Raw genomic sequence first — 230,686 nt, forward strand, 5'->3', positions numbered from 1 at the left:
GAAATACAGGTTCTCAATATCGGGAATGAGCAGCCCGAGGGTGAATGACTTCCTGTAAATTAGCCCCCGTGCAAATGCATTAGGCTGATACTTGAGCGCTTCTATCGCTTCAATGACCCGGCTTCGCTTGCTCTCCACTACCGTATCCGGCGCATTCATTACACGGGACACGGTGCTGATGGATACTCCGGCCATCTTGGCGACATCTCTGATTGTTGGCTTCATCATCTGACTTCCTTCTTATTCTTTTAACCCGAAACGTATGCCCTCCTTATCAGGATTGGCCTGGCCGCTTAAGTTAGAAAAGCTTTTCAAAGCGATTATAGCAAGGCTTCCTAAAATTGGCAAGCAAATTGTTATGCGCTTACATCTTGTACTTTTCTTCTCTCATAGTCCCCTCATAATCCCCGCTCCGCCATGCCGCTTACTTAAAGTGTGTAAATTATATTATTTCATGTTATAATTGGCGGGTATATTGATTCATGGCTGCAAATAAGGCTACTGATGCTGTAGGCATCTACTATAGGAGGGATTCATGTGAAGCAATTGCACGACATACCATTCTCCGTACTGGATTTAGCCCCTATCCGGGAGGGCGGAACGGCGGCGGATTCTTTTCATAACACCCTTGATTTGGCCCGTCATGCTGAGAAATGGGGGTATAACCGTTACTGGCTGGCAGAGCATCATAATATGACCGGCATTGCCAGCTCCGCTACCTCCGTTGTTATCGGACATGTGGCGGCCGGAACTAATACCATCCGCGTAGGTTCAGGAGGCATCATGCTCTCCAACCATGCACCACTGGTGATTGCCGAGCAATTCGGCACACTGGAGTCCCTGTATCCGGGACGGATTGATCTGGGTCTGGGCAGAGCCCCCGGCTCCGACCAGGCAGCCGCCAGAGCACTGCGCCGCAGCCTCGGCAGCGATGGCAGTGAATTCCCTGAGCAGCTAAGTGAGCTGCGGGCTTATTTCGACCCCGAAGGATCAGGCTCCCGGCCAGCCGGTGTCCGCGCCGTGCCCGGTGAAGGACTGAACATCCCGATCTGGCTGCTGGGCTCCAGCGGCTTCAGCGCCCAGCTTGCGGGCCAGCTGGGTCTGCCTTTTTCTTTTGCCAGCCACTTTGCACCGGATTATCTGCTGCCGGCCCTGCATCTGTACCGCACCAGCTTCAAGCCTTCAGCTGTACTCGACAAGCCTTATGTTATGGTGGGCTTGGGAATTACGGCTGCGGATACGGTAGAGGAAGCGCGCAGACTTGCCACTTCCCAGCAGCAGCAATTCCTTAACATTATCCGTGGCCGCACCGGCAAGCTCCAGCCGCCTGTAGACAGTCTGGACGGAATCTGGACCTCCCAGGAGAAGGCGCTGCTTATGAGCAAACAGCAATACTCCATTGCGGGCGACCAGGCCCTGATTAAGGAACGACTGCTGCAGATTCAGGAAGAGACGGATGCGGATGAGTGGATTATCGCCTCACAGATCTATGACCACTCTGCACGCTTGCACTCATATGAGCTTGTGGCCGACTTGTTGAAGAAGTAATAAGGCTGTAGTAACTCATCCGAGTTTAAAGTGTGGATAAGCTTGTAAAACTCAGGGGTTCGTGTAATGAAACCCTATCATCCCAAAAAATCTAACGGACCGAAGAGACCCTATTCCCACGAGAATGCCACCTTTTGCAGCGTAACGGACTCAGGCGACCTTATCGTCTTTCTGCGAGACATTTGGAGCTGAATTGCAGGGGATAAGGTCCTCGCAGTCCGTTAATCGCCCAAGTGACGACTTTCTCCCCGGATAAGAGCACCTCAGTCCGTTACGCTAAGCCAAACGCCCCTAAAGAACAACCCCCGCTTGGAAAAGATGTAATTGATGGGGAATTGCTTCTGCTCCACTATTTTAAATCTGATGGGGTAGTGAACTCATTCGATTTTAAAGTGTGAGAATTACTTCAACTAATGGCTTGCTGAGTTTCATTCTGATGGCCTACTAATCTGATTACTGGCCAGTCTTTATATTTAGCCCATTTAACTACCTGTGGAGTACTCCATTGGGGTAGCTAAGTGGGCTATTTTAGTATGCAGCAAAAAACAAAAGTGTTCGGTGCGGAAATTACTGAGCCGAACCCTCCCAGCCTTAATCGTTCTTTATAAAATACAAAAATAATTAATATACGTAGAAATAACGAGTTAAATGCAGTAAACGTTAAATAATCGTCGTTAATTTATAGTAAACAGCCGAATTTATTTACTTACAGGATCTTTTCCTGTTTTTCTTTATGCCCATTTAAGATTATACTGTAATCAGTATTCGTTATAACGAACAATAATGCATTCTTACCATTCAGGCTCGTTCACGCCCGTTCAGGTCCACTCAGACCCGTTCAAGTTCGTTCTAACTTTATACTATCGCCATGATATTTAGTAGTTCTTCAAGAAACCACTTTATTCGACAAACTATGATTTAGAAGCGCGAACCGGGGCGGATTGTGGCTGGTGGCTGCCGGAGGTCCGCACAGGAAGGGGCGGGGAGAGTGAAGAAGAGACATACATCCATAATCGGCGCGTATATTTTGGCCGTTCTGGCAGGTGTGATCTGGCATGCCGGAGGGGTCAGCGCTGAGGATACGATCAAGCTCACCGTCAACTCGCATACGACCAGTACGGCAACCATGAACAACATGCAGCCGGGAGATACAATGGCTTCGGATTATAAGATAATCAATGACGGAAATGCCCCGTTCGATTATGCAGTTGCCTTCCAGTTCCGCTCCGGGGACGCAGATCTGTACAATATCCTGCAAATGACTCTGCAAAAAGAGGGAGTAATCCTCTATTCAGGGGTAATGAGCGAGGCCCCGGGTGTGGTGACCATCGGCTCGCTTGCCGGAGGGGAAGCGGAAGCTATCGAAATGAAGGTGTTGTTCCCGCCGGAGGCAGGCAACGAGTTCCAGGAGAAGACGGTGAGCGTCGCCTTTGAATTCACAGCTACAGCGGATCCTGCGCCTACAACCGTGCCAACCTCCTCACCGCAACCGACGGCTGAGCCAGCGGCTTCAGCTACACCTTTACCCGGGTCAACACCGGACACCACGGTCAGTCCCGGCAGTACGCCAGCAGCAACAAGTGCCCCTACGGATTCAACAGCAGGCACAGTCTCTCCTAGCGTTACACCATCGCCATCACCAGCAGCGACAGCAACACCGTCTGCGGGTGGAGTAACTGTAAGTGAAGAGCCTGTTCCGCTAGGCGGAGGGGAAGAGGATGGCGGCAACCGCCCGTCCGCAACCCCGGATTCCGGAGCCGCTGCACTTGGCAGCACACCTGCCCCTTCACCAGGGAAAGAGGTCAACCTCACAGACGACACGCTTCCGCTGGGAGGGCCGGAGGAAGACGGCAGACTGCCGGACACAGCCAGCCCTTGGTACAATCTGATTGCGGCCAGCCTGGTTGTCGCCATGATCAGTGTGCTTGTGCTCCGCAGGCTGGGCCAGAAGAAGTAACTTTATGTAGATGTAAGGAGGAGAGAGAGCATGAAGATGCGCAGCGGATTCACTTTAGCCGTCAAGCTGATCTTCCTGCTCTCCTTGTGCGTTATGGTGTATTCCGCCTTCCAGATCCTCAAAGCGCCCGCCGAAGCCCGCGAAGCCCTGAGAATCTGGGACAAAAAGAGGGAGGAAGCCCAGCTTCCCGTAACTTCCGAAGAAGAAATGCCGCTTCCTGAAGGTATGGTTAGCAGCGCAGAATCACCAAAAGGCGACAAACCTGCTTATATAGCGGGCGAAGTAATTGGAGAGATCTATTTCCCTAAGCTGGATAAGCGGGTTGCGATTCTGGAGGGAACCGGCCGGGCGGAGCTGAAGCGGGGCGCCGGACATGATGAAGCAAGCGCCGCCCCCGGTGCCTCCGGGAACAGCGTGCTGGCCGGACACCGTGACACCGTCTTCCGCAGCCTCGGCGAGCTGGAGACTGGAGACACGCTTGAGCTTGCTACAGCGGATGGAACTTTTACCTATGAAGTAACCGGCAGCCGGATTGTTGACAGAAATACACGGGGAGCAATTAAGCCCAGCAGAGCTCCCATACTCACCTTGATTACCTGTTACCCGTTCTCTTATGTAGGCTCAGCGCCTGACCGCTACCTGCTTTCGGCCAAGCTTGTCTCCAGCCAGTCTCCAGTGCAGCAGCCATAACCTGCGTTCCCGCTCCTTCCCTCTCTTCCGCTTTCCCGCTGCCTTCCTCACTCCAACTTGCCCCTCGCCTCCCGCCAGCCTCCATCCCCCTTCACTCCACACCATCCGCCTAAAGTATGAGACCCGGGCCGTATCGTGATAATATAGACATACGAAGCTGAAGAGGAGATGACCTGCATTGAAGGAAGAGTTAATTAGACGTTTTGTATCGTATGCTGAAATGGATACCCAATCCAGCGAGGACAGCGAGACCTGCCCGTCCACTCCAGGCCAAATGGTACTGGCGCATAAGCTGGCAGAGGAGCTGCAGGAGCTGGGACTGACGGAGATTACGGTGGACGAGCATGCATATGTCATGGCCTCGCTGCCCGCTAACACAGATAAAGAGGTTCCGGTGATCGGCTTCCTGGCCCATCTGGATACCGCCACGGATTTTACCGGTACGAATGTGAAGCCGCAGATTGTAGAGAATTATGACGGGCAGGATCTGGTGCTGAATCAAGCCCAGAATATTATCCTGTCCACGAAGAGCTTCCCGGAGCTGAGCGGCTACAAGGGGCATACGCTGATTACAACCGACGGCACCACCCTGCTGGGGGCGGACAACAAGGCGGGCATCGCTGAGATCATGACGGCTATGGCCCATCTGCTGGCGCATCCGGAGATTAAGCATGGCAAAATCCGGGTCGCTTTTACCCCCGATGAAGAAATCGGACGCGGCCCGCATAAGTTCGACGTTGCCGCCTTCGGCGCTTCCTATGCCTACACCGTGGACGGAGGCCCGCTCGGGGAGCTGGAATATGAGAGCTTTAATGCCGCCGCGGCCAAAATCAGCTTCCACGGAGTCAACGTCCATCCCGGTACAGCCAAGGGCAAGATGATCCATTCGTCCAAAATCGCCATGGCTTTCCATCTCCGTCTGCCCGCCGGTGAAGCTCCTGAATTCACAGACGGCTACGAGGGATTCTACCACCTGATCTCCATGCAAGGCAGTGCCGAGCACAGCAAGCTTCATTACATCATCCGTGACTTTGACCGCGACAGCTTCGAGAACCGCAAATCGAATATCGCTGCAATTGTGGAGGAATTCAAATCTACATACGGGGCGGACAACATCGTGCTGGAGATGAATGACCAATACTATAATATGCGCGAGAAAATCGAGCCCGTCCGGCATATCGTCGATATCGCCCGGGAAGCGATGGAGGGCCTCGGCATCACGCCGGTTATCCGTCCAATCCGCGGAGGGACTGACGGTTCACAGCTCTCTTATATGGGGCTGCCTACACCGAATATTTTCACCGGAGGCGAGAATTTCCACGGCAAATTTGAGTACGCCTCTGTAGACGTCATGCTGCAGGCTGTACAGGTGATCGTTGAGATTGCCCGGCTGGCGGAGCAGAAAGCGTAAGCAAGGTTATAGGATGCAGCACAAAAATCCCCGGTCAAGCGTACTCCGCTCAATCGGGGATTTTCGTGCTGCGCGGGGCTTCGTCCCCGCTTTCCTTGCTGTCCTGTCCGTCCTCAGCCAGGGCTCCATCATCACCTCTTGCGAGTACCTCCCGGTATCCCTCACCCCAATGCTTGATGCTGAGAATCGCGGTCTCCAGTCCCTGCGCCCATTCGGTCAAGGAGTACTCTACCTTCTGCGGCACCTGAGGGTACACCTTCCGGTGGACCAGACCGTCACGCTCCAGATCCCGCAGCTGCATCACCAGCATCCGCTGTGTAATGCCGGGGCATAGTCTGCGCAGCTCGTTGAACCGCTTCGGCCCGCTGATCAGATGATAGAGCAGAACACCCTTCCACTTCCCGCCAATAACTTCAAGGGTCCGCTGCATTGAGCTGTTCTCCGCCCCGTAATCCACGCCCTCTGCCTCATCGGAGCCTCCGTCTCTTCCTTGTACGTTCATCTCTGCCGCACCCCATTTCCGGTCGTCCCTGATTTAGTACAATTGTATCATAGATGCTGATACGGCAAAAACCCCGTGCCGCCCTGGAACAACAGGCGTACGGGGTTCTTAACATGCTATGGTCACAGACCGTTACCCGTCTGTTTATTTCTTCACCGGCAGCCAGCCCGGCGTATGGATCAGCGCTCTCCAGAGCGGGTCCGGAATCACAAGCTCTGCTTGGGCATTCGGATCAAGCTCAGTCTTAATCTCATCGGCCCGGCCCCCGGCCAGCTTCTGCACCCAGTCCGGTTCAATCAGCAGCGGACGGCCCAGGGCCACCAGGCTGATGCCGCTGTCCAGACTCTTCAGGGCGTCGGCGGCAGAGTAGAGCGAGCCTACGCCAATTACCGGAGCCTTGCCCCCTGCACGTTCCACAATCTGTTCGATCCGCGGACGGCTGTCTTCTGTCCCCCGGCGCGGCAGCGACCACAGCTCCATGAGGGACGCATGCAGGTAATCCAGCCCCTCCGCTGTCAGCGCATCGATTAGGGCAAACGTGTCAGCCATCGTAATCCCCGGTGTCTCCGGCTCTTCAGGCGAGAAGCGGTAGCCTACAAGGAATGCACCCTGTGCATGCTGCTTCACCGCAGCCTTGACACTGCGCAGAACGGCCAGCGGGAAGGTGAGCCGCTTCTGCAGATCTCCGCCCCAGCGGTCTTCGCGTCTGTTGGAGTGCGGCGAGAAGAATTGCTGCAGCAGATACCCGTTCGCACCGTGAATCTCAACGCCATCGAAGCCGGCCTCAATCGCCCGGCGTGTCGCTTCTCCGAAATCGGCGATAATACCGGTAATCTCTTCGTCTGTCAGCGGGCGCGGAACTGTACCCTGTCCGCCGCCCGGCAGCTCAGCCGGCACATCGCTTGCACTGACAGGCTGCCCGTCAACCAGCTGCTCCGGCGGGCATTGGCGTCCGCCGTGGAAGATCTGGAGCACAGCCTTCGCTCCTTCGCCCTTGATGGCCTCCGCCAGCTCACGCAGGCTCGGAATCAGGCCGTCATGGTCAGCTCCGAATTCGCCAGGGAAGCCCTTCCCGCCGCGCGACACATAGACACAGGCAGTAATGACCATCCCCGCTCCGCCAGAACGGCGGATATAATAGTCCAGCTCCGGCCGGGAGACGGTTCCATCCTCATTCGAGGAGAAGTTAGTCATCGGCGCCATGACCACACGGTTCTTCAGTTCAATCCCGCTCTTGAATTTGAACGTCTCCAGCAGCGGGCTATATTCTGTCTTTAGCATAACTACCATTCCCTCCAATAAATCAAATATACACATACAATAGTGTACAACTTAATTTTACACAATACAAATGGTAAATCTGCATTTACAGAACCTATCTATCAGAGGGAGTTCCATCTTTCCAGATTACCTTCTCCCCGTAATTCTTGCCCCAGTCATACATCATACGCAGCACCGGCATCAGCGTGTGTCCATACTCTGTCAGGGAGTATTCGACGCGCGGAGGAACCTCCGCATATACCTGTCTGAATACCAGCTGATCTTCCTCCAGCTCACGGAGCTGGTTGGTCAGCATTTTCTGGGTAATATGGGGAATCAGCTTCTTCAATTCACTGAAGCGTTTGGTCCCTTCCAGACCCAGGTGCCACAGTATAATCAGCTTCCACTTGCCGCCGATCACAGCGAGTGTGAGCTCCTTCTCGCAGTTGATCTCCTTCAGGTTGATGCGGTCTTTAATTTCAGTCGCCAATATTCAGCCCCCTTCCGGCTATAAACATATTACAAATCCATCAGCCACTCCGCATAGGCAACAAAGGATGCCCTCCCGTCAAGGAAAGCATCCGTGTGATAGCTTTATTGTACTCCAAGCTCTATTCTATTCCAAATCGTATACTATTCCAAATTGGCATGCTTGCCGAACATCCGGCCGGAGGTCTGCCCCGTCTGCTCCATGATCCGCAGAATGACTGCATCATAGAATACAAGCAGCGTCTGTTCAAACAAGGAGGCCATCGGCTGCAGCGTCGTATAGCTGCCGTCCGGCCGTTCCTTGGGAGCGCCGGGCAGCTTGACTGTATGATCTGCGAGACGTCCGAGCGCCGAGTCCGGCTGAATGGTTACGAGGACTACAGCTGCTCCGATTGCCTTGGCTTTCTCAGCCATGGAGACCAGTCCCTTCGTCCCGCCTGAGCCGGAACCCAGTACAAGCACATCGCCGGGGCTGATGCCCGGCGTTACCGTCTCTCCGACCACATAAGCTGTCCGCCCGGCCTGCATCAGCCGCATGGCGAAGGCCCGGCCCATCAGGCCGGAACGCCCGGCACCGGCCACGAAGATCTGACCTGCGCGCAGCAGCAGCTCCGTCAGCACCTCGCCCTCTCCGGCATCCAGCCCGGAGACGGTGCCTTCCAGCTCCTTCACAATTTCATGTGCGTAATACTGCGTGTCCATGGCTGCTTAAGCCTGGCTTACAAGGCGCTTCATTTCCGCCGCAGTTGCTTTCATATCAGCTTCGCCGGTAATGCCGCCGCCCACGATTACCAGATCGGGCTGCGCAGCAATCACTTCAGGCAGCGTACTCAGCTTGATGCCGCCGGCAATTGCCGTTTTGGCCCGGGTCACCACGCTCTTAATATCTCTCAGATCCGCGAAGGAATTCTTACCTTCAGCCTGATGGTCATAGCCGGAATGCACGCAGACATAATCCACACCCAGCGCATCCACTTCAGCGGCTCTGGCCTTGAGATCCTTCACGTTAATCAGATCGACCAGGATTTCAGCTCCCGTCTTCTTCGCTTCCTCCACCGCGCCGCGGATCGTTGAATCATCGGATACACCCAGCACAGTCACGATACCCGCGCCCGCTTCCACTGCCTTCATTACCTCGTATCCGCCGGCATCCATAATTTTGAGATCGGCCAGCACCGTAAGCGCCGGGAAAGCTTCCTTGATGGCTTTTACCGCATGCAGCCCCTCATTGATAACGACAGGTGTTCCAATTTCAACGATATCTATAGATTCGGCAACCTCTGCAACTACCGCCTTGGCTCCAGCAATATCCACCAGATCGAGTGCTAACTGTAATTTCATATGTGTAAGTTCTCCTTATCCGTAATGTATTTTTGGAAGTGCTGTTTCTCAGTTTAGGGATATACTGCCGATAAGGGAAGTAGGCACTTTTTTGTGAGGTAGTCACCTGGAGGATACTATTGGGCGAAGCCGGAGGATTTTATGGCAACATGCCCGAAAATCCTACTGCATTTTCACAACAGTTGTGCTACCATACATTTGATTCGAAGATTCACAGCCGCAAGGAATCCTAATAAGAAGGTGTATGATGGAAACAAGCAAGCCCAAGACATTCAACCTAATGAAGCTGACCTGGCCGATCTTCCTGGAGCTGTTCCTGTTCATGCTTATGGGCAGTATGGATACCTTCATGATCAGCTCTGTGTCTGATGATGCGGTCTCCGGTGTCGGAGCGGCCAATCAGATTATTGCCATAGCTATTCTGGCGCTTAGTGTCATCGGGAACGGCGCGGCGATCGTCGTGTCGCAATACCTCGGCTCCAAGCAGCCCAAGGAAGCCGCCAGAGTGATCGGTAACGCAGTTACCCTGAATCTTGCGGTAGGGATCGTACTTAGTACAGTGATGCTGCTATTCGGAGGTCATCTGCTGCAAGCACTGAACGTGAAGGGCGACATTCTCGCCTACGCCCGTTCGTATATCAACATTGTCGGAGGCGCGATCTTCCTGCAGGCCCTTATCAACGCGCTGGCTGCAACTATCCGCACCCACGGCTTCACCAAGCAGACGATGGCGGTATCGCTGCTTATGAACGTCATCCATGTTGGCGGTAACTATCTGCTGATCTTCGGTCATTTCGGACTGCCTGCGCTCGGTGTAGAGGGGGCTGCCGTATCAACCGTAATCAGCCGCTCCATCGCTCTCCTGATCTTCTTCCTGCTGCTTTACCGGATTATGGAGGTACGTGTGAAATGCAGCTATTACGTTCACCTCTCCAAGAAATATGTGCTGCAGATTCTCAAAATCGGTATTCCATCCGCCTTCGAATCCGTAATGTACCAGTGCTGCCAGCTCGTCTTCACCCTATACATCACCTATTTGGGGGCCGAGGCCATGGCTACCCGCCAGTATGCGGTCAATATCTCGAACTACATCTTCCTGTTCAGCGTAGCGGTGGCCATGGGGACCTCAATTATTGTGGGCCATCTTGTAGGTGCAAAACGGACGCAGGAGGCTTACTCACGGGTGTTCACCAGTGTGAAGTGGGCACTTCTGGTCACAGTCATCATGGACCTGATCGTCATTCTGTTCCGCAAGCCGCTGCTGGGACTGTTCACGGATAATGAGCTGATTATCACCATGGGCGCCCAGGTTATCCTGCTCAGCTTCTTCCTGGAGACCGGGCGGACCTGCAATCTGGTCATTATCAACTCGCTGCGCGCGTCGGGCGATGCCAAGTTCCCGGTCTACATGGGCATGATTTCTATGGTGTGCATGAGTCTGCCGCTGGGCTACTTCCTGGTATTCACGCTTGATCTGGGTCTGGCCGGGGTATGGCTGGCCACAGCGTTCGACGAATGGGTACGGGCCGTCATTATGTACTTCCGCTGGAAAAGCAGAGCCTGGGAGAAGCATGGCCTGATCCAGCATGAACCGCCGGAAGCCGCTCCGGCAGCCCCGGCGCACTAATTCTGCGGCAGCGCCTCACACAAGCGGAAACGGCCTTGCCGTCCTTCAATAGGACGGCATTCGTTTCAGCGAGAAATAGAAGGATAAATAAGGGATGCTAATCAGCCACCGGAAATACGGCTGATTAGCATCCCTTTGTCGTAAGCTCGTCCCATACTCAGTTCCCTTTGGCTACTGCAATTTTATGTCTGGCTGCGAACTGCTTCGGCGTGACCGCTTTGCCGAACAGCGCCTGGATCATATCCAGATGGACCTGGGCAGCATTCGGCTTCATCTGCACATCCGCGAACAAGGTAATACTGCTGGCATTGTTCAGTTCATTCAACAGATCCACGTATAGCTGCGGCAGCTTCTCATTCGTGGTATCGACCTTAGTCGCCGGAATCACTCCCGCACTCGTCACTGAAGCCTCGCCCCATTTGAAGACGAAGTATTCGACAAAAGCCTTAGCCTCCTCCTTCACCCTGGACGATTCCGCTACGAACAGTCCGACACCCGGACCGCCTACCCAGTCGCCCGAACTCCCCTTCCCGCCTTCCACCGTAGGGAATTTGAAAAAGCCGACCTTATCCTTGAAGGCCTGCGGAGTCTCCGGGTTGGTCGTGAAGTTGGGCAGCTCCCAGGTACCGGTCAGGTACATGGCCGCCTTTTCTTCCATAAATTCCGATTTGCCCTCATCATATGACAAGCCGTTGAAGCCGTTGTTGAAGGCGTTCATATCGACAAGGTTCTGTACTTCAGCCGCAGCCTGCACCAGTCCGGGATCATCGAAATAACCCGTCCCCTTCGTCGCCCGCTTCAGCGTCTCACTTCCGGCCAAGCGGTCCGCCAGATACATATACCACAGCGAGCCTGTCCACCGGTCCTTATTACCCAGCGCCACCGGAGGCACACCATGACCGGAGAGCACTCTCACAACTGCCTTGAACTCCTCATACGTTGAAGGCACCTGAAGATTATATTGGGCGAAGATTTCTTTATTATAAAAGATCGGTGAGATGTTCATCTCCAGAGGGAGCGCATAGGTCTTGTTATCAACAGCATAAGACTCTGTAGTGCTCTTCACGAATTTATCCTTAAGCTGCCCGCCGTTCAGGATGTCATCCAGCGGAGCGAATAATCCGCCTTTTACATAAGGCTCCATGAAGCCTGCCGCCCAGGTTATGCCCACATCGGGAAGGTCATTGGAGGCGGAGAGCACCTTGAGCTTGCTTTTATACTGCTCATTCTCCAGCACATCCTGCCTGATGAGGATACCCGGATGCTCCTTCTCGTATTGTGCGATAATCTGGCTGACCAGCTTATACTGCTGCGCAGAGAGTCCGGCGGGCCAGATGTGCATCATATGAATGGTTATTTTGGGGGAAGAGGCGCCGTTAGCTGCCAGCGTACTATTATTGTCTCCCGCAGAGCCGCAACCCGTCAGAACAAGCACCCAGATACAGGCCAGGAGCAGCCCCTTGGTCATGTGATTCCTTCGCATTGCATTGCCTCCCCATCTTACATTGCAAAAGGCCGAACTCACCCATGTAATCGCTATCATTAAAATTCTAGCATCGTACCCTGAGGCAGATAAGGGCACACTTATTGGCTAAAATACCACATTTATTGGATCTCCTGAGCTCCGCCCTTCATCTGCTGACGGTAACGGCTAGGGCTTATGGCCTCCAAGGACTTGAATACCTTAATGAAATATTTATCCGTCCGGTACCCTACACGCTCTCCGATCTCCCCGACGGGCAGTGCGGTCTGGAGTAGTAACTCCTTCGCCCGCTGAATCCGCAAACGGGACAGATATTCAGTGAAGGACACCCCGGCCTGCTCCTTGAACAGCACGCTGAAATAGCTGGCATTCAGGTGAATCAGCCCCGCTACCTCAGCCATCGTCAGCTGTTCGTGCAGATGCTGCTCCACATAGGCAATTGCCTCCTTAACCGGCTGCCCCATCCCAGCCTGCTCCGGGTCAATCTCCAGCAGCTTGTGATCCACCAGCTTCTCCAGCTTCACATGGCGCTGCTGCTCCTCCTCCCGCTTCAGCGCATCCTCAACCACTGTCAGCAGCTCTGACTTGTCCAGCGGCTTCAGCAGATAATTGACCGCCCCCAGCCGCATTGCCTGCTGCACATAATCGAACTCGGCATAGCCGGAGATGACAATGATCACCGGCTTCCGGGGAGATTCCTGCAGCGAATGGATCAGATCCAGCCCGCTCACCTCCGGCATGCGCACATCTGTAATCAGCAGGTGGACCCGCTCCTGCCGCAGCCGCTCGCGCGCTTCCACCCCATTATCGCAGGTCTCCACGGTATACCGGCCTGCCGCCCATAATTCCAGCGTCTGCTTAATCCCCTGACGCGTTCTTGGTTCATCATCTACGATTAGAATCGTCTTATTGCCCAGACTCATAGGTATCTCCTCCATTGCTTGGAATCTCAAACCTTATTACGGTCCCCTCAGACCGCCGGCTCTCCACGATCAGGCCTTCCGTCTGCATGTCCGCTTCCGCGTAGTACAGCTTCAGCCGCCGCTGCACATTCACCAGCCCCACTCCGCTGCCCTTGGCAGAGACCGGAGGCCCGCCATCCAGCGCATCGCGCAGCGCCAGCAGCGTAGCCTCATCCATACCCGGCCCGTTGTCAGACACTTCAACGGAGGTCCACCCCTTGCGGGAGGAGGGGCTGATTATGACTTCAATCACGCCCTTGCCGACGCGGCTCTCCACTCCATGGAGAATCGCGTTCTCAACAATCGGTTGAATCAGCAGCTTGGGCACCGGCACAGCAGCCTCATGCGGATCAAGCCTGATATCCCAGGACAGGCGCTCTCCCATCCGCATCTCCATAATCCGCAAATACCGCCTGATCTGTTCCACCTCATCGCTCAGCGTTACCCATTCATCCTTGTTATGAGGGCTGCCCATAATGTAGCGGAACAGCCTGGACATCATGACCACTAATCCGGCCAGCTCCTCCTCCCCCTTCTCCTCCAGGGACCAGTTGAAGGCCTCCAGCGTATTGAACAGGAAATGGGGATTAATCTGCGCCTGCAAGGCTTTGAGCTCAGTCCGGCTCTGCAGGACCTCCTTCTCATAGACCACCCTGATCAAATCATTAATATTAGCCACCATACCGTTATAGGTATTATTCAGCTCCCGCAGCTCCATGGTAGATACCTTCTGCGAATTGGGGGTCAGCACCCCCATGCGGGATTTGCGCATTGCCCGGATCAGGTGAATGATCGGACGGGTAATCATTGTCGACAGCAGGAAGGATATAATCAGGAACAGCAGGGTTCCGATTCCGCCTGACACCAGCAGCACCGTCCGCAGCACAGACAGCCCCTTGGTCACATAGCTGACAGGCGTCAGTACCAGCAGCGTCCAGGAGGTCTTGTCCGAGCGCAGCTTGACCTGCACATACTCCTTGCCCCGGAAACTGACCGTCTGATCCACGCTCTCCAGCAGCGGCAGCAAATCCTCCTGCGGTGTTCCGCTGCTCCCGAGGAGCTGTCCCTCATCATTCACGAGCAGCACTGACTCCCCGCTGTCGCTGCCGGAGAACGGATCGTCGAGCTGAAAGTAGCTGCGCTGGATGCGGGCCATCAGGTAGCCTCCCCGCGAGAACCAGCGGTCCATCAGGCTGACCTGGCGGATCGCCAGCAGGCTCTGGTCATCATGCGGATCAACGCCGATCCAGACCAGCCGCCCCTTTTGCGCATTAGCCTCACTGATATGCTGCTCGTTAATTCTGCTCTCCAGGCTGCCTTCCTTAATCGGGAACAGCAGCCTGTAATCAGCGGTATATAGCTCCAGCGAGCCCACGCTCGGCATGTACGCCTGATAGCTGGAGACAATCTGCAGCAGCGACTGGCGCTGATTGAAGGACACCTCATTGCCGTCCAGCTCCTCCAGCAGCAGCTGCTGAACGGTAGGATGATTGGCCACCTGCTCCATCAGACCGTCAATCTGACCGGTCAGCGCGTCCAGCCTTCCGTTAGCCTGAACCGCCGTCTGCTGGATATGCCGCTCGGCATTATTTTTGAGCAGAATAGAGACACGGTCATACACAAATATCCCGGATACCAGAATAATAATGAGCATCACCAGCAAAAAACCGATGAATATCTGATTGCGCAGTGTATTGAGCTCTCTGAACCTCTGAAGCATCAGAATTCCCTCTTTCGTTGGCAGCGTTTCCAACTCTATTCTCCAAACCCCGGGAGTTTTGTCAAGATAAATCAATGCCCGCAGGCGACATACGGCGTTAACCATGAGTAGCACAGCTACCCTTTCTTCAATTGTGTTCGGTTTTTCGCATACATTCAGCCTTTGACCGGTATACCAACAACAAATAACCCTCAGTACAGTTCTCCCGCTTCAAGGAGCTGCCCTAAGGGCTTACACACAAGACTACTTAGATGAACATCAGCGGAGTAATCCATTCGAAATGCAGGGCTGCCCACAGCAGAGCCAGCAATACCGCGCCGATGCAGTAACTCATGACTTTGCGGCGGGTCGGCTCCAGATAAATATCAAACGGAATCAAGATCAGAATCATACCAATCGCAATGATGTTAAGCAGAGGCTTATGATAGAAAATCCCCACTGCATTCAGGGCCACCGCAAGGAGCGTCAGAAGCAAAAAATATTTTCTCATAGCTCCATCATCCCTGTATTTTCCATCATTGTCAAACAAAAAAAATAGCCCATTACGGGCAAGGAACAGACAGCCAGGTAAGGGCTATCCTCTTATTCAGTATGCAACCTAGCGGATAGTCACACTCTTCTTGATAGCCTTCGCATCCAAATTCTTATTAACGAGCGTAGGCAGCATCTTCATGCTCCGGGTCATAGGCGAATTGCATTGCCAGCAGGTCGGCACATGTTGGAAGGCAAAGTTGTCGCGTATCCATCCGGTGCATTCTTCCTTGGTGCAGGACCAGATGGCCGTCTCTTCCTGTGGAAGATCTACTACCGCTTTTTTACGAAAATACATAAGTCCCCCTCCTAATAGCTTGGTTAGTGTCCTACGGACTGTCATGGCAGAACGGAAGCTACTCCTCTACTACCTGGTCACAAATACCTGGTCATAAAAAAAACTACCCTCAACTGATGTTAAGGGCAGCTTATTTGTGATATTACAGTTTTACAACGTTTTCAGCCTGTGGTCCACGAGCGCCTTGAGTTACGTTGAACTCAACGCGTTGGCCTTCGTCCAAAGACTTGAAGCCTTCGCCAGTGATTGCGGAGAAGTGTACGAATACGTCGCTTCCGCCTTCAACCTCGATAAAACCGAAACCTTTGTCTGCGTTGAACCATTTTACTGTACCTGTTTGCATGATATTACCTCCAAAGTTTATTTAACACATGTCCTTTTATTCCTACGTATTGTACGAACAAATAAAAATTCACACATTGGAAAAGGATTCATACACAAATGATAACCTTTTACAATATGTGAATTAAGGGTTAAATTTATGATTAACTTCATTGTAGCACACTAATTTCCCAAATGCAAAGCATTATTGCCAAATATCCAAAATAAATTTTAAATTTTAGAGAAGCCTTGCCGGGCGCACGGGTTCTTGGCATCAGCCATGCGCCTCCGGCTACAGGATTCAGTCGATATATCCGGCCAGTCCCTTGTCCATCAGGTAATCCATTTCCGCATCCAGAATGGTCTCCACCGTTAGCTCGTCCAGCTTCACATCGCGCTGGGCAGTCACATAGTCGACCAGATCATCATTATCGATATCAATTTCGCCTTTGGCGTTGGCCTTAGCCTTATTGATGAACGTCTGCTCATGCTTCAGCACCAGCCGGATGACGGCCGGGTCCACCTTCGTTTGTGCAGATAATACCTCCACCAGTTCCTGCTCGTTCACTTCATTACTCATCTTCGTTCGTCAGCTCCTTGGGTTCTATGAACCCTGATTGTACCACAAGTCCCCTTCGGGCACGCAGCCTCATCTCCACCAGGGAACACCCGGATATCCGGCAGCCCCTGCGGTTACAGTCTCCCCGATTCTCGGCGTGGCCAGCCGTACCCCTCTCAGTGCCGCAGCAGCCGAGATCCGTTCTGCCGGATCGGTCCAGTCATGCATCGACAGGGTGAATGCACCCCAATGGATGGGGATCAGCAGACCTCCCTGCACATCGATGTGCGCCTCGACCGTCTGCTCCGGCAGCATATGGATATCCGCCCAGCGCGGATCGTATTGGCCGCATTCCATCAGCGTGAGATCGAAGGGGCCATGGGTGCGCCCGATCTCGGCAAAATGCGGACCATACCCGCTGTCTCCGCTGAAGAAGACCTTGGTCTTCTCTCCTTGAATAATCCAGGAACACCATAGTGTGGTGTTGCGGTCCAGCAGACTCCGCCCCGAGAAATGCCGCGCCGGAGCGCAGGTGAAGGTGATCCCTTCATAGGTAAGCGTATCGCCCCAGTCCTGCTCGCGGATCTTCTCTGCGGCCACCCCCCAGCGGCGCAGATGGGCGCCAACGCCCAGCGGTACAATGAACAGGCCTACCTTATCCTTCAGCTGGCGGATGGTTCCATAATCCAGATGATCATAATGATCATGGGAGAGCAGAACCACATCCAGCTGCGGCAGAAGAGCCGCCGCCAGCGGAAGCTGCTTGCTGTAGCGGCGGCCGCCGATGAACGGAAACGGTGATGGTGCATGGCCCAGCATAGGGTCAAGGAACAGGGTCAGGCTATCCATCTCCAGCAGCACCGCTGAATGCCCGAACCAGGTAACCCGGGTGTCGCGGCCCTGCCCAATAGAGGACGGCAACAGCGGCTGCGGCTGAAGAGGCCCAGCGGGTCTGGAGTTAGGGTTGCCCTTAATGAAGTCCCTCAGAATGGAGAATCCGCTGCCTCCGGCCTTCTCGCCGCTCAGGTCTGCAGTCTGCGGATAAGCAAATTCACCCTTGCTGTATTGGGCGGAACGGAGGTTACGGGCCTTCTCCTGCGTCCCGGCCCTCCGCCCGAACGCCGGATAGACGGTCATGATAAGATACGCAGCGGCAACAACAGCAAGCAGAATGGAGCCAATAATAATCAGGGTCATGCGGTAATCCTTCTTTCTGCGGGTTCGTGCCAAATCTCCTATTTCGCCTGTCCCAGCTTGCGGGCAACGATGAGAATAAGCAGCAGCGAGACTGCAATAATAATGGCATTGAAGCCCCAGCGGCCCTGAAGCCACCAGCTTGTGCCGGGCGGATCTGCTGCTCTTACCGGTACCGGGGTCTCTGCACCCAGCGCGGCCTGCACAAGCTTCTCTCCGCTGATCCGGTCTTTGAAATTAATAATATCATACTGCGGAGCAGTTGCCAGCATGTTGCCATAGAGCAGGGAATACGGCGTCTTCTCCCCGCCCGCGAATACAAGCCGGTCTACCAGATATTCGATCTTAAGATCCGTGATGGAGATGGGGGCATCGTCCAGATTGTAGATGACCACGCGCAGGGAATCAGAAGAGGCCGGAACCACCGGCTGAATCTCCGTCCGGGAGATCCGGGTATCCTTGAAGTCCAGCCGGTACAGCTCTCCGCTTCCGGTGACCGGTATCTTAATCCCGGCACTGTCATACAGCTCATAGCGCCGCAGGAAATTCCCGGTGCTGCCGAGCATCACCTTCCCAATCTTCAGCCGGTCCGTGTTGCTTATCATGATCTCGGTACGGTTCTCCACCTGCTTAATCTCTGTCTGCGGCGTCTTCTGCCGCATGAATGCAGCCGTACTCCACTCCCGGCTGCTGTCTACCAGGGTCAATCCGGGGAACTCCAGCCCTTCCGGGTTGTTCTTCACTACAAGCCGGTAATAGCCGAACTTGTAGCTGCGCTCCAGCGTAATGCTGTCCGCACTTAACCCGCTTGTGGCATACAGATCCCCTGTGCCGAGCTGCTCCCAGGCCTGCCCGTCATAGCCTCCCCATACCTCCACATGCTTCAGGAAGGATTCTGCGGGCAACTCGAACACCAGGCGGTTCCCCTGAATATCGACATCCTCGGCAAGCGGCTTAATCTGATAATCCAGCAGGGTATCCGTTCCTTTCACTGCCTTGTGAATCAATTCTGAGGCATAGACCGCGCTATGCTCCTCCACCGTCTCCGCTCCGCTCTCCATATAATAGGGAACCGGAGCGCCGGTGCTGTCCTGTATACGCAGATCACGCAAGTCCTCTGCCGCCGAACGGTACACCGCTTCATCAAGATACAATTCATAGTACGGAGCCGCCTCCGGCACGGAGATTTCGCGAGAGAACTTCCATTGCCCGCCGTCCGTCTTCTCCGCTCCGCCGGATGCCGCTGCCGCACTGTGCGCCGGGAAGGTGCCGGAACCCAGCACGAGTCCGCCCAATACAGCGAGCAGCACAGCCGCCCTAGCTCTCCGGCCTGTCTTGCTCAGCAAGCGCATAAGCTTCCTCCATTCTGACTGTTATCCGCTGATAGAGGTAGGATATCCCCAGCAGGCAGAGTCCGAAGCTGAAATAAGCGATGATCTTGCTGCCGGTATTCAGCAGAGTCAAGTCATAGAGCAACAGCTTGCCGGTTGCCAGCAGGGACAGCGCCAGTCCGAAGCGGCGGATATACAGATATCTTTTCCAGAAGCCGTACATAATGAACAGCACGGCCAGCAGCAGATAGAGCAGACTGAAGGCCAGCCCGCCGTCACGTACCTGCATCTGCACTCCCAGGAACGCCGTAACCATCACCAGCAGATAGATACCCATAGCTACCGGATACAGCTCTATATTCTTATAATCGCGCAGCAGCGTTGTCCGCAGCAGCCTTGCACTGCTGAACCATACGAACACATTGAACAGAATAAGCAGACCCAGCGCCGCTACATCGGCAGCAGTGCTGCCGGACCACCCTTCCGGAAGACTGGGCAGACCCAGCGTAATGCCGATACAGACCGCATAGGCAATCCCGTGCAGCACCAGAACCATGATGCCGACCACCTTGTCATACAGAACGTTCACCTTCGGCAGCGCATAAGCCAGTCCAGAGGTAAGCAGACCTGCCAGCAGCAGCTTGTAAAAGGCATTGTGCGCCATATCCTCCGGCACCATCCAGTCGTACAGGCGTAACGCTTCATACACCACATACCCGTAGAAATTGACGATAGCCGCATATTTGAACCAGACGGTAGCCTGCACCTCCGCAGGCGTACTGCGAAGCAGCGTCTCCTGATTCGAATAACGGATGGCATATAATAAGGCTACAATCACCATTCCCGCCGTAATGAATGTATACTTCAGATCGAAATAGGAGTTCGTGTAGTAGATGACCGCATTATAATCCGAGAGCTGCAGCAGAACGTCGAATCCGAAGAAGGTCAGCAGACAGAGGGAAAGGATGCCCCAGCCTGCGCGTTCTACCATTTTGAAGCGGTACAGATGTCCGTAGACCGTGAGCGCCACACCTTCCACCAGCCAGCCGATCGACCACCACGCCGCTCCCAGCTGGAACGGAATCATCAGGATGGCGAAGGTCAGTGAGGTAACATAGAAGAGCAGACGGCTCTCGCGTTCCTGCGGCATCTGCTTCTCCAGCAGCACGCCAAGCCCCAGATACATGAGGCAGAAGGCCAGCGCCAGCGCGCCTTTGAATTCATCCAGCCCGGCATTCAGGAACAGAAGATACAGCGTTATGCAGCTAACGAGCGTGTTACAGCCCAGCAGGCCGAAGTCCAGCCAGTTAAGCTTCGTCTTGAACCTGAACGGATACCACAGTGTAATCCCCAGATACATGGCGAAGGTCAACACAACGCAGAGGATGCCCACAGTGTAGCTGTCTGCCAGATAAATCAGCACCAGGATAGACGGTGCATTGAACAGGAAGCTGATGTAATTGACGACCACCCAGCGCTTGCGCAGAGAGATCAGCAGAATCAGCAGGTTCAGCACGAACAGATAACCCATCGCCGCATACACTGCGCTGCCCTCCAGCCCGAAGGCTCCCATATAAGAGAAGAGCGGCAGATAGCCCCCCACAAGCCCCATGGAACAGATCGTCCGTGACTCATAGCGCAGCGACAGCAGCACAGCGGACAGCGTGACCAGCACCGACAGGCCGATCCCGGCCCATAACCCGATAATCTCCAGCAGAAAATAACTGTAAAATATCGAGCCGTACAGCACCGATATCCCGCCGCCAATCAGCCCCAGAGCGAAGGCTCCCCGCCCCTTGCGGAACAGCCACTCCCCGCCCGCCAGCAGGACTGCGCCCAGCAGGAAGAAGGCGCTGCCCTTCATATAATCATTGAACCAGGTGGAGTAGGTGTATCTGAACCCGGCGCCCACTGCCAGGATCAGCAGCAGAATCCCCAGGCGGTTGATCCAGTTCAGGCCGATCTTCATTTCGATCCGGTTCTGCTTGCGGCGGCGCAGCAGGGTCTCCTCGTCAACCCCTTCAGCAGCCAAATCATCCAGTCCGCTGTCCATTGTCCCCCTGAGCGAACGCTCTGCTTCCTGCTGCCATTGTCTGCGCAGCAGAATACTCTCATTCAGCTTCGCCTGCACCTCATCCAATATATAAGTGATCTGGGTCTTCTCCTGGCCCAGCTCGCGGGCCCCGATATTGTACATCTCCTCTATACGCCGCTTGGCGTCCTGCTCGAAGGATGTCAGCCGGTCAAGATACGCATGATCCCGTGAGGCAAAATAAGTCTGCAGCTTCTGCCGCGATACCCGGAGAATACCCAGCTTCTCATCCAGAATCTGCTCCGCCAGCGCAGTCCGCAGCTCCGAGTTGTCGCGCTCAAGCCCCGCAGCCTGAGCCTTCAGCTCCGCCAGGCTCTGCCTGTTCGCCCCATTTTCCCGTCTTAATACTTCGTTCTCGCGGACAAGATCACTGCTCTCATATTCTTCAATTAAAGACTGGTATTCCTTCAAAAGCCCGTCCTGCTGCTGCTGCACAGCCCTCATCCGATCTCTGAAATCCTCCATAGCTTCCCCCCAGTATCTGCTAATCGGCAAATTGTTAATCTATTGATATTACTATATTTCTAATTACCACCACAGACCTTACAGAAATCACACCGCTTAGTTAAGATCCTGTCACATTTTTGTCTTGGCAGACGTTATAGGTTTATTATTGTTGTATATTCGGGAGATGGGGAGAATCGGACATTGAAGCTAAACCTGCACAAACCGCAAACACGTTATATCCTCATCCTGCTGCTGCTGGTGGTGGTCTTCCTGCCTGTGCCTTTTAGACATAAAGCCCTGACCAAGCTTAGCATTACCGGCCTTGACGGAGTCGAATTCAAGACAGATGCCTATGCACTGACCGCAGACCATAAGCTGATGATGGATAAAGACCTCGCTGAACGGATTCTTAATGCGCGTATCGGCTGGGAGAAGGAGGCTCCGCTTCCCAAGGGTGTGTACTACAAGGATCATGTGGCGGTACTCATGTATCACCATCTGGCGGAAACGCCGTTAACGCTCTATCCAGGCGTATTACCCGCCGCACAGTTTGATGAGCAGATGCAGCTCCTGAAGCAGGAGGGCTTCCAGGTCATTACGATGAAGCAGTACCGGGAATTCATGCTGGACCGCGCGCCGGTTCCCGATAATGCGGTTCTATTGACCTTCGATGACGGCTATGAGAGCTTTTATAAGCTGGCGTTCCCCATTCTGCAAAAGTACGGCTACACCGCAGTGAACTTTGTCATTGTCTCCGATGTCGATCACCCCGGTAAGCACCAGGTGCCCAAGCTGACCTGGGAGCAGATGCGGGAGATGAAGCGCGCTGGAATGGACTTTTATAATCATACGTATAACTTGCATTATTATGCAGTTGTTGATGCAGAGGGCGGCACCCGCCCGGCGGCGAGCTCCTTGCTGTACATTCATGACGAGAACCGGAATGAGCTGAATGAAGAATACTACAGAAGAGTAACCGGGGACCTGGCTCATGCTGAGCGCAGGCTGAAAGAAGAATTGGGCAATACGGATTCGGCTATCGCTTTCCCTTACGGCTCCTATAACGAAAAGCTGCTGGAAATCTGCGATTCCCTCGGCATCCATCTGAAATTCAATATCGGGCTGGGCCTCGGCTCCAGAACCACGCTGAACGCTCCACGAATCAACGAAGGGAACCGGACACTCACCCCAGAGCTGTCCATCCAGCAGCTGAAGCAATTCGAGCCGCCGATGATTCTGACCGTGAACGGGAGGAAGGTTCTCCTTACCGGAACTCCGCCGGTGCTGCGGCACGGGAAAGTTATGATCCCGCTGGATGCGCTATGCTCCGAGCTGGGCGTAGCGATTCATTACGACCGCAGCAGCGCGGTCCTGAAGCTGACGCCTACCCCTTAGCCGCCTGACGTACCATAGGCTCGCGGCCTAAGGTTACCCGGTTCTTCCCCATGGCCTTGGACAGGTAGAGCGCCTCGTCCGCCTCGCGGTACAGATCCTCGAAGGTCACATCTGTGCGATCCGTAAAAGCAATGCCGATGCTCACCGTGAGCTGGATGTGATGCCCTCCATCCAGCTCAACGATGTGCTCGCCCATTGCGGTGCGGAAGCTCTCCGCCTCCAGCAAGGCCGCAGCTTCGCTGCCGGCGAAGAAACAGACGGCGAACTCTTCGCCGCCTACGCGCCCGGCAATCCCTTTGTTATGGTATACCTGCATAATCTTGCCCGACAAATCCACCAGCGCCTGGTCACCGGCCATATGCCCATATGTATCATTGATTAATTTGAAATCATCGATGTCGAACAGCAGCAAGGCCATTCCTGCACCGATCTCCGCGGAATAATTCTGCACCAGCCTCATGAAGTGCCTGCGGTTGTACAGCCCGGTGAGATCATCTACCGTGGCCTGATGCAGCAGCTCCCGCTCATACCTCTTCTTCTCACTAAGATCACTGAATACCAGCAGCATCCCCGCCCCCTTCGCCCGGGCCTGTTCTGTGGCGATGAGCGCAAGCCCATAGCAGGAGCCGTTCCGGCCGGGAGGCTCAATCTCGAACTGGCCTTCCCGCCGCTCCGCGTAACAGGCCGAGAGCTGCCCGTGCTGCCTTAGCAGCGGCTGAATGCTTGTGCCCATCCAGCTCTCCGGCTTCTCCTCCAGCAGCTCGGAGAGCATGGCGTCCGCCGCCTCATTCACATCCATGATGTAATCGTAGCGGTCCGTCAGGACGATGCCGTCCTTCATATTCTCGAAGATTTTATTCTTAGCCAGCGGATATAAGGACAATCTGGGATCGCGGAACAAGGTGAGGTAAGCGGCCACGATGGGCGGCAGGTAGGTGAAGGCTGTGAAGCCTGTAATCGTAATCTGCAGCAGCGGCAGCAGGAACACCGACAGGACCGGCACCAGCAGACTGAATAACAGCAGCGCATTATGGCGGAAATAATATTTGGTTCCGTTCAGGAGAGAGATCGCCAGCAGATACACTGCATACAGTGCGAATAACTGATCATATGCGATGAAGATCATGCTTAACACCGTGGGCTTCAGGGCGATTCCGGTGACACCCGCCACCGTAGCCAGTCCGACCCCGCTGCGCATCAGATGATGGTAGGAGTCAGTGAAGATCAGCAGTACATCAACCGCCACCGGGATACAAAAGTAAATAAGCCTCTTGGACAAACCCTCAGAGGAACGGGATACATACTCTTTAATCACCGCATAGGTGAAGATCGCACTCAAAAAAAGCGGGCCCTGCTGCACATTCTTCCACCATAGCTTCGCTTCGAAGGAACCGGATAGAATCTCTCCGGCCGTAGCTGCGAAGATCATGCTGACCAGCAGCATCAATATCCATAAATAGCATCTTCCTGGTGTATGGCGGTGCTTGTAAGAACCGATGCCCATGTAGAGACTTAGAACGCTGCCCATTACCAAGTAAAACGGATAACCCTGCATCCACGGCATGTCATATTTCTCCTATTTTTGAGATTGCTTTGCCTTATTATATCCTACTCTTTCGCACAAATGAATCATTCTGACAAAAGTAAGCAAAACAAAGAGGATACTCCTTCACCATCTGCATGGATGCGGGAATATCCTCTATAGGAATACCATTATTTCTTCTGAGCGAGACGTTGTTTGAACTTGTCAACGCGGCCGCCAGTTTCAGTATCTCTTTGTTTACCTGTGTAGAACGGGTGGGATGCAGAGCTGGAGTCTACACGGATCACCGGGTAAGAGTTGCCGTCTTCCCATTCCATAGTTTCACCGGATGATTTGGTGGATGAGCTAAGGAATTTGTAGCCTACGCTAGCATCGAAGAAAATAACCTGGTTGAACTTAGGGTGTATGCCTTGTTTCATTGTAGTAACCTCCTTTCCGTACTAATACAACTAATGAAGAAGTATTAAAGCCATCTCTTGGTCTATTTAAAAAATCCGGTTAGACAAAGGGAGATGCGTAAATCTTCCGATTTTTACACGCCATACTATCATACGTGAAATGAGCCGCTGAGTCAAGAGCCTGTCCTAGAGCGATTTCACCATTCCGCCGTCGATCAGCAGGGACTGTCCGGTAATATACGTATTGGCAAAAGAACCGAGGAATACTGCCGCCTTGCCGAACTCCTCCGGCGTGCCGGTTCTTCCCAGCGGAATCGCCTTCAGCGCTTCCTCCTGAATCTGTGCAAGCGGGATGCCCTGCGCGTCCGCCCGCTTGCCGTCAAGCTGGAGGATCCGGTCTGTGCCGATCCGTCCGGGGGCCAGGCTGTTGATCAGGATGCCCTCCGGGGCAAGCTCTGTAGCCAGGCTCTTGTTCAGCGCGCTCACGCCTGCGCGGAACACATTCGAGAGAATCAGCCCCGCGATGGGCTGCTTGATCGAGACCGAGCTGATGCTGACGATCCGCCCTCCCCCTGCGCTGCGCATATACGGCAGCGCCTCGCGGATCAGGCGGACCGCGCTCATCAGCGTAAGCTCGAAGCCGCCGCTCCAGTCAGCGTCGGCCATATCCCCGAAGCTGCCGCCCGGAGGCCCGCCGGCGTTCGTGACCAGCACCTCCAGGCCGCCGCCGAATTCGGCGGCTATCCGCACCGCCCGGGCAATCTCCTCCGGGCGGGTCACATCCAGCTCGGCTACGGCGATCCTCTGCCCCGTAGCCTCACGGATCACCTGCCGCGCCTTCTCCAGCTGCGGCAGGCTCCGGCTCGCAATCGTCACCCGCGCCCCTTCACGGGCATACTCCAGGGCGGTCGCCAGACCCAGCCCCTTGCTTGCCGCCGCAACGAACACCGATTTCCCCTCAAGACCCAAATCCATCGTCCAGTCCTCCTGTCAGATTGGTTGCAGGATTTCCTGCTCCCACTCATTATACATCGTATTCCAGTTCCTTTTTGGCCTGGACAATGAAATCGAGCGGATTCTCGATGGTGTCCGCCGCATATTCCACTGCACCGATCTTCAGCCCCAGGGTAACCTTGTACTTGCCGGAGAACTCCGAGTCATTTAATTCCTGCAACCGCTGTTTAATCCGCTCAATGACAATCTTGGCCCCTTCCCGGTCCGTGAAGAGCAAGAGGCCCCAGGTTGCATCCTCCTTGTCCAGCAGATACAGCGCGTCATTGGTACGGATGCTCGACTGGCTGAGCTGGGAGACATCGTAGATCGCCTCAGACAGCTGCTCCTCCGGGATCAGGCGGCGGATCTCATTCCAGTACTTCACCTTCACCACAAGCAGCGTCAGCGGGATTTTATAACGGACTGAGATTCCAGTGAACAGGCTGGCATCCTTCTGAAAAGAAATGCTGTTGCGCAGATCCGTATTCTCGTCCACCGCAGCCAGATTATTCGTGCGCTTCAGCAGCCGTTCATTCTCCGCCTGCAGCTCGCGGGTGCTTGAGGTGAAGACCCACAGCACCACCGTAAGCAACGGAGTCATAATCAGCCAGAAATACGTCTCTACACCGATCGATGCGCCTTGGGAGACCGTCTGATAGACCACGAAGAAGCCGTAGCCGAAGACAAACGCCAGATTCAGCGTCAGGCCCGCCGTGACCGTGGTGAAATACGTGACCAGCGCCAGGATGAACGATACATTTAGAATAATAATGTTCTGAACGTAGTTATCCGGTGAGCCCGCAATATATACGATGCAGGCGAAGATCAGGACCAGAAAGGCCAGGAAGCCTAAGTCCGAGGTTAGACTGCTGCGGTTACGTCTCACGCTTGATCACCACGTTTCTTCTTATGTTTGCGCAGCATCAGAATCAGCGCCACGACCACCAGCGTCACGATCATCACCGCTGCGGTCACGAAGCCCAGCACATCACTGCGCTCCATCACCCGCGAGACCAGAGAGTCCGGCGCAGCGCCGGAGACTGTCTTGAAGCGGTAGGCATTTACCGTGCCGTCCTTATCCGCTACAACGCCGTCACCGTACACCCTCCACCTGTCCTTCTCGCTCCCGATCAGCTTGGAGACTACGAAGTAGCTCTCGGAGCTGACCGCAGTCACCGCAAGCAGGCCCCGTCCGCTCTCGTAAGGGGATTCCAGGAGCTGGAGCGTGCCGATGGCGGCTCCGTACTGCTCATCCAGGGCCATTTTCTCATTGGAGAGGAAGGCCAGACCGTCTTTGTTATACTTGAAGAAGAGCTTGCCGTTGTTGTCACGGATTACCTTATTATTCTTATAGCTCCCGATCGCAATAATATTGTTGTCCTTCAGGTTATCCGCTGCGGCATTATCGCTGTAAAAGTGGACATCACCGGTATTTCCTCCGGCAAACTGCCCGAGCATATTGAAGACATTCCCGAGGCTCCGGTAGGTGTAATCATCCTTCTCCTTCGGCAGCACCACCGCCACACGGTTGAAGATGCCGTCCCGCAGGAACGGATAAGGGTAATTGCTCAGCAAAAGGTCAGTGCGGTCCTTCGTGTTCAGGCGCATCAGTGATTCCTTGCTGATATAGGCCCAAGGCATCTCCTCTTTATTCGGTGTACAGAGCATGCTCGCAAGCTCCAGATCGAAGGCCACCGTCACAGTGAAATTGCCGGAGATATTCAGGCTCTGGGGCACACTCAGATTCAGCACATCGCCGTTCGCCAGCTCCTTCGTCAGCTTCTTGCTGCCGATGGGCGTATTATTGATGCTCACCGTCACCAGGGAACGGTTGAAGTCCAGATTCGCCGCATACCGGAAATCCAGGCTGATTCTGCCGTCATCCGCAATGGAGCGGTTGGACGGCAGAGAGACGAAATACGTCTGCTCCTGATGATTCGGCCCGGTGAGCTTGTCCCCCGTCTCCGTGAACGTAATGTTCGAGCTGATGGCCGGCGCAGGGTTGACTACATCGGTAGCATTAGTAACAACCTTCAGATCCTTGCGGAGCTGGCTCATCAGCTCCCGGCTTGCCATCAGCCGTCCGGCCTTGATCAGCAGGCTCTCGTCCTTGGAGGTCACGACCAGCGTAGGCAGGGAATCCTTATTGACCAGCTGAATGACCGCATGGGTGCCGAGATCGTCCGCCGTACTTACCAGCTTCTTCACTCGTTCAGGCAGATGATCATACGTAGCTACCAGCACTACTGCACTCTTGTCCTTGACGGTATCCTCGCGGTAAGGCAGCAGCGGAATGGTTCTGTCGTTCAATGTGTTGCCTTTAGCGAATCCCGAGAGGGCGTAGGCAGCGCTCTCCAGCTCTGCCCCGCTGGCGTTCTGCGGCACGGCGAGCAGGCTTTGCTCATTTTTTACCGTATCCATTCCTGAGAATCTGGCACTGAAATCCTGAATGCCTCCAGTAATGGGCTTCGGCGTATAATTCACAGCAATGTTCGAGGTGTTGAACAGATGCAGCCAGCTGTCCTGCATATCATCGATATTACACAGCTCATAGCCGCCCGTCGTGGTTCTTAAGCTCCCCTGTATCCGCAGCGTATTGCTGCCCTTCGTCAGGAACCCTTTGGGCGCTTCCACGCTAAGGCTCTGCTGCCCGTTATTGTCCAGGGACGGCCGGAAGGAATAGAACGGAATACCGTTCAGCGACAGTGTTACGCTCGACAGCTTATCCTCACTGATCTGTGAGGTCTGGAATTGCAGATTGATCGTCACCTTATCTACATTCCAGTAATCCATCACTGTGAAGAACTGCTGCTGGGAGCTTGAGCCCCTCAGCGAGACATCGCTGGTGAACAGCGTCTCATACGTTGCTCCGGCTTCACCGGGAAGCACCGCCGCCTGCGCCGCAGGGATTTGAACCAGGAAGAGGGAGAGGCAGAGCAGCACTGTTAGGATCTGTTTTTTCATCATGTTCCGTATCTCCTGTATATCTTATTTCTGGACCTCCGGCGCACTAGTAACGCTCGGTTTTGTACCACTTGGCTTCCCGTTTGAAAATAACGTCTTTGAAATAGTTGTACAGCCCGTAAGCGGCCACTACCATCCAGAGCTGGCAATACGAGACGTACATCAGCAGAATGATCCACAGGTTCGACAGGCTCATCTCGCCCTTCTCTGTGGTCAGGGTAACGAAGATCCCCACCACGAAGAGCACAATGGCGAGCAGCCACAGGAAGCTGCTGAGTCCGGCGATGGTCGTATGTACATACCCCATGGCATGCAGCACAAGCAGAATATCCGAGGTGACCAGCGAGATCAGCAGCAGGAAGTAGATGGAGACATAATACAGAATATCGAAGCGGATCTTCGCCGCCTTCCGGTCGATGAGGAGCGGAAGGTTCTTCACAATGACATAGATGTTACCCTTCGCCCAGCGTGTCCGCTGCTTGAACCATACCTTCACCGTCTGCGGCTCCTGCTCCCAGGTGACCGACTTCGGCTGGAATTTGATCCGGTAGCCCATCATATAGATGCGGAAGCTGATTTCCGTATCCTCGGCAATCGCCTTCACATCCCAGCCGCCGATGCTCTCGACAATGCTCCGGCGCATAATGAAGTTCGTTCCCGGAATCGTGCAGAGCTTGAACAGCTTCCAGCGCCCCGCCTGCGCCATCCACTGGAAGGACAGCGTCTCGATATTAATGAACCGGGTCAGCAGGCTGGCATCCCGGTTGCGGGTTCTGAACTTGCCGATGACCGCCCCCAGGGAGGCATCATTCATAATCTCTGCCACCAGATATTTCAGCGCCGTGCGCTCCGGCGTATTGTCGGCATCATAGATCGCAATCAGCTCCCCGCTGCTGCGGGTGAAGCCGATGTTCAGCGCATTGGATTTCCCTTTGCCGCCTGTGACGGCGTCCGTATTGATAATGATCAGCTTGCGCTGCGGATTCCGCTCCTGGATAGCAGCCAGCAGCTCGGCGCTGTTGTCTGACGAATTATCGTTGATGACGATAATCTCATAGCGGTCATGCGGGTAATCCAGTGCCAGCAGGGATTCCACGGTTTTACTGATGACAACCCCCTCATTGTGAGCAGGAACCATAATCGTCACCATGGGATGCTCCCCGGTAATCTCCGGCACCGGTTCGTTTTCCGTTTGAATGTAGTACAGATAGCCCGCTATAATCAGCATTACATTCACCAGCAGCAGGGACCAGATACAGATGACCGCGATCACCATCAATACGTCTGAGATCGTCATAGTATTCTCCTAAACTCGCTATATTTTTCCGGGATTACTTGTTCAAATATTTCCTGCGGTACAGCCTGTAGCCGATAGTGAGCAGCCCGCCGAACAAGAGCAGTGCAGCCAGGATCACGATGATGAAGAATTGATTCTGCACGCTGAACAGCCGGTTGAAGCTCGTCGCCTGCTTCTCCTTGTACTGGAAATCAACGGCGACCTTCTGCGGGGTATAATCGACATCCAGTATGTTGCCATCCATACGGATCACCCCGTCAGCAGACTCAAGGGTGTGCTTATCGGTGCGGACCGTATGGACCTCCTGCTTATAGTCTGCGAAGGTATACCATTCCGCATTCATATTCTGCAGAAGTTCCTCCAGTCCGCGCTCATCCTCCGGCAGATCCAGCGTTACCGCCGTATTCAGCGGAAGCTCCGGCATCGCCTTGCCTGTTCTGCCAATCCCCTGCAGCAGCTCCGGAGGCAGACTGTACAGAGAGGAAGAGAAGGCCACTGAAGTGTCAGTCTGTTCCATATAGTGAGTCTCTCCATCCGGGAAAAGCACCGCCGAATTGAAGAACCCCATGCCTGCGGCAGAATACTCCTTGTCATACGTCCAGTAGCTCTCGGCAGCAACGCCGAGCGGTGCCACGCCCCCCTCTGCCAGCACATTAATGAACTGATTCATCTTCCCGCGCAGCGACCGGTCATTCGAATTGATCGGCGGTCTGACCGCAGGGGCATTGACAATGATGCTGCCGTTGCGGGACTGGACGGCTCTGAGCGCCTCCAGATACCGCTTCATGGCGGGGAAATCGGTATTTGCGAATACCGGACGGACACTCGCGATGAAGGGAATACCGCTTGTATAGAGGCGTTCAGCCAGTTGCTCCAGCAGATTCAGATCCGAGAAGGGATAGATCTCCTTGATGACCAGATACATTTGCGGCTGCGCGGTATAGTGCAGCCAATCCTTCAGCACATAGGCCGCTGCTATGGCTGTGAAATCGCCCTGCTTCAGATAAGGCAGGTAGGCGGAGCGGCCGCTGCTTACCGCAAACGGCACTTGTGCCCCCCCGTCTGATGAGGACCACGTTCCATAAGAACGCCCTGCGGCCGAAGCGGTTATATAGGGCATCCCTTCGGCCTCCAGCGGAATGCCGGTGAAGCCGCCGATGGAGAGGCTTGCGCCCGCTCTATGCCATACCCCGGTCTTCAGCCGCAGCGTCTGCTGCATCCGGGAAGGCGGTCTATATCCAACATGCAGCATAGCCCCCTTATACCCGGCTGCCTCCTGAAGGTAGGCTTGATTCGTAACCTCAAGCTCATCATTGTTAATTACAGTGATCACGCCGGAATAGCCCTTCATGCCGCCAGGCGCATAAGAGGAAATAGGCTTCAGCGTGACCTGTGCGCTGTAAGCGGCAAGCAGCCGCTGCAGCTCGGCCACATTCCCCTCCTGGCCTGTATTCTTCGCCAGGCTGTCGAACAGCAGCAGAATCCGCTGCGCCGGAGCCGGAGAAGCGGCAGCGGATGCCGGCCCGGCAGAGGGCAGCAGCTCAGCCGTCAATACAAGGAACAGCAGAATGACGATCCCTCTGCGTCTCACATGCCCACCCCTTTATTCAGTGCCGGATATTCCTTGAGCGGCCGTGCAGACGGTGCAGACGGCACCGATCGGCGTGAAGAGATTCCACGGCCGATTACGCTGGCAGCCGTCTGGAAGATAATCAGATCGAAGGCTAGAGTGAACAGGAATTCATGCTTGGCAATATCCGCGTCACCCGCACCGATAATGGAGACTACAATACCTGACAGTCCGACCAGCATCGTAGCCAGAATCACCAGCAGACGCTGCATGCCCCGGAAATCCCGGGTGCGGACAGACCGGGCGAACGATGGCATATAGACCCCTATTGTTACGGCCATCCAGAGAAGAATGAAGGCGAAGGGACGGGGGGCCAGCTTCTCCTTAAGCGTGCTGTACAAGCTGAAGAAATGGCTCTGCGCCCGGAACTCCTTACCTGCGGACTGTTCATAGTTCCCCATAGCCGCCGGCTTAATTTTATAAGCACTCTCAGCAGCCGTGTCCAGAATCGAGCCCAGCTCATTCGGGTGCGAAGCATAATAGGTCAGAATGGAGACAAAGCCGTAACGGCTGTAGAAATTTTTATCCAGCAGCTCGGATTTCACATCCACCGTCCCGTATTGGTCATAGTACGTATTCTCTTTGAGAATCGCGTACTGTTCATTGATCCCGAAGGAATCAAGGGCGATCTCCGGATTCTTGGATTCCATCAGCACCCCGCGCGTCATCGCATGGTACTGGTTAATATTCACGAACTCTTTGGAGATATTAAGATACGTCGCAATTCCGGCGAACATCATCAGACCGGCCGACAGCAGTGTAACCCAGCGGAACAGCTTGTCCCGGCGGATCAGCACCAGCGGAATCGAGAGCAGGGAAATCACCATCCCCACCGGAGCATTCTGCTGCTTGGAGGTAGTCAGGATCAGGGTGCTGATCAACAGGATCGCCAGCATGGCATAATCGTTATATCTCTTCCGGTACAGCAACAGCCAGGAGGCGAACACCAGAATCATGGTCACCATCACCAGGCTCTCGCCGAAGAAGGAGCTGAAATAGTTGGTATAGCCTGTATCCCCGAAAATGAACACCGCAAGCGCCGCGACTGCCATACCCCGCTTAGGTGACATTTTCACCGTGATCGCTTCAACCAGCAAGTAGACTGCGGCAACATACAGCACGGTGTAGATTGCAGCCTGGAAGCGGATATCGAAGACCTCGCGGCTGAAAAACAGCTTGTTGACGAAGATTGCCAGCTTGATGAACAGGGACTGGGAGGAGACCACCATCGTGCTGTTCTCGTTGAAATATTGAAAGATTCCGAACTGCTTCACGAAATAGCCGAAGTACTGGCTGTCATAGTCCGGAGCGTTGAAATACAGGCCGTTGCTATATATAATCCGGTAAAAGTCTCCGTTATCCGCCATGCCGATATAAGGGGAGGTAAACAGCGAAATAGCCGTCACCAGCAGCACGCAGAACGCGGCGGCAAATGCCGGAGTAATCCGAAAGCCAGCTAACGTGATACCGGGCCGGGTCGATGTAAGCTCTAGGTTGTCTATCATTCCGATTCCCCTTTTGGTTATATTATGGAGCCTTATAGGAGTAAGCCAGCAGTGCCATCAGGTTATCAAAAGAATATGCCTGCCCGGAGGCAGGATCACCAAAGCCGCCGTATAGCGGACTTGAAGGATCTGTCACTCTGAATTCATTCATCCGTTCTATACTGGACCGATAGAGCTCACCATCCTCCAGCACGGCTCCAATCATGGCTGTGAGTGCATAGACCGCTGTTGAACGGATATCATTAGCCGGCTTGCCCTCACGTGTATATTGTCCGAATAAGGTTCCCGCTGCGACCTGAGCTTTGATGAAGCTGATGCTTGCCGGCTTTTGGCGGCCGGTCTCTGCCAGATGAAGAATAGTCAGCAGAGATTCTACCGAGTTGATGCCTTCGGAGCTGTACTGTCCACTCTGGTAATCGAAGCGGGTCTCATAGAATGGAAAAGAATCGGACAAATATCCCTCCTCCAAAATACCGCTCATATTCTTCAACAAATTCTTTTGTAATTCGCTAGATATCGACAATTTCTGCAATACACTCAGATCAATATAACACAAAGTTACGAATCCGTTGACCACTTTCAAATAATTGTCATAGATGTCATAAATGTAACCTTTTTTAGCATTGTTTTTATAGAACCGTTCTCCATATTTATCGGCTTCTCTGGTATATTCCGGCTGGTTAAATGCCTGCCCCGCCTCATATAAAGCTCCGATCATGCGCAGGTCATCCACCGCTGCATTCACGGGATAACGCTTCTGCTGCTTGGGACTGTAGCGGTAGCTGAAACCGCCCTCCATATCGAAGGTTCTGCGGGCCGTCTCCCACTGCCGGTCAAACAGCTCCTGATTGCGGGTCCGGACTGCCGTCTCCATCAGGAGAGAAGCGGACTCGCTCAGAATCTCATGGCCGGTAGCTACCTCTGCCGCTTCAGAGGTCTCCTTCAGATTCGTATATACCCCGTCGGGGCCTGTAAGCTGCGTATTTATGAAATGGAATAATTCCTGCTGTTCCCGTGTAGGCTCAAGCTGAGGCGCTTCATCCGGCCGGGTAGTCCCTGCGGGAGAGACCGCCGGAGTATAGACGGGAGAAGATGGCGCCGGGCCGGCCTGATTGCCGCCGCAGGAGGTTAGCAGGAGCAGCGACATCCCCAGAACAGCAGCCTTCTTATATCTGCTTTCCAATCGATCACATCCTTAAATGACAACTACCAATTGATCCATACTAATATAACGGTAATTATTGTCACATTATTTACTGTTTCTTCGAACATTATGTGTCAGCATCACATATTTCTCCTTTTTCTCCAAAAAAAAGAGCCACTCCTAGTCTTAACGACCGGAACAGCTCTTATGAATGCTTAGGTATTATCTCTAGCTCTCTTTAATTCTCCGGTACGTGGCCTCATCGGCGACGATGTAGAGTCTGGCATCTGCCGGAATCGGCTGGTCCAGCTTACGGTTAATGCCCAGATCACCGCGGTCGGACAGCAGGGTCGCCCCCTCGCGCAGCAGGTCCTGAAAGGCCTCACCATAGGTTGTCCAGCCGCGGCGGCGGGGAATTTCATAGATATCATCCCCGTGCTCACGGCTGAGAAGCTGGGTGATCACCTCAGAATTGCCCTCCTGCAGGGCAGAGCGGACGGCCAGTCTGGAGATCGCATCATGGGAGAGCACGAACTCGTTCACCTGCACATGCTTGAAGTTCTGAATGTTCTTTTCCTGCATAATCTCTACGGTTGTATGTACCTGCGGGGCAATCCGCTCAATGCTGGAAGCAATCAGCAGCGACTTGCCGTCGCTCAAGGAAGCTTCGTCGATACGGGTGTCGCTGAACACAATCGCTGCTCTGGCGCTCCCGATATTTGCCTTCAGCAGAATGTCATCGCTTGCAGCATCGCCGCTGATGAAGTGGACCTGCTCCATGGCTTCCAGCGGATGCCGTCCGTTCTCATCGATAATGACCACTTTGCATTCCCTGTCGTAACACAGAATCTCATCTACTGCCGCCTGTGTCTTGCGGTTCCAGTTAATCAGCACCACATGATGTTGTCCGTGAAAGGTCAACGTTCCGGCTCCTCTCCTGCGCTGCATCTCGCCCATGGCATCGATAATCTTGCCGATCACCAGACTGAGCAGACCAATGCCAAAGATATATAAGAAAATCGTAAATACTTTGCCGGTAACGGTAGCGGCGAAGTAATCGCCATACCCTACAGTAGCCATGGTGGTCATCACCCAATAAAAGGCGTTGAACCAGCTATGAAACGTGTCCGGCTCCAGCAGGAAGGCGATGGTTGCACTTAGAAGAATGAAGGCCAGAATAATAAAAGCAATGGACTTCTTCTTCAGATGAAGCAGCTTGCCGGATAATTGGATTAGAAAATGCAACGCTCATCCCTGCCTCCCGGTTGAATTGAGCCGGCGGGCAGCAGCCTGCGTCTAGTCCCTTGCGGGGCACAACTGCCGGCCGCCTGCCAAAACTAAATAATCAGACTGCTGACTGCGAAGGCCGTCCCGATGAACACCATGCAGAGCATGACGCCGACCGCCACATTCCCCTTCTCCAGCTGCTCTGAAATCCGGAAGCCGGGTGTGAACAGCTCGAAGATCCAGTAAGAAGCGATCAGGCAGACATAGCCCACCGCGAACCAGAGCATCATGAACCAGATGGAGGTATTGGTATAAGCCGCTACTCCAAGAATGACCGCCGTCGCCAGGAACTTGCCGCCGAACGCCAGCGCTACCGCCACATTCCCCTTCTTCAGCTCCTCCATATCCTTGAAGGGAGTCATGAGCGCGAAGATCACCATACCCAGCACTTGAAGCAGAACAATGGTCAGAATACTGACCACCAGATTAATTACGATCGTCATTTAGCCCACCCCCGAAATTTCGCATAGGCCGAATCATAGTCGGCGAAATCATGTACTTCCTCCAGCACCACAGAAGCTGTCTTCTGCTTCTCCAGCGCGGCATAGCGCTTGTCGTCAATCGGCTGCTTGATCCGGTTGCCGGAAGGCAGCTCCAGCACTGCGAAATTTCTGGTCTTGCTCTGGTATTCCGTCTTGTACACGCCAACCAGGTCCACATCCGTTGTGATAGATACCTTGAGATTAGCCAGATCCTCCGTGGCCGCCTTCTGGTCGGCGTAGGATTTAAGCGTCGTCCAGGCGGACAGCTTGATCTCATTCTTCTGGTCAGCATCCGTCACCAGCTCGGCGTCCATGAACTGAAGCGTCCAGACGGTGTCGCCTGTAGCATAATTCCCGTCGTTGGGAAGCAGCTCATTATCCGGCAATATCGTCATATCGCTGCCGACCAGATCGCCAACCTTGCCTTCCACCACCCGGTAATCCCACGGTACACGTGATACGTTATCCGTTGTGTCCGTACCCGTATGAAATACACTGTCGCTATTCGCCGAACATGCACTCAGCACCATAACCGCCAGCAGCAGCAATGCAGTCAGCAGGGCGCTCCGGGATCTGCGCCCGGCAGCATACCCCTCTCTATCCTTGAACATCTTCAAGCCCCCTCACTCCTAGCGCGATAAAATGACTGGCATTGCCTGTAATCGGCCCGCCGGCCCGGCCAAGCAGCCCGCAGGGCGTTCCGTTAATGACGAACATGCCGGTCAGCAGGTGCAGCTCACCCTCCGCCGTCATGATCCGGGCCATTTCGGCCCTTTTCTGATAGACCACGGGGAATAGCTGGCTGCTGTCGTAGCCCTCCTCGTCCTCGATCTCAAGCACGCCGCTGTCATCAAAGATCCGTACAGATCCGCCTTCGCGGCCGAATACCGATTTGGATACAAAGCTCTCTGAGAAGACTGCCTTATTGTAAGTTGGCAGGATGTACCGGGAGATGGCCTCGCGTTCCGGCTCCGTGAACAGCAGGCCAAGCTCATACATTCCCCAGACAGCAGCCATCAGCCCCTTGGACTGGAGGATGATGCTATGCGGTCCGTTGAACAGCTGGAGCTTCCCGCTCTCAATGGCATAGGCCAGAGCCTCGCCGCCTTCATCTACGGCCATCCACTCCTTCGGATACAGCGCGAACATCCGCTCTATGATCCGGTTCTCCCCGTCCTTGACCACGCCCTCATCAATCCACAGATCCAGACAATCCACACAACGGACATCCAGCCCGCTATGCGCAGCGAGCGCCTCAATCGTTCCGCTGTCTTCCTCGTGGCTGCCATAATCCACACAGGCTACCGTGTCGGGCCGTTCTACACTCCAGGCTGCGGCAAGCTGCTGCTTCATGGCCGCATTCGCGCTTCCGACGCCTGCTTCCGCGCAGATCCACGGCGTAGCAATGGAGGCTTCCACATAACCGGTCGGAGTATCCGCATTCAGCTCCAGCAGCTTAATCGTACCATCCCCGGCCACAGCAAAATCGAACCGGGCATACCGGCTGATTAGTCCCGGCTCCGGCAATGGACAGTCATCCAGCATCTGCCACAGCACCGGAGGAATCCCCAGGAGGTCGTACAGGTCATGTCTCAGATGGACATAACGCACGGCCTTATCCAGAATCGCCCATAGCGCTGCGGCGGCTTCCTTCAATTCCTGGTAGGTCTCACTGCGCATCACAGCCACAGCGTCCAGCCAGTATTCCTCATCCTCCAAGTCGGCCCAGGTGAAGCCCAGCTCATGCAGCCGCTCTACCCGGGGAGCACGTTCCAGACCGGACTGGTCTATATATTCGAATGCCTGCTCCGCCTGGATCATCCGCCGAACCCGCTCTTGCCGGAGCGCACCGAGCTTTTGCCGGAGCTTTTACTGGAGCCGGATTTGGATTTGCTCGAACCCAATCCGCTGGAGGTGCCGCCGATACCGCCCGATTTGGAAGAGGTATTCCTTCTGGTAATGGAACCGGTGGATGAAGTTGAGGTCTTCGGCTTCACCACCGAGCCGGCCACCGGCTTGTTCTGGAATCTTCCGCTATTATAGGAGGGCGGTTTATAGGTATTGCGTGTACCTCCATAATAAGTAGGCCGGTCATTGTACCAGCCTCTGGATGAATAGAACGATCCGCTATTGAAGAGCATGTGGTACAGAAGCACATCATCCCAGCCGAACCCCGAGTTGTAGCCGCCGTAGTTGTTGATTACCGTCGTACCGCCGGAGGTTACTGCCCCCTGCCCTTCCTGAACCTTCTCTTCCTGGTCTTCCGGGTATGGAATATTCCAGTCTACATTCTTATCGAAATATTGCTTAACCTCCTCGGTAGACCAGGAGACCAGCTTAGGCTCCTCGCCGCCGTTGCCGCTTGCGCCTGCGCCGCCGGGAATGAATAATGCGTTCGCCAGCAGCGCAATCCCGAGGGAGGTGGATAATACGCGGACGGGTTTGCCGTCCGGCGTGAACAGCCTGCTGATTGCGGGCTCTTTAGCACTTTCGTCTTTTTCCAACTTGGGACCTCCTTTCCTGGTATTCATTCTTAACCTTCCGTACGCATGGGAACCAGCAGAAGCTCCAGCTTCCCTTCATCCACATTCAGCCTTCCCTCAACCGCCTCGAACTCGCGGCCGCCAACGACAATATAATTGACATGTTCAAGCGCCGTGACCATATTCATGCTCCAGACACGCTCTTCAATCATTTGCAGGTCGCCTTCAGGCAGCTTCTCGAACAGGATGACCTTCAACCCGTTATCCATTCCCACTCCATCTCCTCTTGAATATTCGTATGCTTCTGATACGCTGTCATGACGCTTTCGTTTCAACTCCCGCAGCCTTGAATATGTATACCACAGCATATAAATAATAATGACAACAAGCAGTTTTGCAGTGGCCGGCTACGGGCTTACAATACCTTCTGGACCCAACTGTCCATAACCTGGTCGGGGCGGATACCCAGCTCATTCTCCAAGAGCTCCTTGTACTTATCGTAGTGTGTCCTGAACCCGATGAAATCCCCCAGGTCGGCGTAACTTCGCAGAATCAGCCTGCAGAGCTGGTCGGAATAAGGATCTGCTGCCTGCAGATCCAGCAGCCGCTCCAGCGCCAGCCGGGGACGGCCGGAGGACAGCTCATATTCGGCGGAATGCAGCGCCATGCGGATATACCGGACCTGCAGCTCCTTGCGCCGGATTTCTGCCCAGTCGTAATGATGCTCCTGCAGATAGTCTCCACGGTACAGCTTCAATATTTTTTCCCGGCGCAGCCATTCCTCCTCTGACTCCACTGGCGTACCGGCGTAGCCCAGCTCGAACTCCTCCACATCCAGCAGAACCTGCTCCTTGGTCAGCCTGTACCGCTCCTGCGAGAATTCGACGAGCACCTCCATATCCCAGGCCTTCAGCAGCTTGCGGATATGGTATACCGTGGTATGCAGGTTCGTGACGGCCTTCTCGGGCTTGAAATCGGGCCAGACGAGGTCCACAATGGTGTCCTTGAGTATCCACTGGCCGCGGTTATGCAGCAGCAGGGCGAAGACCTCCTGCGCCTTGCTTGTTCTCCACTGCATTTTGCGCCCCGGCTCCGTGCTGTCTGTGAATTCAAGGCGGTGGAAGCAGAGGATGGACAGCTCCTTAACGGGCGCCGCTGACGCCTGGGCAGGCAGCATCTTCAGTTCAGCGCTCTCCTTGCCGACCTCCAGACGCTCAAGGGTTTTGCTTAACCGCTGGGAGGTCACCGGCTTCAGTAAATAATCCGCAGCATTGAGCTCAAAGGCTTCGATGGCATACTCACTGTACGCGGTGATATAGACAATCCGGATACTCCGGTCCATCCCGGCAATGTATTCACCGGCTTCCAGTCCGTTCATCTCCGGCATCCCGATATCCAGGAATACAATATCCGCCTTCTCCCGTTCCAGATGCGCAAGCCCCAGGCGTGCCGAGGTGAATTTCCCGGTAATCGTAAGACGCCCATCCTTCTGGAGCATCCGCTCCAGATGCTGCAGCGCTGGTTTCTCATCATCAATCAATATGGCCTTCATCGTCCGGACTCACCTCCTCTTCGTCGTTCTCAGCTGCCTTTAGGTGGGGATGGTATATGATATAGCAGTTCCCCTTCCCGGTGCACTGTCGATATTCAGGCCTGCTCCGTACATCTTCAGCAGACGGTTCTGAATATTGCGCAGTCCGATGCCCCCCTCTGTCCGCTCTTCCGAGAGGATCTCTGCAATCTTCTCCGGGGTCATGCCTACACCGTCATCCGTGACTGCTACCTTGAGCCTGCCCGGCAGCAGCTCAACGGTCAGCCTTACGGTCCCTCCGCTCTCCTTCTGCATCAGGCCATGATTCACAGCATTCTCCACAATCGGCTGAATGCTCAGCGGCGGAACCATCGCCATTACATCCTCCGGTACATCGAACTCGATATTCAGCCGTTCATCGAACCGTGCCTGCTCCAGCGCCAGATATGATTTGACCAGTCCCAGCTCCTTCTCCATAGAAACCGTCTGTCCCCGGTTCTGGAAGTCGAAGCTGCTCCGCAGATATTGGCTGAGGTCCAGCAGCAGCTCTGTGGCCTTATCCGGGTCCTCCGGACAGACCGAGATAATCGCGTTCAGCGCATTATATAAGAAATGCGGTTTGATCTGCGCCTGCAGGAAAGCAATCTCTGACTGGACGGATACACGGATCGACTTGCGCATATCCAGCAGGGTCTGCATCCGCGCCTTGAATTCGCGCACCTCCACCGGCTTGCTCAGATAATCATTCGCTCCAGCCTCGAAGGCTGCAAGAATGTCATCAGGCCGGCTGCTCGCCATGAGCACCAGAATCGGCAGCTCAGACAAGGTGAACCGTTCACGGATGGCCTTACAGAGCAGAAGCCCGGGCATCTCCGGCATGACCCAGTCGGCAATTACCAGATCAAGCTCAGGATGCTGCTGAATGATCTGAATCGCTTCAGCCCCGCTGCTGGCGGTAATCACTGAATGGTTCTCCAGCTGTAGTACACCAACCAGCACGCGAAGATTAACAGGATCATTATCCACTACAAGGATGGAGCAACAGTCCTCAGACGGCGGCGGCACAGGCTCTTCCCCGGGAAACGTGTACGAAGGCGCTGTCTCCCAGCCCTGAAGCTCCCCGAATTCCTCCTCCAGCAGCGCATTGCTTCGCTGCAATACCGGCTGGGTGAAGCTGAAGACCGAGCCGTGCCCCAGCTCGGAACGCACCGTAATCTCCCCGCCTGTCAGCTCTACCAGTCTCTGGGTAATACTGAGGCCAAGCCCGTTCTCCCGGTAGACCTTACTCGCGGCAGGACCGCTTGGATCATTTGCATCGAAGATCGTACGCAGACGCTCAGGCGGGATGCCCTGACCGGTATCCGTTATGATAATAGCAACATACTCTTCTTTAACCTCAGCAGACAGCGTTATCACGCCTCTGGGCGTATAATTCACTGCATTTGCCAATAAATTATGCAGGATCTGGGCAAGCCGCTGCTCATCCGTCTCCAGCAGCGGAAGCTGCCCGGGCAGATTCAGCCGGAATTCCAGCTGGCTGTTGCCATACACTTGACGGGTGACAGCCATAATGGAGGAAGCTGCCATGCGGAGATCGACGGCCTGCCGGCGGAGGAAGAGCGCGCCGTGATTCAGCTTCGCGAAGTCCGACATATCATGGATCAAGGCTGTAAGCCGCTTGCCGGTGGAGACAATCGTGAGCAGCTGATCCTGCTGGGCAGTGCTGATGGAGCCGGCCGTACCCTGCGCCACCACCTTGGCCATGTTGACAATCCCCTGCAGCGGTCTCCGCAGCTCCTGCGAGGTGTCAGAGATGAAATCATCCTTCAATCCGTCAAGCGACAAAAGGCGGCGTGAGAGCTGTTCCACCTCTTGGAAGGAGGCTGCGTATTGCCGGGTCATCAGAATTGCCTGTACAAATCCGAACAGGAGAATCTCGTAGGAGATGATGAAATAGCTGAAGCCCAGGCCCATGAAGCTGACCAGATAATAGATAATAACCACGCTCAGGCTCTCGATACTGACCATCATCAGGAACATATTCTTCGGATTTCTCCGGGTGCCCTGGACCATGGAGTAGAGCACGAAGCCCAGGCTTACCGAGCCCCAGGTCAGCAGCAGCACCTCCAGATAGCTGAACAGATAGGCCGGGACGAAGGCAGCAATCAGCAGCAGGAATGCCGTAACCAGCCTGGAGGCCTTAATTACCCCGATAGACATCGGGTAATTCACTGAATTGGCGACATAGTGAAGCAGATAATAATACACCAGTGTAGAGGACGCGAGCTGCAGCTTGAGTATAATCTCGTAAGGGAAGCCGGGCAGCGCCGTCAGGATGAGCTTTTCGCCATGCGTGAAAATGTAGACAAAGGCCGCTATGCAGAACAATCCCAGGTATAATGTGACCCCCCGGCTCTCCCTTACCTTGGAGAACATCAGCAGAAAGAGGGATAGCACGAAGAATCCTATTAGCGCAGCCCCGTCTACAAACAGGGAGAATTCCCTATGCTTCATAATAGCGGACTGATTACCGATCACTATCGGCTGAACGATCCCGCCTGAGGAGTAGCTATAGTTAGCCACCTGCACAATAATCTCCAGGGTATCCCCGGTTACAGAGGCGAATCCCATAAAAGGCATGTTATTCTGTCTGCCCTCAGAGACTGAGGCTGCCGGAGTCCCGCTGCTCCCAATCTCCTGCCCGTTCAGATAGACTTTGCTTGCACTGCGGATGTTGCTGGTGCGCAGGCCGTAGACCATGGGTTCCCCTGGGGTAATCTTCGCCTGAAGGCGGTAGGTAGCATAGCCTTTGGCTCTGCGCTCGCCCTGTTCAGCGATATCATCGTTCCACTTCCCCGGAACCTGAATCATCGTAGAGGCGGCGGGAACCTCCTTACCTGCGTTTACCGGATGGAAATCCTCAGGCGAGAGCAGCACATCGCGGTACAGCTCCCACTCTCCATCCAGCTTCATAATTCCGTCGTGGCGGGAGTCCCAAGAGCGAAGGTCAATCACTCCCTGCACGGCCTGCGGCCTGTCTCCCTTGATCTGATGTGTCTGGAGGACCGAGAGCAGCGGAACGATCAGCACCAGCACCAGACTGCCGAGAATACTCAGCCAATACTTTCTCATACCCTCTGCCAGTCCCTTCTAGTTGTCATTGTATAAATTATACAACAGGCTCCGTTCATCTGAAGCAAAAAAAAAGCCGAGTTCCATTTATTTCGGAATCGGCTGTTCATCTGATTAGAGTTACGTGTATGGAATATTTTACTTCGTTTCCGGAGCGGCGGCTGCAGGAACCGCACTCTCCTGGGTCTTCGACAAGAAGATATTGAGAATGATCGCTGTCAGCGATCCGGATACGATTCCGTTCTGCAATAACATTCTGGCGAATTCGGGAAGCTGGTCGAACATGGACGGAAGCACCGCAGAGCCGAGGCCCACCGCGATGCTGCAGGCGGCGATCAGCAGATTGCCGTCCTTGCGCAGATCCACATCGGACAGAATCGACATGCCGGAAGCAGCAACCGAGCCGAACATAACGATCATCGCCCCGCCCAGCACTGCATTCGGCACAACTGTAGTCAATGCCGCCAGCTTCGGCAGCAGCCCAAGTACGACCATAATTCCGCCTGCCGCAAAAATAACATTCCGCGTCTTCACCCGCGTCAGCGACAGCAAGCCGACATTCTGGGAGAATGCGGTGTACGGGAAGGCGTTGAACAGGCCGCCCAGCATGATGGCCAGTCCCTCAGAACGCAGGCCGTTCACGATCTGCTTCTGCTCCACCTGCTGGTCCGTCGCCTTACCAACGGCAAAGTAGACCCCTGTCGATTCGACCATAGACACGATATTCACGATAATCATTGTGAAGATTGCGGTGATGCTAAACTGCGGCCAGCCGAAGTAGAACGGCTGTGCGACGCTAACCCACGAAGCTGTGGTCACGGTAGAGAAATGCACGATGCCCATGGCATAGCCGATTACAGTACCCACTACAAGTCCTACCAGTACGGATACGGAGCGAAGGAACCCTGTAGTCAGCCGGTTCACGGCCAGAATAACGAGCAGAGTAATCAGAGCCAGCAGCAGATTGCGGGGCTGCCCGAAGTCGGCGCTTCCCTGTCCGCCGGCCACATTATTCATTGCGACGGGAATCAGCGACAGTCCGATGATTGTGACTACCGAGCCGGTGACCACGGTCGGGAAGAACTTCAGCAGCTTCCCGTACACCGGGGCTGCCAGCACCACGAACAACCCGGAGATAATGATTGCACCATAAGCGGTCGCCAGATTGGAGCCTGAAGCGATAGCGATAATCGGGCTAACGGCCGTGAAGGTACAGCCGAGAACCACCGGCAGCCCGCTTCCGAAATATTTGCTGCCCATAATCTGCAGCAGAGTTGCCAGTCCGCAGGTGAACAGATCCGCTGCAATCAGATACGCCATCTGCGTACCGTTCAAATTGAGCGCTCCCCCGACAACCAGCGGTACTATGACCGCTCCGGCGTACATCGCCAGCACATGCTGAAGCCCTAAGGCGAATATCTTCTGTTTGCTTAACATCCTGCACGCTCCTTGATTAATCCTTCATTATCTATGAAATGAATCTCACCCGGCGACATGGAAGCAATCCGCGCCAGGGAATACACCGGAACTCCGCGCTGCTCCAGCAGACCGCGTCCCTCCTGGAAGCTCTTCTCGATGACACAACCGACCCCGGCCAGCTGCGCCCCGGACTCTGCTACGATATCGCATAACCCTACAAGTGCCGCACCGGTAGCGAGGAAATCATCGACAATCAATACGGTATCGTCCGGCCCGAGATATTTCTGCGAAATGCTGATCTGGTAGTCCTCCTGACGGGTGAAGGAGTGAACCGGTGCCGAATATACCGCTTCGGACAAGGTGACTGCCTTCTTCTTCTTGGCATAGATGAACGGCACGCCCAGCGCAATGCCCGCCGCCATGGCGAACTGGATGCCGCTGGCTTCCACAGTCAGCACCTTGGTGATCTGCCGGTCCCCGAAGACCGCTGCAAATTCCTTCCCGATCGCAAGCGCAAGCGCCGTGTCTACCTGGTGGTTCAGAAATGAGTCTACTTTCAGTACAGTCTCCGATAGAATTAAGCCTTCTTGTCTAATACGTTCTTCCAATACTTTCATTACGGCGGATCTTCCTCCTTAGAAATAAAAAAGGACAGATTCCCTGAGTGCTTCTCTCAAGTGAATCTGTCCTTCTGGGTTTTTGTCCCTTGGTGGTGTAACACATATACGTGTCCGCATCGCTTGGACCAGCCTCCCCGTGCCGCAGCACAAGAAACGGAACCCTAGATGCGCTATTTCACTCATAGTCGGATAATTACAGTGGCTATCCGGTAGAAACTTATGGGCCATATTCCCAAGATTATATGAGTTATATGAATCTGTTATATGAAATCTATTCATGAAGCATGTCTGTTATCTTACACGCTCTCCCCGCTGCTTACAAGCAAAATTTTAAGTAAATTGCGGTGATTTCAAAGTTTTCATGAAACCCCAGGCAAAAGTGGGGCTGCCTCCGGAAAGCCTTGTAAATTTTAGGTTTCCGGTGTTTTCTTCATGTCTTCTATATCACTGAAGCTCCATAAAAGCTATAATTATATAGCTTAACATTCTAACTGAACAAAGGCGGCGAACAATGAGAATAAAACAACAGGTTTGGTTAGCAACTTCAGCTACTATACTGCTGCTAGGCAGTATGATTACTATATCAATCCTCTTTATGGAGGGTGGCTCGCGCCTGATTGCAGCAGGGTTAGGTTCAGGCGGCATTCTGGTCAGTATCGGACTTCTTTACAGTATCGGACGGAATGTAGACCGCGGCCTGAAGCGCATTATGGAGATCTCGCAGGATATTGCCGCAGACCGTCTTAACCCTGCGGCGGCGGCTACTGTGCGGACGGATGAATTCGGGCAGCTGGCGGCTTCCTTTTTCGGGCTGGCGTCTGACCTTCATCACAGAACTGCCGAAGAGCGCGAGCTGCGGCTTAGAGCCGAGGAACAAGCCTGGATTAATACGCAGGTGTCAGAGATGGCGCTGCTGCTTCAGGGCTCTGTCCAGCTGAAAACTGCCTCACGTGTGTTCATCGGCAGGCTGGCTACCGCTGTCGGCGGAAGCTACGGGGCTATCTATCTGAAGCAGGGGGGGCAGGTGAACTTCGCAGCCGGCTATGCCTTCGATGATACCGCCGGGCAGCATGAGTCCATACCGCTGGGCAGCGGCCTGGTCGGGCAATGCGCACTGGATGAGCAGATGATCGTTCTGGAGGATCTCCCGGAGAATTATATCAAGGTCCGCTCCGGCCTGGGAGAAGCTGCGCCTTCCTCGCTGGTTATCGTTCCTATTAAGCATGAACAGGAAGTTGTAGCTGTCATGGAGCTGGCTGCCTTAAGCCCGTTCAGCCCCAAGGAGATGCAGCTGATTGAACGAACCGGGCAGAACATGGGCGTGCTGATAAATACGCTGGCGGATGTCGCCAGAATTGAAGAACTGCTGAATGAGACACAGCTGCAGAAGGATGAACTGGAAGCTCAGACCGAGGAACTGCTGGCCCAGACGCAGGAGCTTGAGGCCCAGACCGAAGAACTGGCGGCTCAGACCGAGGAGCTCCGTATGCAGACCGAGCAATTACATGACCAGAAGACAGAGCTGGAAGTGCAGGCCGAGAGCCTGCTGACCTCTAATGAGCAGCTCCAGACGCAAATGAAGCTCACTGAGGCCCAAAAAGACGAGATTGAAGCCCAGACCGAGGAACTGCGGCAGCAGACAGAGGAGCTGCACGCCTCCAATTTGGAATTACAGAATCAAATGGAGATTTCCCGCCGGCAAACCATGGAGATCAAGGCCCAAGCCGATGAGATCTCTGCAGCGAACCGCGATATGCAGAAGCAGCTGCAAATCACGGAGCTGCAAAAGTCCGAGATTGCAGATCAGGCCGAGGAGCTGCAGGCCCAGACGAGTGAATTACTGGAGCAGAAGGAGCAGCTCCAGGCCCAGACCGAAGAGCTTCAGTCTCAGACGGAGGAGCTTCTGGCCCAGACTGATACCTTGCAGACTCAGGCCGATGAACTGCTGATTCAGAAGGAGGAGCTGGCTGCCTCCCATGATCAGCTGCTGCTTCAAGTCGAGCTTACCGAGAAGCAGAAGGAGGAGATCCAGGCTCAGGCTCAGGAGATCTTCATGGCCGCACAATACAAATCGGAATTCCTGGCCAATGTCTCCCACGAGCTGCGCACGCCGCTGAACAGCCTGCTGATCCTCTCGCAGATTCTGGCTGAGAACAAGGACGGCAATCTGGAAGCGAAGCAGCTGGAATACGTCCACACGATCTTCTCGGCAGGCAAGGATCTCCTCCAGCTGATCGATGAGATTCTTGATCTGGCGAAGCTGGAGGTCGGCAAAATGACCCCTGTCATCGAGCCGGTCTCCCCGCAGGATCTCAGCAAACATGTCCACCGCCATTTCGAGCAGCAGGCCAAGAAGAAGAACCTGCGGTTCGATGTCCATTCCGACAACCGGCTGCCTGATTATCTGATGACTGACGGTCACAGATTGCAGCAGGTCTTAAATAATCTGTTATCCAACGCTATCAAATTCACACCTGAGCAAGGCTCTATCTCCCTGTCGATCCGCACCAGCGGCGAAGAGGTCGTCTTCGCCGTCAGCGACACCGGTATCGGCATCGCCGCCTCTAAGCTGGAGAGCATCTTCGAGGCCTTCCAGCAGGCGGACGGCACCACCAGCCGCAAATACGGCGGCACTGGCCTTGGCCTCACGATCTGCCGGGAGCTGGCTACACTCCTAGGCGGAAGAATTGAGGTGGATTCCGTGGAGGGCAAGGGCAGCACCTTCTCGCTGATCATTCCCGCTGTGGAACCGGGAGAGGACGCCCAGACCCTTGCTGCCGCAGCCTATTCAGCAGCAGCCTCTCCGGAGATTCCGGCTTCCGAGCCTATCCGCCGCGAGAATCCGGCCTTCCGCGAGTCCTTCGTGCCCGACATTTCCATCTCCAATCCGAAGCTGCTGCAATATGCGGAGATGGATGATGACCGGAGCAATCTGCTAAGCGGGGATATTACCCTGCTGATCATTGAAGAGGACGCCGAATTCGCCGCCCGGCTGCTGGAGCTGGCGCGCAGCCGGGGCTTCAAGGCCATCGTCGCCTTCCAGGGTGATCAGGGACTTGCCCTGGCCCATGCCTACAAGCCTGATGCGATCCTGCTGGATCTGCATCTTCCCGTTCTGGACGGCTGGTCCATTATCAGCCGCCTGAAGAGCCGGCCGGAGCTGCGGCATATCCCTGTGCATGTCATCTCAACAGCTGAAGAGAACCAGCAGAGCCTGTCGATGGGCGCTTTGTCCTTCTGGAAGAAGCCGAATGATTATGCGGAGCTGGAGGCAGCCTTCCTCCAGATTGAGACTTATATCCGCCGTCCGGTGAAGAGCCTGCTGATTGTCGAAGACAATCAGATTCTGCGTAACAGCCTTGTCGAATTCATCGCCCATCCCGATGTGAATATTATTGCCGTCGGCACCGGAAGAGAAGCAATGGAACATCTGGCGAGCCACCATTTTGACTGTATGGTACTGGACCTGGGCCTCTCGGATATTTCCGGCTTCGACCTGCTGGAGCAGGTTAAGACCAACCGCAAGCTGCAGACCCTGCCGGTGATCATCTATACAGGCAAGGATCTCAGCAAGACAGATGAGCAGCGCCTTAAGCACTACGCCGAGAGTATTGTAATCAAGAACGTGCGTTCAATGGAACGTCTCTATGACGATACAGCCCTGTACCTCCACCGCAAGCATGCAGACCTGCCTCTGGATAAGCAGCGTTTAATTGAGAACCTGCATAATCCGGAATCCGCTTTTGCCGGAAAAAGCATTTTGCTTGTGGATGATGATATGCGTAATATTTTTGCGTTATCCAGTGTGCTGGAAGGTTATAATATGGAGATCAGCTTTGCCCAGAATGGCAGAGAAGCCCTGGAGCATCTGGAGACCCACCCGGGCATTGAACTGGTCTTCATGGATATCATGATGCCGGAGATGGACGGCTACGAGACGATGGAGCATATCCGGCGTAACCCGGGCTATGATCAGATTGTCATTATCGCGCTGACCGCCCGCGCCCTGGAGGAAGACCGGGTCAAATGTCTCGAAGCTGGGGCGAGCGATTATATATCCAAACCAATTAATACCACACAGCTGGTGAGAGTGCTCAAATCATGGTTGATTCAATAGGAGGCAGCATGGAGTATCCGATTAATATTTTGGTTGTAGATGACCGGGCAGACGAGTTCCTGTCCGTTCAGGCTTTGCTGGCGGAGTCGCCCTACCGGCTGGTTCATGCCCTCACCGGCATGGATGCTCTGAAATGCCTGCTGGAGCAGGAATTCGCCCTGATCATTATGGATGTGCTCATGCCCGGCATGAACGGGTTTGAAACGGCGAAGCGGATTAAGATGCGTCAGAAATCACGGGATATCCCTATTATTTTCTTAACCTCGCTGACCTCCGAACTGGAGAATTATATGATGGCCTACTCGGCCGGCGCGATTGACTATCTGACCAAGCCGTTCCATCCGACCGTGTTAAAAAGCAAGATTGACGGCTTCGTCCGTCTCTACCAGACCCGCAAGGAGCTGCAGCTCAAAACGCAGGAGCTGGAGACCGCCAACAGCATCCTGACCGAGCTGAAGGAGACCGCCGAGGTAGCCTTGCGGATTAAGAGCGGCTTCCTCGCCATGATGAGCCACGAGATCCGCACCCCGCTGAACGGGATTATTGCCATGTCGGATGTGCTTCGTTCCTCCGAGCTGTCCGCTGACGACCAGGAGATGGCCGAGATCATTCATACCAGCGGTCACGCGCTTGTCTCTGTCATTACACACATCCTGGACTTCACCAAGATCGAATCCGGTAAAATGGAGCTGGATTACGAGCTCTTCAATCTCCACTCCTGCCTCAAGGAGACCGTTGATCTGTTCCGGGCGCTGGCCAGGGAACGCAGCCTGACCCTGGAGACCTCCATTGATCCTGACATTCCTGCCCTGCTCATCGGTGACCCCAACCGTCTGCGGCAGGTACTGAATAACCTGATCGGCAATGCCATCAAGTTCACGCATTCCGGCGGCGTCAAGGTGGATGTCCGCCTCCGGCAGGTCATAGACAAGCTGCTGGAGCTGGAGTTCATTATCGAAGATACCGGCATTGGCATTCCGGCGGACAAGATGAAATATCTGTTCCAGCCGTTCACCCAGATCGGTGCCACCATCAACCGCAAGTTCGGCGGCACCGGACTCGGCCTGTCCATCTGCAAAATGCTGGTCGACCTCATGGGCGGCAGGATCTATGCTAAGCCTGATGTAGTGGGCGGAGCTACCTTCATCTTCACCATCCAGGTCGCTGAAGGCCAGCCGGACTAAATCCAACTCCACGGAAGACACAAGAAGCTCCCCTTCAGATGATGAAGAGGGAGCTTCTTTGTTATGAATAAGGTTTATTGTAGAATGGAATGAACAAGCCGCGGAAGGGGATGAGCTCTATAGATGGGAACCTCCAGATTCCCTTTGTTCCAGCGGAACTTCGTTCTGCAAGCGAGAAGTAAAACTCATCATTGGGAAGGCGCTGGCCCCCTTTCGATAAAGACATTTCGGAATGGCCGTGCCTATTACAAAACAAAGCTCGGGCATTATGCTGTGGAGGAAGAGGGCTATCTCCTTTTAAATGAGGGGGAGCCGTACGGAATAGACATTGAGTCAGACACAGAGGTCGACTCTTTTTGTGTATTTTTCAAGGCAGGTTATGCTGAAGAATTTCTTAAAGCTATTCATGTCGGAGCAGAGAAGTCTTTGGACGATCCATTCTCAGAATCTAAGCACCCGCTGCAATTTTATACAAAGTCATACCGTCATAGTCACTTGATCACTCCACTTATCGAGAACTTCAAGAATTCCTTGCCTGTACTCGGCAGCGAGAATCTCTGGATCGATGAACAGTATCACAATCTAATCCAAGCACTGCTTAACGTCCATCAGAAGATGGCTCAAGAAATTAATACCGTCCCCGGCACGCGCCCGGCCACCAGGGAGGAGCTGTTCCGGCGGTTAACCGTAGCATACGAGTACTTGCATGCGTATTACAACCAAAACGTGTCTCTTGAAGAAGTCTCCAAAGTCGCATGTCTCTCTAAAAACCATCTGATCCGCAACTTCCGTCACCTTTTCAAAAGAACACCACACCAGTTCATCCTCGAAAAAAGGATATTTGAAGCACAGCGTCTCCTTTCTCAAACGGAAAACAGTGTAACCGAGATTAGCCTAAGCATTGGCTTCGACAATGTCTCTTCCTTCAATAAAGTGTTTAAACAAAGAACGGGATTATCGCCCCAGATGTTTAGAAAAAAGTGATTTTGGAAAAGTAATGCTTCATCGGCACATGTTACATTTACAGCGTGGAACATACAACCTACACAAGGGAGCGATATTTATATGAATTCAGAATTTCAAATTAAAGGCATCGGGCAAATATCTATCCGGGTACATGACATGGAAGCTGCCACTCGTTTCTATCAAGATACTCTAGGACTCAACCTGTTATTTCAGATCCCAAACATGACTTTCCTGGAGTGTAACGGAATTCAGCTGGTCTTGAGCATTGCTGAAGACGCGCGGTTCGATCATCCCAGCTCGGTGTTCTATTTCCAGGTTGACAATATTCACGCATCGTACGAAACGTTGGCCAGGCGGAATGTACATTTCCTGGACAAGCCGCATAAAGTAGCTGAGATGGGTCAAACCGCAACCTGGATGACGTTCTTTCAAGACCCTGATCAAAATGTACATGCACTGATGAGTGAAGTGCCTGTGTCTTAATAATTACTTCTGAGGGCTGACGCGGCACACCCCATCCCATTGTGGTCGGTTTTCCGATTACATTTGGCTGATGCGGCGCACCCAGTCCCATTATGATCGGTTTTCCGATTACATTTGGCTGATGCGGCACACCCAGTCCCATTATGATCGGTTTTCCGATTACATTTGGCTGATGCGGCGCACCCAGTCCAATTATGATCGGTTTTCCGATTACATTTGGTCCGCGTACCCCGTGCCAGCAAATTGTATGCTGTTTTTCGCATACAATCGGCCCGTGGGCCTATCCCCCCACCGCCGCAATCAGCACGGGCAGGACAAGGAAGGAGGCCAGTGTCGTCCAGACGATACAGCGCGAGACCAGCGCAGGCGAGCTGCCGAAGCGTTCGGCCAGGACGACGGAATTGACTGCCACCGGCATGGAAGCCAGAATCAGCAGCACCGAGAAAAGGGGGCCTGTGATGTTCAGGGCGAGCAGCACCAGCGCGGCCAGTAGCGGAGCCAGCACCAGCCGGACGGTCAGCCCTGTCCAGAAGGCCAGCTGCACATTACGCTCCGTATGCGCTGCGCGGACCTTCACCATCTGCGCACCGAGGATCGCGAGCACTACCGGCGAATACGCTCCGGCGGCCATGGATACGCCCGAGGCCAGCTCATGCGGCATATGCAGACCCAGCGCCCGCAGCAGCAGCGCCAGAATGGCGGCGTAGATGGCCGGCAGCGAGAAGACTGACTTCAACGCGCTGCGTACAGAGAACTGTGAACGGGCGGCAAAATACACGCCGATCGTATTCACGATCACCATCTGGGCGATGACGTAGACCGATGCCTTGTCCAGGCCCAGCTGGCCGAAGGCCAGCAGCACCAGCGGCAGGCCGTAATTGACGCTGTTCGTGAAGGTGGAAATGAGCGTAAGGCCGGCGGCTTCCGGCGGAGCCAGCTTCAGTATTTTGCCGATCAGCGTTGCCACACCCCATAAGAGGAACAGGTTCAGCAGCGAGAATGAGAGTGTCTTATAGACATCATCGAAGGAGATATCTGCCGTAGCCAGCGTGTCGAGAATAATAGCCGGACTGAGAAAATACAGGTACAGCGTCAGCAGAGGCCTCGTATCGAGCTGTTTATACCGTCCAAGCAGCGCTCCGGCGGCCACCGGAATGGACAGCGGTACGATGACCTCAACAAGTGTCGTGAGTACAGTCTGAATCACAAGCCAGGACTCCTCTATGTAGTAGTTATTTCTACTATAACCCTCCTTAGCAGGGAGCGTCTAAGACAAGGAAGCAATATCCTTGATAGCAATTGCCTATGGCAGCCCGCTGCATACATTCCCAACCAAACAACCGCGCAGCAGCACGGCTTCGCGGTTTTTTGGTGCATGAAATAAATAATTCGGGTGATTGCCGGACTGGGAGTCTCTTATATTGCCAAAAAGACACCTATCCTGCTATTGCGGACTGAGGGGCCGTTATTGGGTCTGGACGAGCCGAAAACAAGAGCAAATAAGTTAGTTAAGAGCACCTCAGTCCTCCGAGCGTGCAGAATAGCCCAAACGTCTGAAATAACGGCCTCCCAGTCCGCATGGATTGCGGTAGCATGGATGATATATGGCTGCGATAGGCAAAACTACTGAATTCTACGTACGTACCCAAGACTATACAAAATAACCCCACAAAGCCATCCATGCCGCTGACGCGGCACCACAGAAAATGGAAATGGTTACACGCTTATCTTCATCTACAAGTGGAAACGGCTTTGCCGTCCTTTTAAAGGACGGGACCGTTTCAGGGAGAAATAGAAGGATAAGTTATCGTGTGCAACATATAATTTCTTATATTTTTAAAAAAATCCCGCACCCTTAAATTAAGGTCACGGGATTCCGGTTAGTTCTTCGATTTACAGCATTTTGATCTCAAGCAGCTCGTATTTGATGATCCCCATCGGGGCGTTGACGCTGATGATATCGCCTACCTTTTTGCCGATCAGCTCTTTGCCGAGCGGGCTCTCGTAGGAGATCTTGTTGTCCAGCACATCGGCTTCCGCCGGTCCAACCACTCTATATTCGATCTTCTCCGAGTACTCTACATCGTTAAGGATAACGATGCAGCCTACGCTGACTGTACTCAGATCCATATTACTGGCATCCACGATCTGGGCCTTGATCAGCATTTTCTCCAGAATCATAATGCGGGTCTCCATGAAGGATTGATCCTCCTTGGCGGAGTGGTATTCGCTGTTCTCCTTCAGATCGCCGTAGCTGATCGCCAGCTTAAGCCGGGCTGCAAGCTCCTTGCGTCCTGCTCCCTTGAGTTCCCTCAGTTCTTCCTCCAGCTTAGCCAAGCCTTCTTTAGTCAAAAACACTTCGTCATTATTAGACATGTATACAACTCCTATTATTTGCTCGCTTTATAGTATTCTAACTCATAATCGCCCAACATGCGAAGAGAAAGCGCTATAACGCATGATAAAGGAGTATTTACGGCAGAGTCACAGCTTCAAGTCTCCACCTGTGGAGCAGGGGCAGCTGCGGGCTTGCCGCTACTGCCTCGCAGGAGGAAGGTCAGCGGAATAGCCAGCAGTCCCACTGCCGTAGCGATCAGGAAAATATCCTGTACGCCCATCGTCATCCCCTGCGCCTTCAGCAGAGAACCCGCTGCCCGGGCCGTCCCGTCCGCCAGCTCCTGCTGATGGGCCAGCGATCTGGAAGCGAGCAGCGAGCTGAATACGGCAATGGACAAGGCACCTGTAGCCTGGCGGACCCAGTTGGTTACAGAGGAGGCATGGCCTGTTATGGCTCTTGGCACCGCCGACATGCCGGCATTGGTCACCGGCATGAAGGCCAGTGCAATGCCGACATTGCGCACCGCCATAAGCACCGCTACACGGGTATGGGTCACGGCCAGCGTGATGTGGGCAAGCTCCCAGGTCGAGGCGCTTAGCAGCAGAATGCCGCCCAGGATCAGCCAGAACGGGCCGATCCGGGAGTACAGCTTGCCGACCACGGGGGACAGTACAGCCATCACGATCGAGCCCGGCAGCAGCACCAGCGCGGTCTTCAGCGGGGTGGACTGCTGGATATCCTGCAGGAAGACTGGGATTAGGAAGGTCCCCGAGTATAACGCAACGGTGATAATACAGTTGATGATCAAGCTGTAGGTGAACCGGCTCTGCCGGAAGACCTGCAGGTTCAGCAGCGGCTCCTGGAGCGAAAGCTCCCTGCGGATGAAATACGTTAAGGCCGCCGCCCCGACCAGCAGCAGGGTAAGGGTATTCCATGACGTCCAGCCCCAGGCGCCCCCTTTGTTGAAGGCCAGAATAATGAACGCGCTGCTCAGAATGACTGTGACGAAGCCCGGCAGATCAAAGCTTCTGCTCCCGGTGTTCTGCCGCTGGAACGGCAGGCACTTCAGAGCTACGGCAATGGCAATCAGGCCAATCGGCAGATTAATCACGAACAGCGATTTCCAGCCGAAGTATCCGGTCAGCCAGCCGCCGAGTGTCGGGCCGAAGGCAGGCGCCAGCATCGAGGACAGGCTCCAGAGGCTCATGGCGAAGGCCTGCTTTTCTTTGTCGATAAACTGATAAATCATCGTCATGGTGGTGGGGATAATCAGGCCGCCGAATATTCCCTGGATAATGCGGAAGGTAATCAGTGAGTGAATATTCCAAGCCACCGTACATAGTGCCGAGAACAAGGTGAAGCCCGACAGGGCGAATACGTACAGAACCTTATAGCTCCATTTATCCCCGAAATAACCCACCACAGGCGCAATGACGCCGGTAGCCAGCAGATAGCCGGTAATCATCCACTGTACGGTGCTGATCCCGGCGTGAAAGTCCTTCAAGAAGACCGGGAACGCTACGTTAATGGTGGTTGTACTGAGAATAGCCATGAAATTTCCGAAAAAAATGGCCAGAATAATCAGCCAGAATGATGAATGTTTTGCCGCCGGACTGCTCAAGGGCGCTCTCTCCTCTATTTTGCGGTTCACCTTAATATAGGTGTATGATACAATAAATTTAATATATGTGTATTATACAACTATATGTTTGAAAGTCAATGTGACTTATTTCATGCTTCTTTCATAATGAGGCGAGAATATCAGGCGGCCTTAGCATAAGGCCGGTATTATCAATTATACTAGGGAGACATATGACAAAGTAACCGGTAAAGGACGGAATCTAACTATGGCTGACGAACAGAAGGACAAGCACCTCGAAGCTCTGAACCAGGAGCTGATTACGCTGATCCGCCACGGCTCGCTGGATAAGAAGCATGGCGGTCTGGACCGCTCCTCGTATACCCTGCTCCAGCATTTGTCGACGCACGACAAGGTAGGCGTTAAGGCGCTTGCCGAACAATTCGGCCTTGACACCTCTACCATCAGCAGGCAGACAAGCGTCCTGGAGGCGAAGAACTATGTGGAGCGGGTGCCTGATCCGCAGGACGGGCGCTCCAGCTATTTTCAGCTAACTGCGCTTGGTGCACAGACCTTCGCCGAGGCCCGGGACATCCGGCTTGCGCGCTACGGGGAGATCTTCGAGGACTGGTCCCCGGAGGACTGCGGACTCTTCAGCGGACTGCTCGCCCGGCTCAACCGCACCCTGCAGCAAAAATAGCACGAAGAGGATTGACGGATACTGGCGAAGCTGGTAGATTGAATTAATCATACAAAATAACTCGGAATTATATTTTAGTCAAAGGGGCCGGTCTGCATGAACTTTATTTTCTTTTCCCCGCATTTCCCCAAGAACAGCGCTGAATTCTGTACGCATCTGCGGGAGCAGGGGGCCACGGTGCTCGGGATTGGCGATGCAGCCTATAACCAGCTGGAGGACAAGCTGAAATCGGCACTGACCGAATATTATAAGGTAAGCAATCTGGAGAGCTATGAGGAGATTCTGCGGGCTGTCGGCTATTTCACCCATAAATACGGCAAGATTGACCGCTTCGAGTCGCTGAACGAATACTGGCTGGAGCAGGATGCTGCCATCCGTACGGACTTTAACATCTACGGCACCAAGTCGGATTTCGTCCATAATCTGAAGCAGAAGTCCAAGATGAAGGAATTTTTCCGCAAAAGCGGGGTAAGCACCGTCCAGTTCTCCACCGGCACAACGCGTGAGAGCGTCGAGAGCTTCATCCAGAGCGCCGGCTTCCCGCTGGTGGTGAAGCCCGATCTTGGCTCCGGGGCCAGTAATACGTATAAGATCAATAACGAAGAGGAGCTACAGCACTTTTTTGACACGAAGCCGGAGAATGTTGCCTTCATTATTGAGGAATTCATAGACGGGGTTATTCTCACCTATGACGGCCTGGTGGACAGGGACGGGAATGTGCGCTTCGCGGTCAGCCACCTGTTCGAGAACAGTGTGATGGATGTCGTCAACACGGACAATCACCTCTACTACTTCTGTCTGCGGGAGATCAGCCCGGAGGTGGAGGAGGCGGGGCGGAGCATTTTGCAGGCTTTTGACATCCGGGAACGGTTCTTCCATATCGAGCTGTTCAAATCGCACAAGGATGGCCGGATCATTGCCCTGGAAGTGAATATGCGTCCGCCTGGCGCCTGGATGACTGATGCCATTAACTTCGCCTATGATGTCAATGTGTATAAGGAATGGGCCAGCATGGTTGTGCACAATGAGGTTGGCGGACCATACGAAGGTAAATATTATACCGGCTATGCCAGCCGCAAGAATCATAAGCATTACGCTCACAGCCATGAGGACATCTACCGGGCATTCGGCGGGAAGATTGTCAATTATGACGAGATTGAAGAAGTCTTCAGCAGAGCAATGGGCAACCGCGCTTATCAGTTCCGTTCCCCCGAGCTATCGGAGGTCAGAGACATTAGAGGCTATATTCAACAAGAAGAGGGATAGGATGTGTTAACGGATGAGGATAAGCTACCATAAGGAGTACAGCCACAACCTGGGCAGAGACATGGAGTATAAAATATACGGCCACGCCGGCAAACCGATGCTCGTCTTCCCCACCTCACTTGGACGCTTTTATCAATATGAGGATTCGGGCATGATCGATACGCTCTCGTCCTTCATTGAAGCGGGCAAGCTGCAGATCTGGGCCTGTGACAGTCTGGATGAGGAGACCTTCTTCTCCACCCACTGGAACAATGAGGACCGGATACACCGTCATGAGCAGTATGACAAATATATTGCGCATGAGCTGATTCCCGGCATCCTCCATGAGAGCAAACAGAATAACGGCGGGACCAACCAGCGCATTCTGATCTCCGGCTGTTCGATGGGGGCTTATTACAGCGCCAGCTTCTTTTTCCGTTATCCGCACTATTTCGATACCTTAATCGCCCTGAGCGGCGTTTACTCCACCTACTACTTCTTCGGCGACTATATGAGCGGGAACGTCTATCTTAATTCACCGCTGCATTATCTGCCGGGGCTGACGGATGAACATTATCTGAACCAGTACCGCAGCAGCACTATTATCGCCTGTGTCGGTCAAGGGGCGTATGAGGACGAGATGCTTCATGAGACCCGGCTGCTTCAGGAGGTGCTGGCGCAGAAGGGTATTCCGGCCCGGATCGACTACTGGGGCCATGATGTCAGCCATGACTGGCCGTGGTGGAACAAGCAGATTCATTATTATGTGGAAGGCTGCTTGGGCTAGTGAGGCCGGGAATTGAATTCATTTGAATACAATGATCCTATCGGATGGATGGGATTACCTGCGCTGCGCAATGTATGCTGTTTTTCACATACATTCGGCAGCGCGAGGGCTCCCGGGGCGATTGTAATCGGAAAACCGATTACATTTGGCAGCGCGAGGGCTTCCGGGCTGATTGTAATCGGAAAACCGATTACATTCGGCAGCGCGAGGACTTCCGGAGCGATTGTAATCGGAAAACCGATTACATTCGGCAGCGCGAGGGCTTCCGGGGCGATTGTAATCGGAAAACCGATTACATTTGGCAGCGCGAGGGCTCCCGGGCTGATTGTAATCGGAAAACCGATTACATTCGAGCCATATACCTACATCCGAGTACAATGTATGCTGTTTTTCACATACATTCGGGGCAGATGCCGCTGTACCAGCCAATAGTACTCGTTTTTCAGCATACCAAGTTCACTCTTGCTCCTCGCGGCTAACCTTAGCCACATTCAGCAACTAAGTACTCTGCGAATCAAGCATCAAAAAAGGAACTGCTGAAATGAGCAGTTCCTTTTTCTTTGTCGGCTGCCGCCTCTTACTATGCAGGTACATGCTCCGAACAGAACTGAAGCAGCGCCGCTTCCTCATCTTCTTCCATATCGAAATCGAGCAGCTGGCCTGAGGAGGTCTCCAGCAGATCGTAGCTGACCATGCTTGTCTGCTCTTCTTCCACTTTGACAATCACGCGGGCGGACACGCCGTTCTCCACGTACAGCTCATCATCCTCCGGCACATCAATGTTCACGACGAACTCATATCGCTTGCCGCTTAGGATATTAAATGGATCTCTTACGTTCTCCACGGTGTAGCTTGTAAATGTCAACAAGTTGCATTCCTCATTTCTCAATTCACTGCCAGATTATTGTAACACAGTATCTGCGGCTTTGCCTTTGGTCTTCTTGATCTGCTTGCTGCGCAGCTGTCCGCAGGCCGCATCAATATCAACGCCCTGCTCCAGACGGGTGCTGACGCTGACGCCCTGCTTCTTCAGCGTATCGAAGAAGGCACGCACCGACTCCCGGCTGCTCCGCTGATACTGGCTATGCTCATCCACGGGATTATACGGAATCAGGTTGACGTTCGCCAGCTGGCGGCGGTCCCCGATTAACTCAGCCAGCTCCAGCGCATGCTCCTCGCGGTCATTGATATCCTTCAGCAGGATATACTCCAGCGTGATTCTCCGGTTCGTCTTCTCCAGATAGTAATCAATCGCCGGCATTAACTTCTCTATAGGAATGGCCCGGTTAATCTTCATAATCTGTGTCCGCAGCTCATTATTCGGGGCATGCAGCGAGATCGCCAGATTAACCTGCATATTGGCGTCGGCGAATTCTCTGATTTTATCCGCCAGGCCGCTAGTGGATACAGTGATTCCTTTGCCGGCAATCGCCAGACCCTTATGATCCTTGATGGTAATCAGGAAGTTCAGCAGATGCCGGAAGTTATCGAACGGCTCGCCGATCCCCATAACCACGACATGGGTGACCTTCTGGCCGTGGCCTGCCTGATCCAGATAATGCTGAACCTTCATAATCTGCTCCACAATCTCGCCGCTGGTCAGATCCCGGCTCTTCGCCAGCAGTCCGCTCGCACAGAAGCTGCATCCGATATTACAGCCGACCTGAGTAGTGACACATACGGACAAGCCGTATTTCTGCCGCATCAGCACGGTCTCAATCAGGTTGCCGTCATGGAGGCGGAAGAGGAACTTCACTGTACCGTCGGCTGATTCCTGCTTCACATGCTCTTCCATCGTCTGGAACACATAATGCTCTTCCAGCAGCGCTGTGCATTCCTGATTCATTCCGTCCATCTCGGCGAAGCTGGTAATCCGCTTGCGGTACAGCCATTCCCAGACCGCAGTGGCCCGGGATTTCTTGTGCCCATGCTCCAGCAGCCATGCCGTTAATTGCTCCAAAGTCAATCCATAAATGGATTCTTTATTCATTTCATATCCTCTTTTCAAAACATTAAAGTTCAACCTATCTATTTTACCTTGACAGGGACATTAGCAGCAACAATACCTTATTGTCTCAAATTTCGTTAGTTAAAACAAGAGGAAACGCTGCGGAATCGGGGTCTTGGAGCAGGGAAAATAAAAAGCGCAGTCCGCAGGGACCACGCCTTTTCCGTCAAACCTTATTTATACAGAACCTTCTCGACATTGTATTTCGCGCGAAGCTTGTTCACAATGTAGGTCTCATAGATCTCTCTGTCCACCGGATCTTCGACGAGGCAGACTTCAATGCGGGTAACCTCATCGCGGTGGGGCTTCATCACAGATACATTGTCCTCGAAATGCTTCTTGATCCGAGGTCTCAGCTTGCGGGCCTTGCCCACAAATAACAGCTCGTCCTGATCATTGTAGAACATGAAGATGCCGCCGGCTTCACGGGTAATCAGGTGGAAATCGGTAAATCCGTAAATATGGCTCAGCTCAGGGTTCGCTTGCTTGTAAATAATAACTTCCGGTGACGGAATGGTAATGCTGATCATTAAGCTTCACTTCCTCATTGGATATAGAAATAAATAGTATCACAGAATGGGTAACGTGACTATTTGTATCTTGTGCAAATTGCCCGCTGGCCCATAAATTACTTACGCTTCGGCTTCAATTCCGGCATACCCAGCGTAAGAGCCATATTGCACAGCATCGAGTTAGCCAGGAAGGTGCTGACCTTCACCTCAGGATGCGCAAACCCGGCTGCGGTAAACTTACTCTCCATCAGACCGGTTACCTCCTGCATTCCAGCTTGCATGGCCTGCCGGATCGCTTCATCCCGGATGCCGCTTGCCTGCACCTGCAGAATCAGCTCGTTCGGATAAGTCTCCATCAGCTGCTCATATAACTGGATGGCTTCGGCTAGCATTTGTTTTTTGGGGGCGCGAAATCCGGCAAAAGTACGGAGAATCCGTTCAAACGCACGCTCTAGTGCAGCTAAGAACAGCTCCTCCTTATTCTTGAACAGCTTGAAGATATACGGCTGAGAGATTCCCACCTTCTCCGCCACCTGCGCGGTTGTTGCCCGGTAATAGCCATACTCGGCAAAAACAATCACCGCCGCCTCCAAGATCTGCTCCCGGCGATTCACAGTAAGGGTCTCATCTCCCTGTAAACGGATCTTAGCGGATTGCTTATTCATATAGGCTTCCCCCTTATGCCGAAGCATCCGCTCCCGCAACGATTGGTAATTGATCAATCACTCTTCATGGACTGATGGAAAGGGCATCCTTTCGCTTCCTCAATCTCACGCTGTCCAGAGTCGGCCTGTTGCTTCTTCCGGTAGACGAAGCGCGGGCTTAGCTGCAAATCACGCAGCTTATTATCATTCCAGATCGGCGTGGAGGACGGCGACATCGGCGGAATCAGCCAGCCCCACTTGCCTGACACTTCCCGTCCCTGCTGCTGCTCCTGCTCCTGGAAGCGGACGAACTGGTCTGCGGCGGTATGGTGGTCCACAATACTGACCCCCGCCTGCTTGAAGGAATGGAGGACGGCGCGATTCAGTTCCAGCAGTGCCCGGTCCTTCCATAGCGAGGTATTCGTGGAGCGGTCCAAGCCCAGCAGATCTGCCACCGCAGGCAGGCGGTTGTAGCGGTCCGTATCGCCGAAATTCCGCGAGCCGATCTCCGTCTCCATGTACCAGCCGTTAAATGGCGCTGCCGGGTAACGGATGCCGCCAATCTCCAGGCACATGTCCGAGACAATCGGAACGGAGTACCAGCGCAGGCCCAGCTCCGTGAATTGAGGGATCTCCGGGTGGCTGAGCGGCACCTCCTGTACAAGTCCTGCCGGGATAGGGAAGCAGCGGGGTTCCTCCCCGCCGATGCTGATCACGAGCGGCAGAATATCGAAATCCCCGCCCGTGCCCTGCCAGCCCAGCTTAAGGCAAACGGCAGTGAATTCATCGGAAGCCGGATCACCGGCACGCGGATGCTCCCCGTTATCGGGATAACCGGCATAACGGATGAGCTGATGATTCCAGATCCGGATGGCACGGCCTTGCTCCTCTTCACTGCGGAAGACGGTAATGACCGGCCGTATCCGGCCGCCGTTATTCGCATGCTTCATATGATGCAGCAGCGCCTCCGCCACCTCTTCTACAGTCTCTGCTCTGCGGGCGTCAATCACATCTAAGGAATGCCAGAACAGTCTTCCGATGCAGCGGCTGTTATGGCGCCAGGCCATCCTTGCCCCGTGCGCCAGCTCTTCTCCTGTATGCCTGTATGTACCTGTGCGCTGCACCTCTTCCCGTATGTCCGCCAGACGCAGGTCCCGTTCACCCTCTGTTAACCCCAGTTCCAGATAGCAGGCCGTGATGAAGGATTCCGCCTGCCCGATCAACTCCTGAGTGTTATGCTGTGAAACTGTGTGTTTCATCTTCTCTCTCCTATCCATGCGTGCCCTGCTGCAGTACCCTCAGCGTATCATCTCTGCTCCAGCTCTGCCAGTCTGGAGATAATCCGTCTTTTGCGGTAGAGCATCCGCGCTGCCTCCGTCACCTCTTCCAGCGTCTTCCGGTTAAGGTAAGCGCCGAAGAACATGCCTGCGACCGGAACGGTCTGAAGCAGCTTTTTCCAGCCCCAATTGTCACGGTATACGGTCACTACCTCCTTCCAGCCCTGAATCCTGGAGACGGTCTCCTTGGTTGCGGCCAGAATATTGCCGTCTCCGCCCGCCTGCAGATTCAGTTCCTTCAGCAGCGTGCGCTTCCCCACTACATCGGAGGAGGCGAACTGCATCACCTTAACGGTGAAGATCCGCTCCGTCTTATCGGTCGGATCATAGCCATAACAGAGGCCAATCTCCTGAATCGCCTTCAAAGAGAGGCCCAGCACAGCCGGAATATCGGCAGCCAGTGTGAAAATCCCGCCGAAGCCTGTAGTCGCCCCCTGGGCCGTAGCCGTATTCCGGCTTCGCCCCGCGATCTTCATTGCCACTTCATCCATCACAGCCAGAGGAAACGGCCCATCTTCCGGAGCTCCCGCCGCCCGGCTTGTCTCTTCCATCAGCTTGCCCACCTTGCGCCCGGCCACCAGATAGTTGCCGCCGTTCTGGATGTAGCCGCCCAGTTCATCGAGCAGCCGGCCTACCTTATCGTGGATAACCTTTGGCGTAATTGCATCAAGCAGCTTGAACGGCAGCCGGGTAATCCGGTCCCAGATCATCAGCCTATTCTGCTCTTTCTCCCACTTGGTAATCTCCTTAAGCGCGGCATACAGCATCTCCGGTGTCTCCGGAGGACTCCATGAACCGGTGTTGTCTGCTTCTGGCATAGTATGTACCTCCCCTGAATGGTCTTGTCATTACCTTATAACCTATTTCATAACAAATGATTGCAGAGGCCTCCCATTCGCTCCTTGGGTACCATCAACAGCAAACAGGCACCCCGGATCAACTCCGGGAATGCCTGTTCACCTTAGCCCGCTTCAGGCTTTAATCTTGGAATTCGCCTGCCTGCTCATCCAGCGAAGACAATCTGCGCTTCTCTTCCTCCAGTCTCTCTTGGACCAGCTCGACCCCTTGTCTGCCGACTGAACCTTCCGGGGCATGGCGCACAGCTTCTTCAGCGTGCTCCAGACTGCTCTCTGCCTGATCTATTATCTGCCCGGTCGGATGACTCGAAGCCTGGGTTACAGCGTTGTGCAGCTTCGTCACCGCATCGTGCGCCTGATCCACCGTACTGTTGGTGCGCAGACTGGATTCGTAATGCTTCATAAAATCCTTCCCCCTCCATCTCGGTTTCTGTTCCTCTCTAGGATGGATTGGAGAGCGCAATCTTATGCGGCGATCCCGGCTCAGAATCGCCTACACCAGGAACATGGCGACAATCGTCATGGCCGTCAGACCCAGCAGGACCGGCTTCAGATTGCGCCGGGCCAGCTCGAACGGGCTGACGCCGCAGATCGCAGCGGCGGGAATAAGCGCCCACGGGATCAGGGTGCCGCCGCCGACCCAGATGGCGGCCACCTGCCCCAGGGCGGTCAGGGTCGCCGCGCCGGAATGGATCGCGGCGGCGAACAGCCCGGCAATCGAGCCGGCCAGCGAGATGCCGGAGAACCCGGAGCCGTCGAGGCCGGTGATCGCGCCGATCACCGTCAGCGTTACGGCGCCTACCGCCCCGTTCAGCGGCACGTGATTGGCCAGGGCCACGCCCAGGTCGTTCACGATGCCGTGCGAGCCGTCCGGCAGCACCTTGCCGTACAGCTCGGTGAAGGCGGCGTCGCCCAGATAGAAGAAGGCGGCAATCGGGATAACCGGCCCGAAGACCTTGAAGCCGAAGGTGAAGCCTTCTATGAGATAGGCGGTGATCTTCTCCAGTCCCTGCCCCTGGCCGCGATGGGCCAGCAGGGTAACGGCAATCAGGATCAGCACGGCGGTCCCCCCAACCAGCGCGGTAGCATCGCCGCCTTGCAGGTGAAGCACGAACATGCCGATCACATCCAGCAGGAACAGCAGCGGAATAGCGATAGCCAGACCTTTGCGCAGACGGTCACTCATGAAGACAGGCTGGTCAGCCTCCGTCCCCGCATCAGCGAGCGGCTCTGCTGTTCCCGGGGAAGCGACCAGACCGTCTCTCCAGGTGCCGTTCTCCTGGTCCCGCTTCATCATCCAGAATGCGCTCACCGTCGTGACAATCCCCATCACAGCAACCAGGGGGATACTGGCTTGCATCACGCTGGATACTGGAAGACCGGCGGCATCCGCCGTAAGCTTCGGAGCGCCTTGAATAATATAGTCGCCGGAGAGGGCGATCCCGTGCCCGAACAGGTTCATGGCTACCGCTGCGCCCAGCGCAGGCAAGCCGACCCGGACCGCCACCGGCAGCAGAACCGCCCCTACCAGCGCTACCGCAGGGGAAGGCCAAAAGAAGAACGAGGTTACCATCATAATCAGTCCGATTCCCCAATAGGCCATCGCCGGTGTGCGCAGGAACCGGGTGAGCGGCGATACCATCGTCTCATTAATGCCTGTTATAATCAGAATCCGGCTCATCGCCACGATAATGGAGATAATCATGATGGTGCCGAGCAGCTCCTTAGTCGCATAGACAAAAGAGTTAAAGATCCCCGACACCGACCCGCTAAGCGTCGCCGTTGCCAGCAGCCCGAGCGCCAGAATCCCGGTCACACAGATCATGGTTGTATCACGCCGTTTGATCAGAAGCGCCAGAATGAACACAATAAACACCAGATACACCCAGTGAATCGCAGTAAGCTGGATACCCATTAGCCATACGCCCCCTTTCTACTTACAAATAGCAAGCAGGTGCTATATGCTATGCAGGAGGATAGGCTATTGTTCGCCTCAGGGACGGCAGGATCGAACAAAAAGACCCCCGCCTCCACATCACATGGATTCAGGGATCTTATTTGCGATTACACTCTGTTACCGGTGCCTGCCTGCTCTCCTGGCCCGGAGGAACGCGAGCTGCTTCAGCCTGTCCTGATCGTATAAGCTGCCCGCGATTTCCGGTTGCCCGGGTTGTAGATGGGTAATCTCCTGCACTGCTGCCGGTCTTGCGGCGGCAGGAAGAAGCGTGGAGGTGCCGTCCCTGTAAACGATCAGGCTATGGCCGGGCGAGGGGTGCGGCTCGCGCACATACTCGTCAAGGTAGCCATATACCTTACGCTGCATCACAGGATCTTTGCTCATCTGCTGCAGAATATTCGGAGCGATTACAAGCTCTCGCTGATCCCTCCGGTCTCCTGCATCAGTCTTCTTCCCCTTGCTGCCGTCTTTGGCTACCGCCATAATGCGGACGGACAGACCGTACCTTGCCTTGATTCTGCGTGCCTGATCTTCAATTGCCGCTCCCACAGCCGCCATCATCTCCGGGAAGCTGAGCTGCGAGGACCCGGCGGAAGTGTGCTCCGCCTGTTGCGGTGAGCGGGTCAGCGAAGCGGCGTTGATTCGTGATATGGGAATATACATCGAACGTTCCTCTTCTCGCGCGTAAAGTTCAGGACAACTCTTTATCGGCAAAAAGAGGAATATTACTTATAACGCGCTATTCCTTAGCCAATGCGCCCGCAGCCGCATCCTCGCCGCCGAGCCGCCCGGAGGTGAAGGAGTAACCCAGTCCAACGCCGTTGCCTACATAGGTATCGTTGAATAGCACCCCTTCAGACTCTACGCCCACGGCATACAGTCCTTTGACCGGCACACGCTTATCATTCAGCACCTGGAACTTGGTATTGACCAGCAGACCGCCCACCGAACAGAGGTTGTTGATCTCGGCAATAACGGCGTAATACGGTCCGCTGCTGCCCATAGGAACCAGATATTCCTTCGCCTTGCCGAACTCCGTATCAGTGCCTGTCTTCGCTGCTTCCTCATAGAGCTTGAAATCAGCGGCAAACACCGCAGGGTCCATCCCTGCATTCTTCGCCAGCTCCTCCAGCGTATTGCCCTTGAAGCCGTCGCCGTTCGCTACCATGGATTCGAAGACTTTATCGGCATCCTTCCATGGCTGGTCCAGCGTGAACTTGTCTTTATAGGAGGCATAGAATTCAGGCGGCATACCCGGCAGCTTAGGCGCCTGAAGCCCCTTCATCCCCTTGGTCTTAAGCGCATCCAGCTGCACCTGTGAGACAATAACCAGATGATACGCTCCGTTAAAAGCACTGGTATTCGCTGCCGCTACCGCTGTAAGCGTCGCGGCCTCATCTCTGAATCTCGCGCCCGAAGGGCCGACATTCATCAGGGTTGGCAGGTAAGACAGCATCATTGGATAGCTGGCTTCAAACGGCTCATACTCCGTCTTCAGCTTATCTGTAGCTCTGGCCAGCGTCTGGTGCAGCATCTGCCCGCCGAAGTTGTCAGGCACCTTCGCGCCGATCTCCCAGGACATCTTCAGCCCTTCGCCGATGTTCTGCCCAAGCCCGCCGTTCACGCCTTCGAAGCCAAAAGCTTCCTTAACCATCTCTTTATTCCCGGCATAACCGCCGGTAGCCATTACCACGCTCGCTCCTGATATCTCCAGAGTAGTTCCGTCAGACTTCTTGGCCACGACTCCGGTAACCTCTCCATTAGCGCCCGTCATCAGCTTCTGTGCAGTGGCCTCCGTGATCACCTGTCCGCCGCCCTTCTCTACGGATGCTGCAAGCATCTTGCGCAGCAGCTCCTGGCGGGTCTCATAAGGAGGCAGCATATGGAGCTGTTCCCCGGCGAAGTTCAGGAAGGTAGTGGTGTAGCCCTTGCCGGTCAGCCAGTCATAGGTCTCGCCCGACTTCGTGACGTACTGGCGGATCGCCGCCGCATCCACACGCCAGTGGTTATTCACGATCCAGTCAGCAATCTCCTTCTCAACTTCCACTTTCAGCCCGCTGCTTAGCGCGGCAGAGGAGTTGTAAAATTTACCCGCCCAGGACAGGTTGCTCGCGCCGCCGATCGTCGCTGTTTTCTCGATCAGGATGACCTTCGCGCCCTTATCCGCTGCTGATACCGCTGCCGATACACCCGAAGCACCTGCTCCCACAACGACAACATCCGCCGACAGCTGCTCGGTCTTGCCTTCTCCCGATTTCACTACAGCCTTCGTTTTAAAAGCCTCCACATTGCCGCCCGCCTGCTTAAGCGCTTCCTCCACAGCGGTCAGAATCGCCTTGCTGGACTCCGACGCCCCGCTGACGGCATCAATATTCAGGGTCTGGCCGGATAGAATCTCCTCCTTGACCTTGTTGATCGCCTCTACCCCGATGCCGGCGGTTTCGTTCTGGCTGACCACATTGATTCCGGTAATGACCGAATGATCATCAAGAGTCACCTCAACCTGAATCTTGCCGTCTTTGCCTTCAGCCTCTGTTTTATAGGTTCCCGCTTTGAAGCCTGCCGGTACAGCACTTGTATCCGCTGGCTGCGACGCCTGCGGCGAGGCAGACGGCTGCTCTGAAGCTGCCGGTGCAGCGGCATTGTTACCGCTGCAGCCGCTAAGGAGCGACAGGACCAATACCAGACATACGGCGAATAAGAACATTTGCTTTGTTGCTTGCTTACGCATCAATTTCTCCCCCTGTGTGGTTAATGCAGCCCTGTTTCTCTCTCTAATAGAACTGCTGACTACCGCACACAGTGTAAACCTTGGTACAGTACCAAGGTCAATGAACAATATGTGAAATTTTTCTCAAAGTAGAGCGGATGCTACTCCGCTTCTACCGGAATATTAATCTCCAGATACGTTTTGCTGCCGTTACGCGTGCGCTCGGTGAACAGAATTTTACCGCTGATATCTCCGCAAATCTTATAATTCCTTGACTGCACATACTCCAGCATGAACCCGAAAGCCCCCCGCTCCAGGTAATCCTCGTGGCCGCTGACAATGACAGCAGAGATGCAGACCGCCGGCTCCAGAACCTCTACACCATCATTCAAGCAAACCCCGAGCTTCACCTGATCCTCCGCAAGCAGACCAAGTCCCCAGCTATACTGCAGATCCCCTAATCCGCAGACGCATTCGCCTGCCTTATTCTCTACCCGGAAGGAATAGAAGGTGAACGGCAGCAGCTCCATCCACGCCTGGACCGTGTCTTTGAGCTCCTCCTTGTGCAGCAAATGATTCTTGTTCGTCTGCTGAATCCGGTACATGCCCGGCACCTGCTTCATCTTGCACGTATACAGGGATGCGCTGACCTGCGCCAGCTCCGCCTGAATCTCCTGAATCTTGCCGAGCAGCAACGTGCTGCGCCGGATCTCCTCCTCCAGCTGCATACCCGCAGCGGCAATCGATTCCATCACTTGCTCACACGGCGCTTCCTTAATCAGCCCGGCCACATCCTGAAGCGGAATTTGCATGCTCCGGTACCATCTGCTCGTCAATAAATTCCGTGCATCGAGATCGTTGAAATACCTGTAGTTATTATGATGATCCTTCATCGGCCGGACAATATCATGTTTCTCATATAAGCGCAGTGTATCTGCCGTCACTCCAAGAATGGATGCAAATTCACCGATCGAATACTTCATCAGCAGCCCCCCAGCTTACTTGATCGCATACGTTCATGCCTGTCGTTCATGTCGTTAATGATAGAGGGTTTGGCCGGGAGACATTGTGGGTTATGTCACACGCTTCTGCCGGAGGACCGGGAAGAGCTTTTCCTGTCGCAGGTGGCGGCGGCATGGTCTATACTTGAAAGATACGGAAGAAACTGATGAACGGAGGCGGCTGCCATGCCCGCACAGCTAACAGACAAGGTCGCCGGCCTGCCCTTGACGCCTGGCGTATATCTGATGAAGGACGGCCTGGGTCATGTGATTTATGTCGGCAAGGCGAAGCAGCTGAGGAAGCGGGTCCAGTCTTATTTTTATAATAATAAGGGGCATTCGCCTAAGGTGAAGCAGCTGGTTAAGCATATCCGCGATCTGGACTACCGGCTGACCGATACAGAGCTGGAGGCCTTCATGCTGGAATGCCAGCTGATCAAAGAGATCAAGCCGATGTATAACCGCAAAATGAAGAATCCGCTCGCCTACAGCTATATTTCCATCGTGGACAAGGCGCCTTACCGGCAGATTGAGATAGGCTACGAGCCAAGTACAGAGGCGGGCAGCCTTGTATATGGCCCCTATACCAGCCGGAGTACGGTGGAGAGAGCGGTGCTGGGCATCAAGGAATCACAGCGCATTCTGTGCAGCAGTCCCCATGCCCGCAGCTCCCGCTGCCTGAACCATTCGCTGGGCTTATGTATCGGCATGTGCGGTGGCGGGGAGGCAGCTGTGGCGCAGTATGAAGCCGTCATAGACGAGATGATCTGCTTGCTGGAAGGCAAGGACAGCGGAATTGTAACCGGACTGGAAGCCCGGATGGAGGACGCTGCGCTGCGGTTCGACTTCGAGACCGCAGCCAAATTCCGCGATTATCTGGGAGCCGTCCACTCGCTGCTGCAGAAGGAGCAGGTGATTGAATTCACCGGAGCGAACAAGAATATTATCGTGCTGGAGCCGGTGGACGAACAGTCCCATAAGCTGATCCTGATTAAGGGCAGCGTGATTCTCTACCGCACCCTGCTGGCAAGAGACGCGCTGAACGAAGGGCAGCTTACCGGGATGATCGCGGCATCCGCCCGGGAGGTCTTCCGCAGCAGCAGCCAGACCGCCGCTACGGAAGAGATGAGCCGCCACAAGATCGACGAGGCCCAGATCATCTACAGCTACCTGAAGAGCAGCTCCAGCCATTATCTGCTCGTCCCGCCGGAGTGGCTGGAGGATGAGGGTCTGACGGGGTTAGAGGAAGGGATAGCGGAATTGGTTCAGTCCTCTGTCTTGGATATGTAGCAATTGATTCTTCTTCACCCTCAATACACCGCCTGCGGTGCAAACTGCCCAGTGCCTTTTAACGTATAGTCGTAAAATTCAAGAATCAGCCTATTCATCGTCTCAATACAGTAATACTTATCGATATCCGCCCGTCCGTGTTGAAGCACATTGGCAAGTATCGGGGAGAACAGCGGCAGGTCGGTCAGGCTTAAGTGCTTGGCCCCCTCAAAATGAACGGTATACGCGTCCTTGAAGTTCGGATTGGCGTTGTTATTCGCTGCGTAAGCCGAGTTCTTCCCGAGCTGTCTCCACACATCGTCCGTATATAGGTTCAGCAGCGGTACGCGGTAGGGCTCATTAGTGGCAGCCAGATCATTGATCTTCCGGTCATAAACCAGCTCGGTGAAGAACGGGGCATCCAGATTCACAACAGCATCCACATCGCTGCGCTCCCGGCCAAGCGCGACGCTTGCCGCACCACCCATAGAGTGGCCGATTACGCCAATGTGCTCCGTATCTATCCGTTGGTACACGGGGTCTCCGCTACTGGCGGCTTTCTCCAGAATATTATCAATCACCAGATTCATATCCGCGGTCCGCAGCTTCATCCATTTACGCGTAAGTCCGTACAACTCTTCTACGGTGTACACTCCATCTTTGTTAGAATCGCTAACCTCCCGCATATACGCTGCATTAACCGTAGTGACTTTCCCGTCCACACCCTGTGTATAAAAAGAATGGTATGGATGATCGATGGATACCACAACATAGCCGTGACTGGCCAGCTCCGTGAAGGTTGAAGCGTTGCTCTCTCTAACCCCGAAGGCTCCATGAGAAAAGACGATCAGCGGATACTTGCCCTCCGTATGGCGCGGATACCAGAATTCCACATTCACCCGCCGGTGCTCCCCCGTATCTGTAAACTCCTCTACTCGGATAGGGTCTGTATAGGTGTATACAGCCGTACTGACTTCATACTCCCCGGTCACTTCAGGTGCACGGTACTGCGGGAACAGAATAGGCGGGATAAGTGCGATTAGCAGCGCCACAGCGGTTAGCAGCCTTTTCCACACCCGGGTTGAACGCCTGAACGGTCTCACGTCTGTCTTCTTGCGGATCAGATCCACCGAGCCTTTCAGCGCAAAAACAAACAGTAATACCGCCAGTAATACCCAACTGAAGCTCCAATCGATAACGGGGGACCATGTCAGAATAACGAAAACGATAAACAGGGTAATTCTAATCCAGCTTATGAGCTTAATGCGGCTGTGCATAGGGATTCTCCTTTTCGCGTCAGATGATGATCTCATCATAAAAAACTGCGAAAAGGGTGTATACCCATTTACGGTAAGCTGTAGCTACAGGGCAATAAGATGCAAAAATTCTTCATGAAACGGGGGTTAACTCCAGGATTACTCGCGGACTTCCTGCTTCACCGCCTTCAGCCGCTCATTAATCTGCTCCGCTTCCTTCTTATCCTTCTCATAGGACAGCAGACGGACAATGGCATAGACTACAGCGATTTGCAGGGCAAACAGAAGTGCAGCGGATACACTGGCCACAGCTCCGATCAGGCTGGCAAGGGTGATCAACAGAAGCTCCAGCAGGAGAAAATGAATAACAATTCTAACACGCATCGCCCGCTCGCTCACCTCTTCAGGAGCGTACAACATCAAGCCTGTCAATGCTCCAAGCAGGGAGAAGCCCATAATCGTATAGATGGATATCAGGTCAAAGGCGAGTTCCGGGATAAAAATCTGCCGCAGCACCGTAATGATAATGATGATGGATGCGAAGATAACCAGAAAATCGCGGATGATGTCTTTGGCAACCTCAGAACGCTTCATGCTGTGACCCCTCCTTTATAATCCAAGTCTTTGTTTGAGTACGGGTACATACTGTCTTGAAATGACTACACGTTCCCCATTATCAAGCAGTGCCGTGAACCTGCCGCTGAGGGACGGACGCACGCTCTCGATCTTGGCGATATTCAGAATCGTTGATTTGGAGGCGCGAAAACAGTTCTTGTCCCGGCACAGCTCCTCCAGCTCATACAGCTTTTGCTTCACTTCATACACCTGGTTCTCGCTGTAGACGAATACTTTACCGTCCACGGCTTCGAAATAATAGACATCACTGAGCTTAATGCGGCTGACCCTCTCTTCCTGGACTCCCAGTAGGACAAGGGTCTCTGCCTTAAGCTTATGTACTATCTGACTGATCTCTTCAGTTGCTTCATAGCATCTGATGATGATTTCCTCTTGCTGCTCCCTGCTAATATGCTCAATAGAAATTCGGATAGGATCACCTGCGATAATTCAGATTTGAAGGTCTGTTGCCTAATTAATGTACATGATACGGGAACCGCTCCCATACGACAAATATAACTACTACAGGTACGCCAAAAGGCTGGTGCTGTTCATGTGTGGAACCTTCCTTATCTGATAGGTTGTCAATGTAAAATATGGATTCCGCGCGCAACAAAAACCCGCAAACGGCACCTGTTACAGTGAGCCGCTTGCGGGTTTGATCTACTTTTGGCCTCGGTTTAATCCTGGCCTAATATAGAGGGTTAACTTCTGCACCTTAATTACATACTCTTAGTCAAAGTAATAGACTGATCTGCATTGCCCCATTGTACGTTCCAGCCCAGCAATTCGGTGATGAAACGAAGAGGAACTACGGTTCTGTTGTCGTCGTTCACGAAGACTTTGGCGCCGACGGATTTTCTCATGCCGTTGACTTCCATGAAGTCCTTATTCATCCAGAATACAAGGGTGTCGTTGCCTGCCATAATAGTAACCTGCTGCGCTTGCTTATCCCATTTGACCTCTGCCCCGATGCCTTCACTCAGGTAGCGAAGCGGGATGTAGGTCATTCCGCTCCAGATGAACGGCTTGGTATCCATTTGAGTTACTTGTCCGTTAATGTTCAGGACGCCGCTGCCCACCTTCATCCAGACTTTCACCATGGAAGCAGGATCTGCCGGTGTTGCAGGTGCGGGTGCTGCTGCATCCTGGAACTTGTCGTTGAACTGCGTAACAATCGCATTGCCCAGCGCTTGGCCTACACCGAACATCGTCTTGTAGCCCTCGCGGTTCGTCTTATAAGAAGCGTCATAGCTGCCCGCTGCATATTGCGTAAGCACCTGCTGCACCTGGTTCTCGTGAGTGGTCAGTGCAGATTGCCCCGCTGACTTCGGCAGATTGCCTGCTGTAGCCGAATCAAGGAAGGCTGCGAATTCAGTGGTGAAGCCGGCGATACGCGCTTCCACTGCCGCTTTTGCCGCTGCATCATTGTTCTTCACTGCTGATACGAAATCAGCCTGGGCATTCACATGATTCGTGACCCAGATCTTCTCGAAGGCCGCCGCCCCGTCCGCACCATAGATGGAAGCAATGGCTGCCTTGAAGTCTGCCGTATTCATGGCTTCGGCTGCAATCAGCGCATTGGAAGCCGCTCTTCCGTCATATTGCTCCTGCATTTGCAGGACGGACAAGGCGAAGTGTTCACCCGCTAACTGGTTGAGTGCGGATCTCAGATCAGCAGCCTTGGTATCTGCCTTGGTATTCTCGAATTTAGCAGGCATTTGCGTAGTAATCGCACTGGACAGGGCCTTGCTGATGCCGAACATCTCTGCGTACCCCTTACGGTAGGCTTCATAAGCGCCCTTGTAATCGCCGGCTGCATAATCCTCGAACACTTCCTGGACATGGTTCTCATGACTGCGGATAACCTGCTTCGCGGCAGCTGCCGGAAGCTTGCCCTCTGTTGCCGTGCCGAGGAAATTCCCGAACTCGTCTACAAAGCCGCTAACTTTATCTTCTGCTGCTTTGACGGCCACCGTGTCCTTGTTCTTCGTCGCCTTCACCAGATCGTCGGTGTACTTGTTATGTGCACGGAAAATCCGTTCAAATTCTGCCGCTCCTGCATCGCCGTACAGTGAAGCAATGGCGGGCTGCATATCGAGCGCGTTCTGATCAAGCGCCTGGTAGGCCGCTGCCGCGTCCTTGGTGCCGTCATAAGCCGTCGTCATTGCAGTTACGGCAAGGGTGAAATGCTCGGAGAGCAGATAATCCAGGCCTGCTCTCAGCTCGGCAGCCGGTGTATTCACCGAAGCCTTCATCATCGCGGCTGCCGGGGCTGCCTCCGCACCTGCCAGCGCAGGGATCATCAGGGTCAAGCTTAACATCGGAACGACTAATTTCTTCATCTTCATCTCACTTCACTCCTTAGATTGGTGTAATATGTGTTGTTCACGTTGCCTGTTTGCCTATACATATACTGAAACGCAGCGAATTCAGGTTTGGATCACAATCCCGGCTAAAAAAATAAACACCACCCTCAACAGCCGAGAAATCAGAATTCCTATACACAAAAAAGCCGCCCGCCGGTATCAAATACCGGAACAGGCAGCCTCTTGTAATAATATAACCTGCTTGCAGATTGAGTTACGCCAGCAACGCGCGTACACCTTCACTCAGCGGGGTAAGCGGACGGTTCAGCAGCTTCGCAAGGTCGCCGCTCTCGATATTCAGCGCACCATCACGGATGGCTGCCTGAATGGCAACCACGATCGGCAGCGCCGCTTCCGGCACACCGGCTTCGCCCATTACCTTCGCATAGGTGGCATCATCCACCTGTTGCACGGCAACCTCCTGGCCCAGAACCTCGCCGACCACCGCTGCCAGCTCTGCCTGGGTAAGCGGAGTGCCGGACAATTCGTAGATGACGCTCTCACGGCTCTCTCCAGCCAGAACAGCCGCTGCCGCTTCAGCATAATCGCCGCGTGTAGCCCAGCCTACCTTGCCGTCTTCGGCTGAGGTCAGCCAAGGAGCGCCGGCCTTCACGGCCTGAATGGAGCCGGCTTCGTTCTCCAGGTACCAGTTGTTGCGCAGGAAGGCATACGGAATACCGGATTCACGGATGAACTCTTCTGTGGCACGGTGTACCGGAGCCAGGAACAGGGAGCTGTTATCAGCATCGCCTACACTGGTGTAGACGATGAAGCCTACACCTGCACGGACAGCGGCATCTACAGCTGCCTTATGCTGGCGGATACGGGTGTCATTGTCGCCGTCAGCCGAGACGATCAGCAGGCGGTCCACTCCGGCAAAAGCGGTATCCAGTGTCTCCGGCTGATCAAAATCGCCATGGCGGACATCGACGCCGCGTGCCTTCAATGCTTCTGCCTTCTCCGGGTTTCTGACACTGGCTACAATATTCTCAGCGGGTACGGTCTTCAACAGAGTCTCTGCTACGATGGAACCAAACTGGCCAGTTGCTCCTGTTAATGCGATCTTCATTCTTCATTCCTCCATTTGGGTTGTTGTATTTCAATCCCGGCTATCAAAGCTCACGTTGACAGCGGTAATTACTAATCATGTAACCATTGTAGTTACAAGTTGGCCGAATGTCAAACCAAATGTTTCGTCCTCAGCCCACTGTCTTGAAATAGCGGTAGATCTGCTCCAGCTTCTTGCTATGCTTCCCCTTCTTGCTCTCCATGTTACCGAATTCGAAGAACTTCACCTTACGGATGCCCACGTAGTTGAACAGGGCTTTGCGCATCAGTATCTTATGCGAGTTCCCCAGCCACAGCAGCGGGTAGTGGGTCGGCCCCTTCATGCTGGAAATGCAGATTACGCTCTTCCCCTTGAGCAGCCCCTCAGGCAAAAGTCCGCCCTTATCCCGGTAGGCGAAGCCCGATGCAAACATCCGGTCGATGTAGCCCATCAGCATCGCTGGCGGGCGTCCCCACCAGATCGGATAGACCAGCACGATCTGATCGGCCCATAGCAGCTGCTCCCTGTACTCTGCAAGCTCCGGTTCCCGGTACATATCCCGTCTGCGCCGATTTTCATTGAACACCAGGACCGGATCGAATCCGGCCGCATACAGATCAAGCACCTTCACTTCCGTAATTTTGGCATTCTCCTTGCTGCCGCGCAGTACTTCCTCCAGGAAGGCGTAGCTCAGGCTCTTATGGTTCGGATGGGTGTAGATCACAAGTGTATTCATCAGTGGTATTCCCCTTTAGTTGTCATTTGATAACCAAAACATAGCACAGCCGTAAATTACTTGTCAAATGATAATTGTTTTTTGATAATTATTCTGGTATCGTGACCTCTGAGGTGATCTTATGGACAACAACCATCTATTTCAGAAATTTATAGCCTTCACTGCCGCCGTCCATCAAATAACGAACGATATTTCCAAAGATGTGAACTCAGACGGCTTAACGCCGCTGCAATATAAGATTGTCGAATACATCGCCGTCAGCCAGCCTGTTACGCTCAGCGAGATCAGCGACTGCATGAACATGTCGATGCCCAATACCAGCAGGGAGCTGAAGAAGCTTAGCGAAAAAGGGCTATGTACCCGCATCACCGACCCCGCTGACCGCCGCAGACAGGGAATTACGCTCTCCGCTGCAGGCGAGGCGTTGATGAATGAGGCCTTCGGACAGATCGCTGTCCGGTTCGAGCAGCGTATTGCGGCTCTGAGCGCTGAGGAACGCAAAGAGACCGAGCGGGCGCTCGATCTCTTGCAACAGAAGGTATTTTATTTGAACTGAGGATAAGGGCTGCCCTGCATTCTATGAGCGGTTATTTCACAGCAACGCCCTTCGCTGCAATCTCCGCAGGCGCAGGAGCCTCCTTGCGCTTGAGGAACAAGGACAGGATCAGCGCAGCCACCGCGGCGCCTGTGGTGACCATAGAAGCCACATTCATTCCGTGAATTAAGCTATGGACATCGCCTGTCTGCTTCAGGCCGCCGCCGCTGTAGGTCATAATAGTGACAAGCAGGGCGGTTCCAATGGAACCGGCGACGGTACGCAGTGTGGTATTCACCGGGATACCATGGCGGATCAAGTCAGGCGGCAGTGAATTCATTCCGCTGGTGATGACGGGCAGCAGGGTCAGGCTGACGCCAGCCATCCGCAGAGAGTAGCCGACCATCAGGAACATATAGGACGTGTGCTCCGTCAGATTGGAGAACAACAGTGCAGAGATGACCGTCAGGCTGATTCCGGTGATGACCATCGTTCTGGCACCTATTTTATCGAATATTCTTCCCGCTATCGGGGACATGATACAGATCAGAATCGCACCCGGCAGCAGCATCAGACCCGACTTCAGCGCAGTATAGCCAAGCATGGTCTGCATATACAGCGGCAGCAGGAGCTGCGCGCTCAGCATGATAATCATCAGGATCATACTGATTACTGTAGCCATCGTAAAGGCAGAACTGGTGAACACCCGCAGCTCCAGCAGAGGATTCTCCATCTTCAGTTGCCGCCACACGAACAGGCAGAGTGCGATGAACCCGACCGCGAGGGAAATTAGCACCTCGGTGCTTCCCCATCCTTGACTGCCGGAGACACTGAATCCGTACAGCACACCGCCGAAGCCGAGCGAGGATAACGTCATGGAGAGCGCGTCGGCCTTACTTTTTACCTGTGGCGTCACGTTCTTCACCAGAAACACGCCCAGGAGCGTAAGCAGCAGCGAGCAAGGAGCCAGAATATAGAACAACAAGCGCCAGGAATGATCCTCCACGAGCCAGCCGTTCAGCACAGGTCCGATCGCCGGAGCGAAGTTAATCGCCAGCCCGATCAGCCCCATCGTGAACCCGCGCTTGGCTACCGGGATGAGAATGAACGTCAGGGTCTGGACCAGGGGAAGCATAATGCCCACTCCGACCGCCTGCACAATTCTTCCGGTGAGCAGCAGGCCGAAGCTCGGGGAAACCGCACACAGAAGCGTCCCCGCAGTCAGCATGCCCATCGCAAAGACGAATACCTGCTTCGTCGTGAAGCGCTGAATAAGATAAGCTGTAATCGGAACAACAATACCCGTCACCAGTGCAAAAGCGGTCGTTAACCACTGCACGGTACTCGCAGACAACCGGAACTCACCCATAATGTTAGGCAGTGCCGTATTCAGCGAGGATTGATTCAACAGCCCCGCCATTGTCCCGATAATTAGAATAGCCATGATTAGATTGGTTCCCTTTGGTGCCTTCTCCATCTCTGATTCTCCTTTATCTGTTCATTTAAAACTAACTAGTTGTTTATAATTACTGAAAAGAAAAAGCCGCCCCTTACAGTAAAGACGGCTCCATGACGCCATGGATAATAAATTGTACGATCTGACTGGTGGCCTGCTCTCTATTCTGCGGGGAATCCAGATTGCCGAACACGTGCTCGAACCTTGAAGACGACTGCAGTGTCATAGCAATCATGTTCATGGCCAGCATCGGAAAGAGTGCGGGGTCCAGATCCCGGCGGAGGATTCCGTTCCTCTGGGCGGCCAATGCAACCTTATACATCTGAGGATCATCGTCAAGACGGTAGCTGATCTGATTCAAGGTCTTCCAGCCTTCCGCAGCCTCCCAGAACAGGATTCTCAGGTAAGTCCGGTGCTCCAGCAGGAAGGAGACCGTCTGACGGGTCCAGTAATCCACGAAATTTTTGAATGCGGACGGGTCCTTGAGTTGCTGCTCATCCTTCAGCAATTCGCTGATGAACGAGCCGGTGATCTGTTCACTAACCTGGTCCGCCCGCTTGACCACTTCCGTGTACAACCCTAATTTGTCGCCATAATATTGGTAGATCAGGCTTTTGTTATACCCGGAAGCCTTCGCAATGGCATCAATCCGTGCCGCTGAGAAGCCGGACTCGGCAAAGATCTCCTCGGCTGCATCCAGGATAACGCCCCGGGTCCGGGCGGCATCGTAGATTTTGGCGCTGCGTTTGTTCCCAGTTGTGGTTATGGTTGTTACCCCCTATTCCTATTTATAACTAACTGGTTAGATTGTAATCTGCATCCTAGCGGATGTCAAGCGCGGTTCTTACAGCCTTGTCTGCGAAACGTTGCCAACAATTGGCACAAAACCAATTCACACCAATCGCGTCTAACTGGAGAGAGTTAAATCTATCCATAAGGTGATGAATCCATGACAACCAGAACAACTATACTGCTGTCTCTGCTAGGACTGGCCCTGACCGCTACGGCGGGCGGTAATGCCCATGCAGATGCAGCACCCTCACCCCAGCCCATCTCCATTTACCTGGACGGGCAGCAGCTTCAGCCGGAGACCCGGCCGCTGAACATCAGCGGGACTGTACTGGTTCCCATGCGGGGGCTGTTCGAGGCCCAGGGGGCTGAGCTCTCCTGGAACAACGCAAGCAAGACCGTAACTGCCGTCAAAGGCGGCACTGCACTTACCTATACCTTAGGCTCGTCCACTGCTCTGCTGAACGGGAAGACCACCCAGCTGGCGGTACCGGGACAACTATCGCAAGGCTACAGTATGATTCCCCTGCGCTTCGTCAGTGAAGCCCTGGGCAGCGAGGTGAGCTGGGAGCCGGCTTCGGGCTCTGTCCTTATCTCCTCGGCGTCCGCCTATGAGACCTCGGTCACCTGGGGGGTCAACCTGCGCAGCACCCCGGATGCCGGGAGCAGCGCCACCAGTCTGGGCCTGCTGCCCGCCGGAAGCAAGGTCCATGTCATCCGTGAGGTTAATGCCCTCTGGCTGGAGGTTCGGACCACAGATCATATGAGAGGATATGTATCTTCCAAGCCGAAATTCACGGATTACAGAAGCCCTTCCCTGCTGCAGAAGCAAGGGGAAGCCCTGATTGCTTCAGGTAAGAAATACCTGAATACCCCTTATGAATTCGGCGCTTCTCCGAACCAGACGAATACGTTCGACTGTTCTTCTTTTGTGAAGCGTGTATTCGGGGATACGCTTGGGATTGAGCTTCCCCGCGTCTCTTACGATCAGGCAGATGAAGGCCGGAAGGTTGGCCTGGACGAGCTGCGCACCGGAGATCTGCTCTTCTTCACCGCCAGGGGTCTCGACATCGGACATGTAGCCATCTACGCCGGAAATAACCGGATACTGCATACCTACTCCAAGGAGCAGGGTGTACATATGGAGGATTTCAGCAGCAAGTGGAAGCAGCGGTTTGTTACCGCGCGGCGGATTCTATAGCGGGGAGAGAAAGCGGGAATTCAGCGGTCCCCTGTAACAGTTGGATTTTCTACACTTGCTGCCTAAGCAAATGTCGCATTCAGGAGTAACAGTTGGAAAAAAGGCACTTAATCTGACAAGTGCCTTATTTCCATCTCTTCCGCATCAGCTTCATGCTAGGCCTTGCGCACAAACTCCGATTTCAGCTTCATTGCGCCGAACCCGTCGATTTTACAATCGATATCATGGTCGCCGTCCACCAGACGGATATTCTTCACCTTCGTGCCTATCTTCAGAACGGACGAGCTGCCTTTGACCTTGAGATCTTTAATCACCGTTACGGTGTCTCCGTCAGCCAGGACATTGCCGTTAGCATCCTTCACTACCTTCTCATCCTCGCCGCTTGCGCCCGCTGCATCCAGAGACCACTCATGGGCACACTCCGGGCAGACCAGCAGCGCTCCATCCTCATAGGTATACACAGAGCCACACTGCGGGCAATTCGGTAATTCATTCATTGATTAATAATCTCCATTTCTGCTTAATGCATGTTGTATTGGGTAAGTCTGCTTTATTTTAGCATATTCCTGCGCATGGTAGTTGAATAGTTCATATAATTATATTAATATCTAATTAGATATATAATTAATTTTAAGCGGGTGATGATATGATTTGGTTAGAACCAGTACTGGACCCGTTAGCGCCGGAGAGTCTGGATATTCAGGCCTCCATCCTGAACTCTCAGCCTGAATTCAACCAGATGGTCCTGCATAAGGCGTTTCTGGAGCCCCTGGAGCTGGAGGAGGAGAACCGCAACAACCTCACTATGGGGGAGAAAATGCTATACATCAGAAGCCATGACCGGATTGCCGGTCTGATCACCTACCTGCCTGACTATAGCGCGGATCATTATCCGTGGATCGGCCTGCTGGTGATTCACCGGCAATACAGCCGGCAGGGGATCGGAAAAACCGCCGTACATGAGCTGGAGCGAATGTTCAGGAATCATAGCCTCAGCGCCGTCAGACTAGCCGTTCAGCTGGAGAACAAGGCCGGGGAGGCCTTCTGGACCCGAAACGGGTTCGCCCCGGTCAGAAGAGCGACCGATAACCACAATAACGAAGTGGATGTTTACGAGAAGCAGTTTAGATGAATGGCCGGTGTGGTAAGAATTAGGATGTAGATTATTCCATTTCAATGGATATGCGGGAGGGGTATGAGCGTGAATGAGGGCAAGAATGAAGCTGAACTGGACGGACAACTGCCGGCAGGGGAGCAAGCTGCGGCTGAAGGGCTGGCCGCCGAGGCGGTAGACGCGATCGAGAACCTGTCCGGTGTCCATCCCGGATACCGCCGTGCCCATGCGGCGGGAGTCTGCTGCCGCGGCTTCTTCCGGCCTAGCGGACTGGGAAAGGAATTCACGGAGGCGGAACACCTGCAGGAGCAGCAGGTGAACGCCATTATCCGCTTCTCGGGGAGCTCGACCGATCCGGCACTGGCGGATCTGCTCTCTCCTGCCAAGGGAATGGCTGTCCAATTCATCCTGCCGGATGGCGAGGTTACAAATCTGGTTGGAGTGAGCGTCCCTGTCTTTTTTGCCCGGACTCCTGAGTCCTTCATCGACATTGTACATATGGCCCACCGGCTGCGGACCGGGACACTCGGACCGATTGAGCTGATGAAGGAGATTGTCAGCCACTTCAGCGAGAGCAAGGAGGCCCTGCTCGCAGTGCGGCGGCTGATGCCGCCTGCCAGCTATGCCGAATGTCATTACTACTGCATACATGCTTATGTGCTGGTCAATGCCGAAGGCAGGCAACAGCCTGTCCGGTTCGAGTGGGTTCCCGAGAAGGGCGTGCGCACACTGACGCTGGAAGAGGCTGCGCAGCAGCCGGACCGCTATCTGGAGGAGGAGCTGGAGCTGCGCCTGAAGGATGAACCGGCCATTTTCCAGCTTGTCGCCGTTCTGGGCGAGGAAGGCGATGCTACGGACGATCCCACGCGCGCCTGGCCCGAAGAGCGCCGCAGAATCGATCTCGGCCGGCTGCATATTTCCGAGATCTACCCCGATCCGAAGTATCTGCTCATGGACCCTACGATCCTTACAACCGGCATGCTTCTCTCGGATGACCCGATTCTGAGGTTCCGCAGCGCGGCCTACGCCGAATCTTATGGACGGCGGATCGAAGGAAGATAGCCGCTGCCTGCTGCGGCAGATATATCGCTCAGCGCCAAAGGGACACTGCGCCCTTTGGCGCTTTTGATTCAAACGCTATACTTAGTTGGTTAATGGATATTAATCCGGTTACAACAGAGAGGAGTGCAGTATGCAGCAGGCCATGGTCATCATGAACCCGTCGTCGGGCAAGGCAGAGGCGCGGGATTGTATCCAAGCAGCGGAAGAGGTGCTGCAAGGTGCAGGATATCAGGTTACCGTCCAGGAGACCACAGGGGAAGGAGACGCAACCGCCTTCTGCGTTCAGGCCTGCGCCGAGTGTTATGATCTGGTGGTTGCCATTGGAGGAGACGGCACACTCCACGAGACGATGAACGGCCTCACAGATCAGCAGCACCGCCCCACACTTGGCATTGTGCCGATGGGCACCGTCAATGATTTCGCCCGCGCGCTACAGATTCCGCTTGTTCCTGAAGAGGCAATCCAGAGCCTGGCTTCGCCACGGACCCGAAGAGTCGATATGGGCCGGCTGAATGACCGGCTGTTCGTCAATGTGGTGGCCGCAGGCTCTCTGGCAGGCTCCCTCTCCTCGGTTAGCTCCGAAGACAAGAGCCGGCTCGGGTTCCTTGCTTATCTAAAGGAGGGCATTAAGGAGTTGGCCAGCAATACTGCACATACCCTGACGATTACTCACGACGGGGAGATCTGGGAAGGCTCCTCCCCGCTGTTCATTGCTGCGCTGACGAATTCCGTCGGCGGCTTCGAGAAGCTTGCCCCCGCTGCCGCTGTAGATGACGGCCTGCTCCATTGCTTCATCGTCAAAGACCTGCACTTGCTGAATTCCGTTACGGTCAGCATCTCCCTGCTGCTAGGCAATCTGCGGAATCATAAGGATGTCATCTACTTTACAGCCAAGGAGGTCTCCGTCCGCTCCACCGAGCCGGTACAGACGAATGTGGACGGCGAGCAGGGTCCGCCGCTGCCGATCCGCTTAAGCACCATTCCGCGCCATATTCAGGTCGTGGTGCCGGAGGACTGATCAGCCCGGACAACTCAGGCGTTCCAAGCTACAAAGTACAAGCACCAGCAAAAGCATCTACCTTAGCGGATTCCATGCAGCTCTGCGAAGTCCTCATCCAGTGTCCATTCAAGACGTCTGACCCATTCACGCTGCACCTCCTTGGGCGCTATCTGCAGGCGGTGCAGGATATTCCATACCCTGTACAGACTCGCCGCCTTCATCTGGTGCGCAGTGAAGGATAACGGGTTAACAGACAGATAGCCCTGCATGAAGGCCGTGTTGAGCAGTACGGATTGTACGGGATAATGGTGCTTCGTGAACCAGCAGACCCAGGCTACATCATTCAGCGGGCTGCCCCATTCCGCCCATTCCCAGTCCAGCACATGCAGCAGATCATCGGCTTCACAGAGCAGATTATGTACTCCGTAATCGCCATGGGTCAGGACCCAAGGAAGCTCTCCGGCCTCCGCAGCAGACAGAAGGTGAAGCGACTGCCTGCCGAGAGCGGCGGGGACGAATTCCAGCTTCTGAATCACCTCACTCAGTGCTGACCTGTTGCTGATCCGGATCTGTGTCTCTTGCGGCTGATAAGATCGGGAATGAATCTGGGCAGCCAGCAGCTGCCCCATTCTGCTGTAGATCCGCTCGGCTCTTGACCAGTCCCTGGCATCCAGAACGGATTGGGCGTTCCCGCCCTGCATGCAGTCCATAATGATGATGCGCATTCCGTCCATCTCTGCCACCTCATGCACCACCGGGGTATCACAGCTTCCCTGTACCAGCCGCATGACCTCAACCTCATTGAGCGTATCTTCATTGGACATATTTGTTATTTTGGCTACAAGCGGCGGCTCCGCCCCCGCCATCAGATAGGTGAGATTCGTATATCCCCCTGTCAGCCGTTCCAGCCGGCAGGCATACCTTGCTTCCAGACCTCTGATGATGTTCTCAATCATGATATGATTCCCTCTCTTTTTCCTTCTGTAAGCCTTTATCCCAAGAATATCACATGCTCCAGTTAATTACAGGTTAAGGTATTCTGCACAGCAAAAAGACCGGCACGGGAAGTCTCAGCCAGTCTGTCTGTCCGGGTTATACCGCTCACCGGGCCGCTATGCCCCTGAAGGCAGCTCCTATTGCCGGGCCTGCGCGTACAGCTTATGCAGCAATACGATCTGGCCGATATGATAGGCATTATGCGTCGCCGCATTGCTGATCAGCTCCCACCATGCCGCCGGCTCCGGGAACCCGTTCACCTGGTTTTCCAGCCCTTCCTCGGACAACAGGTCCTGCCAGGCCAGCATTGTGTCCACCAGTCTGCCGCGAAGCTCACCGAAGGAAGTATCCGCAGGAAGCACGAAGCTCAGACGATTATCGCCCACCGGAGGCACGGCATCCATATGCCCCTCCCGGTACCGGGTCTGCCAGGCTTCATTCCAGTACAGCAGATGAGCGGTAAGCTCGGCAATGCTGTACAGCCCTTGGCCGGGTTTCCAGAAGGCTTCCTCCTCTGTAACTTCCTCTGTTGCCTGCATATACGGCAGATGCCAGCTGGGGTCATTGGCGCCAGCCAGCAACTGATTGGCCAGCACATCCTTAGCATGAACCATTTGCTTCACGCTCCTTTTTCCCTGAAAATATCACACTCCGGGCGGAATAAGCCAAGTAAACTTCTTGTATAAATAAAGTCACCCTGCAGGTGACGGATAATGGCGCTTTCTCTCACCAGCCGCTTGTAAGGAGCAGAATTGTTGCACTTTTTGCAGGATTCCTCTATAACTATTTCCTAAAAAAAAAAGTCCCCTCCCCTACCGGGAACGAGGACTTCTCTACTGGCTGGAGGGCTTGTATTCGCTCAGCTTGCCGTAATAGACCAGATGCAGCCGGTCGCTCTGCCGGAAATCATCCGGGGTGACAAGCGCTGGCAGCTTGTTCCATAGCTTAATGCCCGAGCGCTCCAGAATCTCGGCAACGAACTGCGAACAGAAATACGAGTTACTGAACTCCACCGGCTCCTTGAGTGCAATACCGATGACGCCGAGGATATTGTAGAGATACTTCTGGCGGCTGCGGATGAAGACCTGGAGCACCCGCTTCATTTTCTCAACCTCACGGTCCGTAACCTGAAGCTCGTAGATGACGCAAGTCGTCTCTGGATATTTACTGTAGGTACCTGTGCGGATATCCTCCTTCACGAACCCGCCGTTCAGCGGATTGGCCGGATGCTTCCTTCCAAAGCTATATAGCTCGGACAGCTCCCTGTTAAACGAGATCGAGGCATGATTATACGGCGCTTTGGTATACCCCTGAATGAGCTTCGTGAACAGCGTTCCCGTATTGGTGAGCATGATGTACACCGATGGATCTGCTGACATTTACAATATTTCCCCTTATCAAGTCAGTTGTTTTACTTCATAATAAGCTGGACGCTCTGTCTATTTTAGCATAAAATCCCTATATTGAAATGATACCCGAGACAAGTTGGTGATTGTAATGAACCGTTCTTTATTCACACTAGTTCTAATCTTTGCAGCTCTATCGGTGATCCATGTGCTGTATCTTGTGGTAAGCAGACTACAGAAGGACAAGGATTATACCGGAATCGGCTTCCGCATCCGAACCTGGTGGGGCATGCTGTTCATCTTCTGCCTGGCTACCCTGTCCAACGCCCTGGTGTCCCTGCTGTCCCTGATGGTCCTGAGCTTCTTCGCCCTTAAGGAATACTTCTCCATGATCCGCACCCGAAAAGCAGACCGCAGGCTGTTCCTCTGGGCATACCTGTCCATTCCGCTGCAATTCTACTGGATCTACATTGAGTGGTACGGGATGTTCATTATTTTCATTCCGGTCTATGTGTTCCTGCTGCTGCCGCTTCCCCGGCTGATCAACAAAGGCACGCTAGGCTTCCTGCGCAGTGTCAGCGCAACCCAGTGGGGACTGATGCTGATGGTATTCGGGCTCAGCCATCTGGCTTACTTCCAGTTCGCCACTCCGGAGTACGGGGCAGGTCTGGTCCTCTTCCTGGTGGTGCTGACTCAGCTCAATGATGCCATTCACTATCTGGCTTCGATCTATTTCGGCAAACACCGGATCGTTCCGACCGCGAATCCCCATCTGACCTGGGAAGGCTTCGTCTGCGCGTTCGTGGTGACTACAGCAGTCTCGTACCTGAGCTATTCTCATCTTACACCGCTGAATCCGGCCTTTGGCTATCTCTCCGGCATGCTGATCAGTCTCAGCGGCTTCTTCGGCAGCCTGACAGTCTCCGTACTCAAGCGGGATCTGCTGATCGGGGATGACGACAAATTCGCAGCGCTGCAAAAAAGCTACCTGAGCCGCGTAGACAGTCTTGCCTACACCGCACCGGTATTCTTCCATGTCATCCGCTACTATTTCGACTTCATGTAGCCGCTGATCACACTTAATATTGTGCAAAAATAGAGACTATCCGCTAATGGATAGTCTCTTCTATACTGTCCCGCTTAATTCGTGCTAGTACCTGCACCCTCTGGAGCTGTAGTGCCCGCATCGGCCGGCTTCGTCGTACCCGCATCTGCTGGCTTCGTTGTACCAGCGTCCGCAGGCGGCGTGCCTCCTGCTCCGCCAGGTCCGCCTCCGGCTCTGTTGCCTCTGCCGCCGCCGAAGCCGCCGCCTCCCGGCCCGCCCATACTGCTTCCGCCTGTGGTTACACCCGAAGCATTCACCCAGGTCACCGTATTGGTGATGTCAAAAGCAACAAATTTGCTGCCCCCGCTGTACGTCCCGCCGGTATACAATCCGTCTGTGGCTGTTCCGGTAGAGCTGCCTCCGGTGTAGACGGTATAAGAGCCGTCCGTAAGCTCTGGAGCGCTGACCACTACAGTCTGGAAGCTCTTCGCCGGAGCGAAGGTCAGAATGGCCTTGCCGTCAGCATCTTCCAGATGAACCATCGTTCCAGCCTGCTGAGTTGCTGCGAATTCCACGCTTACCGAATACTGGCCGGAGTCCTCGCCCGGAGCCTGTGCCATTCCTGATGCACCTGCGGCTACCAGGAATCCGCCGGTGATGTTGAAGGCTCCGTCATAATCCAGGGCGCCGTTGCCGGAGTTCTCGGGGCCATACACAATGACGGTGCCGCCGGTCATAGTCACTGAGCCGTTGGAGTCCAGGCCATCGCCTGCGGCATCTACGGTCAGGGTCCCGCCGCTGATGGTCAGCAGGTTGCTGCCGGTGCTGCTGAACGAATCCTGAGCCTGCGTTCCTGCTGCCGCATTGGTATCGTTGCCTCCAGCCACATTGACGCCATCGTCTGTGGCTGTCACATGAATCTCACCGCCGGATATGGTGATGTCCGCTCCTTCTATCCCTTCATAGCTCTCCGTAATATTGACGGTGCCGCCTGATATGGAGACCAGAGCATCGGCGTGAAGCCCGTCATCCCCTGTAGCGATCTGGAATTCTCCATCCGTTACCGAGATACTGCTGTTGCTGTGCAGCGCATCATCTGCGGCATCCACCGTGAAGCTTCCGCCGTTCACCGTCAGGTCCCCGCCTGCCTTAATCCCTTTGGCGCTGACGGATTCCGTCTCCGCCGCTGCTGCGGTGTCAGTCTGTGCCGCTGCCGCGGTGCTGCTCTCCGCTGCTTGGGGCTGGTCAGCCGCCGGCGCAGCATCCATCGCAGGCGGCGTACCCCCGGCTTCTCCCGGAGCAGGGAAGCTGCCGTCTTCCGGCCGCTGGCCGAAGCCGCCGCCACCCATCCCCGGCCCGCCCTGACCGCCGGTCTTCACTTCGGCGTTCACATAGCCGCCGCCAGTCACCAGCGTATAGGTGCCGCTGTCGATGACAGCAGCGGTCTCCGCTTGAAGCCCGTCATTACCGGCTGTAATGTCGAAGGTTCCGGCGGCAATGGCGATGAAGCCCTTGGTGGCATCCTTGTCATTGGTCGATTTGATGCCGTCGCCTTCGGCATGAATTGTGATATTGCCGTCCTGAATGGCAATCATGTCCTTACCGACAATACCGTCATCCGCTGCCTTCACTTCGAGGGTGCCGGATATGATTGTCAGATCATCCTTGCCGGTGATGCCGTCGTTGTAGTTGCCGGTGACCGTCAGCTTGCCGGTGCCGTTAATCGTCAGGTCCGCTTTGCTGAAGAGCGCAGCGCTTGGCTCATCCTCAGCTCCATCTGCGAATACATACGCAGCTCCATCTGTCACACTGTTATCCGTGCCTTCCTGCAAGGTGATGACTACTTTGCCGGCTTCCTTGATGTAGACGGGAGCATTATCGTTGTCCGTCAGGTGGGCACCGTTCAACACGAGTCTTACAGTACCTTTTGCCTGCTCATCTACAATAATCTGTCCGTCACTTAGTGTGCCGCTGAGCACATAAGTGCCTGCCTCCGTAATGGTCACTGTGCCCTCTTGCGCTGTGGCACCTGCGCCATCTACCACGGCATTAGTTCCAGCCAGAGTTATAGCGGTAGAATCCGCTGCCGTCCAGGCGGTTACAGCATCCTCTTCCTCCCAGGCCACAAGATCCGCTGTCTTCACACTTGCCGGCTGCACCGCGGCAGAGGTACTGCTCTGAACGGCCTCAGCTGTTGTACTCACGTTGTTACTTGTATCGGATGGCGTAGCTGCTTTTGCACTGCATGCCGACATAACTGCGGCGCATAGCAGCATAAGTCCAATTTTACCGGCTGTTAATCTGTTCTTCATCAGTCATCATTCCCTTCCTGTAGCGGATTAATATTCGTTCATGACGGGCGCCATGGTCAGTGAGAGATCCAGGTTCCCGTTGCGGGTACGGATGGCGTCCAGCAGCTCCTTCTGGCTTGTCTGCTCATTAATCGTTACGGCATAGACCAGCTCATACAGGCTGCCCAGCTCCGTGGTTCTGATCTTCTTCAGCTCGTAGGCCACATTGAAGGTGTTGAAGACCTCCGCGAAGGCTTCCTCATAGCCCAGATTCTCAGGAATCGTTACCTTCAGTGTCTTGTGCATCGACTGCTTGCGCCCGAAGCCCGTCCGGTTAAGCAGGACCATCAACACGCAGAGAAGCAGGGTGAAAAATACTGCATAACCGAATGCTCCTACGCCGCAGGCCAGCCCGGAGGCCATAGTGAACAGGACGAAAGTGATGTCCTTCGGATCACCGGGGGCGCTGCGGAACCGGATGATCGAGAAGGCGCCCGCCAGGCTGAAGGCCCGGGCCACATTGCTGCCGATAAGCAGGATGATAATCGCTACAATAACCGGCAGCAGAACCATGGTCAGCGTGAAGCTCTGTGAGTATCCGGCAGGGCTCGTCTTCATGTAGGTGAAGCTGATCAGACCGCCGAGGATAATGGCGATGACCATGGTTAAGGCAGCATTCATGAAGGTTAGTTCCGAAGTAGACTCAGCTACGGAAAATATCGAATCAAGCATAGCGGACACGCTCTCTTTCTGATTGGCTGTTTCGCAGCATTTTTTTATATTCGTTGCCGTATTTGGAGAAGCTGGTGCGGTACATCTGATGCTCCGACAGCATCTTGGCCAGCCAGACCGGAATGGTCTTCTCTGCCTTCACTTCCATCAGCCATTGTCCCGGCTCCAGCAGCTCCTCGCCATACACGCCGTGCTCCATCTTCAGATCATACCGGCGGCAGCGGATGTTGGTGTCGAAGGTGATGCGGAGATCGCGGTTATTTTTGCAGAACATAGCCTTACGGTCATAGGACAAATACAGCTTCGGCTGCAGATCATAGCGGGTCAGCAGGTACTTGATCTCTTCGATCACCTGCTTGTTCATATAGCTCTCGAATGCAGGCTCCCTGCCGCTCTCGATGAAGGCATAGGCTTCATCCAGCTTCAGCGGGGTTCTTCTTTTGTTGACCAGGCCCAGCACCTTCTTCTTGATCTCCAGATAGACTCTGGTGTCGCCTTCAGGAATGCCGTAGGCCCGGATGCGGAGCTTCTCCTTATACTTCGGCTTCGCCAGGCTGCTGCGGATCAGGGAATTCTGCGGGGTGTCATAATAGAGATTGGTGATGGAATAATATTCGTGCTGCTTGTTGTATGCATCAGGCTCCATATATTCCAGCAGTTCGTGATAGAGCTTCAGGTAGGATTCATGGTCGAACAGATACTTGTTCTCGTAACGGTTGAAGACCTCAATGGCCATGGAGATCAGATCCTTTCAGGGGAGTATTAATGGGTGCTGCTTGCTTATGGATGTATCTTATCCCCCGAACCTTTAACGAATCTTAAATGGATTAAGGTTGATTAAAGGTCCCCTTGATATAATGGCAGCAGCAGCAAATCCATTACTTAAGAAGAGGATGAGCCATCCCATGAGAATATTAATCGTAGAAGACGAGATCCATCTGGCGGAGGCCTTAACCCAAATCCTCAAAAAGCACCATTATTCAGTAGACGCAGTCCACGACGGCCGTTCCGGTCTTGATTATGCGCAGAGCGGGATCTATGACCTGCTGCTGCTGGATATTATGATGCCGGAGCTGGATGGAATCAGCGTGTTGAAGGAGTTGCGCAAGGACGGCTTCTCCACACCGGTCATCATGCTTACCGCTAAAGGAGAGATCACCGACATGGTGACCGGACTCGATCATGGAGCTGACGATTATATCGCCAAGCCGTTCGCTTCAGAGGAGCTGCTGGCCCGTATCCGGGCTGCCCTGCGGCGTAAGGGCGAGGTGATTCCAGACGATGCCCTGAAATTCGGGGATCTGGAGCTGAATACGGCTAACCCGAAGCTGACGGTGAAGGGCAAGGAGATGAAGCTGAATCTGAAGGAGACAGAGCTGCTGGAGCTGCTGATCCTAAGGAAGCAGGCAGTCACCTCGAAGGAGCAGATCATTGAGAAGCTATGGGGGTTCGATTCCGAGGCGGAGCATAACAACGTGGAGGTCTATATTTCTTTTTTGCGTAAAAAACTGGCCTTCCTGAACTCGGAGGTGCGCATCAGCACGATTAGGGGCGTAGGGTATGTGCTGGAGGGGAGTGCCTGATGTTCAACAAACTCCGCACCCGGTTCCTGATTGTCAATCTGGTCACCATCTCCATTATCATGCTGGTGGCCTTCGCCGCCATCTACATCTTCACGTACCGCAATGTGCAGGCTGACATCTATATGGCGCTCCACCGGATTGCGGACATGCAAGAGCGGGGTCCGGGCGACGGACAAGGCCCGCGCGGTTCAGGCGGCGGGGCAATGCCTGCGGGCCAGGGGCCAATCGACCCTTACCAGCCGGAGCGTTCCGTCTCCTTCAAGGTGCAGACCGATGCCAGCGGCACGCTGACCGGCAAGGAATCGAAGTTCACCATGGACGATGAACTCTATACCGCCGCGCTGAAGGAGGCGCTCAGCCAGGGCAAGGACACCGGCCGGTTCACACTGGACGGCAGCCGCTGGATCTTCATGGTGAAGCCTGCAAGCAGCGGACAACAATTTGTCTTCATGGACATCACCGCCCAGCAGCAGATCCTGACGAACCTGATCTATACCTTCGCGGCTGTCGGCCTGCTGACGCTGGTCATCCTCTATTTCACCAGCCGCTACTTTGCGGGACGCTCGATTGCGCCGGTGCGGGAGGCTTTTGACAAGCAGAAGCAGTTCATTGCCGACGCCTCCCATGAGCTGAAGACGCCGCTGACGATCATTAACACCAACGCGGATGTGCTGCTGGCGAACAGTGAGGATACAATCGGTAATCAGGCAAAGTGGCTGCAATATATCAAGTCCGAAACGGAGCGTATGACGCGGCTGACAGGCGATCTGCTGTACCTGACGGAGATGGATGACTCGCGGACCGGGAAGCTCCACAGCAGGTTCAACATGAGCGAGGCGGCAGAGAATATTATTCTGACCATGGAGGCGGTCATCTTCGAGAAGAATCTCTCCTTCGATTATGACATCCAGCCGGGCCTTACCGTGCCGGGCAACAGCGAGCAGATCAAGCAGGTGGTGATGATTCTGCTGGATAACGCAGTGAAATATACGAATCCCAAGGGCTCTGTACACATCTCGCTCTATAAGCTGAACACCGGTGTGCTCCTCTCCGTCACGAATACGGGGGAAGGCATTGCGGCGGAGCATCTGTCGCGGATCTTTGACCGCTTTTACCGTACGGATACCTCCAGAGCGCGCAAGCAGGGCGGCTACGGGTTGGGTCTGGCTATCGCTAAGTCGATTGTGGACCAGCATAAAGGGAAGATCTATGCAAAGAGCGTGGCCGGAGAGTCCGTGACATTCTATGTACAGTTGCCTTGAGGGAGCTGTAGCAGATCTGAAGACTGACAGAGAAGGATTGGGCTATAAAAGGGGGTGCCCCGTCAGCTATGTTCTAGCCGGCTGGGGCACCCCCTTCAATATTGTAGCTTTAGTTGATTTCCAGATAATCAATATAAGCATCCCAAGTCCCGTCATCGGCGGTAACCACCAGCTCAATCACCTGATTGCCGGTTCCATGGCTGACATTGCTGATCGTATAGACCGCGGGGCTGCTTCCGCCATAGTAGAAGGTCCCCTTCGTCACCCCGCCGATTTTGAGGTCCACCCTGGCCATATTGGCGTTATTGGAGGCTCCGCGCAGGGAGAAATTATGGGTGCCGCTGGTGAAATTCTGAGTGTACTTCACGGAATCATTATTGGCGTATAAAGCGACTCCAGCGAACGGGGAACTGATGTTAGCAGTATATTGGCCCGCCTTAGTCATACTCTCCGCCTCTACCTTCGTTGCAGCGGGGCCAGGACCATTGCCGCCATCAGGCGCAACCGCCTTGCCGGTGGACGGGGAGATCATGCCTGAACACAGGTTACGGTTCTTGAGGTTCTGCGCAATCTGCGGAACCGCCTGGAGCGTGGGCTGATACTGGTCATGCATCAGGATGACATCCCCATTCTTCATCGTGCCCACAGCGGCCACGATCTGGGCGGTTCCCGCTCCGTTCCAGTCCTGAGAATCCACGTTCCAGAGCACTTCGGTAAGTCCGTTCTGGGCCTCAATGGATTTGAGAGTCGCGTTAGTCGCCCCGTACGGCGGACGGAACAGCTTCGGAGCAGTGCCGGTAATGGATTGCAGCGTCTGCTGCGCCTGCGTAATCTGAGACGTGACCTGGGAAGCGCCCAACTGTGTCAGATTAGGATGCGACCAGGAGTGATTGCCGATCCACATTCCTGCGTTCTTCTGGGCCAGTACAAGCGAGGGATTGTTCTGCGCATTCTGCCCGATATTGAAGAACGTGGCCCGCAGGCCATTCTGCTGCAGAGCATTAAGCAGATTCGTCGTGGTGCTTGGATTCGGACCGTCATCATACGTTAGTGCTACATACCCGGCCGAGCAATCGGCAGCGAACACCCTCTCCCCGCCCACCGCCAGCGACCCCACAAATAAAGACACGACAAGCGACCCGATAGCTGCCCATTGTATAGCTTTCATTCTAAACATTCTCTTAATCTCCTCTCTCGGATTGAATAGTTTGCTGACTGTACCCGTTAAGGCTGTAACTGTATGTATACGCTCTGTTGATATCAATCGCTTACATTAGTAATTATAGCAATAATTCCCTTTTTAAGCTAGATGTGATTCTTGTAATTTGTGATTTTAATAGCCACTAAGGAGAGATACGGCGACGCCGGTAAGGCGCTCCTAATTTATTCAATAATTTCCCATAATTCAGACCTGTCCGGGATGAATAGGTTTTCATTTTACCCGTATGATATAAAGTTCGGCTTTATCAAGAACCATATACGAGGAGGAAGATGAATGACCTTTGGTTTCAGGACACTGGGGAAAATGCTTTTGGCTCTAACACTGCTTGCAGGTACCGCCGCTATTGCCGGACAGCCGGTGAAGGCTGAGGGGGCAGCGAAGCTTTTTTATCACACCTCGGGCAGCCGGATTGTAGATTCGCAGGGGAACCCGGCCGTGTTCAACGGATTGAACTGGTTTGGCTTCGAGACGCCGAACTATTCCCCGCACGGATTATGGTCGCGTTCCATGGATGATGTGCTCGATCAGGTCCGCGCAGAAGGGTACAACCTGATTCGCCTGCCGTTCAGCAGTCAAATGTTCGACCCCGCTTCCCAGGCCAACAGCATTGATTATGCCAAAAACCCGGACCTGGCCGGTCTGACTCCGATCGAAATTATGGATACCTTAATCGAAAAAGCCGGCCAGCGCGGCATTCAAATCTTCCTGGACCGGCACCGCCCCGATTCCGGCGGGCAGTCGACGCTCTGGTATACGGCCGCATATCCTGAATCCCGCTGGATCAGTGACTGGGTGATGCTGGCTGCACGATATGCGAATAATCCTACGGTGATCGGTGCCGACCTGCATAATGAACCTCATGGCCCGGCAAGCTGGGGGACCGGTGATCTCAGCACAGACTGGCGGCTCGCAGCCCAGCGGGCAGGGAATGCCATCCTTGCGGTGAATCCGCATTGGCTGATCATCGTCGAAGGGATCGAGCAGAATGTGCAGGGTAACACCAGCAAGTACTGGTGGGGAGGCAACCTGACCGGGGTGCGGAATTATCCGGTAACGCTTACCGTGCCGAATCAAGTGGTGTATTCCCCGCATGATTACGGTCCCGGGGTGGCGGAGCAGCCGTGGTTCAGCGATCCTGCTTTTCCGGCAAACCTGCCTGCGATATGGGATCAGACCTGGGGCTATATCAGCAAAGAGAACATTGCCCCTCTAATCATGGGTGAATTCGGAGGCCGCAGCGTGGACACCCTCTCGGTGGAAGGGAAGTGGCAAAATAAACTAGTCGATTACATCGGCACGAATGACCTCTACTGGACCTACTGGACACTGAACCCCAACAGCGGGGATACCGGCGGTCTGCTGCAGGATGACTGGGCAACCTGGAACCGGCCGAAGCAGCTCATGCTGAACCGGATCATGAAAACGGTCACTTTCCCTCCTATTGAACAGCCCGGCGGCCCCGGGACAGGACCTATAACCGCCACTCCGCTCTACCGCAGTGATGAGACCGGCAACAATGTGGGCTCTATCCGGGCAAGTCTTCAGCTGAAGAGCACTTCCACCGTTCCCGTCCCGCTCAGCCAATTCACGATCCGTTACTGGTTCACGCAGGATGGCAGCACCGCACACACCATGGAGATTGACTACGCCGTCGTCGGCAAAAACAATATCCAGACCACCATCGTCCCGCTCACAGCGCCGGCCCCTGATGCCGATGCCTACGCTGAAATTTCCTTCAAGGACGGGGCCGGCAACCTGGCTGCTTCCGGCTCGACCGGAGAGATCCAGTTCCGCATTCACAAGGATAACTATGCGAATTACAGCCAGGCTAACGATTACTCCTTCCGGCCGCTGCTAACCAGCTTCACCGCCAATGACCGGATCACTGTATACCATAACGGCACGCTCATTTACGGTATAGAACCATAACAAATGGAAGGAGCTGTCCCAAAATTCATTGAATGGATTCTTGGGACAGCTCTTTATTTTTGAGTAAGGCCAACGTGCACACTTGGTTGGATGCTCTGCGAACGGACCGCTGTTTGGGTCACTGGAGAGGTTGCGGATTATAAAGAAGACTACATCTTAGCGGTATGTCTAATGAAGATGCCAAAAAGTTTATTTGGACAACTGAAGAACAAACGGGGTTCCGACGATTTTGGCGATGCGGCTTGGGGAAAGTGAAGTTCGAAGTCGGTTGGCTTTCGTTCGCCCATCATAGATCACTATTCAAAATAGGAAAAGCGAGAGGAGGTACACCCCGGTTAAGCGCCGCAGTGCGTCTCACTCTCGCCTGATTTCTACAATACAAATATCATGACTAAAGCCCATCAAACGGCCAAAGACGCCAAATATCAGTCATTAAAAATCTAAAGTCATCTCTAAGAATTATGATTCCAAGACCAAAAAAAAGCTCCTTGTGCTGTTATAAGTCTATCAAACCATATTTCAAAGTTCAGGTTTATTGGTTCACCTTCATACTCTGCTGAATCATAAACAGATCGATCGAGTAGGTAGTCTTCCCTACCTTCCTTTACTCTGTTGGCATTTACACAAATAAGTGTCTGATCATATTTAGCTATCACGTAGATATGAGACGGGGCAGGATAACGTTCTAAATAATCTTCAATCTCATCAAGTCCCAAAACATACCACGATGGCTCGACCTTCTCTTCTTCGTCTTTAAATAACTCTGCACCATTATGGATTGAAAGAAACAGTTTTAAGCTATTAGGTAGAATTAATCCAGTTTCCTTTTGAAAATCATCAATTTCTCTTATAGATGCAGGTTTTGAAAAGGAACATGAAGTGTTTAGTGTATAACCTTGAGTTCTTTGAATAACGTTTAAAGAAGATTTACTTAGTCTTCTTTTTAGTCCATCCAGTGTTAAATCAAGTAAATTGGGCACTATTTTCATCCTTTTTATTTATAATATGAAAACCAGAACGAAAATTTAAGATGATGATCTGCCCATAAAGGAATTAGGTTAGAAAAATCATTGTTTCCTCCATATTCTAATGGACGAATATGATGAATTTCAATCGGTTGCGTCCAATTGACATAACCATAATTACTATCATAATAATTTCTATAAGCTGTTCTTACTGAATTATTAAAAGTTTCTCTAAGTGGCGCTGTATAGGATGAACTGTAAGTAGGCCACTCAGTTGAACTAGGCATTGTAGCGTTGAGATAACCATGAACATCCACATTTTTCCAAGATGGATATCTCTGGCCCAATCTATTTAACAATATATCTACTTCCCAATAGTTATTACCTGCTGTTCCAAGTTGACCTGTTTGGGGGTTTACAACCCATATGCCAAAAGCACTATTATACGTTGAATAAAAATATGTTTTATTGACCGTTATAGGTTTTGTTACAGCTTGGCCAACCCATATTTGACCTGCACTCCATGCAACGTTGAGTTGGGTGAACAAACCTAAGGAAGCAAATCGTTCTGTTCCTCTGTATAATGCACTCACAGCCTCAATACTTGTTGGCGGTGTGCCAATAATGTTATTTATTTTTATAACCAAATAAGGGGATGTAGTCTCGGTAACTACAAGGCCTGATTTAAGCTCTACATAATCTGTTCCTATACCGATTGCTTTTTGACTTTCATTAGTTAAATCACGATCATAGAAATTTTTAACTTGTGAATTTTCACTAGATTCTTCCTCTGCCCGTGCGTTTTGTTGATTTTTAACTAACCCAGGTTACTCTGCCTGTTCCTCCAGCCTCGCCCGCATCTGCGCATAGGCCTCCGGGGTGCCGACATCCTCAATCGTGCCCTCCGTATAGTAGGCCCGCATCTCCTGACGGGAATGCAGCCACTCGGGAAAATAACTCGGCGCATCCGGGTTGCCCCCTTCCGCCAGATAACGGGAGAACAGCGGCAGCGTAGAACGTTTGTAGATGTACAGCGCAAATACGCCAATGTTCGAGCGGGGCGCCTGCGGCTTTTCCTCCAGGGACAAGACCCGATTCTGCGCATCCAGCTCCGCCACGCCGATACTGCGCAGCTCCGCCGGATCATCTACCGTCCGCACCAGAATACAGTCGGTATCCACCTTGTGAAAATAGTCCAAATACCCCGCCAGGCCGAAGCCCAGCACATTATCGCCCGCCAGCACCAGCAGATCCTCCTGCGGCTGCTCCTGCTCCAGCACAAACTGGATATCGCCAATCGCGCCTAAACGCCCCTCGGGAGAAGAAGTGCCGTCGTTGAGGATACGAACCTGCTTGCTCCCTTGGTACTGCCCGGCCCACTGTTCAAAAGCATGGAAAAAGCGCTCATTCGTCACCACAAGAATCTCCGAAATCTCCTCCAGCACCTCCAGCCGCGCGGCCAGCAGATCCAGAATCGTCCGGCTTCCCTGCACCGGCAGCAGCGGCTTCGGGGTGTCCAGCGTTAACGGATACAGACGGGTGGCATACCCCGCAGCCAAGATTAAAGCAATCATCCTTTGCTCGCCCCTTTGCCTGGTCCGGGTGCCGCAAACAAGGATTGGGATAGCAAAGCCATCGTCTGTTTGTATACGGTATGGGCGGTTAAGGTATCTCCAAGGAATCCACCCATATACAGATGAATTACACCGTGCAGTGAGGACCATATGACGGCGACAAGAGCCCCGGTCTCTTCCTGATCCGAAATAAGCCCCTGCTGCTGGGCGGTAATGATTAGAACCTGTAGTCGGCTTATGGCGGTCAACGTTCCCTGCATACTCTCCGCATCCGGCTTGAATTCGGCAAAAGCCCCTCCGAACATCAGCTTGTAATAGCTGCTGTAATCCTGTCCGAACTGCCAGAAGGCTTCGCCCAGCTCCAGCAGATGCTGCCGGAGGTCAGCGGACGGCGGCACCTCTTCAAAACGCAGGGCCAGCAGCTTACAACCTTCAAGATATAACTGCTGGGCCAGCCCCTCTTTATTGACAAATAGACTATAGATAATTTTGGTGGAACAGCCCATTCTTTGCGATACTCTGCGTACAGTGACGGCCTCCGGCCCCTCTTCCTGCAGAATATCTGCGGCTGCATCTACCACTAGCTTACGGAGATTCTCCGTATTTTGCAGACGGGCTTCCTGATAGGTCTTCAGTGTCCGGCCCGTGGATGGCGAGGACTTGTCTTCGTTATGGATAGGAATCACCTTCATTCGGTTATCAATGTTATTGACCAGCAACAGGGTTGCCGGGTTCTAACAGGAATTCTAAACATTCGCACCTGGGATGTCAATTAAACCCTTACGTGAAAAAATTAGATTGACACACGTGTGATGTTTTGGTTACTATGATTCACATAGGTAACGTTGTTACCAAAACAAAACATTGGTTCAGAAGGAGAATTGAAAATGAATATTAAAGGGAAATGGTCATTGGTCACCGGAGCCTCTTCGGGAATCGGAGAACAGTTTGCAAGACAATTAGCCAAGGAAGGCAGCCATCTGGTGCTGGTCGCCAGAACCAAAAGCAAACTCGAGGCGCTCGCAGCCGAATTGACGCGCAGCCATGGAGTTCAGTGCCGGGTGATTCCGCTGGATCTATCGCTCGAAGGCGCTGCCGGAGAGCTGTACCAGCAATGCCAGCAGCTTGACCTGAATATCGATCTGCTGGTGAACAATGCGGGTTTTGCCACCCATGGCCTGTTCGAGCAGGTCTCCGGCGAGCGCCAGCATGAAGAGGTCATGCTCAACGTAGCCGCTGTAGTCGATATGACGCATCTCTTCCTTCCCGGAATGCTCCACAGAGGAGCAGGTGCTGTGATCAATGTATCGTCTACCGCAGGCTTTCAGCCGCTGCCTTATATGGCCGTCTATGGGGCGACCAAAGCTTTTGTCTTATCCTTCACCGATGCCCTCTACTGGGAGAATCGTGATCGTGGCGTACAATTCTTCGCCCTGTGTCCAGGCTCGACGGAGACTAATTTCTTCAACGTGGTAGGTACGGAGGATGCCTCTGTCGGCGGCGCGAAGGACTCGCCGGAGCGGGTAGTGGCCCTTACACTGCGCGCTATGGCCAGAGGAAAACAGTACGTTGTTCCGGGGCTCCGCAATTACCTGAGTGCCCAGATCACCCGGTTCATGACCCGCAGACAAAGCCTGCGCCTGGTCGGGGGTATGCTTCGCCCTACAAACCCTAAGGAGAATGTCTAATGTCTACAGAAACTAATCAACGCAAACGGTCCGCCGGTAAGCATATCCGTAGATGGAGCTTGATCCTGCTCGGAATAATCGTGCTGGGAATCGCCGGATTCCTGCTGATGCCAGCCCCGGTAGAGCCTGCCGTGTGGTCTGCACCTGCCGCCCCTTCTTTTGAGCAGGAGGGTCCCTGGAAAGAGAACAGCAAGCTTAGCTCCGCAGAGCTTGTGACAGACCGCGCGAAGTTCCCGGAATTTATCACTTTTGATGCTACGGGCCGCCTGTATACAGGCGACTCTGACGGTAAAATTTACAGAGTGGCCTTCGATGCGGAAGGTAAAGCGCAGCCAGCCGAAGTGTTCGCCGATACCCAGGGAACACCTAACGGGCTGAAATTCGATGCTGCCGGAAATCTGATTGTGACGGATATTCAGAAGGGGCTGCTGTCGATTGGCAAGGACGGGAAGATTGAAGTATTGGCCACAGAAGTAGATGGAGGGCCGATCTATCTGGCGAACGAGCTGGATATCGCGCAGGACGGAATGATCTATTTCTCCGATACCTCTAACTACGGCAAGGTCATGTTCAAAGAGATCGCCGAGAACAAACCGCATGGACGGTTGTTGAGATATGATCCGCAGACCCGGCAGACCACCGTTCTGCTGAAGGATTTATATTTTGCCAATGGGGTCGCATTGTCTGCTGAAGAAGATTTCGTGCTTGTTGCTGAATCGTACCATTATCAGTTGACCCGATACTGGCTGAAGGGGCCCAAGCAAGGCACCTCGGATATATTCGCGGAGAATCTGGCGGGGTTCCCGGACAATATCACCCGTGATGAACAGGGGCATTTCTGGGTAGGGGTATTTACAACCCGGCTGGCTTTTGCCGATTACATGCACAGTCATCCTTGGGTAGCCGCGACGATGTCCAAGGTTCCGCAAACCTTGTTAGATGGAGCAAGTGCCCCGGTAAAACACGGACTTGCCGCAGAATACGGCCCCGAAGGCGAGCTTGTGAGCAGCTGGCATGATCCGGAAGGAACCTTGTACGGGATCACCACTGCCGTAAGCCAGGGAGGATATTTATATCTCGGAACTGCACCGGGCGGAAGCCAAGGGGTTCACCGGGTGCTTTTGAAACCGTAAGATTGCCACATTGAGGCAGCCCAATAGTAGCTCACTCCGGCAGGAGGGGCTGCTGTTGCGGTTCACCACATCCGCAAGCTTAAGACCCACCTGCTCCAGACGACCATTCATATGATTCAGTGCACCTTCCACCTGCTTGTCTGGTTATTTTGCAGGGTAATTATGGTAGAATTACAAGGGAGTCATTGAGATAACGGGTATCATACCTGAATGGAGGATAAGCATGAAAACATTCCTTGCCTCAAAATCTTTTCTGGTCACATCAATCTTGTTCAGTCTGCTATTCATTGTGAATCTGACTGCAACACCAGATGGTACAGCCATAGACATGGTATTCAGTATCCTGAAGTCTGTCTTGGCGGGGGTAATCAGCGGATTTTTGATTGGCGGAGTGATTTTTCTTTTACGGAAGAAGGACAAGATTTGAACACAACTCCACTTACAATGACGGGATCTTCATACTATTTGACCGAGGCACTCCTGTAGCAATTCATGATATCCCCCGGCCTGTTCGTCCGTCACTCCTTCCCGCAGTGCTTCGAACAGCGCCAGACAGCGCTTGAAATTCCCGTCATGTCCGGACTGATGGGCCAGTCTTAAAGATTGCATCATCCAGTCCAGCGCCTCCTGTATTCTGCCTGTCCGTTTATGATATAGCGCTAAATGATAACAATAGCTGAAATAGTGCGAGAGATTGCCTGCATCTTCATAGTCCCCAAACCCGGCACTCTGCTCCGCGAACGTATGCAGCAGATCATCCACATCTAGCCCGTAATCCACCGCAGCCTGCAAAATAGTCCCTAACCCCGGCAACAGCTCCTCCGGATGATCCTGCAAGAAACAGCAATATTCCTCCAGAAGTCCAGTCTGCCCTGAGAGAATATCCACCATATACAAGTTAGCACGCGCCAAGCCTCTGAACTCCTCGGCAATCACCTCTCCTTCTTCCCCCAAATCCTCCATCCAGCCCAGCTCAGCATAGCGGTATATCATCTCTCTAGCGTCGTCATACTTCTGCTGCTTCTGATAAGCGATGCCCCGCATCAAATGACTGAACCCGAAATAATATACAAGCGGACGCTGCATGTCCATAAGCGGTACCGGAATTCCTTTAGCCTTGTGATACTGCCGCTCCTCATAGATACACTGCGCATAGCTGTAAAGAATACCTGCTGTATTCAGCATCTTATCCCAATCCTCTAAGCGATTTGCCATTTCCAGCATTTCAACGATAATGTCCGGATTGAGTATTTTTAGAATAAAAGGGCGCATGGTCGTGCCTCCTTTTTCCATTTTAAGTTAATTGTATAACTAAATATACATTTGGTCAAGATAAAAAGTACTTTTAAGTACTAATATTATAAAGATTACTTTGTCTTTGATGATCTGTAATGGTTAACATACCTCTTCTAACCTTAAGTGGAGGTGATCCCATGAATTTACCAGAAAGTGTAGGAAGTCGGATACGTGAGCTTAGAAAAGCTAAAGGATGGACCCAGGAGCAACTGGCGGAAGCTGCATCACTTCACTACAGCTATATAGGTGGGGTTGAACGCGGAGACCGCAATATTTCTTTGGAGACCCTGGAGAAAATAATAGCTGCCTTCCAAATCCCCGCTGAAGAAATTTTTCGTTTCGAGGATCATACCGACCGCCGTAAGGTGTTAGATGAACATATGACTTTGATAAGTAGCAGGAGTACTAATGAGATAGAAGCGCTGACCAAGATCAATCGGGAAGTGGTGGCTACATTAGATAGCTCCGAAAATAAAGATGGCAGATGAATTCAAACCCGAGCTTGTAAAAAGAATCGGGGAACGCATCCGAAGATTACGCAAAGAAATGAACCTCTCGCAAGAACAGCTTGCAGAACGGTCCGGTCTACATACTAATTATGTGGGTCAAGTTGAACGCGGAGAAAAGAACCTCACGCTTGAGACCTTGGAAAAGGTCGTTACAGGGTTAAACATATCGCTAGAGGAACTGTTCCGTTATATTGGACCCATGGAGCAAAAGGATGCTCTTAGTCAGATTATAGAGTTACTGGTTGAGCGCCCCTCAGAAGATCAGAAAATGGCACTTAGTTTGCTAAAATCGGTTTTAGAGTGGGAAGAGAAGAAACATGACCTTTGAGAATACTACGCTATGACAGACTTACGGAATACAGTCGGAGACCGAATGCGCGCTATAAGAAAGGCCCAAGGATTAACACAACAGCAATTAGCCGAGCTATCCAACTTGGATGATGCGTACATAGGAGCAGTTGAGCGTGGGGAGCGGAATTTTTCTATAGATACCTTAGAGAAGATCGTAACAGCATTACAAATTCAACCCAGCGAGTTATTTCTCCATTCTCAGGGTCTTAACGAGACTGAGGCTGCGCAGCAGAAAGCCCTTGATGAATATGCGGGTATTGTCAGCAGGTTAAGTGTGAAGCAAATCACTACTCTGCAGAGGATTGTTAGCGAGGTAAAAGGAGCTTTTGAAGCATAAGCATTCCTGAGGTGATCCCATGAATTTACCAGAAAGTGTAGGAACGACCCTGGAGAAAATAATAGCCGCCTTCCAAATCCCTGCTGAAGAAATTTTTCGTTTCGAGGATCATACGGACCGCCGGAAGGCGTTAGATGAACATATGACTTTGATAAGTGGCAGAAGGACACACGAGATAGAAGCTCTCACTAAGATCAATCGGGAAGTGCTGGCTACCCTGGATAGCTCCGAAAAAAAAGATGCCAGATGAATCCAAACCCAAAGGGATGCTGCTTAGTAAACTGAACTCGGTTTTGAGAAAAGAGGAGTATTATGGGATCTCCAAGTGGAATGATTATTTTCTCAGCAATATCAACTATATTTTTGGTTGTATGGGTTATCGGAGCTCTGTTAATAGCAATATTCCCCTTTAAGTCCTGGGAGCTACTACAAGGATGGAAGGCACGCAGAGAGCCATCCTCCTCCTATTTTATAATGGTAAGAGTACTGGCATTTATTATGCTTATCATTGGTATTGTTCTACTTTCCTTAAACTTGTTTCACAATTAATAAAAAACAGGACTGCCCATATACAGGCAGCCCCGTCTGATTCGTCCTAATCCAGCTCCGCACGCGAGAACAGATCGCGGATGAGCTCATTATCCTCACAGGCCCGCTTGAAGGCAGTGGCGAACTTGACCAGCGCCTCGCCATCGGAGGAATAGGCGCAGAACATATCTGCTTCCGGGTCAAACCGGATGATCTGGGCCAGCTCAGGCATCCGCTCCTCCAGGAAGACTGCTGCCAGAGAGGCCCAATCATACCCGCCCCCTTCGAAGCCCTCGTCTTCCCGCGCGGCGAATACCTCCGTCTTATAGCTTCCTGCATTCAGAATCACGGACTTGCCGCCGTTATCCTGCTCCACGATAATAAAAGGCTTCAGATCCGCAGCTCCCGCCGATTCCGCCTCTTTCAGCTTCTTCAATAACTGTTCCTTCGCCTCATCCGTGAACCGGAGCGTCCCGTTCGTGTTCACGATCATGCCTTGGCGGACCCGGTCGTCCAGCCAGTCCGAGATGAAGCCCGGGGCATATCCGCCTGTGCTGAATTCACCGCCGAACGCGATCATTTTGGAATATACCTCAAGATATTGGTCACGGCTCGTATTCGGGTAGACGCGCGTATAGAGCCAGAATTGCAGATCATACATCAAGGTGGACCGCTCGTCCGCATGAAGAGAGAAGTGGCCCTTCTCCTCCACAATGGCGGTGCTGATCCTGCGGATAACGCCCTCTATATCGTCCACTTCCGTAACCTTGTCGCACAGCTCCTGCAACAGCGGTGAGAACGCCCCGGACGCCACTGTCTTCAGGTCATCCTCCTTATCCTCCTCCGAGGTATCAAACACCTCATCGTTCACCAGCCCGCGGATGAAGGTTTCGAAGTCGGGGGCCAGGAACGTAATCTCATAATCGCCCTCCTGGTCCACATGAATCACCTCAGGTTCACCCTCCGGGCCGCAGTGGCGGTAATCCAGCATGATGACATCATGTCCGGCAGAAGGACAGTCTCCGAAGACCACGCCAATGTCGGGGTAACCCCACTCCTCAATCATGAAGCGGCTGCCCAGCTCTCCGCAGAGGGAGTAGCTTTTGTCACGGCCGATCCCGGCAATTCCTGATATCGCGACATGGTTCTCCGCCCAGGAGGTAGATTCATTCACCGGAAAACAAGTATTCCGCGGAATCCCCCCGTTATGCTGCTTCATCATGGCAATGTAAGAAGCTGGCAGCTTATAGCCCAGTTCTTGCTCGACTGAAGCAATCAGCTCGTCACTGGGCAGCGGAGAGACATACTCCTTCAAGGCGTAGTCGCTGTCCTCCCAGAAATCCGCACAGAAATCAAGGAAAGACCCAAGGTCTCTGCCGCCGCTCTCTCTGAGCAATTTAGCATTATGTATCGCTTCGGCACGCCTGGCCTGCTCTCTGGCCTCACGCTGCAAGCCTTCCCGGCTGTACTCCAGCATATTCTGAATATCTCCGTCTCCCGGCTCCAGTTCATCTGCACGTGCAAACGCTTGGACAGCCTGCTCGTACTGCTTCAGATAATAGTAGGAGTACCCTGTGCGAAAATGCCACAGCGAATCCGCCTTGCCTTCCTCTGCAATGCTGAGCAGCAGCTCCAGCGCTTTGTCGTAATCTCCCAGGTTGTTATAGGCTCTGCCCAATTGGCTGATACATTCATAATCTCTTGCCTCCGGAGGAATCTCCAGAAGACGGTCCACAATCTGCTGAAATTCATTCTTGTCAAGCCAACGCTTCACTTGTGCCAGCAACGCTTCATCCATACCTTTTAGCCTCCCTGTTTGGACACTGCAAAACAAGCCCATCCCCAAATTCCGCAGGCGCGCTTGCCGTCAGTTCATTCACTATTACCCATTCACCGGAAAATCGGGAAATTAAACAGGCCCCGGTTAACATAGATATCTCCCGGCTCAAAATAACCCCGCAAAACGAGGCTTTAGCTTCGGCTTCTATACCAAAAAGAGGCTGTCCCTGCCTATATCCGGCATCAGGACAGCCCCCTATAATATCATACCTATACATTCCGGCAATTTACTGAATCGACTGCAGATGCTCCCCGAGACGGTCCCAGGTTTCGGTAATTCCCTGGATCATCCCCATATCCATGACAGTACGGAGCGCTTCTTCGGACTCATATTTCGAGCGGCTGATCAGCTTCGTTCCGCCCCCCTCCGTCTCTTCAAAGATCATGCTGACCAAAGTAGACGGCATTCCTTCGGTTTCATTGCCTTCGGCATCCGAGAAGTAATCGGTGTAGACAAAGCTCTCGCCATCAGTAATTTCATGATAGACGCCCTTGCCCCAGGATTCCATTCCGAAGAATTCCCCCTGCTTCTCATCGACACACTTCATACAGTAATGCCAAATACCGCCCGGACGAAAATCAACGCTGCAGAAGGGAACAATCCAGCCGCGCGGGCCCCACCACTGCTTCAGATGCTCTGCCTCAGAAAATACTTTGAATACCAGCTCACGCGGGGCATCGAATACACGTTCCAGAACCAGCTCAAGACCTTCTACTCGGGAAATCATTGTGCCAGACATTCCTAATCCCTCCTGATAGTCATTCATTTGTCTTCGGACTGTAACTGCCGCAGATAGTCATCCAGATTGTCGAAGCGTTCACTCCACAGCCTGCGGTAAGCTTCCAGCCAGGCATCCATAGCCTTCAGCGGCTCCGTACGCAGCCTGTAGTTCCGGCGGTTAGCCGCCGCTTCCACCTCAACCAGTCCGGCTTCCAGCAACACACGCAAATGCTTCGAGGCCTGAGGCTGACGGAGCGTGAGCCGCTCGGCGATATCGCCTACGCTCATCGGCCCGTCTTTCAGGATCTCTACCATCCGCAGCCGCGTAGGCTCAGCAAGTGCGCTAAATGTCGTTGTGTCCATCATTTCAGCATTCCTTTAATCAAGCCTTTTAGTATTTCGGGTACATTCAAAATATACCCTAATGGGAATATTCCCGTCAAGGAATATTTTAAAATTGTCGGACGGCTTCTGCTGCTCTTTTGCTTCTCATTACTTGTTGTCTATTCGAGCAGGTTAACGCCTGCCGCTTCCAGCGAAGGAATAAGATATTTATGGTCTATGGGCGATGACATCACAATTAGAATCGTATAGTTCCCGTATTTATCGCATTCATTGCCGAACTGCTCCAAGGCTTGCGTGGAATCGGTCATTACTTTTAACAGATAGTTGTGCTCTCCGCTGATCCGGTAACATTCAACGACCTCCGGAGAGGAGCGGCAGAATTCCATGAAGGCAGTACATTCTCTGGAGTGGAACAGCATATAGGCAGCCGCATGTTTTCCAATCTTCTCCGGTGAGATTATGGTGCGATACCCGCTGATTACCCCATTTTCCTCCATACGTCTAACTCTTTCTGTCACTGCGGGTTGTGATAGGCCCACACATTTCCCGAGTTCCGTCATAGATATTCTCGCTTGGCTCTGAAGATGAAACAGAATCTGCTTATCCGTATGGTCCATTCCATTCAACTCCTTTAATTTTAAAGAACTTTGTGCAAACTGCCTTGTTTTTAACCGCCGGACGGCTATTATAGCTTGGTTGCCTTATGTAATCCGATTAACTTATTTTATATAATATACTTACATTAGTAAAGCAAACCTTGCTTTAACTATAGTGAAAGGATGATAACTGTTGAGTACACAGTATTTGAACACGATTAATCCAGACCGCCTCCCGGCGCGCATTGATAAAGTTATTGAGCAGACTCTTACTGACAAGCGCCTGGCGGGCGCTGTCATCAAGGTAGCGTTAGATGGGAAGCTCCTATATAGCCGGGCTGCCGGCTTTGCAAGCCGTGAACTGAAGCAGCCCATGCGGGAGGATACCTTATTCCGGCTGGCATCGGTTTCCAAGCCGATTACCTCAACAGCTGCTCTGGTACTAGTGGCCCAAGGCCGCTTGCTGCTTGATGACCGGGTGGACCGCTGGCTACCGGAGTTTCAGCCACGTCTGAAGAACGGCAAGCGGGCGGAAATCACGATACGCCACCTAATGACGCACACCGCTGGTCTAACCTACCGCTTCTTTCAGGAAGAAGGCGGCTCCTATGAGCAGGCCGGGGTATCCGATGGCATGGATCAGTCTGGTATTACGCTTGAAGAGAATCTGAAGCGGCTAGCGTCTGTTCCACTCCTCTATACACCAGGCACCGAGTGGAGATATTCTATCGCAACAGATGTGCTGGGGGCGGTGATCGCAAGGGTTACCGGAACCACGCTCAGTGAAGCCATAGATATACTCGTGACCCGGCCACTCGGCATGAAGGATACCGGCTTCCTTGCAGTGGAACCGCAGCGGCTGGCCACCGCTTACGCCGATGACGTTCCGGGCCTGCGGCCTATGGAGAATCCGGACAGGTTGGCCTTTGTAGAAGGAACGGCGGGATTCCGGCTCGCTCCGAGCCGGGCGCTAGACAGCACCGCCTATGCTTCCGGGGGAGCCGGTATGATCGGCAGCGCCGGAGACTTCCTCCAATTGCTGGAGACGTTGCGGAAGGGCGGGGCGCCCCTGCTGCCGGAATCACTGGTCCGCGAAATGACTACCAACCAGATTGGTGACCTCTCCATGCCCTTCTGGCCGGGACGAGGCTTCGGCTTGGGATTCACAGTGCTTAAAGATCCTGCTGCAGCCGATACTGCAGAGTCCCTTGGCACATGGCGCATGGGCGGTACCTATGGGCATTCGTGGTTCGTCGATGCCAAGCAGCGACTAAGCGTGGTCGCCTTCACCAATACAGCACTGGAGGGCATGTCGGGTCCGTTCACGGTTGACCTGTGTAATGCCATCTATGGCAGATTGGACCCGTCATGAACAATACCAAAGAGAACGCCGGGATGAGCAGCAGCACCATTGCTTCCCCGCAGCAGAGCTCCAGTTCTCCTGCTTCCGTACGCCTTCCCTGGGCTGGATTACTTGCCCTGGCGATGACCGGGTTTATCTGTATTCTGACTGAAACGATTCCTGCCGGACTTCTGCTTCAGATCAGCAAGGGGCTTGGAGTCACAGAGGCCATGGCAGGCCAGCTTGTTACCCTCTATGCCCTGGGCTCGTTAGTCGCCGCCATTCCATTGACCACGGCAACACGCGGCTGGAGGCGGAGACCCTTGCTGCTAGTATGCATCCTTGGTTTTCTCATATTCAATACCGTTACTGCCTTATCTTCGAACTATCCCCTGACGCTAACGGCCCGCTTCTTCGCAGGTGTGTCCGCTGGTGTCCTGTGGGGAATGATCGCAGGTTATGCCCGGCGCATGGTACCGGAGCAGTTGAAGGGACGGGCTATGGCTATTGCAATGGCGGGAACACCGCTTGCTTTGGCGTTTGGCGTGCCAGCCGGAACGTTTTTGGGTAACCTTACAGGCTGGCGTAATATCTTTGGCGTCTTGTCGCTGTTCGCTCTGCTGCTGACCATTTGGATACTCTGGAAGCTGCCGGATTATCCGGGAGAAGCTGCAGACAAGCAGCTAAATAAGGTCTTCACAAGGCCCGGAGTGCGGCCGGTCCTGTTTGTAGTGCTGGCCTGGGTATTGGCCCACAATATCCTGTATACCTATATAGCACCGTTCCTTACTCAGGCCGGGCTGCCAGGGATCGTGGATTTGGTGCTTCTTATTTTCGGTATTACCGCACTTCTTGGCATCTGGTTAACCGGTATCTGGATTGATCGTCACCTGAGGCTGTTGGTTCTGATTAGCCTCACTGCATTTGCATTGGCATCTGTCCTGCTTAGTATAGGCAGCAGCAAGCCTTTCGTGATCTATCTTGTAGTTGCTGTATGGGGCTTAACGTTTGGAGGAGCAGCAACGCTGCTGCAGACAGCAATGGCTTCGGCTGGCGGAGAGAGCGCAGATGTAGCGCAATCCATGCTTGTAACCGCATGGAATCTGGCCATTGGCGGGGGCGGTGTAATTGGTGGAATTCTTCTCGAAACAACGGGTGTTATGACATTTCCTTGGGCGTTGTTTGTCTTGCTGGTCCTTTCCTTATGGATAGCAAGACGCAGCAGAACACATGGATTTCCTCCCGGAATCTTGGATAATCATCGCAATAAATAACCTCACCACTCTGCGTCCCTCATTTGCAGCCCTGTATCATTGTCTGCTTAGCGAAAAAACAGCCGGGAATCCATCCTCCCGGCTGTTCAGCTTCAATTCTATTCAATTCCACTCGGCCGCCTTACGGCATTACACTGCACCCTACCCCTGCTTAATCGGCGCTGTGAGAATCATCTTCCCGCGCGGGGTAACGCCCGCGCCATCCGGCTCCAGTGTAACGGCTATAGTATCATAGGCCTTCGGGTCAAACGAATAATACAGTGCCCCGTTTCCGCCCTGTGAGATGAAGGTACCTGCATTCACCGGCGAGTCCCCTTTGATCAGCCATACCTGATAGACCTCGGTGCCGGTAAGCTCCGGCAGATCTTCTGCCTGAAGCACAAGGTGGGTGCCGGTAGGGTCTGCGACAATCGTTGCTGTACCCTTGGCGGTAACCCCTTCTCCCGCCGGACTTAGCGCTACCGCCTCATTCACCTTAAGCCCCTGGAGCGGTCCGGTGCCGGAAGCCAGCTGCTGCTTCAGCTCAGACACATTGCCGCGCAGCTGGCCAGTGTAGACGACCAGGAGCAGCACAGCCACAGCCAGTCCAAGGCTCAGGTACCCCCAGAACCGGGTTCTCTTGGGCTCCGGGATGCTTAATTGGGGCAAACCCTGCTCTGCCGGAGGAGTCCTCGCTGGCTCATGCTCCGCAGCTCGCTCTGCATCAGGCTGGATATTCAGCAGACGGGTCTCCGGCCGGGCTGCCGGTGCGCCCGCATTCCCGGATTCCAGCACCCGTGACAAGATGCGCTCCTTCATGCCGGAGGGCGGGTCTACGGGCACAGAGGCAAGCGGAAGATGGTCCAGTACCTGGCGGTATTCCTCCACCAGCTCCCTGCATTCCGCGCATTCTGCTGCATGGGCAGCGAATTGCTGCATTTCCTCCGCCGTCAGTGCGCCCAGCGTATATAATTCGGCCAACTCACAGAGTTCCTCATTGTGTTCACTCATGTGCATGATCCCTCCTTCCCCAGTGCCGTAAAGATTTGTGAAGCTGCTTCATCGCCAGCCGGACTCTTCCCTTGACCGTTCCCAGCGGGATTGCCGCAAGCTGGGCTACCTCCTGCTGGGTGTAGCCCTGGTAATAGATCATATCCATTACCTGCTGCTGGTCGCGGCTTAATCCCAGCAGCGCCTCCCTGATCTCTTCCCCCGCCATCTGCAGCTCAACGAGATCCTCGGTGAGCGCACTGTGGTCCTGAACCTGCTCCAGATTCCCGGAATCGGCCGATTGCCGCGGCAGCCTGGCGTCCCGCTTACGGAGATAATCAATCGCCAGATTGCGGGTCACTGCGAACATCCAGGTCAGCAGCTTGCCCTTACCGAAGTCAATCTGCCCCGCATTCTTCCACAGGCGCAGGAACAGCTCCTGCATAACCTCCTCGGCAGCCATCGAATCCTTCACGATCTGGTAAGCAAAGCTATAAATGACCCGTTCATACCGGTCATAGAGCAGTTCGAGGGCATTCGAGTCTTTCTGTGCAATAAGCAGAATTAACTGCTTATCGTCAGCTGTGTCATTCAATTGCCATCCCCCATTCAACAGAAAATATAGTAGTGCCAGTGGTTCCATGCTGAAAAACCTGCGTCCACTGAGTATAACCGCTTTGCACAACCGTCTCAACCTGCCGGCCTGACGGGTGCAGGCATCCGGCAGCTGTTATTGAAGCCCTGCCCGCTTCCATATATGATAGCTATATCATATCCGCAAAGGGAGGATTATTTCCGTGGCCGTACTGATTAATGAACAGATTAAGGCAGCCGAGGTCGAGCTGACCGGGCTGAGGGGCGAGAAGCTCGGCACCGTATCCAGAAGCGAGGCTCTGTCCATGGCCAGAGCCGCAGGGGCCGACCTGGTCTGCACCTCGCTGATGAGCAGCCCGCCACCCTGCAGCCTGGTCGCCAAGGGCAAAGGCAAAGCGGCTGCGCAAGCCGCACGCAAAGGCGATACCAGTCGTCCGCAAGGCGGCAGCAATGAGAAGGTGAAGGAGCTGCGCTTCACCGCTCATATTGAAGAGCATGACTACGACACGAAGCTGCGTCAGGCGGACAAGCATCTGCGCTCCGGCAAGCCGGTGCAGCTCGTCGTGAAGTCCTCCGGCGCCAAGGAGGCCGCCGCTGCGAAGGCAGTGCTGGAGCGGCTCGTGGCCGATCTGAAGGAGGCCGGAACCAAGGCCTCCGGGCTGCAGACCAGCGGCAAGGGCGCACAGGTACGGATAAATCCGCGTACTTAAGTTGTCTGATCAAGGCACCCTTAAGCCTGAATGATGTGCGGGTTCAGAACTGGCTGGACTCTACTTCTGTTGCACTTTATACATTAGCTGACCCCGAAATTGGTCTAAAAATTGATTCTATTGCACTCTGTACAGCAGAATCTGGACAAATAAGGGCTTTCGGGCAGAATTCAAGAAAACCATTGTATAAAATACAACAGATGATTATTTAGCTTAGCTAAGCCCGAATTCTATTGCAGAAAATACAATCAGTCTAAAAAAGTGCTGCAATGCCGCGTGAGACAGCGATAGGGAGTCCTGCTCATACACAACAGGTGCCATCCTATAAGGACGGCACCTGTTACTAAAATACGGCTTAGCAAGCCGTAATCTCTAATCTTCCGGTCTTCTTCCACGCTTCTTCCAATTATATATTCCGCGCATATCCCTCGTCAGTTCATCGCCCGCCCGCTCAGCATATGGTCATTTCCCGCCTTGAAAGCCCGCTCTACAAACCGCTCCTTCGTCAGCACATGCAGCAGTTCCCCGTTGCAGTCCTCATAATCGCCGGTCAATCCGGCCAGCTCCTGCTCCACCCGGAAGCCCAGCTTCCGGAGCACCCCGAGCGACGCGGTGTTACGCGGATCTGCCTTGGCGTATAGCTGCTCCAGTCCGATCACATCGAAAGCGTAGTCCGCCAGCGCCGCAGCGGCTTCGGTAGCATATCCCCGGCCCCAGTGTTCACGCCCGATCAGATAATACAGCTCTGCATCCGGCGCCCTGAACTCCAGCACACCGGCCCCGCACCAGCCGATCAGCTGCCCGGTCGCCTTATCGCAGATGGCAAATGAATACTTGAACGGCAGCTCAAACGGCGTATGATAGCTGAACATCAGCCAGCGGAACATGCCCTCATACTCATGCCTCGGCATGACCTCCATATGCATGAAGGCCAGCACCTCCGGGTTCTGCATGAGCTCGAACGAAGCCATCAGATCACTTTCTATATAGGGACGGATGATTAACCGCTCTGTTTCGAGCTTCATCCTGGACAATGCCAGATTCATAATACACGTAACCTCACCTTCAAGTTCTATCTGCCACCCAGCATAGTTCAGGCGGAGATAGTCCACAAGGTAAAAGATAGTTTAATCCGTTTGCCCCCTGCCGTTATTCCACAGCGTACGGAAGGAAGGGCAGTCCCGGATCAGGGAATCGAAATCCCCTTCCCCCGCCAGCCTGCCTTGCTCCATGACCAGAATTTGGTCCACGCCGCTGATGAAATTCAGCCGGTGTGCGATAATCATGACCGTCTTATGCCTGAACTCTGCGAATACCGTCTCCATCAGGCTGCGCTCCGTAATATTATCCAGGGCCGATACCGGCTCATCAAGGATGATCAGGTTCCGCTTCTGCAGGATCGCCCGGGCAAAAGCCAGCCGCTGACGCTCCCCGCCCGACAGCTTCAGCCCGCGCTCCCCAACCCGCGTCTCCAGCTTCTCCGGCAGCTCCAACACCTTCTCCTTCAGGTGAACCTTATCCAGCACCGCATACAGCTCTTCATCCGGAACGTCCTGCTCAAACACCATGTTGCCCCGGATGGTGGTGTCGAAGATCGGACTGTCCTGCGACAGATATGAGATGTGATCATAGTAGCTGTCCAGACTCAGCTCGTCGATATCCGTGCCGTCGACCAGCAGCTGGCCGCCGTTTTTTTTGAGCAGGCCCGTAATCAGCTTAATAACCGTTGACTTGCCGCTGCCGCTTAGTCCGACCAGAGCCACTGAGGTTCCTGGCGCAACCGAGAAGGACAGCCGGTCCAGCACCTGTACCTCTCCGTAGCTGAATGTTACATCCTTGAATTCAATGCTGCCCTGTAGCTGCGCAAGCGCCTTGCCCTGCTCCAGATTCCGGTCCTCCGGGGCATTCAGGAAGGCCTCGAACCGCTGATAGGTGACCCTGTTCAGCTTATAGCCGACGAATAATACGTTGAAGATGGCGATCGGCGTATAAATTTTCTCAATGAACATGAACAGCGCGACCATGACCCCGACAGAGGCCTGCCCGGACACCACATTCTTCACGCCGTACAGCAGCACAACCACCTTAATGACCGTAATGAACAATTCGAATAAGGCGAAGAAGGATTCATGAATCATCTGCAGCTTCGCGCTCTGCCTGATGATCTGTTGTGCGGCCCTGTTCAGTCTGCCGATCTCCTGCGCGTACTTCTTGTTGGTGCGGAAGACGACCAGCTCCATGAAGCCGCGGACCCCGTACCGGGACATGGCCTCCTGCTGCATAAGCACCGATTCCTTGATCCGGTAGAGAACTTTGAGCAGAATATTCGTTAACAGGAAGATAACCACGTACCCGCCCGCAATCACCAGCATGATTCTGGTGTCATAGTAGCTGATGAAGAGCAGGCTGAAGAGAATCGTAGGCAGCAGCTCATGCAGCGTGTGGAGGACAAAAGAAAACAGAATACTGTTCCCGGCAGCCGCGCCGTTCTCAATCACCTTAATCATCTGGCCTGTGCCCATGTTCTGATAGGCGGAATAATCCATTCTGGAGATTTTGGACAAGGCCATAATCTTCAGTCTTTCTGTGATGCTGCTCGATAGATAAGCGCTGGGATATTCATCCGCATAATTCAGCAGGACGTTCAGGCCGAGCAGTATCCCGTAGACGACTACTCCGTAGAGGATTTCACGGAAGCCTGTTCCCGCCACCGCCTGATCCAGAATCTTCTGGAAGACTACAATACCCAGGCTGCTTAAGAGCTGAATGGCGAAGCCGAGACCTATATACAGTGCGGCCCACCCTCTGAGGTGGACAAGACATTTTTTTAACATGATCACAATCTCCAATCTTATTCATAAGAGTATGGCAAAAAGCCGGGAACTCTCCTCGCCACTCCGCGCCAAAGACTCCTGCCTCAGCAGTATAGTCTTCAAGCGGAATAACTCAGTGTCCCGGCTCACAAAGAATGACCTTCCAGGCACCGTTCAAGAATCCAGTTAGCTGTGACCAAGAGGACAGACCTCCCCCTTGGTGGCTGGTACGCGTTCTACCCAGCCCGATAACTAGTTCCTTGCAACGGTACGGAATGGCATCCATTTCACCTCTTTGATAAGATTGACTATCATTGTATGCTTCGGGCAGACTGGCCGTCAAGCCCTAGCGATTAGTCTTTTTTGCCGCATCCGGATCCGCTTCGGGGCTGGCATCTGAAGCGGAATCCGCTTCGGCGGCTTCTTCTGCATCCTCGCTATCCTCGTCCGCAGCGGCCAGCGCCGCCTTCTCACTGCGGCTCCATTCCAGGAATTCGATGGTATCCTGATCCTCAGGGTCCAGCTTATTCGCCTTCTTGAATGCTTTGATCGCCTGGTCGTACTCGTCCAGATAATAGTGGGCGTAGCCGACACGGAAATGCCACAGCGGGTCTTTTTTACCCTGATCCGCCGCCTTGTTGAACCATTTAAGCGCTTCCCGGTAGCGGCCCAGATTGTTGAGCGCCCGGCCCAGATGAACCGCCAGCTCCTCATCGATCAGCGGTGTCGGCACCTCTTTGATGCGGGATACGATTTCTTCATATTCGTCCGCCTCATGCCAAGCGTTCAATTGCGCGATTAATTCTTCTCTCATTACCCATAGCCTCCCGGTTAATAGTTCCAAGTTCTCTTAGAGATACTTTATCATTTTCACACCAAGTTTCCCACTGTTGCCGTGCGTTAGGCAGGGATGATGATCCGGAAGACCGTTCCCTTGCCCTTCTCGCTGGTGACCTCAATACGCCCCTTGAGCTTGTTAATCGTGTTATACGCCATGACCATTCCGAGCCCCGTTCCATCCGCCTTGGTGGAGTAATACGGCTTGCCCAGGCGCGAGATCTCATCCTTCGTCATTCCGACACCGGTGTCGCTGATGGTAATGATAATATTCTGCCCGCTTGCGAAGACACTAATGGACAGGACGGCATCCTCCACCCCCTCCATCGCTTCAATCGCATTCTTGTACAGATTAATCAGACATTGCTGCATCTCATTACTGTCATAATGGGTGCTGAGCGGATTGTTGAAGCTGAATTCAACCGCAACCTTGTGGATCGTGGCATACGGCAATATCACATTCTTGGTGTATTCACATTCTGCCATCAGGTTGGAGTAGACCCGGCTCGCCGACTGCGGCTTGGCAAAAGACAGATAATCGCTGATAATCTTCTCCGCCCGGTTCAGCTCCAGCAGTGACAGCTCAACATACCCCTTCTCTTGCGGGGTTAGGTTCTTGGAGAGATTAAGCAGCTGCAGGAAGCCGCTGGTCACGGTTAACGGATTGCGCATCTCATGGGAGACACTGGCCGCCAGCTCACTGACCACGTTCAGCCGCTCCGACTGCATAATCCGCTCACGGTTCCTGAGATTCGCCAGGATCTGCTCCAGCAGGATCATCAGGATCGCCATGACCACCGCATGCGTAGTTAAGGCATAGAAGGCGAGCGTCCAGAACTGGGTATCCAGCTTATCCATGATCTGGCCCAGAATGATCAGATAACAGCCCATAGTCAGCACCACGATGGAGGTAGCCCACAAGATCCGTCCCTTAGGCTTAGAACGGAGAAATCTGGAGCTTATAGAAGGAACCAGGATGAATACTGCTGTCGAAAAAAGTAAGGACTGGACGGTTCCCTCACCGCCTATGTAGAAACGGTATACATTCAGAATCACATATAAGGGCAGGGTATGTTTGTACCCTCCATACAAGGCCGCAATGACAAACGGAACATACCGCAGGTCAAAGATGAACCCGGTCTCCAGCCGGATCGGCTTGGCGATACACAGGATCATGGTGGCGGCGATGAGCAGTACAAGAATCTTATGATTGTAGGCGTGGGGCCTGTTCTCGAAGAAAATCAGAAATATCAGCACCGGAAACAGCATAAACAAAAAATTGAGCAGCAGCGTCTCAAACAAGGCTAACTTCCTTTCGGTTCTAATGCTGGTGTCAAGAGATACGTTTGTATTCTGAGCACTATACTTAGAACATTACGCTAACCTGATATTAGAAGTAAAGGAATTATTGTATGCGTTTTTTTCTCCCGGAATTCAAGGATACCCGCAAAAAGTGTCGAATACGTATCCTTTGAAGGCATGAGGCACAGCATTGCATAACTACAGCTACCAAAGGAGCGGGTATCCATGGCTTTTACCATTAATAACCTGAAAGACAATTCCAACGTTGTTATTAAAGAGCAGCTAGGCGGCTTCAGCATCATCGAATACAAAGAGGATCTCAGCACCACCACCCGCTATGAAGCGGAGACCAACTTCTTCATGAGCAAGAGCAACATGCGCAACAAGCAGCTGATGATTGAGCTGAATAACAATGAGGTGATGCTGAGTGCCGGGGCCATGCAATATATGATCGGCAATATCGAGATGACCTCCGGCATTAAAGGCGTAGGAGGACTGATGCGCAATATGCTATCCGGGGCGGCAACCGGAACCAGTGCAGTCAAGCCGCTCTACAAGGGAACCGGAACGATCCTGCTGGAGACCACCTACAAATACCTCTGGCTGATTGATGTGGACAACGACCATATCGTGATCGATGACGGCATGTTCCTGGCTTGCGAGACTACGCTCGACATCTCCGTTGCGGCACGCAAGAACATCTCCTCTGCCGTCCTCGGCGGTGAAGGGCTGTTCAACCTGAGCGCACGTGGCAAAGGGATTCTTGCCCTCGAAGCTCCCATTCCTTCCGAGGAAGCTGTCGTGGTCGAGCTGCAGAATGATGTGCTGAAGGTGGACGGTAACTTTGCTCTCATGTGGTCCAACTCGCTGGACTTCACAGTTGAGAAGTCAGGCAAGACCCGTCTGGGCTCCGCCGCCTCCGGCGAAGGCCTGGTCAACGTGTACCGGGGAACCGGCATGGTCTGGCTGGCCCCGCTCATGAATTACAGAAACAGCCTGCTTCAGGGCACGCCTACTTCTTAATTCTCTCTATTTCTCTCGAAAGGAAGTACCCTCTAATGCCTATCCAAGCAGTACTGTTTGATTTCGGGAGACATTTCGAAGAATTTCAGAATGACGATACCATTATAGCGTTGCTTCAAGATTTGAAGGCCCAGGGAATGAAGCTTGGGGTCATCACCGGAAAAAGCAGACGGGCCTATCAGATATCGGCGGGAGCGCTGGATTTGGACCGTTTCTTTGATCTCTCGATTACTGGAGATGATGTGGTGAAGCCTAAGCCTGATCCTGAGGGAATTCACTCCGCTCTGCGGATTCTGGGTATGAATTATTCCAATGCCATCTTCGTAGGGGACAGCAATGCCGATATTCTCGCGGGCAAAGCAGCAGGGCTGCGGACTTACGGAGTGCGCTGGCTATCGACCTTCCAGAGTCAGACTTACGAGGTTATGCCAGACGGTATTTTCGAGAGTGTTGCCGAATTCCGCCAGCTTCTTAAGCTGGAGAGCATCATTCCAATGACCTACCATTCCAGCCGGCAAGCGGCAGACATTACGCTGCTGGAGCAGCAATGCACTCAGGCGGATTCTATCCAATTGAACTCAGATCTTGAGCATCTCGTCAAAAAAGACGGTGACCATTCCCTGCTCTGCTACCGTGGCGATCAGCTCATCGGCCTGCTTAGCTGGTTCGCTGCCGGGGGCGATGAGGCACAGATCAATGCCATGGTCCATCCGGATTATCGCCGGAACGGTGTATTCCGCAGACTGATAGAACGGGCAACGAAAGATATGGCACCTCTAGGCATTCACAGGCTCAGCTATAGAATTCCAGGAGGCTCAGAGACAGGGATCGGCGCAGCCCTGGCCCTTGGCGCCCACTTCGCCAGATCTGAGTACGCGATGGCTTACGTCCCGCACAACACATCGCTACACCCGGTTGAGGAAGATCTGCGGCTGCTCCCGGCCACACCGGCAGATTGGGAATTCATAATATCCTGCTCCTCCCAGGCATTCGTAGAACCGGAAGATACAACACGCGAGTACTTCACTCAGACGGATGAGCCGGAGCGGGTAACCTATATCGCTTGGCTAGAGAACCGGGCGACCGGTTTGATCCGGGTCAATTATATTAATGAGGATACCGCATTTATTCATAACTTCTGTATACTGCCTGCTTGTCAGGGTCAGGGAATTGGCGGGAAGGTGCTAAGGCAAACCGTCAGTATTCTATTGCAGAAGCCTTATCCGGTAATTCGCCTCAGCGTAGTCACCGAGAACGTCCGGGCTTTGAACCTCTATCTCCGTGCCGGATTTGAGATTAACTCAGAGTACAGATATTACAGCGGCAGCCTGTGACTTAAGCCCAAAAAAGATCCTCTTTCTGATTAAGAAAGGGGATCTTTTGCATGCGGGCTCCTATATCCTATATCGCATTCTAAGACTTCTGCTTACCCGCAAGCTGCTCCTGGGCCAGGCGCACCATCTCGCGGACCATGGAGCCGCCGATTCTGCCGCCAATCTGTCCGGCCGACCCGGTGGTCAGCTTGCCGTTATTTCCGGCTTCCAGTGGGATGCCCAGCTCTTTGGCTACCTCGTATTTCACATCGTCCGGATGATTCGGATCCACGTGATATCCTTCCTGCCGCATAACCTCTGCTTTGAACGTCTGCATTCCCTGGGCGGACCCTGGTACAGCATATTTCCTGCTTCTTCTCGCCATTTACGGACACGCTCCCTTGCTGTCTTTCCTCTAAGTTGCCCAGGAGCGCGTGTCTTCATTCCCTGCCGCCCTTTAAGACTGCATCCCGTCCTCAATCCGCTGCATGAATTCTTCCACCGCACTGTATCCGAGCTGCTTGAGATACCAGTTGTTCGCAGCCGCTTCAATCAGACCGGCTACATCACGGCCCGGCTGAAGCTGGACCTCGATATGCGGGATCTGCACCCCGAGATATTCGGTGAACTGGGGCACCAGCTCCAGCTCATTGTTGAGTGAATTCTCCTGCCAGGGGGCAAGCTCAATATCGAGCACGATCCGTGTCTCATCCTGGAACGCCCGCCGCCCGTACTGCCGCACGACATTGATCAGGCCAATGCTGCGCAGCGCCAGGAATTCACGCGTGGTCTCATTATGGGTTCCAAGGAGCGTCGCCGGACCCAGCTTCTTCAGCACCACAATATCATCCGCCACGAAGCGGTGGCCCCTGCGGATCAGCGTATGTGCCGTCTCGCTCTTGCCGATCCCCGACTTGCCACGCAGCAGAATACCGATCCCCGACACGTTAACGCATACCCCGTGGATCGACAGCTCCGGCGCCAGCGTCTTCACCAGGAAGCTGTCCAGCTTGGCAATGAATTCGGTGGTCACCTCCGGCGTCCGCAGCAGCGGAATGCCCTCCTGGTCGCAGAATAGCGTCAGATAAGGAATCTCCTGCTGGCCGCTGGTTACGATGAAGCACGGCGGATGATATTTGACGATGTTGCCGATATGCAGCATCCGCTCCTCTACACTCAGCGTTAACAGGTAGTTAATCTCTTTACGTCCAAGGACCTGCACCCGCTCCATCGGAAAAAAATCAAAATAACCGACAAACTCCAGACCCGGTCTGTGCGTCCTTGGACGGGTGATGTTACGGTCCATCCGGCCCGCTCCCGCAAGCACCTCCAGATGGAATTTCTCTACAAGACTCTGCACGCTAATAGATTTCATTTGCTCCCCTCCCAATCCAATATTTTCCGATAGATTTATCTAAAAATCTTGTAATCTGCACACGCTAATTATATATTAAAAACAATATATAAGACCTAAGACCCACAAAAATCAATAAATACTATTAAAATCAAGAAGGTGTAACATATTGGCTTTAGCCTCTTGGATCGACCTGATTATGTGCTTCCTTCTGTTCCTGCTGCTCATCTATATCGTGGCCACGGTCACGATTACCAAGCTGCACAAGGTCTATTTAGGGTTTCATTTCGCCATGCTGATCTGGCCCTACTGCCAGTTTGCCATCCGGACCGTTGATGATCCTCTCTATCAGCTCTTTTATGTGAAGCTTGCCTTCGTGGATGCTTCCCTGCTGGGCCTGGGCTGGATCTTCTTCACGATTCTGCTCGCCGGACAATCCCAGTTCCTTACTAAAAGAATGGTGTCCGCGCTGGTAATCCCTGCAGTACTGACATCCGTTGGAGTGGTGCTCAATCCTTATGGATGGTTCGTCCGTCCGGTGAACGGCGGATACGTGGAGCGGACCTACGGACCTATTTTCTGGTTCAGCATGGCCTTCCTTGTCATTGATGCGCTCATATCCATGTATGTCATATACGTGGCTCTGACCTCTAACCAGGCCGCGCGGATCAAGAATCAGGTTATGTACATGCTCAAAGGCATTACGGCGCTGTGCGTCTTCCTTATGATCGACGTGCTTCTCAATGTCATTCTGGATGACTATTTACCGGTAATTCCGGGCTTCACTTCACTGGGTATAGTGGTGTCGGCTACGTTCTTTGTGATTACAATCCACCAGGACAAAGTATTCGATATCGTAACTATCGCCCATCAGGATATTATCAATACCATGGAGTACGGAATTCTCGTGCTGGATGACCAGGAGCAGGTCGTGGAGATCAATCATGCCCTGCATCCCTATATCCCGCTTGTGACGGGTGCGGCGTTCAATATAAGCAGCTATCTGCCGGATGACCCTGCCTTGAAGATCGGGTCCTTCCTTGAGAAATACCATGAGTACCCGCTGGAGACGGCCGAGCTGGAAATTCTGCATCCCGTTATCCAAATGGTTGTCAGTATTCATGCAGCGCCGATCATAGTGAGCGGCAGCCGGGTCGGGCGGATTGTCACCTTCCAGAATGTTACCGAGATCCGGCGGCTCATCGATGAGACGAACCAGCAGAATGCCATCCTGAAGGAACGCAACGACTCGCTGGTGAAGGTACAGGAGGAGCTGTTCCAGACGAACGGCAAGCTGAGGAAGCTGGCGATCACGGACAGCCTGACCGGCTGCTACAACCGGCATTATCTGATGCAGCAATTGGAGCAGGAGGCGCTTCGGGTCAGCGGTACCCGGACACCTTCGACTATTATACTGATCGACATCGATTTTTTCAAAAAAATCAACGACCAGCACGGCCATCTCGCCGGAGATGTGGTCCTGTGCAGCACGGTGGAGCTGCTGCAGCGCAGCCTGCGGCCCTCCGATATCCTGGCCCGCTACGGCGGAGAGGAATTCATCATCTATTTGCCGCATACGGATGGAGCCGAGGCGCGGCGTCTGGCCGAGCAGCTCAAATCCGGGGTTGAACACAACACCATCCATATCGATTATATCGATGGGCCCGTGTCCATCACCATCAGCATGGGGCTGCTCAGCATCGCCGAATTCAAGATCCCGCCTGCCATGGATGCGACCACCTACCTGAACGACCTGTTCAAGTCTGCCGATAAAGCCTTGTACGCCGCCAAGCATCAGGGCCGGAACCAGATTGTTGCGGCGGAGGTTTAATTATAATCAATCTTTCTCTATACATCTGTGTTTCTCCCCTAGGATAATGAATAGCAGTTGGAGCCATTCATAAAGGGGACGCTGCCAGATGAACCATGATCATCTTATCCGTGAGATTAACCAATCCTACCCGTTACGTATTGAGCAGATCAAGCTTCACCGGGAGATGATTGGCTCGGTTTATTTGGCAGAAGGCGGGAATAAGCGTTATGTGCTCAAAATATACCGCAGCTTCAAAACGGCCGATGCCATGCAGTCTCTTCGAATTCTTGACTACTTGCACGCTCATTCCTTTCCGGCTGTGACGGTGCTGAGAACTGTCAGACAAAAGAGTCACATTCTTCTTGAAGCCCCGGAGGGCCGGCAAAACGCTGTGCTCTTCGACTATGTAGAGGGTGACAATCCTGATGGATTTGCCGAAGCGGAGCTTATCGGTTACCAGACAGCCGAGCTTCATAAGCTAATGCAGAATTACCCTGGAGAACAACTGATTAAGCGGACAAAAAATGAATATATTGATGATTATCTCTCTATTATGAGCGAACTGGACTGTGATTCAAACTCCGTGGCTGCTCTTAACCAATATGGAAATGAATTGTGGGGCCGTATGTCAAAGCTTCCACAGGGCTTTTGTCACGGCGACCTTCATACAGGCAATATGATTAGGAACCGCAATGGGCAATATATCTTTATGGATTTTGATGATGCCTCCGGCGACTATCCCGGCATGGACGTGGCATACATGTCTGACGCAACTCATTTCAATCGATATCAAGACTCAATGTATGATACTACCCAGCGTTTATTCGAACGCTTCTATACCGGGTATTGTAAGGTGCGAACCCTGAGTAACATTGAGATCTACGCGATTTTTGACTTCATTGCGGTAAGGCATTATCAGATTATCTCCCGCATTGTCCGCTGCCAGGGGCTACAGTCTGTAACGAAAGAATTCTGCGATGAGCAGTATGGATGGCTTATGAGATGGCAGGAGATTTGTATGAGAAAACGGCACTAGCCCTAAGCGGCCAGTGCTTTTTTTATAATTTATTTTTTTATTTTTACTGGAACCTTTTTGACTACGCCGCCGTCTATGATCACAAATAAACTACAAACTACTCACGAGGTGACTGGACATGAAGAAGACATTCAAGATGATCACCCTATCCGCAGCAGCCGCTCTGGCGCTCAGCTTCACAGGGCAACAATTCGTCTCGGCTGCAGCCTTCAAGGATATCCATAACGTGCAGGATAAAGACAAGATTATCGCGCTTCAGAACAGCGGCCTGATTAAAGGCATCAGCGCGGACCTGTTCGGCCCGAACCTCAGCATCACAGCAGCCCAGGGGGTGCAGATGATCGTCAGTGCGCTTGATCTGAATCTGGATACGATCCGGTTCGTGAAGGAGCCGCATGCTACCGACTATTTCAAGAATGCCAACGACTCCGCCTGGTATGCACAGGCGCTGATTATTGCTGGTGTGCACGGCTTGGACCTGCCTGCGGATCTGAAGCCTGGTGAGAAGCTGACCCGCGAAGAGTTTACCTATCAGCTCATTGATGCGATGGAGAATACGAACCGTCTGCCGATGATTAAGCCGGTGGTGGTAGAGTACGCCGATCAGGATCAGGTGAAGGTGGAATACTCCGGTGCCCTGCAGCGTGCGCTGAATTACGGTGTCCTGAAGCTGGATAACAGCGGCAAGCTTAACCCGAAACAGGAGATCACCCGTGCGGAAGCGGCAGTAGCCATCAGCAATGCACTGTCTTATCTGAAGGCACATCCGGCACCGGTGGCTACGGACGAGGTGCTTACAGCAGCACAAGCCGTACAGGTGATAAAAGAGGTGGCCCGACCTGCAGCGGATCTGCAAATCAAGATTGATCCGGCGGCCGGCATGTCCCGCGAAGAATTCACCTATCTGCTGATCCATACTCTACAGACCAGCGGGCAACTGCCGATGATTAACGTCATTCCGGTAGAGGTGAAGGACGGCGATCAGATCAATATCCTGAACTCGGGTGCCATCCAGGCCGCCATTGCCTTCGGCTTCGTGGAGCTGGATGCTGCAGGTAACTTCAATCCCAAAGCAGGGATTACCCGCCCTGAAGCTGCTTCTATTGCCGGGAATGCGGCGAACTATCTCAAGGCCCATCCGGCGCCTGATGCTGTAAATGAGTACATCACTGCCACCGAGGCCGTACAGTTCATCAAGGATGCTGCCGGACCTGAGGCGAATCTTCAGATCAAAATCGATCCGAATATGAGCGTGACCCGTGAATCGTTCACGTATCTGCTCATCAACACACTCCAGAGCAGCGGCCAACTGCCGATGATCAAGCTGATCCCGGTGGAGATCAAGGATAATGACAAGATCAATATCCTGAACTCGGGAGCCATTCAGACCGCGCTTGCCCTCAAGATCGTGAAGCTGGATCAAGATGGAAGCTTCCATCCGCAGGACGGTGTCACCAGTGCTGACGCAGCGGCAATGGTCAGCCAGGTGAAGGCTATCCTGAGCGGAAAATCTGCGAAGTAAGCAACCTTCCCTTCATCTTTGCCCCTTCTGCCGTAATGGCAGGAGGGGCTTTTGCTGTATTTTACAGCATCAGCACCATCAGATCCTCATCCAGGTACTCGCTGCCAAGCTTCATCGCCTTCGGCTCTGTGCCGTAGCGGACGAATCCCAGAGATTCGTAGAGTCTTTTGGCCGGAACGTTATTGGAGGTTACGGTCAGCGTCAGCAGCTCCAGTCCCGGCGCGGCCTTCGCCCGTGCTATTAGCTCAAGCATCAGCGCACGGCCCGTGCCATATTTACGGGCTCCTGGATCTACATATACTGCATAGACATGAGCTTTGTGCTGAATCTTGGGCCTGCTCTCCCGGAACAAGGTGGCCATTCCCGCCAGTCTCTGCTCCCCATCCAAGAAGGCACCCAGGGTGAAATGCTCATCCGAGGAGTCCAGCTTAATCCGGGTAGTCTCGATAGACAACTTCGCTTCCACTTCATAGGAGCTTAGAAAAGCTTCCGGGTGCTGCTGCAGCGACTGCAAACGAAGCGCCCGGTAGACTTCGGCATCAGACGGGGTTAACGTTCTTATATGTATCACTCTTCTTGCCCCCTTACATTCCAATTTTACGATTTGTAGTAAATTGACAAATATCAAAAAGTCCGGTATATTTAAGTTCGTAAAATTATATTTTGCACAATTTAAATGATAGGCTTAATTCGACTCACATCACTTGAAAAGAGGGACTCTTTATGATGACTGTAAGTTTAATTCTTGTTGCCTTAGTAGCACTAGAGCATGTGTACATACTAGTACTGGAGATGTTTCTATGGACCACCCCGAGAGCACAGAAGGCGTTCGGATTGACCCCTGCGTTCTCCCGGGAGACGAAGTCGCTTGCTGCCAACCAGGGCTTGTATAACGGCTTCCTGGCAGCCGGTCTAATCTGGGGCCTGCTGCATCCGAGCGCAGACTTCGGTTACCAGCTGCAGCTGTTCTTCCTGATCTGCGTGGCGGTTGCGGCCATCTACGGCGGACTCACCTCCAAGAGATCCATCCTGCTGATGCAGGGCCTACCAGCCTTCCTGGCGCTGGCGGCTACAATTATCGCACATCTGTAAGATTTGCGGGCTTATCCAGGCAGCTTCCACACTTACCCTCACAGCTTCTGCGCGAACTGATTCAACTGCTCAGACATCGCCCGGATCTCCTCAATGAAGCTGGACATCTCTTGCGTTGAAGCTGCCTGCTCTTGTCCCACTGAGGCAATCTGACCGATGGATTGGCCGATTCCCTTCATCGCTGTCTGGATCTCCCGCAGGGTGTCCCGTATCCGCTGCGCGGATTGCTCGGTCTCCTGTGAGAACTTGCGGATTTCTCTGGCGACAATGTCGAAGCCCCGGCCCTTCTCTCCGGCATGGGCGGCCTCAATGGCCGCATTAATTCCAAGCAGATGCGTCTGGTCGGCAACCTTCCTCAGAACAGCCAGCACTTCATCGCTTTTTTGGACACTTGCAGCAGTGGTCTCAGACTGGACCAGCAGCTTCTGAGAGAAGCCGGCCAGCTGGTTAGACCCGCCCGCTACCTGCATGATCCGCGCATTAGCCTGATTCAGCGACAGTGCCATCCGGTCGGCAATTTCCCGCAGCTCGGTCTGTCTGCGCACCTGAATACAGACCGCCCCGCAGACACGTTCATCCTCTCCATGTACCGGAAGGACCGTACCCACAAATTCGTATCCATAATACTCTTTGGGAACGTTGGCCCTTGAGTATTCATCATTTTTCAGTGCATGATACAGAGGTTCGTCTGCGTGAATAATCTGCCCGGCGCGAATCCCCAGATCAATGGAATCCCCAGGGTAATAGGCGAGAAACTTCTCGGTATCACAGACGGCAATCGAGATATCGTATGGAAAAGCAGCTTTCAGAACGGGCGCGAGATTTATTATATCTTCAAGGGAGCGTACGATGTTTTTCATAGGTGAGGGTCTCCTTTTATTCAGTTAGCTTCAGGGTACTGCGAAATTAAGAGTTAAGTTCGACATGTTGCGACAAACCTCCTTTATTCAAAAATGAATAATTAAAATTTGACCATTGTGATCGCTTTTTCGATTACATTTAGCCCGTGAGCCCTCGACGTGATCAATGTAGCAAAATAGCCGGAGCCCTCAGTTACTACTGACAGGCTTCGGCTTATTGGCGTTCTTTTATTACGCTACACTTGATCCTAAGAAATCCTTCAACCGGTTCAGCTGCAGCAAGTGATGGCGGTAGTGCATCTCAATCAGCAGATACCATTCTGCCGCAGACAAGGGGCCGAACCGGGGATGAGGGGCGGTGCTGTGCTCAGGTGCCTGCGCAAGCTTCGGCAGGGTCTCGCGCATACGCTCCATCACTGTGTTCAGGCCTTGGATCAGCTGCTCCTTGCTCTCCGGCTGCACCGGCGTATACTGCGGTGACGGCGGAACATGAACGCGCACAGGCGGGAAGCTGCCCCCGGCAAAAACCGCTTTACCATCCGGAGTCATCTCTGCTTCCTTGCCCGCCGCTTCCCCGTTCCCGGCCAGACACAGATCGATATTACGGAGCTGCATGTACAGCGCCGATTGTATCAAATGCTGAACCATCTGCCCGAGGGACCACTCTCCGTCAGCCGGCTGCCGCAGCAGCTGCTCCATACTGAAGGTATCTAATTCCATAAGATAGTGATTCGCAGTCTTTTCAAATTGCTGTAAGGCTTCCGTAGTCTTCGTATTCATATTCATAGGTTTCAGGCAGCTCCTTTATTCTTAAGGTCTGACCTGAATATACACAAACGCTACTGACAACGTTATGTCAGTAGCGTTCCAGCATTTTTGCCGCTTCCTCCCGCACAAGCTTCCGCAAGGCTTCCGGCTCCAGGACAACCGCCCCCGCTCCCCAGCCAAGCACCCATTGCAGCAGGTCCCCGGGCTGACGCACGCGGAAGGTCATAAGCCTGCCGTCTGCCCGGTCCTCCACGGCCTCCAGATAAAAGTTATTCGATTCAGCAGCCTTGTCAGCGATCTCGGGATGCACCAAAATGCACACGCGTACATGGCGGTCATCCTCCGGCTGGTACGCGTGCAGATCGAAATCAGCAGGCACTTCGAACCGGTCGTCCAGAACGGTAAGCCCGCTCATTCTGGATAACCGGAAATGACGGATTTCCTGCCGCAGCCAGCACCAGGCGACCAGGGTCCAGGCACCTCTGTTCAGGACAAGTCCATACGGCGAGGCGGTTCGGACACTCCGGTGACTTCCGTCAGCTTCCTGTCTGCCCTTCGTATACCCGAAGCTGATCTTCCGCTGCTCCAGAATCGCGCGGCGGATCTGCTCCATGTACTCCTTGTCCTGTCCTTGCAGCTTATCTTTACTGGTACTCAGCAGCAGGATGCTCTGGCGGAGCCGGGCGGCATTCTCCTTGGTATCACCCGGCAGAATCGCTTCAATCTTCCTGCCTGCTGCGGAAGCCCGGTTACCATACTCCGTATCGAACCGTTGCTCCACGAAATCCGTCCCGATCAGCAGAGTCACAGCCTCCTCCGCTGTGAAGCTGACCGGGGGCAGGAAATACCCCTCTACCAGTGAATATCCCTGACCTGTAGCTCCTACCACCGGCACTCCGGCTTCACTAAGCGCCTGGATATCGCGGTAGATGGTTCTTACACTGGTCTCGAAGACAGACGCCAGATCCTCTGCCCGTACGACTCCTTTGCGCTGCAGCTCCAGTACGATGGCTAACATGCGGTCTGTCTTGTTCATGCGGCGGCTGCACCTCTTCATCCTGAAATCAGTTTATGTATTGATTATACTGATTTCCTGTTCACTTTTCTCCTTACGGCTTCTGATGGAGTACAGAACGAACAGCAGGATGAACCAGAGCGGAGTGAACAGCAGCGCCGGACGCGTCTCATCGGCAAAGAGCATGATCACAAGAATGGCGGCAAACAGCGTCAGAACAGCATAGTTAATCACCGGGGTGAACGGCGCTTTGAATTTGGAAACGGCATGTAAATCCGGGCGGTTCCTTTTATACTTGATATGGCAGACTAGCACAACGCCCCAGACCCAGATGAAGCAAATAGCGCTGATCGTAGTCACGATGCCGAAGGCCTGACCCGGAATGAGCTTGCTGAGCAGTGCTCCGGCAGAGATCACCAGGGTGGAGATAAACAGGGAATTCGCAGGCACATGATTCCGGTTCAGCTTGCCAAGCTGCGGCGAGGCCTGATTCCGTCTGCTCAGATTGTAGAGAATCCGGCTGGTCGAGAACATCCCGCTGTTGCAGGCGGAGGCCGCCGAGGTTAAGACCACGAAATTGATAATTCCCGCAGCAATCGGAATCCCGACCAAACTGAAGGTACGCACGAACGGGCTTTCCGCCGCGCTAAGCTGGGTCCAGGGATTAATGCACAGAAGCACGAAGAGCGCGCCTACATAGAAGAACAGAATCCGCAGCGGAATTTTGTTGATTGCGGACGGGATGTTTTTCTCAGGATTCGCAGTCTCCGCTGCCGATACCCCCACCAATTCCACGCCGACATAAGCGAATACCACCATCTGGAAGGAAAATAAGAAGCCCTTCACCCCGTTCGGGAACACGCCCCCATGCTCCCAGAGATTGCGGACTGACACCGAGCCTGCATCCGTCTTGAACCCGGTCACCAGCAGGACAATCCCCAGGCCGATCAGAGCCAGAATTGTAACCACCTTGATCAGAGCAAACCAGAATTCGAGTTCGCCGAAGCTTTTGACCGTGAGCAGATTGAGTCCGAGCAGAATGATCAGGCAGATCACGGCCGGTACCCACTGCGGAATATCGAACCAGTACTGCACATAGACGCCCACCGCAATCACATCGGCCATCGCCGTCATAATCCAGCAGAACCAGTAGGTCCAGCCCGTAATGAATGCCGCGCGCGGCCCCAGGTAATCCTCAGCAATGTCTGTAAAAGATTGATACCCCGCCTTCGAGAGCAGCAGTTCCCCCAGCGCCCGCATCACAAAAAACACGGCGATTCCCACGATCAGATACGTGAGCATGATGGAAGGCCCGGCCTGCTGGATCGCCTTGCCTGAGCCGAGAAATAACCCTGTTCCAATCGTACCGCCGATAGCGATAAGCTGGACATGCCGGTTCGCGAGCTCTCTTTTTAATTCTGTCTGTGCCATTCCTGTTTCCCCCTTAATGAATTCAACGCTGCAAATAACGCAAAAAAGGAGACTGGATATCATCCAATCTCCCGGTTCATAAGAGGTTCCAAATAAGCTATCTGCCTACGCTGAAGGAAATCAGCCAGGGAAATAGAAATCCGGTACTCTTCTGTCCTTTTGCCTGAGATTGTGAACCCTTCGGCGCTGCGGTCTCCCGCAGTCTCTCCAGAAGCTGCTCCAGCTATAGTGTGATCCATAGCCTTCATAGCTTGCGAATATTTAATTATTTGAAGCGGACTTCATCTAAATATTTGTCAATTCTATTCATAGCCCAGACTTCTGTCAATAACATTAGTTACATCGCTTGTTATTTAACCGTAATTTTGGTTTCCAGATCTTTATAATAGGTTTTAGCCCATTGGCCCTGTTTGTCCTTGAACATTTTCCCGCTGGCATCCTTGGCATACGTAAACGGCTTAACACTAATGGTCTTCGGGACGGCCGGAAAAGCGCCGTAGTTCTGCTCCTCGGTACCGCTTGTCTTAACCTTCTCAAACGGCTTGCCCCACGGCGAGCTCACATTTCCCTTCTCATCCACAAGGTCATATAACATTCTTTCCGGGTTCCCCTTGGACTTGGCCGCTGCCGGAACTTCCCCCTTGAAGCTCACCTGCAGAGACATTGTCAACGGGGTCATCTGGAAGGATGTCACTGTGTAGCTGAATGTGCTGTTCTTTTTGGAAACGCCCGGCTTCACGGTTAACAGGGTCCCCAGCTTGTTCACTTGAACTTTAAATATAAATGGCTCCTTCACCCCGTTGGCGTATGCCTTCAGCGTAAGGTCGAACTTATCCGGGATTTGCTGCTTCATAGCTCCTTTAGTTAGCCGGATCAACGCCGTGTCCGTATCTTCGGAATTTGTGGAGATGGACGTATCGTACAGCAGCTTTTTCCCATTGACCAATACATCCACAGTTCTGGATGGGTCCATGAAGGAACCATACTTGTCTACCGTCCCTCCCTCCTGCCGGATGCCTGCGACAAGCTCATTACTGTCATAGATCAGATCGGTTAGTGTCAGGGTTACCCCCTCCTGGGTCACGGCCTGATTCGGGGCGGCAGCAAGCTTTTTCTGAACAATCGCCTTCAGAGTGGCGTTATCGCTGATCGCGAATACGCTGCCAGCCTTAGTATCCTTGTTGACATCGGCTGCCGCCGCTACGGCTACAGTGAATCCCCCGCCGACAACTGTTCCTCCGAGTACAGCGGTTACTGCTGTTGCTATAATTGCTTTCTTCATGGTATTTAAGCTGATCGTGTACATAGCTTTTCTCCTTTACTGATTAAGAATATACAGGTATAACGTTCCCCTCCTGCCGGTTTGTGACAAGAGCGCTGAATTCACGCGCTCCGTACAAAGTCATTTTTGAATAAACAGAGTCATTTCCAAGAAAGAATTCCGAAGGGCTGCTCTACTATAATAAATTCATCCAGAACAAGTAGAGTGAGGTTAGAACTTATGGCAAATCCCGCACCACAAGCTATGAACACCAAGCCAGCGACACCGCCCCAGGGCCGTTTCGGCCGTCTGCTGCACAATATCGTGCGATACCGGGTGCTGCTGCTGATGCTGCTGCCCACGTCGATTATCTTTTTCATCAACTGCTATATTCCGATGTTCGGATTATTCATTGCCTTCAAGAACATCAACTACATTGATGGCATTATGGGCAGTCCCTGGGCCGGGCTGGATAACTTCCGGTTCCTCTTCGCCACCTCTGACGCCCTGCGCGTGACGATCAACACCGTGGGGTACAATGTGGTCTTCATTATCTCAGGCCTAATTCTCTCCGTCTCGCTGGCGATTGCGATCAATGAGGTGCGTAACAAGCTGGCTTCGAAGTTCTTCCAGACCGTGATGATTATGCCGAACTTCCTGTCCATGGTCGTGGTCAGCTTCATCGTCTATGCCTTCCTGCACCCGGAGTATGGCTTCCTGGTCAAGCATATTCTGCCGATGTTCGGCTACTCCTCGGTGAACGCTTATATGCATCCTAACGCATGGCCTTACATTCTGTGGATCACCAAAATGTGGCACTCCATCGGGATCGGCAGCGTCATCTATCTTGCAGCGATCACCGGCATCAGCGAAGAGCTGTACGAGGCTGCGGTGATGGACGGGGCCAGCAAATGGCAGCAGATCACCAAGATTACCCTGCCGCTGCTTACGCCGATCATGGTCATTCTCACGATTCTTAATATGGGCGGTATCTTCCGCTCTGACTTCGGGCTGTTCTACCATGTGACCCTGGACTCCGGTGCGCTGCGCTCGACTACGGACGTCATCGACACCTATGTCTACCGGGGCCTGATCCAGCTCAATGACCTGGGGATGTCCTCTGCGGCGAACTTCTATCAATCGGTCGTCGGCTTCTTCCTGGTCATCGGCGCGAATGCACTGGCCCGTAAGCTGAACCGCGATACGGCTCTTTTCTAGAAACGGAGGATTCTAATGACTACTGCATCCCGAAGCAACCCTTATACCAAAGGCTCTACCACCGCCCAGATTATTCTGAATGTGTTCTTCATCGCCTTCAGCCTGGCGTGTATCCTGCCGATCGTGCTCATTGTCGCTATCTCCTTAACCAACGAGAAGGCCTTGACGCTCCAGGGTTACAAGTTCTGGCCCGATCATATCGATGCGTCCGCGTACCAATATTTGTTCAAGCATTCGGAGACACTGGTTAAGGCGTATGGTGTCAGCTTGACCGTTACCCTTATCGGAACTGTTCTGGCCGTGCTGCTGATTGCACTGTATGCGTATCCGCTCTACCGGAAGGATTTCCCTTTTAAAAAGACATTCAACTTCTATCTGCTGATCACGATGCTGTTCTCGGGCGGACTGGTTCCCTTCTATCTGCTGTACGTGAATTATCTCGATCTGAAGGACTCGCTGGTCGCTCTGATCCTGCCCGGCTTGTCCAATGCCTTCTATATCTTCATCACCCGTACCTTCTTCCAGCAGACCATCCCGGAGGAGATGATTGAATCCGGCAAGCTCGACGGAGCTTCGGAATGGCGGATCTTCTTCCAGCTCGTGCTGCCGATCTCCCTGCCTGTACTGGCGACCATCGGACTGTTCACTACGCTGATGTACTGGAATGACTGGTTCAACTCCATGCTGTTCATTAATGACACCAATAAGTTCTCGCTGCAGTACGTCATGATCCAGATGATCCGCCAGGCCGAATTCTTCAAAACCCAGCTTGCCGGCACCGGTGTCGCCCTGATGGTACAGGAATCCGTTCCAACCGAAAGTCTGCGCATGGCCATGGTTGTGCTGTCGATTGGTCCCATTCTGTTCATCTATCCGTTCTTCCAGAAGTACTTTACCAAAGGCCTCACGATTGGGGCGATCAAAGGTTAATGGGTCTAGCTCTGGCGTAAATGCCGGTTAGAATATATGATCTAATTATCATTGAGGAGGTTCATACAAATGAGAACAACCAGAAGCTCGGGCGCGGTGCTTGCTGCCCTAACCGCCGTGATACTGGGCATTACCGGATGCGGCGGGGGCAATTCAGGTGCATCCGCCCCGTCCAAGGCAGAATCGACAGCAGCAGCTACAACAGCAGGTACGGAAGGCAGCACGAATCCTGACACCTCAACGTTCCGCAAGCTGAAAGTGTACACGGTCGGGAATTTCCCGCAAAATGATACCAAAGCGGTTGTAGACGAGATCAACAAGTATCTCAAAGAAAAAATCAACGCCGAGATTGACTTCCAGGGACTCCCTTGGTCCTCCTGGGCTGAGAAGATGGCATTGGCCTATCAATCCGGTGAACAGGTCGATTTGACCTTCGCTCCGAACTGGGCGGATTTCGCCAATAACGTAGCCAAAGGCGCATTCCTCCCGTTGGATGAGCTGCTCGATAAATATGGACAAGGCATCAAGGAGACGCTGGACCCCCGCTTCTTTGACGGCGGCAAGGTAGACGGTAAAATCTACGCCATTCCGACCAATAAGGAAATCGGCGAGAGTCATACCATTATGTTCCGCAAGGATCTGGTGGATAAATACGGCTTCGATGTGAACTCGATTGAGACGCTGGAGGATCTGGAGCCATGGCTGCAGACGATCAAGGAGAAGGAACCGGCCATCGCGCCAATCTGGCTCTCCGGCAGCGGCTCGGATACCCTGGGCTACTTCGACAAGACCAGAGAGAGCATGAAGGAGAACTTCCGCTATGAGCTGGTGGCAGGCGCTCCTGCCGGAATCGTCCTGGATACCAAGACCGATAAGATGGTGATCAGCTCGATGGAGTCTGACACCGCGATCTACCGGATGAAGCTCTACGGCGACTGGTTCGCCAAAGGCTACATCAATAAAGATGCGGCAACGACCAAGACCAGTACTGAAGACGCTTTCAAGGCCGGCAAGACTTGGATGAAATTCGGTTCTGACAAACCGGACTCCGACAAGGAAGATTCCATCGCCACCGGCATTGAGCTGGTGAAGCTGAAGGGGAATGAACCTGAGATCAGCACAGCCAGCGTCAGCAACTCCATGATGGCCATCGGACGCACCTCAATTGATCCCGAGCGGACGATGATGCTGCTGAACCTGCTGCATACCGACCCGGTTCTGGTCAATCTGATTGACTTCGGCGTAGAGGGACGGCAGTATGTCAAGGTAGAAGGCAAGGACAACTTCATCAAGCTGCCTGACGGCATTGCTACCCGTGCCGATACAGGCTGGGCGCCGGGCATTGAATGGATGTTCGGTAATCAGACCATAACCTACCTGTGGGAAGGCGAAAGTGCCGATAAATGGGAGAAGTTCAAGGCCTATAACGAGAGCGCCCATAAGGTGAAATCCTTCGGCTTTAACTTCAATACCGATGCTGTCAAAACACAGGTCTCCGTAGTCAGCAATATTATCAAGGAATTCCGCCCGCTGCTGGAAACGGGCAGTCTGGGAGTAGACAAGGTGCTGACGGAATACAATAATAAACTGAAGGCTAACGGCATTGAAGAGATCCGCGCCGAGGTTCAGAAGCAATACGATGCCTGGAAGGCAAAACAATCCTAAACAAACAAGTGGAAACGACGATGCCGTCCTTTTAAGGACGGCACCCGTTTCAGCGAGAAATATAAGGATAAGTTGTCGTGTGGAACATACAATTCCTTATATTTTAAGCTAAGGGGAAGGACGGCTGCCGTCCTTCCCCTTTCCTGCCGCTCAGCGTGTAAATGTACCTAAGGATAAGGGGGAAGACTGTGAAACTATCATTGCGATTCAAAGTGAGTGCTCTTGTCTTGCTGCTGGTCACACCGCTGTTCCTCTTCCTCTCCTACACCAATCTCTATTCCACCAACATTGTCCGGGAGAAGGTTGCGAAGTCTGCTTCGGACACGTTGACCCTGCACTTAGGTACACTCGATGAGCTGCTGGAGCAGACCAGCCATTATCTGCTGCGTACCGCCAATGAAAACATGCTGCTGGAGCTCTATTCGGACAGCGGGCCCGACAGCGTCAATTATTATCTGTCCATCCGCAAGCTGATGGACCAGTGGTACAGCGATGTCAGCTACTACACTATTATCCGCAGTGTCTTCGTCTACCATCAGGACCGGGACGAGTTATTCCTCAGCAGCCAGAGAGAGTATTACCAGGAGAAGGAGGTCATTGCCTCCGGGCTGTCCTCGCGCCTGAAGTCTCCTAATCTCCAGGGTTCCCTGAAGTGGGAGACTGTGACCCTCGGCGACGAGCCGGTGTTATTCAAGGTGCTGCCGGACAAGAGCGGACGGCTTCTCATGGGGGTACTGGTCAGTATTGATTCTCTGGCCCAGCCGCTGACCCAGCTGGAGTCTACCGGAGGCAGCGGGCAGGTGGGCATGATCGACAATGACGGTAAATTGCTCTGGGGCCAGTTCTCCAGTGAAGATCTTGCGCTCATCCGCACCCAGCTGGGACGCCCTGACCGTCCGGTGGACGCAGCGATCCGGCTGAGCAACGGCAATTCTTATCTGCTGATTGACAAGCCTTCACAGTATTCCAATCTGAATGTCTTCTTCCTGCTTGACGAGAAATCGATTCTGGACGAGCTGCCGATCTTCCAGCGGATCATCAAGGTCATTCCCTTCGCCATTATCCTCGTGATGGTTATCCTGCTGGCTCTGCTCAGCAGACTGGTGTTCAAGCCTATCCAGCAATTGACCAGCGGGATGCGTATCCTTGGTAAGGGACAGCTGGAATACCGGCTGAAGGACGGCAACAGCAGGGAGTTCCAGATCATTACAATGCAATTCAACCAGATGGCCGAGCAGATCGGCAATCTCAAGATTGATGTGTATGAGGAGCAGATGAAGGTGCAGCAGGCCGAGCTGAAGCATCTTCAGGCGCAGATCAATCCCCATTTTTTCATGAATTCCCTGAATATCGTCTTTCATCTGGTAGAGCTGAAGCAATATGCGCTGATCAAAAAAATGATCGGACATCTGGTCTCCCACTTCCGCTTCATTATGAATACCAATGACGCCTGGATTCCGCTGCGCGGCGAGCTGGGTCATATTCAGAATTATATCGAGATTCAGATGGTCATGTATCCGAACAAGCTGTCTTATGAGGTGCAGCTTCCGCAGGAGCTTGAATCTACACTGATACCGCCGCTGCTGATCCAGCCCTTCGTCGAGAATGCGATCAAGCATGGATTCATCAACAATTCGAAGCCCTTCAACGTTGGCATAACCGTCAGTGAAGAAGCCGGGGAGAGCGGCAACACCTGCATTGCCATTCAGATCCGCGATTCCGGGCCGGGCTTCTCCGCAGCTCAGCTCGACATGCTCAATCAAGGCGTGTATGAGCGCAAGCCGACAGACCGCCATCTGGGAATATGGAACGTATACAGACGCATGCTGATGTTCTATAACAACCGGGCACGGCTTACCTTCCGCAATGCCCCAGACGGAGGCGCGGTTGTGGAAATCAGACTACCCGTTCAAAAGGAGCTGTGACGTTCAATGTACAGAGTTCTAATCGTTGACGACCAATACTTCGCCTTGCTCGGCCTCCAGCAGGGGGTGGATTGGAGCGCGCTTAGCGTATCAGATGTCTGTCTGGCGGAGAACGTGGATCAGGCGATTGCCATTCTTGAGCAGCAGCCCGTAGATCTGCTGATCTGCGATATCGAAATGCCGGGCAGAAACGGCCTGGAGCTGCTGTCCTGGGTGAAGCAATCCGCTCCCGGCACGCTGACGATTATGCTGACCTGCCATGCCGATTTCGAGTACGCCCAGCGCGCGATTCATCACGGTGCCTTCCATTATCTGCTCAAGCCGGTAGACTATGAGGAATTGATGAAGATCTGCCGTGAGGCGCTATTCGAGATCAGCAAGCAAAAGGAGCAGCAGCAGTTCGAGACCCTGATCCAGGAGTACCGGAGACAGTGGGAGCATCAGCTCCCCCTGCTGGTGGAACGGTTCTGGCAGGATATTCTCAGCCAGCGGGCAGCGCCTGTGCTGGAATCGCTCACCCTTCCGGCGAACACCTACAATCTGGATCTGCAGCCCGGAGACCGCTACTTCCTCGCCCTCCTGGGGCTGGAGCAGTGGAAGGAGAACCTTAGCGCACGGGATGAGACGATTATGGAGTATGCACTGCGCAACATGGCCGATGAGCTGCTGCTAAGCGGGCTGGAAGGCACTGTGCTGCAGGATCAGGTCGGCCATAATCTGGCGGTCATCTACGTGCGTGGCGATATGAACACCGCCAGGCATAAGCTGGAGCAGAATGGCCGCAATTTCCTGGATACCTGCGGGCGGCTGCTGCATTGCTCCCTGTCGATCTACATCAGTGCGGGTGTCCCTCTGTCCGGTATCATGAGTGCATACACGGATGTCACGGAGCGGGAACAACGCAACCTGAACCGTTCGCGTCAGGTGTTCGGACCGGAGGATCAGGCGTATGGCCGAGATCAGCCGCTTGCGCCTGTGCCTCAGGCAGCGCCTATGCATATCTTCGGAGAGTGGGCGACCCTTCTGGAGCTTGGCGAGCTGGAGGAGCTGGAGCGCCGCGTGACGCTGTGGTTCTCGGGCATTGAGCCTGGCCGCTGGACAAGTGAGCTGCACCGTCAGCTTATTCACGGCATTCTGTTCATTGTACACACCGTTCTCGCCAAAAAAGGCTTATCCGCACATGCCTCAGCCGAGCTGAAGCCCTTGATGGATAAGGAAAATTATCCGAAGCAGTCCGCTTCGCTCCAGCATTGGGCGCTGGAATGCCTGGGAGCCGTAATGCGCTTATTGCAGACCAGCAATAACGTATCCTCGGCCACGGTCACCAAGATCCGGCAGTATATCCGCTCGCGCCTGAGCGAAGAGATCACCCGCGACGAACTCGCAGCCTATGTCTATCTGAACCCGGCCTATTTGTCCCGGCTGTTCAAGAAGGAGACCGGGCTGTCGATCTCGGATGTGATCATACAGGAGCGGCTGCAGAAGGCCAAGCAACTGCTGGAGGAGACGGAGCTGAAGATTACCGACATCGCCGAGCAGGTCGGATACACCAGCCTCGGCAGCTTCTCCAACCTGTTCAAGCGGATCGTCGGCACCACGCCGCAGCAATATCGTGCGCGGAATAAGAAGTAAGCGGGGCAGGCAGATGTCTTTTGCATACCGCCGGCCGCGCCCACCATACCCGCCAAACAAAAAGAGCGAGAAAGGCTATACGCCCTCTCGCTCTTTTTAACATGCACTCGCTGTTAACTTTAACAAGTAACTCTTATTACTTAATAATTACGTATTCCAGTCCTACCAGCTTGGCGTAGGTAACGATCTGATCAGTAGTGAGGTTCAGCGATACAACGGTATGGTGGCCGCCGCCGTTCTCGATCCAGGCTCTAACGCCGTCCTGGAAGTTAGGCTTCACCTGCCACAGTACACGGGCTACCGGCAGATTCGGAGCCGGAACGGTTGGCTCGAAGGCGGTAACTTCGTTAATCAGCAGCTTGTAGTGTGTGCCAAAGTCAGCCATCGACACTACGACGCCTTCGCCTGCCTTGCCGTCAAAGACGAGACGGGCCGGATCTTCACGGTCGCCGATGCCCAGCGGGGACACGATGATCTTCGGCTGGTTGCTGGCCAGGCTCGGATCAACCTCCAGCATGTGGGACTGGAGAATCGCTTCCTGTCCGGCTGCCATTTCATAAGTGTAATCTTCCATGAATCCGGTGTTCAGGTTGTGGCTCATCACCTTCATCAGGCGGTCCAGAGCCGCAGTCTTCCAGTCCCCTTCTCCAGCGAAGCCGTAGCCTTGGGCCATCAGGCGCTGAACCGCCAGACCCGGAAGCTGCTTCATGCCGTGCAGGTCCTCGAAGTTGGAGGTGAAGGCATTGTAGCCGCCTGCATCCAAGAAGCGCTTAAGCGCAATCTCATAGCTGGCCTGCACCTTCACGCTGGCTTCCCAATCTTCCTTGCTGTAAGTGCCGTAATCAACGGCATACAGCTTGGTATATTCTGCGAACAGGGCATCGATCTCTTCCTGCTTCACCTCATTCACATAAGCCACCAGATCGCCGATGCCGAAGTAGTCTACGGTCCAGCCGAACTGGATCTGGGCTTCTACCTTGTCGCCTTCGGTCACGCCAACATTGCGCATATTGTCGCCGAAGCGGGCAACCTTGATGTTGAAGCCTTCGTTATAAGCTACGGCAACGTCCATCCACTCAGCAATCTGCTTCTGGACTTCCGGGCGTTCCCAGTATCCTACAACGACTTTGTTCTGTTTCTTCAGACGGGCATTGATGAAGCCATACTCACGGTCGCCATGGGCAGCCTGGTTCAGGTTCATGAAGTCCATGTCAATTGTCGCCCAAGGAATGCTCTCATTATACTGGGTAGCCAGGTGCAGCAGCGGCTTCTGCAGCAGCTTCGTGCCGCGAATCCACATTTTAGCCGGGGAGAAGGTGTGCATCCAGGTGATTACACCGGCAACCTCGTCACGGTAGTTCACTTCTTTCATGATGGAAGTGATTTTGTCTGCGCTAACGGCCAGATCCTGCAATACCAGCGGATAAGGAAGCACCCCGCTATTGTTGAGCGCATCGGTCATTTCCTGGGCATGAGCCTTCACTTCACCCAGTGCTTCATCTCCGTACAGGTGCTGCGATCCTACGACGAACCAGAATTGCTTGTCGCTTACTGTTGACATATCATTCATCCTCTTCTCTATTAGTTTGGTGAAAATTAGTTTGGTATAAATCAGTTACTTCTGTCCGTAATACGCGTCCTTGCCGTGCTTGCGCAGATAATGCTTGTCCAGAATCCGCTGCGGCAGCTCCTCGGCGAAGGTGTTCAGCTGGCGGGCGAAGTGGTTCATCTTGGACACTTCCTCCAGCACCACACTATTCATCACGGCAGCATGGGCATCCTTGCCCCAAGTGAACGGCGCATGGCCCTTCAGCAGAACGCCGGGAATCGCCATAACATCCAGCCCCCGCTGTTCAAAAGTCTCAATGATCACATGCCCGGTCTCTGCTTCATACCCGCGGTCAATCTCCTCCTGGGTCAGGAACCGTGTACACGGTACAGAACCATAGAAGGTGTCTGCATGTGTCGTCCCCATAACCGGAACGTCCAGTCCGGCCTGCGCCCAGATGGTCGCCCACGTGGAATGCGTATGCACGATGCCGCCGATCTCGGCATAATGCTTGTAGAGTACAGCATGGGTAGCTGTATCCGAAGAAGGCCGCATCTCTCCTTCCACCACATTGCCGTCAAAGTCCACAACGACCATATCGCTCGGCTTCATTTTATCGTAGCTGACTCCGCTCGGCTTGATGACGAACAGGCTGCTCGCCCGGTCCACCGCGCTCACATTGCCCCAGGTGTATTTGACCAGCCCGTGCTTAGGCAGCTCCAGATTAGCCTCGCATACCTCTTCCTTCAGTTGCTCCAGCATGTGTTAATTCCCCCCGTTCTCTACGAGATGATCTACAGCGGCCTGCTCAATCGCCAGACCCGCCGTGTAGCGTTCCATGAACAATTCAAAGCCCTTCACATCTGCCGCAACCGGATGAATAGTCTCGCCTTCGATATCCTTGAAAACCTTCTGGTCGAGGAAATCATCCAGACGCTCCTGCTGCCCTCTATTCTTCATATAAGAAGCCAGAATCGCCATGCCCCATGCGCCGCCTTCTCCGGCTGTTGCCATCACAGAGACCGGCACATTCATCGCAGCGGCTACAATTCTCTGTCCGACAACAGGCGTCTTGAACAAGCCGCCATGCGCCAGAATGCTGTCGATGGACACCTGCTCCTTCAAGGTCAGAATATCCATCCCGATCTTCAGTGCGCCAAAAGCGGAGAACAAATGCGTCCGCATAAAGTTGCCCAGCGTGAACCGGCTCTCCGGCGAACGGACGAACAGCGGCCGTCCCTTGTCCAGCCCGGTAATATTCTCACCCGAGAAATAGCCGTAGCTCAGCAAGCCGCCGCCATCGGCGTCTGCCTCCAGTGCTTTATTGAACAGAACGCTGAACAGCTGCGCCGGATCAGCCTTGAAGCCCATCGCCTCCGAGAATTCCCGGAACAAGCCGACCCAGGCGTTGATATCGCTGGAGCAATTGTTGGCATGTACCATTCCCACCGGACTGCCATCCGGGGTGGTCACCATGTCAATCTCAGGATATACCGCCGTAAGATCCTTCTCCAGCACGATCATAGCGAATACGGAGGTGCCTACAGAGATATTACCAGTCCGTTTGCGGACACTATTCGTAGCGACCATTCCTGTTCCGGCATCGCCTTCCGGCGGACAGAGCGGAATGCCTGCCAGCAGGTCCCCCGACTCATCCAGCAGTCTAGCACCGGCTTCTGTTAACACACCCGCCTGCTCGCCTGCAGCGTAGACCTTGGGCAGAAGATCACTCAGCTTCCAAGGGTAATTCTTAGCGGCAATCAGCTCATCAAACTGGCTGACCATGGCCGGATGGTAATTCTGCGAAGCTTCATCTATAGGGAAGACCCCGGAGGCATCGCCAATCCCAATCGCCTTGCTGCCGGTCAGCAGCCAATGGATGTATCCGCCCAGCGTCGTTACGAACGTTGCCTGCGGAACATGCTCTTCCCCGTTCAGAATCGCCTGATACAGGTGGGCAATGGTCCAGCGCTCCGGAATATTGAACTGGAACAGCTCTGTTAATTCCTTGGCCGCCGCACCGGTTGTAGCATTGCGCCAGGTCCGGAACGGAACCAGCAGCTCGCCCGTGCTGTCAAAGGCCATATATCCATGCATCATTGCTGAGAATCCGATCGAACCGACAGTAGTAACCGTAATCCCGTATTTCTGTGCAACCTCCTGCTTCATCTCGCGGTAAGCGGCTTGCAGGCCCTTAATAATATCCGTCAAAGGATACGTCCAATATCCGCCTTCCAGCAGGTTCTCCCACTCGTAGCTTCCGGATGCAACCGTCTCGAACTGCTGATCAATCAGGACGGCCTTGATACGTGTGGACCCAAATTCGATACCCAGTGATGTCTCTCCCTTAAGTATCGCTTGCTTGATGTTCTGATCCATGCCCACGTTACTCCTCTCTGAACCAAACTGTGTTACTTACGAATCTAAAGAATGCGCTTCCTTTATGAACAGGTTTAGTATATTTTTTGTTCGTACATTTGTCAACAATGGATATAAGATATACCTACAAATTTACCGGAAAAACACCCCTATTTTACGCAAATCATTAGATATAGTAGACACCGGAGGATATTAAGCTTATATTCAAGCTATAATATGTACGTACAACTATAATAATTTATCCATTTCAAATAAGAACAACTATGAAAGAAGTGACCCGTGTGCGAACCAAGTACCAGATCATATTCGATGAACTCAAAAGCAATATCCTGTCCGGCACCTACAGTGTAGGCGAACAAATTCCTACTGAATCTGCGCTGCAGGAGATGTACGGCGTCAGCCGCCAGACCGTGCGGAAGGCCATTCTGGAGCTGTCCAACGAGGGGTTCCTGCGGAGCGAGAAGGGCTCAGGCACCTATGTCAGCCACCAGTTCCGGTCCAAATCCGGGAATGGCGCGGGCAAACGGACCATCGGCGTAATAACCACATACCTCTCCGATTATATTTTCCCCTCCATTATCCGGGGGATTGAAGGCAGGCTCAACGAGGACAACTATTCCCTGCTGCTCGCCAGCACCAATAATGATGTGGCCCAGGAGAAGAAGGCGCTGGAGATGATGCTGTCCTTCGGGGTAGACGGGCTGATTATTGAGCCTACGAAAAGCAACCTGTATAACCCGAATATCGCCTACTACCTGTCGTTCAAGGAGCAGGATGTCCCGTTCATCATGATTAACGCTTATTATGAGGAGCTGGAGGTGCCGTTCTTCTGTCTGGATGATGTACAGTCCAGCTATCTGGCGACCCGGGAGCTGATCTCGAAGGGGCATACCCAGATCGGGATTATTGCCAAAATGGACGATCTCCAGGGCAAATACCGTATGAAGGGCTATATCAAGGCGCTCGGCGAAGCCAAGCTGCGCTTCCACCCGGAGCAGGTGCTCTCCTTCGATACGGAATCGAAGCAGGCGCTGTCGGCCAATCTGGAGCAATTCCTTACAGATAACAGAGAGGTGCTGACCGCTATCGTCTGTTATAACGATGAAGTGGGGCTGGAAGTCGTCAAGGTGTGCCGCGAGCTTGGGATCTCAATTCCGGGAGAGCTGTCGATTATCGGGCAGGACAATTCCTATATTGCCAAGAACGCGGGGATCAAGCTGACGACGCTGACCCACCCGCAGGAGCAGATGGGCCGGGATGCGGCCGAATGGGTCATTAAGAAGCTTCAGGGTAAAAAGGACCTGAAGAGCAGCACCTACTATCTGCCTGAGCTGATAGAGGGGGAGACGGTGCGGGTGCTGGAACCAGCTCCAGCGGAATAGGATAGTCCGCCCAGAAATAAGCTTAAGCTACACAGACAAACAGCCCTGACCGCTTCATGACCGTTACAGGCCGTGAAGCGGCAGGGCTGTTCTTATTTAATCTGGCAGAACCGGGGGACAGGCTTAGTCCAGCAGCGTAGAGATGCTTATGCTTTCAATCTTAGCGCCCTTGACATGGAACAGAATATAATCCACATAGTTGCTTGGGGCGAACCGGTAGTCATCCTCTTCCTCAGGTGCCCCGTCTCCGGTCAGCTTGCCTTCGGGATAGGCTTTTTTGAGTGTGTCCAGGCTGTCTCCGACCTTGATATTACGGACCGTAGTGTACTTCGGATCGGTAATCTTAATGCTGAAGATGTAGAACTGCTTGCCGTCACCCGAATCAATCGTCTTAATCTCAAGGCCCGGGAAGGTATACGTGTTCTCTGTTCTGCCGATCAGGGTATCCATATTCTTACCGTCATCCAAAGAATACGTGTGCGATTTCTTCGCCGTTGCCTTGCCCAGCATACTCTCCAGCTTAGCATCATCCACAATGTCGGAGAGAGCGATGGTGTGATCCTTATGGACAAAAGCCAGCTCCTTCAGAATCACATTTCCTTCCTTCTCAATGGTTCCCTCCTTGATCGCCTCGGAGCTGCCCGCTGAAGCCGCTGGGGTTGGCTCGGCTGTAGCAGCTTCAGTCGCCGCAGGCTCAGCAGCAGGGGTAGCCGAAGCTTCCGGTGCCGCTGTGGATACCGCTTCAGCTGTAGGTTCTGCCGAAGGGGTAGCCGCCGGAGCGGCCGAATCGGACTGGCATCCGGCCAGAAGTGTCATTAACAATACTGCGGGCAGCAGCAGCGCTGCCGGTTTTTTAAATGTTCCCATAAGTAATCCCTCCATGAATGTACGCGTTTGGCGCGTTGTTTGTTTGGTATGAGGTTAGTATACGAAAACCATTTATTAGTGTAATAACAGAGTTGTATCAGTCTTGTAACGTTAACTAAGCGGCAGATGGATAGAGACGGTGGTTCCGGTTCGGAGCTGGCTCTCTATGCTGAGGTGCCCGCCGAACTTCTCGGCGATCTCCTTACAGATGGACAGCCCCAGCCCCGTTCCGCCGGCCCCGCCGGCATTGCTTGCCCGGTAGAACCGCTCCTGTACACGGGTAAGTTCATCCGGGCTGATTCCGATGCCCTGATCGCTGATCTGCACGATGGCTTCCTGCTCTCTGGTTAACACTTCAATGCTTATCCGGGTGCGGGAATTGGAATACTTCACGGCGTTGTCCAGTACATTAGCGATGGCATGGGACATCAGCACCTGATTGACATTGACGAAGACCGGCGGTCCCTGGCGGATCGTAAGCTCTATCCCCTTACTGTCCGCCTTGACCCTCAATCCGGCGGCTACCCTTGCGGCCAGCTGTGCCAGATCTGTCTTCTCGGCATCGATTCCATCCTGCCCTGCCTTATCGAAGCGCGACAGCATGAGCAGCTCATTGACCAGCCGGGTCAGGCGGTCCGATTCATTCACCAGATGGAAGTAGATCCGCTGCAGCTCCTCATCCTCGTCCTCGCCTTCGTACAAATATTGTGAGAACCCCTTGATCGCAGCGAGCGGCGTCTTCAGCTCATGGGATACGTTCGAGACAAACTGCTTCTGATACTGGATATAGTCGCTGAGCTGAATGCCCATCCGGTTCAGGCCCGCAGCAAGCATGCCCAGCTCATCCTTCCTGTTCAGGCGCACCTCCCGGAACTGCTGCTTGGAGAAGCTCTCTGTCGCGCCAAGCAGATATTTGATCGGCTTCGTTGTATTCCGGGCAATGAATAGACTGGAGAGTGTAATCAGAATAATGAATCCTCCTGCACCGGCGAACAGGATATAGCGGATCTGGTCCATCATCGTATAGAAATAAGAGACATCCTCCACAAACTCGTACACATAGCTGTTCTGATAATATTTGTCTTGAATCGGAACCGCGAAGTACAGCAGGTGATCCTCGGAGACCGTATACGCATAATTGCCCTTAAGGGCGTTCTGGATATTCCCTGGGAAAATGACGGGGGTCTTGTTATTAATCACAATTCCGTCAACGGCGAGTCCCAGCAGCTTCTGGCTGCTGTCGTAGATCCGCACCTCCTTGACGGAGGCTTTTAACGTCTCCAGCGCACTTCTCGCCACCGCCTCCATCTGCCCGGCATCCACCTCTTGTTCGAGCCTGGAGAGCACCTCCCTGAAGGACATCTCGCCAAGATCCGCCTTCTCCATCATTTGCTTCTCTATCGTTACGAAGCTGAAATAGTCAATCGCCTTATTCACCGAAATAATGATCACGGCAAAGGACAGCACCGAGAACAGCAAATACATTAGCACCAGCCGGGTCGCGTATTTCAGGCGGAGCCACCTCCCAGCTGATAACCGAAGCCGTAGACAGTCCTGATATATTTCGGATTCTCGGCATCATCCTCCAGCTTCTTTCTTAAGCGCATAATCGTCATATCCACGCTGCGGCTGTCGCCCATGAAGTCATAGCCCCAGACGATCTCCAGCAGCTCATCCCGGGTATAGATTTTGTCAGGGCGCTTCAGCAGCGTCTCCAGAATCCGGAATTCCTTGGCTGTCAGAGCCACCGGAACGCCGCCCTTCTGCACCACCCGGGTCTCCAGATCGAAGGTCAGCTCCTCATGAGAGATCCGGGTATCTTCAGCATCTGCGGGCAGGCCGCTGTTCTGGGCTCTCCGGAGCACCACCTTGATCCGCGCCAGCAGCTCCCGGTTATCGAACGGCTTGGTCATGTAATCCTCAGCCCCCAGCTCAAGTCCCAGCACCTTATCTATAATCTCATTCTTGGCCGACAGCATAATGACGGGAACCGCCTGCCGTTTGGTGATCTCCTTGCACAGGTCATAGCCGGAGCAATCGGGCAGCATCAGATCCAGCACCACCAGATCCGGCTGAAAAGCATCCAGGGCCGTAAGCCCCGCACTTCCGTTCTCCGCTGTCCGCACCTCATAATTCTCTCTGCGGAGCACAAGCTCGATCAGGTCCCGCAGGGCCGCTTCATCATCAATTACGAGAATTTTGTTCATCCGATCCCTCCTCCTATACCTAATATTAACACCGCAAGAGCACGTTAATCTCCCTGTCACCGTCCGAACCCCCGCAACGACCCATTGTGTTCGGTTTTCAGCCCTGTTAGAGCTTGGCAACAAGTGGAAACGGCTTTGCTGTCCTTTTGAAGGACGGTACCGTTTCAGCGAGAAATAGAAGGATAATGTATAGCGTGAAACATATACATTCTTATATTTAAATAAACCTTCGGCAGATGGTTCACCTTATCCGTATTTCAACATACCTTGAATAAACCAACTAGAAAGGGGACAAATCAATGTATCTGCTCTGGGTAATCATCGTAGGGGGACTCATCGGCTGGCTAAGCGGCAATCTAATCGGGCGAGATGTTCCGGGAGGCGTACTCGGCAATGTAATCGCCGGGTTCATCGGCTCCTGGCTGGGCTCCGAGCTGCTTGGTCCAAGGGGCCCTGTAGTAGGTGGCTTCCACATTGTTCCGGCCATTATCGGCTCCATCGTTACACTATTGATCTTCTTTGCCCTGGCCCGCGGCGGCGCCTTCCGGCGCCGTTAATCCTTCCTGCCGGCCGCTGCAAAGTCAACACAGAGCCCCTCCTGTTCACCAGGCAGGGGGCTCTGCCATGTCATCCTTACAGAATCCTTAGAATCTGCCCTTAGAGTAGAGGTAGAGAAAGGATGATATACTATGCAGGATAATATTCTGGAAATACAGGATCTATGTAAAAGCTTCAAGCGCCAGACCGCCGTCAATAACGTATCGTTAACAGTCGCGCGCAATTCCGTCTACGGGCTGCTCGGTCCGAACGGTGCAGGCAAATCCACCCTGCTCAAAATGATTACCGGGATGCTGCGCCCCGATTCCGGGAGAATCTGCTTCCAGGGCCGGGAATGGACCCGGAAGGACTTAAGCCGGATCGGCGTATTGATTGAAGCACCGCCGCTGTACGATAATCTGACTGCCCGGGAGAATCTCAAGGTACGCACGCTGGCTCTCGGACTGCCGCTGTCGCGTATCGAAGAGGTGCTTGCTGTTGTCGATCTGACCGCAACCGGGAAGAAGCGGGCCGGACAATTCTCCATGGGCATGAAGCAGCGGCTCGGCATCGCCATTGCACTCTTGAACCAGCCGGAGCTGCTGATTCTGGACGAGCCGACCAACGGGCTGGACCCGATCGGGATTCAGGAGCTGCGGGAGCTGATCCGCTCCTTCCCGGAGCAGGGAATCACCGTCATCCTGTCGAGCCACCTGCTCTCCGAGGTGGAGCAGACAGCCGACCATATCGGCATTATCGCAGGCGGCGTGCTGGGCTATCAGGGAGCGGTCTCCCCGGATCAGGATCTGGAGGCGCTGTTCATGCAGGTCGCAGCAGCCCACCGGAGGGAGGGTGCCGCCCATGCTTAATATCATTAGAGCGGAACACCTGAAATGGCGGCGTACCTTCATTCCCAAGCTGGCCTGGATCGCTCCAGTATTCACTCTGTTCTTGTGCGCTGTTCTGATGGGCGGCGGCTTTTTTCAGAGCGGGTCTTATAACTGGTGGTACACGATACTGTTGCCCGGAGCGCTGAGCCTGGTCTGTTCGCTGGCGCTGCAGAAGGACGCGAAGCTGAAATACCGCGGAATACTGGCCTTGCCCTTTACACCGGGAACGCTCTGGGCCGGGAAAATCATCGCCTGTGCGTATTGGCTAATGGCTGCGCTCCTCGTGTTCCTGACCGGGGTTACAGCCGGGGGGCTACTGTTCGGACAGACGATTACACTGCTGAGCAGTCTGGGGGGCAGCATATTGATCTTCCTAACCTTCCTGTGGCAGATCCCGCTGTGCCTGTTCCTGGCGGCCCGTCTCGGATTATTCGCAGCGGTCCTGCTGAACCTTGCCGGTACTATTCTAGGTGTAGTTCAATTCGACAAGGGCGGGTTATGGGATTACATCCCCTATACGATTACCTTCAGGCTCATGTGTCCGGTGCTGTCCATCCTGCCGAACGGCCTGCCGGTTCCTGCGGACAGCCCGCTGCGCAGCACAGAAATGATTCTTCCGGATACGCTGGTCTCTCTCGGATGGTTCGCCATCCTGTTCCTGCTCACCACCGTATGGTTCCGTAGACAGGAGGCGAAGTAGCATGAATGCACTTCCGGGTCTGCTCAGAGCCGATCTGCTCAAAATGCGGCGCACCCCGTTTCTCCTGATCCATCTGCTGACCCCGCTGATCGGGGCCGGCCTGTTCCTGGCCTATTATTCCATCTCTGCTGCAAGTGAAGCGGGCAAGGTGATGGGGTTCATGCAGGCAGTCGCTTGTGCGTTTCCTACCCTCATCGGGCTAGTCTGTGCGATGGCGGCGGAGCAGGAGGCCGCCTCCGGAGGGTTTCAGGGGATGCTAGCCCTGCCTGCGGGCAGGACAACAACCTTTTTGAGCAAGCTCCTGCTCCTGCTGGGATTCAGCCTGGGGGCTGTCCTGCTGGTCTTCGTCCTGTTCAGCGTGGGCTTTGCCGGAATGCTGGGGCAGGACCGGCACGGCATACCCTTTTATCTCACCGGCTCTGTGATCCTGTTCGCAAGCAATATCCTGCTCTATCTGCTTCACTTCGCGCTCAGCCTGCGCTTCGGACGGGGCGTCTCTATCGGCATAGGAATCACGGGAAGCCTGCTCGCTGCCCTGATGCTGACCGGTCTTGGCGATATCCTGTGGCCGTATATCCCCTTCGCCTGGGGCGGCCGTTTCCTCTCCCTGCTGGAGATTCAGCATTCGGGAGGTTTGCCGCCATTTGCCGAAACGGGATTGGCCACCGGCGTATCCATCTGCATAGTAGCAACGATAGCTGCCGGCCTCCTCAGTATGGTATGGTTCTACAAGTGGGAGGGCCGCTCTGCGGATAACTAGCCTACTAATCTGTAAATGAGGGAATCCATGACTATGGCCAAAATACTTGTGGTAGACGATGAACCCGCCATCCTGTCCCTGATAGCCAACGCGCTCAGTACCGACCGCCATCTGGTAACCACCTTCTCTGATTCCACGCTGGTGCGCGGGACCGACCTCGGTGCATATGACCTGATTCTGCTGGATGTGATGATGCCCGGCGTGGATGGCTTCACCCTGTGCCGGGAGATCCGCACGGCGGTGGATTGTCCCATTCTTTTTTTGACGGCGAAGACGCTGGAAAGTGACCTGATGTTCGGACTGGGGCTGGGGGCGGATGATTATATTATGAAGCCCTTCGGCATAGGCGCGCTGCGGGCGCGGATCAACGCTCATCTGCGGCGGGAGAACCGGGAGAAGCGCAACATTCTGTATATGGACCCTGTACGCTTCAACCTCTCCGGTAAAGAGCTGTACGCCCGGGAGGACAAGGTGCCGCTGACCAAAAGTGAATATGAAATCTGCGAGTTTCTGGCCCGCCACCGCGGTCAGGTCTTCTCCAAAGAGAGTATCTACGAAGGGGTCTTCGGATATGACGGGGAGAGTGACAGCAGTGCCATTACGGAGCATGTCAAGAACATCCGCGCCAAGCTGGGCCGGTATGGGCTTGAGGCCATTGAAACCATCTGGGGGATCGGATATAAGTGGAAGCTGTAAAACAACGCAAAACCGTGCGGCTGCGCACCTTTTTTCTGCACTACCTGCTGCTGTTGAGTCTCGGTACCGTTCTGCTGCTGGGAGTATTGGTCGGCGCATTCACACTGGCGTTCGCCCGGGGGGCGCTGCTGCCTGCCAACTATGACGAGAAGGAAATCGCCCAGTTCAAGCAGCAGCTGGCTGCGGGCGGAGCGGATAAGTCTCCCCAGGTCCCGGGCCGGCTGGAGTACACCGTATTCACCTTGGACGGGAAGCCGCTGGCCGGCAATCTGACAGCTAAAGAGGCGGAGCAAGCCTGGAGAATTGTCCGGGAGGGGAACAACAGAAGCTCCTACTACTACACCACCGCTGAGCATGGGCAGAAGCTGTGGATCTTCCGCTATGTCCTGACACCGCAGTATGCTTCTCCAGTGCTGCGCAGCGCGCTGCCGAATCCCCAGCTCCTGGGACCCTCGCTCTTCGTGCTCGGGTTCCTGCTGATGGCCGCCCTGCTCGCGGCCCGGTTCGGCCGGAAGCTCTCGGAGCGGATGGCCGGCCTGCAGGATGCGACCGAGAACATCCGGCGCGAGAATCTGGAGTTCACCGTCCAGCCCAGCGGCATCCGGGAGATTGACGAGGTGCTGGGCTCCCTGGACCGGATGAAGGATGCCCTGCAGACTTCACTGGAGCAGCAGTGGATGCTGGAGCGCTCCCGCAGCGAGCAGATCTCCGCGCTGGCCCATGACATCAAGACGCCGCTGACCATTATCCGGGGCAATGCCGAGCTGCTTCAGGAGATTGTTGAGACGGAGCCGCAGCGTGAATACAGCGGCTATATCCGCCGCAGCGCCGAAGACATTGAAGCCTTCGTGCAGGAGGTCATTGACTTGTCCAGGCTGCAGTCCGGCTCATCCCGCCAGCAGACGCGGGTCCCGGCGGCAGAGATCGTGGCCGAGCTGGAGCTGCAAATGAAGGCCCTGGCTGCGGGCAGGGACCTCAAGACCTCTGTCCGGCAGGAGAAGCTGCCGGAATTCCTGTACATCCACAAGGAGCTGCTGCTGCGGGGAATCATGAACCTGATCGCCAATGCGGCCGAGCACACCCCGCCCGGGGGAAGCATTGCCCTGCTCGTCCAGGGTGAAGCGGCGGCGGTTCAGTTCACGGTTACCGATACCGGCAGCGGCTTCTCAGCGGCTGACCTCCGGGAGGCGACTAACCAATTCTACCGGGGCGATCCGAGCCGCAGCTCCGGGGATCATCACGGAATGGGGCTCTACATTGCGCGGTCTGTGGCCGAGCAGCACGGAGGCAGTCTGATCCTCAGCAACGCCGGACCCTCCGGGGGCGGGAAGGTCACGATGCGCATTACCGTGCCTGAGCAACGGCCCGGCCCGGGGGTAGACTAAAACGCCGTCTGCGGTCAGGCGGCGTTTAGTCCCAGCTTTCTTTTCAGCTCCGGATAGATCCGGCCGTACAGCTTCCGCCGCAGCGCCGAATGATACAGGGCCAGCACCAGTGTCACTACGATCAGCGCGGCAGGTACGATATACAGCACCGGATGATCCACGAAATAGCCGAACACATCATAGCCCCGGTTGATATACCTGCCGTAGATCGCAGCGATGGCAACCACCAGCAGCACCGGCAGAGCGAACAGACCGGACAGGATGTTGACCTTCTTCATCTTTTTGTAGGTGGATTGAAACGCGCTTTCACCCTGGGCTTCTTCGAGCAGCATGACCTGCTTATCGAAGGAGTCGCTTTTGCGTACCGGCATCTTGGATTGTGTGATGTAGTTGTGCAGCACATCGAGTTCGTGGCTGAATTCCATTGTTTTTAATATTGCTCTTCCTGCGTTCATCGATGGTTTCCTCCTAAAATTCAGACTTCTCCCCAGTTCCGCTGATACAAGCGGCGGGAGGGGGTGTGTTCCGTAGGCTCTGTGTACAGGTTGGTCGCGGTTATAAGCGCAGCCATCTTGTCCAGGAAGACCGCCTTCGGAATCTCCTGGCCGAGAATCAACTCGTAGACCTGCTGCAACTCGGCCAGAGTGAATTGCTCAGGCATTAAGAGCAGCGCGATTCCGGTTCTCTCCGTCTCCTTGCGCAGCTGCTGGATGGCATAGGCAATGATCTTGGCGTGATCAAAAGCGAGTCCGTCATTGGACAAGACGGCATATTGCACCGATCTGGCTGCCGGTGTAGCTGTCAACGTCTGTTCAATCACTGCTGCCAGCTCTTGTCCGCCCGCTTCCAGCCGAAGCTCATAGATACGGGTGCGGATGCAGCCCGGCTCCAACAGCTCCTTATGCTCCTGCCGGAGCTGGTAGCTTACCTTGAACCATGCCGCAGCCTCGGCATCATCCCCGGCCTCTAATTGGATGCGGCGGCTGTCGACAAGCGCCATATAGCTGCTGCTGATCACCCAAGTACGGGGATCGCGCCCGGGGTCAGAGAAGGTACGAAGCTGCTCCAGATATACGCCGGTGACGCCGGTTTCCTCCTCCAGCTCGCGTGCGGCCGCCTGATCTGTGGTCTCATCCGGCTGGGCGAAGCCGCCGGGCAGCGCCCACTTGCCCAGGCAGGGATGCCCGCCTCTGCGGATCAGCAGGAGACGCAACTCCTTCGCCGCAGCCTCAGGTTCCTGGTCCTCCGCTGGATCTATAACGGTGAAGATTACCATATCCGCCGCCACGGAAGGCCGCTCGTAGTCCCCGGCCCGGTACTGCTCCAGGAATTCACGCTCTGTAAGTCCGTTACCATCTCTCAATTCCACTCTCTCCGCCTCCTCTGCCTCTGGTTCAATGCTCCAGTTCTCCGAAATAGTTCCCGTACGGCTTGAATTTTGCCAGTACACTGTCCACCTTGCTTATACGTTCCGTAAGCGTGCCCCTCAAGGTAATATAGGGAATCCGCCGCTCCTTCAGATCCGCGATAATCTGCTGATGGAACACATGCCGCTTCTGATCCCCGCTGCGGTCCCACGTGTCGTCATACGGAATATCATCCTCACAGAGGAAGAACAGGTCGTAGCGCTGCGCATTCTCCAGGGCCAGCCGGGTCAGCAGCTCAGGAGCCTTCCCGTGGTAATCCAGCGCATACATATACGTGGTAATCGCATTCGTGTCAACGAACAGATACCGGTCTGCCGTAAGCAGTGCCTGCTCTTCCCGCTCCAGATGGCCCAAAGCGATCTCGTCAAAAGCCTCCAGACCAATCCGGCGGTCCACCTGGTGCTCTGTCCAGTAATCCCGCCCGTATTCGCTGGCGAAGGCTGTGCCGTACTTGCGGGCAAGCGCTTCGGTAATCGTAGACTTCCCGGTAGACATCGCCCCTACAAATACGACCTTGGTAATTAGATCACGGTATACCAGCCCGCTGACATAATCCCGGTATTTGTAAGGATCGGAGCGGACCATCGTGGCCGATACCGGCACCTGTACCCGCGCTTCATCCACCCGCCGGTCGATAGCCCCGAGCGCCAGGCTCATATGCGCTCCATAGAACTCGCTGGAATAGAAGTGAGTCACCTGCTCGCCCTTCAGCAGCCCCAGGATATATTGTTCTTCCTGGATCTCATGCTCTCTATCATCCGAGTACCCGTCCGGCCCGTCCCAGGCCTCGATCACCCGGACCGCAGGATAGAGCCTGCGAATCCAGTTCGCCCGGACCTGTAGCGGAACCGGAGAGACAGTGGTCTCATAGATCACCACGATCAGCTCGTCGACCTCCTGAAGCGCCGTCTCGAACATGAACTGGTGCCCTTTATGCAGCGGAGCGAACTTCCCGAGGGTTAATCCGAGTGTCTTCATGCCAGTGCCTCCTTCGCCCCTTTATTCCAGTTGTAGTAGCCGTATACCGCATTAATCAGATAGGCGCTCCACATCACAATCATCAGCAGGCCCTCCCCGCTGCCTTCAATGGTCCGGATCACCCAGAGCAGCACGGTGAACATATTCAGCACAATATAGACCAGCCACTGCTCCTTGAAACGCCGTACCATCAGGATCGTTGCCACTACGGATAGCACGGTAGTCAGGGCATCGATGTAAGGTGAATTCTGCCCCGGGATGAAGGATAGACTGTAGCCGAGCAGCAGCGCCCCGGCAATGCAGATTCCGATGGTCAGTACGACCCCACCGGCCTTCATCTGGCGCATGGACAGCTTGCCGCCCTGCATATTTCTTTTCCACATATAAAAGCCTACAATATTCATGGGCACAAAGAATAGCAGATTCAGCATAACCTCGCCAAATAATCCGTTGATATAGGCCAGATAAGCATAACCAAAAGTATTATACATCCCGAATCCGTAGCTCGCCAGCTTCCCCTTCGCCGTCAGCACCACGCATAGTACCCCGGTGATGAAGACCGTGAACCCGAAGAACGAATCCTTGGAGATCACTGTAAAAACAACCGCAATCAGCGTAAATATCACCAGCCAGGCGAGTTCAAACCCGCTCCAGCGGCCCGCAGCCCTCTTCATGTTTATCCCTCCGGTTCATTTCCTGATGTACAGGCAATTACTTATTAACTAATTGATAATTACAATTTGTTAATATCAAGATAACAGATTATTTGGCAGGGCGCAAGCAGTAATTTCCACTATGAAGACATTCTACTCTGAAGTCCTCCAGATACCGGTTGATTACAGCGCAATAGGAAGCTTTAACGTTTAGAATGATGCAAACTGCAGCTTAGCTTTCCCGATAGACCAGCCTGGGGCTGGTCCTTTTTGTCGTTCTTCTACTTTTCTTCCATTTGTTGTTGCCTAAACCTCTTTATGCAAATATGATAGATTCATAGACTCCAAGATCTTACAGATTCCCCACCCAATTAATGATCCTATGAGGAGGAACGGCAAGCAATGTTCAGGACAAGAAGTACGAAACGGGGCTTCATCTTATTAGTCATTATGGTTTTGGTGTTCTCTTCGCTCCAGCTCAGGCCTGCCTTGGCGCAGGAAGACACGGGCGGCAAGCAGCATACGGCCTATACAGGAGAGGGGTACGAGGTAATCTACACGGTTTCCTCTAAGTGGGAAGGCGCCTTTAACGCCGATGTTACGATCAGGAATACAGGCACCCGGACGCTGGAGAACTGGACTCTTGGATTCACCTCCCCCTATGAGATCACGAATATCTGGAATGGACGGGTGGATTCCTACGAGAACGGCCTATATGCCATCAAAAATGCGGGAAGCAATCAGGATATTCCCGTAGGCGGCAGTGAGAGCTTCGGCTTCACAGCTTCCGGTGAAGGAGAATTACAACTGCCCGCAGTGTTTGAGTTGCTGGGCGGGGACCAGATCGTGCCGGCCGGGCAATACGAGCCCAGCTTTAAGGTAACCAGCGACTGGGGCAGCGCTTTTAACGGCGAGATTGCCATTAAGAATCTGTCGCCGTCCACCATTGAGGATTGGACGCTAGAGTTCGATTATGAAGGTCAGCTGGACCGCTTCTGGACGGCTGACATCACCAGTCATACCGGCAATCATTACGTTATACATAATGCGGGCTACAATGCCAACATTCAGCCAGGCGAGACCCTTGTGCTCGGCTTCTCCGGGAGTCCGGGGAATGTGACAAGCGGGCCTTCCGGCTATCAGCTGACACAGATCTCAGCCCGGCAGGAAACCCCTGGGCCGGAGACGGTCTCCGTGCAGCTGGATACGTACGGCCTTCAGCTTCAGACCAGTCCGGAGGGAGACTATTACTTCCTGACCTCCAAGATGGACAGACTGACCGGAACACTGGGAGGGGCATCAAGCGTCACAGCCCTTACCTATCAGATTGAAGACCGAAATAAGGCAGTCCTCCAGCAAGGGACGATCCCTGTAAGTGCGGCGTGGTCTGCGGAAGGAATCGGGCTTGGGATCGGATACAATCAGCTGAAGCTGCGCGCACAAGTTCAAGACGGGACTGAAGTGACCCAAGAGTATATTATCGTGAACTTCGACGAGAGCAATCTGGATAACCTCGGGATTGACCGGGAGAAGGACAGTGATAATGACGGAATCAGCGATTACTATGAGGACCATTATGGCCTCTCCGCTACCAGCAAGGATACCGATGGCGACGGGTTAAGCGACCGGGATGAGCTGCTCGTGCTGAAGCTGAACCCGCTTGAGCCGGATAGCGATAAGAACGGGATTGCTGATGGTGATGAAGACTATGACGCAGACGGATTAACCAACCTGGAGGAACTGCGGCTTGGCACCAGCCTCATAGGCGAAGACAGTGACGGCGACGGTCTTAAGGACGGGGAAGAGGTTCATACGCACAAGACCAGTCCCCTGAAGGCCGATACCGATGGCGACGGACTCTCTGATGGCTGGGAACTCCAGATTGGCAGCGACCCGCTTGTGCCTGAGACGAAGTTCGCAAGAACATTGAAGGCAGAGGTGACCGGCGCCAAGGCCCTTCCAAGTGTGACCGTTGAAGGGATCACGGCGGAGCAGGTAGACAGCTTGTCTGTCCAGCCGGTTCAGGACGGCATTCTTAATGATACAACCATTCCCGGGTATATTGACCAAGGTTATAATTTCTCCATTGACGGAAGCTTTGAGAAGGCAACCATTTCCTTTGAGTTTGATCAGAGCTTATGGAATCAGGCAGACTTTGTGCCGCAGATCTACTATTACAATGAGGAATCGCAGCTGTTCGAGGAGCTGCCGGATCAGCAGGTAACCGGGAATGTGGTCTCGGCAGAGACGGCTCATTTCTCCAGGTACATTCTGCTGAACAAGACGGTATATGAACAGGTCTGGCAGTATAAGTTCCTGTTTGATGAAGGGCAGGAGCATTATTCGGGGATGGATATTGCCTTCGTCATTGATTCCTCGGGCAGTATGTCAGATAATGACCGGAACAATGTGAGAATCAGCGTCACCCGGCAGTTTGTTGATCTGCTGACGGACAGTGACCGCGGGGCTGTGGTTGATTTTGACGACTATGCTACAGTATTATCCGGCTTCACTTCAGACAAGGCGATGCTGAGTCAGGCTGCGGGACGGATTGATGCGTACGGCGGAACGACGCTGAGCAGCGGAATTTCCAGTGCGCTTAATCTGTTCGCAGCCGGCGGGAGAGCAGATGTCCTGAAGTACATTATTATGCTAACTGACGGGGAAGGCTCTTATGACACCGCACTGACCAAGCGGGCTGCCGATCAGGGAATCATCATTTATACGGTGGGCCTGGGCAGCAGTATTTCGACCAGTGTACTGAACAGCATGGCCCAAGGCACCGGCGGCAGCTATTATCACGCCAGCAATGCCAGCCAGTTGTACGGAATTTTCGATACGATTGCCGAGACTTCCGACCTGTACAAGGATACCGACCAGGACGGCATCAGTGATTATCATGAGAAGGAAATGCAGGCCGGAAGATTGCGTGTCGGTACTGGCGGTGCGGCCATCAGGTTGAATTATCTGGATGCCGACAGCGATAACGACGGGCTTAAGGACGGGCAGGAGATCCGCATTACCAAATCCGGCGACAAGGTCTACGCCTATTTGTACTCCAATCCCAATCTGGCCGATACGGACGGTGACGGATTGAACGATGCCGTGGACAGCCGAAGACTGATTTCAGATGTAAGTGAGGCGCTCATCCTTCAATCGAATCACCGGGAAGGCATTCTAAAGACTGCCGCGCCGGGAACCTCTCCTGTCTCCGATGACCTGACGTTCAATGACTACACGTATGGTGAATTGCTTAAGCTGGGTCCGGTATTCTCGGTGGCCAGGATTACGCCCGAGTCCATGATCTGGGGCGAGATGGCCCTTCTGTTCGTTGTCGGCAAGATCGGGGCAACGGATGATATGAAGTTCGTTCTTGGCGATCTGATCTCAACATTCAAATACAGCAAAACCATTAATGAAGGAGCCTCGGTAGCCCTTGGTGACACCTTCGATACCAGCAAATATATCAAGTATCATAACAGCCAGCTGGACAATGCCGTCATCACTGACGCCAGCACCCAGAATTATGTACAATTAATCCGGAATTTCGTGGTGCAGGAGCTGCGCAGCAATCACGGTGATCTGTCCAGACTGAGATTTGACCCGAACGGAAGCCATAATGTGGTGAACAATTACGTGAATCAATTCCCGGCCAGTCCGTATCCGGTATTTACGGAGAAGACCAATCTGGCCTTGTCTCTGGCCATCCACGCCTTCCATGGTCATAATATTACCATTAAGGATTTCAAGAACAACGGAGGTCAGTTCAGCGGCAAGCTGGTGTTCCATTTCTATGACCATTTCGGCCTGGATGCTGACGATGAGATCAATAATCCGGGATTTGTGGACTGGTTCACCCTCCAGCACTACGAACGGTTCAACGGCAAATATGTACCGTTCATTACCACGATTGATTACGAGCTGCCCTTCAGCGGCTCCATGAACTAATTCTAAGTAGGTCAGGCAGGTGAAGCTATTGAGTCGCAGGACACGGGTCCTTCTTGGCATAACCCTTATACTGATGCTTGCAGCGGCAGGCTTCATCATCCGGTATGATCCCTCCAGAGCGCAATACAATCTATTCCAGGAGCACCGCGGGACGTTCGATACTGTGAAGACGGAGACCCTACTGCTGATGGACGGCCTGGATAAGGGGCGCAATATCGGGAATACCTTCATCTATTCCAATAATGGAAATGCGGCTGCCCCTATGTTCTTCGAGGGTACGAACGCAGGCTTGCAAGACAAGATCCGGCAGCTAGCTGCGTTGTCCAAGGATACGCTGAACTTCGTGCGCTACAGCAGGCAGGACGGGAAGGATCTCCTGCGGTTCGTCTTCGACTGGGAAGGGGAGCATGGCCCCACCTATCATATTGTGTATGGCGCAAGTCAGCACATGGTTGAGCAGGCATATGCAGCAGAGCCTGTCCCATACAAGCTGTCCGCATTGACAGAGGGCTGGTATGGGATTGAGATCAAGTAGCGGTGAATTCACCAACTGAACAGCGTGAAACATATAAATTCTTATATTTCAAAAAGGGAGTCCCAGCCATGTAATGGCTGAGACTCCCTTTTCTTTTGCACAAATAAGGTAACCGCTCCGCTCACACCACATATTCGGCCATAATCTGCTCAATGTGGTACGGAGTCACGCCCTGATCCACCGAGAATACGGTATCGGCCTGCTGCGCGGACGCAGCCAGCTCACCGCGGGCCTTGGCGTGAAGCGTGAATAGATCGTACAGATCAGGCTTCCGAAGCGAGGTCATCGCCTTGCCGATAATCACCATCCCCTTCTGGTTAGCCTCCACATTATTAGAATAGAAGGGATCTCTCGTCAGGGACAGGTCTGTCCAGATCACGGTCCGCTCCACCAGATCCAATATCACAGGAATGGCAATTTGGGTATCTGCGGTGACATCTATCTTATTGGACACCGTAGCCGGCTCATAGATTTCACCGGACCGGGGCTTCTTCCGCATCATCCACCCGGTGAAGCACTCCGGCAGATTGCAGTACGGCTGTCCTGTGAAGGAATGGAGCGTAGCCACCACATATCGTCCGCCGTACTCGACCATTGAAGGAATATGCAGGTCGATGAACTCGCTGGCCCCGTAGGGCGCCGTTACAATATCTCCGCTATGGGCTGCCTGATATTGTGCGGAACGCAGATTCGTATACGAGATATGCTCCATGTACTGCCAGTTGTGGTCATACAGCACAGCGGACAGGTCAATATCTACACGGCCTGTAGGTGTACTGTTCACCTCCCCCTCCTTCCACCAGCAGAAGAAACGGATTGTATTCCCTTCGGCCATCGGAATCCGGCTGCCCCGTACAAGCGTATGCAGCGCTTTGCTGGCTGACCGCTGGGAGAACGGCACATGATAATCTTTAAGTCGCTCGTCAATATATACCTTACCCAAGGAGGGCTGCACAGAGAAGCGCGTAATCAGCGTCTGCTCACAGAGGTCCACAATCTCACGGCAGGACCCTTCATCCAGCTCCGGCTGTGTATTCGGGACCGCCCAGGCTTTGGCTATCATCCCTTTGGGAAAAAAGACTCTCAGTTCCTGCCCCTCCCGCTGGCGGGCGAAATGGTTCTTCACCTGCAGCAGCACCGGGGTCGATACCTGATTGGCTACTTCTCCGAAGGCCATCACCACAAACTCCGGCTCCCGGGTCATCCGCAGCAGTTGGGCCAATCTTCGGGCGAATTCACCCGGACGCTGCGCCAGCAGATCCAGTGCCGTCCACATTTGGTGATACTGAAGAGCAAGCTCCACACTTCCGTTAAAGGTCGTGAAGGCTTTGTTGTTGCGCAGGATATCAAAAGCCTCCTCACAGCGCTTATACCGTAGCTTATACTCCGAAGGATGCAGAATCTCGCCAAGGCGAATCCAGCGCTCCTTATATCTCAGCATATCCTCCGTGATCGTCTGACACCGCTCCAGTAGTCCCAGCAGCAGCCGGCGTTCGCGGCGCTTGAACTTGCGAAAGCGGGTAGGCGCCGCCAGACTGACATCGCCTTCCGACCAGGCCACCGCCAGCCGCAGCACATCGGTTGCCGTCTTGAAGTAAGGGCTTATTCGCGCCACATCCGCCTTATCATGCTTAAGCAGCGACGCCGCCACATATCCGGCATTCTCCTTGAACGGAATCTCCGGCGGCAGGAGTTCATCCAGCTCTTCGTTGGCTGTATTCGCAATCACAGCGTCAATGTCCTTCTGATCCTCTGCCGAGATCGAGCCCTTGGCCTCTATCAGCTGGCGGATTAGGGTCCGGAACTCTGTGATGCTCCCCAGGTCAATGGCCTTCAGCTTCACTTCATCCTCAAGGGGCGTTCGCTGCGCAGTCTCAACATCTGGAAGCTCCCAGGTGTAGTAATGGTACATTGCATTGAAATACAGCTCCGCCTCGTCCTCCTGCATCACCTGCTCCGGGAAGCCCGGATACACCGGTGCGTAATTCACATGCGCGCCAATCATCCGTTTCACATCCGCAATCAGCGGATAATACAGATGCTCGAAATCCTCACGGGTCAGCTTCTGGACCGCCCGGAATAAGGCAGGAGACAGAGTATATCCAAGCCCCTGCAGATTACGGAGGGCAGCAGCCAGATACCCTTTTGGGAGCCGCTTAATACCCTCTGTGTCTGGGGTGTGTTTCAGCATGATTTTGCCTGCTCTGCGCAGGTAGATTCGGTTCATTCTCATAGTAAAAGTGTCCAGGAGAGCTGTATCCCTACTTGGTTTCAGTCCATGGGTAGAAGGAAGGAATACAATAGCCTGGACGCCTCCTCTCCGGATAAGCATCATAAGTATACTTCAGGAGAGCTGCGGCCCTAATTCATCCAATTTGAGTAGAAGGAAGGACCGCAATAGCCTGAAGATGATCTCCCGGCCAACGTGCAGCCGTTTGATGGTTCCATCATCGCACACGGTCCGGCAGGCCAACAGGGCGAAAGTATTACGACACAGGGAAAATTTAACTTATTTTTCAGCCCCCGGACCCCTTCATGCCATATATTTTTGTTTTTCCGTATCATGTGTTATCCTCTTTACTGTAAGTTAAATTTTAAAATACTTAGGAGGGATACCTGATGAAGAAGAGGTCTATTCAATATCTGTCTGCTGGAATCGGGTATTCCACTGCTGTTTTTTTCTAGAATCCATTCAGACGGGATAGGTCTGTCCAGAATAGTCTAAAGCGAACAAAAACAGCGAATTTAAAAGGAGACTTACAATCATGAGCCTAAATAACAATGTCATTCAAAGATATAATCCCGAGAATATAGCCCAACCGGTTGGAAGCTACAGCCATGTGACGAAGATCAGCAGAGATGCTGAAATGTATGTCTTTTCCGGCCAAATCGGGATCGATCAGGACAATAATATCCCCGCAGAATTCAACCAGCAAGTGACCAATACGATGGGCAATATTGTTGACATTCTGTCCTCTCAAGGACTAACCCCGGATCATGTGATTAAAATCAACATCTGGGCCACGGAGGAAATCGATTGGGATCATTTCTATTCCATCTGGAATGAAGTGTTCGGCCCTACGCCTCCCTCCATGACGGTTGCTTATATCCAGGGCTTGGGACTGCCTGAGTTGAAGATTGAACTGGATGTTTGGGCGGCTGGTTAGAGCGTAGCGTAATTTAATGCACCCAGAACAAGCCCTAGAAGTATTCTAGAGGCTTGTTTTGGGGTGTCATGGGGACTTCATGGCTTATTAAGGAGGGATTTGCATGAGGAAAAAGATATTCCTGACAAGTGTTGCCTCATTTTTGTTACTTCTACATTTACTCTCACCTATACAGGCCCAAGGCGTTGCAGAAGATGTGGTTTCTTTTGCCAATACAGAGGGTTTGAGTTTAATTAAAGAAGGGTTGTCTAAAGACCCCGAGGGATACGGTTATGCCAATGATACAGAGATTGGTGAAATTACTGTCGGTGAAGGAATGCAGATTCATTTTATTGATGGCGCAAAATTGATGGAAGCCTCTGACAGTCTGCTTGAAACAGTTACTCCTCAGGAATCCTGGGAATTTCTTATTTTGTCGAATGGGGTACCCAAATCCAAGATGGTTATTCAAAAAGATTCAAACGGTTCTTATCAGGTTAACGAGTTCGGGGGAAATCCTGAGACCTTGGCTTATGCCATTCAAGCTCTGCAAACTGAGGGAAATGTGAGCGAGCCTACCCTTATCCGTGAGCGGGACGAATATATCGCTGCTTTCAAAAAAGATAATCAGGAGCTCATTATTGCCCCACAGCAGGCCTCATCAACAGAATCAAAAGGATTAAGCAGCAATTCAGAACCTCAACCACCGGAGCATTTAATAGATGTACTGCAATCCTTACAAAACAATTCCTCAGAGGACGCCAAAGATGGTTCGGGAACTGTTGCTTCTGCATATAATACTGATGATAGTAATCACTTACTAAGACCTATTATGATAAGCGCTCTAATTGCACTAGCAGTCGTGTTCATAATGTGGATCTATCTCAGAAAACGGAAGTCATCCAATCCAATATAAGAAAAACAGGCCGCTTTCCCTCCCCGGAAAGCGGCCTGCTTCATCATCTGCTACCCTATCACTCCCCCTCCCCTTTCTTCGGCGCAGCCCGTTCATACACCACAGGATACGTCTCGCTGCCCAGCAGCATCCGCTTGCCCTGGAACTCGTCATAGATGTTCACCCGCACCGTGGCGCTGGAGAGGGCTTTGTACGCCCGATTGTTCAGGCTAAAGGACAAGCTATCCGTTAACCCGGCACCTGTCACTTCCTCGCCCAAGGAGAGAAGCTTCTCCGAAGTCTGGCCGAACGGATCGATCAGCTCGGCTACCAGCTTATGCTCATTGAGTCCGGCTACGTAGAGTCCGCTGCGGGTTAAGCGGTAGCTTAGCTTCGCCTCGATAGTCTCCCGGTCCTCCGACAGGGTTGCGGTGGACTGGGTCACCGACATGACATAAGGGAACAGCTCCAGCTTCTGAAGAGACGGCTGCGGGGCGGGATTCACAGCGTTAAGAGCCAGGCCTGCGGTATCAATATAAGCAGCCGGCGCTGCCCCGGGTGCCGTCAGCTTGCCTTCGGCGATCCCTTGCCCGAGATAGAGGGTCAGCTCTGAAGCATTGATCTCCGGCGGAAGCTTACTCCAGACGGTGACGAGACTTTTCTCTTGAGGATTCAGGGCTGTCTCCGGCTGGCTGATCACCGCTTCGAAATACTGCTGATCCGGGGTTCTGTAATAGCCTACCAGCTGCGCGGGCTGGGTTCTGCGCAATTCCTCGTTCGTCATCGTCAGCTCCGTATAGATCAGCTTGGAATCTGTTCCCGGGTAGATCCGGGTCTGTCTCTCCAGTACCTCTGCCTTCTTGCCGGTCAGCCCCATCTGGAAGGGTTCCCCGGCAGCCACCGTTCTCAGGGTGTTATCCACTTGGCTGGTGAACAGCGTCAGGAAATTCGCTTTGGTCTCTCCCGAAGGATACTGAAGAATAATCTTCAGCTTCGTGAGATTATAGGCATAGGGAAGGTTCCCTGCGATATACAGCACGGCTGTCTCCCGGGGAGCCAGATGAGTTGCAGAGCCGTCGATCACAAGCTGCGCACTGCCGCTGATGTCCTTATCCCCCGCCTTCAGCAGCGCTGTAAGCGCCGGGAGCTGCACCGTGGTTGCACCTGTATTGCGCAGGCTCACCTTAGTTACTACCTGATCCTGGTCCGACCAGGGCAAACGTTCCACCGCTTCGAGCTTGACTACGAAAGTCCCCAGAGGGTTCTGCACAGGGTATTCCGTAGCCAGCAGATGATCCGGCTGCAAGGAATACGGAATCTGGAAAATCGCTGCCGGGAAGGCAATGCGGTCCGCTTCAGCCGGTTCGGTCATCTGCAGCCGGAGCATACCCTGCTTGAGCTTCAGGGGCAGCTCGGCGCTGAGTTCTACGGTTTGCTCCTCCAGCGGCTTCAAGGTAAGGCCTGCCAGGGCTGTATTGCTGACAGGGTAGCTGTAACCCTCGGCTGTGATTAGACTGAACGGGTATGCCGGCAGCGTCATTGCCTGATTGCCGGTGTTCCGCACACGGAATTTCAGGCTCCACTTCGCCAAATTGTCCTCCGAATACACCGCCGCACTGGCTAACTGGGTCTCAATCGCACTGTTATTAACCTTGAGCCGTTTCACGGCGTTCACAGGTACATTAAAGTTAGGCGATTCCGCCGCAGGCAGCTTATACTCAGCAACCGGCAGCTTTATTTGCAGCGCACTGTCCTCCTGAACGAATTGCAGGGACATATTGCCCAGCTTCGTATAAGAAGGAAGGTCCGCCAGGTAGTAGAGAATTCTTTTCTCCTTGGGCTGGATCGGGGTATCCGCCTTGTCCGCCTTCAGCTCGAACCTAGAGCCTCCCGGCGATACAAGGTATCCCTTCAGGCCCGTATCCTTAAGCACCTTGGCTCCCGAGTTGGTGAAGCTGACTCCAACCCTGGCATATACCTTCCCGTCTATCTTATAGATATGCAGGCTTTCCGCCTTGCCGGTCACCGGCAGCTCTCCCAGGGTCAGCTTCTTGCTCTGGCCTCTGGGGGTCACTGTGGAGTAGGAGCCGGGAATCGCGAATGTTCCCAGCTTCTTCTGGTAATTAGCCTGGCTGAAATCCCAGCCGAATAAGACGATGCGGACTCCGTTTATTTTGGCAGCCTTTCCTGCATTGACGTAGTACGTCACCGGTTGACTGCTGTTAGCCGGAATAGACTTGACCGCAGCACTGCCTGTTACCGGTTTGCCCTGAATTACAGCGCCGCTTGAAGTGGTGACCTTGGAGAAATAATCGATCAGGCTTACATTGCTGCCCGTTCCGTTATAGTAATTCAAGGTGTACGTGAGTATATTCCCGCTCTCCTGAGGCTGAAGCGCTGCGTTCAGGAGCTTTACACTCACGCCGCTTTTCAAGGAGACCGCCCCCAGTCCCTCCAGAGTAGGTAAGGCTGCGGCCGCCGCTGTTCCCGCTGAAGATCCGGCTGCCGCCGCATAAGCTCCGAAAGCAATGGACTGGCTGAGAACGGCCAGACTTAGCATGGCGACAGCATATTTTCTAGTAGTATGATTCATGATTTCTCCTCCCTTAACTTCGCTTAAGCTTGCGGCAGCCGCATCTCGAATCTTGTCCATATCTCGTTACTCTCCACAGACAGGGTTCCCCCATGCTGCTCTACGATGTTCCGCGCAATGAACAGACCCAGACCCGTGCCGCCATCCTGATGCGTCCGCGCCCGGTCCCCGGAATAATACATCTCGAAGATATGCGCCTGCTCCTCCGGCGGAATGGGATTCCCGTAATTGATCACCTCAACCGCTACTGCACCTGAATCAGGACGGCTGTTGATATCCACATATACGCCTTCCTGCCCGTAACGGGCGGCATTGGTCAGCAGATTCCCTAAGACCCGTACCAGCAGATCCCCATCCCCATAGACGCTTAAGCCTGGGGTAATCTTCAGCCGTGAGGTGAGGCCGTTCCGCTCAAATACCGGGTATAGCTCCTCGTTCAATTGCCGGAGCAGCTCGCCGATATCCAATTGCGTTTTTACCATTGGCAGTGTGCCATAGTTCATCTTGGTAATCTCGAACAGTCCGTCAATCAGCTTCTCCAGCCGCTGGGATTTGGTGAAGGCAATGGTGGCGTAGTGTCTGATCGTCTCCATCGGCAGCTTCTCCTCTTTAAGGATCAGATCCAGATAGCCAAGCACAGAGGTGAGCGGCGTACGCAGATCATGGGCCAGATTGACGACCAGCTGATCCTTGCTGCTCTCGGCGAAATCGCCCCGCTGCACCGCTGCCAGCAGCTTAGCCCCTGCCGCATTCAGATCCTCGGCAATCGCGCTGAACTCATCCCTTGAAGCAATCTTCACCTGATTCTGAAATTCCCCGTTCGCCAGATGATGAATCCCGCTGGAGATCTCGTTAAGATAACGGATATAAGGCTTGGTGAACTTGAAAAAGAAGATCAGCATGAGCGGAATGAACAGCATCAGCGATACGTTGAAGTCCCCGAGCCTGTAGATGAACCGGCGCACCTCTGCTTCCGGGTCCTCCATCTTCACCCCGGAGTAGTAGAGCTGAAGCAGCTTGAAGATTCCATAGGTCAGACCGGCTGAGAGCAGCATGCTTACCCCCAGTAATTGGACTAATCTGGCCCGGAAGCCCCGGGCCCGCTTATTCATTGAACGTGTACCCGACGCCCCAGATGGTTCGGATGAACCGGTCCTTGTTCTGGTCCTCGCCCAGCTTCCTGCGGAGGGTACGGATATGCACCATCACGGTATTGCCGGATTCGTAGTACGCTTCGCCCCATACCTGCTGAAAAATATTCTCCGCACTAAACACCTGCTTGGAATGGCTGGCCAGCAGATAGAGGATATCGAATTCCTTGGGCGTGAGGTCAATGGCCTTCCCGTATAGCGTAACTGTATGCCGTTCAAGGGATATAATAAGCCCGCCCGACTCCAGCACCGGGGCCTGATGGGCAGCCGGAGGCTGGCTGAACTGCAGAGAACGCCGCAGCTGGGAATTGACACGGGCCAGCAGCTCCATAGGGTTGAAGGGCTTAATCATATAATCATCCGCTCCCATCACAAGGCCGGTAATCTTATCGAAATCTGAAGTCTTGGCGCTTAAAAAGATAATCGGCAGGTTATGCTTCACCCGGACCTGGCGGGTAACCTCGTACCCGTCCAGCTCTGGCATCATAATATCCAGGATCGCCAGATCAACGGGCTGTGACTGAATCGCCTGCACCGCTGCCCGGCCGTCAGGCACCTTGATACAGTGATACCCTTCCTTCTGCAGATGCAGGGCAATCAGGTCGGCAATCTCCTTCTCATCCTCTGCGATTAGAATCGTGGTTCGCTTCATACAGGGACCTCCCAGGCCTTGACCTATTCGTTAAGGTACGTAGTCGCCTTGTTCTGAATCAGCTTGGCGACATCCTCTGCCGTCTTCTGTCCGCTGAAGAACGCGCCTGCTTCCTCACCGATGATGTTCAGAATCTTCACATCCATCATGGCGAAGTTATCCGCTGTATCCATCATGTCCTGGAACACCTTGAATTGTCCCTCAGGAACATTTGCAAGCTTGCCGTCCGGGAGCTTATACGTCCCGCTCTTCACCTGCTGCTGAAGCTCACTGAACTGCTTGTCATTAAGCGACCGGAGCAGGGAGAAGCCTTCTCTGCTCTGAAGGGATTGAACTTCATCAGAGAGCAGGAATTCCATGAATGTCCAGGCTTGTTCGGCAACCGGCGATTTGGCCTGTATCGCAAATGTATAGTTCGGAATAATTCTCATGGCCCCGGAGTTTCCGCTATGCGGCTTATACAGCAGCTTCGGATTGGCGAAATTGGTATACGGAACGTTGATGAAATCCGCCGGGCCCTGTATAACGGCAGAATAGAACAATTGATTCTCGGTCTCCACCGGTTCTGTGGTCATCAGCTTCTCTTGATACATCTCGTTAATCTCCCGCATCATAAATATGAAGGCAGGGGAATCAAACTTGGCCTTGCGCGCAGCTACGTCTACGAACTGGTTATAGCCGTCGACCACCATCTCCTGAAGCAGCATATCCGGCGGATTATTCGGAAGCGCGTAGCGGTGTGCGGACCCCGCCTGCTGCCCGGACGCAATCAGCGATTTGGAGATTTTCTGCCATTCCTGCCAAGTCCAGCTCTTATCGTCGATCTCTGCTTGCTTAAGTGCATCCCCGTCTCCAAGGAATGCTCTCAGGCTGAACCCGGACGGAATGATATAGGTGCCCCCGTTCACCTTCAGCGCATTCAGCACATTCATTTGCAGGTCCTCCTGCTTCAGCGTCTTCGACTGCTTGAGGTAATCATCCATATTAAGGAGTAGCTTCTTACTCACGTAATCACTGGCGGGCAGACTGCCCGTTTCATAAATATCGGCTCCTTTGCCTGAGAGCAATGCCGTACCGGCGGTTTTCTGATACTTCTCATAATCCGGCCCCTCCATCTGCTCGCTGATCCCCTTATACGCCTGAATCTGCAAATCGATATCCGGATAAGCCTGTTCAAACTTCTGCTCTACCGCACGGTAGAACTCACTATCCTGCTGGACCGATAACGTAAGAACCGTCTTTCCTCCTGTGCTCGGAGCTTCTGCACTGTTCCCTGAACTACACGCTGACATTAGCGTTGTAAAAGCAAGGCTCAGCCCCAGCCAGCCCATTTTGTTAATCATCTTCATCTTTTCACTACCTCCAAGTAATTGTTCGTATAGTAGGCCGTACTCCTAAGACTATTGCAGACGGACGCGGTTCCCGTCCTGCAAGGGCTCACTGCTCTCCAGAATAATCATCTCATCCCCATACAGGTTATCCGTCTGAATCATGCTGTCCGGACCATTCGTGATACTGGAGCGGATCTGAACCTCGCGGGCGACAAACGTATTGCCTAGTGCACCCCTCTGCTCCTCGATGGTATAGACGAAGCTTCTCCCGCCCGTCTGATGGATGGCCTTAGTCGGGACCACCACACCCTCCTGAAGGGATGGCTTCTTCAGCTGGAACTGAACCTGCTCACCCCCCTGAAGCGAACCGTCGTTCATTACAATGAAGACCGTCTTCTGTGCGATATCCTCCGCCCCGCTGGTATCCTCACCGGCAGAACTTCCGGCACGTGCCTGAGCGCTCTTGATCTCTGCAATCTTTCCCGTCAATATCCGGGCCGATGGCCCCTCAGCAGATTGAACCTCCACCTCAAGCTTCTCCCCTACGGTAATTCCAAGGCTGGATAATAGCCCCGCGTCCGCAGTGAAATCGAATTGGAACCCCTCGCGGCTGCTGGACAGCACCACATCCGGCTGGCCCGGTGACAGTATCCCCGGAAGGGCATTCAACCGGGTTACAATCCCGTCGAAGGGTGCCTTCAGCTGCTGCTCCGCAGTTAACCGGTCTCTCATCTCCGCAATTTTACGCGCCTGTCTGGCCTGATCCTGCTTGCCTGCTTCAATCTCGCGCCGGGCCTTGCGAATCTGGAGCTCATCCCCTTCTGCATACGTCTGAATGAACTGATCCTGCAAGGTCTGCTGCCCGAGCTTTTGCTTATCCAACAGCGCGATTTCTTCCTGCAGCCCAGCTTCGGCAGACTGGCTGTCATAGAGGATCAGTCTCTGCCCCTTCTTCACCCGCTCTCCCTCCTGCACAAGCACCTCCCGGGGCTTCCAGCCGTTATCATTCTGGAGCTTCACTTCCTTCACTGGCCGCAGCATCCCGCTGCCCTCCAGCGTGAATTCAAGGCTCTTGCTCTGCGGCGTGACCGTCGTCACCTTGGGCAGGGTCAACGACTGCAGCGTATTGCTGAAGAAGGTGAAGAAGAGTAACACGCCCAGTAGCAGCAGGGAGGCTATTTTAATGTTTTTTTTACGCCTGCGGTCTGCGGGTATTGCTGTCATCTCCATTTCCCCGCTCTCCTCCTATCCTCATAAGTCACTCACATACGAACCTAGCCCTTAATCCCGGATAACTGGATGCCTTCAATGAAATACGTCTCCGCATACAGGAAGAGCAGCACCATCGGGGCCATGTAAATTACAGAAGCAGCAAACGCCAGCCCCTTCTCACTGCTGACATTCGATAAGTAGACGGACAAGGGCTGACGCAGCGGATCATCCAGGAAAATCAGCGGCTGCTCCACCATATTCCAGTAATCGGCGAATAAGAGAATCGTAAGCGCGGCCAGACCCGGCTGAACCATGGGAACAATAAGGGTAGCAAAAATCCGTAAATGTCCGGCTCCATCCATCTTGGCCGCTTCGATATAGGCATACGGAATATCCAGCATGAACTGCCTGAGCATGAACACACCGAAGGCTGCAAAAATACCAGGCAAGATAATGGCTCCCGGGCTATTCAGCAGCCCCAGCCGGTCGGCCATGATGTAGTTGGGCACCAGGGTTACCTGAAAGGGCATCAGCATCGTCAGGACATAGACCAGAAACAGGAGCTCCCGGCCCCGGAATCTTAGCTTGGAGAATGCGTAAGCAGCCAGCGCAGCTATTACCGTCTGTCCGGCAATGATGGGCACCACCAGGAACACCGAATTCCAGAACATCGACAGGTACACCGGGCTCTCCAGCAGCACTTTGCCGTATTGCTCCAGGGAGACCTGATCGGGCAGCCATTTCAGATTGGCGAACGGATCGCTCCTGCCCTCTATGACCGTGTTCATTTGTCCGACGGGGCCGTAATTGATCTCAATCTCGCGGCTGCTCATGAACGAATTGATAAGCGTGACCCCAATCGGGAACAGCATCAGCAGGGCGACCACTCCCATAATGACGGTTAATATTAACTTGGGTAAGACTTTATCAACTCGCACTACCTCTCCACCTCTATTCCATATTTCGACGGTACCGGCGTTCCATGGCGAACAGCCCGAGAACAAGGATCAGAATGCCGCCGACCATCAGGGTAGATGCCGCTGTCATCTTCGGGAGGTCCAGGGACAGGAACATATTGTTCATAAAATGCTGCAGCATATAGATACTGTCATGCGGATATGGCCCGGCCAGCAGAAACGTCTCCCGGAATACCTTGAAGGAGTTAATGACCGACATCATGACCACAAAAAACATCGTAGAGGTTAAGTAGACCAGCGTGATGCTCCGGAACTGCCTGAAACGGCCGGCCCCTTCAATTTGGGCGGTTTCATAGTAATCCTTCGGGATCTGCTGCAGTGCGGCCAGGAACAGGATCACGTTGTACCCGATGTTTTTCCACACATACATCATCATAATTACATTCCGCGCGGCCTCCGTCTTCATCCAGTCCACCCGGGCCAGGCCGAAGCCGCTCAGCCACGCATTCAGCGCCCCGTTCCAGTCGAACAGGATCTGCCAGACCAGGATGATGGAGGCGACAGGAACGACCAGCGGAAGAACGTAAGCAGTCCTGAGCCATTTCTGAAAATACAGCTTCTTATGGAGCAGCAGCGCTAACCCGAGCGACAGCACAATCAGCAGCGGAACACTCACTATACTGAAGTAGAAGGTGTTATAGGCTGCCTTCCGAAAGGAATCGCCCGCGATCAGCTCCCGGTAGTGATGCAGACCCACATACTGCCCGTCCACCGCACGGTCCATGAAGGAATAGAACACACCCATGCCAAACGGAATCAGATAAAACAAGGCAAACCCGATGAGACTGGGTGCCAGAAATAACCAAGCAGCCGATGAATCCCTACGGGCCCAATTCTTCAAGTTGCTCCCTCCCTGTACTCAAGAATAGGCGCAACTATTTAAGAACAAGTCGGGTAAAGATTAAAAGTTTCTTAAATTCTCTCCACAAAAAAAGCCGCGGACGGATGTATTATCCATTCGCAGCTCTTGCAAGGCACCGCATACTTTACTTCAGGTCGGCAATCTCCATGATTTTATCCCTGAACCGGTACGTCACACTAACATTCTCGATAATTGCTGTGTCGTTGTAGGCCAGAGAACCCTCGAACGCTAACGTATTGTTGTCCTTCCATGCCAACCGGTCGGCATAGCTGTAATTCTCATGATCCGGGCGGGCCCAGAGCTCCAGCTTCTGCTGTGCACCAAGCTTTATTCTGGCCGATTCAACTAGCTCCGGGCTGTTCATGCCCTCCTCCACATTCATGATCTGCACGAATTCACTTTTATTCGAGCGGGTCACCACCGCAAGCAGCTTGCGGTCCGGGGACGGGAGGATTTCCTTAATGTACATGGAAGGGGCGGCGAAGCTGAAATACGGTTCAAGCACATCATCTTGTATGCGCCAGAGTACATTCTGGGTGCCGTAATCGGAGTAATTGTTGAATAAGGTGAATATGATACTCCCGTCAGCCATTTTGTGGAGATGGGGACTCTGGTAGCTTTTCGACAGGATATCCGTGGCAAAAGCAGCCGACTCCGCGATCTTCGCGGAATCACTGGTCAAGAAGGGCCGCAGCTTCTGCAGCGCCAGCTCCCGCGCCTTGGGATCGTTGAAGCTCTCCACCAGCCGGTTCACCGCAATATATACCTTATCATCGTTGCCGCTGGCTAACGCCTTCAAGAATTTGCCGGCCTCATACTGCGCACGGGGGGCCAGCTCCATATCCTCCGCTGTCAGATAACGGATATAAGGCTCCTCCGTTTTATTTCTGGTGTATTCTGTGGCGAGCAGCACTGTAGAAGTTGAGCTGTACACGACCAGACAGGCGACTACGGCGATCCATCTTTTGGAGAACCTGTGTCTGCTGCCCCTGCCCCTTACTCCGCTGTGTTCAGCCGCCGCAATCAGCTCCTCGTCAATCTGCCCGATCTCCTTATACAAGTCCTCCCGCTTCATAGGTGAACGCCTCCCTGGTCTAAATGAACTCTAAGCTTGTTCCGGGTCCTGAATAGGCTCGACTTCACCTTACTGCTGCTCATACCGAACCTGCCGGCGAGGGATTCTATTGAATCCGCATACCAATATCGCCTGATGAATAAATTTCGTGTCCCCTCCTCCAGCCCGTACAGGAATTCATTGATCAACAGGGCGGTTTCACCTGCGGCATGCTCCGTTTCTACCGTCTCCGCCGCAGGCAGGCAATCCTCCAGCTCCTCCAGAATCACCTCGAACTGGCGGCTCCGCTTCTTGGCCGTATTATAACCATGCTTATCCAGTGCAATATTACGGATGATCCGCCCCAGGAATACGGACAGCCTTCTCGGCTGGTTAGGCGGAATAGCGTTCCATGCGGCCAGATAGGTGTCGTTCTCACACTCTTCGATATCGGAGGGGCTCGCGATAATGTTCCTGGCGATCGCCCGGCAATAAGCGCCGTATTTGGTGCGCGTCTCCGTGATGGCCTGCTGCGAGCGCTGCAAGTATAGCTGAATGATTCCCTGATCTTCCATCTGCTGTTTCTCCTTTAGCATCCTCTTATCTATATAGTAGAGAATTCCGGGGGCCGGTTGCACTTATACGCTAATCTTTTTTTATACAAAAAAATCCCGGCACATAAGCATATCACTGCTTACACACCGGGATAGAGATATCAATCTATAGGTTAACCGAGGACCGGCGGGTCCTGCTCATCCGTGCTGTCATCCTCCATGTCTGCCGGTTTTAGAATTACACTAACGTCTACAATCAGGGTATCCGTCAGCTCCGTGTCGGCCCAGGCTGTGCCGTCCCATATTTGCTTGCGGTAGATGACGGTTATCTTGTAATCACCTTCAGCAGACGGAACATAGGCCGCCTGATACACATCATCGGTTACGGTGAAGACGCCTGCCATTCCTTCCTCCGTGGAGCTCCAGGCTTCCGGATAATAACGTTCATCTCCGGGGGCAGCAGGTGCTACGTTCTGGTTATGGCCTTCAGCCGTCAGGGTGATGGTCTCCCCTGCAAAAGGACTGCCCGGGCTAACGCTAAGCCGGTTGCCTTCAGGCGTAACCGCTTCATACACATCGAGGGTTACCGTCTTAAGCGCACTTGCAGTCACCTTCTGTATGCCGGTAACGCGGGCATTATCGAACACCGCATTCTGGGAGGTTGTTCTGAAGCCGATTTTCCCTGCAGTTAATTCCGTTTGCGGGTTCGTCCACTCAAGCTTTAACTGGCCGTCCACAAAGCCTAGAATTCTGTTCCCTTTGATGACCGCCTTCAGGGTATACCACTGGCCCGCAGCCGCATCAGCGAAGAGAGTACTGGACACGGGGGTCAGCGTTCCGTTTACCGCCTTGAACAGCTCCAGCTTCTTATCGTTGACGTTGAGCCGGTACATATAATAGTTATTGGCATCCTGCACCCGGAAGAGAATGCCGGCATTGGCATTCGTGATGGGAACCTTCACTTTGGCTTCCATAGCAATATCTTGCCATGAATCCCCGGCTGTAATGAGCGCAGTTGAATTCCCCTTCGTCTGGATCAGGGCTTTAGTACTGCCGTCTGTAGCTACACTCCAGGTTCCGCTGGCAGCCGTCCAGCCCGTCGTATTCCCATCCTCAAAGTTATCCGTGAACCGGACAGAATTAGGATTCGCATCAATCGGAGTCTCGTCCACATCTGTAACCTGAATCGTGAAGCTCTTCTCCAGAGACAAGCCGTTTGCATCTATGCTCTTCACCCGGATGCTGTAGCTGCTCTTCGCTTCATAATCCGGCATGGTGCGGAGAATCAGCCGCTCTCCCTGCGGGGCAATGGAGAAGCTGCTGTTATCGGCGTCGCCTTGCCCGGGGACCAGCGCATAAGTAAAGGTCTGCCCCGCATCCGGGTGGGCTGTAGTGAAGGTACCCACTAGACCGCCTGGTGTGGTCAGCTCCGGCACCTGGGTAGCGCTGAGAGTGATATCAGTGGGCGGATTGTGAATGGCAGTCACCTTGGCATCGTCATACCAGACCCCGGCTGAAGTGGTGCGGAAGCCGATTCCGCCCGCGGTTAATTCATTGACCGGATTGGTCCATGTGGTCTTCAGCACTCCATCCACATACCCTTTGATGGTATTGCCCTGGACCGTCGCCTTAAGCGTATACCATTGGTTCTGGACCGGCACGAACGAGGTGTTCGAGACCTTCGTCAACGTTCCGGCTACAGCCTTGTAGAGTTGCAGCTGGCTTGTGCTGGCATCGATCCGGTACATATAGAAGTTGTTCTGATCCTGCACCCGGAAGACAATACCTGCGTTCTCGCTTCCATTAATGAGAGGCAGTCTGGCTCTGGCTTCATACGTGTAATCTGTCCAGGATGAACCGGCTTTGGCGGTAATCAGCGCCGTCGTGGTCTGGCTGGTGGACAGCACCCGGTTCCCTGTTCGATCGGTTACCGCCCAACTGCTGGCGCCTGAAGCCACGGTCCAATCCGGGAGCAGCCCGGAGGTGAAGTGATCGCTGAACCAGGCCTGATCCGTATTCGCGAAGACGACTCCGCTTACATTCTCATTCTTGATGCTCACCTTCAGGTCACTGAGATTCTTCGCCAGCGTTCCTTTGACCACCACATTTTCAAAAGTTACCCCGTTCACCATCCCGCCTCTGGTGGGATTGCCCTGAATAGGAGAATCTCCCCCCGTCTCGCGGACATTGATGTTCCGGAGAATAACATTGCTTACATCCCCTGCTGTACTGGTGGAGACCCGCAGCCAGTAATTGCCGAACTGGTTGATCCCCACCCGTTCAATATCAATATTCTCGAAGGTCACATCCTGGGCCCAGCCTTCAACCGGGAGCGGATTCTCTGTATAAGCATGGTCCACCAGCAGCGCCCGTGCACTTTGATAGACGTAGGAATTGCGGATGGTTACGCCAATCTGCGGCGTGCAGATGCCCATGCCCAGCTTGAAGGCAGCGCAGCGGGTCCAGGCGAAGCAGTCCTCGAACACCACATTCTCCAGATGCTCGATGGCACCCGGCCAGTCCTTGGACATACCTTTCTGCGGCCAGGTCTTGGTGGAGAAGGTATCGTCATCCGAGATGGCAAGGGCGTGCTTCACCAGCACGTTCTGGCTCTCGTTAATATCGATCGCATCATCTTCAAGCGTAAATAAATCCTGGTATCCCTTATAGTTGGTGATGGTTACGTTATCGGAGCGTACCACCAGGAACGCCCAGAAGCCCCCATCTCGCAGCGTTAACCCGTCGAACTTGAAGTTGCTGGTGGCCATCGGCACCACCAGGTTATTGATGAACCCCTCTCCCTGCTTATGGGTTGCAGGCGGGTTGGTCATCTTGCGTTTGCGCATCTCTATCCCTTTGCCGTCGATCGTTCCGCGTCCCCGCATGGTGATATTCACGGAATTGGTGGCGGTACGGATAAAATAAGTTCCATCCGAGATCGAATCCTTGCGGAAGTCATTCCGGTAGTCCTCGCCCCGGCCTGTGCCGACAATGACGGCTCCTCCGGCCAGGTAGAACGTAACATTGCTTTTCAGAGTCAGATTGCTGCTCTTGTACACGCCTGCCGGAATATACACAATGCCGCCTCCGGCCTGATTGGCCGCATCAATCGCCTGCTGGATGGCGCCCGAGGTGATCGTTGCCCCCGTCTTGTCTGCGTTGTACGGTGCAGCGGTCACATTGTAGATTCCCGGGCCGGAGGACGCGGGGATGTCTGTCTCCAGCGGATCGGCGGCGATCACGAGTCTTTTGCGGCGCTTGTCCGGGTCCTTCTCATTCGGGTCTTCGTTCGCAGGTGCATTAATATCCACGATCACATAGGTAGAGGCCGACAGGGTGAAGGTCAGCTTGTTGCCGTTGACCGTTCCCGTGATGTTCTTAGCCAGCGGACTGATGGAATAGGAGGTGATTGGCTTGTCTGCCGTAACCTCCAGGCTGATTGTTCCGTCAAAGGAGAACTGGGCATAGTCATAATCGGGCAAATACTTGACGACAGGGACTGCCTCATTGTTCACCTTCAACGAATAGACAGAAGACGGAGTATAGATAGACGGCATCGGGTAATTCTGGATGGTTGCAGGCCCAGCGGCAGCGACCTGCGGCACCGGTTCCATTCCCGGTTCCGGTTCAGCCGCACCGGCGGTCTGTGGCGGGATGAACCCCGTGAATGCGACGGCAAGCACCAGCAGCAATCTCATTACTTTGCGAGTAAGCATAAATACCTCCTCCAGATCGATTTGGCTCCAGGCAACCGCTTTCAATTTCCGGCAGAATACATAGAGTCATTCCCTACTATAATCCCGGGCCAAAAAGAAAGGAGGGTGGCAAACCCACTCTCCAGGGACACAATTATACTGTTCTGCACCATCTGTTAATCTTAGATGTAATGCATTATTAGATGAAGGCCGCAAATCCAGATATTTGGAAGCTTCTATACCTTTCTATTACCCTGCCTCTTCGGGTATGACCCGTTGCGTCCGATCTCCGAGATAATCTGGAACAACCCTGACTTAAGAGATAAGTAAGAATTGCGTAATGAACAAGAAAGTTCCGGTGGTTATACTTTTAACTAAGAAACAGCGAAAGGGTGAAACGAATGACTTTCCTGGAATTGTGTACGTTAGTCGTCAATTTTGGCTTATTAGGTTGGGTGATCGGGAAGAAGAGAAAGGCGAATGCTTCATGGCGGCAAGAATGGCCCGCAGGTGCAGCTCTGATAGTTACGCTTGCTCATTTGGGGATTGACGGGGCCAGGTGGCAGATGATTCCCGGTTACGCCGCGCCTATATTTATAGGGCTCTATATGGTTTACCGAAGGAACAAGACCGGCAGAAGAAAATGGTGGGTCGTCGTACCGAGTTTTGTGGTCCTTACGATTTATGCGGTCGTTTCCTTCTTTCTTCCTGCGGTGATGCCGATCTTTCAATTCGCTAAACCGACCGGCTCTTATTCCATCGGAACCCGTGTCATTCATCTGCAGGACGCGGGCAAGGAGCTTATGGTTCAAAGCTGGTATCCTTCGGAGGTGGGAAGCTCCGATAAACGAACAGCTTATATTCAAGATGTTCCTGAGGTGACGACAGCCCTGTCAAAAATGTTGGGGTTTCCGGGGGGCACTTTCCGGCACTTGGCGCACATTCGAACACATGCTTATTGGGAAACCAAGCTGTCATCCTCGGAGCCCTCTTATCCGGTTCTTATCTTCTCGCATGGCTTGGGCGGAGTTCGGAATCAGAACACGTTTCAAATGGAGGAATTGGCGAGTCACGGCTATATCGTCTTGAGCATCGATTATCCCACATATGCCGCGGCAACGGTTTTTCCGGACGGCCGTGTCGTTCGAGACGAGCATCAGAACCTCGTCGGGGCAGAAACAGCCGAACAGGATCGGCATATGAATGACTGGGCGACGGAAGCGACGTTCGTCTTGGATCAGCTCGATAAACTCAATGGCAGTGAGTGGTTCCAGCACAAAATGGATCTGCAGCGTATTGGTATGCTTGGACACTCATATGGCGGGTCCACATCGGTATACATGCTGCAAAATGATGCGCGTGTCAAAGCCGCCTTGAATATGGACGGAGGAATTTTTGGTTTACCGGTTGATTTCAAACTGCTTCATAAACCGTTGTTCATGATGGCTGCGGATGCCTCGCTTGATGTAGAAGCTTTCAACAAATCCTTGGATTCCTATACCGAAGACGAAGTATTGAAACAGTCTGGAAAACCAAAAGCCTGGCATAAAGCCAATATGGATGATCTGATGGCTCGAAGGGAAAGAATGCTGGCAGCTGGCGCGTTAGCGCTCGTTTTACCAAACAGCTCCCACCTCACCTTTTCCGATTTGCCACTTTATGCGCCCCTGCTTTTTGCGCCGAAAGGGGACCTTAAAAGAAAGCACGTGATCATTAACAAGTATACGGTCGCCTTCTTCGATTATTATCTTAAAGGAGATAAGACAAGCTTCTCGCGAATTGAGAGCTATCCTAACGTTCAATTTCACGGTCTGTGATCGGTCCATGTTATACTATCATCATACAGCATAATCATTGGAAATGGTGGAGATCACATGTTGCAGCGAGTTTTGCTTGTGGAAGATGATCCGGAGATAAGCCGCATGGTTGAGCAATATTTAACAATTGAGGGATTTTCCGTTGTCTGCGCTTTTGACGGGGAGAGTGTGATCGCCTTTACGAAGAAGAGTTCCTTCGCTATGATCATTCTTGACTTAATGCTGCCGGGTATGGACGGGATGGAATGCTTGAAGCAAATCCGATCAAGCAGTCTTATCCCTGTCCTTATCCTTTCCGCCAAAGGGACGGAGATCGATAAGGCGATCGGGCTTGGGTTCGGAGCAGACGATTATTTAACGAAGCCCTTCTCCATGACTGAGCTCGTGGCGCGGGTGAAGGCATTGCTTCGCCGAGCTTCGTATTGCCCTGTTCCACACAGCAGAATCGTTCGGACGAAGGGAATGATTATCGATCCTGAAACCTACTCCGTTCACAAATATGATCAAATGATTCAATTGACGTTGAAGGAATTCCAAATTCTTCACTTACTCGTGACTCATCGAAACAAAGTGTTCACGAAAGAAGAGATTTATGAGAGAGTGTGGAACGAGGAATATTACGAAGATGCCAATATCATTAATGTACATATGAGCAGGCTGAGGGAGAAGATAGAAGACGCTCCTTCTTCCCCTATCTATATCAAAACTGTATGGGGAATCGGATACAAGTGGGGAGAGATGGACATTGAATAGTATCTTGATTCTTGTCATTGTCTTCCTGCTTATATGTCTCTATGTGTCCCGGACTAAACGAACCCGGGACATTCGTGCTATCGCCACTAGCTTGAACGAGATGCTCGCAAGCAATACACCGCAAAAGTTATTTTTCGCTACTAACGATTCCACTCTCCAATATCTGCTTGTTGCAATCAATCGCATGCTTAAAGCCCACCAGCACGAATCCATATCCTATGTACAGAAAGAGTTGGCGATGAAAAGAATGCTGACCAACATCTCGCATGATTTGCGCACTCCTCTCACGATTGTCTTAGGACTTATCGAAACGATTCTTCACAATCCCAACATGACAGTACATGAGAAGGAGCAATTGCTCCTCAAAATCCATAGCCGAGTCCAGGAGATCGTCCTGTTGATCAATCGTTTTTTTGAACTGGTACAACTGGAATCGGAGGATTTGGAGCTTCCGCTAGCGAAAATCAACGTGACTGAATTATGCAGACGAAATATCCTCCTTTTCTACCATGATATGGAATCCAAAGGTCTTGAAGCCGATCTACAGCTTTCAGAAAGGCCAGTCTATACGTTGGGTAATGAAGAAGCTTTCAATCGAATTCTGCAAAATCTGCTCTCGAATGCGATTCGGTACGGCTCCGACGGGAGCGTAATCGGCATGGCGCTGCGCGAAGAAGGGCCGTTTGTAAATGTCGAAGTGTGGGATCGTGGCAGAGGAATAAGCAAGCTTGAGCAAGAACTCGTATTTGAACGGCTCTACCGGACAGAAAATGACCTCCCTCACATGCGAAGCGAAAAAGGAACGGGGCTGGGTCTCTCGATCTCCAAGCGGCTTGTGGAAAAAATGGGGGGCTGCATTCGATTGGAGAGCCAGCCCTTCGAAAAAACGATAGTGACCGTGCAGCTTAAGCGAATTTAAATTAGATGAGGGATGATGCTGTGTCTTACGTCGTAAGAACGAATGACCTTTCGAAGCAGGTGGCAGGAAAGAACATAATCGTTCGACTGAACATGCAGGTGAGGCAGGGGGAAATATACGGACTGATTGGTTCGAATGGCTCCGGGAAAACGACTCTTTTTAAGCTGCTGACGGGTTTATGGAAGCCACTAAGCGGAGAGATTGAACTTTTTGGCAGACGTATCGGTCATCGATCCTATCAACACTTTCAACAGGTCGGGTGTTTGATCGGAACTCCGCGTTTCTACGAGAGGATGTCCGGTAGAGAAAACCTGGAGTTGCACTGTAAATACATGGGATATTATGATGAGAGGGTTGTAGACGAAGCGATAGAGCTTCTGAACTTGGGAGGAGTTGCGGGAAAGCCGGTACATACCTATTCTCTTGGCTTCACGAAGAAGCTGGGGCTTGCAAGAGCCATCATGTTGAAACCTCCGCTGCTGATTGTTGATGAACCTGCGAACGGAATAGATACAATCGGAATTCATATGCTGCGTCATGTATTTCGCAATTTGAACCAGCAGTACGGGATGTCGATCGTCATTTCCAGCCATCATATGGGAGAGCTGGAGCAAATGGCGGATACCGTTGGGATATTACGCGAGGGCAGGCTCATGAAGGAAGCGTCCATGACTCATATTAGAGAGGCTCACACAGGATATCTGGAAGTGAGGACGAGTGATTGCAAGAAAGCGGTAGCGCTTCTGGATACGCTATTGGACATAACGAAGTATCTTGTGATCGGTCCGAACACTATACGGATCTATGAATCCTCACTGGACTCCGCAATGATTGTCAAAACGCTGGTCATGCACGACGTGAAGATAGATGAAATAACGCATAACTCCCATACGCTTGAGGACTTTTTCATTCGAATGATGGAAGGGAAGGATCGAGATGATTCGTCTGATGAAACTTGAGCTCAAAAAGATTAAGCTCGGCCCTTACATCATCGGCTTTTGCCTTCTGAATGCTGCAATTGTTGGAATCATTTATTCCCTCTTGTCCGTATTAGACCCGCTTGACGTTCAAGTGATGTATCCTAGTTATGTCAACTATGAGTTTGTTTATAAGACTGCGCTAACGATGGTGAAGATATCAGCTACCCTGTTAATGGCTATTCTGCTAGCACAGCTCGTAGTCGGGGAGTATAAAACCGGTACCATCTCGACTCTGTTCCTCTATCCCATTTCACGGAGGAATCTGCTGCTTGCCAAACTCCTTTTAGTCATGTTGCTCGGGTTCGTCTTCATGCTCGTTTCCATGTCGGTTTCGGTTGCTTTCTTTTACGTTGTCAACCCATTTACACACTTCATTCCAGAACCGATCTCGGTGTTCGCCGATAGGCGACTTATTGGGGAAACGGGATTCCAGTCCCTTCTGACTGTGGCCGCGAGCTTCATCCCTCTAAGCATCGGAATGCGCAAAAGATCGGCGACAGCTCTGCTTATTGCGTCGTTCGTTCTGGCAATCATTCTGTATTTGCCGATTAACGCTCCAAACAACGACATAATCTTCAGTTCAAATCCGTGGATCAGTCTGATTTTCGCGGCCGCTGGAGTAGCAGCCGCATTCGAGACCCTCTATAAAGTCGAAAGGAAAGATGTTCTACTTGACGTTTTTCCTTATTGACAGGGGCAAGTACCGGCGTTCATCATACGCAAGCATGATGCTCAGTATCGCAACCGGATTGTAAAATAGCCAACTTAGTAACACGGCGAATGCAAGTTAGAAAAACCGTCAGGGAAGATCTCCCTGACGGTCTTTTTAAAGCGCTTTATAGTTCCATTTGCAAATGACAATTCACTGAAAAGCAGAGATGAAAAAACAATTTACATAATATGTTAATTATGGTATCCTCAAGATGGATGCGCTTACATATTATGCCGGAAAGGGGAGTGACTCCGTTTTTAAGAGGAAAGGCGATTTGGGTTCACTAATCAACCAAAGGAGGATATATGAAATGAAAAAAATTATGACCCGTATTGCAAGTCTGGCTCTGGCCACAGCCCTGCTGTTGCCTGCAATGTCTTATGCATCGCCTGTGACAGAGGATCAGGATCTGAGCCTCTCTGCGGATGCCGCCGCGGCTGTAACCAGCACCATCACTCCGGCTCCGCAAGGCTATGCATCTTACCGCAATAATATTCCGCACGGCAACGTACAGCAGATTTCTTATTATTCGACTACCGTAGGCAAGTCAAGAAACGCGATGGTATACACCCCTCCGGGCTATACCCCATCCAAGACCTACAATGTTCTCTACCTGCTGCACGGCATCGGCGGGGATCAGAACGAATGGCTGAACGGGATGAATCCGCGTAATATCCTGGACAACCTGTACTCTGAGAACAAGCTGGAGCCGATGATTGTCGTGTTCCCGAACGGCCGCGCTATGGCCGATGACCGCCCGATCGGCGATATTTATGCACCGGACAAGGTAGCCGCCTTCGAGCGGTTTGAATTTGACCTGATCAATGACCTCATTCCTTATGTCGACTCCCACTTCCCGGTATACAAGAATAAGCAGAACCGCGCCCTGGCCGGCTTATCCATGGGCGGCGGGCAGACCCTGAACTTCGGCCTGAAGCATCTGGACAAGTTCTCCTGGATCGGCGCGTTCTCCTCTGCTCCGAATACGAAGTCGGCCTCACAGCTGATCACTAATCCGGCGCAGACGGCCAGCCAGCTGAAGCTGCTCTGGATCTCCTGCGGCGCTTCGGACGGCCTCTTGTATATCAGCCAGAATTTCCATAACAGCCTGACCAGCATGAATGTCCCGCATCTGTGGTATCTGGATGTCGGCGGACATGAAGGCAAGGTCTGGAGCAGCGGACTGTATCAGTTCTCGCAGCGGATCTTCAAGTAATCCTGATCATAGCCTGCCTTCCCCTGATCCGCTAAGGTAGGGGGAGGGCAGCATTTCAAGATAAGCCCGGCCATACTACAAGGAGGGCACTACGATGGATGCGATAACCGATTACTATGATTCCTATGATGAGGAGGGAAGGCTGTTCAGGGATAACGGGCATCAGATCGAATGGATCACAACGATGTCTTACTTCAAAAAGCTGCTTAAGCCGGAAGCCTACATTCTTGACGGCTGTGCAGGAACGGGGAATTACTCCTTTCAGCTTGCAGAAATGGGGCATAAGGTAGTTGCCGGAGATATTGTTCCTCATAATGTAGGCATCATCAGAGAGAAGCAGCGCGTACGCCCGGTGTTGGCTGATATGTATACAGGAAGCATCACGGATTTATCACGTTTTGACAGCGGAGTTTTTGATGTTGTTTTGAACATGGGGGCCTTTTATCATATCGGCAATGAAGACCGGCAGCTTGCCATGACCGAATGCCTGCGCGTACTGAAGCCGGGCGGATTACTCGCGGTCTCCTATATTAACAATGCCGCCGTTTCGGTATTGAGCATAAGTGATGGACTCAGGAACATGGAAGATGTACTTACCTGGCATACCAACCAGACGAAGGATGGTCTATTCCTACATATGTCACCTCAGGAAATGGAACACATGGCCGCAGCCTATCATACAGAGATCGTTGCCCATCTTGGAACAGACGGGATCGGCTATCTTCTAGCTAACCATATTAATGGGGCGCAGCCAGAAGATTTCGAACACTGGCTTCAGTTTCATCTGCGGACTTGTGAGGATAAGAGTCTGCTCGGGTATAGTTTGCATGCACTGGCGATTGTGCGAAAAGTGTAAATACAGACTCACCTAACGGATAATTACGTTCTGCTGCGCACCACACATGGGTAGATCCGGAGCCCCTGGCCTTACGCCAAGGCGATTATGTTCAGTTATTCGCATACATTTGCCCCACCCGCCTACGCAACGCCGAATGTGATCGGTTTTTCGATTACATTGGGTCCACGCGCCCATGCAATGCCGAATGTGATCGGTTTTTCGATTACATTTGGTCCACGCGCCCATGCAACGCCAAATGTGATCGGTTTTTCGATTACATCTAGTCCACTCACCCACGCAACGCCGAATGTGATCGGTTTTTCGATTACATTTTGGTCGATGTATTCGCCAGAGAGCAAAAGAAGGCTGCACGCTCATCGCGTGCAGCCTTCTCCAATCATCTCTACTCTACCCAAGCTCCGTATAAATCTGGAACGTCACCCCGAACTTATCCGTCAGATCGCCGAAGCCGGGGCTGAACGGCTCCTCCCGAAACGGCATATTGATTTGACCGCCCTCCTGCAGCGCATCAAAAATTCTCCGCGACTCCTCCACACTATCCGTAGTAACGCAAATCGTAACCCGCTTCCCGCTCTCAACCGGCGTACCGCCGGGAGTATCCGAGAACATCAGCTCCGTGCCGCCCACCTGTACCTTGGCATGGGCCACCAGACTCCGTACCTCATCCGGGAACGTGTCCGGGAGGTCCGGCATATCACCATACGTCAGGATGGAGAGAACTTCAGCACCCATAGTCTGTGCATAGAACTGAATAGCCTCCTGCGTGCGCCCCTCCAGAGTGATGTAGGGAGTAAGTTTGACTGTCATTGTGTGTTCCTCCTTGAGTTCGGATTGGAATTGCCTGTGTGATTCATTAGTATAGACGTTCCGGCCGCGGCAGAATCATCGGTGCTCCGGCAATCCGAAGCGAATAAATAATTCAGTATCTATAAAATGATGAACATGCGCGATCTTCCCCCCGCTCAGCTCAAGCACATGAATCGCCCACGGGACCAGCAATCCGTCTTCTCCAGAGGGAACATATTGGGCAACGGCAGGCCGGTTCCCATTCACTCGGACCGGCATCAACCGCGAGCCCACACAGTGACTGCGTGTGATCTGGTAGAAGGCCGCGAGATCCGCGCCGCCTTGCACCCACATCGTAAATGGCGGCATCGACAGGCTGCCGTTCTCCTGGAATAAGGCGAGTAGCGCCGCAATATTGTATTGTTCAAAAGCCTCCACGTACCTGGTAATCAGTCCTTCGTCCACTTCATCATCGTCAGCCTGCAAGGCCTCGGACCGGAGCTGTGCCTTCGCCATGGTTGCCCGTGCCCGCTGCATTGCGCTGTTCACTGCGGCCACGGTCATCTCCAGTGCCCCGGCGGTCTCGGCTGCCGACCACCGGAAGACCTCCTGCAGAATCAATACGGCACGCTGGCGGGGCGGCAGCAGCTGAAGCAGTGCAATGAAGGACAGCCGGAGGGTCTCTCTGCTGACCATGATATTGCCCGGGTCATCCACATAGCCCGGAGCGGGCCAGATCCAGGAATGCTGAGGCAGGCTCTCCCGAGGCTCCGTAATGGCAGCGGCCGGTTCCGAGAGATCCATCGGCAGCGCCCTTCGCTTGGCACTTCTCAGCCGGTCCAGACAGACATTGGTGGCAATTCGGTACATCCAGGCCCTGCGTGAGGCCTGCTGCCTCACCTGCTCCTGGTGCTTCCAGGCCCGGATCATAGTATCCTGGACGGCATCCTCCGCCTCGAAGATAGAACCCATCATTCGGTAACAATACCCGGTTAGCTCGGAGCGCATATCCTCCAGCCCGTTCAGAGTCTCGGGGGTCGCAGGGGTCTCAGGGGTCTCATAGTTATGATTCATTTCAGACAGCCTCTCCTTCATGATCCGTCCAGCTCTCCCTCCATGAACTGTATGAGGTAATGTTCAGGCTGCTCAAGGAATTCCGGGAAGCTGCACAGATCTGCATACGTCTGATGCTCCACATCATAACAGCCGAGCTGCCCCTTCTTCTGCGGATTCCAGACCAGCACCAGACCGGAATAATTGTCGATATCGGCAGACAGGCGCAGCAGCTTGCGCCGGCCAGCCTTCATCTCTATCGTGTCAGTGAAGCTGAAGAAGTCAATGTACCCGATCTCATACTCATTGGGGACCAGCGTCAGGCGCAGCTCGTCCCCGGTAAGGAATTCGACCAGTTCATCCGGCAGTTTATATTTGGCCAGCTCCGCTTTCTTGTTCGCTGCATTATGGACATCCGGCGGTTCCAGCGATTTCAGGTATTCCGCCATGCCAGTATGCTTGCTGCCGACCGCAATCGTATACGGCCGCTCACCGTCCTTCTCCGCTATCATTATGTCCGCACCGCGTTCTACCAGGAAGCGGACCATGTTCAGATTCCCCATCCGGGCAGCCACCGTCAGCGGCGTCGCCCCGTAAGGATAGACCATATCCGGCTTGTTGTAGTTGATATCCACTCCCTGATCCAGCAGATAGGTAAGGGTCTTCAGATCATGGTCCGAGGCAGCTTGCCGCAGCACGGCACCAGCATGTTGCCGGATGTCCAGACCCAGCTCATGGATCAGCGGGATATTATTCTTGTTGCCATAGTAGGCCTGTGAATAAGCGCCCGATCCTGTCCGGCTGAGCAGGTCCAGCTTCGCGCCCTGTGCAGCAAGGTAGCGGACGATATCCTCCTTGCCATAACGGACCGCCCGCAGGAAGGCCGGATTCTGGCGGACATTCAGCTTCGCGCCATGCTCCACCAGCAGCTTCACTACCCCGGTCTGCAGGGTAATAATTGCCAGGTCTAGCGGACTGATCGTGGTACGCTTGCTAAGCTCTAGCTCCGCTTCGATATCCCAGCCCGCAGCAATCGCAGCCTGCAAGGCCGGAACATCCCCCTGATAGATCTGCAGCGCCCGCTCCGGCAGTACCTCGAATTTCCCTATGTCCTTCAGGACAATCATCCGCACCCCTCCTTATTCTTCACTCCTAAGCATACAGCTCGCAGCCCATCGACAGAAGCCACTCTTTCATCCTGGCAGATACCTGCCCGGCAGCCTGCTCATAGAAGACGGCTACCTCCTGCCCACCCGCCAGATTCAGGCGGATATAGCCCCCCAGCTCCCGATAGAACAGGTAGCAGACGTAAGGATTAGCAATGAAGAGATCCGGCGGATGGTCCGCCCGGTACAGGTCAGCCAGCTCCGTGAGCGCCAGCCGGCCCGCTCCCGGCGGCATCCGCAGGAAGAAATGCTCGCGGGTCCCCGTCCACGGCTCATAATAGACGCTCTCCTCCTGGCTCCGCCCATACATCCGGCGGTAGATGCCGTCCAGGATGAGGGCATAGCCAACAGCCTCTTCCTCTTCCACGGCTGGCAGCGGGATCGCTTGAATCTGCTCCGCATAACGAGGCAGCCACAGCAGCCCGTTCACCCGGGGATGGACCGCCAGGAAATCACCGTCCACAGTGGACCCGATAGCGGTACACTCGCCGATCTGCTGCTCCGTTATAGGGCTGTCTTCATCATGCTCCCATAACCCGTATTCGGCAAAAGGCCGCAGTACCTCCGGGTCAGGCAGCTGCACATTCATCCACCCGCGATACGTCCCTTCACCATACTGCTGTAAGAACTGGAGGTACGCTGGCGGATACAGAACGGTGTTCTCTGCTTCGAGCTGCTGCCTGTGATGCTCTGACAGCCGTTTGGGCTCAGATACGATATACATTCGGCATTCCCCCGGTTTCCAGCGTGAGTTATTCATCAATAATCTTATTCTGCTGCTTCCGCCAGCCAGGCCTGCATCGCCGGAGATTCTGCCCGGTTCAGCCGCAGGGCAATGTCCGTATTCCCCTCATCCGGCGGCATCACCTCGGCAAGCACGCATACGTCCTCACGCGGCTGATTGAGCGCGAACAGCCCCTCAGCATCCAGCATCCGCATCGCCAGCTCCATGGCCTCCAGCCGCAGCACGAACTCATGATTCCCTGCGTCAGCCTCCAACACTGCAATGGACGGACGCGCCTGGAAGGACTGCTTGACCTCATCGAAATGCTCATCCCCGAAGCAGCAATAAGGCGAATCGGCATAAGACCATTTGATCAGCCCGGCGATCTCTGCTGCCGGCGTGCTGCCGTCCTCTGCCTGTCTGGCCGCTTCCTGCTCCAGTGCTTCCCGCGACCAGGCGGAGATGCTTGGCGCATGTCCCTCACCCGTTGTGTATAACGTACAGTAATAATAATGCTCCCCATTCGCAAAAAGCCCGCGGAACGCCCTCCGGGCCGCCTCCGCAATCTCCGCCGCCAACCGTTCTGTTTCCTGCGCTGTATTCATGGCTGTCCTCCCTCTAACTGGCTGCTCCACTAAGGAATTCTAGGAGAACGCTCATCAATCAGCTGCTCCAGGAATCCGGCGAATGTCGGGGCGTATTCCTCGATCAGATCATTCATCAGGTCATAACGCATGACCGGAAATTCTCCCTGTTCATCGGGGGAAGAGGTGTCGAAGTAATACAGCTCATCGCTATCCGGCACGAACAGATCCATGCGATGCGGAAACCGGGCTACCCACCATTCCTCCGCCAGATTCAGCCTGTGGATATACAGCAGATCCCAGTCGGTATACTCCCTATGCTCAGGAGCAACCAGCGTCAGAATTTGCCCGTCCCCCAGGCTGGCCCCCCCATACTGGGTCAGCCACCAGCGGTAAGACGGCGGCAGCTTGAAGCCTAACTCCTCCTCGGCATCGGCAATCCAGCTCTCCTCGGCCCCATGGCCCGGAAACCACCTTATCGCGGAAGGCTTGCTCAATTTCTCGGTTAGATGCTCATACATAGTATGCTCCCCTCTCCCCTGCTAAGGGATGATTATAGATTATCAGGATGAACAGCGGCTGGTGCATCACTATTCATGCGCAGCAGGATATACTCAATCTCCTCCAGCGGCAGCTTTAAGGTCCGGCTAACCTCATAGAGTCCGATCTCCCCGGAGAGGAGGAGGCGTGCCTGATGGATTTTCCCCTCCAGCCAGTTATTGGCCAGCATCCAGCATTTCACCCGTTCCAGCAGCTCAGCTTGGGCAGTCTTACCGGCATGCTTGGTATACTTGGCAAGGGATTCTGCCAGATAGCTGTACAGGTGAATGCCCAAGGCCTCGCGCTGCTCGTTCTTGGACATGCGCTGGTACAACTCGTAGCTTAGGCTGAGATCCAGATAGAGGGTATGATCCCCGCTGTCAAAACGTCTGAACGTTCTCCGCCCATAGCTATCAGGCAATACCCGGAACACCACAAAGATAGCATAGGGAAACTCCCATGTATTTGCCAGTTCCTCTAACGGCATCAATTCATCTCTAAGTACACCCACACAGGTTCCATGGGTATCCAGCGTAAAACCCAGTTGCATATTAGCACCCCTCCCCCGCGCTTAAGACATGCTTGAATTATTTCCCCCTTCTATAGGCGTCTGCCAGTTGGACCAGATACCAGACGGCCGCACCGGTCAGGGCCGCGAACAACAGATTAATACAGCCGAATACAAGAAATAACTTGGCTTTGCCCGGCCCGATCCGCACAGCAGCAATAAGCTGGAGAATCGCAGGGAGCAGGAACATCAGCCAGGAGACGGTGATCAGCTTTTCGGTCTTGAAGCTCCACCATACCGCACCGCATGATAAAGCCAGCACGCCCCAGGTACACACCAACTTCAGCGCCATCTGTTCCCCTCCCTTTCATGGATAATCCAATAGATCAGCTAGGCCCTGGCTGCCTATGGATCACGAGTCCGTATTGTCTGACCATCCAGGAGTCGCTTAAATCTTCAGCCGCCGCACGGCTTATGCGTGCAGAGGGCTTCTGTTCCGCCATCGCCTCCGGGTCTTGCGCGGAGAAGCGGAGAGGCTTGGTCATTTTTTGAATAGAGCCGGTAATTTCCTTGTACAGGGCATAGCTCAGCGGCTTGTGCTCCCGCACATCCTCATAGAGATAATACTCCCCTTGCTCATCCTGAGCATTGACTCGGTGCCCCTTAGGGCAGGAGATCATAATGCAGGGCAGCTCGTTCTCTGCCCATTGCCCGTGATAGGGAATAGAAATCCCCTCATTTCTCGCAAAAAAACCAAAGCTCTCCGTATCCGGCAGAACCGGCATCGAATAGATGAAGAAAGGGCGCACCCCGCTCTCTTTTTCCGCAGCTGTATAATATTGATAGAAGGCGCGATACGCCTCCACCACCTGATTCTGATCATGCTCTGTATGGGTATAATTGGTTAAATAATACCGCACCTGCGTGGGCTCCAGAAGCTCTACAACTCTCTTAAGCTCCTCGGGTGTGATGAAGAAGCGCAGCTTGTAGAATCCGCTGTTTTTTAGCATCTTCTTCTACCATTCATACGTAACAAAGCGCGCTCTGAGCGTCTCTTCATACGGTAACCATTCCGCATCGCTCCATAGAGACATTCCAGTAATTTCAGACAGCCGTTTCACCGCTTGCTCCGGGCCCGTAAGGCTGATGAATGCGCCGAAGCTCTCCTCCTCCGCTTGCATCCCGAGCACCCGCTGGATATATTCGTCAGCTATACGCTCTTCCCGCAGCTGTTCAATTTCCTCCCGGGTCCACGGCTCACAGAAGATTCGTTCGGCCTGGATCTCCCCCTGCTCAAAGAACGACAGCTCGAAGATCTCCTCATTCATATATGCCACCGTCATCACCGGCTCCTGTAGCAGCCCGGACAACGTTCTGCCTGCCTTTTTCACCGTACCCCATACGAAATAATCGTGAAGCACGCTGATCCAGCCCTCATTACTTTGGCTTACATAGATAACGGCCTTACGCTCCGGTGTGTCAGGATAACCCAGTACTTTGCCATGCTTGCCGGTCAGCTCCTGTAAGGCTTTCAGGGTCTTTTCCAGGTCACCTGACTTGATATGCAGATTTGCAAACGATCTTCCCACGGGTGGATGGCCTCCTTTAATGGCTTGTCTATAGTGACTTGGCATACTAACATATAAACTAGATTTCATTTATTTTACCAAATTAATGTAAGGAGGGGCTACCTTGAATAAGAAATTCCTCTTGGCCAGATGGCAGGACGACCAGCTCTCTGAAGTGAACCGCCGTCTAGCCGCGATTTCAGGTAAACATAATCTCCATCAAAAGGACCGTTCCTTTCCCATCTCCCCTTATGGATTGACGGAAACAGGACTCAAGGATTACCGGGGAGTTACTCTGACCGAGAGCATACAGTACCTCACTCTACAGGATATTGATTTCTCTTACTCACGCTTCGAGGATGCGGCAAGCCCCAACACCTCAACGCTCACCCGTTGTTGCCTGGACGGTGTAAGACTGGACAACAGATTCGTGACCCATACCTTCAATCACTGTTCCTTCCGGGGAGCGAAGCTGAATGGCGCCAGACTCAGCAAGTCGTTCCAGGATTGTGATTTCACAGGCTGCAACTTAAGCAAAGTGATCGCAAATGATGTGTCCTTCACCCGCTGCCGCTTTGATGACGCCAACTTCCGCAGTGCCTTATTGTTGTATTGCCGGTTCGAGGAATGCAGCTTTGAGGGGGCGCTGTTTCAAAACGGCTCAATCGCCGGAAGCCGCTTTGCGGGAGAGGCCCGCTTGCTCCCTGAGTGGGGGAATACGATACAGGATCATGGTGAACTACCATCCACCTAAGAGGTGGCGGCTTCTTGGTCAATGAAGCTACTGCTCCAAGTTTACCCAAGCTCAAAGGCTAGTCCCTAGCCCAATCATTGCAATATCACATGGCTAGTTTCAGTAGGTTTTGAGCAGCGTTTACATCCCGATCATGATGCGCGTTACATTCTGGACAAGTCCACTCTCGCAAGGCGAGATTCTTCACCTCTGCGTTCTTATAACCGCAACAGGAGCAAAGCTGACTGCTTGCATAGTGCTTAGGGGCAATAATCAGTTCTCTGCCATACCATTGAGCCTTATATTCAAGCATCGAACGGAACATACTCCAAGATACCTCACTAATCGCTTTTGCAAGTTTGTGATTCTGCATCATATTCTTTACACGTAAGTCTTCCATCACGATAACTTGGTTTTCGTTTATCATTTTGGCAGACGTTTTATGCAAGAAGTCTTTACGCTGATTCGCTATTTTTTCATGGTGCTTGGCAACTTTCAGCCTAGCCTTATGACGGTTATGGCTTCCCTTCTTCTTCCGCGATACATCCTTTTGCAGCTTCGCTAATCGCTTTTCAGACGTACGCAAGTATTTAGGATTGGATATGATTTCGCCATTTGAAGTAATAGCAAAGTCTTTCAGCCCAAGATCAACGCCAATCTTCGTATGCATGTTGGGCAACTGGACGATATCCGTTTCAACCAATACGGAAGCATAATACTTTCCCGTTGGTGTTTTTGAAATCGTGCATGATTTGATCAGCTCCACGAATGGGCGGTGCAGCTTGATTTTGATACCCGTTTTTAGCTTTGGAATCTTGAGATATCCATCCTCTATAGCCACTGTTCCCTTTTGGTTATTCGTTGTGAAGCTATGATTATTCGTCTTCTTGCTCTTGAATTTAGGAAGTCCCGTTTTCTTATCCCGAAAAAATTCTTATACGCCTTGTCTAAATTTAGTTGTGTATTCGCTAAGGCAAGGCTATCGACTTCTTTCAGCCAGTCGAATTCCTTTTTGTATTGTGCGGGTGTATTCCTCAGCATCGTTTCCGTTTGCTTGTAATGTTCAATTTTATCTGCAAGCATTCTGTTGTAGATGAAGCGAACGCATCCGAACACTTTAGCGAAGTAGTGTTGTTGCCCATGGCTTGGATAGATACGGTATTTGTAGGCTTTCAGCAATGGCGATCACCCTCTCACACCTTGGTTTTCGATGTATTTTTGAATAACGTCTATTGGCGCTCCACCCGTTGTAAGCAAGCAATAGGAGCGTGACCAAAAAGCCTCTTTCCAAAGTGATTTTCGGAGGGTAGGAAACTCCTTTTTGATCAGCCTAGATGATGCACTCTTATAAGCGTTGAGAAATTTAGAAATGTCGGTATTAGGATGAGTTTTCATTAGAATATGAACGTGATCCCTGTCATGATTCCATTCCTGCAAAGTCACATTGTAAGTAGGCTGAATGTATGCAAATATCTCTTTCAGACGTTCGGATATTGGATCTGTAATGACTTTCCTACGATACTTGATGACTAGAATAAGGTGGAAGTGAAGGGAGAACACTGAATGGTTATTCGAGTCTAATTCCATTGATTTCACTAACCTTTCCAAGATACGACTGAATACTTTGATTATAGCATCTTAGGCGGTAAGAATCCATGTAGATTAGACCGTTTCCATTCATCCCCCACTTAAAGAAGATGGGAGAATTCTGTCAACTGAGGGTTAAATTTGAGGATTGACCACCCCGTCTCCTTTTCTGTCATCGGAATGGTCACTTTTGTCATTTTATCTTCTCTTTAATAATGTCTATCATACTTCTCCCAGTAGCTATAATAGCCTCCTCTGCCGGGCGCGGGTTCCATCCCAGAAGACGTTTGGCCTTCTGATTACTCGTTGACATATCCTGGCCCAGAAGAGTAGCTATCATTCTTAGCTTGGGATTGAACAGCGCCGCGGCGCGGACAAGCAGATTGGGCATTTCCCTCGTAGGCACTTGTTCTGCGTCCTGCCCCAGGTGCTTCTGCAGAATCCGGGCTACCTCCAGCGTAGAGAGATTCTCAGCGCTGGAAGCGATGAACCGTTCCCCGCTGGCTTCGGGCCGCACCATAGCCAGAATATGCAGTGCGGCTACGTCCCGGACATCCACATAATCGGAATAGATCTTGGGGACCGACTTCAGCTTGCCCTCCAGCATGTTGCGGACAATCTCATTAGAGTGAGAGTAATCCTTGCCCAGAATGGGTCCCATCACACCGACGGGATTGACTGCAGACAGCTCCAGCCCTTTGCCTTCATGGCGGATAAACTCCCAGGCTGCCTGTTCAGCGAGGGTCTTGGATTTTTGATAGGGATGGATGTTCGCGTCTGTATTGGACCAGTCCTCTTCAGTATAAGAGCCTGCATGCTGCTTATGTCCCACTCCAATGGCTCCGAAGGCAGAGGTTAGGACCACACGTTTGACCCCGGCCTCGCGCGCTGCTCTTAGCACCCGCAGAACCCCCTCACGCGCCGGCTGAATCATTTCATTCTCGTCTTTATATATCCGATTAGGCGTTGGAGAAGCTACATGAATCACGTAATCCGCCCCCTTCACCACCTGATTCCAGTTTTTATCCGAAGTCAGATCAGCCTCTATAAACGACAAGTCCTTTATATTAGCCCCGCCGCCCGCCAACACCATGGCCTTCACTTCATCCTGTCTGCCCATAGACCGCAGAGTAGCCCGAACACGATAATCCTTCTCCAGTAATTGCACAATAATATGCACAGCGATGAATCCTGAGCCTCCAGTCACCAGCACTACAGGCTTGTTATGCTCTCCCATAATCAATATCTCCTCCGGTAGACGTTACACTTGTAACGTGTTTTACCCTATAATAAGGCTGGACCTTATCGCTATCAAGCCGTTAACAGGCATGTGTGACAGAATGGAGGAACTGTAATGGCAGCCACCGATCATGCACAATTGATCAAAAAAGACACCCGGGAATGGATCACGATTGCCCTGCTGGAGCTGCTGCGGACGAAAAAAATGTCAGAGGTGACCATCTCGGAGCTTGTCAAAAAAGCCGGGGTCAGCCGGATGGCCTTCTACCGGAATTATGACAGCCTTGAGCAGGTCGTGACCGGATACTATGAGCCTAAGTTTGCCGATATCTTCTATAAAATCGCCCACAAACCGAATCACGAGCAAAAGATAACGGATCTGACCCGCTTTTTCCAAACCTTCTCCGCTGATTTCCGCCTGGCGATTGAAGGCAATTTCACAGGGCTGCTGTATCAGATCTTCAAGCACCATATTGCACAGTTCTACGATGAGCTGATTCCGTTTCCAGACTGGACCGGGGCAAGGCGGGAGTATTGGATTCATTTCATGAGCGCCGGCGTATTTGAGATCTGGATCATGTGGATCAGGAATGGCCAGCAAGAGACCCTGGAGGAGATATCCGCGCTTATCCGGCTTTTTCACAAATAATTATCATCCATTCTAGCCATAATAACGCAGATTCGCGCATCCCATACAAAGGAGCAGTTGATTGTGAAAAAGCTATGGTTAACGGTGTTTACTCTGGGGCTCGTCTTCAGTCTGGCCCAAGCTGCGGTTCCGGTACAGGCGTTCGCGGCCGCAAAGAAGGAAGCTGCCTGCATAAGCCCGCAAGTGGTGCGGCTGAGAAGCGAGATGCAGCAGGTGTGGATCGACCACACCATATGGACGCACAACTATATTGTCAGCGCCCTCTACAATAACCCGGATCAGAAGGACGTATTGGCACGGCTGCTAAAGAATCAGGAGGATATCGGTAATGTCTTCAAGCCTTATTATGGGGAGGCGAACGGCAACAAGCTGTCCGGACTGCTCAAGGAGCATATTCAGATCGCCGGACAGATTGTCGCGGCTGCCCAGAAGGGCAATGCGGGAGAGGTGCAGAAGCTCCAGACGGACTGGCACCGGAACGCCGATGAGATTGCCCAGTTCCTGAACGGGCTGAACCCGAACTGGTCCGTGAAGCAGGTGCAGGATATGCTGTACGAGCATCTTCAGCTCGTGACGGACATCGTGCTCGATATCCTCAAAGGAGACTATGCCGCTTCCATTGCTGCCACCGATAAAAACGAGGTCCACATGATTCATTTTGCCGACCTGCTGACCGAAGGCATTGTGAAGCAGTTCCCGGAGCAATTTAAGGGAAAATAGACGGACCGTCCCGTAGGCGGACGAACCTAGCAGACATACAAACAGGCTTTTCACCCTCCCCCTAGGGATCGTGAAAAGCCTGTTTCTACGTTTAATCTCTCCGCGCTTTAGTAGATCTTGCCCAGCAGCGCGGTCACTTCATCAAGGGTAAGGCCGAAGGACTTATAATACTGAATGTCGCTCTCCATCTGCTTCAAGACCATCTCATTACGTATCCGCAACATCTCATCCGGTGAGAATTCGGCGACAAAGCAGCCTTTGCCGGTTACCGTGTTGATCAGCCCGCTCCGCTCCAGCTCCTCCCAGGCCTTCTTGACCGTGATGACGCTGACACCAAGCTCCAGCGCAGCCTGGCGGATCGGCGGCAGACAGTAGCCGCTCTCCAGCTCCCCCTGGAGAATCTGCGCGCTGATCTGTTCATGCAGCTGCTGATAGATCGGCTTCTCGGAGGTGCTGGATATCGTTACATTCATAGAATCTCCACTTTCAGGAATCTCTTCACCGCAATCCGGTAGGCCAGCAGGTTACAGGCAATGAAGATCAGGACGCCGCCGGCCAGAATGGAGAGCTGCAGCCCTGTCCGGTCCAGCCCGGAGCCGTAGAACAGGCTATGCAGCCAAGCATTCTGGATACCAGCCCACTGGACCGCAGCAGCGAACAGGACGGCTGCAACGGTCGATGCCGTGGTTGCTAGACCATACTTATAAGCTGACTTATAGTATATCGGAATGAAGATGAGATTGAAAAGCGCCATCATAATGAAGCACATACCCCAGAAGCCCATATGCGGCGCAAAGAAGAAATATTGCATCTTCGGGTATAGCTGAAAGGTAAATATACTGGCAATCATGGCGACCAGCAGATGCATCAGCTCCAGAATGACAAGTACAGTGACTCTGGACTTCACAATATCGCTCTTGGTCACAGGCATTATGGTGCTGAACATCAGATCATTCTGGCTTTTGAAGCCGCCGAAAATGTTCGGTACCGTGATGAAGCAGAAGTACAGCGGTACCAGGAAATAGAGCCAGCCGGGAATCAGCATAAGGCCGCCCATCAGGAAGGGCAAGACAAAGAACCAGGGATTAACGCCTAACTTCAAATCCTTCAGCACCAGATTATACATATACACCCTCCTTTTTGGCAAAGTAGATCATGATGTCATCCAGAGTCGGGATGGCCGTGTTAAGTGTCCAAGCGGAATCAATATCCCGGGTATGGATCAATCCGTTGAAGCCGAAGGAGTTGGTTTTGTAAGAAATCAGGCGGTCCTTCACCCTGCTCAGGTCAGCCTCGCTCCCGCTAATCAGGCGGTAGGATTCCTTGAACTCATTTTTCTCGCTACTTGCCACAATCTGCCCTTGTTCAATGAAGGTGATGTAGTCGGCACAGCGTTCCAGGTCGGAGGTAATATGGGTGGAGAACAGAATGCTAAGCTCCCCGCTGACAATAAGCTCCTGGAAAATATCGAGCAGATCATCCCGGGAGACCGGATCGAGTCCGCTGGTCGGCTCATCCAGAATGAGCAGCTTGGCGCCATGCGACAGAGCGAGAGTCAGGCTGTACTTAACCTTCATGCCGGTGGACAGCTCAGCGATCTTCTTGTTCTCGTCCAGCTTAAACCGGCTCAGATACTTGTAATATGTGTCATCATTCCAGTTCTTATAGAACTTCTTCGTGATTCCCGTCAGCGTCTTGATCCGGCTGCGGGTGTAGAAGTTAATATCGCCGAAGGCGCAGCCGATGTCCTGCTTCAGTTCCATCTCATGCTCCGCGATATTCTTACCCAGAATATGGATCTCGCCGCTGTCCATCTGAATCATATTTAGAATGGATTTGATCGTCGTTGTTTTGCCGGCGCCGTTCACGCCGATGAAGCCCATAATATATCCCTGCTCCAGTTGAAAAGATACGTCTTTGAGCTGAAAATTCGAATATTTCTTATTCAAGTGTCTAACATCCAAAGCCAGCATAACTAACCCCCTCAACAAATTGTGTATTCCGTGTATACACAATGTATCATGGAGATTTCACAAAGTCAACGGTTCAGTGAAGATTAGGCTGCCGCCTCCGCAGGCTTCTCCTTCGGCTTGCGCCGGAAAAACGGCTTGCCCTTGGACCAGTTAATGAACGGCTGCTCGATGAGATAATACGAGAGAGTCGCCGCTGCGTAAGAAATGGCTACAACGGTGAGACTGATGCCCAGCCAGCGCCACACATCCCTGACTCCGGCAAAATGGAAATCCTGAAGCCCGTACTTCTCGATCAAGGTAATGAACAGGTAGTGCCATATGTACAGGCCGAATGACACCTTGGCCGTAAACCTGAAAAAGCGGTTATCCAACACACGCCCGGCCACCCGGCTGAACGGTGCGGTAAACAGCACGATGCCGAACAATAGGGCATAGACCGGGAACAGATACGGCTGCTGCTGGAGACTGAAGTCGAATTCGCCTGCGTGGCGCATCCGCCAGATCAGGAACCCGGCCAGACCCAGAGCAAGCACTGTGGCGGCATCGAACACGCCCAGCCTGCTGAGCCGTTCCACTTTGGTACGGCGCTGGAGCATGGCATTCGTGATGCCTGCGGCCAGAATGCCGATGATGAAGTGGCCGAAGAAGCCAACCGGATTGTAATTCGGCATCCAGAATTTTGCGCCGCCGACTTGGCCGTAGTCCCAGCCCCGGCCCTGCTCGCTTGGAGTAAACCAATGATGAATGAGGGCATTGGCAGCAAGCACCAGCCCAAATACGGCGACCCAGAACAGGATCGCCTTACCGAAGGAATGCCGCTTGCCGAGCATGAATAACACTGCCATGAAGAGTGGCATCAGCAGATAGCAGAAGACCTCGAAGCTGATGGACCAGAGCGGTCCGTTCAAGTCGGAGGGGAAGAACGTGGTGTAGTGGAAGCCTGATGTGAAGGTGAACGCTGTGGCAATTCGCTGCCCCAAGTACTCCATCGGAATATCCAGCCTCCAGGTCAGGAGCAGACACACCAGCATGGATACATAGAAGCCGGGCATAATTCTTGCGGCACGGCGCAGGGTGTACGTCCGCAGGCTCGGATACGGCCCGTTATCGAGATACGCACTCCAGAAGGGAAACGACAGCAGGAAACCGCTTAACAGAAAAAACAGACTGACCCCGCTATTCCCAAGCAACAGCACGGATTGCAGCTCCTGCACCCAGGGCTTTTGTGCGGGCGGCATCAGCTTTTGCGATAAGTGATGCAGGATGACTGACAGGCAGGCGATCGCACGAACGCCATCCGCTCCTGTTAGCCGGGTATTGCCCAGGCGAATCGTTGGCATCAGCTCAACTTCCTCTTTTCATGAGTGAATTCCTGAATATATGGCGCAGACCGGTCTCAGGTACTCCTATCTTTCCATATATCCAGGCCAAATCCTTCAACGATTCAGGGCGCCAACGCATAAAATTTTGCAAGCCGGGTTTTCTATCCCATTATTGCTAATTATTTGTAAGATAAATGGAGTATAATACACGATAGGTGACGGATAGATGTCACCATTTCATATTTAACTCAAGAAAGAGGGAAGCGGATGGACAAGGTCGAACGGCTGATTACCATCATCATGATTCTGCTCAAAAAAGACATTGTGCCCAGCTCAGAGTTCGCCCAATTATTCGGCGTGTCCAAACGGACGATTCTCCGCGATATGGAGACGCTCAGTCTGGCGCACATTCCTATATACGCCACACCCGGCGTGCAGGGCGGCTACGGCATTATGGAAGAATACAAGATGGACAAGCGGCTGCTGAGCAGCTCCGACCTGGAGAATATACTGGCTGCGCTCGGCGGGCTGGGGCAAATTCTGCTTAGCGAGGATGTAGCCATGACGATTCGAAAAATAGAAGCGATGGTTAGCCCGCTCGCTTCCAAGGGGTCGGTTCAGCTGTCCTTCTATGGCTGGGAGGGACGCGCGGAGCTTGCCGGAGCCATGAAGCTATGTCAGGAGGCCATCGCCGGGAGCTGGCTGCTCTCTTTTGACTATACCGATAGAACAGGTTCTCCTACGACACGGACGGTGGAGCCTTATCAGCTTCATTTCAGTGAATCGAGCTGGTATCTGAAGGGCTTCTGCCTGGAGCGGATGGGCGAGCGGATGTTCAAGCTCTCCCGGATGGAGCAGCTGAAGCGGAAGGGACAGACCTTCAGCCCCAGAGCGGACATGCTGAATCAGGCACGGAAGGCTGAAGTTCCGCCACAGTTAACCGAAGTGAAGGCACTGATCTCACCTTCGGTCAAAGATCAATTCATTGAACGGTATGGCCGCAAGAGCATCGAAGTCTATAACGCGGAACAACTGCTGGCTACGTTCCACATTCCGCAGCACCCGGTCGGATATCAATTCCTGGCCGGCTTCGGCACTCAACTGGAGATTATGGAGCCGAAGGCATACCGTGAAGAATTCCGTAAGTATCTGCTGGAAATGATGAGCCGGTATACGCAGTAATTACTGCGCGAAGAGAACGTGCTCTTAATTCAGCTCCTTCAGGAAGTCCTCAATCTGATTCATATAGCCCGGCACGGTGATGTGCCGCGGGGCGAACAGACTGATCATGAGCGCCCGGAAGCTGGAATCCGCCGTCTTCTTGCTCAGCATGGAATGCTCTGCCTCCGGGAAGACAGCGACGCTCAGCAGCCCCGGCAAGATCATCTTGCGGTACACCTGCTCCGTCTCCTGCCAGTCGACATGAATATCCTGCTGGCCCAGCAGCAAGAGTACCGGCGAGCGGAACTGCTTAAGATCCTGCTCGGCATCCGACTGGTAATTCTTGCTGACAAAAGTCCACCGCTCCCTCGTCATCGGGTCATCCTCCCGCACCGCAGCCAGATAGTCTTCATAGCTCGCCTTTCGCGCCAATAGCTGCCGAACCTCGTTGTTAGCCGCCTCTTCAGCTGCGATTTCCGCCTCCGATTTCCCTTCCTGCAGCATCTGCTGCCGGGTATGATAGGCACCCTGGCGCAGCCAGTTGACGGCCGGGGAGACCAGAATGCTGAAGGCGAGCGGTTCCTTCCCGGCCAGCTTGGGAATTACCCATCCGGCCTGGCTCGCACCCCACACCCCGATCCGGTCCGGGTCAATACCCGGCTGCTTCCGGGCCCAGGCAATCGCTTCACGCGCCTCCTCTACCCGGTCGTCGATGCTCTGGTCCAACCAATTGCCTGCGGAACCGCCGATCCCTCTTTTATCAAGAGATAAGGACGCATAACCCAGGCTGGCTAACTGCTCCCACAGCGGCTTGTAGCCGTCATCATGCGAAGCGTTAATCGGCCCGTCCCCGTGAATGAACAGAACTAATCCCAACTTGCCGGAAGTTGCAGAAGATTCCTTAGGCAGCACCAGCGTCCCGGTCAGCTTGCCTTCAGGGGACTCTATCTGGATGGCCTGCTCCACCATCTCAAAACGGTTCTGCTGCACGACATAGATTCCTGCCCCGCCAACCAGCAGAAGTACCGCAACACATAGGTAAATCCAGATCTTCTTGTTCCTCATCATTGCTCTATCTGTCCCCCTTTTTGAATCAGGACCATGTATTCCCATGCCCGTTCGCCCAATACTAAATACAGAAGCTGCCTGTTCTGACGAACACTTGTCTGGAAGGACAGCCGCTCATAGAGCTGTCTGGCCCGCGGATTGCTGGCCGCAACGTGCAGGCTGAGGCGGTCCAGGCCAGGGTCGGCAGCCACAACTTCCCCGGCCCATCCGAGCAGTTGCCGGCCTACGCCCTTGCTGTGGTGGGCCGGATGAACTGCCAGGTCGGTAATATAACACTCGCCGGCCTCGGGGTAATGTTCAAGTGTCGCCAGACCAGCCAGCAGCCGGACCATGCCGCGTCTCCTTAGCAGAGGGAATACAGCCGGTAACGGGGCCAGCCGCTTACCCCTTACCAGCTGATCCTCCGCAGACTTATATTTCATCCCGATGCTGCCAATCACCTCTCCCTGCTGCAAGGCGACGCTTCTGGGGGCGAACGGTCCGGCCGGAGCATAGTCGAGAAGCGTCTCCAGACCCTTAGCCAGCACATTCCCGCTGAGGTGCAGCCGTCTGTGGAACTTGGCTTGGAACGCCTGGGCCAGCAACTGGCTTACCGGCCGGTTATACCGGGGTTGCATCGGCTCTATCGTAATCGGTGCAAGGCTCATACCGATCCCGCCCCTTCCTCAATCACTCCCGGTTGGATCAATGCTTTCAGTTCATAGTGCAGCTTGCCCGGAGCGAACAGTGACAGATACGACCGCTCAATTACCACCAGGGGCCCCGCCAGCGGAATCGCTTGTGCAGCCGCATAGGTCAAGAAATGGTCACACTGTTCTTCAAGCTCCTCCTCCTGAATCACACATTGGCGGATCAGATAATCCCCGGCCGGAAGAGTCAGATCGCCCGGAGCCTGCATCTCCAGATACAAGGTCACGGCCTCCTGTTCATCTGCCACATAATAAATATCCGATTCGAACAGATCCGGTATCCCTGCCGCCTGCTGCGCCAGCAGCGCCGCACTAAGCTGACTGTGCGAATCCAGCTTCATCAGCTCGGTGAGATGGACTTCAGGCTGCAACACCCTCTGAAAGGGCTCCGCCTGCGAGCTGTAGCTCTGCTCCTCCTCCAGCATTTTGCGGATGAACTGCCGCAGCTTCTGAAGACGCTTCAGCTCCTGTTCGATCCCTCCGAGAGAGTGCTCCAGCAGCCCGCGATGCTGCTCCGGACTATAGCTCATACATTCGTTAATCGACTGAACAGGCACTTCAAGCTTGCGGAGCAGCAGGATGTGCGCGAGCTGATACACTTGATCCATACTGTACATTCTGTACTGATTCTCACCGGTATACGCAGGCTGCAGAACACCCTTCTCTTCAAAATACCGGATCTGATGGACCGATACATTCATCAGCTTGGCCAGTTCACTAATCGTTATTTCATTTCTCATCCTAATCACTCCCCGGGCTGCGGCTTGGAATATCTCTACGATACACCCTAGGTCTGACCTAAGGTCAAGGGAAGGACTCGAGATCCCGGGCCAGACGGATAAAAGCCTCAATAGCCGGGGAGAGCCACTTCTCCTCATGCCAGAACATCTGAGTTGCAAAAGATACTGCGGTCAAATCCCACGGCAGAGAGATCAGCTCCCCCCGCTGCAATTCTTCGCTTACGGCCATTTCAGGCAGGATGGCGATGCCCATCCCCAGCTTCGCGCATTGTTTGATTGCCTCTGCACTATGAAACTCCAGCTCCGTGATACCCGCCATCCCCTTCTGGGATAGGCTGCGCTCGAAGAAGCTGCGGTAGGAGCACCCCTGCTCTGTCAGCAGGAAGGTCTCGCCGTGAAAATCCTGGATAGCCAGCGCCGGACGCGATGCCAGCGGATGATCGGGAGCAGCCAGGAGGCAGAAGCGCTCGTCTGTTATTTTTTCTCCGCAAAATCCGCTCTCGCTCTTCACTTCATCCAGCATGAAGATCACATCGACATCCCCGTCCCGCAGGCTCTGCCTGAGACTCGGACTCACGAGCGGCAGGAAGATCAGCCGGACTCCGGGATGAAGCTGGCGGAACCGGTGCAGCACAGCGGGAAGTCTGTAAGTGCATAACGTCTCATCTGCACTGATTACGATGGTGCCTGTCAGCTCACCGGGCTGCTTGAGGGCATGCTGCGCCTCCTCCACCATACACAGGATGTTGTCTGCATAACGCAGGAACGTTTTGCCGGTATCGGTTAACGTCACATTTTTGCCGAGCCGGTCTACCAGCTTCACCCCCAATTCTTCCTCCAGGGCCTTCATTTGCATCGTAACCGTTGAGGGAACATAGTTCTGCGCTTCGGCGGCTCGGGCGAAATTAAGCGTGGAAGCCAGCGTATAGAAGGTTTTAAGTTGGCGCAATTCCATTCGATGTCACTCCTTCGTTCAAAAAAAATGAACGTTTCGTTCAGAAACGTTTCTTTGACTTAACCTTAGCAGCATCGTAGAGTGATGACAAGAACGGCGGCCGATTCCGTTATGAATGTACAAGGAGTGGGAGAAAATTGAATAACAGATTGACGATATATATTCTGGCACTTGCCGTTTTTCTGATCGGGACGATTGAATATATTATTACCGGTGTGATTGAGATGATTGCCGCAGATCTTGGCGTATCCACCTCCGAAGTGGGGCTGCTGGTGACCGTATTTGCGCTGTCCGCAGCCATTATTGCACCGGTGCTCATTGCATTGACCATTAATATGGACCGCAAAAAGCTGCTGCTGACCGCCCTCGGCGTGTTCATTGCCAGCAACGGGCTGATGCTGCTGAAGTTGCCTTATGAAGCTATGCTAGGAGTTAGAGTTATCCAAGGGGCAAGCGGGGGCATAGCTACTGTAGTCGCCATGGCTGTAGCTACAAGGCTCGTGGAGAGGGAGCGGAGAGGCAATGCGATTGGCATTATTCTGATGGGACTCAGCAGCTCGCTGGTTCTGGGCGTACCGGCCGGCACTTTTTTCAGCGGATACTTTGGGTGGAGGGCTCTGTTCATCATCGTCGGGGGGCTCAGCCTTATTCCGCTGTGCATCATCTCAGCCAAGGTCCCTGCCATAAAAGAAAAAGAAGCCGTCACCCTGAAGATGCAGCTCTCTGTGCTTAAGGATTCCAGAATTGTTACCGCTCTGGCGATCAGCTTATTGTATGTAGGGGGTTACGCTACACTCTTCACTTATATTACCCCTTACCTGCAGGCCGCATCCTCTCTGTCTGTCACCGAAATCAGCGGGGTGCTCTTCCTGGCGGGCGTCTGCAGCTTCATGGGCTCCAAGTTAGGCGGGCAATTGGCCGATTCTAGAGGATCGAAGTTCACCATTATCGCAGGACTTCTGTTACAAGCAGCCACACTCCTCCTGTTCGCACTAACGGGCGTTCCGGTGATCGTCCTTCTCCTGATCCTGATGCTCTTCATGCTGGGCACCTGGAGCATCTCCCCTGCGCAGCAGCTTCTGCTGGTCACCCTGGTTCCCCGGAACCCGGATATGGCCCTGAGCGTAAACACCTCCTTCATCCAGTTCGGATTCGCGCTGGGATCGGGCTTAGGCGGCTATGTGATCAGCCGTACCTCTGTGCTCCACCTGAACTGGGCGGGCCTCGCCGCTGTAGCGGTAGCTCTGATTCTGGCCGTCCGGCTGTTCAAGACTCAGAAGGCTTGATCGCACTTGAAGTACTCAGGCCGGGAGATGAACACAGCAAGACAAAGAGGCTATCCCCAGGGATGGCCTCTTTGCATGTATAGAAGAGCTGGCTGGTGATCAGCCGCACTTACTCTATTGCTACAGATGATTGACCGCGGCTGGCGGCTCATGCCCATCTGTTCCATTCGTCAGGCCCAGCGTGTGCGCTGCGGAAGCATGAATGTCATTCAATAGCTTCGGGTTAGCGGACAGGGACATGCCGTAGGCAGGAATCATCTGCTTGATCTTCGGCTCCCAGGCCTTGATCTGCTGCGGGAAGCACTTGGTGATGACCTCCAGCATGACAGAGACGGCCGTGGACGCCCCTGGAGAGGCTCCCAGCAATGCGGCGATGGAGCCGTCCGCGCTGCTGATGACTTCCGTTCCGAATTGAAGCATGCCTTTGCCGGCTGCTGTATCCTTAATAATCTGCACCCGCTGGCCCGCTACCACCAGCTCCCAATCCTCGCTTTTCGCATCCGGGATGAACTCCCGCAGCGCTTCCATGCGCTGTTCTTTGGACAGCATGACCTGCCCGATCAGATATTTGGTCAATGACAGATTCTTCGCTCCTGCTGCAAGCATCGTAACCAGATTATCCGGCTTGACCGAGGTAATCAGATCGAACATGGAGCCGTATTTCAGGAACTTGGGCGAGAAGCCGGCAAACGGCCCGAAGAACAGGGATTCCTGCTTATCGATCACCCGGGTATCCAGATGCGGAACAGACATCGGAGGTGCACCCACCGCAGCCTTACCATACACCTTGGCATGATGCTGGGCTACAATCTCCGGCTTCTTGCAGACCATGAACAGTCCGCTTACCGGGAATCCGCCAATCTTTTTGCCTTCCGGAATACCGGATTTCTGCAGCAGATGCAGGCTTCCTCCCCCGCCGCCGATGAAGACGAACTTGGCGTTATGACGCTCTGTTACGCCGCTGGCGAGATTCTTCACCTTCAGCTCCCAGGAGCCGTCCTGCGCGCGCTTCAGATCATCCACCTGATGATTATATCTAATATCGGTGTTATTGCTCTGTAAGTGGTTGAACAGCATGCGGGTCAGAGCGCCGAAATTCACATCCGTTCCCGAATCGATTTTGGTCGCCGCTATCGGCTGGTCCAGCTTCCGGTTCTTCATCATCAGCGGAATCCATTCCATCAGCCGCCTAGGATCATCGGAGAATTCCATGCCTTGAAACAGCGGACTATTTGAAAGCGCTTCAAATCGCTTTTGTAAAAATGCAACGTCCTTCTGTCCTTCCACAAAGCTCATATGCGGCACAGGTACAATGAAATCCTGCGGATTGTGTATTCGTTTCTGGCTCACCAGATAGGACCAGAATTGCTTGGAGAACTGAAATTCCTCGTTCACCTTAATCGCCTTGCTGATGTCAATCGATCCGTCCGGCTGCTCTGTAGTATAGTTAAGCTCGCAGAGTGAAGAATGCCCCGTTCCCGCATTGTTCCATTCTCCTGAGCTCTCCTCCCCGGCACCCGCACGCCGCTCAAACACGGTTATTTGCCAATCCGGTACTAATTCCTTTAACAGTGAACCAAGTGTTGCACTCATGATTCCAGCACCAATTAAAATAACGTCTGCTTTTGTTTGTTGGTTGCTCATATTATACCGTCCTTCTACCCTACGATTTGCAGGAAGGATGCAGGCACTCCTGCTTAGGCGCCATAGCAAGCCAGCGCGGACCAAGTCACACACCGTTTGGATCAATCCTGATCCTAGTTTATCACTAATGAAACTAAATTTTAAGATTTATCTTAATTTTTATAAACTTTTTAATTAATAATCACGGGCCGCATCGAACCAGCCCTGCGCCACTTCCTCTGTTATAGGCTGCCCGATCTGGTGCTCTGACTGGCTGAGCTGCCATACAGCTTCGCCAAGGTCTTCCCTCTCGGTAGTCTCGATGCCCTTCAGTGAATTGAAGCGCAGGGTGAAGGCGGTAATGGCTGCTTCCGCCTCTTCAAGAGTGCGGGCCTCCGCCATAGCTGCTTGCGCAGTATCATAGGCTTCGTTCGCCAGCTTGGCCAGACGCTTCGGCCAGGCCGCGAACGGGCGGCCGTATTCGCTCTGCCACCACTCCGGCTTCCTGAGCTGGCTTATGGAGGCATAATCATCCCAAGGGCGGACCTTGGCGCGCGCCTTCATCTGCTGCCGCAGACGTTTGCCTACGGCCTCCTCGACATTGTAGGCGATGAACCGGTCCAGCAGCGGCCATGTATCCAGGGAAGGCAGGCCTTCCAACTCCGGCATGAAACGGAGCTCCAGGCTGGTCAGCCCCGTCAGGCAGGCAAGCGCCTCCAGATCGCAGAAGCTTCCCCACAGGCTGAGCGACTCCAGGTTCGGGAATTGCTCCAGGCCGTCCAGCGAGATGGGCTGGCCCAAGGGCGGGCTATTCAGCGTCAGGTGAGTCACACCCTGCAGCTCCCCCAGATCCGGCAGCCGGTACGGCGCATCGCTCCTGCGCCGGCTCATATTCGGTACTAAGGCCAGAGTAGTCGGCAGATGACCGGAAACCGAGAAGCGGGTCAGATCGCCGGACAAGCTCAGGTTGTACAGCTTCTCCGGCAGAACCAGGCTCAGCTGTCCATTTGCCAGAGGTCCCAGTTTGATGCCCAGGGTATAGATGTTCGCCCGGCTACCGTCCAGCGAAGCAGCCTCCGGCAGCACCGGGGTCCAGCTTAGATTCTCAATAGGCCGCCGTTCCGCCCATTCCAGGAACCCCGCATCACCGCCGGTATAGCTCAGATATCGCGGCCAGGGGGAGCCTGCGGGTGTGGCGAACGGCTCGAAGACGGACCAGTTGATGCGCTCATCGGCAGCGACCAGCACCTCTGCCGGTGGCTTCGACTCCCTGGGGCCGATCGATAAGCTGCCCATACCGGGCTTGCGGTCAAGCGTGTGGCTGCCGGGCCCCGTCAGATCAAGGACATACCTTCCGGGTTCTGTAATCGGAGCCGGGGGAAGAGCTTGGTTATCTGTGGACATTTGCTTCATCCTTTCTGCTCGAACCTACCTGTTTTCTTAATACTACTAATATTCTCTATACTACCTTTGTTTGCTATTCTAACTCAACCATACGACATCGTGGGGTTCACAGCAAATTTCCCGGCCCTCTATCCTCGCTTACATTTGGTCCGTAAGCCCCCACCCGGCCCATTGTAATCGGTTTTTCGCATCCATTTCCGTTCATGCTCCCCTCGCGGCGCATTGTAATCGGTTTTCCGATTACATTTCCGTTCATGCCCCCCCTGGCGGCCCATTGTAATCGGTTTTCCGATTATATTTCCGTCCATGCCCCCCTGGAGGCCCATTGTAATCGGTTTTCCGATTACATCCGCCCCAGCACATTCCCCTCCCCGCACATTGTGTTCGGTTTTCCGCATACATTCGCCCTTGCCATAACGCGAACAAGCCCGGGCCGTTACCGGCCCAAGCGCTCATTCCCTCTTCAGTTGGAGTGCAGTCCCTACATACTCTGCACTTCATTCGTCCCTGGCTTGTACATACTCTCTGCTTCAACCGGATTCTCTTTGGCTGTCAGATGCTGGGGAGTGATCCGGCATACCTGCACCGGCCCGCCGTACACAGCCGAACGGTATTTATCGACATGCTGTTTGGATAACGGCCGGTTATAGTACCCGGGCACATATTTGTTCATCATCTCCTGCAAGACCTGCGTAGCCTCATCCAGATCCGTCACCGGCTCAGCCTGCCCGAAGACCATCACGCTCATATAGGCGGTATCGGTCTTGGCGGGCACGGGGTTCGTAATCGTCCCATATTCCTCACAGACCGTGAAGCATACCTCTGAATTCTCACTCATCACCTGATTGCGTCTTCCATCCCCGGCCCCGTGAAAATACAGTTTTCTGTCCATCCATACATAATTCAGCGGCACAACGTAGGGACGATTCCCATCCGCTAATCCCAGAAACCCAATTCTCGCCTGCATTAAAAACTGTTCAATCCTCGCCTCATCCTTGCATTCCCTAACCTTGTAACGAACCGGATTCATATCGAACCCTCTCCTTCCCGCGTCCTCCGCGTATACGTTATTTGGTAGTATATCAACTAATGGACTGTGCTAAAATATCCAAAGAAGACGGTTCCGAGCAATCCATAACGAAAAAACGGAACCTACCCTACGACTAGGAGGGATGCGTTATAATGTTCGTCAACCGTAACGACAAGGCCCCGATCTGGCAGCAATTGCTGAATCAGGCCATTCATAATATTACACAAGGCATCTGGGCGCCGGGCGAGCTGCTGCTCCCTTCACGCGTGCTCGCCGAGCAGCTTGGAGTCTCCCGCTCCACGGTGCAGCTCGTCTACGAGGAGCTGCTCAGCAGAGGGTATACCGTCACCTCCCGGCGGGGCGGAACACGGGTAAGCGACTGGAACCCGGCCATTGAAGCGCCTCAAGAGGAGTCGGTGCCGGAAGGACCCGTTCCTCCTTCCCTTCCCCTGCTGAACTCAGCGGTAGATCAGCTGCAGGACTGGTTCGGAGGCCATCAGCCTCAGGCGGTGGAGATCGATTTCACCCCCCACGAGCCTTATGTGGATAGAACCTTCCAGAACCACTGGCGGCAATCGCTGCTTCACGCCTCCGCCGCAATGGACGTATCCGACTGGTCCTACGGCAATCCCTATGGTCTCCTGCCGCTTAGGGAGCAAATCCAGCGTTATTTGCTGCTTGAGCGGGGGATACGGATTGAGACCGATCAGATTCTGTTGACCTCAGGCGCACAGCACAGTCTTGATCTGATTGCCCAATCCCTTCTCACAGAAGGCGATACCGTCTCTGTGGAAGATCCCGGCTTCCCTGCGGCCTGGATGGCGATGAATTACCGGCAGATGCACGTAGCCCCTGTCCCGGTAGACGGGCATGGTCTTGTGGTTGACCAGATCCACCCGGAATCGCGGCTGGTGTTCGTAACTCCATCGCACCAGTGCGCCATAGGCTCCGTGATGTCAGAGCCGCGCAGGCAGCAATTGCTGCACCAGACCGTTCAGGAGCAGCTATGGATTATAGAAGACGGCTATGACAGTGAATTCCGCTACCGCGGCGACCCGTTGCCCACGCTCTATAGCCAGGCGCCGAATAATACCCTGTATATGATGAGCTTCTCCAAAATGATCGCCCCGGCCATCCGCATCTCGGCGATTGTCGGCCCGGCCCGGGCCATTGCCCAGTTGGCGCGTGTACAGGAGCTGACCTACCGCCACCTTCCGGTGATGGACCAGCTCACCTTGACCCACTTCATCCAGAAGGGGCATTTCATGCGCCATATGCGCAGAGTCCGCAATGTCTACCGCCGGAGACATGAAGCCATCACCAAAGCGATAACCGCAAGCGGTCTAGGCGAACGGTTCACCCTGAGCGGAGCAGAGACGGGGCTGCATGTCTTCCTTGAGGCGGAGCCGGACTACAACGAGGAAGCCGTGACCCGGTTAGCGCTGGAGCAGGGAATTCGGGTATACCCGCTTGCCCATTACTGCCTTAAAAGCCGCAGGAAGGGCTGGGTGCTGGGGTTCGCCAAGGTGGATGAGGCCTTGATTGAGCAGGGGATTCACCGGCTGGCCGGGCTGCTCTTATAAGCGTGCTAATTCAGGGCTTGTCCTAGCTGAACAGTGAAGTAATACCCAGTGCAACGAACAGAAGCAATCCCAGTCCCAGCAGAATGCCGCCCATCAGCGAATACCGTACCTCTCGCTGAAACGATGCGGTGCCGGGTCCCCCCGGTGCCGGCCGACCCGGCTGGGCCACACTCTCCAGACGGGTACGCCGGCCTGTGCGCCGCCGCTGATAACCCATAATCAGTAACACTACCCCGAGCAGACTTAAGAAGCTGCCGGGATAGACAAATGCCATCCACAGGTTGCCCATAGTACACCTCCCTGTCCGTGATCTTGATCTATACTTAACCAAGTCATGGTATGCCAAACAGGGAGATGCAGCCAGGCTAGAAGCAGGTGAACGAGCTAACCCGGTTCAGATCAATTCCGAAGTATCCCCAGAAGAAGCCGTTCCACCGGAAGCCGGCAATCGAATTCCGGCCCACAAATACCGGATAGAACCAGAATTGCTCCCCGTTATTCAGCCAGATATACGTATTGTGGAACAGGCAGCCTCTGATGCCGCCGGGGTCAACCGCATAAGCCGTAACCGCCGGTGCTTGCGGTACGAATTGCGGCGGTGGCGCTGTCGGTGCTGCTACTCCTCCCGGCGCACCCCCGGGCGTTCCCGGAAATCCTCCGGGCCCTCCGCCTGGAATCCCTGGAGTCCCCGGCCCTCCCGGCAAGCCTGGTCCACCCGGAAATCCCGGTATCCCCGGAAATCCTCCGCCGCCTCCCGGCACTGGTATAAATCCCATATCTATTGCTCCTCTCTCGCTTCATTAGGCATAATCATCATATGCATTCGCGGAGAAGATGCCTGGGCGGATGCCCAGCTGCTATGGGCTTTTAACTGCCTCCTGCCTAGCCGAGGGTAACCGGCACTATAGCTCCATTTTGACACGGCCATAATAATCCGATAACTCGAACTCCTTGAGCGGAATATACCCCTGCCCTGTAAGAACAGTCCTGCGCTCTACCGCAGCGTCGATAGCTTTGGTCATGATCCATTCCACACCGAATTCATAGTAGAAATGCTCCTGCACCAGCTCCAGGACAGCGCTCAGCACCCCTTCCTGCTCATAAACGCTCATCAGATCTATGCGCAACACGCCATGCACCCCATAGCCGGGAGCCTCCCCGCGGTTAAACATCTCCACACTTCCGATGATCTCGTCAGTAGGATTCCAGATGATCGTCATGCGGACAAACTGCTCCGCGTCATAGCTGTACCGCCAGAAATCAAGCGCCTGCTTCATCCGCTCCGCTGTTGGATAGTAAAACGTATCGCCGTTGCAATTATCCGAGTTAAAAAAGGGTACCGCCTTCTGATCTGCGTAACAGTTAAGCAGACCTGCAATATCTTCCTCTTGCACCGGCCGCAGGGTGATCTGTTCATTTTTAAATATTGGACAATGCTTATAGATGGTGTACATCGTCTTCCTCCTCCTCATGGATCATCAGACTATATCGTAAGAGCGGAACTCATCAATGAACTCCTCCAGCCAGTCTTCCGTATAATCCAGCGCACCGCTGTCACTAATGAACTCGACATCCAGTCCCATCACCCACAACCGGCGGGCCATCATAAACAGATCAATTGCAGATTCATCTTGTTCGGAAAAGTCTCTGACCGAGCGGTAACCCGACATTAATGCCTGCCACAGCGGTTCCTTCTTCTCGTGCGGCAGACGTTTTCTGTGCCGGACCTGGGCCAAGTCGTAGGCCCGCCAACCCGGAGCCGCCCATTCAAAATCATAATGCGTGAACGTATCGCCTTCCTGGAAGGCATTGTTATTCCCGTGCAAATCTCCGTGGCAGATCCCCCAGTCCAGGCCCGGACTAGCAGCGTTGATCCGCTCCGTTAATGCACCGGCGAACTCTCGCAGGTACGCAGCTGAGCGGTGTCCCTCACCGAGATAATCCACAATACGGTCCAGCGGCCGGGAGATCAGAGCGCGGGTATCCAGATCCGGTCTAGGCAAATCTAAGGAGACCCTGTCCATGGCAGCATGCAATTCAGCAGCGGATTTTCCGAAGGAAGCACATGATTCCTCATCATGCAGCACGTTCTCCGTGCCTGTCAGATAACTGTAAATCACGGCAGCTCTCGGGCCCTCCGGCGCATCGATGACCGTATATAAACTGCTGTTCTTTTGAGGGAGGGGAACGGAAACCTTTGTATGTACTGCGCTCAGTTGGTGTTCCAGCTGTGTCAAGAGGGACAATTCATAGACAACATCACTTTCAGCTATCGATTGGCGGTAGATCCGAAGAATATATGTGCCTGTGCCGGTACGGATTCTGTAAGTATCGTTCAGGCCGCGTAACCAGAACAGGCAATCCTTCCAATCTCCAAGGTCATACAGAGAACTCAGACAGTATTCCAGATACTTTGGATCTAGAACGGAACGCATGGCCTTCGGTTTAGGATACATTTAGCTCTCCCCTAGCTTGCTGCTCCAGCCGGACAACGGTCTCCTCGAACGTTTTGACCGGGCTGTAGCCCAGCTCGTTTTTTATTTTGTCGCAAGTATATGCCGTTCTTATAGGGTCTCCGCCCGGTATAATGAACTTCTTGTTCAAGGCAAGACCGATCCGCATCGTAAAATCTTTCTCCGGATAATTTCCGTCAATGGCGTTATAGCACTGATTCACAGCCGCAGGCTGCGTCGCTGCCAGTACACACATCTCAGCCAGGTTGTCCGCGTGCACCCAGGGCGTTAAGTCCTCCGGATGAATCCAGTCCACTTCTCCGCAATCAGCAAGCTTAGTAATCAGTCTGTCGCCCCAGTGCGAGTTGGAATCGGAGCAGATCACTCCAGGACGTAGGATCACACTTGGCAGCCCGTCAGCCATTGCAGCCTGTACAATCCGTTCCGATTCACACTTGGTTGAAATGTAGACCTCCCCGTGGCCGAAGGCAAGACTGCTGGCCTCATCCAGCTCCACCTCTCCATCAAAATGACCATAGACCGATACCGTAGAAATATGCACGAAGCGCTCCACTCCCGCAGATACAGCGCCGTGGGCCAGACTCTGGACCCCCTGGATATTGGATGCCTCGGCAATCCCCTGGTCCTCCCCCAGATACGCCGCAGCGTGAATGATAACGTTCACATTTTGAAGTGCGTCCTTCATGGCCGCTCTATCGGTCAAGTCTCCGATGACGGGTGTAATGCCTAGCTTTTCACATAGTGCGATCTGGTCCTTATTTCGGATAAGTCCCTTGACCTCCGCTCCCTCGCTGAGGCATCTTTTTGCAATCTTATCTCCTGCTGTGCCCGTAACACCTGTAACGAGAACGACTTTATCTCGAAGTCTCATGGAGAACCTCCTTTTAGTAAATACTATTTTTTATCGCCTTCTTATCTATTTTGCCTACGGATGTCCTGAATAGTGAGTGAGTAATCACTAATCGGGTAGGCAGCTTATATTCAGCTATCGATTGACCGCAGAATTGTTGCAAGTCCTCTAGAGCGAGTGTCTGCATATGCTTAAGTACAACTACTGCTGTGACTTCTTCGCCTTCATCCGGCAAGGGTGTTCCTATAACAGCAGCCTCAAGAATAGAGGGGTGTGCGCTTATTACCTGCTCCACTTCAACGCAGTAGACATTAGAAGCTCCTACTATAATCATGTCTTTCTTGCGGTCTACAATGTATAAATAGCCGTCTTCATCCAGTCTGCCAAGATCCCCCGTATAGAGCCACCCATTTCGGATGGTCTTGCCTGTCTCTCCCGGGTTGTTCCAGTAGCCAAGCATAATCTGTTCACTTCGGCATAGGATCTCGCCAATGTCTCCTTGCTCTACTTCTTGCCCTGAGTCATTGACTATACGAATCTCAAAAGGCTTCTGGCCCCAGCGTTCCATATGGGATGGATTTCCGACCGATTGCAGCCGATGCAGCTTCCCTTCTGCAAGACACTCCTGCACGGATAAGAAGCTGATAAATTGGCCGCTCTCCGTCTGTGAATACACCTCGGATACCTGCGCGTTAGGGAATACTTCAAGCGCTTCATGCAAGGTCTTCCCACTGATAGGAGCACCTCCGCAGGATATGCCTGCCACGGACCCGACTTCTCTGGAATGGTTGCCTGCCAAGGCAGTGATATCCCTGAACAGAAGTCCGACTGTTCCCAGAAATCTGATCTGCTCGCGCTCAATAATGTCTATGACTTCGTTAACCTGCAGCGGATAAGAATCCGGATAAATGAGACAGCCCCCTTCAAAAAGAGTTGTCCAAAGGATAAATTGGCCGGTAAGATGGGCTTGATTAGGAACAAGCGATTTCTTGGCCGGATTATGCCCTCCGCCCCTTGCAGGGTTCATGAAAGCCCACTTTCTGATCGCACGATGGGAGTGCATCACTCCCTTGGAGCGTCCCGTTGTACCCCCGGTATAAATAAGAAGAGCGACATCATCCGGCTCTGCTATATACCATTCTGTTAGTGGAGAGGACACCGCTATTAAATTCTCTAAGGACAGGCCGCCGTTGACCGGCTCAAACGAGATGGTAAAAGCTACACTGGGCGCTGAAAGAGAAGAGGTTATTCTAGGATAATCCGCATCGTACACTATAGCTGTTGGGGCAGCATCTTCAAGGATCTGATGCATCTCTGCAGGAGTCAAACCTGGAGAAACCGTAACTGGAATGGCTCCTATAGCAATTACGGCACATTCTGCAATCACAAGATATGGGCAAGGATCAGCTGCAAGCGCCACCCGTTCACCGGGACCTACTCCCAAGTCCTTCAGCCCTCCCGCCACACAGCTTACCTGATGCAGTAATTGTTGATAGGTCAGATACTCATTTCTATACTTTGTAGCATAGCGATCTGGCTGTAACCGGGCCACATGAGGCAATATTTCTGAAAGAAGCATGCGTATACTCTCCCTAACAACAATTTTAACAATTGTTCATTTCATGATCAGTTCGTGCCTAAAGACTTCTCAGCCGAAATAATCGTCCGGCAAGTGCAGTTCCCGCAGGCAAGCAGCGAACTTTTCCCTGAAATTAGGATTCCGTTTGTATTCCGGCCAGACCGCCTTATAGTAAGGCAGCAGCTTCTCATGCGGAATAATAACGTCCCAATATGAAATGGTGCTGCGCACCACCTCTGTACCACCACTGCGGAACATTTGTCCAATGATCTCCCCGTTCTCCTGCTTGTTCCGGCAATCTCTCACGGCATAGACCGCAGCCGTCTGCATATCCAGGCTGGCATGGCACAGGAAGGGTGCGAAGTCGCTGAAGCTTACAGCATCGCAGTCTTTGAGGATATAACCTGCATAACGCAGGGTTTCTGCGTCGTCAACGTGCTCAAGCCTCTGCCGGATCAGCGGAATAAATTCGGTCCGGTCCTGATTCTTGCCGTGAGTATTCAGAATGATTAAGGCGTGCAGCACTCCCTCCGCGTCATCCGACTGCAACAGCTTCAGCAGATAGGGCCTGCCCGCCGCAAAAGTTGTTTTGCAGAGCAGCGAGATGGCTGTCTTGGAATCCCGGGGGCTTTGCTCAGCCACATTGTTAAGGAATTCCAGGGTGGTCGGGGCGATTCGCTTGAACTTGAACATAGCCTCCAGCGCCTTGACCTGCAGCTTCCCGTCAGGGGTGGTCCGATACAACTGAATGAGCGTATTCTCGTCACCCGGCAGCCGGGTGCCAAACCATGGGTTGTGATAATCCATAATAATCTCATCCAGCCAACGCTCGTACCAGTCCAGGAAGTTGTCCTCATAGACGAAGAAGAACGGGTGATCGGGATAAAAATCCGAAGTATACACAATCCTTCCCCGATGCTTCCCTTCCAGCACCAGATACATCTCATAATCGCAGCCCTGGGTGCCGATACACAGCATTCCGCCAAGCGCCTTGTTTCTGGCCTTCTCGTATTCTTCATCCGGGATGTCCCGCTCGCCCGTCAGCGGCTCCGTCAGGAGATTCCATTCCTCTGCGGTCATCCCCGGATGAAGTGCCGCCCGCCCCTGGAGAGCAGGAAGCTCGGTATAAGAGGTTGCCTGATCAAGCGGATAGATTCCGTAATACGGTCCAGCCCCGCCGTTGCCGATCTCTATCAGGAACCCGGCAAAAGGCTCAGGAAGCTGGACCCCGTAACGGGCCTCCCAATCCGCCAGCTCCTCTGCCGGAAGCTTCTCTTTCAGCTTGTATTGATGCGATGAGGCCCCGAATTCTGCGAACTCCGCATCCTTGCACAGAGCCTGCCCCAGCTTCGTCTTGATCCGCTCAAGCTGCGCTGTCTGCTTCTCTAACTCCATGATGATCCCTCCTGCATATTCAAAGAATGTCACATAATGGCCTGGCCGATTGTCTTCCATCATATCACACCCTGCATATATTTCAGGTTCCTCGTTCACTAGACAAGAATAAGCCCGCCGTCACGATACTATGACAGGCGGGCTTATAACGATTCAACACTTACTGGACAGCGTTAGACAGCTCTGTGAAAATAACCCCCAGGGCAAATGCGCCAGCATCCGGGTAGCCGATGCTGCGCTCACCTACCGTCCCGGCCCGGCCCATCCGCGCAACGATGGATTTCGTACGTTCCGCCCCAGTGACAGCCGCTTCGGCCGCCTTGGCGAAAGCCTCCTTCAAGGACAGCTTCTGCTCCGCACTGCTCTTCCAGGCTTCGGCACAAGGAATCAGCGCATCGATCAGCGTCTTATCTCCCACGACTGCCCCCCGTCCGAAGGAGCGTTCGCCGGTAGCCTGAATGCCCTGAACCGCTGCTTCCAGCATTCCGGCCATCTCCAGCGTATTCAGCGAGGTCCGGCCTGTGGCATATTTGCCTGCTGAGCGGAAGGCTGAACCCCAGATTGGACCGGAAGCTCCGCCGCAATGCTCCATAATAATCAGCGAGCAGGCCTGAAGGAAGCTGCCGATATCCGTAGCGTGATGCTGCACAAGCTCCTTCCATTCCCGCTTCAATTGCTTGAAGCCCTTGGCGACACTCATCCCGAAATCTCCATCACCGGCATGGGCATCCAGCTCACAGAAGGGAGTCTCATTCGCGATAATAATCTCACTCATCTTATCCACCAGATAGATGATGTTCGTAAGCCGCAACCGCTCATCATGGAGGATGGCGAAGCCCGGATCAGTCTCTGCCGTCAGGCTCACCTCTGCCTGAGACTCCTGCTGCGGAAGAGGGCTGACATATTGCACCGGTCCAAGCTTACCCGTTAACCGGAGCGCCGGAGTATCGCAAGGCTCAGCAAGCCATCTGCGCAGCTCATCATCCAGCTTCATCAGGCTGATGGAAGCGCCGGCCATATCTATGCTTGTCATATAGTTGCCTACAAGCGATTGGCGGATGATGATTCCCCGTTCTCCCAGACTGCGGATTACAGAGTGATTGAGCAGATACAGCTCCTGCAGAGGGGTTGCGCCGAAGCCGTTGACCAGCACTACCACTTCTCCGCCGCCCGGCTGATCCAGGTTCAGACTGGCCAGCAGGGCAGTGATCATACGTTCCGCCAGCTCATCGGCGCTCAGCAGCTTTTCTCTGCGGATGCCCGGCTCCCCATGAATGCCGACCCCATACTCCATCTCATCCTCCTGAAGCTGGAAGGTAGGCGTACCCTTGGCCGGAACCGTGCATGAGGTAAAAGCAAAACCAAGACTGCGCACATGCTCTGCCGCATGCTGCGCGGCCTGCTTCACCTCTGAGAGCGGCAGTCCGGCCTCAGCAGCCGCCCCGGCAACCTTATGCACCAGAATCGTGCCTGCTACCCCTCTTCGCCCTACAGTATACAGGCTGTCTTCTACTGCAATGTCATCCTCAACCTTCACATAGTCCACAGCCAGGCCGTCCTCAGCCGCCAGATAAGCCGCATTCTGGAAATTCATTATATCGCCGCTGTAATTCTTGATGATCAGCAGCGCGCCCTTATGGCCGGTATGGTTGCGGATCGCCTGATAGACCTGAATCTGTGACGGGGAGGCGAAGACATCCCCGCAGACTGCGGCATCGAGCATTCCCGGTCCGACCAGCCCGGCATGCGCCGGCTCATGGCCGCTACCTCCGCCGCTGATCAGCGTTACCTTGTCAGGATTGGGCGCAGACCTGGAGATAATTTTGTATTTGCTGTCGAAGGTCAGCTGCGGATAAGCCATCACTAGTCCGCTGCACATCTCACGGACGAGATCCGACGGGTCGTTGATTATCTTTTTCATACGCGCTGCTCCTTGCTCTTCTTGAAGGCTTCACCCAGCTTGTCAGCAACAGCAATGGCAGCGGCAACCGCTTCAGCGGTAACCGGGAATGGCATCGAATGAATCGACTCCTCCGGGATACACGCCTTGCGGGCCACTTCCATCAGCTCCTCATGGGAGATGGAAGCGACGCCAATATCGGCCAGACATACGGGAAGGCCGACAGAGTGGCAGAAGGACAACACCTGATCGATCTCAGCCTGCTGCGCATTCTCCAGAACGAGCTGTGCAATCGTGCTGAAGGCCACCTTCTCGCCATGATAATAATGATGAGTGCCTTCAAGCGCCGTCAGACCGTTATGGATAGCATGTGCGGCAGCCAGACCGCTGCTCTCGAACCCGAGCCCCGACAGCAGGATGTTCGTTTCAATAATATTCTCCAGCGCCGGTGTCACCACGTTCTGATCGCAAGCCAGCTTGGCCTTGGCGCCATCCTCCAGCAGTGTATCGTAGCATAAGCGGGCAAGGGCCAGCGCGGCTTTGGTGCCTTTGGCCTCCGTAATCACACCTGCATGCACTCCGCAAGGAAGCCCCGCATTGACATTGGAATAGGATGCCGCAGTAGCTCTGGCCTCGAAGTAGGTGGAGAGGGCATCGCCCATCCCGGATACCAGGAAGCGGGTAGGAGCCTGCGCAATAACAGTCGTATCAATCAGCACCACCGATGGGCTGGCTTTGAAGTAAGCATAATCCTCGAAAGCGCCTTCAGAAGTGTAAATCACAGCGGAATGACTGGTGGGTGCATCGGTGGCCGCAATGGTAGGCACGATAATCAGCGCCTCGCCTTCTGCCACACATTTAGCCGTGTCGATGGCCTTGCCGCCGCCAAGACCGATGGTGCAAGCACACTTGTGCTCACGGGCCAGCTCCTGTAGTCTGGAAATCTCCTGCCGGGAGCATTCGCCCTGGAAATCCCCCTTCACGAGAGTAATGCCGAATTGACTGCTGGTGGCATCAAGCTTGGCTTGTACACGCTTCACATCATCGGGGTGCGCAATCAGCAGGGCCGATGTGCCGAAAGTACTGACGAAGTATCCCAACTGAAGCAGCTCATCCTCACCTTGTGTGTACTTACCCGGGCTGATAAAGGTTCTTCTCATTCCTTCATTCCTCCTTTAGTCGTATGTCCCCATTATAGACAAGTGGATAGAGCGGCGCATGGGACAAAGCAAACGAATTAATATGCTGCAAAATAGTATTATTATGTTGTCAGCATCTGAATTATAATGATCTTGTTCTCATGTTGACTGTAGATGGAAAGGGTGAACCGGATGCAATCCAAATTCGACTTGAAGTATATCATTGATATGGACGAATGGGGCAAGCTTCAGGAATCGTTGTCCCTTGTGACGCGCATGGCCATCATCATGGTCGATTATAAAGGCGTGCCGGTTACGGCACATAGCCGCTGTCAGGCCTTCTGCCAGACCGTGCGCAGCGACAAGGAATTCTCAGCCTATTGTCAAAAATGTGACGCGCGCGGAGGTCTGGAGGCTGTGCGGCTGAGCCGGCCCTATATCTACCGCTGCCACTTCGATATTCTCGACATTGCTATACCTATCATTGTCGATAATCAGTACATCGGTGCCCTGATGGCCGGACAAATCCGGCTGGCGGAGGGAAGCGGCCCGAATCTGGAGCAGATTGTATCCCGTCCGCAGCAGGACGCCATGACGGAGGACCGGGCCCGCAAGTATGAGCTGCTGCCTGTCATGACCTATGAGGAGGTAGTAGCCACCGCCGATATGCTCTATCATTTGTGCAACTATGTGGTCAAGGAATCGATCCTGAAGCATGAGCTGCTGGAGCGGAACGGGCAGGTTGAGGCCTTGAATCCACAGGAGTCTAAGCTCCAGCTTAAGCTGCCGCCTCTGCCCGCAGAGCCGCCCTCGGCTCCCAAGACTCCGGCCACTTCGGGAAGCGCATACAAGACGGAATGCATAAGTCCTACGCTACAGCCTGCTTTGGACTATATGCTAAGCCACCGGGAGGAGAATTTCTCGCTGAAATCGCTGGCACAGCTATGCCATATCAGCCCGAGCTACTTCAGCCGCCTGTTCACCAGGGAGATGGGCGAGAATTTCTCACTATATGTTGCGCGCATGAAGATCGGGTGGGCGAAGGAGCTGCTGGCAACAACAGACTGGTCCGTCAACGAGATCAGCAATCACTTGAATTTTTGCGATGCCGGTTATTTCATTAAGATCTTCAAGAGATACGAGTCGGCCACTCCCCTGTCCTACCGTGCTTCTCTCCTAACAAATCGAATATAATAGATGTACACTATTCGAGCAGGAGGTTATCTTATGAAGCTGAACGAACAAGGTGTACTCATCATTGAAGAGCAGGATATACACAATCTCTACTTTTATCTGGTTCATGACGGGACGGCGTTCAAGGATTCTTTCCGGTTCGAGATGGGACTTCAGGGGATTGAGCTTCATCCCGGCAGCGTATCCGCCGTTGATCATCCGCAGGCCATGCCCGAGGGCTGCCCGGAAGAAGACCTCCCCCTTGTGCTGGAGGCGATCTATTCGGTCATCCGGGAGGATGATCCGGGCTTCGGGGTGTGGTAGCAGCTGCTTCACCCGGCATGTCTCTGGTATCAGGGAAGCGTCAGACCGTGCCTGAACGCCAGCTTCACATCATTCTCACGGAAATAGGCGGAATAGTCCCAGAATTCTCCCTCACTTAGCTTCTGGTAGGTCTGATGAATATTCCGGCGCCAAGGCGAAGGTCGGCTGTTGAAGTAATTCGTGAAGAAACGCTGCGCCTGCTCCCCTGTGCCGAAGCACAGCAGATAGGCCAGCGGACTGGATTCAGCATCACAGATGCCGGGGAATCCTGCGCCGCAGGCGGCAAGCTGCTCCAGTGCGCGGGGACGGTCCGCGAATAGCGCGAACAGCGGTAGGACACGTTCCCCGATCATCTGACCGATCTCTAGCAGGGAGGAATCCAGCTGTGAGCCAGCGACCTGCCAGACGATGGCGCTTGATGATTTCTGCGGCCTGCGCAGCGAGCCCAACAGTACGGTATCGTCCCCTCTGCCGGTTTGTCCGGCAAGCCATTTTTTGAGGGACTTGCTGGCAATCCGCAGGTTCACCGTCATCCGCACATCGGTGCGGGTATTGTAAGATTCCGGGTGGAAGGATAACTCGAACACGGTGTCCTTGTCGGCCGCTGTTTTTTTCCATACCGTACCCGCCTTATTGGATTTGAAGCCCTCTGCCTGGAGGAACTGCTGCCCGGTCTGCTGGCAGGCCTGAAGGAATTGCGCTTTGGGATCGAGCTTACGGTGGGACGGGTCCTCAGACCAAACTTCCCACTGGGCATAACGTTCGTCCAGCAAGGGCTGCAGGCGGTCATAATTCTCCCAGGTGTTCTCCACATGATAGATACTGGGGTATTGGTTGAAGACCTCACAATAATCATTAAGATAGCTTCCATACTGAGCAGCGAACGCCGATTGACCGTCATAATAATCGGCGGCGAAGGTATTACCGAGCTCGTTCAGATCCTCATCCCAGAACTTCCCGTCACAATACTCCACCAGGTAGTCCAGCCCCGTGAGCTCACGCCGCTTCAGCCGCTTCAGCGCCTCCGCCGACTCCTCAAGGTGAAATTCGCCCGCCATTCCGTGGCCCAAAGCCCAGGCCAGGAACATACCGATATGAATTCCGCCATTCTCTTCCGGCAGATCCGCAGGATAATCTCCCCCGGAATGCCAATCGATCCGGTCATATGCCATATGAGTCTCCTTTCTGCCAGCAGCTCTAGCTCCCGGCTTCCCTTCTTAATAAGTATTGGTACACCTCATCATTCACCAGATCCCACTCTACTTTGCTTTCAGGAATCTGAGCAAGCGGGGTGGTCAGCAGGGGATGGTCTACTGTAGCGGCGGTTAGTCCCTGGGCCCGTCTTATTTTTTGGATGAGCCGGACCTCATAAGGGATGTAATTCAGACATAGAATTTCTGCGAATTTACGGGGAAGATCCAGGGAGCTGTAGATATGGTAATCGCAGATTTCACCCATTAGGCTGCGCAGCAGCTCTTCATCCGTAGTAGACCAATAATCGAGAAATCTCCGGTACACATGCTGCTCCGGCAGCACCGGATACAGCTCCTGATTGATCTGCTCCGTGACGAATAAGTCATGTAACAACGCCATGAACAAATGATGCGTCTCCTTGTGGGCATACCGCTGCGTATCTTTTTCAAATATCATCTGGAAATAATCTCTGGCCAATTGTGCCAGCTCCTTCATATCCCATAGCAAGGCTACTCCTATGATACAGCCTATCGTTCTTGAAGAGACCTCTTTATACTTGAACAGTCTCCGCAGAATATACTCCTCCCAATACAGAAACCGGGTAACATACTTCCACCCTTCCGTATCCCCGTTCAGAATCAGATTTTTTGGATAATCTCCGCCATGTACACCAATTCCAAGCGTCAGGTTTCTGGCAATGGTTTCTTTGTATCCGTCTTTGATGTCGTTCTGGATGCTATCTTTAATTAACGTGTACCATTCTTTGAGTTCTTCTTCAGATACGGTTTTCTTCTGGAGGGTACGAATCTCTTTGTTGAATACATTCATTATTTTGCGGTGCTCCATCTGCTCACTCCCTGTAAGAGATCGTTAATCCAGGCGGCCCTTTCGGGTGCCGGATTTGTCATCAAGGATAGAATTCAGTACAATGATCAGCATCGGAAGGTACTACCCTAGATTATGATATACAGAAGGTGACACCGCAATGGAAAGTGGAGATTTGAGGATTTTTCAGGCTGTGGCCCGTGAGGGTACGATTACGAAGGCTGCGCAAGCCTTGAACTATGTACAGTCGAATGTGACCAGCCGGATTCAGTTCCTGGAGGCCGAGCTGAAGGTCCCGCTGTTTCACAGGTCTAACCGTGGGATGACATTAACGCCTGCGGGCGAGAACCTGCTGGAATACGCGAATACCATACTTATGCTAATGGACGAGGCTGTAAAATCCACACAATACTCCGAGCACCCGTCCGGCCCGCTGCGGATTGGCTCTATGGAGACGACAGCGGTTATTCATCTGACATCCATGATCGCTGGCTACCATTCCCGCTACCCCGATGTCCATCTGTCGCTCATCACAGGCGAAACGCATGACCTTTTGCACAAGGTGCTTAATCACAAGCTGGATGGTGCCTTCGTCTATGGGCCCATAGACCAGCCGGATATTGGGCATGTTGCAGCTTACGAGGAGGAGCTGGTGCTCATTGCTGAACCGGGGACAAGTGAGTTGCATGAGTTGCTGCACAAGCCCATGCTGTTCTTCGACGTTGGCTGCACGCACCGGGTTAAAGCGGAGCGCTTCCTGCGTGAAAGCGGGATGCATTCGGTTCAGATCCGGGAATTCGGCACGCTGGAAATGATTCTAAACGGAGTATCTGCCGGACTCGGCGTCTCCCTGCTGCCTAAGTCCTCCATCCGCAAGGCGGAAGAGGCTGGACGAATCACTTCCCACCGCCTCCCCGAAGAATACCGGAAGCTTGAGGTATGGTTGATCTACCGCAGCAACGCCGTGCTCTCCAGTGCAATGTGTAGGTTTATGGAGATGACGGGGCAGGGATAGATAATGGACATAAAAGGAGTATTTTCCTTGAACGATACAACCAATACCCTTAAACAAATTATCGGAAAAACCGTTAAAGCGATACGACTCAAACAAGGCCTGAGCCAAGAGGACCTTGCTCACGAATGCAACGTGGACCGCTCCTATATTTCCATGATCGAAGTTGGCCGAAACGAGCCGTCTGTTACCAAAATATTTGAGCTTTGCAGAGGTTTAAAAGTCGCCCCCTCCGATTTTATTAAAATGGTTGAAATAGAATATAACCAAGGCCGGGAGCAGGATTAAAAGAACACAATCCAACTGAGGATAGAGATGGCCCGCAACCACGACCGCTAACAAGTGGAAAAATGCTGCTTATTTCTTCAACATCTGACGCTAACAGGAAATTAAGTGGAAAACCAGCATCTGCTGCCACCGGTTTTGGCACTTCTAGTGAGAATTTGAACATTTAGGTGTTATTTTTCCAACTATTTCTGGAGTATATGCCATTCGTTCGTTAGCAAGTGTACAAAATCCATCTATTCTCCTTATGCATTCTGATTGCCTACACTCCACCCTCATCCAATGAAAAAGATCAGAACCTAATCTTTCAGGTTCTGATCTTTTCCATCTTTCCGTCATATAGTGCCGATCCGGGAGTCAGCCCTTCATCCTTGCTTCGAATTCGACATCATCCAGGCCAGGAATTCTCCAAACGAATCGGACACCTTCTCAACCTCTTCGAATTCAGGCTCACATCCATGAACAATAGCCCCGCTATCCGTTGCAATGGCATAGAAGGAATAACCATCCTCCACAGACATTACGATCGGCAAGTGATGATCCCACCAGGCCGTGATCTCTGACTGCCAAGCTGAATCACCCGCTGCGGCCTCCAAACTAAGCAGTTCGAATTCATTCCACCGGAACTCAGTTTCCGCGCTATGATTGAACTCAGCCTCACCAATAAACCAGGTTTGCTCATCCGGTGCAACGCACGTCTCAACCACCTTTAGAAATTCTAGATACCCATCAGGTAGTCCTGTATATCGGGAAGTAATGCCGTTATCTAAATGTAGCTGAGAACCGGACTTCCTCCTTATCTCCCAGCCCTTCTCCTCCGCCCAAGTCATAAATTCCACAACATGAGCTTTCCCTTTTCCATTATTCATGTCCAAATGTTACACCTGCCCATCTGCTTAAGAAATGGAAACTCCTAGACTAATATACCATTTCCGCAGGTTTGCTTACATACAACAGGTCATTCCGTTACCTTGATCTGCCACGTTGCCTCCCTGTCCTCCCACTGCTTACCGTTAGCCACATGATATTCTCTTTCCGTGGTACCGTCTGTTTTGGTATAGCTGATGGCAAAGACCTGGCCTTTTTCGATCAGCATCGGATATTGATCATACGTAAGAACACTACCTGTCAGCGGCAGCTTGCTTACATCTTCATAAGCCTCCTCCACCCGCCAAAATTCCCGGAAGGCGTAATCCTTGAATCCGTTCAAATCCTGCTTGCCAAAATACGATGCCGCATACTTCTTGCCCTGTAATGTGATGTGATCCACCCGGGCAGGTTCAATGTCTTTCTCCATCCAGCTTATGTCCTCCGAATGCAGGTTGCGGCCATAGTACTTATGTAATTGATTCGCCATACAAGGAACAGATTTAGTGAAAAGATCCATTTCATTGACTCCGGTGTGCGCTGAGCCGTAAATCCCCATAATGCTCTCGTTACCCAATTTCTCAAATTCACGGATGAAATTCTCCGCCATCTTATTCTCCCGGTATACCCTATCATAACTACTGTAATATCTCTCGCCCTGCTGAATCGCTTCGTTCGTTAAGATGTACATCTTCGACCCGTTCAGATGATGGTCTGCCAGATAAGACAAGAAGCGCTCGCCGGTAGTATCCCCTTGATGCCCAACATCTGTTCCGTGGAAAATAGTATCCGGACATCCGCTTTTTATTTTCTGAAAAAAGGTCTTCGTATAGGGAACGTGACTCTGAGTCCCTTCCCAATCCTGATAAAGCTCCTCCAGAATGTCGTCATTGTCTGATTGCATCCACAGGTTCAAGTATTCGGCAGCATAATAGGACTGCTCCACGAATAGGTGTCTCATTCCCTTGTTGTGGTAATAATCAGACCAAGCTTCGTACTCCTTGTCCATAATCTTGGCCACCCCATGGGATTCGCCATACAGATAAATCTGGCCGGTCGCTTTGGTCGTTAGCGGGGTGGCCGCAGGGGTTGCCTGGGCCAATTGGGCAGGAGGTGCCGATGGACTGGCTGGTTGTGCAGATGGACTTGCTATTTCATTCTCAGAAGAGTTGCCGCTGCAAGCTGTCAGGCTGCTGATCAGAAGGATAGCGATTAGGGCAAGCAGCAAAGGGCGAGCAAATCTTATTCGCGCCTGAGCCGCTACGCCGCTGTATGTATTGGAACTTTTTACATCCATAAGAAATATCGCCCTTTCATCATTAACTCCTACAAGTTAATCACAAATTATGGATGTCCTCAGTGCTGTATGTCATGCGTAGAGTGCATTACTCTTCTTCTGTATGAAATCAGTAAAGCACCCACCCTATGAGAGCAGCAGGCGCTTTGCCGTAATTATGACTTCCGTACAGGCCGGACATACTTGAAGTAACGCTCCGGGTTGAAATAAAAGTAGATGATCCGCCCGGGGGTGGAATCGAAGCAGTAACCGGTGCCCGTGTAATCAAAAGCGGCCATCGCCTGCTCCATCCGTTCCTCGACACTGCGGTTTTCCTGCTCGTAATCGAATGGCCCGTGCTCAAACACAATATACTCGGCCTCGGGAACATCTGCCATCAGCATCTGCGCAGGGACTTCGCCTTCATAATCATAGGGGAGACGTACCCCATAACACTCTGTACGCGGAAATCCCCAATCGCAGAGTCTGCCGTCCGGGTCATTCATATAGGCCATAATCTGGCCGTTGCCGCTGTTCGTATCGCTTCCGCCGTCATCATCCAGCTTCCCCTTGATACTATCCAGCAAGCCGCTGATGGTCTCGCAGTCCTGCCCTGGAATCAGGCTCTGCTTCTGCCAGAAATCCCAGTACCCGTTGCTCTCGTAGTTCTTAATGTGCAGGAATTTGTGCGCGGGAATGGTTACGAAATAAATCTTAACCTCTTCTGTAGATTTAATCATGCCAACCTCTCCTAGTCCGAAAAAGTAGCGGTCAAACGGGTTGATTTTGGTCCGAAGGACTACAGGATACGGGTGTCTCCGGTACTCGCTTGGGGCAACACCGTAGGTCACCTTGAACGCGCGCGTAAAGGCTTCATGGGAGGAGAATCCATAGTCGAGCGCAATATCCAGTATGCTTTTTCCGCTATCCCGCACCTCCTTCAGTGCAAAAGCCAGCTTCCGGTGGCGAAGGTAATCCCTAAG

Annotated in this window: 218 protein-coding genes, 1 pseudogene and 2 riboswitches (2 of these 221 only partly in view); of the genes and pseudogenes, 72 read left to right on the forward strand and 147 right to left on the reverse strand. The window is 53.4% G+C overall.

The window, feature by feature from the left end; all coding sequences use genetic code 11:
* A protein-coding gene (locus NSS83_RS17865; RefSeq protein ID WP_341183465.1) for a LacI family DNA-binding transcriptional regulator crosses the window boundary here: on the reverse strand, window positions 1–228 show its 5' portion. It extends 780 nt beyond the left edge of the window; the window shows 228 of its 1,008 coding nt (coding positions 1–228); it begins with the start codon at window positions 226–228; its stop codon lies beyond the left edge, outside the window.
* 309 nt (window positions 229–537) lie between these two features.
* Between NSS83_RS17865 and NSS83_RS17870 the strand changes: the two genes are divergently transcribed.
* The 4 genes from NSS83_RS17870 to pepT all read left to right on the forward strand — a co-directional run bounded on the left by NSS83_RS17870 (window position 538) and on the right by pepT (window position 5,606).
* The gene (locus tag NSS83_RS17870) at window positions 538–1,548 is read left to right on the forward strand and encodes an LLM class flavin-dependent oxidoreductase (protein WP_341183464.1); all 1,011 of its coding nucleotides are present in this window, start codon (window positions 538–540) and stop codon (window positions 1,546–1,548) included.
* Window positions 1,549–2,536: 988 nt separating this feature from the next.
* Complete coding sequence (locus NSS83_RS17875; RefSeq protein ID WP_341346171.1) at window positions 2,537–3,505, forward strand: hypothetical protein; 969 nt, start codon at window positions 2,537–2,539, stop codon at window positions 3,503–3,505.
* A 30-nt stretch (window positions 3,506–3,535) separates the two neighbouring features.
* Window positions 3,536–4,195, forward strand: a complete 660-nt coding sequence (locus tag NSS83_RS17880; protein ID WP_341346172.1) for a sortase — start codon at window positions 3,536–3,538, stop codon at window positions 4,193–4,195.
* Between the two features lie 178 nt (window positions 4,196–4,373).
* Window positions 4,374–5,606, forward strand: a complete 1,233-nt coding sequence (pepT, locus tag NSS83_RS17885) for a peptidase T (protein ID WP_341183461.1) — start codon at window positions 4,374–4,376, stop codon at window positions 5,604–5,606.
* A 49-nt stretch (window positions 5,607–5,655) separates the two neighbouring features.
* Here the strand turns inward: pepT and NSS83_RS17890 are convergent, their stop codons facing one another.
* From NSS83_RS17890 to hxlA, 5 genes are all read right to left on the reverse strand, one after another.
* Window positions 5,656–6,036, reverse strand: coding sequence for a helix-turn-helix domain-containing protein (locus tag NSS83_RS17890; protein ID WP_341185182.1), 381 nt, complete (start codon window positions 6,034–6,036; stop codon window positions 5,656–5,658).
* A gap of 216 nt (window positions 6,037–6,252) precedes the next feature.
* On the reverse strand, window positions 6,253–7,389 hold the full coding sequence (locus NSS83_RS17895) for an NADH-dependent flavin oxidoreductase (RefSeq protein WP_341346173.1): 1,137 nt from the start codon (window positions 7,387–7,389) through the stop codon (window positions 6,253–6,255).
* A gap of 94 nt (window positions 7,390–7,483) precedes the next feature.
* The gene (locus NSS83_RS17900; protein WP_341183459.1) at window positions 7,484–7,858 is read right to left on the reverse strand and encodes a helix-turn-helix domain-containing protein; all 375 of its coding nucleotides are present in this window, start codon (window positions 7,856–7,858) and stop codon (window positions 7,484–7,486) included.
* 143 nt (window positions 7,859–8,001) lie between these two features.
* A complete protein-coding gene (gene hxlB / locus NSS83_RS17905) occupies window positions 8,002–8,559 on the reverse strand; it encodes a 6-phospho-3-hexuloisomerase (RefSeq protein ID WP_341346174.1) in 558 nt (185 codons plus the stop codon).
* A 6-nt stretch (window positions 8,560–8,565) separates the two neighbouring features.
* Window positions 8,566–9,198, reverse strand: coding sequence for a 3-hexulose-6-phosphate synthase (gene hxlA, locus NSS83_RS17910; protein WP_036691992.1), 633 nt, complete (start codon window positions 9,196–9,198; stop codon window positions 8,566–8,568).
* 247 nt (window positions 9,199–9,445) lie between these two features.
* On the opposite strand from hxlA, the gene NSS83_RS17915 reads away from it, so the two are divergent.
* Window positions 9,446–10,825: an MATE family efflux transporter gene (locus NSS83_RS17915; protein WP_341346175.1), complete on the forward strand. Its 1,380-nt coding sequence runs from the start codon at window positions 9,446–9,448 to the stop codon at window positions 10,823–10,825.
* 157 nt (window positions 10,826–10,982) lie between these two features.
* Here the strand turns inward: NSS83_RS17915 and NSS83_RS17920 are convergent, their stop codons facing one another.
* From NSS83_RS17920 to NSS83_RS17965, 10 genes are all read right to left on the reverse strand, one after another.
* The gene (locus tag NSS83_RS17920) at window positions 10,983–12,308 is read right to left on the reverse strand and encodes an extracellular solute-binding protein (RefSeq protein WP_341346176.1); all 1,326 of its coding nucleotides are present in this window, start codon (window positions 12,306–12,308) and stop codon (window positions 10,983–10,985) included.
* A gap of 122 nt (window positions 12,309–12,430) precedes the next feature.
* Window positions 12,431–13,231: a response regulator gene (locus NSS83_RS17925; protein ID WP_341346177.1), complete on the reverse strand. Its 801-nt coding sequence runs from the start codon at window positions 13,229–13,231 to the stop codon at window positions 12,431–12,433.
* A complete protein-coding gene (locus NSS83_RS17930; protein ID WP_341346178.1) occupies window positions 13,215–14,990 on the reverse strand; it encodes a sensor histidine kinase in 1,776 nt (591 codons plus the stop codon). Before NSS83_RS17930 ends, NSS83_RS17925 begins: the two co-directional genes overlap by 17 nt.
* A gap of 247 nt (window positions 14,991–15,237) precedes the next feature.
* A complete protein-coding gene (locus NSS83_RS17935; protein WP_341183453.1) occupies window positions 15,238–15,480 on the reverse strand; it encodes a hypothetical protein in 243 nt (80 codons plus the stop codon).
* Between the two features lie 108 nt (window positions 15,481–15,588).
* On the reverse strand, window positions 15,589–15,819 hold the full coding sequence (locus NSS83_RS17940) for a cold-shock protein (RefSeq protein ID WP_341183452.1): 231 nt from the start codon (window positions 15,817–15,819) through the stop codon (window positions 15,589–15,591).
* 142 nt (window positions 15,820–15,961) lie between these two features.
* Entirely contained in the window at window positions 15,962–16,162 is a 201-nt protein-coding gene (locus NSS83_RS17945; RefSeq protein ID WP_036722718.1) for a cold-shock protein, read from the reverse strand.
* Window positions 16,163–16,441: 279 nt separating this feature from the next.
* Window positions 16,442–16,720 carry a hypothetical protein gene (locus NSS83_RS17950; protein ID WP_340751030.1) on the reverse strand — a complete coding sequence of 93 codons (279 nt, stop codon included), beginning with the start codon at window positions 16,718–16,720 and terminating at the stop codon, window positions 16,442–16,444.
* Window positions 16,721–16,789: 69 nt separating this feature from the next.
* The gene (locus NSS83_RS17955; protein WP_341346179.1) at window positions 16,790–17,896 is read right to left on the reverse strand and encodes an MBL fold metallo-hydrolase; all 1,107 of its coding nucleotides are present in this window, start codon (window positions 17,894–17,896) and stop codon (window positions 16,790–16,792) included.
* A gap of 38 nt (window positions 17,897–17,934) precedes the next feature.
* On the reverse strand, window positions 17,935–19,245 hold the full coding sequence (locus NSS83_RS17960; RefSeq protein WP_341346180.1) for a DUF3999 family protein: 1,311 nt from the start codon (window positions 19,243–19,245) through the stop codon (window positions 17,935–17,937).
* Window positions 19,211–21,781 (reverse strand): DUF2339 domain-containing protein, encoded by a 2,571-nt coding sequence (locus NSS83_RS17965; protein ID WP_341346181.1) that lies wholly within the window; start codon window positions 21,779–21,781, stop codon window positions 19,211–19,213. The genes NSS83_RS17960 and NSS83_RS17965 overlap by 35 nt, the downstream gene beginning before the upstream one ends.
* A gap of 183 nt (window positions 21,782–21,964) precedes the next feature.
* Here NSS83_RS17965 and NSS83_RS17970 point away from each other — a divergent pair, with 183 nt between their 5' ends.
* The gene (locus NSS83_RS17970) at window positions 21,965–23,158 is read left to right on the forward strand and encodes a polysaccharide deacetylase family protein (RefSeq protein WP_341015930.1); all 1,194 of its coding nucleotides are present in this window, start codon (window positions 21,965–21,967) and stop codon (window positions 23,156–23,158) included.
* Here NSS83_RS17970 and NSS83_RS17975 read toward each other — a convergent pair.
* The 19 genes from NSS83_RS17975 to NSS83_RS18065 form a co-directional block, all read right to left on the reverse strand.
* On the reverse strand, window positions 23,148–24,722 hold the full coding sequence (locus NSS83_RS17975; RefSeq protein ID WP_341346182.1) for a diguanylate cyclase: 1,575 nt from the start codon (window positions 24,720–24,722) through the stop codon (window positions 23,148–23,150). The two genes, NSS83_RS17970 and NSS83_RS17975, sit on opposite strands and share 11 nt — an antisense overlap.
* 149 nt (window positions 24,723–24,871) lie before the next feature.
* On the reverse strand, window positions 24,872–25,120 hold the full coding sequence (locus NSS83_RS17980; protein ID WP_036722727.1) for a type B 50S ribosomal protein L31: 249 nt from the start codon (window positions 25,118–25,120) through the stop codon (window positions 24,872–24,874).
* A 165-nt stretch (window positions 25,121–25,285) separates the two neighbouring features.
* Entirely contained in the window at window positions 25,286–26,074 is a 789-nt protein-coding gene (locus NSS83_RS17985) for an SDR family oxidoreductase (protein ID WP_341346183.1), read from the reverse strand.
* Between the two features lie 49 nt (window positions 26,075–26,123).
* Window positions 26,124–26,978, reverse strand: coding sequence for a diguanylate cyclase (locus tag NSS83_RS17990; protein ID WP_076081509.1), 855 nt, complete (start codon window positions 26,976–26,978; stop codon window positions 26,124–26,126).
* On the reverse strand, window positions 26,975–29,059 hold the full coding sequence (locus tag NSS83_RS17995; RefSeq protein WP_341346184.1) for a cellulose biosynthesis cyclic di-GMP-binding regulatory protein BcsB: 2,085 nt from the start codon (window positions 29,057–29,059) through the stop codon (window positions 26,975–26,977). Before NSS83_RS17995 ends, NSS83_RS17990 begins: the two co-directional genes overlap by 4 nt.
* Window positions 29,060–29,102: 43 nt before the next feature.
* The gene (locus NSS83_RS18000) at window positions 29,103–30,353 is read right to left on the reverse strand and encodes a glycosyltransferase (protein WP_341015925.1); all 1,251 of its coding nucleotides are present in this window, start codon (window positions 30,351–30,353) and stop codon (window positions 29,103–29,105) included.
* A 34-nt stretch (window positions 30,354–30,387) separates the two neighbouring features.
* The gene (locus NSS83_RS18005; protein WP_341346185.1) at window positions 30,388–31,944 is read right to left on the reverse strand and encodes a hypothetical protein; all 1,557 of its coding nucleotides are present in this window, start codon (window positions 31,942–31,944) and stop codon (window positions 30,388–30,390) included.
* Entirely contained in the window at window positions 31,941–33,488 is a 1,548-nt protein-coding gene (locus tag NSS83_RS18010) for a hypothetical protein (protein WP_341015922.1), read from the reverse strand. Before NSS83_RS18010 ends, NSS83_RS18005 begins: the two co-directional genes overlap by 4 nt.
* 22 nt (window positions 33,489–33,510) lie before the next feature.
* The gene (locus tag NSS83_RS18015) at window positions 33,511–34,671 is read right to left on the reverse strand and encodes a hypothetical protein (RefSeq protein WP_341183443.1); all 1,161 of its coding nucleotides are present in this window, start codon (window positions 34,669–34,671) and stop codon (window positions 33,511–33,513) included.
* A gap of 189 nt (window positions 34,672–34,860) precedes the next feature.
* Window positions 34,861–35,877 (reverse strand): ion channel, encoded by a 1,017-nt coding sequence (locus tag NSS83_RS18020; protein WP_341015920.1) that lies wholly within the window; start codon window positions 35,875–35,877, stop codon window positions 34,861–34,863.
* A gap of 92 nt (window positions 35,878–35,969) precedes the next feature.
* Window positions 35,970–36,362 carry a DUF350 domain-containing protein gene (locus NSS83_RS18025; protein WP_036691943.1) on the reverse strand — a complete coding sequence of 131 codons (393 nt, stop codon included), beginning with the start codon at window positions 36,360–36,362 and terminating at the stop codon, window positions 35,970–35,972.
* Window positions 36,359–37,012: a signal peptide protein gene (locus tag NSS83_RS18030; RefSeq protein WP_341346186.1), complete on the reverse strand. Its 654-nt coding sequence runs from the start codon at window positions 37,010–37,012 to the stop codon at window positions 36,359–36,361. The genes NSS83_RS18025 and NSS83_RS18030 overlap by 4 nt, the downstream gene beginning before the upstream one ends.
* Window positions 36,999–38,222 (reverse strand): glutathionylspermidine synthase family protein, encoded by a 1,224-nt coding sequence (locus NSS83_RS18035; RefSeq protein WP_341015917.1) that lies wholly within the window; start codon window positions 38,220–38,222, stop codon window positions 36,999–37,001. The genes NSS83_RS18030 and NSS83_RS18035 overlap by 14 nt, the downstream gene beginning before the upstream one ends.
* Window positions 38,219–38,905 (reverse strand): hypothetical protein, encoded by a 687-nt coding sequence (locus tag NSS83_RS18040; RefSeq protein WP_341346187.1) that lies wholly within the window; start codon window positions 38,903–38,905, stop codon window positions 38,219–38,221. Before NSS83_RS18040 ends, NSS83_RS18035 begins: the two co-directional genes overlap by 4 nt.
* Before the next feature lie 29 nt (window positions 38,906–38,934).
* Window positions 38,935–39,153: a hypothetical protein gene (locus tag NSS83_RS18045; protein ID WP_036691939.1), complete on the reverse strand. Its 219-nt coding sequence runs from the start codon at window positions 39,151–39,153 to the stop codon at window positions 38,935–38,937.
* A 146-nt stretch (window positions 39,154–39,299) separates the two neighbouring features.
* Window positions 39,300–40,436, reverse strand: a complete 1,137-nt coding sequence (locus NSS83_RS18050) for a response regulator (RefSeq protein WP_341015914.1) — start codon at window positions 40,434–40,436, stop codon at window positions 39,300–39,302.
* Window positions 40,437–40,475: 39 nt separating this feature from the next.
* The gene (locus NSS83_RS18055; RefSeq protein WP_341346188.1) at window positions 40,476–43,547 is read right to left on the reverse strand and encodes an ATP-binding protein; all 3,072 of its coding nucleotides are present in this window, start codon (window positions 43,545–43,547) and stop codon (window positions 40,476–40,478) included.
* A 138-nt stretch (window positions 43,548–43,685) separates the two neighbouring features.
* Complete coding sequence (locus tag NSS83_RS18060) at window positions 43,686–44,984, reverse strand: nucleobase:cation symporter-2 family protein (protein WP_341015911.1); 1,299 nt, start codon at window positions 44,982–44,984, stop codon at window positions 43,686–43,688.
* Window positions 44,978–45,583 (reverse strand): xanthine phosphoribosyltransferase, encoded by a 606-nt coding sequence (locus tag NSS83_RS18065; RefSeq protein WP_209868713.1) that lies wholly within the window; start codon window positions 45,581–45,583, stop codon window positions 44,978–44,980. Before NSS83_RS18065 ends, NSS83_RS18060 begins: the two co-directional genes overlap by 7 nt.
* 165 nt (window positions 45,584–45,748) lie before the next feature.
* A riboswitch (purine riboswitch) is annotated at window positions 45,749–45,852 on the reverse strand.
* A 245-nt stretch (window positions 45,853–46,097) separates the two neighbouring features.
* Here NSS83_RS18065 and NSS83_RS18070 point away from each other — a divergent pair.
* From NSS83_RS18070 to NSS83_RS18085, 4 genes are all read left to right on the forward strand, one after another.
* A complete protein-coding gene (locus tag NSS83_RS18070; RefSeq protein WP_341346189.1) occupies window positions 46,098–49,703 on the forward strand; it encodes a response regulator in 3,606 nt (1,201 codons plus the stop codon).
* A gap of 8 nt (window positions 49,704–49,711) precedes the next feature.
* Window positions 49,712–50,887 carry an ATP-binding protein gene (locus NSS83_RS18075; protein ID WP_341346190.1) on the forward strand — a complete coding sequence of 392 codons (1,176 nt, stop codon included), beginning with the start codon at window positions 49,712–49,714 and terminating at the stop codon, window positions 50,885–50,887.
* Window positions 50,888–51,010: 123 nt separating this feature from the next.
* Window positions 51,011–51,871, forward strand: coding sequence for an AraC family transcriptional regulator (locus NSS83_RS18080; RefSeq protein WP_341346191.1), 861 nt, complete (start codon window positions 51,011–51,013; stop codon window positions 51,869–51,871).
* Window positions 51,872–51,952: 81 nt separating this feature from the next.
* On the forward strand, window positions 51,953–52,336 hold the full coding sequence (locus NSS83_RS18085; protein WP_341346192.1) for a VOC family protein: 384 nt from the start codon (window positions 51,953–51,955) through the stop codon (window positions 52,334–52,336).
* Between the two features lie 280 nt (window positions 52,337–52,616).
* Here NSS83_RS18085 and NSS83_RS18090 read toward each other — a convergent pair whose 3' ends face one another.
* The 3 genes from NSS83_RS18090 to NSS83_RS18100 form a co-directional block, all read right to left on the reverse strand.
* Window positions 52,617–53,543, reverse strand: a complete 927-nt coding sequence (locus tag NSS83_RS18090) for an AEC family transporter (RefSeq protein WP_341346193.1) — start codon at window positions 53,541–53,543, stop codon at window positions 52,617–52,619.
* 686 nt (window positions 53,544–54,229) lie between these two features.
* Window positions 54,230–54,712, reverse strand: coding sequence for a transcription elongation factor GreA (gene greA / locus NSS83_RS18095; protein ID WP_036691918.1), 483 nt, complete (start codon window positions 54,710–54,712; stop codon window positions 54,230–54,232).
* Window positions 54,713–54,828: 116 nt separating this feature from the next.
* The gene (locus NSS83_RS18100; protein ID WP_341183437.1) at window positions 54,829–56,295 is read right to left on the reverse strand and encodes an MDR family MFS transporter; all 1,467 of its coding nucleotides are present in this window, start codon (window positions 56,293–56,295) and stop codon (window positions 54,829–54,831) included.
* 226 nt (window positions 56,296–56,521) lie between these two features.
* Here NSS83_RS18100 and NSS83_RS18105 point away from each other — a divergent pair, with 226 nt between their 5' ends.
* From NSS83_RS18105 to NSS83_RS18115, 3 genes are all read left to right on the forward strand, one after another.
* Entirely contained in the window at window positions 56,522–56,953 is a 432-nt protein-coding gene (locus NSS83_RS18105) for a MarR family transcriptional regulator (protein WP_341183436.1), read from the forward strand.
* Between the two features lie 96 nt (window positions 56,954–57,049).
* Window positions 57,050–58,219, forward strand: coding sequence for an ATP-grasp domain-containing protein (locus NSS83_RS18110; protein WP_341183435.1), 1,170 nt, complete (start codon window positions 57,050–57,052; stop codon window positions 58,217–58,219).
* Window positions 58,220–58,232: 13 nt separating this feature from the next.
* Window positions 58,233–58,985, forward strand: coding sequence for an alpha/beta hydrolase-fold protein (locus tag NSS83_RS18115; RefSeq protein WP_341183434.1), 753 nt, complete (start codon window positions 58,233–58,235; stop codon window positions 58,983–58,985).
* A gap of 580 nt (window positions 58,986–59,565) precedes the next feature.
* Here the strand turns inward: NSS83_RS18115 and NSS83_RS18120 are convergent.
* The 11 genes from NSS83_RS18120 to NSS83_RS18170 all read right to left on the reverse strand — a co-directional run bounded on the left by NSS83_RS18120 (window position 59,566) and on the right by NSS83_RS18170 (window position 69,993).
* Window positions 59,566–59,853, reverse strand: coding sequence for a DUF6509 family protein (locus tag NSS83_RS18120; RefSeq protein ID WP_341183432.1), 288 nt, complete (start codon window positions 59,851–59,853; stop codon window positions 59,566–59,568).
* A gap of 33 nt (window positions 59,854–59,886) precedes the next feature.
* On the reverse strand, window positions 59,887–60,975 hold the full coding sequence (gene rlmN / locus NSS83_RS18125) for a 23S rRNA (adenine(2503)-C(2))-methyltransferase RlmN (protein ID WP_341183431.1): 1,089 nt from the start codon (window positions 60,973–60,975) through the stop codon (window positions 59,887–59,889).
* Window positions 60,976–61,166: 191 nt separating this feature from the next.
* Entirely contained in the window at window positions 61,167–61,523 is a 357-nt protein-coding gene (locus NSS83_RS18130; RefSeq protein WP_036722768.1) for a nucleotide excision repair endonuclease, read from the reverse strand.
* Window positions 61,524–61,621: 98 nt separating this feature from the next.
* On the reverse strand, window positions 61,622–62,170 hold the full coding sequence (locus NSS83_RS18135) for a TetR/AcrR family transcriptional regulator (RefSeq protein WP_341346194.1): 549 nt from the start codon (window positions 62,168–62,170) through the stop codon (window positions 61,622–61,624).
* Window positions 62,171–62,223: 53 nt separating this feature from the next.
* Window positions 62,224–63,408 carry a nitric oxide synthase oxygenase gene (locus tag NSS83_RS18140; RefSeq protein WP_341183429.1) on the reverse strand — a complete coding sequence of 395 codons (1,185 nt, stop codon included), beginning with the start codon at window positions 63,406–63,408 and terminating at the stop codon, window positions 62,224–62,226.
* Between the two features lie 47 nt (window positions 63,409–63,455).
* Window positions 63,456–64,304: an EcsC family protein gene (locus NSS83_RS18145; RefSeq protein WP_341183428.1), complete on the reverse strand. Its 849-nt coding sequence runs from the start codon at window positions 64,302–64,304 to the stop codon at window positions 63,456–63,458.
* A 160-nt stretch (window positions 64,305–64,464) separates the two neighbouring features.
* On the reverse strand, window positions 64,465–64,746 hold the full coding sequence (locus NSS83_RS18150) for a hypothetical protein (RefSeq protein WP_341346195.1): 282 nt from the start codon (window positions 64,744–64,746) through the stop codon (window positions 64,465–64,467).
* A gap of 90 nt (window positions 64,747–64,836) precedes the next feature.
* Window positions 64,837–66,258: a hypothetical protein gene (locus tag NSS83_RS18155; RefSeq protein ID WP_341183426.1), complete on the reverse strand. Its 1,422-nt coding sequence runs from the start codon at window positions 66,256–66,258 to the stop codon at window positions 64,837–64,839.
* Between the two features lie 159 nt (window positions 66,259–66,417).
* Window positions 66,418–66,963 carry a hypothetical protein gene (locus NSS83_RS18160; protein ID WP_341346196.1) on the reverse strand — a complete coding sequence of 182 codons (546 nt, stop codon included), beginning with the start codon at window positions 66,961–66,963 and terminating at the stop codon, window positions 66,418–66,420.
* A 76-nt stretch (window positions 66,964–67,039) separates the two neighbouring features.
* Window positions 67,040–69,031, reverse strand: coding sequence for an FAD-dependent oxidoreductase (locus NSS83_RS18165; protein ID WP_341346197.1), 1,992 nt, complete (start codon window positions 69,029–69,031; stop codon window positions 67,040–67,042).
* Window positions 69,032–69,171: 140 nt separating this feature from the next.
* The gene (locus tag NSS83_RS18170; protein ID WP_341183423.1) at window positions 69,172–69,993 is read right to left on the reverse strand and encodes a MerR family transcriptional regulator; all 822 of its coding nucleotides are present in this window, start codon (window positions 69,991–69,993) and stop codon (window positions 69,172–69,174) included.
* 204 nt (window positions 69,994–70,197) lie between these two features.
* Here NSS83_RS18170 and NSS83_RS18175 point away from each other — a divergent pair, with 204 nt between their 5' ends.
* Window positions 70,198–71,301, forward strand: a complete 1,104-nt coding sequence (locus NSS83_RS18175; RefSeq protein WP_341183422.1) for a GIY-YIG nuclease family protein — start codon at window positions 70,198–70,200, stop codon at window positions 71,299–71,301.
* Between the two features lie 20 nt (window positions 71,302–71,321).
* On the opposite strand, the gene NSS83_RS18180 is transcribed toward NSS83_RS18175, so the two are convergent.
* From NSS83_RS18180 to NSS83_RS18205, 6 genes are all read right to left on the reverse strand, one after another.
* Entirely contained in the window at window positions 71,322–72,557 is a 1,236-nt protein-coding gene (locus tag NSS83_RS18180; protein ID WP_341183421.1) for a dienelactone hydrolase family protein, read from the reverse strand.
* A 138-nt stretch (window positions 72,558–72,695) separates the two neighbouring features.
* Window positions 72,696–73,130 carry a DUF3021 family protein gene (locus tag NSS83_RS18185; RefSeq protein WP_341183420.1) on the reverse strand — a complete coding sequence of 145 codons (435 nt, stop codon included), beginning with the start codon at window positions 73,128–73,130 and terminating at the stop codon, window positions 72,696–72,698.
* 15 nt (window positions 73,131–73,145) lie between these two features.
* Window positions 73,146–73,601 carry a LytTR family DNA-binding domain-containing protein gene (locus tag NSS83_RS18190; RefSeq protein WP_341348741.1) on the reverse strand — a complete coding sequence of 152 codons (456 nt, stop codon included), beginning with the start codon at window positions 73,599–73,601 and terminating at the stop codon, window positions 73,146–73,148.
* A gap of 272 nt (window positions 73,602–73,873) precedes the next feature.
* Window positions 73,874–75,502 (reverse strand): copper amine oxidase N-terminal domain-containing protein, encoded by a 1,629-nt coding sequence (locus NSS83_RS18195; RefSeq protein ID WP_341183419.1) that lies wholly within the window; start codon window positions 75,500–75,502, stop codon window positions 73,874–73,876.
* A gap of 232 nt (window positions 75,503–75,734) precedes the next feature.
* Window positions 75,735–76,589: an SDR family oxidoreductase gene (locus NSS83_RS18200; RefSeq protein ID WP_341346198.1), complete on the reverse strand. Its 855-nt coding sequence runs from the start codon at window positions 76,587–76,589 to the stop codon at window positions 75,735–75,737.
* Window positions 76,590–76,719: 130 nt separating this feature from the next.
* Window positions 76,720–77,304 carry an NAD(P)H-dependent oxidoreductase gene (locus tag NSS83_RS18205; protein WP_341346199.1) on the reverse strand — a complete coding sequence of 195 codons (585 nt, stop codon included), beginning with the start codon at window positions 77,302–77,304 and terminating at the stop codon, window positions 76,720–76,722.
* Between the two features lie 121 nt (window positions 77,305–77,425).
* Between NSS83_RS18205 and NSS83_RS18210 the strand changes: the two genes are divergently transcribed.
* Entirely contained in the window at window positions 77,426–77,860 is a 435-nt protein-coding gene (locus NSS83_RS18210; protein WP_341346200.1) for a MarR family transcriptional regulator, read from the forward strand.
* 31 nt (window positions 77,861–77,891) lie between these two features.
* Here NSS83_RS18210 and NSS83_RS18215 read toward each other — a convergent pair whose 3' ends face one another.
* Both NSS83_RS18215 and NSS83_RS18220 read right to left on the reverse strand, forming a co-directional pair.
* Window positions 77,892–79,316, reverse strand: coding sequence for a DHA2 family efflux MFS transporter permease subunit (locus NSS83_RS18215; protein ID WP_341346201.1), 1,425 nt, complete (start codon window positions 79,314–79,316; stop codon window positions 77,892–77,894).
* A 73-nt stretch (window positions 79,317–79,389) separates the two neighbouring features.
* The gene (locus tag NSS83_RS18220; protein WP_341348742.1) at window positions 79,390–80,061 is read right to left on the reverse strand and encodes a TetR/AcrR family transcriptional regulator; all 672 of its coding nucleotides are present in this window, start codon (window positions 80,059–80,061) and stop codon (window positions 79,390–79,392) included.
* Window positions 80,062–80,244: 183 nt separating this feature from the next.
* Between NSS83_RS18220 and NSS83_RS18225 the strand changes: the two genes are divergently transcribed.
* Window positions 80,245–81,285 carry a stalk domain-containing protein gene (locus NSS83_RS18225; RefSeq protein ID WP_341346202.1) on the forward strand — a complete coding sequence of 347 codons (1,041 nt, stop codon included), beginning with the start codon at window positions 80,245–80,247 and terminating at the stop codon, window positions 81,283–81,285.
* 155 nt (window positions 81,286–81,440) lie between these two features.
* On the opposite strand, the gene NSS83_RS18230 is transcribed toward NSS83_RS18225, so the two are convergent.
* Window positions 81,441–81,782 carry a zinc ribbon domain-containing protein YjdM gene (locus NSS83_RS18230; protein WP_341346203.1) on the reverse strand — a complete coding sequence of 114 codons (342 nt, stop codon included), beginning with the start codon at window positions 81,780–81,782 and terminating at the stop codon, window positions 81,441–81,443.
* A 149-nt stretch (window positions 81,783–81,931) separates the two neighbouring features.
* On the opposite strand from NSS83_RS18230, the gene NSS83_RS18235 reads away from it, so the two are divergent.
* From NSS83_RS18235 to NSS83_RS18245, 3 genes are all read left to right on the forward strand, one after another.
* The gene (locus NSS83_RS18235) at window positions 81,932–82,417 is read left to right on the forward strand and encodes a GNAT family N-acetyltransferase (protein ID WP_341346204.1); all 486 of its coding nucleotides are present in this window, start codon (window positions 81,932–81,934) and stop codon (window positions 82,415–82,417) included.
* A gap of 69 nt (window positions 82,418–82,486) precedes the next feature.
* A complete protein-coding gene (locus NSS83_RS18240) occupies window positions 82,487–83,461 on the forward strand; it encodes a catalase family peroxidase (RefSeq protein ID WP_341183413.1) in 975 nt (324 codons plus the stop codon).
* A gap of 130 nt (window positions 83,462–83,591) precedes the next feature.
* On the forward strand, window positions 83,592–84,479 hold the full coding sequence (locus NSS83_RS18245) for a YegS/Rv2252/BmrU family lipid kinase (protein ID WP_341346205.1): 888 nt from the start codon (window positions 83,592–83,594) through the stop codon (window positions 84,477–84,479).
* 62 nt (window positions 84,480–84,541) lie between these two features.
* Here NSS83_RS18245 and NSS83_RS18250 read toward each other — a convergent pair whose 3' ends face one another.
* From NSS83_RS18250 to NSS83_RS18260, 3 genes are all read right to left on the reverse strand, one after another.
* The gene (locus NSS83_RS18250; protein ID WP_341346206.1) at window positions 84,542–85,417 is read right to left on the reverse strand and encodes a phosphotransferase; all 876 of its coding nucleotides are present in this window, start codon (window positions 85,415–85,417) and stop codon (window positions 84,542–84,544) included.
* Window positions 85,418–85,594: 177 nt separating this feature from the next.
* The gene (locus NSS83_RS18255) at window positions 85,595–86,071 is read right to left on the reverse strand and encodes a DinB family protein (RefSeq protein WP_341346207.1); all 477 of its coding nucleotides are present in this window, start codon (window positions 86,069–86,071) and stop codon (window positions 85,595–85,597) included.
* 219 nt (window positions 86,072–86,290) lie between these two features.
* The gene (locus NSS83_RS18260) at window positions 86,291–86,836 is read right to left on the reverse strand and encodes a hypothetical protein (protein WP_036691837.1); all 546 of its coding nucleotides are present in this window, start codon (window positions 86,834–86,836) and stop codon (window positions 86,291–86,293) included.
* Between the two features lie 118 nt (window positions 86,837–86,954).
* Between NSS83_RS18260 and NSS83_RS18265 the strand changes: the two genes are divergently transcribed.
* On the forward strand, window positions 86,955–87,869 hold the full coding sequence (locus NSS83_RS18265) for a phosphatidate cytidylyltransferase (RefSeq protein WP_341183409.1): 915 nt from the start codon (window positions 86,955–86,957) through the stop codon (window positions 87,867–87,869).
* Window positions 87,870–87,943: 74 nt separating this feature from the next.
* Here the strand turns inward: NSS83_RS18265 and NSS83_RS18270 are convergent, their stop codons facing one another.
* From NSS83_RS18270 to NSS83_RS18280, 3 genes are read right to left on the reverse strand one after another with little or no spacing between them, the layout of a single operon-like run.
* Window positions 87,944–90,160 carry a carbohydrate-binding domain-containing protein gene (locus NSS83_RS18270; protein WP_341183408.1) on the reverse strand — a complete coding sequence of 739 codons (2,217 nt, stop codon included), beginning with the start codon at window positions 90,158–90,160 and terminating at the stop codon, window positions 87,944–87,946.
* A gap of 27 nt (window positions 90,161–90,187) precedes the next feature.
* On the reverse strand, window positions 90,188–90,871 hold the full coding sequence (locus NSS83_RS18275) for a DUF4956 domain-containing protein (protein ID WP_341183407.1): 684 nt from the start codon (window positions 90,869–90,871) through the stop codon (window positions 90,188–90,190).
* Entirely contained in the window at window positions 90,864–91,607 is a 744-nt protein-coding gene (locus NSS83_RS18280) for a polyphosphate polymerase domain-containing protein (RefSeq protein WP_341346208.1), read from the reverse strand. The genes NSS83_RS18275 and NSS83_RS18280 overlap by 8 nt, the downstream gene beginning before the upstream one ends.
* 169 nt (window positions 91,608–91,776) lie before the next feature.
* Here NSS83_RS18280 and NSS83_RS18285 point away from each other — a divergent pair, with 169 nt between their 5' ends.
* Window positions 91,777–92,454, forward strand: a complete 678-nt coding sequence (locus NSS83_RS18285) for a response regulator transcription factor (protein ID WP_341346209.1) — start codon at window positions 91,777–91,779, stop codon at window positions 92,452–92,454.
* Window positions 92,454–93,716 (forward strand): HAMP domain-containing sensor histidine kinase, encoded by a 1,263-nt coding sequence (locus tag NSS83_RS18290; RefSeq protein WP_341346210.1) that lies wholly within the window; start codon window positions 92,454–92,456, stop codon window positions 93,714–93,716. The genes NSS83_RS18285 and NSS83_RS18290 overlap by 1 nt, the downstream gene beginning before the upstream one ends.
* Window positions 93,717–93,825: 109 nt before the next feature.
* Here the strand turns inward: NSS83_RS18290 and NSS83_RS18295 are convergent, their stop codons facing one another.
* On the reverse strand, window positions 93,826–94,893 hold the full coding sequence (locus tag NSS83_RS18295) for a polysaccharide deacetylase family protein (protein ID WP_341183403.1): 1,068 nt from the start codon (window positions 94,891–94,893) through the stop codon (window positions 93,826–93,828).
* A 318-nt stretch (window positions 94,894–95,211) separates the two neighbouring features.
* Here NSS83_RS18295 and NSS83_RS18300 point away from each other — a divergent pair, with 318 nt between their 5' ends.
* Window positions 95,212–96,867 (forward strand): cellulase family glycosylhydrolase, encoded by a 1,656-nt coding sequence (locus NSS83_RS18300; protein WP_341183402.1) that lies wholly within the window; start codon window positions 95,212–95,214, stop codon window positions 96,865–96,867.
* A 452-nt stretch (window positions 96,868–97,319) separates the two neighbouring features.
* Here NSS83_RS18300 and NSS83_RS18305 read toward each other — a convergent pair whose 3' ends face one another.
* From NSS83_RS18305 to NSS83_RS18320, 4 genes are all read right to left on the reverse strand, one after another.
* Window positions 97,320–97,847, reverse strand: coding sequence for an SMI1/KNR4 family protein (locus NSS83_RS18305; RefSeq protein WP_341183401.1), 528 nt, complete (start codon window positions 97,845–97,847; stop codon window positions 97,320–97,322).
* Between the two features lie 14 nt (window positions 97,848–97,861).
* Complete coding sequence (locus tag NSS83_RS18310) at window positions 97,862–98,479, reverse strand: HNH endonuclease signature motif containing protein (protein WP_341183400.1); 618 nt, start codon at window positions 98,477–98,479, stop codon at window positions 97,862–97,864.
* A gap of 180 nt (window positions 98,480–98,659) precedes the next feature.
* On the reverse strand, window positions 98,660–99,406 hold the full coding sequence (locus NSS83_RS18315) for a sugar phosphate nucleotidyltransferase (RefSeq protein ID WP_341183399.1): 747 nt from the start codon (window positions 99,404–99,406) through the stop codon (window positions 98,660–98,662).
* Window positions 99,403–100,098 (reverse strand): TetR/AcrR family transcriptional regulator, encoded by a 696-nt coding sequence (locus NSS83_RS18320; RefSeq protein ID WP_341183398.1) that lies wholly within the window; start codon window positions 100,096–100,098, stop codon window positions 99,403–99,405. Before NSS83_RS18320 ends, NSS83_RS18315 begins: the two co-directional genes overlap by 4 nt.
* 195 nt (window positions 100,099–100,293) lie before the next feature.
* On the opposite strand from NSS83_RS18320, the gene NSS83_RS18325 reads away from it, so the two are divergent.
* The 3 genes from NSS83_RS18325 to NSS83_RS18335 all read left to right on the forward strand — a co-directional run bounded on the left by NSS83_RS18325 (window position 100,294) and on the right by NSS83_RS18335 (window position 102,654).
* Complete coding sequence (locus NSS83_RS18325) at window positions 100,294–101,094, forward strand: SDR family oxidoreductase (RefSeq protein ID WP_341183397.1); 801 nt, start codon at window positions 100,294–100,296, stop codon at window positions 101,092–101,094.
* On the forward strand, window positions 101,094–102,227 hold the full coding sequence (locus NSS83_RS18330; protein WP_341183396.1) for an SMP-30/gluconolactonase/LRE family protein: 1,134 nt from the start codon (window positions 101,094–101,096) through the stop codon (window positions 102,225–102,227). The genes NSS83_RS18325 and NSS83_RS18330 overlap by 1 nt, the downstream gene beginning before the upstream one ends.
* Window positions 102,228–102,450: 223 nt before the next feature.
* Window positions 102,451–102,654: a hypothetical protein gene (locus tag NSS83_RS18335; protein WP_341183395.1), complete on the forward strand. Its 204-nt coding sequence runs from the start codon at window positions 102,451–102,453 to the stop codon at window positions 102,652–102,654.
* Window positions 102,655–102,683: 29 nt separating this feature from the next.
* Here NSS83_RS18335 and NSS83_RS18340 read toward each other — a convergent pair whose 3' ends face one another.
* Complete coding sequence (locus NSS83_RS18340) at window positions 102,684–103,499, reverse strand: DNA-binding protein (protein ID WP_341346211.1); 816 nt, start codon at window positions 103,497–103,499, stop codon at window positions 102,684–102,686.
* A gap of 161 nt (window positions 103,500–103,660) precedes the next feature.
* On the opposite strand from NSS83_RS18340, the gene NSS83_RS18345 reads away from it, so the two are divergent.
* From NSS83_RS18345 to NSS83_RS18360, 4 genes are read left to right on the forward strand one after another with little or no spacing between them, the layout of a single operon-like run.
* Complete coding sequence (locus NSS83_RS18345) at window positions 103,661–104,011, forward strand: helix-turn-helix transcriptional regulator (protein ID WP_341183393.1); 351 nt, start codon at window positions 103,661–103,663, stop codon at window positions 104,009–104,011.
* Window positions 104,001–104,360, forward strand: a complete 360-nt coding sequence (locus NSS83_RS18350; RefSeq protein WP_341183392.1) for a helix-turn-helix transcriptional regulator — start codon at window positions 104,001–104,003, stop codon at window positions 104,358–104,360. Before NSS83_RS18345 ends, NSS83_RS18350 begins: the two co-directional genes overlap by 11 nt.
* A 45-nt stretch (window positions 104,361–104,405) precedes the next feature.
* The gene (locus tag NSS83_RS18355) at window positions 104,406–104,720 is read left to right on the forward strand and encodes a helix-turn-helix transcriptional regulator (RefSeq protein WP_341346212.1); all 315 of its coding nucleotides are present in this window, start codon (window positions 104,406–104,408) and stop codon (window positions 104,718–104,720) included.
* A 19-nt stretch (window positions 104,721–104,739) separates the two neighbouring features.
* Window positions 104,740–104,970 (forward strand): hypothetical protein, encoded by a 231-nt coding sequence (locus NSS83_RS18360; RefSeq protein ID WP_341346213.1) that lies wholly within the window; start codon window positions 104,740–104,742, stop codon window positions 104,968–104,970.
* A gap of 345 nt (window positions 104,971–105,315) precedes the next feature.
* Here NSS83_RS18360 and NSS83_RS18365 read toward each other — a convergent pair whose 3' ends face one another.
* From NSS83_RS18365 to NSS83_RS18380, 4 genes are all read right to left on the reverse strand, one after another.
* Window positions 105,316–107,046 (reverse strand): Imm51 family immunity protein, encoded by a 1,731-nt coding sequence (locus NSS83_RS18365; protein WP_341183389.1) that lies wholly within the window; start codon window positions 107,044–107,046, stop codon window positions 105,316–105,318.
* A gap of 268 nt (window positions 107,047–107,314) precedes the next feature.
* Complete coding sequence (locus NSS83_RS18370; protein ID WP_036691785.1) at window positions 107,315–107,827, reverse strand: SRPBCC domain-containing protein; 513 nt, start codon at window positions 107,825–107,827, stop codon at window positions 107,315–107,317.
* A gap of 23 nt (window positions 107,828–107,850) precedes the next feature.
* Complete coding sequence (locus NSS83_RS18375; protein ID WP_036692208.1) at window positions 107,851–108,171, reverse strand: metalloregulator ArsR/SmtB family transcription factor; 321 nt, start codon at window positions 108,169–108,171, stop codon at window positions 107,851–107,853.
* A 140-nt stretch (window positions 108,172–108,311) separates the two neighbouring features.
* A complete protein-coding gene (locus NSS83_RS18380; protein WP_076156441.1) occupies window positions 108,312–108,770 on the reverse strand; it encodes an Lrp/AsnC family transcriptional regulator in 459 nt (152 codons plus the stop codon).
* Between the two features lie 172 nt (window positions 108,771–108,942).
* On the opposite strand from NSS83_RS18380, the gene NSS83_RS18385 reads away from it, so the two are divergent.
* Complete coding sequence (locus tag NSS83_RS18385; protein WP_341183388.1) at window positions 108,943–110,121, forward strand: serine hydrolase domain-containing protein; 1,179 nt, start codon at window positions 108,943–108,945, stop codon at window positions 110,119–110,121.
* A gap of 23 nt (window positions 110,122–110,144) precedes the next feature.
* A complete protein-coding gene (locus NSS83_RS18390; protein WP_341348743.1) occupies window positions 110,145–111,365 on the forward strand; it encodes an MFS transporter in 1,221 nt (406 codons plus the stop codon).
* A gap of 141 nt (window positions 111,366–111,506) precedes the next feature.
* Here NSS83_RS18390 and NSS83_RS18395 read toward each other — a convergent pair whose 3' ends face one another.
* Both NSS83_RS18395 and NSS83_RS18400 read right to left on the reverse strand, forming a co-directional pair.
* Window positions 111,507–112,355, reverse strand: a complete 849-nt coding sequence (locus NSS83_RS18395; RefSeq protein WP_341346214.1) for an anti-sigma factor — start codon at window positions 112,353–112,355, stop codon at window positions 111,507–111,509.
* Window positions 112,348–112,929 (reverse strand): sigma-70 family RNA polymerase sigma factor, encoded by a 582-nt coding sequence (locus NSS83_RS18400; RefSeq protein ID WP_341183386.1) that lies wholly within the window; start codon window positions 112,927–112,929, stop codon window positions 112,348–112,350. Before NSS83_RS18400 ends, NSS83_RS18395 begins: the two co-directional genes overlap by 8 nt.
* Before the next feature lie 202 nt (window positions 112,930–113,131).
* Here NSS83_RS18400 and infC point away from each other — a divergent pair, with 202 nt between their 5' ends.
* A complete protein-coding gene (gene infC, locus NSS83_RS18405) occupies window positions 113,132–113,638 on the forward strand; it encodes a translation initiation factor IF-3 (RefSeq protein WP_341183385.1) in 507 nt (168 codons plus the stop codon).
* 431 nt (window positions 113,639–114,069) lie between these two features.
* Here infC and NSS83_RS18410 read toward each other — a convergent pair whose 3' ends face one another.
* From NSS83_RS18410 to NSS83_RS18425, 4 genes are all read right to left on the reverse strand, one after another.
* Window positions 114,070–114,684, reverse strand: coding sequence for a GNAT family N-acetyltransferase (locus NSS83_RS18410; protein ID WP_341346215.1), 615 nt, complete (start codon window positions 114,682–114,684; stop codon window positions 114,070–114,072).
* Window positions 114,685–114,765: 81 nt separating this feature from the next.
* Window positions 114,766–116,472 carry an ABC transporter ATP-binding protein gene (locus NSS83_RS18415; protein ID WP_341346216.1) on the reverse strand — a complete coding sequence of 569 codons (1,707 nt, stop codon included), beginning with the start codon at window positions 116,470–116,472 and terminating at the stop codon, window positions 114,766–114,768.
* A gap of 325 nt (window positions 116,473–116,797) precedes the next feature.
* On the reverse strand, window positions 116,798–117,265 hold the full coding sequence (locus tag NSS83_RS18420) for a tetratricopeptide repeat protein (protein ID WP_341346217.1): 468 nt from the start codon (window positions 117,263–117,265) through the stop codon (window positions 116,798–116,800).
* An 86-nt stretch (window positions 117,266–117,351) separates the two neighbouring features.
* Window positions 117,352–118,590, reverse strand: coding sequence for an ATP-binding protein (locus tag NSS83_RS18425; RefSeq protein ID WP_341346218.1), 1,239 nt, complete (start codon window positions 118,588–118,590; stop codon window positions 117,352–117,354).
* Window positions 118,591–118,815: 225 nt separating this feature from the next.
* On the opposite strand from NSS83_RS18425, the gene NSS83_RS18430 reads away from it, so the two are divergent.
* Window positions 118,816–119,613 (forward strand): AIM24 family protein, encoded by a 798-nt coding sequence (locus NSS83_RS18430; protein ID WP_341346219.1) that lies wholly within the window; start codon window positions 118,816–118,818, stop codon window positions 119,611–119,613.
* Between the two features lie 35 nt (window positions 119,614–119,648).
* Window positions 119,649–120,947, forward strand: coding sequence for a GNAT family N-acetyltransferase (locus NSS83_RS18435; protein ID WP_341183381.1), 1,299 nt, complete (start codon window positions 119,649–119,651; stop codon window positions 120,945–120,947).
* 79 nt (window positions 120,948–121,026) lie between these two features.
* Here NSS83_RS18435 and NSS83_RS18440 read toward each other — a convergent pair whose 3' ends face one another.
* Both NSS83_RS18440 and hprK read right to left on the reverse strand, forming a co-directional pair.
* A complete protein-coding gene (locus NSS83_RS18440) occupies window positions 121,027–121,311 on the reverse strand; it encodes an alpha/beta-type small acid-soluble spore protein (protein WP_341183380.1) in 285 nt (94 codons plus the stop codon).
* A 72-nt stretch (window positions 121,312–121,383) separates the two neighbouring features.
* Window positions 121,384–122,301 (reverse strand): HPr(Ser) kinase/phosphatase, encoded by a 918-nt coding sequence (hprK, locus tag NSS83_RS18445; RefSeq protein WP_076080767.1) that lies wholly within the window; start codon window positions 122,299–122,301, stop codon window positions 121,384–121,386.
* Between the two features lie 148 nt (window positions 122,302–122,449).
* On the opposite strand from hprK, the gene NSS83_RS18450 reads away from it, so the two are divergent.
* From NSS83_RS18450 to NSS83_RS18460, 3 genes are all read left to right on the forward strand, one after another.
* Window positions 122,450–124,111 carry a diguanylate cyclase gene (locus tag NSS83_RS18450; RefSeq protein WP_341183379.1) on the forward strand — a complete coding sequence of 554 codons (1,662 nt, stop codon included), beginning with the start codon at window positions 122,450–122,452 and terminating at the stop codon, window positions 124,109–124,111.
* A gap of 88 nt (window positions 124,112–124,199) precedes the next feature.
* Complete coding sequence (locus NSS83_RS18455) at window positions 124,200–125,129, forward strand: phosphotransferase (RefSeq protein ID WP_341183378.1); 930 nt, start codon at window positions 124,200–124,202, stop codon at window positions 125,127–125,129.
* A gap of 118 nt (window positions 125,130–125,247) precedes the next feature.
* On the forward strand, window positions 125,248–126,651 hold the full coding sequence (locus tag NSS83_RS18460; RefSeq protein WP_341346220.1) for an S-layer homology domain-containing protein: 1,404 nt from the start codon (window positions 125,248–125,250) through the stop codon (window positions 126,649–126,651).
* A gap of 61 nt (window positions 126,652–126,712) precedes the next feature.
* Here NSS83_RS18460 and NSS83_RS18465 read toward each other — a convergent pair whose 3' ends face one another.
* Entirely contained in the window at window positions 126,713–127,222 is a 510-nt protein-coding gene (locus tag NSS83_RS18465) for a GNAT family N-acetyltransferase (protein ID WP_341183376.1), read from the reverse strand.
* A gap of 152 nt (window positions 127,223–127,374) precedes the next feature.
* Here NSS83_RS18465 and NSS83_RS18470 point away from each other — a divergent pair, with 152 nt between their 5' ends.
* Window positions 127,375–127,743 (forward strand): DUF1304 domain-containing protein, encoded by a 369-nt coding sequence (locus NSS83_RS18470; protein WP_341183375.1) that lies wholly within the window; start codon window positions 127,375–127,377, stop codon window positions 127,741–127,743.
* Window positions 127,744–127,781: 38 nt separating this feature from the next.
* Here the strand turns inward: NSS83_RS18470 and NSS83_RS18475 are convergent, their stop codons facing one another.
* From NSS83_RS18475 to NSS83_RS18495, 5 genes are all read right to left on the reverse strand, one after another.
* Window positions 127,782–128,603 carry a methyl-accepting chemotaxis protein gene (locus NSS83_RS18475; protein ID WP_341183374.1) on the reverse strand — a complete coding sequence of 274 codons (822 nt, stop codon included), beginning with the start codon at window positions 128,601–128,603 and terminating at the stop codon, window positions 127,782–127,784.
* A 231-nt stretch (window positions 128,604–128,834) separates the two neighbouring features.
* Window positions 128,835–129,383, reverse strand: a complete 549-nt coding sequence (locus NSS83_RS18480) for a DinB family protein (protein ID WP_341183373.1) — start codon at window positions 129,381–129,383, stop codon at window positions 128,835–128,837.
* Between the two features lie 76 nt (window positions 129,384–129,459).
* Window positions 129,460–130,407 carry a YafY family protein gene (locus NSS83_RS18485; protein ID WP_341183372.1) on the reverse strand — a complete coding sequence of 316 codons (948 nt, stop codon included), beginning with the start codon at window positions 130,405–130,407 and terminating at the stop codon, window positions 129,460–129,462.
* Window positions 130,408–130,440: 33 nt separating this feature from the next.
* A complete protein-coding gene (locus tag NSS83_RS18490; protein WP_341183371.1) occupies window positions 130,441–131,817 on the reverse strand; it encodes an amino acid permease in 1,377 nt (458 codons plus the stop codon).
* A gap of 141 nt (window positions 131,818–131,958) precedes the next feature.
* A riboswitch (glycine riboswitch) is annotated at window positions 131,959–132,038 on the reverse strand.
* Between the two features lie 128 nt (window positions 132,039–132,166).
* Entirely contained in the window at window positions 132,167–133,123 is a 957-nt protein-coding gene (locus NSS83_RS18495) for a DUF5643 domain-containing protein (protein ID WP_341346221.1), read from the reverse strand.
* A gap of 195 nt (window positions 133,124–133,318) precedes the next feature.
* On the opposite strand from NSS83_RS18495, the gene NSS83_RS18500 reads away from it, so the two are divergent.
* The 5 genes from NSS83_RS18500 to NSS83_RS18520 all read left to right on the forward strand — a co-directional run bounded on the left by NSS83_RS18500 (window position 133,319) and on the right by NSS83_RS18520 (window position 140,448).
* On the forward strand, window positions 133,319–134,296 hold the full coding sequence (locus NSS83_RS18500) for an ABC transporter permease subunit (protein ID WP_341346222.1): 978 nt from the start codon (window positions 133,319–133,321) through the stop codon (window positions 134,294–134,296).
* Window positions 134,297–134,311: 15 nt separating this feature from the next.
* On the forward strand, window positions 134,312–135,226 hold the full coding sequence (locus tag NSS83_RS18505; protein ID WP_341015813.1) for a carbohydrate ABC transporter permease: 915 nt from the start codon (window positions 134,312–134,314) through the stop codon (window positions 135,224–135,226).
* A gap of 69 nt (window positions 135,227–135,295) precedes the next feature.
* Complete coding sequence (locus NSS83_RS18510) at window positions 135,296–136,891, forward strand: ABC transporter substrate-binding protein (RefSeq protein ID WP_341183368.1); 1,596 nt, start codon at window positions 135,296–135,298, stop codon at window positions 136,889–136,891.
* Between the two features lie 188 nt (window positions 136,892–137,079).
* On the forward strand, window positions 137,080–138,816 hold the full coding sequence (locus NSS83_RS18515; protein ID WP_341346223.1) for a histidine kinase: 1,737 nt from the start codon (window positions 137,080–137,082) through the stop codon (window positions 138,814–138,816).
* Window positions 138,817–138,822: 6 nt separating this feature from the next.
* Window positions 138,823–140,448 carry a response regulator gene (locus NSS83_RS18520; protein ID WP_341183366.1) on the forward strand — a complete coding sequence of 542 codons (1,626 nt, stop codon included), beginning with the start codon at window positions 138,823–138,825 and terminating at the stop codon, window positions 140,446–140,448.
* Window positions 140,449–140,584: 136 nt separating this feature from the next.
* Here the strand turns inward: NSS83_RS18520 and araA are convergent, their stop codons facing one another.
* From araA to NSS83_RS18535, 3 genes are read right to left on the reverse strand one after another with little or no spacing between them, the layout of a single operon-like run.
* Entirely contained in the window at window positions 140,585–142,009 is a 1,425-nt protein-coding gene (gene araA / locus NSS83_RS18525) for an L-arabinose isomerase (RefSeq protein WP_341149929.1), read from the reverse strand.
* A gap of 54 nt (window positions 142,010–142,063) precedes the next feature.
* Window positions 142,064–142,759, reverse strand: a complete 696-nt coding sequence (locus NSS83_RS18530) for an L-ribulose-5-phosphate 4-epimerase (protein WP_340750843.1) — start codon at window positions 142,757–142,759, stop codon at window positions 142,064–142,066.
* 3 nt (window positions 142,760–142,762) lie between these two features.
* Window positions 142,763–144,376, reverse strand: coding sequence for an FGGY-family carbohydrate kinase (locus NSS83_RS18535; protein ID WP_341346224.1), 1,614 nt, complete (start codon window positions 144,374–144,376; stop codon window positions 142,763–142,765).
* Window positions 144,377–144,657: 281 nt separating this feature from the next.
* Between NSS83_RS18535 and NSS83_RS18540 the strand changes: the two genes are divergently transcribed.
* On the forward strand, window positions 144,658–145,758 hold the full coding sequence (locus NSS83_RS18540) for a GntR family transcriptional regulator (protein WP_341185178.1): 1,101 nt from the start codon (window positions 144,658–144,660) through the stop codon (window positions 145,756–145,758).
* Window positions 145,759–145,881: 123 nt separating this feature from the next.
* On the opposite strand, the gene NSS83_RS18545 is transcribed toward NSS83_RS18540, so the two are convergent.
* The 3 genes from NSS83_RS18545 to NSS83_RS18555 form a co-directional block, all read right to left on the reverse strand.
* Window positions 145,882–146,625 (reverse strand): hypothetical protein, encoded by a 744-nt coding sequence (locus tag NSS83_RS18545; protein WP_341346225.1) that lies wholly within the window; start codon window positions 146,623–146,625, stop codon window positions 145,882–145,884.
* 111 nt (window positions 146,626–146,736) lie between these two features.
* Window positions 146,737–148,110, reverse strand: a complete 1,374-nt coding sequence (locus NSS83_RS18550; protein WP_341346226.1) for a HAMP domain-containing sensor histidine kinase — start codon at window positions 148,108–148,110, stop codon at window positions 146,737–146,739.
* 23 nt (window positions 148,111–148,133) lie between these two features.
* On the reverse strand, window positions 148,134–148,832 hold the full coding sequence (locus tag NSS83_RS18555) for a response regulator transcription factor (protein ID WP_341183362.1): 699 nt from the start codon (window positions 148,830–148,832) through the stop codon (window positions 148,134–148,136).
* Between the two features lie 299 nt (window positions 148,833–149,131).
* Here NSS83_RS18555 and NSS83_RS18560 point away from each other — a divergent pair, with 299 nt between their 5' ends.
* From NSS83_RS18560 to NSS83_RS18585, 6 genes are all read left to right on the forward strand, one after another.
* Entirely contained in the window at window positions 149,132–149,389 is a 258-nt protein-coding gene (locus NSS83_RS18560) for a GlsB/YeaQ/YmgE family stress response membrane protein (protein WP_341346227.1), read from the forward strand.
* A gap of 132 nt (window positions 149,390–149,521) precedes the next feature.
* A complete protein-coding gene (locus NSS83_RS18565) occupies window positions 149,522–150,238 on the forward strand; it encodes a lantibiotic protection ABC transporter ATP-binding protein (protein WP_076156384.1) in 717 nt (238 codons plus the stop codon).
* Complete coding sequence (locus tag NSS83_RS18570) at window positions 150,231–150,959, forward strand: lantibiotic immunity ABC transporter MutE/EpiE family permease subunit (RefSeq protein WP_341346228.1); 729 nt, start codon at window positions 150,231–150,233, stop codon at window positions 150,957–150,959. The genes NSS83_RS18565 and NSS83_RS18570 overlap by 8 nt, the downstream gene beginning before the upstream one ends.
* Before the next feature lies 1 nt (window position 150,960).
* Window positions 150,961–151,719: a lantibiotic immunity ABC transporter MutG family permease subunit gene (locus tag NSS83_RS18575; RefSeq protein ID WP_341346229.1), complete on the forward strand. Its 759-nt coding sequence runs from the start codon at window positions 150,961–150,963 to the stop codon at window positions 151,717–151,719.
* Window positions 151,720–151,752: 33 nt separating this feature from the next.
* A complete protein-coding gene (locus NSS83_RS18580) occupies window positions 151,753–152,415 on the forward strand; it encodes a response regulator transcription factor (protein ID WP_341348744.1) in 663 nt (220 codons plus the stop codon).
* Window positions 152,403–153,800 (forward strand): HAMP domain-containing sensor histidine kinase, encoded by a 1,398-nt coding sequence (locus NSS83_RS18585; RefSeq protein WP_341346230.1) that lies wholly within the window; start codon window positions 152,403–152,405, stop codon window positions 153,798–153,800. The genes NSS83_RS18580 and NSS83_RS18585 overlap by 13 nt, the downstream gene beginning before the upstream one ends.
* A gap of 14 nt (window positions 153,801–153,814) precedes the next feature.
* On the opposite strand, the gene NSS83_RS18590 is transcribed toward NSS83_RS18585, so the two are convergent.
* From NSS83_RS18590 to pnuC, 4 genes are read right to left on the reverse strand one after another with little or no spacing between them, the layout of a single operon-like run.
* The gene (locus NSS83_RS18590; protein WP_341183357.1) at window positions 153,815–154,255 is read right to left on the reverse strand and encodes a DUF6097 family protein; all 441 of its coding nucleotides are present in this window, start codon (window positions 154,253–154,255) and stop codon (window positions 153,815–153,817) included.
* 20 nt (window positions 154,256–154,275) lie between these two features.
* Window positions 154,276–155,169, reverse strand: coding sequence for an NUDIX hydrolase (locus NSS83_RS18595; RefSeq protein WP_341346231.1), 894 nt, complete (start codon window positions 155,167–155,169; stop codon window positions 154,276–154,278).
* A gap of 25 nt (window positions 155,170–155,194) precedes the next feature.
* Window positions 155,195–156,205 carry an AAA family ATPase gene (locus NSS83_RS18600; protein ID WP_341346232.1) on the reverse strand — a complete coding sequence of 337 codons (1,011 nt, stop codon included), beginning with the start codon at window positions 156,203–156,205 and terminating at the stop codon, window positions 155,195–155,197.
* Window positions 156,202–156,879, reverse strand: coding sequence for a nicotinamide riboside transporter PnuC (pnuC, locus tag NSS83_RS18605; RefSeq protein ID WP_341183354.1), 678 nt, complete (start codon window positions 156,877–156,879; stop codon window positions 156,202–156,204). The genes NSS83_RS18600 and pnuC overlap by 4 nt, the downstream gene beginning before the upstream one ends.
* Window positions 156,880–157,260: 381 nt before the next feature.
* Here pnuC and NSS83_RS18610 point away from each other — a divergent pair, with 381 nt between their 5' ends.
* Together NSS83_RS18610 and NSS83_RS18615 are read left to right on the forward strand one after the other, a co-directional pair.
* On the forward strand, window positions 157,261–160,806 hold the full coding sequence (locus tag NSS83_RS18610; protein WP_341183353.1) for a DUF3289 family protein: 3,546 nt from the start codon (window positions 157,261–157,263) through the stop codon (window positions 160,804–160,806).
* A gap of 28 nt (window positions 160,807–160,834) precedes the next feature.
* The gene (locus NSS83_RS18615) at window positions 160,835–161,341 is read left to right on the forward strand and encodes a hypothetical protein (RefSeq protein WP_341183352.1); all 507 of its coding nucleotides are present in this window, start codon (window positions 160,835–160,837) and stop codon (window positions 161,339–161,341) included.
* A 121-nt stretch (window positions 161,342–161,462) separates the two neighbouring features.
* On the opposite strand, the gene NSS83_RS18620 is transcribed toward NSS83_RS18615, so the two are convergent.
* Entirely contained in the window at window positions 161,463–163,574 is a 2,112-nt protein-coding gene (locus tag NSS83_RS18620) for a TerD family protein (protein ID WP_341183351.1), read from the reverse strand.
* Between the two features lie 532 nt (window positions 163,575–164,106).
* Here NSS83_RS18620 and NSS83_RS18625 point away from each other — a divergent pair.
* Window positions 164,107–164,508, forward strand: coding sequence for a Rid family hydrolase (locus tag NSS83_RS18625; RefSeq protein WP_341346233.1), 402 nt, complete (start codon window positions 164,107–164,109; stop codon window positions 164,506–164,508).
* Between the two features lie 103 nt (window positions 164,509–164,611).
* Window positions 164,612–165,403: a hypothetical protein gene (locus NSS83_RS18630; protein WP_341183349.1), complete on the forward strand. Its 792-nt coding sequence runs from the start codon at window positions 164,612–164,614 to the stop codon at window positions 165,401–165,403.
* Between the two features lie 58 nt (window positions 165,404–165,461).
* Here the strand turns inward: NSS83_RS18630 and NSS83_RS18635 are convergent, their stop codons facing one another.
* The 10 genes from NSS83_RS18635 to NSS83_RS18680 form a co-directional block, all read right to left on the reverse strand.
* Window positions 165,462–167,975, reverse strand: a complete 2,514-nt coding sequence (locus NSS83_RS18635) for a hypothetical protein (RefSeq protein ID WP_341346234.1) — start codon at window positions 167,973–167,975, stop codon at window positions 165,462–165,464.
* Between the two features lie 23 nt (window positions 167,976–167,998).
* Complete coding sequence (locus NSS83_RS18640; protein ID WP_341346235.1) at window positions 167,999–169,087, reverse strand: HAMP domain-containing sensor histidine kinase; 1,089 nt, start codon at window positions 169,085–169,087, stop codon at window positions 167,999–168,001.
* On the reverse strand, window positions 169,080–169,778 hold the full coding sequence (locus tag NSS83_RS18645; protein ID WP_341346236.1) for a response regulator transcription factor: 699 nt from the start codon (window positions 169,776–169,778) through the stop codon (window positions 169,080–169,082). The genes NSS83_RS18640 and NSS83_RS18645 overlap by 8 nt, the downstream gene beginning before the upstream one ends.
* Before the next feature lie 23 nt (window positions 169,779–169,801).
* Entirely contained in the window at window positions 169,802–171,127 is a 1,326-nt protein-coding gene (locus tag NSS83_RS18650; RefSeq protein WP_341346237.1) for an extracellular solute-binding protein, read from the reverse strand.
* Window positions 171,128–171,178: 51 nt separating this feature from the next.
* A complete protein-coding gene (locus tag NSS83_RS18655) occupies window positions 171,179–172,339 on the reverse strand; it encodes an RND transporter (protein ID WP_341346238.1) in 1,161 nt (386 codons plus the stop codon).
* A 44-nt stretch (window positions 172,340–172,383) separates the two neighbouring features.
* On the reverse strand, window positions 172,384–173,259 hold the full coding sequence (locus tag NSS83_RS18660; RefSeq protein WP_341346239.1) for a carbohydrate ABC transporter permease: 876 nt from the start codon (window positions 173,257–173,259) through the stop codon (window positions 172,384–172,386).
* A gap of 13 nt (window positions 173,260–173,272) precedes the next feature.
* On the reverse strand, window positions 173,273–174,139 hold the full coding sequence (locus NSS83_RS18665; RefSeq protein WP_341183342.1) for a sugar ABC transporter permease: 867 nt from the start codon (window positions 174,137–174,139) through the stop codon (window positions 173,273–173,275).
* Between the two features lie 145 nt (window positions 174,140–174,284).
* On the reverse strand, window positions 174,285–175,235 hold the full coding sequence (locus tag NSS83_RS18670; protein ID WP_341346240.1) for a hypothetical protein: 951 nt from the start codon (window positions 175,233–175,235) through the stop codon (window positions 174,285–174,287).
* The gene (locus tag NSS83_RS18675; protein WP_341346241.1) at window positions 175,232–175,789 is read right to left on the reverse strand and encodes a sigma-70 family RNA polymerase sigma factor; all 558 of its coding nucleotides are present in this window, start codon (window positions 175,787–175,789) and stop codon (window positions 175,232–175,234) included. The genes NSS83_RS18670 and NSS83_RS18675 overlap by 4 nt, the downstream gene beginning before the upstream one ends.
* A 152-nt stretch (window positions 175,790–175,941) precedes the next feature.
* Window positions 175,942–179,484 carry a family 16 glycoside hydrolase gene (locus NSS83_RS18680; protein WP_341346242.1) on the reverse strand — a complete coding sequence of 1,181 codons (3,543 nt, stop codon included), beginning with the start codon at window positions 179,482–179,484 and terminating at the stop codon, window positions 175,942–175,944.
* 380 nt (window positions 179,485–179,864) lie between these two features.
* On the opposite strand from NSS83_RS18680, the gene NSS83_RS18685 reads away from it, so the two are divergent.
* The 7 genes from NSS83_RS18685 to NSS83_RS18715 all read left to right on the forward strand — a co-directional run bounded on the left by NSS83_RS18685 (window position 179,865) and on the right by NSS83_RS18715 (window position 186,716).
* Window positions 179,865–181,280, forward strand: coding sequence for an alpha/beta fold hydrolase (locus NSS83_RS18685; protein ID WP_341183338.1), 1,416 nt, complete (start codon window positions 179,865–179,867; stop codon window positions 181,278–181,280).
* A gap of 60 nt (window positions 181,281–181,340) precedes the next feature.
* Window positions 181,341–182,033, forward strand: a complete 693-nt coding sequence (locus tag NSS83_RS18690) for a response regulator transcription factor (RefSeq protein WP_341185176.1) — start codon at window positions 181,341–181,343, stop codon at window positions 182,031–182,033.
* The gene (locus tag NSS83_RS18695) at window positions 182,026–182,952 is read left to right on the forward strand and encodes a sensor histidine kinase (RefSeq protein ID WP_341346243.1); all 927 of its coding nucleotides are present in this window, start codon (window positions 182,026–182,028) and stop codon (window positions 182,950–182,952) included. The genes NSS83_RS18690 and NSS83_RS18695 overlap by 8 nt, the downstream gene beginning before the upstream one ends.
* 20 nt (window positions 182,953–182,972) lie before the next feature.
* On the forward strand, window positions 182,973–183,911 hold the full coding sequence (locus NSS83_RS18700; protein ID WP_341346244.1) for an ABC transporter ATP-binding protein: 939 nt from the start codon (window positions 182,973–182,975) through the stop codon (window positions 183,909–183,911).
* Window positions 183,889–184,623 carry an ABC transporter permease gene (locus tag NSS83_RS18705; protein WP_341346245.1) on the forward strand — a complete coding sequence of 245 codons (735 nt, stop codon included), beginning with the start codon at window positions 183,889–183,891 and terminating at the stop codon, window positions 184,621–184,623. Before NSS83_RS18700 ends, NSS83_RS18705 begins: the two co-directional genes overlap by 23 nt.
* A 331-nt stretch (window positions 184,624–184,954) precedes the next feature.
* On the forward strand, window positions 184,955–185,860 hold the full coding sequence (locus tag NSS83_RS18710; protein WP_341183335.1) for an alpha/beta hydrolase-fold protein: 906 nt from the start codon (window positions 184,955–184,957) through the stop codon (window positions 185,858–185,860).
* A 94-nt stretch (window positions 185,861–185,954) separates the two neighbouring features.
* Window positions 185,955–186,716 carry a class I SAM-dependent methyltransferase gene (locus NSS83_RS18715; protein ID WP_341183334.1) on the forward strand — a complete coding sequence of 254 codons (762 nt, stop codon included), beginning with the start codon at window positions 185,955–185,957 and terminating at the stop codon, window positions 186,714–186,716.
* Between the two features lie 390 nt (window positions 186,717–187,106).
* On the opposite strand, the gene NSS83_RS18720 is transcribed toward NSS83_RS18715, so the two are convergent.
* The 10 genes from NSS83_RS18720 to NSS83_RS18765 all read right to left on the reverse strand — a co-directional run bounded on the left by NSS83_RS18720 (window position 187,107) and on the right by NSS83_RS18765 (window position 193,669).
* Entirely contained in the window at window positions 187,107–187,526 is a 420-nt protein-coding gene (locus tag NSS83_RS18720; protein ID WP_341183333.1) for a VOC family protein, read from the reverse strand.
* 75 nt (window positions 187,527–187,601) lie between these two features.
* Entirely contained in the window at window positions 187,602–188,579 is a 978-nt protein-coding gene (locus tag NSS83_RS18725; RefSeq protein ID WP_341183332.1) for a sigma-70 family RNA polymerase sigma factor, read from the reverse strand.
* A gap of 17 nt (window positions 188,580–188,596) precedes the next feature.
* On the reverse strand, window positions 188,597–189,685 hold the full coding sequence (locus NSS83_RS18730) for an ankyrin repeat domain-containing protein (RefSeq protein ID WP_341346246.1): 1,089 nt from the start codon (window positions 189,683–189,685) through the stop codon (window positions 188,597–188,599).
* Between the two features lie 25 nt (window positions 189,686–189,710).
* Entirely contained in the window at window positions 189,711–190,448 is a 738-nt protein-coding gene (locus NSS83_RS18735) for a hypothetical protein (protein ID WP_341346247.1), read from the reverse strand.
* Window positions 190,449–190,492: 44 nt separating this feature from the next.
* Window positions 190,493–191,053, reverse strand: a complete 561-nt coding sequence (locus NSS83_RS18740) for a DUF4303 domain-containing protein (protein WP_341346248.1) — start codon at window positions 191,051–191,053, stop codon at window positions 190,493–190,495.
* A gap of 29 nt (window positions 191,054–191,082) precedes the next feature.
* On the reverse strand, window positions 191,083–191,553 hold the full coding sequence (locus tag NSS83_RS18745; RefSeq protein WP_341183328.1) for an SMI1/KNR4 family protein: 471 nt from the start codon (window positions 191,551–191,553) through the stop codon (window positions 191,083–191,085).
* Between the two features lie 32 nt (window positions 191,554–191,585).
* Entirely contained in the window at window positions 191,586–192,122 is a 537-nt protein-coding gene (locus NSS83_RS18750; protein WP_341183327.1) for a hypothetical protein, read from the reverse strand.
* A 37-nt stretch (window positions 192,123–192,159) separates the two neighbouring features.
* Complete coding sequence (locus tag NSS83_RS18755; protein WP_341183326.1) at window positions 192,160–192,432, reverse strand: hypothetical protein; 273 nt, start codon at window positions 192,430–192,432, stop codon at window positions 192,160–192,162.
* 34 nt (window positions 192,433–192,466) lie between these two features.
* Window positions 192,467–193,090, reverse strand: a complete 624-nt coding sequence (locus NSS83_RS18760; protein WP_341183325.1) for a hypothetical protein — start codon at window positions 193,088–193,090, stop codon at window positions 192,467–192,469.
* Between the two features lie 6 nt (window positions 193,091–193,096).
* Window positions 193,097–193,669, reverse strand: coding sequence for a hypothetical protein (locus NSS83_RS18765; protein WP_341183324.1), 573 nt, complete (start codon window positions 193,667–193,669; stop codon window positions 193,097–193,099).
* 103 nt (window positions 193,670–193,772) lie between these two features.
* Between NSS83_RS18765 and NSS83_RS18770 the strand changes: the two genes are divergently transcribed.
* Window positions 193,773–194,402 (forward strand): pentapeptide repeat-containing protein, encoded by a 630-nt coding sequence (locus tag NSS83_RS18770; RefSeq protein ID WP_341183323.1) that lies wholly within the window; start codon window positions 193,773–193,775, stop codon window positions 194,400–194,402.
* A gap of 85 nt (window positions 194,403–194,487) precedes the next feature.
* On the opposite strand, the pseudogene tnpB reads toward NSS83_RS18770, so the two are convergent.
* The 3 genes and pseudogenes from tnpB to NSS83_RS18785 all read right to left on the reverse strand — a co-directional run bounded on the left by tnpB (window position 194,488) and on the right by NSS83_RS18785 (window position 197,205).
* A pseudogene (gene tnpB / locus NSS83_RS18775) lies at window positions 194,488–195,560 on the reverse strand (IS200/IS605 family element RNA-guided endonuclease TnpB).
* Between the two features lie 6 nt (window positions 195,561–195,566).
* Window positions 195,567–195,968, reverse strand: a complete 402-nt coding sequence (gene tnpA, locus NSS83_RS18780) for an IS200/IS605 family transposase (protein WP_341346249.1) — start codon at window positions 195,966–195,968, stop codon at window positions 195,567–195,569.
* A gap of 193 nt (window positions 195,969–196,161) precedes the next feature.
* Window positions 196,162–197,205 (reverse strand): aldehyde reductase, encoded by a 1,044-nt coding sequence (locus tag NSS83_RS18785; protein ID WP_341346250.1) that lies wholly within the window; start codon window positions 197,203–197,205, stop codon window positions 196,162–196,164.
* 117 nt (window positions 197,206–197,322) lie between these two features.
* Between NSS83_RS18785 and NSS83_RS18790 the strand changes: the two genes are divergently transcribed.
* On the forward strand, window positions 197,323–197,856 hold the full coding sequence (locus NSS83_RS18790) for a TetR/AcrR family transcriptional regulator (RefSeq protein WP_341183319.1): 534 nt from the start codon (window positions 197,323–197,325) through the stop codon (window positions 197,854–197,856).
* Window positions 197,857–197,919: 63 nt separating this feature from the next.
* The gene (locus tag NSS83_RS18795) at window positions 197,920–198,576 is read left to right on the forward strand and encodes a glycosyltransferase (RefSeq protein ID WP_341346251.1); all 657 of its coding nucleotides are present in this window, start codon (window positions 197,920–197,922) and stop codon (window positions 198,574–198,576) included.
* A gap of 107 nt (window positions 198,577–198,683) precedes the next feature.
* Here NSS83_RS18795 and NSS83_RS18800 read toward each other — a convergent pair whose 3' ends face one another.
* The 4 genes from NSS83_RS18800 to NSS83_RS18815 form a co-directional block, all read right to left on the reverse strand.
* Window positions 198,684–199,049 (reverse strand): GntR family transcriptional regulator, encoded by a 366-nt coding sequence (locus NSS83_RS18800; RefSeq protein ID WP_341183317.1) that lies wholly within the window; start codon window positions 199,047–199,049, stop codon window positions 198,684–198,686.
* On the reverse strand, window positions 199,046–199,702 hold the full coding sequence (locus NSS83_RS18805; RefSeq protein ID WP_341183316.1) for an ABC-2 transporter permease: 657 nt from the start codon (window positions 199,700–199,702) through the stop codon (window positions 199,046–199,048). The genes NSS83_RS18800 and NSS83_RS18805 overlap by 4 nt, the downstream gene beginning before the upstream one ends.
* Window positions 199,695–200,549, reverse strand: coding sequence for an ABC transporter ATP-binding protein (locus NSS83_RS18810; protein WP_341183315.1), 855 nt, complete (start codon window positions 200,547–200,549; stop codon window positions 199,695–199,697). The genes NSS83_RS18805 and NSS83_RS18810 overlap by 8 nt, the downstream gene beginning before the upstream one ends.
* 83 nt (window positions 200,550–200,632) lie before the next feature.
* Entirely contained in the window at window positions 200,633–201,889 is a 1,257-nt protein-coding gene (locus tag NSS83_RS18815) for an acyltransferase (protein WP_341183314.1), read from the reverse strand.
* A 249-nt stretch (window positions 201,890–202,138) separates the two neighbouring features.
* Here NSS83_RS18815 and NSS83_RS18820 point away from each other — a divergent pair, with 249 nt between their 5' ends.
* Entirely contained in the window at window positions 202,139–203,053 is a 915-nt protein-coding gene (locus NSS83_RS18820; protein ID WP_341183313.1) for a YafY family protein, read from the forward strand.
* A gap of 24 nt (window positions 203,054–203,077) precedes the next feature.
* Here the strand turns inward: NSS83_RS18820 and NSS83_RS18825 are convergent, their stop codons facing one another.
* The 4 genes from NSS83_RS18825 to NSS83_RS18840 form a co-directional block, all read right to left on the reverse strand.
* Window positions 203,078–204,100, reverse strand: coding sequence for a CocE/NonD family hydrolase (locus NSS83_RS18825; protein ID WP_341183312.1), 1,023 nt, complete (start codon window positions 204,098–204,100; stop codon window positions 203,078–203,080).
* Window positions 204,097–204,747: a GNAT family N-acetyltransferase gene (locus tag NSS83_RS18830; protein ID WP_341346252.1), complete on the reverse strand. Its 651-nt coding sequence runs from the start codon at window positions 204,745–204,747 to the stop codon at window positions 204,097–204,099. Before NSS83_RS18830 ends, NSS83_RS18825 begins: the two co-directional genes overlap by 4 nt.
* The gene (locus tag NSS83_RS18835) at window positions 204,744–205,529 is read right to left on the reverse strand and encodes a MerR family transcriptional regulator (RefSeq protein WP_341346253.1); all 786 of its coding nucleotides are present in this window, start codon (window positions 205,527–205,529) and stop codon (window positions 204,744–204,746) included. Before NSS83_RS18835 ends, NSS83_RS18830 begins: the two co-directional genes overlap by 4 nt.
* A 64-nt stretch (window positions 205,530–205,593) precedes the next feature.
* Entirely contained in the window at window positions 205,594–206,484 is an 891-nt protein-coding gene (locus NSS83_RS18840) for a LysR family transcriptional regulator (protein ID WP_341346254.1), read from the reverse strand.
* 137 nt (window positions 206,485–206,621) lie between these two features.
* Here NSS83_RS18840 and NSS83_RS18845 point away from each other — a divergent pair, with 137 nt between their 5' ends.
* Window positions 206,622–207,770: an MFS transporter gene (locus tag NSS83_RS18845; RefSeq protein WP_341183308.1), complete on the forward strand. Its 1,149-nt coding sequence runs from the start codon at window positions 206,622–206,624 to the stop codon at window positions 207,768–207,770.
* A 120-nt stretch (window positions 207,771–207,890) separates the two neighbouring features.
* On the opposite strand, the gene NSS83_RS18850 is transcribed toward NSS83_RS18845, so the two are convergent.
* The 3 genes from NSS83_RS18850 to NSS83_RS18860 all read right to left on the reverse strand — a co-directional run bounded on the left by NSS83_RS18850 (window position 207,891) and on the right by NSS83_RS18860 (window position 211,827).
* On the reverse strand, window positions 207,891–209,414 hold the full coding sequence (locus NSS83_RS18850) for a malate:quinone oxidoreductase (RefSeq protein WP_341346255.1): 1,524 nt from the start codon (window positions 209,412–209,414) through the stop codon (window positions 207,891–207,893).
* Between the two features lie 174 nt (window positions 209,415–209,588).
* Entirely contained in the window at window positions 209,589–210,797 is a 1,209-nt protein-coding gene (locus tag NSS83_RS18855) for a hypothetical protein (RefSeq protein ID WP_341346256.1), read from the reverse strand.
* Between the two features lie 481 nt (window positions 210,798–211,278).
* Window positions 211,279–211,827, reverse strand: coding sequence for a pyridoxamine 5'-phosphate oxidase family protein (locus tag NSS83_RS18860; protein WP_341346257.1), 549 nt, complete (start codon window positions 211,825–211,827; stop codon window positions 211,279–211,281).
* Between the two features lie 149 nt (window positions 211,828–211,976).
* Between NSS83_RS18860 and NSS83_RS18865 the strand changes: the two genes are divergently transcribed.
* A complete protein-coding gene (locus NSS83_RS18865; RefSeq protein WP_341185174.1) occupies window positions 211,977–213,410 on the forward strand; it encodes a PLP-dependent aminotransferase family protein in 1,434 nt (477 codons plus the stop codon).
* Window positions 213,411–213,432: 22 nt separating this feature from the next.
* On the opposite strand, the gene NSS83_RS18870 is transcribed toward NSS83_RS18865, so the two are convergent.
* The 9 genes from NSS83_RS18870 to NSS83_RS18910 form a co-directional block, all read right to left on the reverse strand.
* Window positions 213,433–213,699 (reverse strand): hypothetical protein, encoded by a 267-nt coding sequence (locus NSS83_RS18870; protein WP_341183304.1) that lies wholly within the window; start codon window positions 213,697–213,699, stop codon window positions 213,433–213,435.
* A 76-nt stretch (window positions 213,700–213,775) separates the two neighbouring features.
* A complete protein-coding gene (locus NSS83_RS18875; protein WP_341346258.1) occupies window positions 213,776–214,186 on the reverse strand; it encodes a collagen-like protein in 411 nt (136 codons plus the stop codon).
* Between the two features lie 126 nt (window positions 214,187–214,312).
* Window positions 214,313–214,864: a GNAT family N-acetyltransferase gene (locus tag NSS83_RS18880; RefSeq protein ID WP_341183302.1), complete on the reverse strand. Its 552-nt coding sequence runs from the start codon at window positions 214,862–214,864 to the stop codon at window positions 214,313–214,315.
* Between the two features lie 24 nt (window positions 214,865–214,888).
* On the reverse strand, window positions 214,889–215,866 hold the full coding sequence (locus tag NSS83_RS18885) for a phosphotransferase (RefSeq protein ID WP_341183301.1): 978 nt from the start codon (window positions 215,864–215,866) through the stop codon (window positions 214,889–214,891).
* Window positions 215,856–216,755 carry an NAD(P)-dependent oxidoreductase gene (locus NSS83_RS18890; RefSeq protein WP_341183300.1) on the reverse strand — a complete coding sequence of 300 codons (900 nt, stop codon included), beginning with the start codon at window positions 216,753–216,755 and terminating at the stop codon, window positions 215,856–215,858. The genes NSS83_RS18885 and NSS83_RS18890 overlap by 11 nt, the downstream gene beginning before the upstream one ends.
* Before the next feature lie 13 nt (window positions 216,756–216,768).
* Window positions 216,769–218,313, reverse strand: coding sequence for a class I adenylate-forming enzyme family protein (locus NSS83_RS18895; protein ID WP_341183299.1), 1,545 nt, complete (start codon window positions 218,311–218,313; stop codon window positions 216,769–216,771).
* 69 nt (window positions 218,314–218,382) lie between these two features.
* Window positions 218,383–219,708, reverse strand: coding sequence for an SMI1/KNR4 family protein (locus tag NSS83_RS18900; RefSeq protein WP_341346259.1), 1,326 nt, complete (start codon window positions 219,706–219,708; stop codon window positions 218,383–218,385).
* A 160-nt stretch (window positions 219,709–219,868) separates the two neighbouring features.
* Window positions 219,869–221,629, reverse strand: a complete 1,761-nt coding sequence (dhaK, locus tag NSS83_RS18905) for a dihydroxyacetone kinase subunit DhaK (RefSeq protein ID WP_341346260.1) — start codon at window positions 221,627–221,629, stop codon at window positions 219,869–219,871.
* Complete coding sequence (locus tag NSS83_RS18910; RefSeq protein ID WP_341183296.1) at window positions 221,626–222,768, reverse strand: glycerol dehydrogenase; 1,143 nt, start codon at window positions 222,766–222,768, stop codon at window positions 221,626–221,628. The genes dhaK and NSS83_RS18910 overlap by 4 nt, the downstream gene beginning before the upstream one ends.
* A gap of 171 nt (window positions 222,769–222,939) precedes the next feature.
* Between NSS83_RS18910 and NSS83_RS18915 the strand changes: the two genes are divergently transcribed.
* Complete coding sequence (locus NSS83_RS18915; protein ID WP_341346261.1) at window positions 222,940–223,941, forward strand: PocR ligand-binding domain-containing protein; 1,002 nt, start codon at window positions 222,940–222,942, stop codon at window positions 223,939–223,941.
* A 33-nt stretch (window positions 223,942–223,974) separates the two neighbouring features.
* The gene (locus tag NSS83_RS18920) at window positions 223,975–224,244 is read left to right on the forward strand and encodes a hypothetical protein (protein ID WP_341183294.1); all 270 of its coding nucleotides are present in this window, start codon (window positions 223,975–223,977) and stop codon (window positions 224,242–224,244) included.
* A 29-nt stretch (window positions 224,245–224,273) separates the two neighbouring features.
* Here the strand turns inward: NSS83_RS18920 and NSS83_RS18925 are convergent, their stop codons facing one another.
* Together NSS83_RS18925 and NSS83_RS18930 are read right to left on the reverse strand one after the other, a co-directional pair.
* A complete protein-coding gene (locus tag NSS83_RS18925) occupies window positions 224,274–225,416 on the reverse strand; it encodes a hypothetical protein (RefSeq protein WP_341346262.1) in 1,143 nt (380 codons plus the stop codon).
* Window positions 225,417–225,441: 25 nt separating this feature from the next.
* Window positions 225,442–226,284 carry a hypothetical protein gene (locus tag NSS83_RS18930; protein ID WP_341183292.1) on the reverse strand — a complete coding sequence of 281 codons (843 nt, stop codon included), beginning with the start codon at window positions 226,282–226,284 and terminating at the stop codon, window positions 225,442–225,444.
* Window positions 226,285–226,423: 139 nt separating this feature from the next.
* Here NSS83_RS18930 and NSS83_RS18935 point away from each other — a divergent pair, with 139 nt between their 5' ends.
* Both NSS83_RS18935 and NSS83_RS18940 read left to right on the forward strand, forming a co-directional pair.
* Window positions 226,424–227,278, forward strand: a complete 855-nt coding sequence (locus NSS83_RS18935) for a LysR family transcriptional regulator (RefSeq protein ID WP_341346263.1) — start codon at window positions 226,424–226,426, stop codon at window positions 227,276–227,278.
* 27 nt (window positions 227,279–227,305) lie between these two features.
* Window positions 227,306–227,563, forward strand: a complete 258-nt coding sequence (locus NSS83_RS18940) for a helix-turn-helix transcriptional regulator (RefSeq protein ID WP_341346264.1) — start codon at window positions 227,306–227,308, stop codon at window positions 227,561–227,563.
* Between the two features lie 362 nt (window positions 227,564–227,925).
* Here NSS83_RS18940 and NSS83_RS18945 read toward each other — a convergent pair whose 3' ends face one another.
* The 3 genes from NSS83_RS18945 to NSS83_RS18955 all read right to left on the reverse strand — a co-directional run.
* Window positions 227,926–228,429 (reverse strand): SMI1/KNR4 family protein, encoded by a 504-nt coding sequence (locus NSS83_RS18945; protein ID WP_341346265.1) that lies wholly within the window; start codon window positions 228,427–228,429, stop codon window positions 227,926–227,928.
* Window positions 228,430–228,518: 89 nt separating this feature from the next.
* On the reverse strand, window positions 228,519–229,724 hold the full coding sequence (locus tag NSS83_RS18950; protein ID WP_341183289.1) for a hypothetical protein: 1,206 nt from the start codon (window positions 229,722–229,724) through the stop codon (window positions 228,519–228,521).
* Between the two features lie 155 nt (window positions 229,725–229,879).
* Window positions 229,880–230,686 carry the 3' portion of a helix-turn-helix transcriptional regulator gene (locus NSS83_RS18955; RefSeq protein ID WP_341183288.1) on the reverse strand. The gene runs 162 nt beyond the window's last position, so the window shows 807 of its 969 coding nt (coding positions 163–969); its start codon lies off the right edge, out of view; it ends in the stop codon at window positions 229,880–229,882.

It is taken from the genome of Paenibacillus sp. FSL H3-0469, from assembly GCF_038051945.1.
In the GTDB taxonomy this organism is placed as follows: domain Bacteria; phylum Bacillota; class Bacilli; order Paenibacillales; family Paenibacillaceae; genus Paenibacillus_AQ.

Bases quoted from the DNA above. Each gene is read 5' to 3' on its own strand.
- NSS83_RS17880 (WP_341346172.1), top strand. From the start codon at position 3,536: ATGAAGATGCGCAGCGGATTCACTTTAGCCGTCAAGCTGATCTTCCTG.
- NSS83_RS17890 (WP_341185182.1), bottom strand. From the start codon at position 6,036: ATGCAGCGGACCCTTGAAGTTATTGGCGGGAAGTGGAAGGGTGTTCTG.
- NSS83_RS17895 (WP_341346173.1), bottom strand. From the start codon at position 7,389: ATGCTAAAGACAGAATATAGCCCGCTGCTGGAGACGTTCAAATTCAAG.
- hxlB (WP_341346174.1), bottom strand. From the start codon at position 8,559: ATGGACACGCAGTATTACGCACATGAAATTGTGAAGGAGCTGGAAGGC.
- hxlA (WP_036691992.1), bottom strand. From the start codon at position 9,198: ATGAAATTACAGTTAGCACTCGATCTGGTGGATATTGCTGGAGCCAAG.
- NSS83_RS17915 (WP_341346175.1), top strand. From the start codon at position 9,446: ATGGAAACAAGCAAGCCCAAGACATTCAACCTAATGAAGCTGACCTGG.
- NSS83_RS17920 (WP_341346176.1), bottom strand. From the start codon at position 12,308: ATGCGAAGGAATCACATGACCAAGGGGCTGCTCCTGGCCTGTATCTGG.
- NSS83_RS17925 (WP_341346177.1), bottom strand. From the start codon at position 13,231: ATGAGTCTGGGCAATAAGACGATTCTAATCGTAGATGATGAACCAAGA.
- NSS83_RS17930 (WP_341346178.1), bottom strand. From the start codon at position 14,990: ATGCTTCAGAGGTTCAGAGAGCTCAATACACTGCGCAATCAGATATTC.
- NSS83_RS17935 (WP_341183453.1), bottom strand. From the start codon at position 15,480: ATGAGAAAATATTTTTTGCTTCTGACGCTCCTTGCGGTGGCCCTGAAT.
- NSS83_RS17940 (WP_341183452.1), bottom strand. From the start codon at position 15,819: ATGTATTTTCGTAAAAAAGCGGTAGTAGATCTTCCACAGGAAGAGACG.
- NSS83_RS17945 (WP_036722718.1), bottom strand. From the start codon at position 16,162: ATGCAAACAGGTACAGTAAAATGGTTCAACGCAGACAAAGGTTTCGGT.
- NSS83_RS17950 (WP_340751030.1), bottom strand. From the start codon at position 16,720: ATGAGTAATGAAGTGAACGAGCAGGAACTGGTGGAGGTATTATCTGCA.
- NSS83_RS17955 (WP_341346179.1), bottom strand. From the start codon at position 17,896: ATGACCCTGATTATTATTGGCTCCATTCTGCTTGCTGTTGTTGCCGCT.
- NSS83_RS17960 (WP_341346180.1), bottom strand. From the start codon at position 19,245: ATGCGCTTGCTGAGCAAGACAGGCCGGAGAGCTAGGGCGGCTGTGCTG.
- NSS83_RS17965 (WP_341346181.1), bottom strand. From the start codon at position 21,781: ATGGAGGATTTCAGAGATCGGATGAGGGCTGTGCAGCAGCAGCAGGAC.
- NSS83_RS17975 (WP_341346182.1), bottom strand. From the start codon at position 24,722: ATGCCGTGGATGCAGGGTTATCCGTTTTACTTGGTAATGGGCAGCGTT.
- NSS83_RS17980 (WP_036722727.1), bottom strand. From the start codon at position 25,120: ATGAAACAAGGCATACACCCTAAGTTCAACCAGGTTATTTTCTTCGAT.
- NSS83_RS17985 (WP_341346183.1), bottom strand. From the start codon at position 26,074: ATGGATTTGGGTCTTGAGGGGAAATCGGTGTTCGTTGCGGCGGCAAGC.
- NSS83_RS17995 (WP_341346184.1), bottom strand. From the start codon at position 29,059: ATGATGAAAAAACAGATCCTAACAGTGCTGCTCTGCCTCTCCCTCTTC.
- NSS83_RS18000 (WP_341015925.1), bottom strand. From the start codon at position 30,353: ATGACGATCTCAGACGTATTGATGGTGATCGCGGTCATCTGTATCTGG.
- NSS83_RS18010 (WP_341015922.1), bottom strand. From the start codon at position 33,488: ATGATAGACAACCTAGAGCTTACATCGACCCGGCCCGGTATCACGTTA.
- NSS83_RS18025 (WP_036691943.1), bottom strand. From the start codon at position 36,362: ATGACGATCGTAATTAATCTGGTGGTCAGTATTCTGACCATTGTTCTG.
- NSS83_RS18030 (WP_341346186.1), bottom strand. From the start codon at position 37,012: ATGTTCAAGGATAGAGAGGGGTATGCTGCCGGGCGCAGATCCCGGAGC.
- NSS83_RS18035 (WP_341015917.1), bottom strand. From the start codon at position 38,222: ATGATCCAGGCGGAGCAGGCATTCGAATATATAGACCAGTCCGGTCTG.
- NSS83_RS18045 (WP_036691939.1), bottom strand. From the start codon at position 39,153: ATGGATAACGGGTTGAAGGTCATCCTGTTCGAGAAGCTGCCTGAAGGC.
- NSS83_RS18050 (WP_341015914.1), bottom strand. From the start codon at position 40,436: ATGAAGGCCATATTGATTGATGATGAGAAACCAGCGCTGCAGCATCTG.
- NSS83_RS18055 (WP_341346188.1), bottom strand. From the start codon at position 43,547: ATGAGAAAGTATTGGCTGAGTATTCTCGGCAGTCTGGTGCTGGTGCTG.
- NSS83_RS18060 (WP_341015911.1), bottom strand. From the start codon at position 44,984: ATGTTAAGCAAACAGAAGATATTCGCCTTAGGGCTTCAGCATGTGCTG.
- NSS83_RS18065 (WP_209868713.1), bottom strand. From the start codon at position 45,583: ATGAAAGTATTGGAAGAACGTATTAGACAAGAAGGCTTAATTCTATCG.
- NSS83_RS18070 (WP_341346189.1), top strand. From the start codon at position 46,098: ATGAGAATAAAACAACAGGTTTGGTTAGCAACTTCAGCTACTATACTG.
- NSS83_RS18075 (WP_341346190.1), top strand. From the start codon at position 49,712: ATGGAGTATCCGATTAATATTTTGGTTGTAGATGACCGGGCAGACGAG.
- NSS83_RS18080 (WP_341346191.1), top strand. From the start codon at position 51,011: ATGGGAACCTCCAGATTCCCTTTGTTCCAGCGGAACTTCGTTCTGCAA.
- NSS83_RS18085 (WP_341346192.1), top strand. From the start codon at position 51,953: ATGAATTCAGAATTTCAAATTAAAGGCATCGGGCAAATATCTATCCGG.
- greA (WP_036691918.1), bottom strand. From the start codon at position 54,712: ATGTCTAATAATGACGAAGTGTTTTTGACTAAAGAAGGCTTGGCTAAG.
- NSS83_RS18105 (WP_341183436.1), top strand. From the start codon at position 56,522: ATGGCTGACGAACAGAAGGACAAGCACCTCGAAGCTCTGAACCAGGAG.
- NSS83_RS18110 (WP_341183435.1), top strand. From the start codon at position 57,050: ATGAACTTTATTTTCTTTTCCCCGCATTTCCCCAAGAACAGCGCTGAA.
- NSS83_RS18115 (WP_341183434.1), top strand. From the start codon at position 58,233: ATGAGGATAAGCTACCATAAGGAGTACAGCCACAACCTGGGCAGAGAC.
- rlmN (WP_341183431.1), bottom strand. From the start codon at position 60,975: ATGAATAAAGAATCCATTTATGGATTGACTTTGGAGCAATTAACGGCA.
- NSS83_RS18130 (WP_036722768.1), bottom strand. From the start codon at position 61,523: ATGATCAGCATTACCATTCCGTCACCGGAAGTTATTATTTACAAGCAA.
- NSS83_RS18135 (WP_341346194.1), bottom strand. From the start codon at position 62,170: ATGAATAAGCAATCCGCTAAGATCCGTTTACAGGGAGATGAGACCCTT.
- NSS83_RS18140 (WP_341183429.1), bottom strand. From the start codon at position 63,408: ATGAAACACACAGTTTCACAGCATAACACTCAGGAGTTGATCGGGCAG.
- NSS83_RS18145 (WP_341183428.1), bottom strand. From the start codon at position 64,304: ATGCCAGAAGCAGACAACACCGGTTCATGGAGTCCTCCGGAGACACCG.
- NSS83_RS18150 (WP_341346195.1), bottom strand. From the start codon at position 64,746: ATGAAGCATTACGAATCCAGTCTGCGCACCAACAGTACGGTGGATCAG.
- NSS83_RS18155 (WP_341183426.1), bottom strand. From the start codon at position 66,258: ATGGGTATCCAGCTTACTGCGATTCACTGGGTGTATCTGGTGTTTATT.
- NSS83_RS18160 (WP_341346196.1), bottom strand. From the start codon at position 66,963: ATGTATATTCCCATATCACGAATCAACGCCGCTTCGCTGACCCGCTCA.
- NSS83_RS18165 (WP_341346197.1), bottom strand. From the start codon at position 69,031: ATGCGTAAGCAAGCAACAAAGCAAATGTTCTTATTCGCCGTATGTCTG.
- NSS83_RS18170 (WP_341183423.1), bottom strand. From the start codon at position 69,993: ATGAAGTATTCGATCGGTGAATTTGCATCCATTCTTGGAGTGACGGCA.
- NSS83_RS18175 (WP_341183422.1), top strand. From the start codon at position 70,198: ATGCCCGCACAGCTAACAGACAAGGTCGCCGGCCTGCCCTTGACGCCT.
- NSS83_RS18180 (WP_341183421.1), bottom strand. From the start codon at position 72,557: ATGCACAGCCGCATTAAGCTCATAAGCTGGATTAGAATTACCCTGTTT.
- NSS83_RS18185 (WP_341183420.1), bottom strand. From the start codon at position 73,130: ATGAAGCGTTCTGAGGTTGCCAAAGACATCATCCGCGATTTTCTGGTT.
- NSS83_RS18195 (WP_341183419.1), bottom strand. From the start codon at position 75,502: ATGAAGATGAAGAAATTAGTCGTTCCGATGTTAAGCTTGACCCTGATG.
- NSS83_RS18200 (WP_341346198.1), bottom strand. From the start codon at position 76,589: ATGAAGATCGCATTAACAGGAGCAACTGGCCAGTTTGGTTCCATCGTA.
- NSS83_RS18205 (WP_341346199.1), bottom strand. From the start codon at position 77,304: ATGAATACACTTGTGATCTACACCCATCCGAACCATAAGAGCCTGAGC.
- NSS83_RS18210 (WP_341346200.1), top strand. From the start codon at position 77,426: ATGGACAACAACCATCTATTTCAGAAATTTATAGCCTTCACTGCCGCC.
- NSS83_RS18215 (WP_341346201.1), bottom strand. From the start codon at position 79,316: ATGGAGAAGGCACCAAAGGGAACCAATCTAATCATGGCTATTCTAATT.
- NSS83_RS18225 (WP_341346202.1), top strand. From the start codon at position 80,245: ATGACAACCAGAACAACTATACTGCTGTCTCTGCTAGGACTGGCCCTG.
- NSS83_RS18230 (WP_341346203.1), bottom strand. From the start codon at position 81,782: ATGAATGAATTACCGAATTGCCCGCAGTGTGGCTCTGTGTATACCTAT.
- NSS83_RS18235 (WP_341346204.1), top strand. From the start codon at position 81,932: ATGATTTGGTTAGAACCAGTACTGGACCCGTTAGCGCCGGAGAGTCTG.
- NSS83_RS18245 (WP_341346205.1), top strand. From the start codon at position 83,592: ATGCAGCAGGCCATGGTCATCATGAACCCGTCGTCGGGCAAGGCAGAG.
- NSS83_RS18250 (WP_341346206.1), bottom strand. From the start codon at position 85,417: ATGATTGAGAACATCATCAGAGGTCTGGAAGCAAGGTATGCCTGCCGG.
- NSS83_RS18255 (WP_341346207.1), bottom strand. From the start codon at position 86,071: ATGGTTCATGCTAAGGATGTGCTGGCCAATCAGTTGCTGGCTGGCGCC.
- NSS83_RS18260 (WP_036691837.1), bottom strand. From the start codon at position 86,836: ATGTCAGCAGATCCATCGGTGTACATCATGCTCACCAATACGGGAACG.
- NSS83_RS18265 (WP_341183409.1), top strand. From the start codon at position 86,955: ATGAACCGTTCTTTATTCACACTAGTTCTAATCTTTGCAGCTCTATCG.
- NSS83_RS18270 (WP_341183408.1), bottom strand. From the start codon at position 90,160: ATGAAGAACAGATTAACAGCCGGTAAAATTGGACTTATGCTGCTATGC.
- NSS83_RS18275 (WP_341183407.1), bottom strand. From the start codon at position 90,871: ATGCTTGATTCGATATTTTCCGTAGCTGAGTCTACTTCGGAACTAACC.
- NSS83_RS18280 (WP_341346208.1), bottom strand. From the start codon at position 91,607: ATGGCCATTGAGGTCTTCAACCGTTACGAGAACAAGTATCTGTTCGAC.
- NSS83_RS18285 (WP_341346209.1), top strand. From the start codon at position 91,777: ATGAGAATATTAATCGTAGAAGACGAGATCCATCTGGCGGAGGCCTTA.
- NSS83_RS18290 (WP_341346210.1), top strand. From the start codon at position 92,454: ATGTTCAACAAACTCCGCACCCGGTTCCTGATTGTCAATCTGGTCACC.
- NSS83_RS18295 (WP_341183403.1), bottom strand. From the start codon at position 94,893: ATGTTTAGAATGAAAGCTATACAATGGGCAGCTATCGGGTCGCTTGTC.
- NSS83_RS18300 (WP_341183402.1), top strand. From the start codon at position 95,212: ATGACCTTTGGTTTCAGGACACTGGGGAAAATGCTTTTGGCTCTAACA.
- NSS83_RS18315 (WP_341183399.1), bottom strand. From the start codon at position 99,406: ATGATTGCTTTAATCTTGGCTGCGGGGTATGCCACCCGTCTGTATCCG.
- NSS83_RS18320 (WP_341183398.1), bottom strand. From the start codon at position 100,098: ATGAAGGTGATTCCTATCCATAACGAAGACAAGTCCTCGCCATCCACG.
- NSS83_RS18325 (WP_341183397.1), top strand. From the start codon at position 100,294: ATGAATATTAAAGGGAAATGGTCATTGGTCACCGGAGCCTCTTCGGGA.
- NSS83_RS18330 (WP_341183396.1), top strand. From the start codon at position 101,094: ATGTCTACAGAAACTAATCAACGCAAACGGTCCGCCGGTAAGCATATC.
- NSS83_RS18335 (WP_341183395.1), top strand. From the start codon at position 102,451: ATGAAAACATTCCTTGCCTCAAAATCTTTTCTGGTCACATCAATCTTG.
- NSS83_RS18340 (WP_341346211.1), bottom strand. From the start codon at position 103,499: ATGCGCCCTTTTATTCTAAAAATACTCAATCCGGACATTATCGTTGAA.
- NSS83_RS18345 (WP_341183393.1), top strand. From the start codon at position 103,661: ATGAATTTACCAGAAAGTGTAGGAAGTCGGATACGTGAGCTTAGAAAA.
- NSS83_RS18350 (WP_341183392.1), top strand. From the start codon at position 104,001: ATGGCAGATGAATTCAAACCCGAGCTTGTAAAAAGAATCGGGGAACGC.
- NSS83_RS18355 (WP_341346212.1), top strand. From the start codon at position 104,406: ATGCGCGCTATAAGAAAGGCCCAAGGATTAACACAACAGCAATTAGCC.
- NSS83_RS18360 (WP_341346213.1), top strand. From the start codon at position 104,740: ATGAATTTACCAGAAAGTGTAGGAACGACCCTGGAGAAAATAATAGCC.
- NSS83_RS18365 (WP_341183389.1), bottom strand. From the start codon at position 107,046: ATGGATGAAGCGTTGCTGGCACAAGTGAAGCGTTGGCTTGACAAGAAT.
- NSS83_RS18370 (WP_036691785.1), bottom strand. From the start codon at position 107,827: ATGTCTGGCACAATGATTTCCCGAGTAGAAGGTCTTGAGCTGGTTCTG.
- NSS83_RS18375 (WP_036692208.1), bottom strand. From the start codon at position 108,171: ATGGACACAACGACATTTAGCGCACTTGCTGAGCCTACGCGGCTGCGG.
- NSS83_RS18380 (WP_076156441.1), bottom strand. From the start codon at position 108,770: ATGGACCATACGGATAAGCAGATTCTGTTTCATCTTCAGAGCCAAGCG.
- NSS83_RS18390 (WP_341348743.1), top strand. From the start codon at position 110,145: ATGAGCAGCAGCACCATTGCTTCCCCGCAGCAGAGCTCCAGTTCTCCT.
- NSS83_RS18395 (WP_341346214.1), bottom strand. From the start codon at position 112,355: ATGAGTGAACACAATGAGGAACTCTGTGAGTTGGCCGAATTATATACG.
- NSS83_RS18410 (WP_341346215.1), bottom strand. From the start codon at position 114,684: ATGAATCTGGCATTGTCCAGGATGAAGCTCGAAACAGAGCGGTTAATC.
- NSS83_RS18415 (WP_341346216.1), bottom strand. From the start codon at position 116,472: ATGTTAAAAAAATGTCTTGTCCACCTCAGAGGGTGGGCCGCACTGTAT.
- NSS83_RS18420 (WP_341346217.1), bottom strand. From the start codon at position 117,265: ATGAGAGAAGAATTAATCGCGCAATTGAACGCTTGGCATGAGGCGGAC.
- NSS83_RS18430 (WP_341346219.1), top strand. From the start codon at position 118,816: ATGGCTTTTACCATTAATAACCTGAAAGACAATTCCAACGTTGTTATT.
- NSS83_RS18435 (WP_341183381.1), top strand. From the start codon at position 119,649: ATGCCTATCCAAGCAGTACTGTTTGATTTCGGGAGACATTTCGAAGAA.
- NSS83_RS18440 (WP_341183380.1), bottom strand. From the start codon at position 121,311: ATGGCGAGAAGAAGCAGGAAATATGCTGTACCAGGGTCCGCCCAGGGA.
- hprK (WP_076080767.1), bottom strand. From the start codon at position 122,301: ATGAAATCTATTAGCGTGCAGAGTCTTGTAGAGAAATTCCATCTGGAG.
- NSS83_RS18455 (WP_341183378.1), top strand. From the start codon at position 124,200: ATGAACCATGATCATCTTATCCGTGAGATTAACCAATCCTACCCGTTA.
- NSS83_RS18460 (WP_341346220.1), top strand. From the start codon at position 125,248: ATGAAGAAGACATTCAAGATGATCACCCTATCCGCAGCAGCCGCTCTG.
- NSS83_RS18470 (WP_341183375.1), top strand. From the start codon at position 127,375: ATGATGACTGTAAGTTTAATTCTTGTTGCCTTAGTAGCACTAGAGCAT.
- NSS83_RS18475 (WP_341183374.1), bottom strand. From the start codon at position 128,603: ATGAAAAACATCGTACGCTCCCTTGAAGATATAATAAATCTCGCGCCC.
- NSS83_RS18480 (WP_341183373.1), bottom strand. From the start codon at position 129,383: ATGAATACGAAGACTACGGAAGCCTTACAGCAATTTGAAAAGACTGCG.
- NSS83_RS18485 (WP_341183372.1), bottom strand. From the start codon at position 130,407: ATGAACAAGACAGACCGCATGTTAGCCATCGTACTGGAGCTGCAGCGC.
- NSS83_RS18490 (WP_341183371.1), bottom strand. From the start codon at position 131,817: ATGGCACAGACAGAATTAAAAAGAGAGCTCGCGAACCGGCATGTCCAG.
- NSS83_RS18495 (WP_341346221.1), bottom strand. From the start codon at position 133,123: ATGTACACGATCAGCTTAAATACCATGAAGAAAGCAATTATAGCAACA.
- NSS83_RS18500 (WP_341346222.1), top strand. From the start codon at position 133,319: ATGGCAAATCCCGCACCACAAGCTATGAACACCAAGCCAGCGACACCG.
- NSS83_RS18505 (WP_341015813.1), top strand. From the start codon at position 134,312: ATGACTACTGCATCCCGAAGCAACCCTTATACCAAAGGCTCTACCACC.
- NSS83_RS18510 (WP_341183368.1), top strand. From the start codon at position 135,296: ATGAGAACAACCAGAAGCTCGGGCGCGGTGCTTGCTGCCCTAACCGCC.
- NSS83_RS18520 (WP_341183366.1), top strand. From the start codon at position 138,823: ATGTACAGAGTTCTAATCGTTGACGACCAATACTTCGCCTTGCTCGGC.
- araA (WP_341149929.1), bottom strand. From the start codon at position 142,009: ATGTCAACAGTAAGCGACAAGCAATTCTGGTTCGTCGTAGGATCGCAG.
- NSS83_RS18530 (WP_340750843.1), bottom strand. From the start codon at position 142,759: ATGCTGGAGCAACTGAAGGAAGAGGTATGCGAGGCTAATCTGGAGCTG.
- NSS83_RS18535 (WP_341346224.1), bottom strand. From the start codon at position 144,376: ATGGATCAGAACATCAAGCAAGCGATACTTAAGGGAGAGACATCACTG.
- NSS83_RS18545 (WP_341346225.1), bottom strand. From the start codon at position 146,625: ATGGGAACATTTAAAAAACCGGCAGCGCTGCTGCTGCCCGCAGTATTG.
- NSS83_RS18550 (WP_341346226.1), bottom strand. From the start codon at position 148,110: ATGTATTTGCTGTTCTCGGTGCTGTCCTTTGCCGTGATCATTATTTCG.
- NSS83_RS18555 (WP_341183362.1), bottom strand. From the start codon at position 148,832: ATGAACAAAATTCTCGTAATTGATGATGAAGCGGCCCTGCGGGACCTG.
- NSS83_RS18560 (WP_341346227.1), top strand. From the start codon at position 149,132: ATGTATCTGCTCTGGGTAATCATCGTAGGGGGACTCATCGGCTGGCTA.
- NSS83_RS18565 (WP_076156384.1), top strand. From the start codon at position 149,522: ATGCAGGATAATATTCTGGAAATACAGGATCTATGTAAAAGCTTCAAG.
- NSS83_RS18570 (WP_341346228.1), top strand. From the start codon at position 150,231: ATGCTTAATATCATTAGAGCGGAACACCTGAAATGGCGGCGTACCTTC.
- NSS83_RS18575 (WP_341346229.1), top strand. From the start codon at position 150,961: ATGAATGCACTTCCGGGTCTGCTCAGAGCCGATCTGCTCAAAATGCGG.
- NSS83_RS18580 (WP_341348744.1), top strand. From the start codon at position 151,753: ATGGCCAAAATACTTGTGGTAGACGATGAACCCGCCATCCTGTCCCTG.
- NSS83_RS18590 (WP_341183357.1), bottom strand. From the start codon at position 154,255: ATGAACGCAGGAAGAGCAATATTAAAAACAATGGAATTCAGCCACGAA.
- NSS83_RS18600 (WP_341346232.1), bottom strand. From the start codon at position 156,205: ATGAAGACACTCGGATTAACCCTCGGGAAGTTCGCTCCGCTGCATAAA.
- pnuC (WP_341183354.1), bottom strand. From the start codon at position 156,879: ATGAAGAGGGCTGCGGGCCGCTGGAGCGGGTTTGAACTCGCCTGGCTG.
- NSS83_RS18610 (WP_341183353.1), top strand. From the start codon at position 157,261: ATGTTCAGGACAAGAAGTACGAAACGGGGCTTCATCTTATTAGTCATT.
- NSS83_RS18620 (WP_341183351.1), bottom strand. From the start codon at position 163,574: ATGAGAATGAACCGAATCTACCTGCGCAGAGCAGGCAAAATCATGCTG.
- NSS83_RS18625 (WP_341346233.1), top strand. From the start codon at position 164,107: ATGAGCCTAAATAACAATGTCATTCAAAGATATAATCCCGAGAATATA.
- NSS83_RS18630 (WP_341183349.1), top strand. From the start codon at position 164,612: ATGAGGAAAAAGATATTCCTGACAAGTGTTGCCTCATTTTTGTTACTT.
- NSS83_RS18635 (WP_341346234.1), bottom strand. From the start codon at position 167,975: ATGAATCATACTACTAGAAAATATGCTGTCGCCATGCTAAGTCTGGCC.
- NSS83_RS18640 (WP_341346235.1), bottom strand. From the start codon at position 169,087: ATGAATAAGCGGGCCCGGGGCTTCCGGGCCAGATTAGTCCAATTACTG.
- NSS83_RS18645 (WP_341346236.1), bottom strand. From the start codon at position 169,778: ATGAAGCGAACCACGATTCTAATCGCAGAGGATGAGAAGGAGATTGCC.
- NSS83_RS18650 (WP_341346237.1), bottom strand. From the start codon at position 171,127: ATGAAGATGATTAACAAAATGGGCTGGCTGGGGCTGAGCCTTGCTTTT.
- NSS83_RS18655 (WP_341346238.1), bottom strand. From the start codon at position 172,339: ATGGAGATGACAGCAATACCCGCAGACCGCAGGCGTAAAAAAAACATT.
- NSS83_RS18670 (WP_341346240.1), bottom strand. From the start codon at position 175,235: ATGAAGCGGGAGGACTTGTATAAGGAGATCGGGCAGATTGACGAGGAG.
- NSS83_RS18675 (WP_341346241.1), bottom strand. From the start codon at position 175,789: ATGGAAGATCAGGGAATCATTCAGCTATACTTGCAGCGCTCGCAGCAG.
- NSS83_RS18680 (WP_341346242.1), bottom strand. From the start codon at position 179,484: ATGCTTACTCGCAAAGTAATGAGATTGCTGCTGGTGCTTGCCGTCGCA.
- NSS83_RS18685 (WP_341183338.1), top strand. From the start codon at position 179,865: ATGACTTTCCTGGAATTGTGTACGTTAGTCGTCAATTTTGGCTTATTA.
- NSS83_RS18705 (WP_341346245.1), top strand. From the start codon at position 183,889: ATGATTCGTCTGATGAAACTTGAGCTCAAAAAGATTAAGCTCGGCCCT.
- NSS83_RS18710 (WP_341183335.1), top strand. From the start codon at position 184,955: ATGAAAAAAATTATGACCCGTATTGCAAGTCTGGCTCTGGCCACAGCC.
- NSS83_RS18715 (WP_341183334.1), top strand. From the start codon at position 185,955: ATGGATGCGATAACCGATTACTATGATTCCTATGATGAGGAGGGAAGG.
- NSS83_RS18720 (WP_341183333.1), bottom strand. From the start codon at position 187,526: ATGACAGTCAAACTTACTCCCTACATCACTCTGGAGGGGCGCACGCAG.
- NSS83_RS18725 (WP_341183332.1), bottom strand. From the start codon at position 188,579: ATGAATCATAACTATGAGACCCCTGAGACCCCTGCGACCCCCGAGACT.
- NSS83_RS18730 (WP_341346246.1), bottom strand. From the start codon at position 189,685: ATGATTGTCCTGAAGGACATAGGGAAATTCGAGGTACTGCCGGAGCGG.
- NSS83_RS18735 (WP_341346247.1), bottom strand. From the start codon at position 190,448: ATGTATATCGTATCTGAGCCCAAACGGCTGTCAGAGCATCACAGGCAG.
- NSS83_RS18740 (WP_341346248.1), bottom strand. From the start codon at position 191,053: ATGAATACAGCGCAGGAAACAGAACGGTTGGCGGCGGAGATTGCGGAG.
- NSS83_RS18745 (WP_341183328.1), bottom strand. From the start codon at position 191,553: ATGTATGAGCATCTAACCGAGAAATTGAGCAAGCCTTCCGCGATAAGG.
- NSS83_RS18750 (WP_341183327.1), bottom strand. From the start codon at position 192,122: ATGCAACTGGGTTTTACGCTGGATACCCATGGAACCTGTGTGGGTGTA.
- NSS83_RS18755 (WP_341183326.1), bottom strand. From the start codon at position 192,432: ATGGCGCTGAAGTTGGTGTGTACCTGGGGCGTGCTGGCTTTATCATGC.
- NSS83_RS18760 (WP_341183325.1), bottom strand. From the start codon at position 193,090: ATGCTAAAAAACAGCGGATTCTACAAGCTGCGCTTCTTCATCACACCC.
- tnpA (WP_341346249.1), bottom strand. From the start codon at position 195,968: ATGGAATTAGACTCGAATAACCATTCAGTGTTCTCCCTTCACTTCCAC.
- NSS83_RS18785 (WP_341346250.1), bottom strand. From the start codon at position 197,205: ATGGGAGAGCATAACAAGCCTGTAGTGCTGGTGACTGGAGGCTCAGGA.
- NSS83_RS18790 (WP_341183319.1), top strand. From the start codon at position 197,323: ATGGCAGCCACCGATCATGCACAATTGATCAAAAAAGACACCCGGGAA.
- NSS83_RS18800 (WP_341183317.1), bottom strand. From the start codon at position 199,049: ATGAATGTAACGATATCCAGCACCTCCGAGAAGCCGATCTATCAGCAG.
- NSS83_RS18805 (WP_341183316.1), bottom strand. From the start codon at position 199,702: ATGTATAATCTGGTGCTGAAGGATTTGAAGTTAGGCGTTAATCCCTGG.
- NSS83_RS18810 (WP_341183315.1), bottom strand. From the start codon at position 200,549: ATGCTGGCTTTGGATGTTAGACACTTGAATAAGAAATATTCGAATTTT.
- NSS83_RS18815 (WP_341183314.1), bottom strand. From the start codon at position 201,889: ATGCCAACGATTCGCCTGGGCAATACCCGGCTAACAGGAGCGGATGGC.
- NSS83_RS18820 (WP_341183313.1), top strand. From the start codon at position 202,139: ATGGACAAGGTCGAACGGCTGATTACCATCATCATGATTCTGCTCAAA.
- NSS83_RS18825 (WP_341183312.1), bottom strand. From the start codon at position 204,100: ATGATGAGGAACAAGAAGATCTGGATTTACCTATGTGTTGCGGTACTT.
- NSS83_RS18830 (WP_341346252.1), bottom strand. From the start codon at position 204,747: ATGAGCCTTGCACCGATTACGATAGAGCCGATGCAACCCCGGTATAAC.
- NSS83_RS18835 (WP_341346253.1), bottom strand. From the start codon at position 205,529: ATGAGAAATGAAATAACGATTAGTGAACTGGCCAAGCTGATGAATGTA.
- NSS83_RS18840 (WP_341346254.1), bottom strand. From the start codon at position 206,484: ATGGAATTGCGCCAACTTAAAACCTTCTATACGCTGGCTTCCACGCTT.
- NSS83_RS18850 (WP_341346255.1), bottom strand. From the start codon at position 209,414: ATGAGCAACCAACAAACAAAAGCAGACGTTATTTTAATTGGTGCTGGA.
- NSS83_RS18855 (WP_341346256.1), bottom strand. From the start codon at position 210,797: ATGTCCACAGATAACCAAGCTCTTCCCCCGGCTCCGATTACAGAACCC.
- NSS83_RS18860 (WP_341346257.1), bottom strand. From the start codon at position 211,827: ATGAATCCGGTTCGTTACAAGGTTAGGGAATGCAAGGATGAGGCGAGG.
- NSS83_RS18870 (WP_341183304.1), bottom strand. From the start codon at position 213,699: ATGGGCAACCTGTGGATGGCATTTGTCTATCCCGGCAGCTTCTTAAGT.
- NSS83_RS18875 (WP_341346258.1), bottom strand. From the start codon at position 214,186: ATGGGATTTATACCAGTGCCGGGAGGCGGCGGAGGATTTCCGGGGATA.
- NSS83_RS18880 (WP_341183302.1), bottom strand. From the start codon at position 214,864: ATGTACACCATCTATAAGCATTGTCCAATATTTAAAAATGAACAGATC.
- NSS83_RS18885 (WP_341183301.1), bottom strand. From the start codon at position 215,866: ATGTATCCTAAACCGAAGGCCATGCGTTCCGTTCTAGATCCAAAGTAT.
- NSS83_RS18890 (WP_341183300.1), bottom strand. From the start codon at position 216,755: ATGAGACTTCGAGATAAAGTCGTTCTCGTTACAGGTGTTACGGGCACA.
- NSS83_RS18895 (WP_341183299.1), bottom strand. From the start codon at position 218,313: ATGCTTCTTTCAGAAATATTGCCTCATGTGGCCCGGTTACAGCCAGAT.
- NSS83_RS18900 (WP_341346259.1), bottom strand. From the start codon at position 219,708: ATGGAGTTAGAGAAGCAGACAGCGCAGCTTGAGCGGATCAAGACGAAG.
- dhaK (WP_341346260.1), bottom strand. From the start codon at position 221,629: ATGAAAAAGATAATCAACGACCCGTCGGATCTCGTCCGTGAGATGTGC.
- NSS83_RS18910 (WP_341183296.1), bottom strand. From the start codon at position 222,768: ATGAGAAGAACCTTTATCAGCCCGGGTAAGTACACACAAGGTGAGGAT.
- NSS83_RS18915 (WP_341346261.1), top strand. From the start codon at position 222,940: ATGCAATCCAAATTCGACTTGAAGTATATCATTGATATGGACGAATGG.
- NSS83_RS18920 (WP_341183294.1), top strand. From the start codon at position 223,975: ATGAAGCTGAACGAACAAGGTGTACTCATCATTGAAGAGCAGGATATA.
- NSS83_RS18925 (WP_341346262.1), bottom strand. From the start codon at position 225,416: ATGGCATATGACCGGATCGATTGGCATTCCGGGGGAGATTATCCTGCG.
- NSS83_RS18930 (WP_341183292.1), bottom strand. From the start codon at position 226,284: ATGGAGCACCGCAAAATAATGAATGTATTCAACAAAGAGATTCGTACC.
- NSS83_RS18935 (WP_341346263.1), top strand. From the start codon at position 226,424: ATGGAAAGTGGAGATTTGAGGATTTTTCAGGCTGTGGCCCGTGAGGGT.
- NSS83_RS18945 (WP_341346265.1), bottom strand. From the start codon at position 228,429: ATGAATAATGGAAAAGGGAAAGCTCATGTTGTGGAATTTATGACTTGG.
- NSS83_RS18950 (WP_341183289.1), bottom strand. From the start codon at position 229,724: ATGGATGTAAAAAGTTCCAATACATACAGCGGCGTAGCGGCTCAGGCG.